The sequence below is a fragment of the Variovorax sp. EL159 genome, from assembly GCF_900100965.1.
GTDB lineage: Bacteria > Pseudomonadota > Gammaproteobacteria > Burkholderiales > Burkholderiaceae_C > Variovorax.
Map to the genome: position 1 here is coordinate 276,855 of NZ_FMUJ01000004.1, position 219,272 is coordinate 496,126.

Annotated in this window: 214 protein-coding genes and 2 pseudogenes (2 of these 216 cut by a window edge); 117 read left to right on the top strand and 99 right to left on the bottom strand. The window is 67.2% G+C overall.

The window, feature by feature from the left end:
- From BLQ28_RS18375 to BLQ28_RS18445, 16 genes are all read left to right on the top strand, one after another.
- Positions 1-123: the final stretch of a phage tail tube protein gene (locus tag BLQ28_RS18375; RefSeq protein ID WP_093242400.1), read on the top strand. The gene continues 807 nt to the left of window position 1, outside the view; only the last 123 of its 930 coding nucleotides appear in the window; the start codon falls outside the window, past its left edge; it ends in the stop codon at positions 121-123.
- Between the two features lie 46 nt (positions 124-169).
- Entirely contained in the window at positions 170-520 is a 351-nt protein-coding gene (locus tag BLQ28_RS18380) for a hypothetical protein (protein ID WP_093242402.1), read from the top strand.
- Between the two features lie 17 nt (positions 521-537).
- On the top strand, positions 538-888 hold the full coding sequence (locus BLQ28_RS18385; protein WP_176801158.1) for a DUF1799 domain-containing protein: 351 nt from the start codon (positions 538-540) through the stop codon (positions 886-888).
- Between the two features lie 89 nt (positions 889-977).
- Complete coding sequence (locus BLQ28_RS18390) at positions 978-3,623, top strand: phage tail tape measure protein (RefSeq protein WP_176801159.1); 2,646 nt, start codon at positions 978-980, stop codon at positions 3,621-3,623.
- On the top strand, positions 3,620-4,243 hold the full coding sequence (locus BLQ28_RS18395; protein WP_093242411.1) for a hypothetical protein: 624 nt from the start codon (positions 3,620-3,622) through the stop codon (positions 4,241-4,243). The genes BLQ28_RS18390 and BLQ28_RS18395 overlap by 4 nt, the downstream gene beginning before the upstream one ends.
- Complete coding sequence (locus BLQ28_RS18400) at positions 4,240-4,863, top strand: hypothetical protein (protein ID WP_093242414.1); 624 nt, start codon at positions 4,240-4,242, stop codon at positions 4,861-4,863. The genes BLQ28_RS18395 and BLQ28_RS18400 overlap by 4 nt, the downstream gene beginning before the upstream one ends.
- Positions 4,860-5,276: a DUF6950 family protein gene (locus BLQ28_RS18405; protein ID WP_093242416.1), complete on the top strand. Its 417-nt coding sequence runs from the start codon at positions 4,860-4,862 to the stop codon at positions 5,274-5,276. The genes BLQ28_RS18400 and BLQ28_RS18405 overlap by 4 nt, the downstream gene beginning before the upstream one ends.
- A gap of 62 nt (positions 5,277-5,338) precedes the next feature.
- Positions 5,339-9,466, top strand: a complete 4,128-nt coding sequence (locus BLQ28_RS18410) for a phage tail tip fiber protein (RefSeq protein WP_093242419.1) — start codon at positions 5,339-5,341, stop codon at positions 9,464-9,466.
- Positions 9,467-9,472: 6 nt separating this feature from the next.
- The gene (locus BLQ28_RS18415) at positions 9,473-10,078 is read left to right on the top strand and encodes a DUF4376 domain-containing protein (RefSeq protein WP_093242422.1); all 606 of its coding nucleotides are present in this window, start codon (positions 9,473-9,475) and stop codon (positions 10,076-10,078) included.
- Positions 10,079-10,101: 23 nt separating this feature from the next.
- Positions 10,102-10,536 (top strand): phage tail fiber protein, encoded by a 435-nt coding sequence (locus tag BLQ28_RS18420; protein WP_093242424.1) that lies wholly within the window; start codon positions 10,102-10,104, stop codon positions 10,534-10,536.
- A gap of 2 nt (positions 10,537-10,538) precedes the next feature.
- Positions 10,539-11,864, top strand: a complete 1,326-nt coding sequence (locus BLQ28_RS18425; protein WP_093242427.1) for a hypothetical protein — start codon at positions 10,539-10,541, stop codon at positions 11,862-11,864.
- A gap of 2 nt (positions 11,865-11,866) precedes the next feature.
- Complete coding sequence (locus BLQ28_RS18430) at positions 11,867-12,358, top strand: DUF4376 domain-containing protein (protein WP_093242429.1); 492 nt, start codon at positions 11,867-11,869, stop codon at positions 12,356-12,358.
- A 2-nt stretch (positions 12,359-12,360) separates the two neighbouring features.
- On the top strand, positions 12,361-12,843 hold the full coding sequence (locus tag BLQ28_RS32675) for a hypothetical protein (protein ID WP_143012511.1): 483 nt from the start codon (positions 12,361-12,363) through the stop codon (positions 12,841-12,843).
- 189 nt (positions 12,844-13,032) lie between these two features.
- A complete protein-coding gene (locus BLQ28_RS18435) occupies positions 13,033-13,341 on the top strand; it encodes a DUF3649 domain-containing protein (RefSeq protein WP_093242432.1) in 309 nt (102 codons plus the stop codon).
- Entirely contained in the window at positions 13,338-14,984 is a 1,647-nt protein-coding gene (locus tag BLQ28_RS18440) for a PepSY-associated TM helix domain-containing protein (RefSeq protein ID WP_093242434.1), read from the top strand. Before BLQ28_RS18435 ends, BLQ28_RS18440 begins: the two co-directional genes overlap by 4 nt.
- A 7-nt stretch (positions 14,985-14,991) precedes the next feature.
- Positions 14,992-15,345, top strand: a complete 354-nt coding sequence (locus tag BLQ28_RS18445; protein WP_093242437.1) for a DUF3325 domain-containing protein — start codon at positions 14,992-14,994, stop codon at positions 15,343-15,345.
- Here BLQ28_RS18445 and BLQ28_RS18450 read toward each other — a convergent pair.
- The gene (locus tag BLQ28_RS18450) at positions 15,276-15,950 is read right to left on the bottom strand and encodes a short chain dehydrogenase (RefSeq protein ID WP_093242438.1); all 675 of its coding nucleotides are present in this window, start codon (positions 15,948-15,950) and stop codon (positions 15,276-15,278) included. The two genes, BLQ28_RS18445 and BLQ28_RS18450, sit on opposite strands and share 70 nt — an antisense overlap.
- A complete protein-coding gene (locus tag BLQ28_RS18455) occupies positions 15,947-17,014 on the bottom strand; it encodes an aldo/keto reductase (protein ID WP_093242441.1) in 1,068 nt (355 codons plus the stop codon). Before BLQ28_RS18455 ends, BLQ28_RS18450 begins: the two co-directional genes overlap by 4 nt.
- A 128-nt stretch (positions 17,015-17,142) precedes the next feature.
- Here BLQ28_RS18455 and BLQ28_RS18460 point away from each other — a divergent pair, with 128 nt between their 5' ends.
- Complete coding sequence (locus BLQ28_RS18460; RefSeq protein WP_093242443.1) at positions 17,143-18,117, top strand: LysR family transcriptional regulator; 975 nt, start codon at positions 17,143-17,145, stop codon at positions 18,115-18,117.
- On the opposite strand, the gene BLQ28_RS18465 is transcribed toward BLQ28_RS18460, so the two are convergent.
- The 3 genes from BLQ28_RS18465 to speD all read right to left on the bottom strand — a co-directional run bounded on the left by BLQ28_RS18465 (position 18,059) and on the right by speD (position 20,690).
- Positions 18,059-19,456 carry an aminopeptidase P N-terminal domain-containing protein gene (locus BLQ28_RS18465; protein ID WP_093242445.1) on the bottom strand — a complete coding sequence of 466 codons (1,398 nt, stop codon included), beginning with the start codon at positions 19,454-19,456 and terminating at the stop codon, positions 18,059-18,061. The two genes, BLQ28_RS18460 and BLQ28_RS18465, sit on opposite strands and share 59 nt — an antisense overlap.
- Positions 19,453-20,163 (bottom strand): nucleotidyltransferase family protein, encoded by a 711-nt coding sequence (locus BLQ28_RS18470; protein WP_093243412.1) that lies wholly within the window; start codon positions 20,161-20,163, stop codon positions 19,453-19,455. The genes BLQ28_RS18465 and BLQ28_RS18470 overlap by 4 nt, the downstream gene beginning before the upstream one ends.
- 146 nt (positions 20,164-20,309) lie before the next feature.
- Entirely contained in the window at positions 20,310-20,690 is a 381-nt protein-coding gene (speD, locus tag BLQ28_RS18475) for an adenosylmethionine decarboxylase (protein ID WP_093242447.1), read from the bottom strand.
- A gap of 144 nt (positions 20,691-20,834) precedes the next feature.
- Between speD and BLQ28_RS18480 the strand changes: the two genes are divergently transcribed.
- The 3 genes from BLQ28_RS18480 to BLQ28_RS18490 all read left to right on the top strand — a co-directional run bounded on the left by BLQ28_RS18480 (position 20,835) and on the right by BLQ28_RS18490 (position 24,719).
- Positions 20,835-22,940 (top strand): transketolase family protein, encoded by a 2,106-nt coding sequence (locus BLQ28_RS18480; RefSeq protein WP_093243414.1) that lies wholly within the window; start codon positions 20,835-20,837, stop codon positions 22,938-22,940.
- A 65-nt stretch (positions 22,941-23,005) separates the two neighbouring features.
- The gene (gene gap, locus BLQ28_RS18485; RefSeq protein WP_093242450.1) at positions 23,006-24,007 is read left to right on the top strand and encodes a type I glyceraldehyde-3-phosphate dehydrogenase; all 1,002 of its coding nucleotides are present in this window, start codon (positions 23,006-23,008) and stop codon (positions 24,005-24,007) included.
- A 112-nt stretch (positions 24,008-24,119) separates the two neighbouring features.
- Entirely contained in the window at positions 24,120-24,719 is a 600-nt protein-coding gene (locus BLQ28_RS18490) for a hypothetical protein (protein ID WP_093242452.1), read from the top strand.
- An 18-nt stretch (positions 24,720-24,737) separates the two neighbouring features.
- On the opposite strand, the gene BLQ28_RS18495 is transcribed toward BLQ28_RS18490, so the two are convergent.
- The 3 genes from BLQ28_RS18495 to BLQ28_RS18505 all read right to left on the bottom strand — a co-directional run bounded on the left by BLQ28_RS18495 (position 24,738) and on the right by BLQ28_RS18505 (position 26,346).
- A complete protein-coding gene (locus tag BLQ28_RS18495) occupies positions 24,738-25,343 on the bottom strand; it encodes a hypothetical protein (RefSeq protein WP_256327359.1) in 606 nt (201 codons plus the stop codon).
- Positions 25,344-25,367: 24 nt separating this feature from the next.
- Complete coding sequence (locus BLQ28_RS18500; protein ID WP_093242456.1) at positions 25,368-25,961, bottom strand: hypothetical protein; 594 nt, start codon at positions 25,959-25,961, stop codon at positions 25,368-25,370.
- Between the two features lie 76 nt (positions 25,962-26,037).
- A complete protein-coding gene (locus tag BLQ28_RS18505) occupies positions 26,038-26,346 on the bottom strand; it encodes a putative quinol monooxygenase (protein ID WP_093242458.1) in 309 nt (102 codons plus the stop codon).
- A gap of 159 nt (positions 26,347-26,505) precedes the next feature.
- On the opposite strand from BLQ28_RS18505, the gene BLQ28_RS18510 reads away from it, so the two are divergent.
- Together BLQ28_RS18510 and BLQ28_RS18515 are read left to right on the top strand one after the other, a co-directional pair.
- Positions 26,506-27,834 (top strand): Nramp family divalent metal transporter, encoded by a 1,329-nt coding sequence (locus tag BLQ28_RS18510; protein ID WP_093242460.1) that lies wholly within the window; start codon positions 26,506-26,508, stop codon positions 27,832-27,834.
- 113 nt (positions 27,835-27,947) lie between these two features.
- Complete coding sequence (locus tag BLQ28_RS18515) at positions 27,948-28,238, top strand: YciI family protein (RefSeq protein ID WP_093242462.1); 291 nt, start codon at positions 27,948-27,950, stop codon at positions 28,236-28,238.
- 29 nt (positions 28,239-28,267) lie between these two features.
- Here BLQ28_RS18515 and BLQ28_RS18520 read toward each other — a convergent pair whose 3' ends face one another.
- The 4 genes from BLQ28_RS18520 to BLQ28_RS18535 all read right to left on the bottom strand — a co-directional run bounded on the left by BLQ28_RS18520 (position 28,268) and on the right by BLQ28_RS18535 (position 32,416).
- Positions 28,268-29,332, bottom strand: coding sequence for a pirin family protein (locus tag BLQ28_RS18520; RefSeq protein ID WP_093242463.1), 1,065 nt, complete (start codon positions 29,330-29,332; stop codon positions 28,268-28,270).
- Between the two features lie 158 nt (positions 29,333-29,490).
- Positions 29,491-29,913 carry a VOC family protein gene (locus BLQ28_RS18525; RefSeq protein WP_093242465.1) on the bottom strand — a complete coding sequence of 141 codons (423 nt, stop codon included), beginning with the start codon at positions 29,911-29,913 and terminating at the stop codon, positions 29,491-29,493.
- Between the two features lie 107 nt (positions 29,914-30,020).
- Positions 30,021-31,409 (bottom strand): amidase family protein, encoded by a 1,389-nt coding sequence (locus BLQ28_RS18530; RefSeq protein WP_256327360.1) that lies wholly within the window; start codon positions 31,407-31,409, stop codon positions 30,021-30,023.
- Positions 31,410-31,429: 20 nt separating this feature from the next.
- A complete protein-coding gene (locus BLQ28_RS18535; RefSeq protein ID WP_093242467.1) occupies positions 31,430-32,416 on the bottom strand; it encodes an AraC family transcriptional regulator in 987 nt (328 codons plus the stop codon).
- Positions 32,417-32,506: 90 nt separating this feature from the next.
- On the opposite strand from BLQ28_RS18535, the gene BLQ28_RS18540 reads away from it, so the two are divergent.
- Entirely contained in the window at positions 32,507-34,111 is a 1,605-nt protein-coding gene (locus tag BLQ28_RS18540) for a CYTH and CHAD domain-containing protein (RefSeq protein WP_093242469.1), read from the top strand.
- Positions 34,112-34,156: 45 nt separating this feature from the next.
- Here the strand turns inward: BLQ28_RS18540 and BLQ28_RS18545 are convergent, their stop codons facing one another.
- Complete coding sequence (locus BLQ28_RS18545) at positions 34,157-34,633, bottom strand: FKBP-type peptidyl-prolyl cis-trans isomerase (RefSeq protein ID WP_093242471.1); 477 nt, start codon at positions 34,631-34,633, stop codon at positions 34,157-34,159.
- Between the two features lie 40 nt (positions 34,634-34,673).
- On the bottom strand, positions 34,674-35,600 hold the full coding sequence (locus tag BLQ28_RS18550) for a LysR family transcriptional regulator (RefSeq protein WP_093242473.1): 927 nt from the start codon (positions 35,598-35,600) through the stop codon (positions 34,674-34,676).
- Positions 35,601-35,687: 87 nt separating this feature from the next.
- Here BLQ28_RS18550 and BLQ28_RS18555 point away from each other — a divergent pair, with 87 nt between their 5' ends.
- Genes BLQ28_RS18555 through BLQ28_RS18565 form a run of 3 tightly spaced genes read left to right on the top strand, consistent with a single transcriptional unit; the run spans position 35,688 to position 37,570 of the window.
- Positions 35,688-36,077: a DoxX family protein gene (locus tag BLQ28_RS18555; protein ID WP_093242475.1), complete on the top strand. Its 390-nt coding sequence runs from the start codon at positions 35,688-35,690 to the stop codon at positions 36,075-36,077.
- A gap of 30 nt (positions 36,078-36,107) precedes the next feature.
- The gene (locus BLQ28_RS18560) at positions 36,108-36,695 is read left to right on the top strand and encodes an NADPH-dependent FMN reductase (protein ID WP_093242476.1); all 588 of its coding nucleotides are present in this window, start codon (positions 36,108-36,110) and stop codon (positions 36,693-36,695) included.
- Complete coding sequence (locus BLQ28_RS18565) at positions 36,692-37,570, top strand: pirin family protein (RefSeq protein ID WP_093242478.1); 879 nt, start codon at positions 36,692-36,694, stop codon at positions 37,568-37,570. The genes BLQ28_RS18560 and BLQ28_RS18565 overlap by 4 nt, the downstream gene beginning before the upstream one ends.
- Before the next feature lie 33 nt (positions 37,571-37,603).
- Here BLQ28_RS18565 and BLQ28_RS18570 read toward each other — a convergent pair whose 3' ends face one another.
- Positions 37,604-38,503, bottom strand: coding sequence for a LysR family transcriptional regulator (locus BLQ28_RS18570; RefSeq protein WP_093242480.1), 900 nt, complete (start codon positions 38,501-38,503; stop codon positions 37,604-37,606).
- A 110-nt stretch (positions 38,504-38,613) separates the two neighbouring features.
- Here BLQ28_RS18570 and BLQ28_RS18575 point away from each other — a divergent pair, with 110 nt between their 5' ends.
- The 11 genes from BLQ28_RS18575 to BLQ28_RS18625 all read left to right on the top strand — a co-directional run bounded on the left by BLQ28_RS18575 (position 38,614) and on the right by BLQ28_RS18625 (position 49,111).
- Positions 38,614-39,354: an SDR family oxidoreductase gene (locus tag BLQ28_RS18575; protein ID WP_093242482.1), complete on the top strand. Its 741-nt coding sequence runs from the start codon at positions 38,614-38,616 to the stop codon at positions 39,352-39,354.
- A 76-nt stretch (positions 39,355-39,430) separates the two neighbouring features.
- Positions 39,431-40,636, top strand: coding sequence for a M20 aminoacylase family protein (locus BLQ28_RS18580; protein WP_093242484.1), 1,206 nt, complete (start codon positions 39,431-39,433; stop codon positions 40,634-40,636).
- 48 nt (positions 40,637-40,684) lie between these two features.
- Entirely contained in the window at positions 40,685-41,683 is a 999-nt protein-coding gene (locus tag BLQ28_RS18585) for a tripartite tricarboxylate transporter substrate-binding protein (RefSeq protein WP_371126685.1), read from the top strand.
- Between the two features lie 118 nt (positions 41,684-41,801).
- Complete coding sequence (locus tag BLQ28_RS18590) at positions 41,802-42,542, top strand: glycine zipper 2TM domain-containing protein (protein WP_093242488.1); 741 nt, start codon at positions 41,802-41,804, stop codon at positions 42,540-42,542.
- A 167-nt stretch (positions 42,543-42,709) separates the two neighbouring features.
- On the top strand, positions 42,710-43,624 hold the full coding sequence (locus BLQ28_RS18595; RefSeq protein WP_093242490.1) for a dihydrodipicolinate synthase family protein: 915 nt from the start codon (positions 42,710-42,712) through the stop codon (positions 43,622-43,624).
- A 48-nt stretch (positions 43,625-43,672) separates the two neighbouring features.
- Entirely contained in the window at positions 43,673-44,806 is a 1,134-nt protein-coding gene (locus BLQ28_RS18600; protein WP_093242492.1) for a branched-chain amino acid ABC transporter substrate-binding protein, read from the top strand.
- A gap of 13 nt (positions 44,807-44,819) precedes the next feature.
- Positions 44,820-45,758, top strand: a complete 939-nt coding sequence (locus BLQ28_RS18605) for a 4-hydroxyproline epimerase (protein ID WP_093242494.1) — start codon at positions 44,820-44,822, stop codon at positions 45,756-45,758.
- An 11-nt stretch (positions 45,759-45,769) separates the two neighbouring features.
- Complete coding sequence (locus BLQ28_RS18610; RefSeq protein WP_093243417.1) at positions 45,770-46,873, top strand: NAD(P)/FAD-dependent oxidoreductase; 1,104 nt, start codon at positions 45,770-45,772, stop codon at positions 46,871-46,873.
- Positions 46,870-47,118 (top strand): (2Fe-2S)-binding protein, encoded by a 249-nt coding sequence (locus tag BLQ28_RS18615; protein WP_093242496.1) that lies wholly within the window; start codon positions 46,870-46,872, stop codon positions 47,116-47,118. The genes BLQ28_RS18610 and BLQ28_RS18615 overlap by 4 nt, the downstream gene beginning before the upstream one ends.
- Positions 47,115-48,404, top strand: coding sequence for an NAD(P)/FAD-dependent oxidoreductase (locus tag BLQ28_RS18620; protein ID WP_093242498.1), 1,290 nt, complete (start codon positions 47,115-47,117; stop codon positions 48,402-48,404). The genes BLQ28_RS18615 and BLQ28_RS18620 overlap by 4 nt, the downstream gene beginning before the upstream one ends.
- A gap of 35 nt (positions 48,405-48,439) precedes the next feature.
- Complete coding sequence (locus BLQ28_RS18625) at positions 48,440-49,111, top strand: GntR family transcriptional regulator (protein WP_256327361.1); 672 nt, start codon at positions 48,440-48,442, stop codon at positions 49,109-49,111.
- A gap of 7 nt (positions 49,112-49,118) precedes the next feature.
- On the opposite strand, the gene BLQ28_RS18630 is transcribed toward BLQ28_RS18625, so the two are convergent.
- Positions 49,119-49,340 carry a tautomerase family protein gene (locus BLQ28_RS18630; protein WP_093242502.1) on the bottom strand — a complete coding sequence of 74 codons (222 nt, stop codon included), beginning with the start codon at positions 49,338-49,340 and terminating at the stop codon, positions 49,119-49,121.
- Positions 49,341-49,667: 327 nt separating this feature from the next.
- On the opposite strand from BLQ28_RS18630, the pseudogene BLQ28_RS33520 reads away from it, so the two are divergent.
- Positions 49,668-50,264 (top strand): annotated as a pseudogene (locus tag BLQ28_RS33520) (fatty acid desaturase); the annotation flags it as partial.
- A 133-nt stretch (positions 50,265-50,397) separates the two neighbouring features.
- Here BLQ28_RS33520 and BLQ28_RS18640 read toward each other — a convergent pair.
- A complete protein-coding gene (locus tag BLQ28_RS18640; protein WP_093242506.1) occupies positions 50,398-51,285 on the bottom strand; it encodes an EamA family transporter in 888 nt (295 codons plus the stop codon).
- Positions 51,286-51,404: 119 nt separating this feature from the next.
- Here BLQ28_RS18640 and BLQ28_RS18645 point away from each other — a divergent pair, with 119 nt between their 5' ends.
- Positions 51,405-52,295, top strand: a complete 891-nt coding sequence (locus BLQ28_RS18645) for a LysR family transcriptional regulator (protein WP_093242508.1) — start codon at positions 51,405-51,407, stop codon at positions 52,293-52,295.
- Here the strand turns inward: BLQ28_RS18645 and BLQ28_RS18650 are convergent.
- The 3 genes from BLQ28_RS18650 to BLQ28_RS33025 all read right to left on the bottom strand — a co-directional run bounded on the left by BLQ28_RS18650 (position 52,229) and on the right by BLQ28_RS33025 (position 53,444).
- The gene (locus tag BLQ28_RS18650; RefSeq protein ID WP_143012512.1) at positions 52,229-52,846 is read right to left on the bottom strand and encodes a hypothetical protein; all 618 of its coding nucleotides are present in this window, start codon (positions 52,844-52,846) and stop codon (positions 52,229-52,231) included. The genes BLQ28_RS18645 and BLQ28_RS18650 overlap by 67 nt on opposite strands.
- A 19-nt stretch (positions 52,847-52,865) precedes the next feature.
- The gene (locus BLQ28_RS18655; protein WP_093242512.1) at positions 52,866-53,186 is read right to left on the bottom strand and encodes a hypothetical protein; all 321 of its coding nucleotides are present in this window, start codon (positions 53,184-53,186) and stop codon (positions 52,866-52,868) included.
- Between the two features lie 87 nt (positions 53,187-53,273).
- Positions 53,274-53,444 (bottom strand): hypothetical protein, encoded by a 171-nt coding sequence (locus BLQ28_RS33025; RefSeq protein ID WP_172672148.1) that lies wholly within the window; start codon positions 53,442-53,444, stop codon positions 53,274-53,276.
- 59 nt (positions 53,445-53,503) lie between these two features.
- Here BLQ28_RS33025 and BLQ28_RS18660 point away from each other — a divergent pair, with 59 nt between their 5' ends.
- On the top strand, positions 53,504-54,976 hold the full coding sequence (locus BLQ28_RS18660; protein ID WP_093242514.1) for an MATE family efflux transporter: 1,473 nt from the start codon (positions 53,504-53,506) through the stop codon (positions 54,974-54,976).
- On the opposite strand, the gene dbpA is transcribed toward BLQ28_RS18660, so the two are convergent.
- The 4 genes from dbpA to BLQ28_RS18680 all read right to left on the bottom strand — a co-directional run bounded on the left by dbpA (position 54,942) and on the right by BLQ28_RS18680 (position 58,709).
- On the bottom strand, positions 54,942-56,381 hold the full coding sequence (gene dbpA / locus BLQ28_RS18665; RefSeq protein WP_093242516.1) for an ATP-dependent RNA helicase DbpA: 1,440 nt from the start codon (positions 56,379-56,381) through the stop codon (positions 54,942-54,944). The genes BLQ28_RS18660 and dbpA overlap by 35 nt on opposite strands.
- An 84-nt stretch (positions 56,382-56,465) precedes the next feature.
- Complete coding sequence (gene infA / locus BLQ28_RS18670; RefSeq protein ID WP_015867950.1) at positions 56,466-56,738, bottom strand: translation initiation factor IF-1; 273 nt, start codon at positions 56,736-56,738, stop codon at positions 56,466-56,468.
- Between the two features lie 60 nt (positions 56,739-56,798).
- Positions 56,799-57,059, bottom strand: coding sequence for a hypothetical protein (locus BLQ28_RS18675; protein ID WP_093243419.1), 261 nt, complete (start codon positions 57,057-57,059; stop codon positions 56,799-56,801).
- A gap of 393 nt (positions 57,060-57,452) precedes the next feature.
- Positions 57,453-58,709, bottom strand: coding sequence for an MFS transporter (locus BLQ28_RS18680; RefSeq protein ID WP_093242518.1), 1,257 nt, complete (start codon positions 58,707-58,709; stop codon positions 57,453-57,455).
- Positions 58,710-58,794: 85 nt separating this feature from the next.
- On the opposite strand from BLQ28_RS18680, the gene BLQ28_RS18685 reads away from it, so the two are divergent.
- Entirely contained in the window at positions 58,795-60,252 is a 1,458-nt protein-coding gene (locus BLQ28_RS18685; RefSeq protein ID WP_093243421.1) for a MocR-like pyridoxine biosynthesis transcription factor PdxR, read from the top strand.
- 21 nt (positions 60,253-60,273) lie between these two features.
- Here the strand turns inward: BLQ28_RS18685 and BLQ28_RS32680 are convergent, their stop codons facing one another.
- The gene (locus tag BLQ28_RS32680; RefSeq protein ID WP_176801160.1) at positions 60,274-60,765 is read right to left on the bottom strand and encodes an Lrp/AsnC family transcriptional regulator; all 492 of its coding nucleotides are present in this window, start codon (positions 60,763-60,765) and stop codon (positions 60,274-60,276) included.
- A gap of 117 nt (positions 60,766-60,882) precedes the next feature.
- Here BLQ28_RS32680 and BLQ28_RS18695 point away from each other — a divergent pair, with 117 nt between their 5' ends.
- On the top strand, positions 60,883-62,181 hold the full coding sequence (locus BLQ28_RS18695; RefSeq protein WP_093242520.1) for an aspartate aminotransferase family protein: 1,299 nt from the start codon (positions 60,883-60,885) through the stop codon (positions 62,179-62,181).
- Here the strand turns inward: BLQ28_RS18695 and BLQ28_RS18700 are convergent.
- The gene (locus BLQ28_RS18700) at positions 62,178-63,233 is read right to left on the bottom strand and encodes a sugar phosphate isomerase/epimerase family protein (protein WP_093242522.1); all 1,056 of its coding nucleotides are present in this window, start codon (positions 63,231-63,233) and stop codon (positions 62,178-62,180) included. The two genes, BLQ28_RS18695 and BLQ28_RS18700, sit on opposite strands and share 4 nt — an antisense overlap.
- Positions 63,234-63,370: 137 nt before the next feature.
- On the opposite strand from BLQ28_RS18700, the gene BLQ28_RS18705 reads away from it, so the two are divergent.
- Positions 63,371-64,258 carry a gamma-glutamyl-gamma-aminobutyrate hydrolase family protein gene (locus BLQ28_RS18705; protein WP_093242524.1) on the top strand — a complete coding sequence of 296 codons (888 nt, stop codon included), beginning with the start codon at positions 63,371-63,373 and terminating at the stop codon, positions 64,256-64,258.
- A gap of 40 nt (positions 64,259-64,298) precedes the next feature.
- Here the strand turns inward: BLQ28_RS18705 and BLQ28_RS18710 are convergent, their stop codons facing one another.
- The 3 genes from BLQ28_RS18710 to BLQ28_RS18720 are packed head-to-tail and all read right to left on the bottom strand — an operon-like array spanning position 64,299 to position 68,335.
- Positions 64,299-65,807, bottom strand: a complete 1,509-nt coding sequence (locus tag BLQ28_RS18710; protein ID WP_093242526.1) for a class I adenylate-forming enzyme family protein — start codon at positions 65,805-65,807, stop codon at positions 64,299-64,301.
- 11 nt (positions 65,808-65,818) lie between these two features.
- Positions 65,819-67,459 carry an acyl-CoA dehydrogenase family protein gene (locus BLQ28_RS18715; RefSeq protein WP_093242528.1) on the bottom strand — a complete coding sequence of 547 codons (1,641 nt, stop codon included), beginning with the start codon at positions 67,457-67,459 and terminating at the stop codon, positions 65,819-65,821.
- A gap of 27 nt (positions 67,460-67,486) precedes the next feature.
- A complete protein-coding gene (locus BLQ28_RS18720) occupies positions 67,487-68,335 on the bottom strand; it encodes a thioesterase family protein (protein ID WP_093242530.1) in 849 nt (282 codons plus the stop codon).
- Positions 68,336-68,407: 72 nt separating this feature from the next.
- On the opposite strand from BLQ28_RS18720, the gene BLQ28_RS18725 reads away from it, so the two are divergent.
- The gene (locus BLQ28_RS18725) at positions 68,408-69,037 is read left to right on the top strand and encodes a TetR/AcrR family transcriptional regulator (RefSeq protein WP_371126686.1); all 630 of its coding nucleotides are present in this window, start codon (positions 68,408-68,410) and stop codon (positions 69,035-69,037) included.
- Positions 69,038-69,050: 13 nt separating this feature from the next.
- On the opposite strand, the gene BLQ28_RS18730 is transcribed toward BLQ28_RS18725, so the two are convergent.
- The 3 genes from BLQ28_RS18730 to BLQ28_RS18740 all read right to left on the bottom strand — a co-directional run bounded on the left by BLQ28_RS18730 (position 69,051) and on the right by BLQ28_RS18740 (position 71,207).
- A complete protein-coding gene (locus BLQ28_RS18730) occupies positions 69,051-69,236 on the bottom strand; it encodes a hypothetical protein (protein WP_093242534.1) in 186 nt (61 codons plus the stop codon).
- A 122-nt stretch (positions 69,237-69,358) separates the two neighbouring features.
- Positions 69,359-70,231: an N-formylglutamate amidohydrolase gene (locus tag BLQ28_RS18735; RefSeq protein WP_093242536.1), complete on the bottom strand. Its 873-nt coding sequence runs from the start codon at positions 70,229-70,231 to the stop codon at positions 69,359-69,361.
- Between the two features lie 13 nt (positions 70,232-70,244).
- Entirely contained in the window at positions 70,245-71,207 is a 963-nt protein-coding gene (locus BLQ28_RS18740) for a tripartite tricarboxylate transporter substrate binding protein BugE (RefSeq protein ID WP_093242538.1), read from the bottom strand.
- Between the two features lie 110 nt (positions 71,208-71,317).
- Here BLQ28_RS18740 and BLQ28_RS18745 point away from each other — a divergent pair, with 110 nt between their 5' ends.
- Positions 71,318-72,244 carry a LysR substrate-binding domain-containing protein gene (locus tag BLQ28_RS18745; RefSeq protein WP_093242540.1) on the top strand — a complete coding sequence of 309 codons (927 nt, stop codon included), beginning with the start codon at positions 71,318-71,320 and terminating at the stop codon, positions 72,242-72,244.
- Between the two features lie 19 nt (positions 72,245-72,263).
- On the opposite strand, the gene BLQ28_RS18750 is transcribed toward BLQ28_RS18745, so the two are convergent.
- Entirely contained in the window at positions 72,264-73,244 is a 981-nt protein-coding gene (locus tag BLQ28_RS18750; protein ID WP_176801161.1) for a tripartite tricarboxylate transporter substrate binding protein, read from the bottom strand.
- A gap of 6 nt (positions 73,245-73,250) precedes the next feature.
- Positions 73,251-76,223 (bottom strand): DNA topoisomerase III, encoded by a 2,973-nt coding sequence (locus BLQ28_RS18755; protein ID WP_093242542.1) that lies wholly within the window; start codon positions 76,221-76,223, stop codon positions 73,251-73,253.
- Positions 76,224-76,400: 177 nt separating this feature from the next.
- Here BLQ28_RS18755 and BLQ28_RS18760 point away from each other — a divergent pair, with 177 nt between their 5' ends.
- Genes BLQ28_RS18760 through BLQ28_RS18770 form a run of 3 tightly spaced genes read left to right on the top strand, consistent with a single transcriptional unit; the run spans position 76,401 to position 78,141 of the window.
- Positions 76,401-77,114 carry an SET domain-containing protein gene (locus BLQ28_RS18760; RefSeq protein ID WP_371126687.1) on the top strand — a complete coding sequence of 238 codons (714 nt, stop codon included), beginning with the start codon at positions 76,401-76,403 and terminating at the stop codon, positions 77,112-77,114.
- A 2-nt stretch (positions 77,115-77,116) separates the two neighbouring features.
- Positions 77,117-77,938 carry a biotin--[acetyl-CoA-carboxylase] ligase gene (locus BLQ28_RS18765; RefSeq protein WP_093242547.1) on the top strand — a complete coding sequence of 274 codons (822 nt, stop codon included), beginning with the start codon at positions 77,117-77,119 and terminating at the stop codon, positions 77,936-77,938.
- 5 nt (positions 77,939-77,943) lie between these two features.
- Positions 77,944-78,141, top strand: coding sequence for a sporulation protein (locus BLQ28_RS18770; protein ID WP_093242549.1), 198 nt, complete (start codon positions 77,944-77,946; stop codon positions 78,139-78,141).
- A gap of 87 nt (positions 78,142-78,228) precedes the next feature.
- Here the strand turns inward: BLQ28_RS18770 and BLQ28_RS18775 are convergent, their stop codons facing one another.
- The 3 genes from BLQ28_RS18775 to BLQ28_RS18785 all read right to left on the bottom strand — a co-directional run bounded on the left by BLQ28_RS18775 (position 78,229) and on the right by BLQ28_RS18785 (position 81,016).
- Positions 78,229-79,674: a sensor histidine kinase gene (locus tag BLQ28_RS18775; RefSeq protein WP_093242552.1), complete on the bottom strand. Its 1,446-nt coding sequence runs from the start codon at positions 79,672-79,674 to the stop codon at positions 78,229-78,231.
- Between the two features lie 115 nt (positions 79,675-79,789).
- A complete protein-coding gene (locus BLQ28_RS18780; RefSeq protein WP_093242554.1) occupies positions 79,790-80,464 on the bottom strand; it encodes a response regulator transcription factor in 675 nt (224 codons plus the stop codon).
- 66 nt (positions 80,465-80,530) lie between these two features.
- Entirely contained in the window at positions 80,531-81,016 is a 486-nt protein-coding gene (locus BLQ28_RS18785) for a MarR family winged helix-turn-helix transcriptional regulator (protein ID WP_093242556.1), read from the bottom strand.
- Positions 81,017-81,161: 145 nt separating this feature from the next.
- Here BLQ28_RS18785 and recA point away from each other — a divergent pair, with 145 nt between their 5' ends.
- The 3 genes from recA to BLQ28_RS18800 are packed head-to-tail and all read left to right on the top strand — an operon-like array spanning position 81,162 to position 83,208.
- Complete coding sequence (gene recA, locus BLQ28_RS18790; RefSeq protein WP_093242558.1) at positions 81,162-82,274, top strand: recombinase RecA; 1,113 nt, start codon at positions 81,162-81,164, stop codon at positions 82,272-82,274.
- 60 nt (positions 82,275-82,334) lie between these two features.
- Positions 82,335-82,796, top strand: coding sequence for a recombination regulator RecX (gene recX / locus BLQ28_RS18795; protein WP_093242560.1), 462 nt, complete (start codon positions 82,335-82,337; stop codon positions 82,794-82,796).
- Positions 82,777-83,208: a polyketide cyclase gene (locus BLQ28_RS18800; protein ID WP_093242562.1), complete on the top strand. Its 432-nt coding sequence runs from the start codon at positions 82,777-82,779 to the stop codon at positions 83,206-83,208. Before recX ends, BLQ28_RS18800 begins: the two co-directional genes overlap by 20 nt.
- A gap of 369 nt (positions 83,209-83,577) precedes the next feature.
- Here the strand turns inward: BLQ28_RS18800 and BLQ28_RS18805 are convergent, their stop codons facing one another.
- The 8 genes from BLQ28_RS18805 to BLQ28_RS18840 are packed head-to-tail and all read right to left on the bottom strand — an operon-like array spanning position 83,578 to position 89,918.
- Entirely contained in the window at positions 83,578-84,687 is a 1,110-nt protein-coding gene (locus BLQ28_RS18805; RefSeq protein ID WP_093242564.1) for a mandelate racemase/muconate lactonizing enzyme family protein, read from the bottom strand.
- Between the two features lie 5 nt (positions 84,688-84,692).
- Positions 84,693-85,514 carry a transporter substrate-binding domain-containing protein gene (locus tag BLQ28_RS18810; RefSeq protein ID WP_093242566.1) on the bottom strand — a complete coding sequence of 274 codons (822 nt, stop codon included), beginning with the start codon at positions 85,512-85,514 and terminating at the stop codon, positions 84,693-84,695.
- A gap of 37 nt (positions 85,515-85,551) precedes the next feature.
- Positions 85,552-86,280 (bottom strand): amino acid ABC transporter ATP-binding protein, encoded by a 729-nt coding sequence (locus BLQ28_RS18815; protein WP_093242568.1) that lies wholly within the window; start codon positions 86,278-86,280, stop codon positions 85,552-85,554.
- Positions 86,264-86,911 carry an amino acid ABC transporter permease gene (locus BLQ28_RS18820; RefSeq protein ID WP_093243426.1) on the bottom strand — a complete coding sequence of 216 codons (648 nt, stop codon included), beginning with the start codon at positions 86,909-86,911 and terminating at the stop codon, positions 86,264-86,266. The genes BLQ28_RS18815 and BLQ28_RS18820 overlap by 17 nt, the downstream gene beginning before the upstream one ends.
- 22 nt (positions 86,912-86,933) lie before the next feature.
- A complete protein-coding gene (locus BLQ28_RS18825; RefSeq protein WP_093242570.1) occupies positions 86,934-87,617 on the bottom strand; it encodes an amino acid ABC transporter permease in 684 nt (227 codons plus the stop codon).
- Between the two features lie 39 nt (positions 87,618-87,656).
- Entirely contained in the window at positions 87,657-88,901 is a 1,245-nt protein-coding gene (locus BLQ28_RS18830) for a UxaA family hydrolase (protein ID WP_093242572.1), read from the bottom strand.
- A 19-nt stretch (positions 88,902-88,920) separates the two neighbouring features.
- Complete coding sequence (locus BLQ28_RS18835) at positions 88,921-89,247, bottom strand: UxaA family hydrolase (RefSeq protein ID WP_256327362.1); 327 nt, start codon at positions 89,245-89,247, stop codon at positions 88,921-88,923.
- 11 nt (positions 89,248-89,258) lie between these two features.
- Positions 89,259-89,918 carry an RraA family protein gene (locus BLQ28_RS18840; protein ID WP_093242574.1) on the bottom strand — a complete coding sequence of 220 codons (660 nt, stop codon included), beginning with the start codon at positions 89,916-89,918 and terminating at the stop codon, positions 89,259-89,261.
- 222 nt (positions 89,919-90,140) lie between these two features.
- Here BLQ28_RS18840 and BLQ28_RS18845 point away from each other — a divergent pair, with 222 nt between their 5' ends.
- Both BLQ28_RS18845 and BLQ28_RS18850 read left to right on the top strand, forming a co-directional pair.
- Complete coding sequence (locus BLQ28_RS18845) at positions 90,141-90,914, top strand: SDR family oxidoreductase (RefSeq protein WP_093242576.1); 774 nt, start codon at positions 90,141-90,143, stop codon at positions 90,912-90,914.
- A gap of 79 nt (positions 90,915-90,993) precedes the next feature.
- Positions 90,994-91,839 (top strand): IclR family transcriptional regulator, encoded by an 846-nt coding sequence (locus BLQ28_RS18850; protein ID WP_093242578.1) that lies wholly within the window; start codon positions 90,994-90,996, stop codon positions 91,837-91,839.
- A 27-nt stretch (positions 91,840-91,866) separates the two neighbouring features.
- Here BLQ28_RS18850 and yiaA read toward each other — a convergent pair whose 3' ends face one another.
- Positions 91,867-92,304 (bottom strand): inner membrane protein YiaA, encoded by a 438-nt coding sequence (gene yiaA, locus BLQ28_RS18855; RefSeq protein WP_093242580.1) that lies wholly within the window; start codon positions 92,302-92,304, stop codon positions 91,867-91,869.
- Positions 92,305-92,417: 113 nt separating this feature from the next.
- Between yiaA and BLQ28_RS18860 the strand changes: the two genes are divergently transcribed.
- Positions 92,418-93,149: a hypothetical protein gene (locus BLQ28_RS18860; protein ID WP_093242582.1), complete on the top strand. Its 732-nt coding sequence runs from the start codon at positions 92,418-92,420 to the stop codon at positions 93,147-93,149.
- Between the two features lie 36 nt (positions 93,150-93,185).
- Here the strand turns inward: BLQ28_RS18860 and argC are convergent, their stop codons facing one another.
- A complete protein-coding gene (argC, locus tag BLQ28_RS18865) occupies positions 93,186-94,109 on the bottom strand; it encodes an N-acetyl-gamma-glutamyl-phosphate reductase (RefSeq protein WP_093242584.1) in 924 nt (307 codons plus the stop codon).
- 206 nt (positions 94,110-94,315) lie between these two features.
- On the opposite strand from argC, the gene sucC reads away from it, so the two are divergent.
- From sucC to BLQ28_RS18915, 10 genes are all read left to right on the top strand, one after another.
- On the top strand, positions 94,316-95,482 hold the full coding sequence (gene sucC, locus BLQ28_RS18870) for an ADP-forming succinate--CoA ligase subunit beta (protein WP_093242586.1): 1,167 nt from the start codon (positions 94,316-94,318) through the stop codon (positions 95,480-95,482).
- Positions 95,483-95,492: 10 nt separating this feature from the next.
- The gene (gene sucD, locus BLQ28_RS18875) at positions 95,493-96,386 is read left to right on the top strand and encodes a succinate--CoA ligase subunit alpha (protein WP_093242588.1); all 894 of its coding nucleotides are present in this window, start codon (positions 95,493-95,495) and stop codon (positions 96,384-96,386) included.
- 119 nt (positions 96,387-96,505) lie between these two features.
- On the top strand, positions 96,506-97,189 hold the full coding sequence (locus BLQ28_RS18880; protein ID WP_093242590.1) for a TerC family protein: 684 nt from the start codon (positions 96,506-96,508) through the stop codon (positions 97,187-97,189).
- Between the two features lie 28 nt (positions 97,190-97,217).
- On the top strand, positions 97,218-98,027 hold the full coding sequence (locus tag BLQ28_RS18885; protein WP_093242592.1) for a Stp1/IreP family PP2C-type Ser/Thr phosphatase: 810 nt from the start codon (positions 97,218-97,220) through the stop codon (positions 98,025-98,027).
- Positions 98,028-98,093: 66 nt separating this feature from the next.
- Complete coding sequence (locus tag BLQ28_RS18890) at positions 98,094-98,756, top strand: FHA domain-containing protein (RefSeq protein ID WP_093242594.1); 663 nt, start codon at positions 98,094-98,096, stop codon at positions 98,754-98,756.
- A gap of 57 nt (positions 98,757-98,813) precedes the next feature.
- Complete coding sequence (locus tag BLQ28_RS18895) at positions 98,814-101,066, top strand: CHASE2 domain-containing protein (RefSeq protein WP_093243429.1); 2,253 nt, start codon at positions 98,814-98,816, stop codon at positions 101,064-101,066.
- Positions 101,067-101,095: 29 nt separating this feature from the next.
- Positions 101,096-101,899, top strand: coding sequence for a 3',5'-cyclic-nucleotide phosphodiesterase (locus tag BLQ28_RS18900; protein WP_093242596.1), 804 nt, complete (start codon positions 101,096-101,098; stop codon positions 101,897-101,899).
- A gap of 204 nt (positions 101,900-102,103) precedes the next feature.
- Positions 102,104-102,619: a pilin gene (locus tag BLQ28_RS18905; RefSeq protein ID WP_093242598.1), complete on the top strand. Its 516-nt coding sequence runs from the start codon at positions 102,104-102,106 to the stop codon at positions 102,617-102,619.
- A 57-nt stretch (positions 102,620-102,676) separates the two neighbouring features.
- Entirely contained in the window at positions 102,677-103,192 is a 516-nt protein-coding gene (locus BLQ28_RS18910) for a pilin (RefSeq protein ID WP_305367553.1), read from the top strand.
- 106 nt (positions 103,193-103,298) lie between these two features.
- On the top strand, positions 103,299-105,032 hold the full coding sequence (locus BLQ28_RS18915) for a PglL family O-oligosaccharyltransferase (RefSeq protein ID WP_256327363.1): 1,734 nt from the start codon (positions 103,299-103,301) through the stop codon (positions 105,030-105,032).
- A gap of 30 nt (positions 105,033-105,062) precedes the next feature.
- Here BLQ28_RS18915 and BLQ28_RS18920 read toward each other — a convergent pair whose 3' ends face one another.
- The 7 genes from BLQ28_RS18920 to moaC form a co-directional block, all read right to left on the bottom strand.
- A complete protein-coding gene (locus BLQ28_RS18920; protein WP_093242602.1) occupies positions 105,063-109,208 on the bottom strand; it encodes a pilus assembly protein in 4,146 nt (1,381 codons plus the stop codon).
- A gap of 24 nt (positions 109,209-109,232) precedes the next feature.
- The gene (locus BLQ28_RS18925; RefSeq protein ID WP_093242604.1) at positions 109,233-109,913 is read right to left on the bottom strand and encodes a pilus assembly PilX family protein; all 681 of its coding nucleotides are present in this window, start codon (positions 109,911-109,913) and stop codon (positions 109,233-109,235) included.
- A complete protein-coding gene (locus BLQ28_RS18930; RefSeq protein ID WP_093242606.1) occupies positions 109,907-111,067 on the bottom strand; it encodes a PilW family protein in 1,161 nt (386 codons plus the stop codon). Before BLQ28_RS18930 ends, BLQ28_RS18925 begins: the two co-directional genes overlap by 7 nt.
- 8 nt (positions 111,068-111,075) lie before the next feature.
- Positions 111,076-111,492: a type IV pilus modification PilV family protein gene (locus tag BLQ28_RS18935; RefSeq protein WP_093242608.1), complete on the bottom strand. Its 417-nt coding sequence runs from the start codon at positions 111,490-111,492 to the stop codon at positions 111,076-111,078.
- Between the two features lie 89 nt (positions 111,493-111,581).
- Positions 111,582-112,184 carry a GspH/FimT family pseudopilin gene (locus tag BLQ28_RS18940; RefSeq protein WP_256327394.1) on the bottom strand — a complete coding sequence of 201 codons (603 nt, stop codon included), beginning with the start codon at positions 112,182-112,184 and terminating at the stop codon, positions 111,582-111,584.
- A gap of 36 nt (positions 112,185-112,220) precedes the next feature.
- Complete coding sequence (locus BLQ28_RS18945) at positions 112,221-112,682, bottom strand: type IV pilin protein (protein ID WP_256327364.1); 462 nt, start codon at positions 112,680-112,682, stop codon at positions 112,221-112,223.
- A gap of 207 nt (positions 112,683-112,889) precedes the next feature.
- Positions 112,890-113,372: a cyclic pyranopterin monophosphate synthase MoaC gene (gene moaC, locus BLQ28_RS18950; protein WP_093242614.1), complete on the bottom strand. Its 483-nt coding sequence runs from the start codon at positions 113,370-113,372 to the stop codon at positions 112,890-112,892.
- A 54-nt stretch (positions 113,373-113,426) separates the two neighbouring features.
- Here moaC and BLQ28_RS18955 point away from each other — a divergent pair, with 54 nt between their 5' ends.
- The gene (locus tag BLQ28_RS18955; RefSeq protein ID WP_093242616.1) at positions 113,427-114,992 is read left to right on the top strand and encodes a M48 family metalloprotease; all 1,566 of its coding nucleotides are present in this window, start codon (positions 113,427-113,429) and stop codon (positions 114,990-114,992) included.
- A gap of 31 nt (positions 114,993-115,023) precedes the next feature.
- Here BLQ28_RS18955 and BLQ28_RS18960 read toward each other — a convergent pair whose 3' ends face one another.
- The 3 genes from BLQ28_RS18960 to BLQ28_RS18970 form a co-directional block, all read right to left on the bottom strand.
- Entirely contained in the window at positions 115,024-115,377 is a 354-nt protein-coding gene (locus BLQ28_RS18960) for a phage holin family protein (RefSeq protein WP_093242618.1), read from the bottom strand.
- 100 nt (positions 115,378-115,477) lie between these two features.
- Positions 115,478-115,942 carry a hypothetical protein gene (locus BLQ28_RS18965; RefSeq protein ID WP_093242620.1) on the bottom strand — a complete coding sequence of 155 codons (465 nt, stop codon included), beginning with the start codon at positions 115,940-115,942 and terminating at the stop codon, positions 115,478-115,480.
- Positions 115,943-116,015: 73 nt separating this feature from the next.
- Entirely contained in the window at positions 116,016-116,753 is a 738-nt protein-coding gene (locus BLQ28_RS18970) for a TerC family protein (RefSeq protein WP_093242622.1), read from the bottom strand.
- A gap of 496 nt (positions 116,754-117,249) precedes the next feature.
- Between BLQ28_RS18970 and BLQ28_RS18975 the strand changes: the two genes are divergently transcribed.
- Together BLQ28_RS18975 and BLQ28_RS18980 are read left to right on the top strand one after the other, a co-directional pair.
- A complete protein-coding gene (locus BLQ28_RS18975) occupies positions 117,250-117,717 on the top strand; it encodes a DUF3717 domain-containing protein (protein ID WP_093243432.1) in 468 nt (155 codons plus the stop codon).
- Positions 117,718-117,734: 17 nt separating this feature from the next.
- Complete coding sequence (locus BLQ28_RS18980; protein ID WP_093242624.1) at positions 117,735-118,040, top strand: putative signal transducing protein; 306 nt, start codon at positions 117,735-117,737, stop codon at positions 118,038-118,040.
- A gap of 118 nt (positions 118,041-118,158) precedes the next feature.
- Here BLQ28_RS18980 and BLQ28_RS18985 read toward each other — a convergent pair whose 3' ends face one another.
- Positions 118,159-118,719, bottom strand: coding sequence for a YaeQ family protein (locus BLQ28_RS18985; RefSeq protein ID WP_093242626.1), 561 nt, complete (start codon positions 118,717-118,719; stop codon positions 118,159-118,161).
- Complete coding sequence (purB, locus tag BLQ28_RS18990; RefSeq protein WP_093242628.1) at positions 118,719-120,098, bottom strand: adenylosuccinate lyase; 1,380 nt, start codon at positions 120,096-120,098, stop codon at positions 118,719-118,721. The genes BLQ28_RS18985 and purB overlap by 1 nt, the downstream gene beginning before the upstream one ends.
- 131 nt (positions 120,099-120,229) lie before the next feature.
- On the opposite strand from purB, the gene BLQ28_RS18995 reads away from it, so the two are divergent.
- A complete protein-coding gene (locus BLQ28_RS18995; RefSeq protein ID WP_093242630.1) occupies positions 120,230-120,841 on the top strand; it encodes a glutathione S-transferase N-terminal domain-containing protein in 612 nt (203 codons plus the stop codon).
- 32 nt (positions 120,842-120,873) lie between these two features.
- Here BLQ28_RS18995 and BLQ28_RS19000 read toward each other — a convergent pair whose 3' ends face one another.
- The 4 genes from BLQ28_RS19000 to BLQ28_RS19015 all read right to left on the bottom strand — a co-directional run bounded on the left by BLQ28_RS19000 (position 120,874) and on the right by BLQ28_RS19015 (position 125,152).
- Positions 120,874-122,088: an SAM-dependent methyltransferase gene (locus BLQ28_RS19000; RefSeq protein WP_093242632.1), complete on the bottom strand. Its 1,215-nt coding sequence runs from the start codon at positions 122,086-122,088 to the stop codon at positions 120,874-120,876.
- The gene (locus BLQ28_RS19005) at positions 122,085-122,909 is read right to left on the bottom strand and encodes a DUF1365 domain-containing protein (RefSeq protein WP_093242634.1); all 825 of its coding nucleotides are present in this window, start codon (positions 122,907-122,909) and stop codon (positions 122,085-122,087) included. Before BLQ28_RS19005 ends, BLQ28_RS19000 begins: the two co-directional genes overlap by 4 nt.
- The gene (locus BLQ28_RS19010) at positions 122,906-124,243 is read right to left on the bottom strand and encodes an NAD(P)/FAD-dependent oxidoreductase (RefSeq protein ID WP_093242636.1); all 1,338 of its coding nucleotides are present in this window, start codon (positions 124,241-124,243) and stop codon (positions 122,906-122,908) included. Before BLQ28_RS19010 ends, BLQ28_RS19005 begins: the two co-directional genes overlap by 4 nt.
- A 294-nt stretch (positions 124,244-124,537) precedes the next feature.
- Positions 124,538-125,152, bottom strand: coding sequence for a glutathione peroxidase (locus tag BLQ28_RS19015; protein ID WP_093242638.1), 615 nt, complete (start codon positions 125,150-125,152; stop codon positions 124,538-124,540).
- Between the two features lie 128 nt (positions 125,153-125,280).
- Between BLQ28_RS19015 and BLQ28_RS19020 the strand changes: the two genes are divergently transcribed.
- The 3 genes from BLQ28_RS19020 to BLQ28_RS19030 all read left to right on the top strand — a co-directional run bounded on the left by BLQ28_RS19020 (position 125,281) and on the right by BLQ28_RS19030 (position 127,645).
- The gene (locus BLQ28_RS19020; protein ID WP_093242639.1) at positions 125,281-126,138 is read left to right on the top strand and encodes a ferritin family protein; all 858 of its coding nucleotides are present in this window, start codon (positions 125,281-125,283) and stop codon (positions 126,136-126,138) included.
- A gap of 80 nt (positions 126,139-126,218) precedes the next feature.
- Positions 126,219-127,097: an RNA polymerase sigma-70 factor gene (locus BLQ28_RS19025; RefSeq protein WP_093242641.1), complete on the top strand. Its 879-nt coding sequence runs from the start codon at positions 126,219-126,221 to the stop codon at positions 127,095-127,097.
- A gap of 86 nt (positions 127,098-127,183) precedes the next feature.
- Positions 127,184-127,645 carry a carboxymuconolactone decarboxylase family protein gene (locus tag BLQ28_RS19030; RefSeq protein ID WP_093242643.1) on the top strand — a complete coding sequence of 154 codons (462 nt, stop codon included), beginning with the start codon at positions 127,184-127,186 and terminating at the stop codon, positions 127,643-127,645.
- A 21-nt stretch (positions 127,646-127,666) separates the two neighbouring features.
- On the opposite strand, the gene BLQ28_RS19035 is transcribed toward BLQ28_RS19030, so the two are convergent.
- Positions 127,667-128,860 (bottom strand): septal ring lytic transglycosylase RlpA family protein, encoded by a 1,194-nt coding sequence (locus tag BLQ28_RS19035; protein ID WP_093242645.1) that lies wholly within the window; start codon positions 128,858-128,860, stop codon positions 127,667-127,669.
- The gene (glnE, locus tag BLQ28_RS19040; protein WP_093242647.1) at positions 128,853-131,648 is read right to left on the bottom strand and encodes a bifunctional [glutamate--ammonia ligase]-adenylyl-L-tyrosine phosphorylase/[glutamate--ammonia-ligase] adenylyltransferase; all 2,796 of its coding nucleotides are present in this window, start codon (positions 131,646-131,648) and stop codon (positions 128,853-128,855) included. Before glnE ends, BLQ28_RS19035 begins: the two co-directional genes overlap by 8 nt.
- A gap of 25 nt (positions 131,649-131,673) precedes the next feature.
- On the opposite strand from glnE, the gene BLQ28_RS19045 reads away from it, so the two are divergent.
- From BLQ28_RS19045 to BLQ28_RS19060, 4 genes are all read left to right on the top strand, one after another.
- Positions 131,674-135,960, top strand: a complete 4,287-nt coding sequence (locus tag BLQ28_RS19045) for a YhdP family protein (RefSeq protein ID WP_093242649.1) — start codon at positions 131,674-131,676, stop codon at positions 135,958-135,960.
- Positions 135,957-136,772 carry a carbon-nitrogen hydrolase family protein gene (locus BLQ28_RS19050; protein WP_093242651.1) on the top strand — a complete coding sequence of 272 codons (816 nt, stop codon included), beginning with the start codon at positions 135,957-135,959 and terminating at the stop codon, positions 136,770-136,772. Before BLQ28_RS19045 ends, BLQ28_RS19050 begins: the two co-directional genes overlap by 4 nt.
- Positions 136,773-136,782: 10 nt before the next feature.
- On the top strand, positions 136,783-138,828 hold the full coding sequence (locus BLQ28_RS19055; protein WP_371126696.1) for a two-component system sensor histidine kinase NtrB: 2,046 nt from the start codon (positions 136,783-136,785) through the stop codon (positions 138,826-138,828).
- Positions 138,829-138,955: 127 nt separating this feature from the next.
- Positions 138,956-139,582, top strand: a complete 627-nt coding sequence (locus BLQ28_RS19060; protein ID WP_093242653.1) for a response regulator transcription factor — start codon at positions 138,956-138,958, stop codon at positions 139,580-139,582.
- A 269-nt stretch (positions 139,583-139,851) separates the two neighbouring features.
- Here the strand turns inward: BLQ28_RS19060 and BLQ28_RS19065 are convergent, their stop codons facing one another.
- The 3 genes from BLQ28_RS19065 to BLQ28_RS33030 all read right to left on the bottom strand — a co-directional run bounded on the left by BLQ28_RS19065 (position 139,852) and on the right by BLQ28_RS33030 (position 141,520).
- Positions 139,852-140,418, bottom strand: a complete 567-nt coding sequence (locus BLQ28_RS19065) for an OmpA family protein (RefSeq protein WP_093242655.1) — start codon at positions 140,416-140,418, stop codon at positions 139,852-139,854.
- A gap of 87 nt (positions 140,419-140,505) precedes the next feature.
- Complete coding sequence (locus tag BLQ28_RS19070; protein WP_093242657.1) at positions 140,506-141,162, bottom strand: YiaD family glycine zipper/OmpA-like lipoprotein; 657 nt, start codon at positions 141,160-141,162, stop codon at positions 140,506-140,508.
- A gap of 196 nt (positions 141,163-141,358) precedes the next feature.
- Complete coding sequence (locus BLQ28_RS33030) at positions 141,359-141,520, bottom strand: hypothetical protein (RefSeq protein WP_176801163.1); 162 nt, start codon at positions 141,518-141,520, stop codon at positions 141,359-141,361.
- On the opposite strand from BLQ28_RS33030, the gene BLQ28_RS19075 reads away from it, so the two are divergent.
- A complete protein-coding gene (locus tag BLQ28_RS19075; protein WP_093242659.1) occupies positions 141,519-142,670 on the top strand; it encodes a murein transglycosylase A in 1,152 nt (383 codons plus the stop codon). The genes BLQ28_RS33030 and BLQ28_RS19075 overlap by 2 nt on opposite strands.
- A 228-nt stretch (positions 142,671-142,898) precedes the next feature.
- Complete coding sequence (locus tag BLQ28_RS19080) at positions 142,899-144,917, top strand: PhoX family protein (RefSeq protein WP_093242661.1); 2,019 nt, start codon at positions 142,899-142,901, stop codon at positions 144,915-144,917.
- Between the two features lie 19 nt (positions 144,918-144,936).
- On the opposite strand, the pseudogene BLQ28_RS19085 reads toward BLQ28_RS19080, so the two are convergent.
- A pseudogene (locus tag BLQ28_RS19085) lies at positions 144,937-145,410 on the bottom strand (Lrp/AsnC family transcriptional regulator).
- 105 nt (positions 145,411-145,515) lie between these two features.
- Between BLQ28_RS19085 and mdeB the strand changes: the two are divergent.
- Positions 145,516-148,182, top strand: a complete 2,667-nt coding sequence (mdeB, locus tag BLQ28_RS19090) for an alpha-ketoglutarate dehydrogenase (protein WP_093242663.1) — start codon at positions 145,516-145,518, stop codon at positions 148,180-148,182.
- Here the strand turns inward: mdeB and BLQ28_RS19095 are convergent.
- Both BLQ28_RS19095 and BLQ28_RS19100 read right to left on the bottom strand, forming a co-directional pair.
- Positions 148,179-149,147 carry a hypothetical protein gene (locus BLQ28_RS19095; RefSeq protein ID WP_093242665.1) on the bottom strand — a complete coding sequence of 323 codons (969 nt, stop codon included), beginning with the start codon at positions 149,145-149,147 and terminating at the stop codon, positions 148,179-148,181. The two genes, mdeB and BLQ28_RS19095, sit on opposite strands and share 4 nt — an antisense overlap.
- Positions 149,131-149,730, bottom strand: coding sequence for a DUF6932 family protein (locus BLQ28_RS19100; protein WP_093242667.1), 600 nt, complete (start codon positions 149,728-149,730; stop codon positions 149,131-149,133). Before BLQ28_RS19100 ends, BLQ28_RS19095 begins: the two co-directional genes overlap by 17 nt.
- A gap of 146 nt (positions 149,731-149,876) precedes the next feature.
- Between BLQ28_RS19100 and BLQ28_RS19105 the strand changes: the two genes are divergently transcribed.
- The 10 genes from BLQ28_RS19105 to BLQ28_RS19150 all read left to right on the top strand — a co-directional run bounded on the left by BLQ28_RS19105 (position 149,877) and on the right by BLQ28_RS19150 (position 159,834).
- Complete coding sequence (locus tag BLQ28_RS19105) at positions 149,877-150,653, top strand: FadR/GntR family transcriptional regulator (RefSeq protein ID WP_093242669.1); 777 nt, start codon at positions 149,877-149,879, stop codon at positions 150,651-150,653.
- Positions 150,654-150,827: 174 nt separating this feature from the next.
- Entirely contained in the window at positions 150,828-152,159 is a 1,332-nt protein-coding gene (locus BLQ28_RS19110) for an MFS transporter (protein ID WP_093242671.1), read from the top strand.
- Between the two features lie 16 nt (positions 152,160-152,175).
- Positions 152,176-153,105, top strand: a complete 930-nt coding sequence (gene ltnD, locus BLQ28_RS19115) for an L-threonate dehydrogenase (protein ID WP_093242673.1) — start codon at positions 152,176-152,178, stop codon at positions 153,103-153,105.
- Entirely contained in the window at positions 153,102-153,998 is an 897-nt protein-coding gene (locus BLQ28_RS19120) for an alpha/beta fold hydrolase (RefSeq protein ID WP_093242675.1), read from the top strand. The genes ltnD and BLQ28_RS19120 overlap by 4 nt, the downstream gene beginning before the upstream one ends.
- 42 nt (positions 153,999-154,040) lie before the next feature.
- The gene (denD, locus tag BLQ28_RS19125) at positions 154,041-155,057 is read left to right on the top strand and encodes a D-erythronate dehydrogenase (protein WP_093242677.1); all 1,017 of its coding nucleotides are present in this window, start codon (positions 154,041-154,043) and stop codon (positions 155,055-155,057) included.
- Positions 155,058-155,060: 3 nt separating this feature from the next.
- A complete protein-coding gene (gene otnK / locus BLQ28_RS19130) occupies positions 155,061-156,341 on the top strand; it encodes a 3-oxo-tetronate kinase (RefSeq protein ID WP_093242679.1) in 1,281 nt (426 codons plus the stop codon).
- A 318-nt stretch (positions 156,342-156,659) separates the two neighbouring features.
- A complete protein-coding gene (locus BLQ28_RS19135) occupies positions 156,660-157,328 on the top strand; it encodes a class II aldolase/adducin family protein (RefSeq protein WP_093242681.1) in 669 nt (222 codons plus the stop codon).
- Between the two features lie 12 nt (positions 157,329-157,340).
- On the top strand, positions 157,341-158,159 hold the full coding sequence (otnI, locus tag BLQ28_RS19140) for a 2-oxo-tetronate isomerase (RefSeq protein WP_093242684.1): 819 nt from the start codon (positions 157,341-157,343) through the stop codon (positions 158,157-158,159).
- Positions 158,141-159,370, top strand: a complete 1,230-nt coding sequence (locus tag BLQ28_RS19145) for an amidohydrolase family protein (RefSeq protein ID WP_256327366.1) — start codon at positions 158,141-158,143, stop codon at positions 159,368-159,370. The genes otnI and BLQ28_RS19145 overlap by 19 nt, the downstream gene beginning before the upstream one ends.
- Positions 159,367-159,834, top strand: coding sequence for a RidA family protein (locus BLQ28_RS19150; RefSeq protein ID WP_093242688.1), 468 nt, complete (start codon positions 159,367-159,369; stop codon positions 159,832-159,834). The genes BLQ28_RS19145 and BLQ28_RS19150 overlap by 4 nt, the downstream gene beginning before the upstream one ends.
- Here BLQ28_RS19150 and BLQ28_RS19155 read toward each other — a convergent pair.
- From BLQ28_RS19155 to BLQ28_RS19210, 12 genes are all read right to left on the bottom strand, one after another.
- Positions 159,827-160,507, bottom strand: coding sequence for a TetR family transcriptional regulator C-terminal domain-containing protein (locus tag BLQ28_RS19155; RefSeq protein WP_256327367.1), 681 nt, complete (start codon positions 160,505-160,507; stop codon positions 159,827-159,829). The two genes, BLQ28_RS19150 and BLQ28_RS19155, sit on opposite strands and share 8 nt — an antisense overlap.
- On the bottom strand, positions 160,504-161,463 hold the full coding sequence (locus tag BLQ28_RS19160; protein ID WP_093242690.1) for a PDR/VanB family oxidoreductase: 960 nt from the start codon (positions 161,461-161,463) through the stop codon (positions 160,504-160,506). Before BLQ28_RS19160 ends, BLQ28_RS19155 begins: the two co-directional genes overlap by 4 nt.
- 39 nt (positions 161,464-161,502) lie before the next feature.
- A complete protein-coding gene (locus tag BLQ28_RS19165) occupies positions 161,503-162,093 on the bottom strand; it encodes an NAD(P)H-dependent oxidoreductase (protein WP_093242692.1) in 591 nt (196 codons plus the stop codon).
- Positions 162,094-162,252: 159 nt separating this feature from the next.
- The gene (locus BLQ28_RS19170; protein WP_093242694.1) at positions 162,253-163,293 is read right to left on the bottom strand and encodes an ABC transporter substrate-binding protein; all 1,041 of its coding nucleotides are present in this window, start codon (positions 163,291-163,293) and stop codon (positions 162,253-162,255) included.
- A 47-nt stretch (positions 163,294-163,340) separates the two neighbouring features.
- A complete protein-coding gene (locus tag BLQ28_RS19175) occupies positions 163,341-164,723 on the bottom strand; it encodes an FAD-binding oxidoreductase (protein WP_093243436.1) in 1,383 nt (460 codons plus the stop codon).
- 29 nt (positions 164,724-164,752) lie between these two features.
- Positions 164,753-165,643 carry an ABC transporter permease gene (locus BLQ28_RS19180; RefSeq protein WP_218121944.1) on the bottom strand — a complete coding sequence of 297 codons (891 nt, stop codon included), beginning with the start codon at positions 165,641-165,643 and terminating at the stop codon, positions 164,753-164,755.
- Positions 165,621-166,415 carry an ABC transporter ATP-binding protein gene (locus tag BLQ28_RS19185; RefSeq protein ID WP_093242696.1) on the bottom strand — a complete coding sequence of 265 codons (795 nt, stop codon included), beginning with the start codon at positions 166,413-166,415 and terminating at the stop codon, positions 165,621-165,623. The genes BLQ28_RS19180 and BLQ28_RS19185 overlap by 23 nt, the downstream gene beginning before the upstream one ends.
- Before the next feature lie 11 nt (positions 166,416-166,426).
- The gene (locus tag BLQ28_RS19190; RefSeq protein WP_093242698.1) at positions 166,427-167,248 is read right to left on the bottom strand and encodes a creatininase family protein; all 822 of its coding nucleotides are present in this window, start codon (positions 167,246-167,248) and stop codon (positions 166,427-166,429) included.
- A gap of 157 nt (positions 167,249-167,405) precedes the next feature.
- Complete coding sequence (locus tag BLQ28_RS19195; protein ID WP_093242700.1) at positions 167,406-170,018, bottom strand: autotransporter family protein; 2,613 nt, start codon at positions 170,016-170,018, stop codon at positions 167,406-167,408.
- Positions 170,019-170,143: 125 nt separating this feature from the next.
- Positions 170,144-171,769 (bottom strand): MFS transporter, encoded by a 1,626-nt coding sequence (locus BLQ28_RS19200; RefSeq protein ID WP_093242702.1) that lies wholly within the window; start codon positions 171,767-171,769, stop codon positions 170,144-170,146.
- 42 nt (positions 171,770-171,811) lie between these two features.
- Complete coding sequence (locus BLQ28_RS19205) at positions 171,812-172,582, bottom strand: amino acid ABC transporter permease (RefSeq protein ID WP_093242704.1); 771 nt, start codon at positions 172,580-172,582, stop codon at positions 171,812-171,814.
- Between the two features lie 84 nt (positions 172,583-172,666).
- On the bottom strand, positions 172,667-173,431 hold the full coding sequence (locus BLQ28_RS19210) for a basic amino acid ABC transporter substrate-binding protein (RefSeq protein ID WP_093242706.1): 765 nt from the start codon (positions 173,429-173,431) through the stop codon (positions 172,667-172,669).
- A 270-nt stretch (positions 173,432-173,701) separates the two neighbouring features.
- On the opposite strand from BLQ28_RS19210, the gene BLQ28_RS19215 reads away from it, so the two are divergent.
- From BLQ28_RS19215 to BLQ28_RS19235, 5 genes are all read left to right on the top strand, one after another.
- Complete coding sequence (locus BLQ28_RS19215; protein ID WP_143012516.1) at positions 173,702-174,328, top strand: hypothetical protein; 627 nt, start codon at positions 173,702-173,704, stop codon at positions 174,326-174,328.
- An 11-nt stretch (positions 174,329-174,339) separates the two neighbouring features.
- Positions 174,340-174,882 carry a GTP-binding protein gene (locus BLQ28_RS19220; RefSeq protein WP_093242710.1) on the top strand — a complete coding sequence of 181 codons (543 nt, stop codon included), beginning with the start codon at positions 174,340-174,342 and terminating at the stop codon, positions 174,880-174,882.
- Entirely contained in the window at positions 174,879-175,262 is a 384-nt protein-coding gene (locus BLQ28_RS19225; protein WP_093242712.1) for a roadblock/LC7 domain-containing protein, read from the top strand. Before BLQ28_RS19220 ends, BLQ28_RS19225 begins: the two co-directional genes overlap by 4 nt.
- An 89-nt stretch (positions 175,263-175,351) precedes the next feature.
- Positions 175,352-175,711 (top strand): hypothetical protein, encoded by a 360-nt coding sequence (locus BLQ28_RS19230; RefSeq protein ID WP_093242714.1) that lies wholly within the window; start codon positions 175,352-175,354, stop codon positions 175,709-175,711.
- 202 nt (positions 175,712-175,913) lie between these two features.
- Complete coding sequence (locus tag BLQ28_RS19235) at positions 175,914-177,593, top strand: M28 family metallopeptidase (protein WP_176801164.1); 1,680 nt, start codon at positions 175,914-175,916, stop codon at positions 177,591-177,593.
- Between the two features lie 9 nt (positions 177,594-177,602).
- Here BLQ28_RS19235 and BLQ28_RS19240 read toward each other — a convergent pair whose 3' ends face one another.
- Entirely contained in the window at positions 177,603-178,079 is a 477-nt protein-coding gene (locus BLQ28_RS19240; RefSeq protein ID WP_093242716.1) for an Lrp/AsnC family transcriptional regulator, read from the bottom strand.
- A gap of 178 nt (positions 178,080-178,257) precedes the next feature.
- Here BLQ28_RS19240 and BLQ28_RS19245 point away from each other — a divergent pair, with 178 nt between their 5' ends.
- The 5 genes from BLQ28_RS19245 to BLQ28_RS19265 all read left to right on the top strand — a co-directional run bounded on the left by BLQ28_RS19245 (position 178,258) and on the right by BLQ28_RS19265 (position 188,005).
- Positions 178,258-181,866, top strand: coding sequence for an indolepyruvate ferredoxin oxidoreductase family protein (locus BLQ28_RS19245; RefSeq protein WP_093242718.1), 3,609 nt, complete (start codon positions 178,258-178,260; stop codon positions 181,864-181,866).
- 283 nt (positions 181,867-182,149) lie between these two features.
- The gene (gene yajC, locus BLQ28_RS19250; protein ID WP_093242720.1) at positions 182,150-182,482 is read left to right on the top strand and encodes a preprotein translocase subunit YajC; all 333 of its coding nucleotides are present in this window, start codon (positions 182,150-182,152) and stop codon (positions 182,480-182,482) included.
- A gap of 90 nt (positions 182,483-182,572) precedes the next feature.
- The gene (secD, locus tag BLQ28_RS19255; RefSeq protein ID WP_093242722.1) at positions 182,573-184,456 is read left to right on the top strand and encodes a protein translocase subunit SecD; all 1,884 of its coding nucleotides are present in this window, start codon (positions 182,573-182,575) and stop codon (positions 184,454-184,456) included.
- An 18-nt stretch (positions 184,457-184,474) separates the two neighbouring features.
- Positions 184,475-185,425, top strand: coding sequence for a protein translocase subunit SecF (gene secF / locus BLQ28_RS19260; RefSeq protein ID WP_093242724.1), 951 nt, complete (start codon positions 184,475-184,477; stop codon positions 185,423-185,425).
- A 159-nt stretch (positions 185,426-185,584) separates the two neighbouring features.
- Positions 185,585-188,005 carry a DUF1631 family protein gene (locus BLQ28_RS19265; RefSeq protein ID WP_093242726.1) on the top strand — a complete coding sequence of 807 codons (2,421 nt, stop codon included), beginning with the start codon at positions 185,585-185,587 and terminating at the stop codon, positions 188,003-188,005.
- A gap of 110 nt (positions 188,006-188,115) precedes the next feature.
- Here the strand turns inward: BLQ28_RS19265 and BLQ28_RS19270 are convergent, their stop codons facing one another.
- The 3 genes from BLQ28_RS19270 to BLQ28_RS19280 are packed head-to-tail and all read right to left on the bottom strand — an operon-like array spanning position 188,116 to position 191,086.
- Positions 188,116-188,634, bottom strand: coding sequence for a Smg family protein (locus BLQ28_RS19270; protein ID WP_093242728.1), 519 nt, complete (start codon positions 188,632-188,634; stop codon positions 188,116-188,118).
- Positions 188,635-188,680: 46 nt separating this feature from the next.
- Positions 188,681-189,838 (bottom strand): DNA-processing protein DprA, encoded by a 1,158-nt coding sequence (dprA, locus tag BLQ28_RS19275; RefSeq protein WP_093242730.1) that lies wholly within the window; start codon positions 189,836-189,838, stop codon positions 188,681-188,683.
- A 30-nt stretch (positions 189,839-189,868) separates the two neighbouring features.
- Positions 189,869-191,086 carry a LysM peptidoglycan-binding domain-containing protein gene (locus BLQ28_RS19280; protein WP_093242731.1) on the bottom strand — a complete coding sequence of 406 codons (1,218 nt, stop codon included), beginning with the start codon at positions 191,084-191,086 and terminating at the stop codon, positions 189,869-189,871.
- A 159-nt stretch (positions 191,087-191,245) separates the two neighbouring features.
- Between BLQ28_RS19280 and def the strand changes: the two genes are divergently transcribed.
- Genes def through BLQ28_RS19305 form a run of 5 tightly spaced genes read left to right on the top strand, consistent with a single transcriptional unit; the run spans position 191,246 to position 194,304 of the window.
- Positions 191,246-191,764 (top strand): peptide deformylase, encoded by a 519-nt coding sequence (gene def, locus BLQ28_RS19285; RefSeq protein ID WP_093242733.1) that lies wholly within the window; start codon positions 191,246-191,248, stop codon positions 191,762-191,764.
- Between the two features lie 5 nt (positions 191,765-191,769).
- A complete protein-coding gene (locus tag BLQ28_RS19290) occupies positions 191,770-192,276 on the top strand; it encodes a hypothetical protein (RefSeq protein WP_093242735.1) in 507 nt (168 codons plus the stop codon).
- Complete coding sequence (gene fmt / locus BLQ28_RS19295) at positions 192,273-193,229, top strand: methionyl-tRNA formyltransferase (RefSeq protein ID WP_093242737.1); 957 nt, start codon at positions 192,273-192,275, stop codon at positions 193,227-193,229. Before BLQ28_RS19290 ends, fmt begins: the two co-directional genes overlap by 4 nt.
- Positions 193,229-193,969: an AzlC family ABC transporter permease gene (locus tag BLQ28_RS19300; RefSeq protein WP_093242739.1), complete on the top strand. Its 741-nt coding sequence runs from the start codon at positions 193,229-193,231 to the stop codon at positions 193,967-193,969. The genes fmt and BLQ28_RS19300 overlap by 1 nt, the downstream gene beginning before the upstream one ends.
- A complete protein-coding gene (locus tag BLQ28_RS19305; RefSeq protein ID WP_093242741.1) occupies positions 193,966-194,304 on the top strand; it encodes an AzlD domain-containing protein in 339 nt (112 codons plus the stop codon). The genes BLQ28_RS19300 and BLQ28_RS19305 overlap by 4 nt, the downstream gene beginning before the upstream one ends.
- A gap of 12 nt (positions 194,305-194,316) precedes the next feature.
- Here BLQ28_RS19305 and BLQ28_RS19310 read toward each other — a convergent pair whose 3' ends face one another.
- The 6 genes from BLQ28_RS19310 to BLQ28_RS19335 are packed head-to-tail and all read right to left on the bottom strand — an operon-like array spanning position 194,317 to position 199,840.
- Positions 194,317-195,291, bottom strand: coding sequence for a Bug family tripartite tricarboxylate transporter substrate binding protein (locus BLQ28_RS19310; RefSeq protein WP_093243441.1), 975 nt, complete (start codon positions 195,289-195,291; stop codon positions 194,317-194,319).
- Positions 195,292-195,334: 43 nt separating this feature from the next.
- Positions 195,335-196,312, bottom strand: a complete 978-nt coding sequence (locus BLQ28_RS19315) for an MBL fold metallo-hydrolase (protein ID WP_093242743.1) — start codon at positions 196,310-196,312, stop codon at positions 195,335-195,337.
- The gene (locus BLQ28_RS19320; protein ID WP_093242745.1) at positions 196,309-196,515 is read right to left on the bottom strand and encodes a DUF2783 domain-containing protein; all 207 of its coding nucleotides are present in this window, start codon (positions 196,513-196,515) and stop codon (positions 196,309-196,311) included. Before BLQ28_RS19320 ends, BLQ28_RS19315 begins: the two co-directional genes overlap by 4 nt.
- Positions 196,512-198,164, bottom strand: a complete 1,653-nt coding sequence (locus BLQ28_RS19325; RefSeq protein WP_093242747.1) for an FAD-dependent monooxygenase — start codon at positions 198,162-198,164, stop codon at positions 196,512-196,514. Before BLQ28_RS19325 ends, BLQ28_RS19320 begins: the two co-directional genes overlap by 4 nt.
- Positions 198,165-198,171: 7 nt before the next feature.
- Entirely contained in the window at positions 198,172-199,293 is a 1,122-nt protein-coding gene (locus BLQ28_RS19330) for an alpha/beta hydrolase family protein (protein WP_093242749.1), read from the bottom strand.
- On the bottom strand, positions 199,286-199,840 hold the full coding sequence (locus BLQ28_RS19335) for a VOC family protein (RefSeq protein ID WP_093242751.1): 555 nt from the start codon (positions 199,838-199,840) through the stop codon (positions 199,286-199,288). The genes BLQ28_RS19330 and BLQ28_RS19335 overlap by 8 nt, the downstream gene beginning before the upstream one ends.
- Positions 199,841-199,925: 85 nt before the next feature.
- Between BLQ28_RS19335 and BLQ28_RS19340 the strand changes: the two genes are divergently transcribed.
- From BLQ28_RS19340 to pyk, 3 genes are all read left to right on the top strand, one after another.
- A complete protein-coding gene (locus BLQ28_RS19340; protein WP_093242753.1) occupies positions 199,926-200,831 on the top strand; it encodes a LysR family transcriptional regulator in 906 nt (301 codons plus the stop codon).
- 91 nt (positions 200,832-200,922) lie between these two features.
- Positions 200,923-202,116, top strand: coding sequence for a phosphoglycerate kinase (locus BLQ28_RS19345; RefSeq protein WP_093242756.1), 1,194 nt, complete (start codon positions 200,923-200,925; stop codon positions 202,114-202,116).
- Between the two features lie 102 nt (positions 202,117-202,218).
- Positions 202,219-203,667, top strand: a complete 1,449-nt coding sequence (gene pyk, locus BLQ28_RS19350; protein WP_093242758.1) for a pyruvate kinase — start codon at positions 202,219-202,221, stop codon at positions 203,665-203,667.
- A gap of 58 nt (positions 203,668-203,725) precedes the next feature.
- On the opposite strand, the gene BLQ28_RS19355 is transcribed toward pyk, so the two are convergent.
- Positions 203,726-204,742, bottom strand: coding sequence for a 1-aminocyclopropane-1-carboxylate deaminase (locus tag BLQ28_RS19355; RefSeq protein WP_093242760.1), 1,017 nt, complete (start codon positions 204,740-204,742; stop codon positions 203,726-203,728).
- Positions 204,743-204,877: 135 nt separating this feature from the next.
- Here BLQ28_RS19355 and BLQ28_RS19360 point away from each other — a divergent pair, with 135 nt between their 5' ends.
- The 4 genes from BLQ28_RS19360 (at position 204,878) to BLQ28_RS19375 (ending at position 208,469) form a co-directional block, all read left to right on the top strand.
- A complete protein-coding gene (locus BLQ28_RS19360) occupies positions 204,878-205,363 on the top strand; it encodes an Lrp/AsnC family transcriptional regulator (RefSeq protein WP_093242762.1) in 486 nt (161 codons plus the stop codon).
- Positions 205,364-205,398: 35 nt separating this feature from the next.
- Positions 205,399-206,328, top strand: a complete 930-nt coding sequence (locus BLQ28_RS19365) for an alpha/beta hydrolase (RefSeq protein ID WP_093242764.1) — start codon at positions 205,399-205,401, stop codon at positions 206,326-206,328.
- 66 nt (positions 206,329-206,394) lie between these two features.
- The gene (gene fba, locus BLQ28_RS19370) at positions 206,395-207,459 is read left to right on the top strand and encodes a class II fructose-bisphosphate aldolase (RefSeq protein WP_093242768.1); all 1,065 of its coding nucleotides are present in this window, start codon (positions 206,395-206,397) and stop codon (positions 207,457-207,459) included.
- A gap of 104 nt (positions 207,460-207,563) precedes the next feature.
- Entirely contained in the window at positions 207,564-208,469 is a 906-nt protein-coding gene (locus tag BLQ28_RS19375) for a phosphoribosylaminoimidazolesuccinocarboxamide synthase (RefSeq protein WP_093242771.1), read from the top strand.
- A gap of 34 nt (positions 208,470-208,503) precedes the next feature.
- Here BLQ28_RS19375 and BLQ28_RS19380 read toward each other — a convergent pair whose 3' ends face one another.
- Together BLQ28_RS19380 and BLQ28_RS19385 are read right to left on the bottom strand one after the other, a co-directional pair.
- Positions 208,504-208,941 carry an META domain-containing protein gene (locus BLQ28_RS19380; RefSeq protein WP_093242774.1) on the bottom strand — a complete coding sequence of 146 codons (438 nt, stop codon included), beginning with the start codon at positions 208,939-208,941 and terminating at the stop codon, positions 208,504-208,506.
- A gap of 172 nt (positions 208,942-209,113) precedes the next feature.
- Positions 209,114-210,034: a tetratricopeptide repeat protein gene (locus BLQ28_RS19385; RefSeq protein ID WP_093242776.1), complete on the bottom strand. Its 921-nt coding sequence runs from the start codon at positions 210,032-210,034 to the stop codon at positions 209,114-209,116.
- Positions 210,035-210,070: 36 nt separating this feature from the next.
- Between BLQ28_RS19385 and purE the strand changes: the two genes are divergently transcribed.
- Genes purE through BLQ28_RS19400 form a run of 3 tightly spaced genes read left to right on the top strand, consistent with a single transcriptional unit; the run spans position 210,071 to position 212,807 of the window.
- The gene (gene purE, locus BLQ28_RS19390) at positions 210,071-210,622 is read left to right on the top strand and encodes a 5-(carboxyamino)imidazole ribonucleotide mutase (protein ID WP_093242778.1); all 552 of its coding nucleotides are present in this window, start codon (positions 210,071-210,073) and stop codon (positions 210,620-210,622) included.
- On the top strand, positions 210,619-211,809 hold the full coding sequence (locus BLQ28_RS19395) for a 5-(carboxyamino)imidazole ribonucleotide synthase (protein WP_093242780.1): 1,191 nt from the start codon (positions 210,619-210,621) through the stop codon (positions 211,807-211,809). Before purE ends, BLQ28_RS19395 begins: the two co-directional genes overlap by 4 nt.
- Complete coding sequence (locus tag BLQ28_RS19400) at positions 211,806-212,807, top strand: L-threonylcarbamoyladenylate synthase (RefSeq protein ID WP_093242782.1); 1,002 nt, start codon at positions 211,806-211,808, stop codon at positions 212,805-212,807. Before BLQ28_RS19395 ends, BLQ28_RS19400 begins: the two co-directional genes overlap by 4 nt.
- On the opposite strand, the gene BLQ28_RS19405 is transcribed toward BLQ28_RS19400, so the two are convergent.
- From BLQ28_RS19405 to BLQ28_RS19415, 3 genes are all read right to left on the bottom strand, one after another.
- Positions 212,808-214,409, bottom strand: coding sequence for an alpha/beta hydrolase family protein (locus BLQ28_RS19405; RefSeq protein WP_093242784.1), 1,602 nt, complete (start codon positions 214,407-214,409; stop codon positions 212,808-212,810).
- A gap of 169 nt (positions 214,410-214,578) precedes the next feature.
- On the bottom strand, positions 214,579-216,009 hold the full coding sequence (gene dacB / locus BLQ28_RS19410) for a D-alanyl-D-alanine carboxypeptidase/D-alanyl-D-alanine endopeptidase (RefSeq protein ID WP_093242786.1): 1,431 nt from the start codon (positions 216,007-216,009) through the stop codon (positions 214,579-214,581).
- A gap of 7 nt (positions 216,010-216,016) precedes the next feature.
- Entirely contained in the window at positions 216,017-216,604 is a 588-nt protein-coding gene (locus BLQ28_RS19415; protein ID WP_093242788.1) for an NUDIX hydrolase, read from the bottom strand.
- Positions 216,605-216,684: 80 nt separating this feature from the next.
- Here BLQ28_RS19415 and BLQ28_RS19420 point away from each other — a divergent pair, with 80 nt between their 5' ends.
- From BLQ28_RS19420 to BLQ28_RS19435, 4 genes are all read left to right on the top strand, one after another.
- Entirely contained in the window at positions 216,685-217,452 is a 768-nt protein-coding gene (locus tag BLQ28_RS19420) for a DeoR/GlpR family DNA-binding transcription regulator (protein ID WP_093242790.1), read from the top strand.
- A 115-nt stretch (positions 217,453-217,567) separates the two neighbouring features.
- Positions 217,568-218,299, top strand: coding sequence for a tRNA (adenosine(37)-N6)-threonylcarbamoyltransferase complex dimerization subunit type 1 TsaB (gene tsaB, locus BLQ28_RS19425; RefSeq protein WP_176801165.1), 732 nt, complete (start codon positions 217,568-217,570; stop codon positions 218,297-218,299).
- Entirely contained in the window at positions 218,296-218,838 is a 543-nt protein-coding gene (rimI, locus tag BLQ28_RS19430; RefSeq protein WP_093242792.1) for a ribosomal protein S18-alanine N-acetyltransferase, read from the top strand. The genes tsaB and rimI overlap by 4 nt, the downstream gene beginning before the upstream one ends.
- Positions 218,835-219,272, top strand: partial view of a uracil-DNA glycosylase family protein gene (locus BLQ28_RS19435; protein WP_093242794.1) — the 5' portion only. Its footprint extends 363 nt past the window's final position; the window shows 438 of its 801 coding nt (coding positions 1-438); it begins with the start codon at positions 218,835-218,837; its stop codon lies off the right edge, out of view. The genes rimI and BLQ28_RS19435 overlap by 4 nt, the downstream gene beginning before the upstream one ends.

A 219,272-nucleotide genomic window follows, 5' to 3' on the forward strand; every position in this document is an offset into this window, starting at 1 on the left:
CCGCGCGCGCAGATCGGCAAGCCGACCTTCAGCGACGTCGACGGCGTGCAGATGATCACCGTGCCGCTCGAGTTCGTGCCCACCGGCGCGGGCAACGACGAGTGGTCGATCGTCGTTCGCTGAGCTTCGTCACCGGCACCACCACCACACCACAGAGGAACAGACAGAGATGCCCCAGAAACTCAAGATCGCCGTCAAGCCGACTTTCGTCGCACCGGTGCTGATGCGCGTGCCCGGTGACGGCCAGGTCGAAGAGGTGCGGTTCAGTGCCGTCTTCAAGCGCCTGACCAAGAGCGAGAACGACACGCTGCAATCGCGCCTGGAAGCCCGCACCCTGACCGACAAGGACCTGCTCGACATGGTGCTGGCCGACTGGAAGGACCTGGAAGGCGACGACGGCGCGCCCTACATCTGCACGGCCGAGAACCGCGCCGCGGCGGTGGAGGAATGGACCGGCTTCGAAGCCGCCATTGCCTACAGCTACTTCGAGCACGCCTACCCGGCCGCGGTAAAAAACTGAGAGGCGCCGCGCGCCTTGTGCTCGGAGCAGAGCATCGCGTCCACGACGAGCTGGACGACGAGCTCCGCAGCCAGTGCGCGTCGCTCGGTCTCGACCCGAAGAAGCTCGTCTCTTCGACAGCCAGCGGCGGCGGCCCGCCACCCTTCGAGCTATGGCCGGAGCACCAGGAAGCATTCGAGGTGTTCCATGCCTGCCGAACGCAGTGGCGGGTCGTCGCGGGGGCAGCGGGCGCGTGGTTCCAGGGGCTCGACTTCGGCGCGGTCGACGTGGCGATGAGGCGCCTGGGCATTCCGCGTGCACGACAGCGTGAAGTGTTCCTGCAGCTGCAGGTGATGGAAGACGAAGGCATCGCGGTGCTGAACGTCTAGCGACAACGCGGGCCCACGGCCATCGAAGAAGCATGGGGCCGGCAGATGTCGGCCTTATTTTTTCTTTCTCTCAAACGGACCATACAGACATGGCTGCGACACAACAAATGGCAATCCGAATGACGATGGACGCTTCATCAGTGAACGCGGACCTCTCCCGGGTCGTCAATGAATTCTCGAAATTTATCGACCGGATCTCCAGCGGAGCGAGCCAGGCAGAGGAAGCGAAAGCCAAGGCTGCGGCTTCTGCCAAGGAGGCGCAGGCGAAGGCCGAAGCCTCCATCAAGGAAGTCTCTTCCTCGGTTCAAAGCCTCTTTTCAAGTATCCAGGGTGGACAGTCGCCTTTCACATCGTTTGTGAGTGAAGGCGGAAAGCTCGTCTCCACGCTTGGTGGCATTGGCCCCGCTGCTGGTGCTGTAGGGGACTATCTCTTGAGCGCGTCCACGCGGCTCAATCTGGCGACCAAAGCGGTGACCTTGCTGACCGAGGCATACGTCGAAGGCAGCAAGGAGGCGGTGGCGTACGCCAATGCCAACACGATGACCGGCAACTACGTCGGCCTTACCAACGACCAACTCCAGACGAAAGCTATCGAGGTTGCCGGGACGAATGGCACGCAGGCCAGGGCCGCCGAGGCGGTGACCGCAGTGGTCAACACGGGCAGGATCGGCGGCGACGTCGTGAGCGAGGTGGCCGGTGCGACGGCTGAAATGAATCGCGTGCTTGGCACGTCGATCAACGAGGCCGTGAGCAATTTCGTCAAGCTGGCCGACGAGCCTTCCAAGGCCTCGGCCAAGCTCAACGAGACCTACCACTACCTGAGTGCAAGCACCTATGAGCGCATCGTTGCGCTGGAGAAGCAAGGAAAGACGGAGGAGGCGGCAGCGCTCGCACAGAAGACTTTCGCCGTCGCAATGAAAGAGCGCACCACCGAGGTTGTAGCCAATCTCGGCAGCCTTCAACGCGCCTGGCTGAGCATCACCGGATTCGCTGAAAAAGCCTGGGATGCCATGCTCAATGTCGGACGTCCTGTCACGCTTCAAAAGCAGATTCAAGATGTCGACAAGCAAATCGCACAGATTGATCTCGTCAAGCAAGGTAACGGCTTCGTCAGCAATGGCGGGGGCGCGGCTTTCGGCAATGGCAAGGCCGGTGCGGCACTGGACAAGGCTCGTGCGGAGGCGGTGGCCAAGAAAGCAACGTTAGAGGAGAGCCTGAAGCTTTCGTCGTCAGTTGCTCTGAACAAGGCGAACGATGCACGTACTCAACAGGTGGGCATCGCCAAGATCACCAAGGACAACGAGAAAACGGAAAACGCAGGGCTTCGAGTTGGAGCGGGCGCTTCTGGCATCGCCCGTGCCGAAGACGATGCGCTTCGCGCAAGCATCGAAGCCGTACGCGAGGAATACAACGCGAAGGCACGGCTTACCGCCGAGGGCTTCAAGAACATCGACAGCCTGCGCAAACGCGACCTGCTCAGCGACTATGGCGTCGTCCGACAAAAGCGCGATCTTCGGCTCCAGGACCTGAAAGACCAGGAGGAGGCCATCCAGAAGGAGCTGCAGCTGCTGGGTTCCAAGAAAGGGTCCGCTGCCGACAAGCGAAAGCTGGAAGCCAAGGTAGGCGAGATCGATCAGCAGCGCGGCTTCGTCAATGCAGAAGCCGAACGCACCTTCGCGGAGATGGAGGCGGCGTCTCAGAGCAACGTGCTCAAGACCTCGCAGCAAGCGACGGAAAAAATCCGCGAGCAGGTTCGTGCGCAGGAGGAACAGAACGCCGTGTATGGCATGTCCAAGGAGGCGATCCAGAAGCTGACCATTGCGCAGACGGAGCGGCAAATCCAGGAGCTCGATGCAACGGAGAACGTCAATCCGGCTTACCTGAAGTCGCTGTACGACCGTCGCGATGCCGAGAAGGAACTGCTCACGGCGATGGAGACGTCTGAACGCCTGAAAACCACCGACGAGAAGCAGAAGAAGGAAAAGGCGAAGGACGAAGAAAAGTCGAAAAAGATGGCCGACGACATCGGCGGTGTGTTCCGCGACGGTTTCGTCAACCTGCTGGAAGGCGGTGGCCGGGATGCCATCGACAAGATCGGTGAAGGGCTCAAGAAGAAGCTCGTCAAGTCGCTGGCCGATGCCTTCTATGACGCGACGTTGAAGGACGCTGTGGATGGGTTCGCGGGTTGGCTGACGGGTGCGCTCAAAGGATCGATCTCGGGCGGTGGTTCCAAATCCGAAGGGGGCTTGTCGGGCCTTGGAGGAATTTTCGGAGCCGTGTCGAGCCTCTTCGGTGGTTTCTCAGGCTCTACTGCCGCTGGACTCGCCAACGTCGTTGGAGGAAGCGATCCGCTCGGCACGATGGTTGGCTTGATGGGCTTGACCAAGAGCGCCAACGGCAACGTCTTTGCCTCACCGGGCCTGCACGCCTACGCCAACAGCGTCGTCGCCAGCCCCACGTTCTTCCCCTTCGCCAACGGCATCGGCCTCATGGGCGAGGCCGGGCCCGAAGCCATCATGCCGCTGCGCCGTGGCTCCGACGGGCGCCTGGGCGTGAGCGCACCCGCAGGCGGTGGTGGTGGCGGCGGCTCACTGCACTACGCGCCGACCAACGTCTTCAACATCGATTCGCGCTCCGATCGCGGCGCCGTGCTCGCCGATCTGGACCGCGCGCTTCAAGCCAACAACAAGGGCCAAATGGAACAACTCAAGCGTCTGCGGGTGGTGCCCCAATGAGCATCGTCACCCTGCCCCCCAACCTGCCGGTCAAGCGCCAGGATTTCGGTATCCAGACCTTCGACCTGAGCTTCAGCAGTGGCGACACCGGTTCGTCGCAGGTGGCCGTGCTGGCACCGCCGCGCCGCACGTGTGCGCTCGTGAGCGAAGAGCGCATTCCGCTGATGAGCGAGGCCGCGATGTGGCGCAGCCTGGTGCATGCGCTGCGCGGCCAGGTCAACGTGCTGGCGGTCAGCGACATGCTGCAGCCGGCGCCTCGCGGCACGGCACGCGGTGTGTGGACCGCGCTCGCGGCCGCGGCCGGTGCCTCGTCGCTGTCGATCCAGATGGGTGCGGCCCAGGCGGGCAAGACGCTGCTGCAGGGCGACTGGATCGGCGTCAACCAAGGGTCGATCCAACGGCAGCTGCTGCACGTGCAGGCCGATGCCGTGGCGAATGCGGCGGGTCTGATCGTGGTGCAGATCGAGCCGGTGCTGCGCGTGGCCGTTGCCGCGGGCAGCGCGGTGGTCTGGGACCGTCCGACCTGCCTCATGCGCAAGACGGATGCAAAGAACAACTGGTCTTCGGAGTCGCGCACGCAGGGCGGCTTCAGCCTCGACCTCATGGAGTCCTGGGAATGACGGTACCTGTCAACAGCGGCTTTCAGGCCGCGGCGAATGCGCCGGCCTATGGCGAGCTGGCCCTGGTGGAGCTGCAGTTGCGCTCGGGCACGGCGCGCTTCACCAACTGGCCGCTCAGCGTCCAGGTGATGGGCGAGACCTGGCAGGGCGTGGGCAACCTCGGCTCCATCGGCGAGCTGCACGAGAGCGAAGACGGTGCGGCCGAGAAGCTCACGCTGACGCTGTCGCCGGTGGACATCGGCACGCGTGCGCTGGCACTCGGCGATCCGTCCGACTACCAGGACCGGCGCGTGCGCGTGTGGATCGCGATGCTCGACGCCAACACGCTGCAGGTCAACGGCTCGCCCGTGCTGCGCTTCGTGGGCGTGATGGACCAGATGAAGATCGATCGCGATGGCAACACCGCCTCGATCAGCATGGAGTGCCGCACCGCGAGCTACGACGTGCGAAGCAACCCCGCCGCACTGCGCATGAACAACGCGCAGCACCAGGCGCGGCATCCGGGCGAGATGGGCTTCGCCTATCTCACCAGCCTGATCGGCAACCCGGCCGTCTGGGTCGGCAAGTGGCTGCAGGCGAATCTCCAGTATCGACAGAACCTTGGCGTGCACAGCAAATGAGCATCGATCTCGACACTTTCATCGACGCGCGACGCCACACCGGCTTCGCTTATTTCGAACACGACTGCGCAACGATTGCAGCGGACTGGGTGCGCGAGCGGCGTGGCGCGGATCCGCTCGAGCCGCTGCGCGGGCAAGGCGGCGCGCTGGCGCCCAAGCGGTTGCTGACGGCGCTGCGGCATGTGCGTGCCGCGGGTGGCTTCGAGGCCATCGCGACGGCGCTGCTGGGGCCTTCGCTGCCGGGACGCATGGCACAGCGTGGTGACGTGGTGCTGGCTCGCAGTGGCGGGCGCATCGGGCGCGTTTCGGGGCACAGCTTCGGCATTTGCACCGGCTTGAACATCGTGGCGCCTGGCAAGGACCGCCTGCAATTTTTGCCTTTGACGACGGGGGTGGCAGCATGGCGCGTCTGATTCGTTTCTCCCTGGTCTTTGGCGTCATCTTGGGCGCTTGTACCGCGGCAATGGCAGACCCCGTGACGAGCGTCTTGTCGGCCATCGGAACAGCTGTTGGTGCGGGCGCGTCGGCGGTTGCAGTCGGTGGGACCATCGTCAGTGCGGCACTTTCCCTGATCAGCACCGCCTATTCCTCCTCGCAAGCCAAGAAAAAAGCCCGGCAAGCCGCCGCCCGCAAGTTCGCCGAAGACGTGGCCAATCTGCGCGACCGCACGGCCACGCTGGTCAGTTCCGAGTCGCCTTGGGCCACGGTCTACGGTGCACCCGCACGCGTCGGCGGCGCCATCGTCGCGGTGCTCGACAGCGGTCCGATGGCCCAGTTCAAGCACATCGTGATCGTCTTCGCCTCGCACGAGTGCGAAGCCATCGACGAGATCTTCATCGACGGCACCTCGGTGGGCCGGCCCAACGCAACCGGTTGGACCGACGGTCCGGAATTCCAGATGCCGCCGCTGTTCAACGGCTGGCCTTCGGAAGGCCCCGCGGTGAACGTGCAGTTCCATACGTCGCCGGGTGGCGTTGACACGGCCGACGCCTTCCTTCGCGGGAATGTTGACCAGAGCTTTCCGGGCTTCAACCTCTGGACCGAGCAACACAAGCTGAGCGGCTGCACCTACGCAGTGGTCACGCTCAACCTGCTGTTCGAGCGCTTCCAGGGCGGCATTCCCGAGATCACGGCCAGGCTGCGCGGCAAGAAGGTGTACGACCCGCGCACCGGCCAGACCGCCTACTCGCGCAACCCCGCGCTGTGCCTGGCCGACTTCTTGCGCTCGGAGACCGGCTACCTCGCCGCGCCCGACCAGATCGACGAGAACGCGCTGATCGCGGCCGCCAATGCCTGCGACCAGAAGGTCTACAACGATATCGATGCGGTCAACTACGGCAACTCCAATGTGCTGTACGTCTGCGACGGCATGTTCCGCTCGGACCAGGACCGCGAGTCGACACGGCAGCAGCTCGAAGATTCGATGGCCGGCTTCAGCCTCGAATCGGGTGGTGTGTGGCGCATCCAGGCCGGTGCATGGTCCACGCCGGTGCTGAACCTCACCGACGACGACATGCTGGCGCCCACGGCCGTGGTGCAAACCGCCAACCCCGGCACGAGCCGCTTCAACGGCATGCGCGGCACGTACGTCAACGCGGCGCGCAACGGCGTCAGCGAAGACTTCACGCCGTATCAGAACGCGACCTTCCGCGCGCTCGACGCGAAGGACAAGTTCACCGACATGGCGCTGGCGTTCACGACCTCGCACGTGCGCTGCCACCAGATCGCCCGCGTGGTGGTCGAGCAGAGCCGCGGCGGCTTCGTGCTGCGCATCCATCCCAAGATGCTGGCGTGGCACCTGCAGCCCGGCGACCGCATCGTGCTCACGAGCGCCTTGTACGGCTTTGCCAACAAGACCTTCCGCGTGCAGGACTGGACCTATGCCCGCAACGCGCCGCTGTCGCTGCTGGTGATCGAGGACGTGCCGGCCTACTACGACCTGGCCGATGAGGTGCAGGCCGATGCGGCGCCGAACACCAATCTGCCGAGCCCGTTCCTGCAGCCACAGGCACCGCTCGACCTGCAGGTGCAAAGCGGCGAAGAGCAACTGGTGCAACAGGGCGGTACCCTGGTCGTGCGTGCGAAGGTGAGCTGGTCGCCTTCCACCGAACCTGCGGTGGTGCGCAACGGCGCAGTGCGCGTGGAATGGCGCACGATCACGCCGGTCGGCGAGTGGCAGTCGGTGGACCTGCCCGGGGACGCGAAGGAGACCTATCTGCTCGGCCTCGCGGTGCACAGCGAGTACCAGGTGCGCGTGCGTTTCCTCACGCCCTATGCGGTGAGCAGCTGGACGACGGTCACGCACAGGCTGCAAGGCCCTAGCGAGTTCCCTGATGACGTCGCCGGCCTGAGCCTGGCGGTGGAATCCGCCGGCGTGATCGCACGCTGGTCCGCGCCGGCAGGCCTCAACCTGCTGGACTGGGGCGCGACGCAGATCCGTGTCGGCGCGTCGTGGGAAACCGCCATCGAACGCTTCACGGGCAAGGCGCTGTCCGCGAACATCGGCTGGCTGCAGACCGGCACGCAGAAGGTGTGGGCGGCGCATGCCAACACGCAAGGCGTCTGGGGCATTCCCGTTGCCGCGACCATCGACATCCAGCAGCCGGCCCAGCCGATCGTGCGTGGAGAGGTGTGGGGCGCGCAGATCGAACTCGCATGGCAGCCTTGCGGCACCACGCAGCCCATCGCGGCGTACATCGTCAAGGTGGGGCCGACGCTGGCGCAGGCCGTCGAGATCGGCCGCACGAGTTCGCTGAATTTCGCGCGCACCGAGCCGGTTGCCGCCAAGCGCATCTACTGGGTGGTGGCGTTCGATGCGGGGAGCAATCCGGGCGATGCAGGCTACGTCGAACTGGCGTCGTTGCCGTCCATCGACGATGCGATCAAGGAGCTGCAGGAGGGGCTCGATGAGCAGGTCGCAGATCTGCTGAACGTGAACTCGGGCATCAGCGAGCGCCTGGTCGACGAAGCCATCGAGCGTGGCACGGCGATCACGCATGTCGAAAAAGTCGTCACCGATACGGCAGAGCAACTGGCGCAGCGCATCGATACCGTCGCGGCACGAGCCGTCGGCTATGTGCGCGCCAACTTGGTCTTCAACGGCGGATTCGAGTTCGATCTCGACAAATGGGCGCTGCTGGGCAATGCCTGGAAAGTCGTCGAAGACGATTGGGGGGCTTCAGCGCGGATCCTTGCCGATGTTCCTGCCAGCGGCCGACTGGCCAGTGCCAGCTTCCCGGCCAAGCCCGGCTCCTGGTATGCCGGCTCGGGCGACGCGATGTTTCAGAGCGATGCTGGGCAGAGTGGTCTTGCGCTTGAGTTCTTCGATGCGGGAGGCAGCTCGCTGGGCGTTACGGCCAATCTCAAGGTTGGCGGACATGGGTTCGTGAACGAACAGACCAGGCGCAACGATTTTGCGGTGGAAGCGCTTGCGCCTGCCGCCGCGGTTACGGGCAGGGTTGTCTTCCAGTGGAGCGGCTATGTCGCAGGCGGCGCGATCGGAGTGCGCTTCGTGAAGGCGGAGCAAGGTCGTTTTCCGGTCACGCCCTTCACTTCGGAAGCCAGCGATCGTGGTGCCGTGGCGGCCATTCGCGAGGAAGTGACTGCGCGTGCGACGGCCGACGCGGCTGAGGCGGTGGCACGCACGACACTGGCGGTGCGGGTCAACGGCGCCGAGGCCGCGATCAACCACGAAGCCTCCGTGCGCGCCGACGAGACCGGCAAGCTGTCGGCCAAGTGGGGCTTGAAGGTGGTGGCTGGCAACAAGGTGGCGGGCGTGCTGCTGAACAACGACGGCCAGGAGAGCAACTTCACGGTACTGGTCGACCGGTTCGCCATTGCACAGCAGGCCGCGGGTGGCGTCACCAAGTACCCGTTCGCGGTGGGCTCCGTGGCGGGCGCACCGACGGTGGGGATCGACGGAACGCTGGTTGTCGACGGCACCATCCTCGCGCGGGCGATCAACGTCGATCGGTTGTCGGCGATCACGGCCAGGCTGGGCTATGTGAACGCGGGGCAGATCGACATCTCGGGGGATGGCGTTGGCGGCTGGGGATATGTGCGTAGCGCCAACAAGTGGATCTATGACGGTGGCTGGGGTTGGGTTCTTGCACGCCATAACGGCGGCGACACCTTCGTCGAGCTGAACTGCAACGGCATGGGCCTGCGGATGCACAACGAATCAGGGCGCTTCCAGCTCTGGGGGCCGGGCTTCAATTTGCAGAACGAAGGGCTGACGATTGATCAGGTTGACGTGATCGGTGCGCTGAATATCCGAGGGCGCTCTGTCACCGTTCCGACCGCACGTGCCGACGCAGGAGGCTTGAGTGCCGTCGTGCATGAGATTCCGAACAACCGTGGTGCATGGGTCACGACCTACATCACCGGTTCTGTGTTCATCGCGCCGGGATCCGGTGGGGGCGCTGGTGGTTTCCTTTCTCTGTCCGTCGACAACGTGACGAGGTGGGCGGGGGCCGGTGTGCCGGGCTCCACGGTGACCGGAGCCATCGTTCTCGACCTGCCGCCGGGTCAGCACACCATTGCCGCCATTGGTACCCCGGGGTCCAGCAGCGCATCCATCTTTGCCCTTTCCTGCCAACGATAGACATCCATGCCTGACTACACAGCTTTCGACAACACAACTGGCCGCGTGCTGGCCCGTGGGTCCGCGCCTACCGAGAAAGCCTGCCTTGCGCAGGCACTGCATCCCAACGAGCAGATCCTGCTTGGGCTGATTCCTGAAGGGCACTTCGTGGATCTGGCCACCCTTCAGGCGATCGCCTTTCCTGCGCAGCCTAGTCCGGTGCATGTGTTTGATTTCGCAACACGTGTCTGGGTCGATCCGCGCACGCTGGAGGAGAAGAAAAGCCAGCTCAAGGCCGATATCGCCGAGCAGCGCTGGAAGCGCGAGACGGCAGGACTGGTGCTGATCGGCGGCCTGCGAGTGAAGACGGGACGCGAAGACCGTGCTTCATTCGCCGAGGCGCTGGCGGACATGGAGTCGAGAGGACTCGACGCCATCGACTTCAAGACATCCGACGGCTTCGTCACGCTCACGGCGAAAGAAGCGCGAGGCATCTCTCGCGCTGTGTCGGAGCACGTGCAAGCGTGTTTCTACGCTGAGCGGGCCGCCTGTGCCTTCATCGACCAACTCAGCAACGCGGACATTCCAGCCGCGTGTGATCTCGCGGAATTCGTCCGTATCTCGAACTCTTGAACATCTCAACCAAGGAGCCTTACATGGCCTACACCACTGCATCGGCAAACGCTTTTCTCAAGTTGATTCTTCAGGCTGTCCCGATTTCGGGGCTTGCCGACAACGCAGCCACGGGTGCGCTGACCGTGCACTACATCAGTCTTCATACCGCTGCACCTGGCGCCGGGGCCAACCAGGGCACCAATGAGGTTGTCTATCCAGGATATGCACGTGTTGCCGTCGCCCGCGGACCGGCGGGTTGGCTCATCGCCGGAAACACCGGTAACCTGGTCGCGGCGATGGAGTTTGCCGAAGTGGCGGGCACAGGCGTCGCGACGGCCACGCATCTTGGTCTTGGAACCGCCTTGTCGGGCAATGGCTTGCTGCTGATGTACGGCGCGCTTGATCCGGTCATTCCGATCCAGGCCGGAGTGGTTCCCCGGCTGAAGACCACGACCAAAGTTACCTTCGAGGTCTGACCATGAGCGTCATCTTCGACAACAGAATCGTCGAGGCGTGCGCCACGCTCGGCACTGGCGACCTGCTGGCCGCTGGTGCCGATCCGGGGTTCTCCACGTTCTCCGAAAAGGTCCCTGTCGGCTCCACCGTCCACTATCTGTGCGAGGCCGTCAATCCTGTCGGCCGTCCGACAGGGGAGTTCGAGCTGGGGCGAGGCACCTACACAGCGGCAAACACGCTGTCGCGCGACACGGTCATTTCCTCGAGCAACGCGGGTGCACGGGTCGATTTCACGCAAACCAGCAAGCGCCTTTCTCTGACTGTCCTGGCGCCAACCACGGACGTCTTGCGAGGAGACTGGAGAGAGGCCCTGGGAGTCCCGCCCGAGGGCTTTGTCAATCGCCTGATCAATCCCGAGTTCCTGATCAATCAGCGGAACATTGCAAGTACGTCCGTCAACAACCAACAGGTGGTCGATTGCTGGCGACTCATGAATTCTCCAGGGGGTAACGCGATTTCGGCCGGCGTAACGCCCATTGCACCGCCAGGATTGGCGCGGGCGATCGCATTCACCGTGCCATCCGCCTACGTGCCTGCCAGTGGGGCGGTTATCGGATTTCAGCAAACCCTCGAAGGTCTGTGCGTCGCAGATCTGGGGTGGGGTACTGCGAACGCAGCACCGCTGACACTCAGCTTCTGGGTGCGAAGCAACAGCACAGGACCCATTCCGATATCCCTGCGCAATGGTGACGCGACGCGCTCATTCGTTTTGCCAGTCACGATCAATACGGCCAACACTTGGGAGCTCAAAACCATCGTCGTGCCGGGAGCGACGAGCGGGACGTGGAGCACCACCAACACCGCCGGGATCGTTTTGTTGATTGGGCTCGCGGTCGGTTCCTCTCTCACTGCGCCGACGGCTGGCACCTGGCTCGCTGGCAACTACGCAGGTTTGTCCGGGCAGATGAATCTCTGCGCGAGCACAAGCAACAGCCTGAGCATTGCAGGGGTGCAGTTGCAGAAGGGGACGATCGCAACGCCGTTCGCGCGGCGCTCCTTGTCCGGCGAGTACGCGCTGTGCCAAAGATATTTTGGGTTGGTCAACGTATCTGTACGGTTCCCCGCAACGGGGCCTGGCCAGATTCTGTCCCCGGCTTTCACTTTTCCGGTGCCGATGCGATCAACGCCGACGATGGGTACCCAGGTGACGGGGGGGTACGCGAATATCAACAGCTCGACAGGGCAAGGATCCGTCAGTGCCTTGGGTTTTCGGTATGACCTGATCTCGGGCGGTGCAGGGGACTCCTATGTCCTCGACTATGTTTTTTACGCTTCTGCGGACCTTTAGCCATGTACAAAATCCTAGGTGATCTGATCGTTCGGCTTGCTGACGACGCACGCATTCCGCACGACCCATGCAATGTCGACTACGTGGCATACCGCGACTGGCTGGCCGCTGGCAACACGCCCCAAGTGCCGTCCGGGCCGTCGCAGAGCGAGCGTCGCTCGCTTCTGAGAAATGCGGCCACTGCACGGCGCTGGCAAGCCGAGACCGGTGGCATCACGCTGCCTGACGGTACGCGGATCAAGACGGATCGCGACGACCAGAACAATGTAGCCAACGCTCTGGCTATCGTCGGATCCACGGCGCTCCAACGCATTGACTTCAAAGCCGCCACGGGGTGGGTGTCAATTACGCCGTCCGAGCTGCAGGCCATCGCAGCGGCTGTTGGCCTTCACAAACAGTCGTGCTTTTCTGTCGAGCGAGCGCATCATGAAGCGATTGATGCGCTCACCGACGATGGGCTCGATGGCTACGACGTGACGACGGGCTGGCCCTGAACATGTACGGCGCATCTTCATTTGGTACAGCAGCGTTCGGCGCGATGCCGCTCGTGTGGCGTCTGATCTGCAACGTGTCGGGATCAGCGGTGGGCGCAGCAGCCATCGACGGTCAGGTCTCGGCCCTTGCGTCCGGAAGCGGCCTTGTGCCGCAAGCGGCAACGTTCGAAGGTGGCGTCTGTGCGCAGTTCGGCTCTTCGGCTGCCATTTCGATCTCAGCGCCGCTCACGCCGGCAGCAACGATCGTCCGAAACGCGATCGGCCTGGCAAATCAGGCCGTGGGTCTTGCAGCCGTAGGTAGCGCCTCCGGATTGTCAAGCGGATGCATGCCGGGTTCGGTGGCTCTTGTGGGCTATCGCATGAGGGCCTACGACCAGCAGTTTCCAGCGGGTATTGCGAACGGGTCGACGGTGCAGATCGGAAAGCGGTTCTATGTCTGGCGATCGAACTCGGGCCGCTGGCAGCCCAAGGGTTTGATGCTCTAACGGAAACAAGAGCAAACGGAGCTCTGTCGTACGGGCCTCCGTTTAGCGGGGGCGCCGCGCAGACCCCGGGATCGCGGATGGGTGTTCAAAGACTGAATATTGACAGATGAGTATCATTCTCATCTTCGTCGATCTTTTTCCCCTCCCCATGAATCCCCGAACGACCCTGCCCGCCGTCCGGCGCGTGTCGTGACTGCCTCCGTTCGCTACCGCCTCAGCGTGGCTTCGCGCGCCATCGCCGCCATCGCTGGCGGCTACGGCGTCGCCGCGCTCTCCGCTGCCGTGCTCGCGCTGTGCCTGCCCGCCGCCTTCGGCATGGCACGCAGCGAAGCCGCCATGACCGGTACGCTCGCCTCCTTCCTCGTCTTTGCGCTCGCCGTGTTGTGGGTCTTTGCCGCACGCTCGGCATGGCGCGCCTGGTCCGGCCTCGTCATCGCCGCCGTGCCGCTGGGCCTGCTCTTGCTGCTGCTCGTTCGAATCACCGGAGGCGGCGCATGAAGGAAGGTTTCCGCCAGTCGATGGCGTGGCTGCACACCTGGTCGGGCCTGTTGGTCGGTTGGGTGCTCTTCATGGTGTTCGCGGCCGGCACCGCTTCGTATTTCAAGGATGAAATCACCTTCTGGATGAAGCCCGAGTTGCACGCGATCGCGCAGACCTCGGCGCCTCAGGCGAAGACAGCCGAAGCCGCGGTGGATTTCCTGCAGCAACGCGGCGCGGATGCCCCGCGCTGGTTCATCACATTGCCGACCGAGCGCGAGCCGTCGACCAGCGTGCTGTGGCTCAAGCCACCCCCGCCGCCAGGCTCGGCGCCGGTCGAGCGACGCCGTCGTTTCGATCGCGCCATGCTCGATCCGGCCACGGGCCAGGCGATGACGGCAGCGCGCGAGACGCGCGGTGGCGAGTTCTTCTACCGCCTGCACTTCGACCTGCACTACATGCCCGCGCTGTGGGCGCGCTGGATCGTGGGCTTCTGTGCGATGTTCATGTTGGTCGCGATCTTCAGCGGCATCGTCACACACAAGCGCATCTTCAAGGACTTCTTCACCTTCCGTCCGAAGAAGGGCCAGCGTTCGTGGCTCGATGCGCACAACGTGACGGCGGTGCTCGCACTGCCCTATCACCTGATGATCACGTACACCGGCCTCGTCACGCTGATGTTCATGTACATGCCGTGGGGCCCGCAGGTGGCCTACAAGGACCGCGGCGGCGAGCAGGCGTTCTTCTCCGAAGCCTTCCCCGGTGGCGGTCGCGACCAGTTCAAGGCCTCGGGCAACAAGGCGCCGCTCGCGCCCATCGCGCCGATGGTCGCGCAAGCCTCCGCGCACTGGAACGGCGCGGCCGTGGGCCGCATCACCGTGCATCTGCCGAACGACGCGAATTCCGTGGTGTCGATTGCGCGCGCCGAAGGGCCGCAGCTGTCGTACGACCAACCATCGATGCAATTCAACGGCGCCACCGGCGCACTGATCGGCGCATTCGGCGACATGCCCAGGCCGGCTGCCGAAACACGCGGCGTGCTCTATGGGCTGCACATCGGCCGCTTCGCCGATCCGCTGTTGCGCGCGCTGTTCTTCCTCTCGGGCATCGTGGGTTGCCTGATGGTGGCGACGGGGCTTTTGCTGTGGGCCGTGAAAGAGCGCCAGAAGTTCGCCAAGACGCTCAAGCAGGGCGGGCGCATCGGCTTCGGGCTGCGGCTGGTCGATGGGCTCAACCTCGGCGCCGTGGCGGGGCTGCCGGTGGCGATGGCTTCGTTCTTCTGGGCCAACCGCCTGCTGCCGCTGGACGTGGCCGATCGCGGCGAGGCCGAGATCCGCTGGTTCTTCATCGTCTGGGGCGCGACGGCTGTGTTGGGCCTGCTGCGGCCGACGCTGCGCATGTGGCAGGCGCAACTCGCGCTTGGTGCGTTGCTGTTCGTGCTGCTCCCAGTGCTCAATGCGTTCACCGGCCCCGCACCGCTGACCGTGAGCCTGCGCTCGGGGCCGAGCGCGGTGGCGGGTTTCGATCTGGTCGTGATGGCGCTGGGCTTCGGGTTGGCGGGTGCTGCTTGGCTCGTCGAGCGCAAGCGCCGCAAGACCGCCGCGGCACAGGCGGCCAGGAAGCAACCGCCATCGGGGCTTGCCACTTCGGGCCAGGGCTCGTGATGTCGTGATGAATGCGTTGCTTTTTGGATCGGTGTTCACCGCATCGCTGGCCGGCTTCTGCGCATTGAGCCTCGCGATGGACCGGCACAGCGAAGACGTCTTCGGGCGCGGCAGCACGCCGGGGCCTTGGCGTCGCTGGCTGCAACTGGGCGGTGCGGCGCTGTTGTGCGTGTCGCTCGGTGCCAGCCTGCAGGCCAGCGGCCGCACGATCGGCTGGGTGCTCTGGCTGGGCTCGCTCACGGCGGCAGCGGTGGCCACGGTGGGCTTGCTGAGCTACGCGCCGCGCCGCTTTCACTGGATCGGATTCGCGGCGGCGGCCGTCGCGCTGTTCGGGCTGTTGCTCGTTGCCCTGCTCGCCTGACATCCAGTGAGGGCATGCAGCGCCTGCCCGCTCATCGTGCCTTCCACCGCTGTTGTATAGAGCCGCGCCACTTCGCGTGCCGGCGTTCCCTTCGGCCCCTGCAGGCCGAGCGCGTCCAGCGTTTCCTGCACCCAGCCGGGCGCCACCACGTTCACGCGCAGGCCGCGCGGCAACTCGGGCGCGGCTTGCGCCACGAAGGCTTCCAGCCCCGAGTTCGCGAGCGCGCCCGCGCTGCCGCCCGGTAGTACGCCGTCGAAGCGACCGCCCGTCAGCGTGACCGATCCGCCTTCGCGCAGGCGCGTCGCCGCGCGTTGCAGCAGCGCGATCTGGCCGAAGAGCTTGGCGTGCAGCGCTCGCGCCAGCCCTCCGTCCGACAACGTGCCGAAGGGCGCGAGCGGCACGCTGGCGGCGGTGGACACGATGGCGTCGATGTCGGGCACCGCATCGAACAGCGCATCGATGGTGGCCGGCGCATCGAGATCGACACACAACGGCGTGCCGTGGCGCGAAACCGCGATCACCTCATGGCGCTCGCCGAGTTCCGCCACCACGGCGCGGCCGATGGTGCCGCCTGCGCCGATCACCATCACCTTCCATCGCTTCATGCCGGGCGCCGCACCACGCTGCCGCCCGACAGCACGCCCTGCGTCATCGGCAGCGCCATGAAGTCGTGCGGAAAGCCCTTGGCGACGGTGCTCACGGCATCGAGGCGTTGCAGCGCATCGGCGTCGAGCACCACGTCGAGCGCGCCCAGGTTGTCCTCGAACTGCGCGAAGGTGCGCGCGCCGATGATCGGCATGACCGTCGGTGCCGTGCGATGCAGCAGCCACGCCAGCGCGATCTGCGCCGGCGAGCGGTCTTGCTCTTTCGCGATCTGCGCCACCACGTCGGCAATGTCGAGCGAGCGCGGCTGCAGCGCGCCGTTGCCGGCCGCCACGTCCTTGCGCGTGCCGGTCACGCCCGCTTCGGCGCTCTGCGTGTGGCCGAGGTCAGCGCGCGTGTACTTGCCCGTCAGCACGCCGCTGCCCAGTGGCGACCAGGCCATCACGCCCAGGCCCAGCTCGTGCGCCATCGGCAGCAGCTCGCGCTCCACGGTGCGCTCGATCAGGCTGTGCTCGATCTGCAGCGCCACCAGCGGTGCCCAGCCGCGCAGGTCGGCCAGCGTCTGCATGCGCGCGATCTGCCAGGCTGGCGTGTCGGAGATGCCAGCGTAGAGCACCTTGCCCGAGCGCACGAGGTCGTCGAAGGCGCGCATCACTTCGTCGATGGGCGTGAGGTTGTCCCAGATGTGCAGGTACAGCAGGTCGATGTAGTCGGTGCCCAGCCGCTGCAGGCTCGCTTCGACCGAGCGGATCATGTTGCGGCGATGGTTGCCGCCCGCGTTGGGGTTGCCCGGTTGCATGTTCAGCGAGTACTTGGTGGCCACCACGACCGACTCGCGCTTGCCGGCGATGAACTGGCCCAGCAGCTTTTCGGAGCTGCCGTTGGTATAGAAGTTGGCGGTGTCGATGAAGTTGCCGCCACGGTCCACGTAGGCGTCGAACATGCGGCGCGATTCGCCGGCGTCGGCGCCCCAGCCCCAGTCGCTGCCGAAGGTCATGGTGCCCAGCGACATCGGGCTGACGCGCAGGCCCGAGCGGCCGAGGGTGAGGTAGTTGTCGAGCTTCATGGTGAATGTCCTTTCGAGGTGCGGCGGCGCGGTTGCATCGCCAAGGCCTCGAAGGTAGTTGCGGCATTGCCCCGGAAAAAGCCCGCCGGGGCGAATGCTTTATGAAGCCAGTCTTCATAATGAACGCCATGTCACCCGAACTGCTCCCCGCCATCGCCGCCTTTGCCCGGGTGGCGCACCACGCCAGCTTCACGCGCGCGGCGCAAGAGTTGGGCGTGTCGCCTTCCGCGCTGTCGCAGACCGTGCGCGCGCTCGAGCAGCGCCTGGGCGTGCGCCTGCTCGACCGCACCACGCGGCGCGTGGGCGTGACCGAGCTGGGGCAGCAGTTCCTCGACGGCGCACGGCCGGGGCTTGCCGCGCTGGCGCGGGCGGTCGAAGGCATCGACGAGGCGCGCGACAAGCCCGCCGGCCTGTTGCGACTCAACGTCTCGCGCGTCGCGGCCGAGCTGCTGCTCTTTCCGCACATGGGCGATTTCGCCGACGCCTATCCGGACATCACGCTCGAACTGGTCTGCGACAACCGCATGGTCGAGCTGGTGGAAGGCGGCTTCGACGCCGGCATCCGCCTCGGCGAAAGCCTGGCGCAGGACGTGGTGGGTGTTCCGGTGGGCGGTCCGCTGCGCATGGTCACCTTTGCGTCGCCGCGCTACCTCAAGGGCCGCAAGCCGCCGCGCGTGCCCGAAGACCTGCGCGAGCACCGGTGCCTGAATTACCGCCTGACCACGGGCGGCCTCTATCGCTGGGAGTACGCGCAAGACGGCCGCGTGCTGGACATCGAACTCGCCGGCCCGCTGATCAGCAACGACAGCGAGGTCCTGCTTGCTGCGGCCCGCGCGGGTGCGGGCATTACGTCGGCCTTCGAGGGCGCGGTGCGCGACGACTTCGAGAGCGGCCGCCTCGTGCCGCTGCTCAAGCCCTGGTGGCCGACCTTTCCGGGCTTCTACCTGTACCACCCGAGCCGCGCGCAGATGCCGCGCAAGCTGCGGGTGTTCATCGACTTCCTGCAGGCGCGGCATGCGCCGCCGCCGGTATCGCAGCGCGCCGTCAAGCTCGCATCAGCGCCTCGATCTCGTCCGCCTTCACCGGCACGCCGCGCGAGATGAGTTCGCAGCCGGTGGCCGTGACGATCGCGTCGTCTTCGATGCGGATGCCGATGTGGTGGAACTGCTCGGGCACGCCGTCGGCGGGCCGCACATAGATGCCGGGCTCCAGCGTCAGCACCATGCCCGGATGCAGGATGCGGCTCGGCCGGTTCTTGATGACTTCGTTCGAGAGCGGATCTTTTCGCTCGCTCACTTCACCGACCTGCGTGGGCTCGACGTAGCTGCCGCAGTCGTGCACGTCCATGCCGAGCCAGTGGCCGGTGCGGTGCATGTAGAACTGGAAGTAGGCGCGCGAGTCGATCACGTCCTGCACGTTGCCGACCTTGTTGGCGTCGAGCAGGCCCAGGTCGAGCATGCCCTGCGACAGCACCTTCACGGCCGCATCGTGCGGGTCGTTGAAGCGGTTGCCGGCCTTGGTGGCGGCTGCGGCCGCATCCTGGCTTGCGAGCACGAGGTCGTACAGCGCGCGCTGCGGGCCGGTGAACCGGCCGTCGGCCGGGAAGGTGCGCGTGATGTCGCTGGCGTAGCCGTCGAGCTCGCAGCCGGCGTCGATCAGCACCAGCTCGCCCTTGCGCACGGGCGCGGCGTCGGCGCGGTAGTGCAGCACGCAGGCATTGGCGCCGGCCGCGACGATGGAGTAGTAGGCCGGGTATTGCGATCCGCCCAGGCGGAACTCGTGCAGCAGCTCGGCGTCGAGGTGGTACTCGCGCACGTCCTTGCCCTCGCGCAGCATGCGGGCCGACAGCTGCATGGCGCGGACGTGGGCACGCGCGCTGATCTGCGCGGCGCGACGCATGATGTCCTGCTCGTGCGCGTCCTTGAAGAGGCGCATTTCGTCGAGCGGGCCGCACAGGTCGCGCTGCTCCTCGGGGCACAGCGCGCCGTAGCGCACGCGGGCGCGCACCGACTGCAGCCAGCCGTCGACACGGGTCTCCAGGCCCTTGTGGATGGCGAACGGAAACCACACGGTCGCGCGGTTCTCCAGCAGCTTGGGCAGCCTGGCGTCGAGGTCGTTGACCGAGAAGGCCTCGTCGACGCCGAGCGTCGCAGGGGCCGCGTCGGGGCCGAGGCGAAAGCCGTCCCAGATCTCGCGCTCCATGTCCTTCGGTGCGCAGAACAGCGTGGCGCGGCCGTCGCCCGCCAGCACCAGCCAGGCGTTGGGCTCGGTGAAGCCGGTCAGGTAGTAGAAGTAGCTGTCGTGGCGGTACAGGAAGTCGGTGTCGCGGTTGCGCGCCCGCTCGGGTGCGGTCGGGATGATCGCGATGCCATCCTTGCCCAGTTGCGAGGCCAGGCGTGCACGGCGCTCGGCGTAGATCGTGGTGGTGTCTGCTGAGGTCATCTTGGCGTGTTCAGTTGGGCAAGCCGTTCGGGGGTTCCCACATCGGTCCAGGGGCCGGTGTAGAGCTCGGCGCTCACCAGTTCATTGTCCATCGCGGCGCGCAGGATCGGTGCCAGCGGGGCTTTGAGGCCGGCCGGGTTGCCGGGCGGGATGCTGCAGTACGGCGGCGCGAACAGCGCGGCGCGGTACAGGCCGATGGTCGAGAAGGTGAACTTCTCGGTGGCCGAATTGAGCGCAAGGCCCTCGGGCGACAGGCCGAAATCGCCCTTGAGGTTGTGCGCGGGGTTCGGCACCAGCCAAAGGTGCCCGAGCTTGCCGCTGGCGACGAAGTGATCGACCGATGCCTGCGTGAAGGCGAAACCGGGGGCAAACACATCGCCGGCCGCGACCCAGAACACATCGCCCAGCACCGGCAGCGCACGCACGATGCCGCCCGCCGTTTCGAGCGCGCCACCGAAGTCGCGGCCTTCTTCAGAATATGAAATCGACAGCGCCGGGTCGCCGTTCAATGACGGGTTCGGGCCGAAACGATTGGAAATCTGCGCGCCCAGCCAGTCGGTGTTGACCACCAGATCGGTGAAGCCGCCGGCGGCCAGCGCCTCCATCGGCCATTGCATCAACGGCTTGCCGCGCACCTCGAGCAGCGGCTTGGGCGTGGCGTCGGTCAGCGGCCGCATGCGCTCGCCGCGGCCGGCCGCCAGGATCATCGCCCGCACGGAGGTCGAAGTCATGCGCATGGGTCAGTCTTTTCGTGAAACACCGAGGAACCGGCTTTGCCGGGCCTCAGGTGTTGCCTCCGGCAGGGGGAAGGAGAAGCGACACGAAGTGCGCGAAGCCTGGGGGCGAGCTTCATTCACGCTGCGACGCGGCCGCGCTGCAGCTCGTTGCGTTCGCTGTGGCGGGGCTGGAACAGCGCGACCAGGCATTCCATCAGCGCGTGCGCCTTGGCTGAATGGTCGCCGCCGAAATTGCAGACGTACACGTCGAGCGTCACGCCGCGCTGCTCGGGCCAGGTGTGGATGCACAGGTGCGATTCGGCCAGCAGCAACGTGGCCGTCACGCCGCCCGGGCCCTTCGGCGTGGCCGGAAATGCGTGCACCAGCTTGCCCACCTCCTGCAGTCCGGCGGCCGAAACGGCCTTGGTGCAGACCGCCCCCAGGGCCGCGCCATCGGTGAGCCATTGAAGGCCGCATTGGCAGTCGTGGAGGTCGGCGGTGAGGTGCAGCCCATGCATGGGTGGCAACTCTAGCAGTCTGGCTGCCGCACAAGAACATCAGCGGGGTGTTGGGCCTGTATCGGCGCCGGCCCGGGCTCGCCCGGTAAAATCGCGGGTTCCCCCTACCCCCACCCACCCTTTTCCCCCGAAAGTCCCATGCCCATGGCAAACGAAGCCCTGATGGCCAACGCGATTCGCGCGCTGGCTATGGATGCCGTCCAACAAGCAAATTCCGGACATCCGGGTGCACCGATGGGCATGGCCGACATGGCCGTCGCACTCTGGGGCGACCATCTGCGCTACAACCCGGCCAACCCGCACTGGTTCGACCGCGACCGCTTCGTGCTCTCGAACGGCCACGCCTCGATGCTGCTGTACGCGGTGCTGCACCTCACCGGCTACGACCTGCCCATCGGCGAGATCAAGAACTTCCGCCAGCTGCACAGCAAGACCGCCGGCCACCCCGAAGTCGATGTGACGCCGGGCGTCGAAACCACCACCGGCCCGCTGGGCCAGGGCATCACCAATGCCGTGGGCTTCGCGCTGGCCGAAAAGCTGCTCGCCGCCGAGTTCAACCGCAAGAGCCATGACATCGTCGACCACCACACCTACGCCTTCCTGGGCGACGGTTGCATGATGGAAGGCATCAGCCACGAAGCCTGCGCCCTGGCTGGCGCCTGGCACCTGAACAAGCTGATCGCGCTGTACGACGACAACGGCATCAGCATCGACGGCCAGGTCAAGCCCTGGTACATCGACAACGTGGCAGAGCGCTTCCACGCCTATGGCTGGCACGTGATCGGCCCGATCGACGGCAACGACGCCAAGGAAGTGTCCAAGGCCATCGCCAAGGCCAAGCAATCGACCGACAAGCCCACGCTGATCAACTGCAAGACCGTCATCGGCAAGGGCAGCCCGAACCGCGCCGGCACCGCCAAGGCGCACGGCGAGGCGCTCGGCGCCGAAGAAATCAAGCTGACCCGCGACGCCATCGACTGGCACTACGCGCCCTTCGAGATCCCCGCAGACGTGTACGCCGACTGGGACCACAAGGCCGAAGGCGCGAAGACCGAAGCCGCCTGGAACGACAAGTTCGCCGCCTACGCCGCCGCGTTCCCTGAACTGGCCGCCGAGTTCACCCGCCGCATGAAGGGCGAGCTGCCCAAGGACTTCCACCAGGTCGCCTTCGACACCGTGGTCGCCGCCCACACCAAGGCCGAGACCGTGGCCAGCCGCAAGGCCAGCCAGCTCGCGCTCGAAGCCTTCACCGCCGCGCTGCCCGAAATGCTTGGCGGCAGCGCCGACCTGACCGGCTCGAACCTCACCAACACCAAGAGCACGCCCGCCCTGCGCTTCGATCCGAAGACCGGCGCCGTGGTCATGAACCTGCCGGCCGCCGAGCCCACCAAGCAAGCCGCCGAAGGCGAAGCCAAGCCCGAAGCCCCGGCTGAAGCACCGCACGGCACCATCGGCCGCCACATCAACTACGGCGTGCGCGAGTTCGGCATGGCGGCCATCATGAACGGCGTGGCGCTGCATGGCGGCTACATCCCCTACGGCGGCACCTTCCTCACCTTCAGCGACTACAGCCGCAACGCCATCCGCATGGCCGCGCTGATGAAGCGCCGCGTGATCCACGTGTTCACGCACGACTCCATCGGCCTGGGCGAAGACGGCCCGACCCACCAGTCGATCGAACACGCCGCCTCGTTGCGCCTCATCCCGAACCTGGACGTCTGGCGTCCGGGCGACACGGCCGAAACCGCCGTGGCATGGGCCGTGGCCCTGCAGAACCAGACGCGCCCGACCGCGATGCTGCTGAGCCGCCAGAACATCGCCTACGCACCGAAGTCGGAGCTGGGCGACATCAGCCGCGGCGCCTACGTGCTGTCCGAGCCGGAAGCCGTCGGCCTGAAGAACAAGAAGACCGCCGCCGTCATCATCGCCACCGGCTCCGAAGTGCAGCTCGCGCTGGCCGCACAGACGCTGCTGGCCGAAAAGAAGATCGCCGTGCGCGTGGTGTCGATGCCCTCGACCACCACCTTCGACCGCCAGGACCTCGCCTACAAGAAGGCCGTGCTGCCCAAGAAGCTGCCGCGCATCGCCGTCGAAATGGGCTGCACCGGCGGCTGGTGGAAGTACGGCTGCGCCGCCGTCGTCGGCATCGACACGTATGGCGAGTCGGCACCGGCACCGGAGCTGTTCAAGCATTTCGGATTCACGGCAGAGAACGTCGCTGCCACGGTCGAAGCCGCACTGCGCGACTGAGCCGCGGCAGGCGCTTCTTCTTCCCGTTCGTTCACAACAAGTTTTCAACCTTAGGAGCAAGTCAGATGGCTATCAAACTCGGTATCAACGGCTTCGGCCGCATCGGCCGCAACGTGCTGCGCGCAGCAGTGCAGAACTTCAAGAACGACATCGAGATCGTTGCCATCAACGACTTGCTCGAGCCCGAATACCTGGCCTACATGCTCCAGTACGACTCGGTGCATGGCCGCTTCAAGGGCGAAGTGACGGTTGAAGGCAACACGCTGATCGTCAACGGCAAGAAGATCCGCCTCACGCAAGAGCGCGACCCGTCGCAGCTCAAGTGGAACGAAGTCGGCGCCGACATCGTGCTCGAATCCACCGGCCTGTTCCTCACCAAGGAAACGGCGCAAAAGCACATCGACGCGGGCGCCAAGAAGGTGATCCTGTCGGCACCCTCGAAGGACGACACCCCCATGTTCGTCTATGGCGTGAACGACAAGAAGTACGCCGGCGAAGCCATCATCAGCAACGCCAGCTGCACCACCAACTGCCTGGCCCCGCTGGCCAAGGTGCTGAACGACAAGTGGGGCATCAAGCGCGGCCTGATGACCACCGTGCACGCTGCCACCGCCACGCAGAAGACCGTCGACGGCCCGAGCAACAAGGACTGGCGCGGCGGCCGCGGCATCCTGGAAAACATCATTCCTTCGAGCACCGGCGCTGCCAAGGCCGTGGGCGTGGTGATCCCCGAGCTCAACAAGAAGCTCACCGGCATGAGCTTCCGCGTGCCGACCTCCGACGTGTCGGTGGTCGACCTGACGGTCGAGCTGGTCAAGGAAGCCACGTACAAGGAAATCTGCGCCGAAATGAAGGCACAGAGCGAAGGCGCGCTCAAGGGCGTGCTGGGCTACACCGAAGACAAGGTCGTGGCCACCGACTTCCGCGGCGACCCGCGCACCTCGATCTTCGACGCCGAAGCCGGCATTGCGCTGGACGGCACGTTCGTGAAGCTCGTGAGCTGGTACGACAACGAATGGGGCTACTCGAACAAGTGCCTGGAGATGGTGAAGGTCGTGTCGAAGTAAGGCCTCGCGGCTTGAAAGAAAAAAGCGCCCTCGGGCGCTTTTTTCATGGGCGCTCCGCCGGCGCCCGAACGCCTCCTAGAATCGAATAACAATTTCTTACGAGGAGAAGCGAGTGATCGGAAAACTGGTTTGTATCGGCCTGGGCGCCTTTCTAATGGTTGGCTGTGCCCACAAGGCGGAGGTCGGGAGTACGTCGGCAGCGTACGAAGTGCGTCGCGACAGGGTTCAACAGACCAAGGCCTATGTTGCCGTGTCCGGCGATCTCGCGAATCTCGAGAAGGTCGTCAAGCCAGGACAGATCTGCGGCGCGCACAGCTACCCTCTCAGCGTGGGGCCCGCCATCAAGACCTCCATCGTGCGGACCGTCTCCGCGGCGCATCAGTCGGTGGTGCCGGTCCAGACTTCCAGCGAGTCCGGCAAGGATGGGGTCCTCTACACATTCGCGCTCGATGACTTCAATCCGCGGCTGCGTTTTCAGCCGGGCTTCTTCAGTGCCACGGCCGATGCAAGCGTGGAGCTTTCCATCAGAACCACCGCGGTGTCGCCCGACGGGCGAGAGCTCGCGACCACCACGGTTCGCGGCTTTGGCCAGGAGTCCGTCGAAGGCGACTGTCCCGTAGGCGCGGAAGCGCTGAGCAAGGCGACGGAAAAAGCGGTACGCGTGTCGCTCGAGAATTTCGTGGCCCGGGTGATCAACCAGCGCCTGGACTGAAGTCCTTGAACGAGAGGCTCAACGCAGCTTCTCGTTCTTGCGAATCTCACTGCTCAACTGCGACGTCAACCGCGCCGCAGCCCTTCGCGCGGCCAGCCCGAAGTCGCCCTTGAACTCGCCGAACTCCGCCGTGCCGTTGCCTGTGGCCCGCACCCGCGTGATCTCTGCGCCCGCCGCATCGGTCACCACGCAGGAGACCTCCGCCGTGAACGACGTCGGCGGCCAGCTGATCCACGATGACGAACTCGAGTCGGTCTTGATCTGCGGCGTGAACACCAGGGACACCCCTGCCGCCTCGTTCGCCTTCGCGTCGCCGGCGGTACGCAGCACCACCACGTCGCGGTACACCGCGCGCAGCGCATCGCGGATCGACTTCTCCAGATCGCGATACGGGTAATAGCTCACACGATCGCCGCTGCCACCGGGCGTGATCACCTCCACATCGCGCAGGGCATCGGTCATCACGTAGGCCACCTTCTTCGGGAGCAGGTGCGCCTGCGACCGTGGTGGCGCGGTCTCGGTGATCATCGTGATCGGGTGTACGCAGCCTGCAAGCAAGGCCATCAACGCGGCGGCGGACGCCAGCCGCACCGTTGCCGAAAGAAGAGAAGACCCCATCGCCATTCGTGCCTCCGGACCTGTGTGGCGTCAGCGGCCGATGGCGGCTGCGAACTGCGGATCGGCATACACCTCCCGCAGCAGGGCGCGCACCAGGCGCGGGTAGGCCGCCTGCCCGGCGGGCACGGCCACGATGCTGGCGTAGCTCGAATCGAAGGCGGTCTGTGCGCGATAGGTCTTGCGCAGGCGCTGCGTGGCGTCGCGCGTGACGGTCACTTCGACCTCCATGCGCCCGGTGCCGTTGATGACGCCGAGATCGATGTCGTTGACCAGGATTCGCGCCGCGATGCGTGTCGGCGCCTTCGCGTCGTAGGCCGAAATCTCGCCGAGGTCACGCATCAGCGCGTCTTCGAGGTACTGCGCGAAGCTGCCGCTGGGCGACACCAGCTTTGCGCGGCGCAGGCTCAGCGTGTTGATCTTGTCTTGCGGATCGGTGGGCTGGACCTTGGCCACGGCCGCCATGCCCGGGCGGGTCGCTTCGAGCCGGTCGAGCATTTCGTAGTCGGCCGCATAGGGCGGCGCCATGAGCGGGGCGCAACCGGTGCTCAGGACGGCCGCTGCCAGAACGCTGGATGCGATGTAGAGTGCGCGCGGGCGGAAATCATGCGAACGAAAGATCGCCATGCCTGTGGTCCCTCAGCGTGATGCCTGCTCCCCGGCGCGAGGGTAGCAGGCATCGCGCCGCGCGCGAAGGCCGGCGTCAGACCGGCTCGAGCACGTGAATCAGCTTGGCCGCCGTCAGCTCTTTCGTCTTCGCGCTGTGCGCTGTCATGTGCGGTGCGACCGCATGCGCCTGCAGGTGCGCCAGCGTCTCCCACTTCTCGATCACGACGAAGGTGTCGGGGCCGAAGCTGGCCTTCGACGGCGGAATGCCCTGGGCATCGACCGTGGCGCCGTATTCGATGCAGCCTGCTTCGGCGAGCACGGCCGCGCGGTTGGCGGCGAAGGCTTCGAGCAGTGCGGCGCGCTGGCCCGGCTTGGCGGTGATGACGGCAACGACGTGGATCATTGAAAAAGTCTCCGGTGCAGGTGAGTGAATGAATCGATGTACGGATCGATGGATGGATGGCCGTCGTCGAATCTAAGAGATTCGGCGCTTGCGCGTGGGTCCGGTCCGCGACAACCGCATCGCCCCTTCGATTCGCGACGCGCCCCTATCATCGCGCGCATGTTCTTCCCGCTGCCCCGCACGGCCACCGCACCCTTCTGCCCCTCCGAGGTGAAGGGCAGCGTGGCGGTGCCGCAGGAGCTGCCCTTCTTCAGGAAGCTGCTGCGCTACGCGGGCCCGGGGCTGCTGGTGTCGGTGGGCTACATGGACCCGGGCAACTGGGCCACCGACATCGAGGCGGGCTCGAAGTTCGGCTACGGCCTGCTCTTCGTGGTGCTGCTGGCAAGCCTTGCGGCCATGCTGCTGCAGACGCTGTGCGTGCGGCTCGGACTGGTCACGCAAAAGGACCTGGCGCGTGCCTGCCGCGCGCATTACTCGCCACGCGTCAACCGCCTGCTGTGGCTGGGCGCCGAGCTGGCCATCGTGGCCTGCGACCTCGCCGAAGTGCTGGGCAGTGCGCTGGCGCTGCACCTGCTGTTCGGCGTGTCGATCCCGGTCGGCATCGCGATCACGGCCTTCGACACCTTGCTGGTGCTGGGCCTGCAGGGCGCAGGCTTTCGTCGGGTCGAGGCCATCGTGCTCGGGCTGGTGGGCACCATCGCGGGCTGCTTCATCGTCGAGCTGGCGATGGCGCCGCCCAACTGGTTCGGCGTGGCGATGGGCTTCGGCCCCAGCCTGGAGCGGCTGCAGCAGCCGGGCGCGCTGTACCTGGCGATCGGCATCGTCGGCGCCACGGTGATGCCGCACAACCTGTACCTGCATTCGTCCATCGTGCAGACGCGCTTGATCGCCGACACCGACGCGGCCCGGCGCGAGGCGGTGCGCTTCTGCACGCTCGACGCGGTGGTGTCGCTGTCGCTCGCGCTGCTGGTCAACGCGGCGATCATGGTGCTGGCGGCCAGTGCCTTCCACGCCACGGGCCACCGCGAAGTGACGGAGATCGACGACGCCTACCGGCTCATCGAGCCCGTCGTCGGCAGCGCGCTCGCGGCCACACTGTTCGGCATTGCGCTGCTGGCCTCGGGGCAAAGCTCGACCTTCACCGGCACCATCGCGGGCCAGATCATCATGGAAGGCTTCCTGGACCTGAAGATCCCGTGCTGGCAGCGCCGGCTGATCACGCGTGCCCTGGCGCTGGGCCCCGCCTTCCTGGGGGTGTGGTGGTTCGGCGACGGCGGCGTGGGCAAGATGCTGGTGCTCAGCCAGGTGGTGCTGAGCTTCCAGCTGCCGTTCGCAATGTGGCCGCTGATCCGCTTCACCAGCAGCCGCGCGTTGATGGGCGGCTTTGCCAACGGGCCGTTGCTCAAGGGGCTGGCGTGGCTGCTGTTCGGTGTGATCAGTGCGGCCAACGTATGGCTGGTGGGGTCGGTGCTCGCGGGCGGCGGCTGAACGGGGTTCGGTCAACCACCGTAGGCACAGTTACCCGGCAGACACACACGAGCCCCGCAACGGCCCCGCGCAGGCCATAGGATCGGGGCTTCCGCACTACCCGCGATCCCGCCATGTTCATCGTCACCCTCACCTACATCCGCCCGCTCGAAGAACTCGACGCGCTGATGGACGCGCACCTCACCTGGCTCAAGAAGCACTACGCGAGCGGCCTGTTCGTGGCCTCGGGTCGACAGGTGCCGCGCAAGGGCGGCGTGATCCTGGCGCGGTCGGGCGACCGCGAGGGGCTCGAAGCGGTGCTGGCGCGCGATCCGTTCGTGCAGAACGGCGTCGCGCGCACCGACGTGATCGAGTTCATTCCCAGCATGACCGCCTTGAGCGTCGAGGTGCTCAAGACGTTCTAGAAGGCGCGCCCGGGGCCTGTCGGCCCTGCTTAGGCCGGCACTTCCTCGCGCCCGCCCGGATGCCGGGCAAAGCGCGCCGCGTCATGCGCGTGCACCGGCGCCGAATCGTCCCAGGGCCAGCCGCCGAACTGGGTGCGGCGGTAGTCGGCCATGGTCTGGCTGATCTCGGCCTGCGTGTTCATCACGAAGGGGCCGTACTGCACCACCGGCTCGGCGATCGGGCGGCCCTGCAGCACCAGGAACTCGCTCGCCTCGTCGCTGCCGTTGGCCATTTCGATGGCTGCATTCGCGCGCAGCTCGATGGCGGCCGGGCCTTCCACGCGCTGGCCGGCGATGTGCGCCACCGCACCCTTGAAGAAGTACAGCATGCGCCGCGTGCCCCCGCCTGTGGCGGCGGGCAGCGTCCATTGGGCGCCGGGCGTCATCTTGATCGTCCAGATCGCCACGTCGGCGTCGGCCTGCGAAGCCCATGAATCGGGCGGCGGTGCCAGCGGCTGGATCGGGTCCTGGCCGTTCGCGCCGTCGTCGAGCTTGCCGGCGATCACCGCGACGTCGGTGCGGCCGCCCTTGGCGTCGTCGGAGGCAAAACGCGGGATGGCGTCCGACCAGAACATCGTGAAGTGCGGCTCGGCCATCTTGTTGCGGGCCGGCAGGTTGAGCCAGATCTGGAACAGCTCCAGCGGGTTCGGTGCGCCCGTGTCGAGCAGCGGGAACATCTCCGAATGCACGATGCCCTTGCCGGCCGTGAGCCACTGCACGTCGCCGCCGCCGAAGCGCGCGGTGGCGCCCAGCGAGTCGGAGTGATCGACCAGGCCCTTGCGCACGATGGTCACCGTCTCGAAGCCGCGGTGCGGGTGCGAGGGGAAGCCCGGCACCGTGTCGCCGTGGTACATGCTCCAGCCGTCCTTGCGGCTGAAGTCCTGGCCGATCTGGCGGCCGGCCAGCGAGGCCTCGGGGCCCATCTGGCCGTTGGCCTTCGGGTAGGCGTCGTCGTGGTAGACGCAGAACAGGAACGGGTCGATGGTCTGCCACGGAAAACCGAGCGGTGCGACCCGGACGATGGGGTTCTCGGGGCTCTTGTTGTTGTCGGACATGGGGCTATTCCTTTCCAGGTGGGGCGCGGCCGATGATGCCGTGCCAGTGGAAGGAATATCGGGGCGCCGCCGCCTTCCGGTAGGCGCCGTCCTTGCAACAGTGAAGAGCGCGTATGGAACGATGGGCATCGTTCGGGTCTTCAGCCGCGTGGCGTTGTTTACGGGTTCTGATGGGTCACGATGGCGCTCGGGTCCATGTACGCCAGCTCCCACAGGTGGCCGTCGATGTCCTGGAAGCCGTGGCTGTACATGAAGCCGTAGTCCTGCGGCTCGCGCGGCGTCGTGCCGCCGGCGGCCACCGCCTTGGCGACCAGCGCATCGACCTCGGCGCGGCTCTCGCACGACAGGCACAGCAGCACTTCGGTGCTCTTGCTGGTGTCGGTCAGGCTCTTGGTGGTGAAGGTCTTGAAGAAGTCTTCGACCAGCAGCATCGCGTGGATGCTGCCCTCCTGGATGACCATGCACGCGGCGTTGGCGTCGGTGAATTGCGCATTGAAGGTGTAGCCCAGCGCGGCAAAGAATGCCTTGGTCTTTTCGAGGTTCTTGACGGGAAGGTTGACGAAGATCTGCTTGTTGGCCATGAGGTTGTCCTGTGGGGATGAAGGTGGATACGGTGGGTGTTTCCGATGTGTTGTGTACACCGTCCACAAAAGATATCAAAGAAAATGGACGGCGTCCACATGATTTTTCAGGCTGGCAGTTTGGCCAGGATTCCGGCCAGCGCGATCGTGCTGCGGTCTTCGCCGTACGGCCCGACGATCTGCACGCCCAGCGGCAGCCCTTCCGCGTTGCGCCCCGCCGGCGCGACCGTGGCCGGCAGGCCGCCCAGGCTCGCCAGACTGGCCCAGGCGCCCTGCGCGCCGTAAGGCGTGGCGCGGCCATCGATGGCGAGCGTGCGCTTGCCCCAGTCGGGCTCGGTCACGTGCGCAAAGGCGGCGCAGCCGAAGACGGGGCACAGCACCGCGTCGAACGCCTCGAACAGCACGCGCAACTGGGCCCGGATGCGCGTGCGCGTGGCGAGGAGGTCGAACCATGCGCGCAGCGGCATCGACGTCTGGCCGCCCGGCTCGGCGTGGGCGAGCACCGTCTGCACGATCTGCTGGTAGGTGTCGTTGATCTCGGCCAGATCGGGCAGCAGATCGCTCGCGTGGGCGATTTGCGCACCGGCCTTCGCGAGCCGCTGCCCCGCGGCATCGACGGCGGCGCGCACCTCGGCGGCCACGGCGGCTTGTGGATGCGATGTCACGACCAGCACCCGCCAGTCCTTCGCAGATGCGTGGCGCGCCGCGGGCAGCGCCACGCGTGCGTCGGCGGCGCGCGCGGTGTCGGGCCCGGCCAGCACATCCAGCGCCAGGCCGAGGTCTTGCGCGCAATGCCCGATCGGCCCGATCACCGAAGGCAGCTCTGCCGGCGACTCCTGCGTGCCCGGAAATGCGAAGCCGCGCGTCGGCAGCAGGCCGTGGCTCGGCTTGTGCGCGTACACGCCGCAGAAGGCCGCGGGAATGCGCAGCGAGCCCATCAGGTCGGTGCCCAGTTCGAGCGCGACCATGCCCGTGGCAATGGCCACCGCGCCGCCGCCCGACGATCCACCCGGTGTGCGCCCCGCGTCGAGCGGATGCACCGTGCGGCCGTAGAGCGGGTTCGCGCACTGCCAGTCGGCCAGTGCCGGCGGCACGTTGGTCTTGCCGAGGATCACCGCGCCCGCCGCCTTCAGCCGCTGCACCGCCACCGCATCCTGCGTCGGCACGAAATCGCGAAACGGCGGCAGGCCCCAGGTGGTCGGCAGGCCGGCGACGTTGAACGCCTCTTTCACCGTCATCGGCACGCCGAGCAGCGGCCGGCGTTCGCCGCGCGCCAGCGCCGCATCGGCTTCGGCCGCCTGGTGGCGGGCCCGGGCGAAATCGCGTACCGCTACCGCGTGGAGTGCGCCATCGAGCGCCTCGACGCGGTCGATGGCCGCCTCGCACAGCGCTACAGCGCTCACCTGCCCCGCCGCCAGTGCCCGCGCCGACTGCGCGGCACCCGCGGACAGAAGATCGACCGGGTTCGTCGCTGCCGCCATCACTGTCGTCGCCATGATGAATCTCCTTCTTGCCGCTACTGCAGCGGCAGATACAGGTGCGTGCGCAGCCGCGCCTCGGGCGTGTTGCGCGGATCGTCCAGGTAGAGATCGAAACCCGGCACATCGCGCGTCGCGTAGCCGGTGGCCGGCAGCCAGTGCCGGTAGATGGCCTTCCACATCGTGTGAAGGCCGGTGTAGGGCCCCGTGTGCGTGAACACCGCGTAGGGCCCTGCCGGCAGATGCCACCACGCGAGGCTGCCGCCCAGCGCAACCTGCGGCTGCGCCGGCTCGCCATGCCCGTCGGGCAGCGAGTGGCCGAACAGCGCGCCCACCAGGATGCGGCAGTCCGCGTCTTCCGGGCCTTGCGGCTCCTCCGGCATCGTGGCGATGGTGTGCGTGACCTGCGCCGCGAGCCCGCCCGTCAGCAGCGCGGGCCACAGCTCGCCGAACGCCTGCTGCGCCGCGCGCATCATCGTGCCCTGCGTCATGCCACGGCCGGTGGTGGTGAGCGCGTCGAGCGCGGGCGCCTCGACCCAGCGCGGTTGCAGCGGACGCATGTCCGCTTCCGCCAGCGCCCCGTTGCCATCGGGAATGTGGCGCTGCGCAAAGAACCGCGCCCATGCCGGCTCGCCGCCGTCGCGTATGGCGGTCGGCGTCGTGCCCAACTCGCGCCGCATCGCCTTCGCCAACGCCTGCGCCGATTCGAAGCCCACCGCCTGCGCCGCTTCGAGCACCGGGGCCGAGCGCCGCGCGGCCAGCAGCTCGCAGGCGCGCCGCAGCCGCCGCCACGTCACGTAGCCGCCCACCGTCAACCCGAAGTACGCATGGAACACGCGATGGAAGTGATGCCGCGACATCGCCGCCTGCCGCGCCAGCAGGTCCGCGTCCAGCGCCGCGTCGAGGTTCGCTTCCACATGCGCCGCCGCGCGCGACAGCAGATCGAGATAGCGCACCGAGGCCTTTGCGGCACCAACTGGGGCCGTGGCAGCGAACGGAGGCGGCGTGGGTGTCGGCATCGGCATGCGGTCATTCTGGCGATGGCGGGCGGGGATGGCGTGTCCCGGTGTGCTCGATGCGGCCCGCGTTGCATGAGGGAAAAAAGACGGGGCATCATGGCCGCCATGGAAATCGAGTTCAAGTTCTGCATTCCCGCCGGCCGCCTGAAGGCCGTCGAGGCCGCCCTGCGGCGCGGCACCGTGGTCCGCACCCGCCTTCAGGCCCGCTATTTCGACACCGCCGACCAGCAACTCGCCGCGCACGGCATGGTGCTGCGGCTGCGCAAGGAAGGGCGGCGCTGGGTGCAGACCGTCAAGGCCACGGGCGACAACGCGCTGCACCGGCTGGAGCACAACGTCGACCTGGGCGCGGCCGGCGCGGCGCCCGGCATCGACCCGCTGCGCCACCTGGGCACGCCCGTCGGCGAGCGCCTCGCCAGGCTGCTGGCCGATGGCGCCGTGCCGCTGGTCGAACGGCAATCGACCGACATCGTGCGGCTCACGCGCGACGTGCGCGTCACCGGGCCCGGCGGCGCGGTCGTCGAGATGGCGCTCGACGTCGGCAAGGTCGTCGCCCATGCGGGCACGCCCGAGCAGCGCGAATCGCCCGTGTGCGAGCTGGAGCTGGAACTCAAGCGCGGCGACGTGCAGGGGCTGGTGTCACTCGCGCGCCGCTGGTCGCAGCAGCACGGACTGTGGTTCAGCACCGTCTCGAAGGCCGAACGCGGCGCGCGCCTGCTGGCCGCGCAAGACTGCGTGCCCGCCATCAAAGCCGAGGCCCCCCGCTTTGCCGTGCAGCACCCCGACGGCCGCGCCATCCAGCAGGCGGTGATTGCCTCCTGCCTTGCGCAGATGCTGCCCAACGCCAGCGAGATCGCCGCCGGCAGCACCGACGAAGAGCAGGTTCACCAACTGCGCATCGGTATCCGGCGCCTGCGCACCGCGCTGCGCGAACTGGCGGGGCTCGATGCGGCCTCGGGCCTGCTCGATGCGAGCGGATGGGAGCCACCGTTGATCGATGCCTTCCGCGCGCTCGGCGCCCTGCGCGACCGCGAACAGGTCGTGAAGCTCGCGCAGCCGCAACTGCGCGACGCGGGCGCGCCGGACTTCGACCCGCTGGCCGGCGACGACGCAGCCGCCCATGCGCCATCGCCCGGCGATGTGGTGCGTGCGCCGGCGTTCCAGAACGTGCTGGTGTCGCTGATCGGATTCACCGCCGCAGGACCGGAAGAAGCCGCACCGGCGAGCGGCACTCAAGAGGAAGCGGTCGAAACCACCCCATCAGCTCCTCGTCCGATGAGTGCCGACGCGGCCCGTCGCCTGCTGCGCAAGCGCCTGCAGCAACTGCACAAGCTGGCCGTGCGCGACGGCGCGCGCTTCGAGGCGCTGGACACCGAAAGCCAGCACCGCGTGCGCAAGCGCCTCAAGCGCCTGCGCTACCTCGCCGAATTCGTCGCGCCCTTGTTCGAGGCGCAAGACAAGGGCCGCGACAAGGACGCCGCGGAGCGCTACCTGAAAGCGCTGCGCCCCGCGCAAGACGCGCTGGGCGAATTCAATGACGAAGCCGTGGCGCTGGCCCTGTATCGCGAGGCCACGGCGCGCGATGCACGTGCGTGGTTCGCCGTGGGCTGGTTCAGCGCGCGCCACGCGGCTGGCGCGAAGGCCTGTCGCAAGGCCCTGGAGAAGATCGAAGGCGCACAGCGGTTCTGGAAGAAGAACTGAGGAGCGGCGGCCCCAGGGCGCAAGGCCCTTGCTGTCTCGGTGATGTCAGTGATGGTGCCCGTGCGCCCCATGCACGTGCCTGTGTTCGATTTCCACCGGCAGCGCCGCGCGCACGTCCGTCACCTGCAGGCTGAAGCGCAGTGCCTTGCCGGCCCACGGATGGTTGCCGTCGAGCAGCACGACCGGGCCCTTGATCTTCGTCACCGTGAACACGTGCTGCGTGCCGTCGTCCAGCCGCCCCTGCAGCTGGCCGCCGACCTTCACGCCCGGCGGAAATTCGGTCTTGGGGATGGTGCGCACCAGCGCCTCGTCGCGCTGACCGAAGGCGTCCTCGGGCGAGAGGTTCAGCGTGGTCTGGAAGCCCTTTTCCTTGCCATCGAGTGCTTCCTCGATCTTGGGCAGCGTGTTCTCGTAGCCGCCATGCAGGTAGGCCATCGGCTCGGGGCTGGCTTCGATGAGCTTGCCCTGCGCGTCCGAGACTTTGTACTTGATGGTGACGACGGTGTCTTTTTCGATTTTCATGGGGTCGCATTTTCAGTGGAAACCGAAAAGGCGCTGGCGGCTAGGCTTTCCACGGCGGGGTGGGCTCCTGCAGCACATCCATCTGGCCCAGCTTGCCGATCACGGTGTCGATGAAGGTCGACACCGCCAGCGGCAGGTGCTTTCGGCTCGGGTAGACCACGCTCAGGCCCCGGCCGGTGTACTGGTACTGCGGCAGCACCGGCACCAGCAGGCCTTCCTGCTCGTCGCGCGTGGCCATCGACGGCGGCAGCTGCGTGATGCCCAGCCCGGCCAGCGCCGCCTTGCGCAGCGCCTGCGCGGTGTTGCCGGTGAAGCGGCCCGTCACCTGCACTTCTTCTTCCTCGCCATCGGGGCCGGCGAGCCGCCAGGTGGTGTGGCCGGTGGGGTGCGGCGGGGTCACGCAGTCGTGGTTCACCAAATCCTGCAGGCTGGCGGGCTGGCCGCGCCGCGCGATGTAGGCGGGGCTTGCCAGCAAGCCGCCGCTGCGCGTGGCCAGCCGCCGGCCGATGTAGCCTGAATCGCGCAGCACGCCGCCACGGAAGGCCACGTCGATCCGCTCGGCGATCAGGTCGGCGGGGGCGTCGCTGAGCACGAAGTCGAGCTTGACCAGCGGATGGGCCGCAAGGAAATCCGCGATCCATTCCATCGGGAAGAAGTCGAAGAAATCCGCCGGCGCGGCCACCCGCACCAGCCCGCTCGGCGCCTGGCCGCCCGCCACCAGTTCCTGCCCCGCCGCGACCAGCCCGTCGACCGCGCCGGCGCAGCGGTCATGAAATTCCTGCCCCGCACTCGTCAGGGTCAGCTTGCGCGTCGACCGCTGCATCAACCGGGTGCCCAGCTGCGCCTCGAGCTGCTGGATGCGCCGGCTCACGGTGTTGGGCGGCAGGCCCAGGCGCCGGCCTGCCTCGGCAAAGCTGCCGTGGCGCACCACCTGCACAAACATGGCGATGTCGTTGAGGTCGAGCATGGCGGGTTGATTCCTTCGAAATTTGGACGAGTGCAATCCGACTCTACCGTCTAGTCGATCAGTGGGTGCGTGCCTAACCTTCTGCCCATGACTTCTTCAACATCCCTTGCCTCCCCCACCCAGCGCCGCATCGTCTGGGGAGTTCGCATTCTTCTGGCGCTGGCTTTCGGCGCGGCCGGCGCATCCAAGCTGGCCGGCGTGCCACAGATGGTCCAGGTCTTCGATGCCATTGGCTTCGGCCAGTGGTTCCGCTATGTGACCGGTCTGGTCGAAGTCGGCGGTGCCGTGCTGCTGCTCGTGCCGGCGACCGGTTTCCTCGGCGGTCTGCTGCTGGCCGTGACGATGGTCTGCGGCGTGGCCACGCACCTGGTGCTGATCGGCGGCAACCCCGCGCCGGCGGCGGTGCTGGCGCTGCTGTCGGGCTTCGTCGCCTGGCGCCTTCGTCCCGTGTCCCGGCTGGCCGTCACGGCGGCCTGACCTCTTTCTTTCAATTTCTTGGAGCACCCCATGACCCAGCAACAACAACCCCGCATCGGCATCATCCTCGGCTCGACCCGCGAGGGCCGCTTCGGCGAAAAACCCGCGCAGTGGATCCACGACATCGCGAAGCAGCGCACCGACCTCGCCTTCGAACTGGTCGACCTGCGTGACCATCCGCTGCCCTTCTTCAACGAGGCCGGCGCGCCCGCCTGGGGCCCGGTGAAGAACGAGGCCGCGCAGCGCTGGCAGGCCAAGCTGGCCACCTTCGACGGCCTGGTCGTCGTCACGCCCGAATACAACCACGGCCCCAGCGCGGTGCTGAAGAACGCGATCGACTGGGCCTACAAGGAGTTCGTCCGCAAGCCGATCGGCTTCGTGGGCTACGGCGGCGTGGGTGCGGCGCGGGCCGTGGAGCAGCTGCGGTTGGTCGCGGTCGAGATGCAGATGGCCCCGGTGCGCAACGCCGTGCACATCGGCATGGTCGAGTTCATGGGCATCTGGCAGCAGGGCAAGACCTTTGAAGACTTCCCGCACCTGGCGCAGGCCGCCAAGGGCATGCTGGACGACATCGCGTGGTGGGCCAAGGCGCTGAAGACCGCGAGGGAGGCCGCATGACCACCGCCACTGCAACCGCAACCGGCACGGCGACCGGCACCGAGGCCCGCGCCATCGTCTACCGCACGCGCGGCTCGAAGCACGGGGCGATCACGCGGCTCGTGAGTCCGGGCGACCTGGGCGAGTTCCTCAAGCCCTTCGTGTTTCTCGACCTGTTCGGCTTCAACACCGAAGGCGGCCACAAGGGCTTCGGCCTGCATCCGCATTCGGGCATTGCCACGCTGACCTGGCTGATCGAGGGCGACACGCTCTACGAAGACACGACCGGCGAACAGGGCGTGCTGCTGGGCGGCGGCGTCGAGTGGATGCGCGCGGGCAACGGCGTGTGGCACACCGGCGCACCCGCGCCGGGCGTCCAGCGCGTGGAGGGCTTCCAGCTGTGGGTGGCGCTGCCGGCCTCGGAAGAGAACGCACCGGCCCAGAGCATCTACCTCGCGCCCTCGCAGGTGCCGAAGGAAGGCCCGGCGCGCGTGCTGCTCGGGCGCTACGGCGCGGCGCAAAGCGCCATCCCGGCACCGTCCCCCATGAACTACCTGGCCGTGCAACTGAAGGACGGCGAACACTGGCGCTACACGCCGCCCGCCGGCCACACGGTGGGCTGGGTCGCGGTCAACGCGGGCCGGCTCGGCGCGGGCTACAGCGCCGGTGGTCCCGTCGGTGCCGGCGAGCTGGCGGTGTTCGAGGAATCGGACGCGGCCCTCGACTTCGTGGCGCATGGCGACACGTCCTTCGTGCTGGGCTCGGCGGTGAAGCATCCGCACGAACTGGTGATGGGCCACTACTCGGTCCACACCAGCCGCGCGACGCTCGACCAGGGCGAGGCCGAGATCCGCCGCATCGGCGCGAAGCTGCGGCAGGAAGGGCGGCTCGGCTGACGCTGGCTGGCGCAAGCCCCCTGGCGCGGCCCTTCAGGTGCCGCGCCCCAGCGTCTCCTGCAGGAAGGCGATGAAGCTTTCCAGCTTCGGCGGCATGTGGGTGTCGGGCAGATGCACCACGTGCACCGGCCACGTGGGCGCCGGCCAGTCGGGAAAGAGGCGCACGAGCTTCCCTGCCTCCAGGTCGTCTTTCAGCATCAGCTCGGGCTGCAGGATCACGCCCAGCCCCGCGAGCGCAGCCTCGCGCAGCGCCATGCCGCCGTTCACGTCGAGCCGGCCACGCACGGTGATGCGCTCGGCGCCCTTGCCGTCGGGCCGCGGAAAGCGCCAGTCGCGCTCGGGCCCGGTGGCGAACAGGAAGGCCAGGCAGTTGTGCTGCGCCAGGTCGGCCGGTACCTGTGGATGCCCGTGGCGCGCCAGGTAGGCGGGCGACGCGCAGGCCACGCGCGGCGACGGTCGCAGCGGCCGCGCGATCAGGCCCGAATCGGGCAGCTCGCCCGCGCGGATCGCGGCGTCGAAGCCGTCTTCGGCGAGGTCGACGAAGCGGTCGTTGAGCGACAGCTCCACCTGCACGTCCGGGTAGCGGTCCAGGTAGCTCGCGAGCACCGGCACCAGCGCCCGCGTGCCGTAGGTGACGGGGCAGCTCACGCGCAGCCGGCCGCGCGGGCTGGCCTGCATCTCGCGGGCGTCGAGTTCGGCCGAATCGACCAGCGCGAGGATCTCCACGCACCGTGCGTGGTAGCGCTTGCCAAGCTCGGTCAGGCTCTGGCGGCGCGTGGTGCGGTTGATGAGCCGGCCCTTCAGGCGCCGCTCCAGTTCGCGCACGTGGTTGCCGACCATGGTGGGCGTCATGCCGCTGCCTTCGGCGGCGGCGGCGAAGCTGCCGCGCTCGACCACGCGCGCAAACATCGCCATGCTGGTGAGGCGGTCCATTCGCAAGCCTTGTTAAGGAGTGATCGAAGAGTTGGCCCGTTTATCAAACAAGCGTGCGGAATGATAGTCGTGGCCTTGTTGTTCCATTCATCACCTGCACGGGGCCTTTCATGACCATCGCATCCAGCGCATTCCCTCTCCAGAACCAACGCGTCGTCCTCTTGGGCGGCACCTCGGGCATCGGCCTTGCCACGGCGAAGGCGGCACTGGCCGCCGGTGCTTCGGTGGTGGTCGTGTCTTCGCGCAGCCAGCGTGTGGCCGAGGCCCTGGCCGTGCTCGGCGAGCGCGCCGAGGGCCACGCGGTCGACCTCGCCGACGAGGCCGCGGTGCGCGGCCTGTTCGAGCGGCTCGGGTCTTTCGACCACCTTGTCTACAGCGCCGGCGAATCGCTGCAGATCGGCCTGCTGGCCGAGACCGGCATCGACGCGATCCGCAAGGCCTTCGACGTGCGCGTCTTCGGCGCCATCGCCGCCGTGAAGCACGCGGCGCCGCACCTGCGGCCCGGCGGCTCGGTGGTGCTGACCAGTGGCGTCGCCAGCCTGCGGCCGCAGAAGGGCTGGACGGCGGGCGCGAGCATCTGCGGCGCCATGGAGGCCTTCACGCGCGCGCTGGCGGTGGAATTGGCGCCGATCCGCGTCAACCTCGTGAGCCCGGGTTTTGTCCGCACGCCGCTGTGGGCCGGCATTCCCGAAGCCCAGCGCGAGGCCATGTACGCCGAGCGCGGCGCGGCACTGCCGGTGGGCCGCGTGGGCGAGCCCGAAGACATCGCGCAGACCTATCTCTACCTCATGACCAACCGCTACGCCACGGGCCAGGCCGTGGTGGTGGACGGGGGCGGCGTGCTGGTCTGAGCACGGCAGGCAGGCGGCGCCGGCCTGCGACAGAATCGTTCGCTTCGAGAACGACTTCTGCCACCGCAGCCCCGCCATGAACATCGTCGATTCCTTCGCCAGCAACGCCGCCCGCTTCGTCGACATCCGACGCGACATCCACGCCCACCCCGAACTCGGCTTCGAGGAGCACCGCACCTCCGAGAAGGTTGCCGGCCTGCTCACCGAATGGGGCATCGAGGTGCACCGCGGCATTGCCGGCACGGGGCTCGTGGGCGTGCTGCGCAAGGGCACCGGCAGCCGCACCATCGGCCTGCGCGCCGACATGGACGCGCTGCCGCTGCACGAGGCCAACGAGTTCGCCCACAAGTCGACGAACCCCGGCCGCATGCATGCCTGCGGCCACGACGGCCACACGACGATGTTGCTGGCCGCCGCGTGGCACCTGTCGCAGCAGGGGCCCGACGATTTCGATGGCACCGTGCATTTCATCTTTCAGCCGGCCGAAGAGATGGGCAAGGCCGGCGCCAAGAAGATGATCGACGAGGGCCTCTTCAAGCGCTTTCCATGTGATGCCGTCTTCGGGCTGCACAACTTTCCCGTCGGCGACGTCGGCCGCTTCGCGCTCAACGAAGGTGCGCTGATGGCGTCGAGCAACACGTACAAGATCACCGTGCATGGGCGCGGCACGCACGCCTCGATGCCGCACACCGGCATCGACCCGGTGGCCGCGGTGGTCACGCTGGCGCAGCAACTGCAGACCATCGTGGCGCGCACCATTCCCAGTACCGAGCGCGCACTGCTGGCGGTCACGCAGCTGCAGGGCTCGGATGCGCCGAACGTGATTCCCGATGTGGCGACGGTCGGCGGCACGATCCGCACCTTCTCCATCGAGGCCATCGACAAGCTCGAGGCGCGGCTGCGCGAAGTGGCGGCCGGCGTGGCGGCGGCGCATGGCTGCACGGCCGAGGTGTACTTCAACCGTTCCTCGCCGCCGACCGTGAACCATCCGGCCGAGGCGCGCTTTGCCGCGGGTGTGATGCGCGAGGTGGTGGGCGACGACATGGTCACCGACAACTTCCCCGCCGTGATGGGCGCTGAAGACTTCGCGCACATGCTGCTCGCGCGGCCCGGCTGCTACGCGTTCCTCGGCAATGGCGACGGCGACCACCGGCTCGACGGCCACGGGCCCGGCCCTTGCATCATCCACAACACCTCGTTCGACTTCAACGACGAGATCATCCCGATCGGTGCCAGCTACTTCGTGAAGCTGGCGCAGCGCTGGCTGGCGCCGGGCGCCTGAAATTCCTTCCCTGTGTCGACGACGATGAAAAAGAAAGCGGTCCCCACGATGCCTTCGACCCTGCTCACCCGGCGTTCCTTCTCCGTGTCTTCCGCATTCGCTGCGCTTGCCACGGCCGCCGCGCTCTGCGCCATCGCACCGGCCCACGCGCAGCAGCAGCAGCGCGTGCTGCACATCGTCGTGCCCTTCGGCACGGGCGCGGTGCAGGACACGGTGGCGCGCGCCTTCAACAACGAACTGGGCGCGGCGCTCAACGCCAGCGCCATCGTCGAGAACCGCGCGGGCGCGGGCGGCACCGTGGGCGCGGCCCTCGTGGCGCGCGCGCCGGCCGACGGCAACACGCTGCTCCTTGCAGCCGCCAGCCACAACATCGCGGGCTTTCTCTACAACAAGCTCAGCTACGACCCGCTGAAAGACTTCGTGGGCGTGGCCAACGTCGGCAACGCGGGCTACGTGCTGGCGGTGGCCAGCGGGCTCAACGTGTCGAACACGGCCGACTTCATCAAGGAGGTCAAGGCCCACCCCGGCAAGTACAACTACGCCTCGGCCGGCAACGGCAGCGCCACGCACCTGGCGATGGCGTCGTTTCTTGCGAAGGCGGGGCTGCAGATGACGCACATCCCGACCAAGTCCACCGGCGAGGCCGTCAACGAAGTGCTCGCGGGCCGCGTGCAGGCCGTGATCTCGTCGAGCATCGGCGTGATCGGCTTCCAGGACGATGCGCGCGTGAAGCTGCTGGCCTCCACCGGCCAGTCGCGCAGCCCCTTCCTGCCGAAGCTGCCGACCGTGGCCGAAAGCGGCCTGCCGGGCTACGCCTTCGATTCGTGGATCGGCCTGCTCGCGCCGGCCGGCACGCCCAAGGCCGAAGTCGAGCGCATCAACATCGCGGCCAACAAGGTGCTGGCCGACCCGGCGATCCAGGAACGCTTCAAGCGCCTGGGCGTGGAGCCGCGCAGCCAGAACCCGGAAGAATTCCAGAAGCTGCTGCGCACCGACTGGGACGCGATGGGCACTGTCGTCAAGGCATCGGGCGCAAAGATCGACTGACAAGGTGCGACGGCTGGCGGGCCGTGTAGGACGCCAGTCAATTGACAACGCGCCGGCCTCGGCCATGCTCCCTGGTGGATTCCGATGCATCCGGCATCGGACGGAAAGGGACTTTTTCATGGACTCGACGACACCGCTCGACCCCGCGCCGGGGCAGCAAGTGAGCAAGTCGCCCAAGGCGTTGTGGGCCGTGATCGGCGTGCTGGCGGCAGCCGTGGTGGCGCTTGCCGGCGTGTTGATTCACAAGCAGGGCGGCGACACCAGCGCCAGTGCGCCGCCGCCCGCCGTGCTGGCCGCCGCATCGCCCCGGGCGCCGGACGACTTCAAGCCGGAAGCCATGCCCGCGGCGCCCGTTGCACCGCCCACGGGCGCAGGCGCGGCACCGCCGGCCATGGCAGCCGCGCCGATGCCGGCACCCGCCAGGGCGCCAGAACCGGCCCCGATGCAGGCCATTCAGCCCGGCCCGGCGCCGGCGGGCGCGAACGCGCCGATGGCGGCTGCCCAGCCGGCGCCACCGCCTTGCGCGGTCTGCGGCCGCGTCGAATCGGTGCGGTCGGTGCAGCGGGAGCAACGCACCACGGGTGTGGGCGCGGTGGCCGGCGGCGTGGTGGGCGGGCTGGTCGGCAACCAGTTCGGCCACGGCGGCGGACGCGCGGCAACCACGGTGCTGGGCGCGGTCGGCGGCGGCTTTGCAGGCAACGCCATCGAGAAGCATGTGCGCACGGTGACGGTCTACGAGGTCGGCGTGCGCATGCAGAACGGCACGCTGCGCACCGTCGAGACCCGGAGCGCGCCGCCCATCGGCAAGCCGGTCATCCTCAAGGGCAACCAGCTGCGCCCGGCGGACGGCCGCAAGTAGGCGCCAGAACCCCGCGAGCCCGCGGGTTCGTGGGCTCGCGCCACCCCCGGATATCACACAAACCGCCCACCCGGAAGAGCGCTTGCCCCACGGGCATCTTTTGGATATATCTTTAATATATTTAAAATGCGGCGCTTCCACCCCGCACATCCCACAGGAGCGACAACGTGAGCAATCCCCGCTGGCAAGGCATCTTCCCCGCCATCACCACCAAGTTCCACGCCGACGAAAGCATCGACGCCGAGGGCACCGCCCGCCACATCGACTTCCAGATCCGCAACGGCATCCACGGCCTCGTGACCTGCGGCTCGCTCGGCGAAGCCAGCACGCTGACGCTCGAAGAAAAACTGCAGGTCGCCAAGATCGCACTGGACGCTGCCGATGGCCGCATCCCGGTGCTGGCCAACGTGTCGGAAACCAGCACGCGCGAGGCGCTGCGTTATGTCGATGGCGCCAACAAGCTCGGCGTGGCCGGCTTCATGGTGATGCCCTCGGTGATCTACGTGGCCGATGCGCGCGAAGCGATGCTCAACGTGCGCACCATCGCCAATGCGGCGCAGAAACCCATCATGGTCTACAACAACCCGGTGGCCTATCGCGTCGACCTGAAGCCGCAGCACATGGTCGAGCTGGCCGACTGCGAATGGATCGCGGCCATCAAGGAAAGCACCGACGACATCCGCCGCATCACCGACCTGCGCAACACGGTGGGCGACCGCTACCAGCTGTTCCTGGGCGTGGACGACCTGGCCTACGAAGGCCTGGCGCTGGGCTGCGATGGCCTGCTGGCGGGCGTCGGTTGTGCCTTCCCGCGCGAGACAGTGGCGCTGTACGACCTGATGAAGGCGGGCAAGTTTGCCGAAGCGCTCAAGCTCTACCAGTGGATGACGCCGATGCTGCACCTGGACGTGTCGACCAAGCTGGTGCAGAACCTGAAGCTCATCGATGCGCTGGTGGGCGTGGGCTCCGAGCACATGCGCCGTCCGCGCTTGCCGCTGATCGGCGAGGAGCGTGCCTTCATCGAAGGCGTCGTCAAGAAGGCGCTCGCTACGCGTCCTGCCCAGTACCAGTCGGTCATGTAATCGCTTACAACAACAGCCCTTTTCATCGTCCCCAACCTAGGAAGAAGCATGAAGACAAAAGCAAGCATGGTTCCGTTTCTAAGCCTCGTGGCCCTCGCCGTTGCTGGCCAGGCGTATGCGCAGGAGCAGGTGGTCAAGATCGGTCACAGCGGTCCGCTGTCGGGCCCCAATGCCTTCGCGGGCAAGGACAATGAAAACGGCGTGCGCCTGGCCATCGAGGAACTCAACGCCAAGAAGATCGCCGTCGGCGGCAAGACGCTGAAGTTCGAGTTGGTCTCCGAAGACGACCAGTGCGACGCCAAGACCGGCGTGAGCGTGGCGCAGAAGTTCGTGGACGACGGCGTCAAGTTCGTCATGGGCCCGTACTGCTCGGGCGTGGCCATTCCGGCGTCGCGCATCTACAGCGACGGCGGCGTGCTGCTGTCGACCGTGGGCACCAACCCGAAGGTCACGCAGGGCGGCTACAAGAACCTGTACCGCATCATCGCCAGCGACAACCAGATCGGCGGCGCCATGGCGGTCTATGCGGCCAAGGTGCTCAAGGTCAAGAAGGTCGGCGTGATCGACGACCGCACCGCCTTTGGCCAGGGCCTGGCGGAAGAGTTCAGCAAGGAAGCCAAGGCGCAGGGCCTGACGGTCGTCGGCCAGGAGTTCACCACCGACAAGGCGGTCGACTTCACCGCCATCCTGACCAACATGAAGGCCAAGGCGCCCGAGGCCATCTTCTTCGGCGGCTACGCGCCGCAGGCCGCACCCATGGCGCGCCAGATGAAGCAGCTCGCGGTGCCCGGCAAGCTGCTGGGCGGCGACACCGTCTGCAGCCCCGCCACCGGCAAGCTCGGCGGCGATGCGGTCAACGACCTGGTGTTCTGCGCGCAGGGCGGCTCCATCCTCGAGAAGGCGCAAAGCGGCCCGGCCTTCAAGGCCAAGTTCAAGCAGCGCTTCAACGTCGATGCCGACGCCTATGCCGCTTCGTACTACGACCAGGTCATGTTCATCGGCCAGTCGATGCAGAAGGCCAACTCCATCGACCCCGACAAGGTCGGCGCCGAGCTGTACAAGACCACCTACAAGGGCGTGGCCGCAACCTACGCCTACGACGACAAGGGCAACATGAAGCAGGCGCCGATCACTGTGTTCACTTTCAAGAACGCAGCGCCCGTTCCATTGGCCAGCTACTGAGCCCGAAGACACCATGCACCGCATCCAGATCATCGACTCGCACACGGGCGGCGAGCCCACGCGCCTGGTCATCGGCGGCTTTCCCGATCTGGGCGGCGGCAGCATGGCCGAGCGCCGCGCGCTGCTGGCCGAGCGGCACGACAAATGGCGCGCGGCCGCCGTGCTGGAGCCGCGCGGCAGCGACGTGGTGGTGGGTGCGCTGCTGTGCGAGCCGGTGTCGAAGGACGCGGCCGCCGGCGTGATCTTCTTCAACAACGCCGGCTACCTCGGCATGTGCGGCCACGGCACCATCGGGCTGGTTGCGAGCCTGGCGCACATGGGGCGCATCGGCGTTGGCGAGCACAAGATCGAAACGCCCGTGGGCACGGTCACGACCACGCTGCATGCCGATGGCTCGGTGAGCGTGCGCAACGTGCCGGCGTACCGGCACCTGCACCAGGTGGCGGTCGATCTGCCCGGCCACGGCACCGTGCGTGGCGACGTGGCCTGGGGCGGCAACTGGTTCTTCCTGGTGAGCGAACACGGCCAGCGCGTGGCGAGCGACAACCTCGCCGCGCTGACCGACTACACCGCGGCACTGCGCCGCGCATTGGCCGCGCAAGGCATCACCGGTGCCGACGGCGCGGAGATCGACCACATCGAACTCTTCGCCAGCGACGAAGGCGAAGGCGCGGACAGCCGCAACTTCGTGCTGTGCCCCGGCAACGCCTACGACCGCTCGCCCTGCGGCACCGGCACCAGCGCCAAGATCGCCTGCCTCGCGGCCGACGGCAAGCTCGCGCCGGGCGCAGTGTGGAAGCAGTCCAGCGTGATCGGCAGCGTGTTCGAGGCCAGCTACGCGATGGACGGCGACAAGGTCATTCCCACGCTGCGCGGCCGTGCGCACATCAGCGCCGAAGCCACGCTGCTGATCGACGACGAAGACCCGTTCGGCTGGGGCATACGGCTCTAGTGCCGGGCGGCATGGACGCGGATGTCATCGTCATCGGCGCCGGCATCGTCGGTGCCGCGTGTGCCCACGCGCTGGCACAGGCCGGCCGCCGGGTGCTGGTGCTCGATGCCCGCATCGGCGGCGCCACGGGTGCCGGCATGGGCCACCTCGTGGTGATGGACGACAACCCGGCCGAACTCGCGCTGAGCCGCGATTCGATCGCACGCTGGCGCGCCCTTGCGCCGCGCATGCGCGAAGACTGCGCGTACAGCCCCTGCGGCACGCTCTGGATTGCCGCGAACGAAGAAGAAATGGCCGAGGCCGAGCGCAAGCGGCAACGGCTGCGCGCACACGGCATCGACAGCCGGCTGCTCGATGCGGCCGCATTGGCGCAGGCCGAGCCCGCGTTGCGCCGGGGCCTCTCGGGCGCGCTCGAAGTGCCGGGCGACGGCATCCTCTATGCGCCGAACGCAGCGCGCTGGCTCATCGACGAAGGCGGCGATGCGATCCGCGTCGAACAGGCGAAGGTCGAGGCCATCGAAGACGACGGCACGCTGCGGCTGGCCGATGGCAGTCGCCGCACCGCGCCGCAGATCGTGCTGGCCAACGGCATCCAGGCGACGACGCTGTGCCCCGAACTTCCGATACGACCGAAGAAGGGCCACCTGCTCATCACCGACCGCTATCCGGGCACGGTGCATCATCAGCTCGTTGAACTCGGCTACGTGACCAGCGCGCACCACAGCGATGGCGACTCGGTTGCGTTCAACGTGCAGCCGCGCCCCACGGGGCAACTGCTGGTGGGCTCGTCACGCCAGTTCGACACGACCGACCCGGCGGTCGAGGCGCCGATGCTCGCGCGCATGCTTCAGCGCACGCTCGATTACCTGCCAGGGCTCGCCCATCTGAACGCCGTGCGTTCGTGGACCGGCATGCGTGCCGCTACGCCCGACGGCCTGCCGCTGCTGGGCAAGCATCCATGGCGCGACAGGCTCTGGCTGGCGGTCGGACACGAAGGCCTGGGCGTGACCACCGCGCCGGGCAGCGCGCACCTGCTCGCTGCCCTGATGACCGGCGCCGTTCCCGATTTCGACGCCGCGCCCTACGCGCCGCGCGGCTTGCTGGAGGCAGCATGAGCGATCACACCTTGCTGCACATCGACGGCCACCTCGTGCGCGTGAAGACCGGCAGTTCGGTCGCGGCTGCGCTGCGCGTTGCGGGCGGCATGGGCGTGGCGCGCACCTCCATCAGTGGCCAGCCGCGCGCGCCCTTCTGCGGCATGGGCGTGTGCCAGGAATGCCGCGTGCTGGTCGATGGCCGGCGCAGGCTCGCCTGCCAGACCGTCTGCGGCGAAGGCATGCGCGTGGAGACGACCGAATGAGCGGCACGGCGCACGAACATTGCGACCTGCTGATCGTCGGCGCGGGTCCGGCCGGCATGGCCGCGGCGGTGGCGGCGGCGCCCAGCGGCGCGTCGATCGTCGTCATCGACGACAACCCCGCGCCCGGCGGCCAGATCTGGCGCGACGGACCCGGCGCGGCGCTGCCACCGGCGGCGCGCAAGTGGCGCGACGCGCTCGCACGCCACGCCAACATCCGCGTGCGCAGCGGCACGCGCATCGTCGCGGTGCCCGCTGCCAATGAATTGCTGCTCGAAGACGCCGAGCGCGCCACGCGCATGCAGTGGAAGAAGCTCATCCTCTGCACCGGCGCGCGCGAACTGTTGCTGCCCTTTCCCGGCTGGACGCTGCCCGGCGTGACGGGCGCGGGCGGCTTGCAGGCGCTCATCAAGGCGGGCATGCCGGTCGAGGGCGAACGCATCGTCATCGCGGGCAGCGGGCCGCTGCTGCTGGCCGCTGCGGCCACGGCGCGCGCGGCGGGGGCGAAGGTGCTGCGCATTGCCGAGCAGGCATCGTTCGCGTCGGTCGCGGGTTTTGGCACGAGCCTGCTGCGCTGGCCCGGCAAGGCGGCGCAGGCGGTGACGTTGGCCGATCCGCAGTACCGCACGTCATCGCGCGTTGTCTCGGTACAAGGCGCAACGCAGGTCGAATCGGTGCGGCTTCGGCAAGGCGATGGCGAGGTCGAGATCGCATGCGACCGCGTGGCCTGCGGCTTCGGGCTCACGCCCAACACGCAGTTGGGCCAACTGCTCGGCTGCACACTCACGCCCGCGGGCTTCGGCGTTCAGGCCCTCGCGGTCGATGCGCGGCAAGCCACCAACGTCCCCGGCATTTATGCGGCTGGCGAATGCACCGGCTTCGGCGGCAGCGAACGCGCACTGGCCCAGGGCACCATCGCTGGCTACGCAGCCGTGGGCAACGAGCCCGCCGCCAAAGCGCACGAGGGCGAACGTGCTCGATGGAACGCCTTCGCCGCACGGCTGCATCGCAGCTTTGCATTGGCACCCGACCTCCGGCAGATGCCGCAGCCCGACACGCTCGTGTGCCGCTGCGAAGACGTGCCGTTGTCCTCTCTCTCGGATTGCAGCGGCTGGACCGATGCCAAGCTGCACCGCCGCTGCGGCATGGGCGCCTGTCAGGGCCGCGTGTGTGGCGATGCGGCGCAGTTTCTCTTTGGATGGACGCCGCCCGTGCCGCGCCCGCCGCTGTCGCCGGTCCGCATCGCCACGCTGGCCGGCCTTGCAGGCCATGAGGAGGCCCGACAATGACGCCGCAGCAGCGGCATCCGCCGCAGAAGAAACCCATGGCCGCCCCGAAGAAGACCGCTCCCCGCCCCCCGCCCAAGCGCCGCGCCGCCGACGTGGCCTATGACGCCATCGAGACGCTGCTGTCGACCATGCAGCTCGAACCCGGCAGCCAGATCGCCGAGGCCGACCTCGCCGAGCGCACGGGGCTCGGCCGCACGCCGGTGCGCGAGGCGCTGATGCGCATGGTGTCGATCGGCCTCATCGTGCAGCAGCCGCGCCGTGGGTTGCTGGTGTCGACCATCGACCTGGCCGACCACCTCGACGTGATCCAGACCCGGCGCGTGCTCGAACGGCTGATTGCCGCCTGCTCGGCACGCCGCGCCACCGCACCGCAGCGCACGGCCATCGTGCGTTGCGCCGAGGCCATGGTCGAAGCGGCGGGCCGCGGCGACCTCAACGACTACATGCAGGCCGACCGCGCGCTCGACCTCGTCAACCACCAGGCCAGCCACAACGACTCGGCGGTGAAGGCGGTGGTGCCGCTCATCGTGCAGTGCCGCCGCTTCTGGTACGCCTACCAGCACGAGGGCGAGATCGTCGAAGGCGCCAACGCGCACCTCGAACTGGCGCAGGGCATCGCGACGGGCAACGAGGCGGCGGCCGTCGCGGGCGCCAACCGCCTCATGGACTACCTCGAGCTCTTCGCCCGCAAGATCATCGACAAGTGAGCGCCGGCTAGCCGCCCGCTCCTTGCCGGCGTTGCCGCAGCACCGTCGCGCTTTCGCCGCCCTGGCCCCAGTTGTCGGGGTCGATCTCGTCGATCAGCACGGTCACGTCGTCGGGCCGCTTGCCCAGCACCTCCTGCAGCAGCTTCGTGGCGCCGGCGATGAGCGCGGCTTTTTGTTCGCGCGTGGCGGGCTGTTCCCGGCGCGCGAGGCGGATGGTCACGAGGGGCATGGCGGGAGTCCTCCAACGGGTCGGTGGCAAGTCAGGTGCGGGCGATTCTGCCAAGCGCGCACCTCGGGGAATTCCGCGTGTTCCCGCGCACCCATGCGGCGCATACTGGCCCGCATGGCCGCCGCACCCCGAGCCCAACCCGAAGATTTCTTTTCCACCGAAGAGTGGCAGGCGCTCACCACGCGCTCGTCATGGAAGGGGCTCTGGCTGGTGGTGCATTGCTGGGGCGTGATCGGCGCGGCGATGCTCGTGGGCATCGTGTGGCCGTGGACCATTCCGCTCTTGGTGCCCATCGTCGGCACGCGGCAGCTGGGCCTGTTCATCCTCATGCACGATGCCGCGCACGCGGGCCTGCACCGCAACCGCAAGGTCAACGACTGGGTCGGGTATTGGCTGTGCTCGTCGACGCTGCGCGACTACCGGCCGTACCACCTGCAGCACCACCGCTTCGTGCAGCAGACCGAAGACCCGGACCTCGTGCTGTCGGCGCCCTTTCCGATCACGCGCGAATCGATGTGGCGCAAGGCCGTGCGCGACCTGAGCGGCCAGACCTTCTACAAGCAGCGCTTCGGCCACATCGCCGAAGGCATCCGCAAGCGTGCGCCGGGCGAGTCCGCGCTGAAGGTGTTCGGCAGAGAGGTCGCGAAAGACCGGCGCTTTCTCATTGCCAACGGCCTCGGCTTTCTGGCGTTCGCGCTGGCCGGCTACTGGTGGGCCTGGCTGCTGATGTGGCTGTTGCCGATGGCGACATGGCTGCCGCTCGTGAGCCGCGTGCGCAACATCGCCGAGCATGCGCTGGTCGCGCAGAACGAGGCCGATCCGCTGCGCCAGGCGCGCACCACGCACGCCGGCTGGCTCGAACGCATCTTCGTGGCACCCTACTGGGTCAACTACCACTGCGAGCACCACATGTTCACCAACCTGCCCTGCTGGAGCCTGCCGAAGGCGCACCGCCTGCTGCAGCGCCAGGGCGCAACAGCGCGGATGGAAGTGCAGTCCGGCTACCTGAGCCTGCTCAAGCGCGCGACCTCGCCCCAGCCCGCCTGACGCCGCTTGGTCAGCGAGTTGCAGGCACCGCGCGCACCAGCGGCTGGGCGCCACGCTGCGCATGCTGGCTCAGCCAGATGCTCGCGATCACGATGAAGATGCCCACGATCTGCGGCACCGACAGGCTCTGCCCCAGCAGCGCCCAGCCGAGGATCACCGCCGTCACCGGGCTCAGGAAGGCCAGCGGCGCGATGGCCGAGGGCTCCAGCCGTGCCACGCCACGAAACCACACGATGTAGGTCAGCGCGGCACCGACCAGCCCGAGCCAGGCAAAGCCGATCCAGTTGGTGAGGCTGAGCGCGGGCAGCGGCGGCTCCAGCAGCAGTGCCACCGGCAGCAGCAACAGGCCGCCGGCCGTCAGTTGCCACGCGGTGAACACCAGCGCCGACACCGGCGGCTGCCAGCGCCGGCTGAGCACTGTGCCGAAGGCCATCGACACGGCCGCTGCAATCGCGGCGGCGATGCCGATGCCGTCGAGCGCGGCGTTCGGCGTGAGCACCAGCAGCGCAACGCCGCCGATGCCGACCACCGCCGCCGCCACCGACAGCGCACGCACCGGCGAGCCCAGGAAGACGCTCGCCAGGAACACCACGAGCAGCGGCTGCACCGAGGTGATCGTCGCGGCCACGCCGCCCGGCAGCCGGTAGGCCGCAAGGAACAGCATCGCCCACAGGATCGAGAAGTTCAGCGCGCCCAGGATGAAGATACGTCCCCACCACGCCCGCTCGGGCAGCCTGCGCACGATCAGCAGGAGCAGCAACCCGGCCGGCAACGCGCGCAGCAACGCCACCGTCAGCGGGTAGTTCGCCGGCAGCATCTGCGTGGTGACGATGTAGGTGCTGCCCCAGATGGCCGGCGCGGCAGCGGTAAGAAGGACGTCGGTGGCGCGGCGGGTCATGGCGGGCTCTCTTTGCTTCGAATGGCGGTACGTGTGTGCCGTCAAATCTAGTCAATTGACCATGGGTTGTGAATGACCAAATAATGAATTGATCATTTACCCTCAGTCGTGAATCAACGATGGACCATCTCACCGCCCTCAAGGTCTTCCGCACCACCGCGAGCACCGGCAGCTTTGCCGGCGCCGCGCGGCAGATGGGGCTGTCGGCCGCGGCCATCAGCAAGAACATCGCGGAGCTGGAAGCGCACCTGAAGGTGCGGCTCATCAACCGCACCACGCGCAGCATGAGCCTGACCGAAGCGGGCGCCGCGTACCACGAGCGGCTGTCGCGCATCCTCGACGACCTCAGCGAGGCCGATGCCGCGCTCGCGCCCATGGGCAGCAGCCCCGGCGGCGTGCTGCGCGTGAGCGCGCCGCTGACCTTCGCGCTGACCTGCATCTCGCCGCACATCCCCGCCTTCATGGACCGCTACCCGAACCTGCGGCTCGAACTGAACCTGCAGGACACCCGCACCGACCTGATCGGCGAGGGCTACGACCTGGCGATCCGGGGCAGCGACCGGCTCGAAGACTCCAGCCTCGTCGCGCGCGAGCTGATGACCATGACGCACGTGCTGTGCGGCGCGCCCGCGTACTTCGCCGCCGCTGGCCGGCCTGCGCAGCCCGAAGACCTGAAGGCGCACAACTGCGTGCAGTTCACCCTGTCAGGCCATGCGAACAAATGGACCTTCAGCCGCGCCGGCCGCAGCGTGGCCGTGGCCATCGACGGGCGCTACAAGGTCAGCTCCAGCATCGCCGTGCGCGACGCGCTGCTGGCCGGCTTCGGGCTCAGCCTGGTGCCGCGCATCTATGTCGAGCAACAGTTGGCCGAGGGCCGGCTCGAAGCGGTGCTGGGCGACTGGGAGGCCGACAGGACGCCGGTCTACGCGGTCTACCCTTCGCGTCACCTGGCGGCCAAGACACGTGTCTTTGTCGACTTTCTGGTCGAACGGTTTTCTTCGTCGCGCTGACCGCGTTGGAGGCGGATCACCTCGTAGCCGCGCGCGTCGGGCAGCGAGTCGACCACTTCTTCCGCATCTTCCTGCCCGGTCGCGAAACGGTAGACGAGGTAGCGCTTGCGCGTTTCGATCCGTCCGCCGGGCGGGAACACCAGCAAGCGGTCCTTGGGGCCGAGATACAGCCAGCCGGGCGCATTGCGCTCCGCGAAGGCGAGCTGCACGAAGCGGCCCGTGCGCGGTTCGCGAAGCATGACCAGCCCTCTCGGATAGGCGGCCGACATGAACTCGCCCTGCACCACCATCGCGCGCTGGCGGGCGCCCGCGCATTGCACACGCACGCCGGAACCGCGCGAATCGTCGGGCTCGCCACCGAACAGCGGGTGGAGCGCGTCGCGGCCCTGCGCCAGGTGATAGACGGCGGTGTCGGCGATGGGGTGGTCGCGCGAGAGCGTCACGACGGCATCGGGCCCGTTGCCCAGCGCGCATGACATCGGCATGCGGCCGGCCAGCGCGGGAAGCGCAAGCAGCGAAAGCAGGAGCAATACCGCGGCAGCGCGTTGCATGGCCGCGCCCGTGGCTCAGTCAGTCTTCGGCAGGCGCCGGCTCCGGGCCTTCCCAGCCCAGCAGCTCGGCCAGCCGCTGCACGATCCATCCGGCTTCGGCAGACGACACACCGGATTCCGCCGTCGCCAGCCCCGCGTGAATGCGCCGCAGGATCTCGCTCTCGACCGGCACCTCGGTGTGGTGCTGGATCTGCGCGTGGCCCACGAGATGGTTGGCGAGGTCTTCGCAGATCTCGTAGCGCTCGCGCACCACGCCGATCGGTTCGCGCAGGCGCTGGCGCGCGTCGCTGTAGACCGCGAAGAACGAGGGCGGGATGAAGATCTGGTTGTCGTCGGACATCGCGGTTTCAGTCTTGGGGCTCGCCCAATGACAAAACGCGCCCGAGGGCGCGTTCGTCGCGGCTCTGGCGAGCCAACGGGGGCTGGATCAGCCGCCCTTCTTGGCGCGCTTGCCGGGGTTCTTCTTGCTGCGCGTTGCAGTGCCGCGTTCCAGGCTGACCTTCTGGCCGCCACCCGACTTGGGCAGCGTGTAGCCGGGCAGCGGCGTCGGCTTCGGGGTGGCAACGCGTTCGGCTTCGGTACGGAATGTCTTGGGCATGAAAAGCTCGGGTAAAAGTAATGTTCGAACCCGCAATTAGGCCACATCGAGGATTTCACATGCCAATAACCGAAACGGCGGGTGCCGTCGAGCGTCCGCGCTTCGTTTCGGGCTCGCTGCTGCGCCATGTCTGCGTCATGGCCGGCACCGGTGCCATAGGGTTGATCGCGGTGTTCGCGGTCGACCTGATCAACCTGTTCTACATCTCGCTGCTCGGAGAGAAAGCGACGGCCGCGGCGGTCGGCTTCGCGGGCGTGGTGGGGTTCTTTCATGCGTCGCTGTGCATCGGGCTGACCATCGGCATCGCGGCGGTGGTGTCGCGCACGGTGGGCGCGGGCCGCACTGGCGACGCACGCCGCATCGCCACGGCGAGCCTGGTGTTGATGGCGGCGCTGTCGGTGGTGGCGGGCAGCGGCACGGCGATCTTCCTGCATTCCGCGCTGCATGCGCTCGGTGCCGAAGGCGAGACGGCGCGGCTTGCGCAGCGCTACCTGTCGGTGACGGTGCACACCCTGCCGCTGCTGGGCATCGGCATGGCGAGTTCGGCGCTGCTGCGCTCGGTCGGCGATGCGCGCCGCTCGATGGTGGTCACGCTCGCGGCGGCCTTCGTGACGGCGGTGCTCGATCCGATATTGATCTTCGGTTTCGGCCTGGGGCTCGACGGCGCGGCCATCAGCGCGGTGGTTTCGCGCATGGTGCTGGCGGCCATCGGGCTGCACGGCGTGCTGGTGAAGCACCGCATGCTCGGGCGCTTCGAGCCGTCGCGGCTCGGCGGCGATGCGCGTGCGTTGGCTGGCGTGGCGGGGCCGGCGGTGCTGACGAACCTCGCCACGCCCGTGGGCGCGGCCTTCGTCACACATGCGGTCGCGCAGTTCGGGCCTTCGGCGGTGGCGGGCGCGGCCACCATCGACCGGCTGACGCCGGTGGCCTTCGGGCTGGTCTATGCGCTCAGCGGCGCGGTCGGGCCGATCCTGGCGCAGAACCTGGGCGCGGGCCAGTACCGCCGCGTGCAGGAAGGGCTGCGCGACAGCCTGCTGTTCATGGTGGCGTCGGTGGCCGTGGCGTGGCTGGTGCTGGCGTTGGGGCAGGGCGTGCTGATCCGCGCGTTCTCGGCCGATGGCCTGGCGGCGCAGCTGATCTCGCTGTTCTGCAGCTGGCTGGCGCCGAGCTTCTTCTTTGCGGGCGGGCTGTTCGTGGCGAACGCCTCGTTCAACAACCTCGGGCATCCGCTGCTCTCGACCGCGTTCAACTGGGGGCGTGCCACGCTGGGCACCATTCCGTTCGCCTGGTGGGGCTCGCACCACGGCGCGGCCGGCGTGCTGATCGGGCAGGCCGTGGGCTCGTCGATCTTCGGCTTGCTGGCGGTGGTGGTGGCGTTCCGGCTGGCCGCGAAGCTGGCGCGGCAAGAGGCACCGGATGCGGCCTCGGCGCCGGCGCCGGTGCTCGATGCACCGGTGGCGCCCGCGTCGGCGCTCGCCACGCCGCAGGCCGGGGCGGCTACAGGTCCTGCAGCGTCAGCAGCCGGACCTTGACCGACTTGCCCTTCACGCGGCCGCTGGACAGCTTGCGCACCGCTTCTTCGGCGATCGCGCGGTCCACCGCCACGTAGGTCGAGAACTCGTTGACGTTGATCTTGCCGACCTGCTCCTTGGCATAGCCGCAGTCGCCGGTGAGCGCGCCCAGCACGTCGCCGGCGCGGATCTTTTCCTTGCGCCCGCCCACGATCTGCAGCGTGGCCATCGGCGGCTGCAGCGGCGCGCCCTTGCCGGGCGTGAGCTCGGCCAGTTCATGCCATTCGGATTCGCGGCCCTGCAGCTGTTCGATCTTTCCGACGCTGCCCATTTCGTTCATGCTGGCCAGGTTCAGCGCGAGGCCTTCGGCATCGCCAGACTGGCCCACGCGGCCGGTGCGGCCGACACGGTGGATGTGGATTTCGGAATCGGGCGTCACGTCGACGTTGATCACCGCTTCGAGCTGCGCGATGTCCAGGCCGCGCGCGGCCACGTCGGTGGCCACCAGCACCGAGCAGCTGCGGTTGGCGAACTGCACCAGCACCTGGTCGCGCTCGCGCTGCTCCAGCTCGCCGAACAGCGCCAGCGCGCTGAAGCCCTGCGCCTGCAGCACCTCGACGAGGTCGCGGCACTGCTGCTTGGTGTTGCAGAAGGCCAGCGTGCTCACGGGGCGGAAATGGTCAAGCAGCAGGCTCACGGTGTGCAGCCGGTCGCTGTCCTTCACCTGGTACCAGCGCTGGCGGATCTTGCTGCCTTCATGCTGCGCCTGCACCGTGATCTGCTGCGGGCTCTTCATGAACTGCTGCGCCAGCTTGGCGATGCCTTCGGGGTACGTGGCCGAGAACAGCAGCGTCTGGCGGGCCGAAGGGCACTGGCGCGCCACCTTCACGATGTCGTCGAAGAAGCCCATGTCCAGCATGCGGTCGGCCTCGTCGAGCACCAGCGTGTTGAGCGCCGAGAGGTCGAGGTTCTCGCGCTCCAGGTGGTCCATGATCCGGCCGGGCGTGCCCACCACGATGTGCGCGCCGTGCTCCAGGCTCGCAATCTGCCCGCGCAGCGCGACGCCGCCGCAGAGCGTGACCACCTTGATGTTTTCTTCCGCGCGCGCCAGGCGCCGGATCTCGGTCGTGACCTGGTCGGCCAGCTCGCGCGTGGGGCACAGCACCATCGCCTGGATGGCGAAGCGGCGTGCGTTGAGGTTGGCGAGCAGCGCCAGGGCAAAGGCGGCGGTCTTGCCGCTGCCGGTCTTGGCCTGGGCGATCAGGTCCTTGCCGAGCAGCGCCGGCGGCAGCGCGGCCGCCTGGATCGGCGTCATCTGCGTGTAGCCGAGCTGCGTGAGGTTGGCCAGCATCTGGGGCGAGAGCGCCAGCGCGGCAAAGCCGTTGTCGGCTGGGGTGCCGCCGGCTGTGGGATTGGGTGTGGTCATCGTTCAGCAGCCGGAGAGCGCAAAAAACAAAAGCCTTGCCGGCGCCCGTCGCGGGGCGCCGCAAGGCCCTTCGTCAGTCGCGGATCAGCGGCGGGGTGCGTTGTTGTTGCCGGAGTTGGTCGGCGGCGGGCCGCGACGTTCCAGGTGACGGAAGGTGATACGGCCCTTGGTCAGGTCGTAGGGCGAGAGTTCGAGCGACACCTTGTCACCCGCCAGGATGCGGATGTGGTGCTTGCGCATCTTGCCGCCGCTGTAGGCGATCAGCTGATGGCCGTTGTCCAGCGTGACGCGGTAGCGCGAGTCGGGCAGGACTTCGGTCACTGCGCCGTTCATTTCGATCAGTTCTTCCTTGGGCATGTGTGGTTACCTCTGAATCTCGTTCGATGTGTGTTGGATATGAAGATGGGCGTGATTGTTTCAGCCTGCGCACGGCAAGGCGAGCGGTGCCTGGCGCGTGTTGCGCTCGCGCACCCAGCAAAGGCCTTGGTCGATGGCATAGCGCAGGGCGGCGGCGTGGCTGGCAAAACGCGGCGTGAAACGCATCACGCGGTCGTGCATGCCGCTGCCGTGGCCGGAGCGGATCGAGACGGAGGCGGCGAAATTGCCGTCGTCCTGGTGTCGAATGAGCGGGGAAACAAGGTACTTGCCCACCGCGATACTGTGTTGAATGATGTCCATGAAGCCTTGGCGCAGCGCGTGAATGTAGAACAACGCGAAGCGCCTGAAAAATAATTGAAAACGGGCGTGGGCCGGCCGGAATGGCGCGGCGGACGCGCTATTCGCTTCAACAAAAACGAAGGCAGTGGTGGCAATCATGGGCGCCCGGTCTGGCGCTCCAACACACTGGGGAGCCGGCTGAAAGTGTGGGGGCCTGAAGAATCCAAGGGACAGTTGCAGGTCAGCCGGCAATATGACGAAGTGCTTCGTCGTGGTATCGAAACGAACCCGCCATTATAGCTTGCGGGGCATGACAGTTGCTTGCCTTAAAAACAACGCTTGAGTGATTCAGGCCTCCAGCGGCCGTCATTCAAGCGTTGTTTGCTATCAAAAATATAGTAATTTGGCGCTTGCTCAGGCCGCTGCCGGCGTCGTCGGCAGCGAATCGGCCGGCCGTGCCTTCTTGTGCGCCGCGCGCAACAGCAGCATCAGCCCCGCGAACTGGCAGGCGCTGCCCACCCACCCCACCGCGCTCACGCCGAACAGGTCGATGGCCACGCCGCCCAGTGCCGAGCCCGCCGCAATGCCGAGGTAGATCGCCGAGGCGTGCAGCGACAGCGTCATCGGTGCGCGCTCCGGTGCCAGGCGAATCAGCCGCACCGCCTGCGCCGGGCCGAAGCCCCAGCCCGCGAAACCCCACAGCGTCGACAGGCCCACGATCAGCGGCAGCGCCAGCCCGTGCGGCAGCATTTGCGCCGAGAACGACAGCCCGCCCAGGATCACGACCAGCATCAGCGCGAAGCCCTGCGCCATGCGGTCGGCGCCGAAACGGTCGGTGGCCCAGCCGCCGGCCGCGGTGCCGAAGGCGGCCGCCACGCCGATGGCGCAGAACACCGCGCTCACGCCCTGCGCCCCGAAGCCAAGCGTGCCCGACAAGAACAGCGAGACATACGTATAGAAGCTGAAGCCGCCCGTGGACCAGAGCATGCTGACCAGCAGTGCCGGCAGCACGCCCGGTGCCCGCGCCACGGCAAAAGCCGACGTGCGTTCGGTTGTCGTGGTCGCCGGTGTCGCCACCAGCGCCAGCTTGCGCGGCAGCCCCAGGACCAACCCCCAGGTCGCCAGCGCCGCCACCGCGGCGATCAGCAGGTAGGCCGTGCGCCAGCCGCCCCAGCCCGCGATCCAGGCGCCCAGCGGTACGCCGAGTGCCACTGCCAGCGTGCCGCCGCCGGTCACGATGGCCAGTGCCCGCCCGCGCAGCGCCGGCGAAACCATGGCCGCCGCCACCGCGCTGGCCGTCGGCAGGAACACGCCCGCCACGAGGCCCAGCGCCACGCGCGCCAGCGCCAGTTGCGCGAAGCCGTGCGCCATCGCCGCCGCCAGCGTCAGGCCCGAGAAGGCCGCAAGGCTGGCGATCAGCAGCGGCCGCCGGCCGACGCGTGCGAACAGCGCGGCCATCAGCGGCGAGCCGATGGCGTAGCTCAGCGCGAACAGCAGCACCAGCTGGCCGGCCCGCGTGGCGCTGACCTGCAGGTCGGCCGCCAGCAGCGGCAGCAGGCCGGCGACCATGAAGCTTTCGGTGCCGATGGCGAAGGCGCCCAGTGCGAGCCAGGCCAGGCCGAACGGCAGGCGTTCGGCTTGTGGCTGCGGGATTGCGGGTTCGGTGTTCATGAAGGACTCCGTGGCGTTGATGTTCCAAGGCCTCCAGAATAGGTTTGCAAGTGGCTCTTCAAAAGATCCACAATTGGCGAACATCATGGAGCCACTTTTCGAACTCGCCATCCGCCTGCCGGACAGCGGCTCGCGCGACCTGCTGCGCGAGGTGCACCGCCAGCTGCGCAGCGCCATCCTTGACGGCCGGCTCCAGCCCGGCGCCCGCCTGCCCGCCACGCGCGCGCTGGCGCTGCGCCTGGGCGTGTCGCGCAACACCATGCTCGCGGCCTACGACCTGCTGCTGAGCGAGGGCTACCTGCTGGCGCGCCCCGGCGCCGGCACCTATGTGGCCGACACCCTGCCGCAGTCGCGGCGCGGCCGCCCCGCCAGGGGCACGGCCGCCAGGCGCGATCAGCGCCTGGTGCCGCTGCACGTGCCCGGCGCCGACCTCGCACCCACCCTGCAGCCCCAGCCTTCGCGCGACGACTTCCGCATCGGCCTGCCCGACGTCGGCCCCTTTCCCTTCGACATCTGGCGCCGCCTGTCCGACCGCGCACTGCGCCGCATCGCCCGCGAGCCGGCCGACTACGCCGACCCGCAAGGCCAGGCCGCGCTGCGCGAGGCCATCGCCCGACACGTGTCGTTCACGCGGGCGGTCGGCTGCACCGCCGACGACATCGTCGTCACCGCCGGTGCGCAGCAAGCCTTCGGCCTGCTGGCGCGCATTCTTGTCGTGCCGGGGCGCACGGTGGTCGCGGTCGAAGAACTGTTCTACCCGTCGCTGCGCGAAGCGATGCTGGCCGCCGGCGCCAAGGTGGTCACCGTGCCGACCGACGCCGAGGGCCTGTGTGTGGAGCGCCTGCCGCCCGAGGTGCGCGTGATCTGCGTGACGCCCTCGCACCAGTTCCCGACCGGCGTGGCGATGTCGCCGCAGCGGCGCGCCGCGCTGCTGGCCTTTGCACGGGCCCGCAACGCGGTCGTGATCGAAGACGACTACGACAGCGAATTCCGCTTTGCCGGCCGCCCGCTCGACGCGCTGCAGACGCTCGATCGCGCCGAGTCGGTCTTCTACGTTGGCACCTTCTCCAAGAGCCTGTTCCCTGCGCTGCGTCTGGGCTTCGTGGTGGTGCCGCCGTGGGCGCGCGCGGCGCTGGTGCGGGCGCGCGAACTGGCCGACTGGCACGGCCCGGTGCTCGGGCAGGAGGCGCTCGCGGCCTTCATCGCCGAAGGGCACCTGGCGCGCCACATCCGCAAGATGCGCAAGCTCTACGGCGCGCGGCGCAGTGCGCTGTTGGCGGCCCTGGTGCGGCATGGCGCGGGGCGGCTGGTGCCGATCCCGTCCGATGCGGGGCTGCACCTGTCGGCCTGGCTCCGCAGCGACACGCGGGCCGACACCGTCGTCGAGCGCGCCGCCGCGACCGGCATCACCTTGCCGCCGCTCTCGCGTTTCGCGGTCGATCCGCAGGCGCCCGGCGTGCCCAACGGCCTGGCCTTCGGCTATGGCCTGATCGGCGAATCGCAGATCGACGGCGCGATCAGTCGACTGGTGCGCCTTCTCTAGCCTCCTTCAGGACGAGGTGGCTCAGGCTCCCGCAGGCCGCGCCGTGTCCAGCGGCAACTGCGTGGTGAACTTGGTCGTCGACAGCACCACGTCGCTCGAATAGCTCTTCAGCTCCAGCGCATCGCCGAGCTGTTGCTGCGCAAAGGCCTGGTACTCGGGCAGCGAGCGCGCGCAGATCACCAGCACGAAGTCGGTTTCGCCGGCCACGCAGTGGCACTGCAGCACCTGCGGCAGCGCCTGCACCTTGCGCTCGAAGGCCTGGATCGCCTCGCGCGCCGTGCTGCGCAACGACACCCGCGAGATCACCAGCACCGGAAAGCCCACGCGCGCGGCGTCCAATATCGCCACCTCCTGGCGGATCACGCCCGCGCGACGCAGCCGCTGCACGCGCTTCAGGCAGGCCGAGGGCGAGAGGTTCACGCGTTCGGCCAGCGTCTGGTTCTGCAGGCTGGCATCGGCCTGCAGCGCGGCCAGGATGCATTGGTCGATGCGATCGAGGGTGCCGGTTTTCATGCCGCCAGTGTGGCGCAACGAAGACGCAATCGACTGCGCTTTCGGGGCCCCACAACGACATCCGATTTCCCGCCCTCTGGCTACGCTGGGGCTTCCACGTTGAACAAGGAGCATCCGATGGCCGAAGGCGCAACCTACGACCCCGTGGTCGCCAAGCACCTCGTGCGCTACGGCATGGGGCTGAGCCCGCATGTCATCGTCAAGGCCCGCGGCGCCACGCTGTGGGACCAGCACGGGCGCGAGATTCTCGACTTCACCTCGGGCCAGATGTGCGCCACCATCGGCCACAACCATCCGCGCATCGTCGCGGCCATCGAGAAGGCCTGCCAGGGCGCGCTGCACTTGTACAGCGGCTTCGTCGGGCCGGCCGTGCCCGCGCTGGCCGGGCGGCTGGCGGCGATGCTTCCGCCGTCGCTGTCCAAGTCGATCTTTCTCTCGACCGGCGGCGAGGCCAACGAAGCCGCCGCGCGCATGGCCCGCGTCGCCACCGGCCGCTACGAGATCGTCGGCCTGAACGGTGGCTGGCACGGCGTGACCGGCGGCATGGCCTCGCTCACCTTCGCCGGCAAGCACCACGTGGACTACGGGCCGCGCAAGCCCGGCACGATGTCGATCCCCGCGCCCAACTGCTACCGCTGCCCGGTTCGCCACTGCCGCGATGCCTGCGACACCACCTGTCTGGACGTCGGCTTCGACATGGTCGATGCGCAATCCAGCGGCTCGCTCGCGGCCTTCATCGCCGAGCCGGTGCTCAGTTCGGGCGGCGTGATCGTGCCGCCCAAGGGCTACTTTCCGAAGCTTGCGGCCAAGTGCCGCGAGCGCGGCATGCTGCTGATCCTGGACGAAGCGCAAACCGCCTTCGGCCGCCTGGGCAGCAACTTCGCCTTCGAGCAGGCCGATGTGGTGCCCGACTTCCTCACGGTGTCGAAAACGTTGGGCGGCGGCGTGGCCATCGGCGCCGCCATCACCAGCGAGGCCATCGAGCAGACCTGCCACGAAAGAGGCTTCGTGCACGCCACCTCGCACGTGTCCGATCCGCTGCCGGCCGAGGTGGCGCTGGCGGTGCTCGACGTGCTCGAGGAAGGAGGGCTCAACCAGCGCGCCGTGGAGATGGGCGAGCGCCTGAGCCGGGGGCTGCAGACGCTGAAGGCGCGGCACGAGGTCATCGGCGACGTGCGCGGCCATGGCCTGCTGCAGGGCGTCGAGCTGGTCAAGGACCGCGAGACGCGCGAGCCCGACGCCGAGCGCGGCCGCGCCATCACCGACGCCTGCATGGCGCGCGGCCTGAGCATGAACATCGTGGCCGTCGGCGGCATGGCGGCGGTGTGGCGCATTGCACCGCCGCTGAACGTGAGCGCTGAAGAGATCGATCGCGGCCTGGAGATTCTCGACAGCGCGATCCGCGACGCGAGTTAGCCCAGACCCAGCATCCGCCGGTTGGCCGCCACGTCGACACCGCCGGCCGCGAAGTCGTCGAAGGCGCGGTCGGCCACGCGGATGATGTGGTCGGCGATGAACCTGGCGCCCTCGCGCGCGCCGTCTTCCGGGTGCTTGATGCAGCACTCCCACTCCAGCACCGCCCAACCCGGAAAGTCGTACTGCGCCATCTTCGAGAAGATGGCCTTGAAGTTGACCTGGCCGTCGCCCAGCGAGCGGAAGCGGCCGGCGCGGTTGATCCAGCTCTGGAAGCCGCCGTACACGCCCTGCTTGCCGGTCGGGTTGAACTCCGCGTCCTTCACGTGAAAGATCTTGATGCGCTCGTGGTAGTGGTCGATGTAGGCCAGGTAGTCGAGCTGCTGCAGCATGAAGTGGCTCGGGTCGTACAGCAGGCAGGCGCGCGGGTGGTTGTTCACGCGTTCCAGAAACATCTCGTAGCTCACGCCGTCGTGCAGGTCTTCGCCGGGGTGGATCTCGTAGCCCACGTCCACGCCCACCGCGTCGAAGGCATCGAGGATCGGGCGCCAGCGGCGCGCGAGTTCGTCGAAGGCTTCCTCGATGAGTCCCGGCGGGCGCGGGGGCCACGAATACAGGTAGGGCCAGGCCAGCGCGCCCGAGAAGGTCGCGTGCGCCGTGAGCCCCAGGTTGGCCGACGCCTTGGCCGCAAAGTGCAGCTGCTGCACGGCCCATTGCTGCCGCTTGACCGGGTCGCCCCGTACCTCGGGTGCCGCGAAGCCGTCGAAGCCCGCGTCGTAGGCCGGATGCACCGCCACCAGCTGGCCCTGCAGGTGGGTCGAGAGCTCGGTGATCTCCAGCCCGTGCCTGGCGAGCGTGCCCTTCACTTCGTCGCAGTAGGTCTTGCTTTCGGCCGCCTTCTGCAGGTCGAACAGGCGCGCGTCCCAGCTCGGGATCTGCACGCCCTTGTAGCCCAGTCCGGCCGCCCAGCCGGCAATGCCGTCGAGCGTGTTGAAGGGCGCGGTGTCTCCCGCGAACTGGGCCAGAAAAATGGCGGGGCCCTTGATGGTCTTCATCGGCTTGTCTTCCTTATTCGTTGGGGCGGCGTTGAAAGCATACTTGGCGTGTCGTCCGACCCCGTGCGAGAGGCCAACGCGCCACAATGGATTTTCCTTTTCGCACCACTCGTTCAGTTCGCGCTGACCGCCAAGCGATGACACAACCTGTTTCCGCCCGGCTCAAGATCGGCCTGTCCGCCTGCTTCTCGCACGCCGACCCGGCCCGCTCGCTCTTCACCAACAAGACGCTGCAGTACGTCGAGCAATCGATCGCGCACTGGCTCATGTCGGCTGGCGCCATGGTCGTGATGGTGCCCTGCCCCACCGGCGAAACCGCGCGCGGCGACACCAAGCTGTCGCATTACGCCGAGTGGCTCGACGGCGTGGTGATGCACGGCGGTGCCGACGTCTGGCCCGGCAGCTACGGCGAGGTGCCGCTGAAGGACGCATGGATCGGCGACCAGATCCGCGACCTGTACGACCTCGCGCTGGTCGAGGCCTTCGAGCAGGCCGGCAAGCCCATCTTCGGCGTGTGCCGCGGGCTGCAGCTCATCAACGTGGCCTTCGGCGGCACGCTCTACCAGGACATCGAGGAACAGCACGGGCACCCCGAGACGCTGAAGCACCGCGACCCGGTGACCTACGACCAGAACTTCCACCAGATCGAGATCGTGCAGGGCACGCGGCTGTCGAAGCTCTTTCCGCAGGTAGAGACGGCGCGCGTCAACAGCATCCACCACCAGGGCGTGAAGGACATCGCGCCCGGCTTCGACGTGGAGGCCTGGAGCCTGCCCGACCGCGTGCCCGAGGCCATCCGCCGCCGGCCCGACAGGGGCCGCAGCTACATCGCCGCGACCCAATGGCACCCCGAGTTCCACAAGTACGGCAGCACAGAGACGGTCGACGACACGCCGATCCTGCACGACTTCCTGTGGGCCTGCGCCACCGCCAAGGTGGCGCCGCGCTCCTCGCTGCGCTCCAACAGCGGCAAGATCCGCGACCGCGCGGCGCGCGTGCTGCGGCAGGCGCTGCTGCGGCGCTGAACGCTGCTGCCCGAGCGAGCCCGCGCAGTGCGGGTGGCTTTCAGGCCGGTTCGCGCAGCAGGTGCTTGAGCAGCTTGCCCGTGGCCGTGCGCGGCAACGCCTCGCGCACCTCGTAGACGCGAGGGATCTTGTAGCGCGCCAGCTTCTGTTCGAGAAAGGCGGCCAGCGCGCCTGCATCGAGCACGCGGCCCGGCCGCGCCACCAGCACCGCCGTCACCGTTTCGCCCCACTCGGGGTGCGGTCGGCCGATGACGGCCACGTCCTGCACGTCGGGGTGCGCGCCGAGCACGTCTTCCACTTCCTTCGAATAGACGTTCTCGCCGCCCGTGATGATCATGTCGCGCAGCCGGTCGACGATGAACAGGAAGCCGTCTTCGTCCACCCGTGCCAGGTCGCCGGTGCGGTACCAGCCGTGCGCGTCGAAGGCCTCGGCCGTGGCCTGCGGGTTGTCGAGGTAGCCCTGCATCACCGCCGGTGAGCGCAGGTGGATCTCGCCGACCTCGCCCGCCGCGCAGCGCCGGCCGTCCGCATGGCGCACCTCCACCGCCACGCCGGGCACGCCTGCGCGGCCGATGGAGCCGGCCTTCGCGATCGCGTCTTCCGCGTACAGCACCGTGCCCAGCGGGCCCGATTCGGTCATGCCGTAGACCTGCACGAAGCGGTCGCTGCGGTAGCTCTCGGCCAGCTTGCGCGCCATGTCGGCGCCCAGCGGGCCGCCGCCGTAGGCCCACAGGCGCATCGCGCTGAAGTCGTAGCCCGCCACGTCGGGCGCCACCGACAGCGGCGCGAGAAAGGCAATGGGCGCGCCGAAGGTGAAGGTGATGCGCTCGGCCGCCAGCGTGTCGAGAAAAGCCTTGGGCGCGTACTCGCGCAGCAGCACCACGGTGCCGCCCATCAGCAGCGTGCCCAGCAGCCAGTTGTTGAGCGGCGACGAGTGCCACACCGGCATCGCGATCAGCGTGCGCTCGTTGCGCGAGAGGGACATGCCGGCGGCCGTGCACACCGCCGACATGAACACGTTCTGGTGGCTGTGCAGGCAGCCCTTGGGCTTGCCGGTGGTGCCCGAGGTGTAGAGGACCTGCGCCAGCACGTCGCCTGCGGGCGCCGGTTCACCGGCCAGCGGCGCGGCCTGCGCGAGCAGGTCTTCGAGCAGCGGCATGCCCTCGGCCGGGTTCTCGGTCGCGATCCAGCCGCAGCGGTGCGTGATGCGCGCGGCCTGCGTTGCGAGCGTGCCGTCGAACACGCACAGCCGCGCGCCCGAATGGGCCAGCATGTAGTCGATCTCGGGCGCCTGCAGCTTGTGGTTGACCGGCACCACCGCCGCGCCGAGGCGCCAGGCCCCGAACATCGCGATGACGAAGCCCGGCGAGTTGAAGCACAGCAGCGCCACCTTGTCGCCGGGGCCGATGCCCTGCGCGCGCAGCACGGTGGCCGCGCGCCGCGTGAGATCGGCCAGTTCGGCGTAGGTCCAGGCGCGGCCCGCCAGGCGCAGGCATTCCTTGTCGGGCTGGATGCGGGCGTGCTGGTCGAGAAGGGAAACGAAATCCATCCGTGCCGCCCTCAGTGCCAGGCGGCGCGCACCAGCGCGGCCGGGTCGCTGGTGCCGGCGCTGATGCCGGTGACCGGGCCCCAGTCGGGGTCGAAGCGGCTCGACACGAAGGCGGCCGAGGCCTCGACGCTTGCATGCGTCAGCATCAGGCAGGCCTGCGCCGCGCGCACTAGCCGCTGCGTGAAGCGGCGTGCCTGGCGTTCCAGCTCCTGCGGCGGCAGCTGCACCATGCGGCGCAGCACGTCGATCTCGGTCTGCAGGCGCGGCTCGCCGGTGGCGATGTCCTGCAGCTGGTCGAGCACCAGCTGCACGTCGCCCGGGTTGCGCGAGACGGCGCGCAGCACGTCCAGGCACATCACGTTGCCCGAGCCTTCCCAGATCGAGTTGACCGGCGCCTCGCGGAACAGCCGGCCCATCGGACCGTCTTCCACATAGCCGTTGCCGCCGAACACTTCCATCGCCTCGCCGGTGAGGGCCACCGCGCGCTTGCAGTTCCAGAACTTGGCGGCGGGCGTCAGCAGCCGGCGCCAGGCCGTGTCCAGCGGCGCGGCCGAGCCGAAGCGCGAGGCCAGCTCCATCGCCAGCAGCGTGGCGCTTTCGGATTCGAGCGCCATGTCGGCCAGCAGCTCGGTCATCACCGGCTGGTCGACCAGCGCCTTGCCGAAGGCGAAGCGGTTGCGCGCGTAGTGCGCGGCCTGTGCGAAGGCCTGCCGCATGAAGCCCGCGCTGGCGAGTGCGCAGTCGAGGCGGGTCACTGTCGCCATCTCGATGATGGTCGGGATGCCGCGGCCCTCGTCGCCGACGCGCACGCCCCAGGCTTCCTTGAACTCCACTTCGCTGCTGGAGTTGGAGCGATTGCCGACCTTGTCCTTCAGGCGCTGGATGTGGATGGCGTTCTTGCTGCCGTCGGGCCGCCAGCGCGGCACGAAGAAGCACGACGAACCATGCTCATCGGTCTTGGCCAGCACCAGGTGCCCGTCGCACATCGGCGCCGAGAAGAACCACTTGTGGCCGGTGATCAAAAACTCGTCGCCCCACGGCCCACTGCCCGCGGGCACGGCGCGCGTGGTGTTGGTGCGCACGTCGCTGCCGCCCTGCTTCTCGGTCATGCCCATGCCGACGGTCATCGAGGTCTTGCCACCCAGCGGGATGTCGCGCGCGTCGTGCTCGTTCGACGCGAGCTTGGCGCTCAGGTCGCCGTACAGCGCGGCGTTGCGGCGCATCACCGGGATGCAGGCCTTGGTCATGGTGGTCGGGCAGGTCGAGCCCGACTCGATCTGGCTGTGCATGTAGAGCGAGGCGCCGTAGCCGACCCAGGCCGAAGGCCGCTCGTCGAAGAACGGCAGGTTGGCGATGCCGTTGCGCCGGGCGATCGACATCATCGTGTGCCATGCCGGATGGAACTGCACCTGGTCGATGCGCTCGCCGATGCGCGAGTGCGTGTGCAGCTCGGGCTCGTGGCGGTTGGCGTCCTCGGCGGCGCGCAGCGTGGCTTCGGCACCGTACTCGGCGCCCTGGCGCACCAGTTCTTCGTCGCGCCATGCGGCACCGCCGCGCGCGACCGCGCGGCGCAGTACGGGGTCGCTGGTGTAGACGTTGTAGTCCTTGAGTTCGGGAACCTGGTTGTCGGGGTGGATGCCGATGGTGGTCATGTGCTTGTCTCTGTGGTCGTTGAAGGTTCAGGCGGCCGCGCGTTCGCGCAGCACCAGCGTCTGGGTGGCAAGGCCGATGGGGCCGCGCGCGTCGTACAGGTGCGACACGGTCAGGCCCGCGCCGTCGCCGTGTGCCTCGGTGGCCGAGCGCAGGCCGATCCACTCGCCCTCGGGCGCGCGGAACAGGTTCAGGCTCATGTCGGCGTTGGCGAACAGGAAGCGATCGGCCGGCAGCACCCAGCTCAGGCCGTTGCCGAAGTCGGCGGCGGCCGCCGCGCGCATGGCGGGCGAGTTGGGCGCGCCCTGCAACAGCGGCACCGCGAGGCGGAACCATGCGGCGCACGGGCCCGGCTGGCTGGTGTCGCCCTGCGCCACGCGCGATTCCACGGCGTTCCGATAGAACGAAACGCCTTCGGGCAGGCCGGGGATGCGCACTTGCTCGCGGCAGTCCTGCGGCAACGGCAGCAACTGGCGCGGCGATGCGCCGGGAAAGTCGGCCGACAGATCGGCCGGCAATGCCAGCGGCTGCCGGTGCAGCAGCAGCGCATGCGCCCGCGCCACGACCACATCGCCCGCCAGCAGGTCGATGCCCACGCGCACCGTGGCGCGCGACGACTGCACCTGCACGCGCGTGACCAGCGGCGCCACCGGCACCGGCTTGACGAGCTCGACCGTGAGCCGCGCGAGCAGCCAGTCCACCCCGGGCGCGGCACGTTCGGCCACATGGGCCAGCAGGCCGCAGGGCGCGCCGCCGTGCTGCGCGCGCGGGTCCCACGGGCCGCGCGACAGTTCGCTGGGCTGCCAGGCGTCGCCTTGCCCCGTGTAGACGAAGGCGGCGATGCGCGAATCCTCGGGGGCGTGGTCGGTGTGGGTCATTGCAGAATGCCGTTCGATGGGTCCAAAAATTCTAGGAACAACCCGCCCGCAAGGTGTTCGGGTTCGGCGGTGGTGACGAGCACCCGCGCACCGGCCGCCTCCCCGAGGAGAAAGCCGCGCCAGTCCCGCGCGCGCCACACCTCGCAGGCGCTGCAGGAAGCCTTTGTTCGGCTTTTGGTCGAGAAGGGTTATGCGGCCATCACCATCCGCGAGATCGTGGCCGTGGCCGGCACGGGGCTCGGCAGCTTCTACGAATACTTCGCGAGCAAGGACGACCTGGCGCGCGTGTGCCTGCACCTGCGCTCCAAGGCGCTGCTGCTGGACATGCGCGCGGCCGTTGCCGCGCATGCCGGCCGGCCGCTGCGGGAGATCGTCGATGCGGTGATCGATGCGCAACTCGACGCGCACCGCGAGCAGCCGCTGGCCTGGGGCGCGCACTACCTGTTGGAGCGGCACCTTTCCAGTCCCGAGGCCTATCGCAAGATGTACGACCGTTTCGTGGCCGAGTGGGTGGGCGTGCTCGATGCCGCCGGAGACCTGGCGGCGGATTGCCCGAAGAAGGAAGCGGCCCGCGTGTGCCAGACCATCATCTACGGCCTGGTCGCGCACACCCACATCGGCACGGGCGGACGGCCCGACCTGCAGGCGCTCTCACGCCAGTTGCGTGGCGCGCTGCATGGCTATCTGGACGGCGTGGCCTGATGAAGGGCCGGGATCAGCGCGACTGGGTCTTGTAGCCGCTGACGCCGGCGTCGATGGTGCCGAACACCGTGACGCCGCTGCCCGTCGAGGCCGGCGAAGACGACGAGCTGGCGCTTGCGCCCGACGAGCCCGTGCTGGCACAACCCGAGACCAGCAGGCCCATTGCGATGGCGAAAAAAGCTGCAATGAATGGCTTCACGGAAAACTCCAGGGGAATGGTGGGACTGCGGCCACTATAGGCCGCCGCTCTTTTCCGCCCTGTAACAACATGCCCGCCGGCAGCAGGGTTGTTGTGCAACCCGGCTGCCGGCGGCGCACTGGTCAGCGCGGGTCGGTGGCCAGCAGCATTGCGACCATCGACTGCAGATGTTCCTGCAGCCGCGCGGCACCGGCTTCATTCAGCGCCAGCGTGGCCTCGTCCATGTAGAGCTTGCGGTTGATCTCGACCTGGATGCTGTGCCGGTTCTCTGCCGGCTTGCCATGCCGGCGCACCAGCTCCACGCCCTTGTACGGGTGGTTGTAGTCCACGCTGTAGCCGAAGGCGCGCAGGTGCTCGCAGATCTTCTGCGACAGCGCCGGGTCGGCCGTGCTGCCGTCGCGGTCGCCGATCACGAAGTCGGCATGCGCCAGCCCCGGGAAGTCGGTGGCGTGGCTGCCCGCGATGGCCGGCATCGAGTGGCAGTTGATGTGGATGCTGTAGCCGTGCCGCGCATGCGCGTCGTCGATGGCCTGCGCCACCGCCGCGTGGTACGGCTGCCAGCACAGGTCGATGCGCTGGCGCACTTCGTCCACCGTGAGCGGCCGGTCGTAGATCGGCAGGCCCTCGTCGGTGAGCTTCCAGATCAGGCCCTTGCCCAGGCGCACCTTCGAGAGCACGCGCGGGTCGCTCGACACCGGGCCGGCCCATGGGCCGTCGAGCATGGTGGTGTCGATCTCGCTCATGTCGCGGTTGGCGTCGAGGTAGCTGCGCGGAAAGTGCGCCTCGACCCAGGCCGCGCCCATGGCGGGCGCGAAGGCGTAGAGCTTCTCGACGTGCGTGTCCTCGGCCCGGCGCAGCGTGGCGAGGTCACACACCGGCTGGAAGTCCTCGGGGTAGACCGTGCCGCTGTGCGGCGAGTCCAGCACCAGCGGCGTATGCCCGGCGACGCTCGTCACCTGGGCGCGGGTTTGAATCAGTTTCAGGACTGGATGCATAGGCAGGTGTCGTTCAGTCCAATCGGATGCGCGCGAAAGCGGCCACCTTCTTCATCTTCTCGATCTCGTTCGCGATCTGCTTCGTGAACTCGGCCGGCGTGGTGCCCGAGGCGTACAGCCCCTGCAGCGCCAGGCGCTCGCGCACCGAGCTGTCTTTCAGCGCGGTGGCCACGGCCTGCTGCATACGCAGCGCGATCTCGGGCGAGGTGCCGGCGGGCGCGACCATGCCGAACCACGACGGATCGTTGTTGGCCGCGTAGCCCAGCTCGCCGTAGGTCGGCACGTCGGGCAGCACGTCGAGCCGGCCGTGCCAGGACACGGCCATCGCCTTCAGCTTGCCCGACTTCACGTGCGGCAGCGACGACGCGACCTGGTCGAAGTACACCGGCACCTGGCCTGCGAGCACGTCGTTGATGGCTGGGCCCGCACCGCGGTAGGGGATGTGCACCATCGAGGTTCCGGTGCTGCTCTTGAACAGCTCGCCCCACATGTGGCCGATGGTGCCGTTGCCCGGCGAGGCGTACGACACCTTGCCCGGGTTGGCCTTCAGGTACTTCACCAGCTCGGCGAAGTTGGCGACCGGCAGCACGGCCGGGTTGATGACGACGACGCCCGGCGCCTTCACCAGCTCGCTCACCGCGACGAAGCCCTTGATCGGGTCGTAGGGCAGCTTGGCGTACACGGCCGGGTTGACGCCGTGCGTGGACAGCGTGGCCACCCCGAAGGTCAGGCCGTCCGGCGTGGCGCGGGCCAGCTCGGCCATGCCGATGGAGCCGCCGGCACCGGCGCGGTTGTCGATCACCACGGGCTGCTGGAGGATCTTGCCCAGGGGCTCGGAGAGCACGCGGGCGGTGATGTCGGTGGCGCCGCCGGGCGGGAAGGGCACGACCAGGCGGATCGGCTTGCCTTGGGCAAAAGATATTCCTGGCGCGATGGAAACGGCGGCCAGCGAGGAAATGAAATGACGACGTTGCATGGGATTCTTCCAATGAAGCAGGGAGCGATGGAGCGATTTGCTGCATCACTTGAAGCAAAGGATATACCCGCTAACATTCTGATTTGGAATGTTTTAATGGGCATCCCGCCATGTCGCTGCGTCGTCTCAATCCGCCCCTGAACCTGCTGCGTGCCTTCTCGACGGTGGTGCGCTTCGGCGGCGTGTCGCGCGCGGCCGAGGCGCTGCACCTCACGCAGGGCGCCGTCAGCAAGCAGGTGCAGGAGCTCGAGCGCTGGATCGGCGCGCCGCTGTTCGAGCGCAGCCGCAAGCGGCTGACCCTCACTCCCGCGGGCGAGCGCTACGAGAAAGCCGTGCGCGCCCTGCTCGCACAGCTGGAGGCGGCCACGCTGGAACTCATCACCAGCGGCGACGGCGGCGGCGCGCTGCACCTGTCCGCCCTGCCCACCTTCGGCGCCAAGTGGCTGATTCCGCGGCTGCCCGACTTCCAGCGCCGCCATCCGCAGATCACGCTGCATTTCGTGCCCTTCGTGCATGGCTACGACTTCGAGCGGCCCGAGCTCGACTGCGCCATCCTGTTCGGCGACGGCCACTGGCCCGGCGCCCGCTCGCACTACCTCGCGGGGCAGGACGTGGCGCTGATCGCGCCGCGTGCGACGCAGGCCGAAGTCGTCATCCAGTCGCCGCAAGACGTGGCGCGCTGCACGCTGCTGCGCCACGTGAGCGTGCCGCAGTCGTGGGTGCAATGGCGCGAGACCCATGGCGTGCGTGGGCTCGATCCGCTGGCCGGCCCGCAGTTCGACCAGTTCCAGACCATGATCCGCGCGGTGATGGTCGGCATGGGCGTGGCGCTGGTGCCGCGCTGCCTGGTACAGGACGAAATTGCCTCGGGGCTGGTGGACGAGCCCTTGCCCAACGGCGGCTACCGGGGCAACGAGGGCTACTGGTTCTGCTACCCCGAAGGGCGCGGCCAGCTCGCCACGCTCGATCACTTCCGCAACTGGCTGCTGGCCGAAGTCGATCGCAGCGGGGAGGCTGCGGCGCCGGTTTTGCCCTGACCGGCGCGCTTATTCGCGCTTATTCGGGCTTGGCGCCCGAAGCCTTCACCGCCGCACCCCAGAGCCCGATCTCGCTCGCCACGAAGCGGTCGAACTCGGGCCCGCTCGTGGGCGTCGGCTCGGAGCCCCGCTCGCGGATGAAGCGCGCCATCTGCTCGCTCTTCAATATGTCGGTCACCTCGTGGTTCAGCCGCGCCACGATCTCGGGCGGCGTGCCGCGCGGCGCCATCAGGCCGAGCCAGCCCACGGCTTCGAAGTTCTTCGTGCCGGCCACGCCGGACTCGCGCACCGTGGGCACATCGGGCAACTGCGACGAGCGCGTGGCCGAGGTCACCGCGAGCGGAATCGCCTTGCCCGACTTGATGTGCGGCAGCGCGGCCGTCACCGAATCGACCATCAGCGGGATCTGGTTGCCCAGAAAGTCCGACTGCGCCGGCCCGCTGCCCCGGTACGGAATGTGCGTGATGAACACATGCGCCGCCGACTTGTACATCTCGCCCGACAGGTGCTGCGTGCCGCCGATGCCGGCGCTCGCGTAGCTCAACCGGCCGGGCTCGGCCTTGGCGCGCGCCGTGAGGTCGGCCAGCGTGCGGATGCCGCTTTCGGGCGTGGCCAGGAACACCAGCGGCACCTTCGCGATCAGCGAGATGCCCACGAGGTCCTTGCGCGGATCGAAGCCCGGCTTGGCATACAGCGTCTGGTTCACCGCCATCGCGCTGCCGGCCACCACCAGCGTGTAGCCGTCGGGCGGCGCGCGCACCACGAACTCGGTGCCGATGTTGCTGCCCGCGCCGGCCTTGTTGTCGATGATCACGGGCTGGCCCAGCCGCTTGCCGAGCTGTTCGGCGAGCGCACGGGCAAAGATGTCGGTGGCCTGTCCGGGCGGGAAAGGCACGACCAGCTTGACGGGCTTGTCAGGCCACGCGGCGGCTTGGGCCAGGCCCGCACCGCCCAGCAGCATGGCTGCGGCCAGCGCGGCGGCGAGGTGTCGGCGCTGCATGCCGCGTCAGGCCGCGTCGGGCGCCGAGAGGTGCTTGCCCACGATGCCCGCGAGTTCGAACATCGTCACCTGGTCCTTGCCGAACACGGGCTTCAGCTTCGCGTCGGCATTGATCGCACGCTTGTTGGCCGCGTCCTGCAGGCCATTGGCCTTGATGTAGTCCCACAGCTTCTTGATGACCTCGGTGCGTGCCACCGGTTCGGCGCCGATCACCGCCGCCAGCGAGTCGCTGGGCTTGAGGCCCGCGCCCGGCTTGCGTGGCGTGGCCGCCTTCTTCGCGGCCGGTGCCTTCTTGGCGGCGGGCGTCTTCTTGGCCGCCACCTTCTTGGCTGCAGCCGTCTTGCCCGCGGGTGCGGCCTTGCCGAAGGTCGTCTTGCGCGGCGGGAACTTGCTGCCGCCTTCGCGCGGCGCGAACTCGAAGGTCACCTTGCCCTCTTCGGCGTTCCAGGTCAGGAAGGCCTTGAAGGCGCGGCGCGTGCGCATGCTCACGAACTTGTCGAGCAGGTCAGTCTTGCCAGTGGCGAGCAGCTTTTCCATCTGCGCGCGCTCCACCGGCTGCTGCAGGATGATCTTGCCGGTCTTGAAGGTGCAGCTGGGCGTCGGCTGCGCGTTGGTCGGCACGGATTTTTCGCAGACGTAGTTGCTGCCGTGGTCGAACACCGGCGCGCCGCACACCGGGCACGGGCCCACGGTGTCCTGCTCGCTGAAGTCGACGATCTCGCCGCTCTCGGCGTTCTTGTCGTCGCCGAAGTCGAACTCCAGCTTCCAGTTCCTGGCTTCCTCGTCGTACTTGATGACGATCTCGGACGTGAAGGGCCAGCCCGCCTTGGAGCGGAAACCGTCCAGCGGGCCGATGTGCTTGTCGCGCAGCAGCGCCTCGGCCTCGGCCACCTCGAAGGTGCGCCCGGCCGGCGACTTGCCGAACGAGAAACCGCAGGCGTCTTCGCCGGTGCCGCTCTTGCCGGTGCAGGCGTAGCGGCGGTAGTTTTCCTTCACCACGCCGCCGCAGTTGGGGCACGGCGTCTCGAGCGTGGCGTAGTCGCCCGGCACGGTGTCGCGGTCGTATTCCTTGGCCTTCTTGACGATGTGCTCGGTCATCGCCGCGATCTCGCGCATGAAGGCGTCGCGGCTGAGCGCGCCCTTCTCCATCTGCGCGAGCTTGTATTCCCACTCGCCGGTCAGCTCGGCCTTCGACAGTTCTTCCACGCCCAGGCCGCGCAGCAGCGTCATGAGCTGGAAGGCCTTGGCCGTCGGGATCAGCTCGCGGCCTTCGCGCAGCATGTACTTCTCGGCGATCAGCCCTTCGATGGTGGCGGCGCGCGTGGCTGGCGTGCCCAGGCCCTTCTCCTGCATGGCCTCGCGCAGCTCGTCGTCGTCGATGGTCTTGCCGGCGCCTTCCATCGCGCCGAGCAGCGTCGCTTCGGAGTAGCGTGCCGGCGGGCGCGTCTTCAGGCCCTTGATGTCGGCCGACTCGGTGCGCACGATCTCGCCCGGCTTCACCGGCACGAGGCGCTTGCCGTCCTTGTCGTCTTCCTTCTCGTCGTCTTGCGCTTCCTTGCCGTAGATGGCGAGCCAGCCCGGCTTGACCAGCACCTTGCCGTCGGTGCGGAACGGGTACTTCTTGCCGTTCTGCTCGACCGTGCTGATGCGGGTGGTGACCTGGTGCTCGGCGCTCGGGAAGAACACCGACAGGAAGCGCCGCACCACGAAGTCATAGAGCTTCTGCTCGGCTTCGCTCAGGCCGCTCGGCGCCTGCAGCGTCGGGATGATCGCAAAGTGATCCGACACCTTGGCGTTGTCGAAGATGCGCTTGTTGGGCTTCACATAGTTGCCGTCGACCGCCTGCTGGGCGAACGGCGCCAGGTGCTTCATGCCGCTCTCGGCGAGCATGCCCATGGTCTGCTTGACGACCGGCAGGTAGTCTTCCGGCAGCGCACGCGAATCGGTACGCGGGTAGGTCAGCGCCTTGTGGCGTTCGTACAGGCTCTGCGCCAGCGCAAGCGTGGTCTTGGCGCTGAAGCCGAAGCGGCCGTTGGCCTCGCGCTGCAGCGAGGTCAGGTCGAACAGCGCGGGCGATGCTTGCGTGGTCGGCTTGCTTTCTTCGGTGACGGTGGCGGGCTTGCCGCGCGCGGCATTGGCAATGGCCAGCGCCTCCTGCTCGTCCCAGACGCGGTCGGCGCGCTGCTCGGCATCGGGCTCGCCGTTGGCCAGCAGCGGCGCGTTGGCTTTCTTCCAGTCGGGGTTGAACCACTTGCCGGGGTATTCGCCGGCCTCGGCCGCGAAGTTGCCGTGGATTTCCCAGTAGTTGCGCGAGACGAACTTGCGGATCTGCTCCTCGCGCTCGACCACCACCGACAGCGTGGGCGTCTGCACGCGGCCCACGGTCGTGAGGAAGAAGCCGCCGTCGCGCGAATTGAAAGCCGTCATGGCGCGCGTGCCGTTGATGCCTACCAGCCAGTCGGCCTCGGAGCGCGAACGCGCGGCGTCGGCCAGGCCCTGCATCTGCTTTTCGGTGCGCAGCGCATCGAAGCCGTCGCGGATGGCCTGCGGCGTCATCGACTGCAGCCAGAGGCGCTTGACCGGCTTGCCCAGCGGGTGCTTGCCGCCGGCGTATTGCTCGATCAGGCGAAAGATCAGCTCACCCTCGCGGCCCGCGTCGCAGGCGTTGATGAGTTGCGTCACGTCCTTGCGCTTGGCCTGCTTGACCACCGCGTTCAGGCGCGTCTTGGTCTTGTCGACCGGCTTCAGGTCGAAGTGCGGCGGGATCACGGGCAGGTTGGCAAAGCTCCACTTGCCCCGCTTGACGTCGAACTCCTCGGGCGCCTGGATCTCGACCAGGTGACCGACAGCGCTGGTCACGACATAGCTGTCGTTCTCGAAATGCTCGTCATGTTTGTCGAATTTGCCGGCCACCGGCGTGAGTGCACGGACGATGTCCTGTGCCACCGACGGCTTTTCTGCGATTACCAACGTCTTCATCAACAATTCCTAAAAAAGTTCTGGCCGGCGCCGGGCCGCCTCAAACGGCCTGCGGCCCCCTCGGGGGCAGCGACGACACGCCGTGCGAGAGCGTGGGGGCCACATACAATCTGCGGCTTCCCGCGTGCGCACGCGCACACGCGCATGTGTGCATATTCAAACTAACAGACTTCGGCGATGCCTTCCAAATCCCCCATTTCAGCTGGCCGCGACAGGGACACTCTTCAATCCCCCGAAGGTGAAGAAGAACGCTCCGCCCCGGGACGGACCCGCCGCCGCATCCAGATGCGACGCTCCGACGTCCACGGCAACGGCGTGTTCGCCGTGCAGGACCTGGCCGAAGGCGAGACGCTGATCGAATACAAGGGCGAGGTCATCAGCTGGAAGGAGGCGCTGCGCCGCCATCCGCACGACCCGGCCCAGCCGAACCACACCTTTTACTTCCACATCGACGACGGGCGTGTGATCGACGGCAACGTCAAGGGCAACGACGCGCGCTGGATCAACCACTCGTGCGAGCCGAACTGCGAAGCCGACGAAGTCGATGGGCGCGTTTATATCAAGGCGCTGCGCAACATCGCCGCGGGCGAAGAGCTCAACTACGACTACGGCCTGATCATCGACGAGCCCTACACGCCGAAGCTCTTGTCCGAATTTCCTTGCTGGTGCGGCTCCGAGCAGTGCCGCGGCACGCTGCTGACGCCCAAGGACGAAGACGAAGAGAAGAAGAAAAAGAAGAAGGCCAGGAAAAAGGCCGACAAGAAAAAGGCCGAGAAGAAAGAGGCCAAGAAGGCCGACAAGAAGAAAGCCGAAAAGAAAGTCGAGAAGAAGGCCGACGGCAAGAAGGCGGAAAAGAAGTCCGCCAGGAAAGACAAGTCCGGCAAGGACTGAGCATGAGCAGCAACAGCGGCACCTCGGCCACCTGGTTCGAAGACCGGATCGCCGCGTCCGTCACCCCGCTGCTGCCGGGCTTCACGGTCGAGGCCGTGGCCGAAATCGATTCTTCCAACACCGAGCTGATGCGCCGTGCGCGCGCCGGCCGCACCGAGCCCGTGCTGCTGGTGGCCGAACGCCAGACCGCGGGGCGCGGCCGCCTCGGCCGCCCGTGGCAAAGCGCGCCGCAGCAGGAACCCGCCGCCTCGCTCACCTTCTCGCTGGGGTTGCCGCTGGCGCCCGCCGACTGGTCGGGCCTGTCGCTGGCCGTGGGTGTCAGCGTGGCCGAGAGTCTGGACCCCACGGGCGAACACAAGGTCGGGCTCAAGTGGCCCAACGATGTGTGGGTCAACGACCGCAAGCTGGTCGGCATCCTGATCGAGACCGCGATGCCGCACACTGCGCGGCAAGACGGACAGCGCTATGTCGTGATCGGCATCGGCATCAACATCGGCGCGCGCGAAGGCGACGGCATGCGCACGCCGCCCGCGTGGATGCGCCAATGGCGGCCCGAGGCAAATGCGCCCGAGGTGCTGCGCGAATTGGCCGAGCCGCTGGTGCGCGCCGTGCTGGCTTTCGAGGCCGGCGGCTTCGCGCCTTTTGCCGAACGCTTTGCCGCACGCGACGTGCTGCGCGGGCGCGAGGTGGCGCTGAGCGACGGCACTGCCGGCCTGTGCGAAGGCGTGGCCTGGGGGGGTGAGCTGCAGGTGCGCACCGACGCCGGCCTGCAGCTGATCACCAGCGACGAAGTGAGCGTGCGCCCTCGCGGCATGTCCTTCTGACGCGGATGAAGTTGCGCCTGGCACTCATCGTCTTGCTGCTGGCCAACGCCGGCTACTTCCTGTGGGCGCGCGGCGATCTCGTCGGCTTCGGGCTGGCGCCGGCCGGGCTCAACGAGCGCGAGCCGCAACGCCTTGCGCGGCAGATCCGGCCCGAGTGGCTGCAGATCCGCAAGGAACCCAAGGCCAGCGCGCCCGCGCCCTGATCCGCGCGGGGCATCGGTCGGCGCGCGCGAACATGCGCTGTACCGACCCTGCATTCTTCTTCAGCGGGCCCTTCGCTTCACTTCACGTCACTCCAGGTGCTCGCCCTCGAAGCGCACCGTGAAGAGCGCCCCCGGCGGATGCTTGCCGGGATGCGCATCTTCCAGCTTGACCTGCGCGCGGTGCTGGTTGGCGATCTCGCGAACGATCGGCAGCCCCAACCCCGAGCCATCGGCCTCGTTGCCGAGCACGCGGTAGAAGGGCTCGAACACCAGCTCGCGGTCGGTCTCCGCGATGCCGGGGCCGTTGTCTTCCACCTGCAGCAGCAGCACATGGCCGAAGGGGTCGGCCAGCACGCGCACGGTGATCCGGCCAGGGCGTTCGGGAGGCGCCGAGGGCGTGTAGTTGAGCGCGTTGTCGACCAGGTTGCGCACCAGCTCCTTCAGCAGCGTCGGGTTGCCGTCGAACACCACGCCCGGCGCGCCCGCCTGGGCGCCCTCGTAGCCCAGGTCGATGCGCTTTTCGATCGCGCGCGGCACGGCTTCGCGCACCACCTCGATGGTGAGCCGCGCTAGGTCGCAGGGCTGCTGGTGCGTCATCGCGCTGGTGCCTTCGGCGCGCGCGAGCGACAGCAACTGGTTCACCGTGTGCGTGGCACGCACGCTGGCGCGGCCGATCTGCTTGAGCGACTGCTTCAGCTCGTCGGCATTGGCGCCTTCGCGCTGCGCCAGGTCGGCCTGCATGCGCAGGCCCGCCAGCGGCGTCTTGAGCTGGTGCGCCGCGTCGGCCAGAAAGCGCTTTTGCGTGTCGATGGAATCGTTGAGCTTGTTCAGCAGTTCGTTCACCGACGACACCAGCGGCACCACTTCGAGCGGCACGGAAGATTCGTCGAGCGGGCTCAGGTCGCCGGGCCGCCGCTCGCGGATGCGCGCCTCCACCACCGACAGCGGCTTGATGCCGCGCACCAGCGCCAGCCAGATCAGAAGCACCGCCAGCGGCAAGATCGCGAACTGCGGCAGCAGTACGCCCTTGATGATCTCGGCCGCGAGCACCGACTGCTTCTCGCGCGTCTCGGCCAGTTGAAGCAGGCTGGGCGGCACGTCCTCGCGGTCGCTGGCGATCCAGAGCGAGGCCACGCGCACCGGCTTGTCGTGGACCTCGCTGTTGTGCAGCAGCACGACGTTGGGGCCCGGCGGGTCGTCGACGTTGGGGTGCGGCAGGTCGCGTTCGCCGCTGAGCAGCACGCCGTGGCCGTCGACCAGCTGGTAGTACACATGGCCGGTATCGTCGGCACGAAGGATCTCGCGCGCCGATTGCGACAACGTGAACCGGGGCTCGCCCTCTTTCACCGTCACCAGTTCGGCCAATGCCTTCACGTTGTGCTCGAGCGCGCGGTCGAAGGGCGCGTTGGCAATGCCCTGCGCCACCAGCCACGTGACGCCGATGCTCACCGGCACCAGCAGCAGCAGCGGCGTGAGCATCCAGTAGAGGATATCGCCGAACAGGGAGCGCTGCGCGCGCTGGAAGAGCTTCACTTGGCGTGCCCCCAGGCCTTGCGCACTTCGTGCCGTTTCGCCAACCGCTCAGCGGGGGCAATGCCTGCGGCCCGGCGAAGCCGGTTGCACGGCATTTCCCGCACGCATGGGTACATCAGGACTGGATCTTTTCGAGGCAGTAGCCCAGTCCGCGAACCGTCGCGATGCGCACCGGCCCCTTCTCGATCTTCTTGCGCAGGCGGTGGATGTAGACCTCGATGGCGTTGAGGCTCACCTCCTCGCCCCATTCGCAGAGGCGATCGACCAGCTGGTCCTTGCTGACCAGCCGGCCGGCGCGCTGCAGCAGCACTTCGAGCAGGCCGAGTTCGCGCGCCGACAGCTCGATCATCTTGCCGTCGATGGTGGCCACGCGGCCGGCCTGGTCGTAGACCAGCGGGCCATGGCGGATCGCGTTGCTGGTGGTGCCCATGCCGCGCCGCGTGAGGGCGCGCACGCGCGCTTCGAGCTCCTGCAGGCTGAAGGGCTTGGCCATGTAGTCGTCGGCGCCGTGGTCCAGGCCCTTCACGCGTTCTTCCACGCTGTCGGCCGCCGTGAGCACCAGCACCGGCAGCTGCGAGCCGCGTGCGCGCAGGCGCTTCAGGATCTCGATGCCGTGCAGGCTGGGCAGCCCGAGGTCGAGGATCAGCAGGTCGAATTCGTCATGGGTCATGAGCGCGGTGTCGGCCTGCGAGCCGTTCGCCACGTGGTCGACCGCCGCGCCCGAAGTGCGCAGGCTGCGCAGCAGGGCATCGGCGAGCACCTGGTCGTCTTCGGCAATCAGAATTCTCATGCGCCACCTCCGGCCGGTTCAGGCGCCGCGCTGGCGCCGTTCACATTTGTCTCTCCCTGGCGGAGTCTAGCCCGCTGTGTAGGCTTCCAGTCCGATGGTTACCACGGTGGCAATGTCATCGCCGACGCTGCTGCGGAACTCGCGCTCGGCCTGCGTCACCGCGCTGCGAAAGGCATCGAGCCAGGCCAGCCCGTCGGGGGTGAAGAGCACGCGGCGCGCGCGCGCATCGAGCGGATCGGGCCCGCGCGTGACCAGCCCCCAGGCCTCGCACTGGTCGACCAGCGCGCCCATCGCCTGCTTGGTCATGCCGGCGCTTTCGGCCAGCTCGGTCAGGCGCGAGCCCTCGCGCGCCAGGTGCCGCGTGATGTGGATGTGCGCGGCGCTCACCTGGGCGCGCGCGGCGAGGTTCGACAGGGCCAGGGGCACGTCGAGGTCGTGCGCCATCAGCGCCAGCACGCGCTCGTCGAAGCGGCGCATGGCGTGGCCCAGCAGGCGGCCCAGGTGGGTCTGCCGCCAGGCATCGGGATCGGTCGGGAAAGCTGTGTCGGCCATGGCGGGAAATGGTAAAGCAAACTGACCAAAAAATGGGTTTACTCAAATCCATGAGCCCCTACACTACTGTTCAAGCATCCAGCCTGTGGTTAAAAGCAGATGGATGAAACCCAACACAAACCGTTGATTTTCAAGGAGTTTCCACATGGACGCAGTCGTCAAGGGCACCAGCATCTCGGCCCCTAACAGCGAAAAGGCCAAGGCCCTCCAAGCCGCGCTGGCCCAGATCGAAAAGCAGTTCGGCAAGGGCACGATCATGCGGCTCGGCGAAGGCGAGGCGCTGGAAGACATCCAGGTGGTCTCGACCGGCTCGCTCGGCCTGGACATCGCGCTGGGCGTCGGCGGCCTGCCGCGCGGCCGCGTCATCGAAATCTATGGCCCGGAATCGTCGGGCAAGACCACGCTCACGCTGCAAGTCATCGCTGCCATGCAGAAGCAGGCCGGCACCTGCGCCTTCGTCGACGCCGAGCACGCCCTCGACGTGCAGTACGCCCAGAAGCTCGGCGTGAACCTGTCCGACCTGCTGATCAGCCAGCCCGACACCGGCGAGCAAGCCCTTGAAATCGTCGACTCGCTGGTGCGCTCGGGCGCCGTGGACCTGATCGTGGTCGACTCGGTCGCCGCGCTCACGCCCAAGGCCGAAATCGAAGGCGAAATGGGCGACTCGCTGCCCGGCCTGCAGGCCCGCCTGATGAGCCAGGCGCTGCGCAAGCTCACCGCCACGATCAAGAAGACCAACTGCATGGTCATCTTCATCAACCAGATCCGCATGAAGATCGGCGTGATGTTCGGCTCGCCCGAAACCACCACCGGCGGCAACGCGCTGAAGTTCTACGCCTCGGTGCGCCTGGACATCCGCCGCATCGGCACCATCAAGAAGGGCGACGAAGCCATCGGCAACGAAACCAAGGTGAAGGTGGTCAAGAACAAGGTGTCGCCTCCATTCAAGACGGCCGAGTTCGACATCCTGTTCGGCGAAGGCATCAGCCGCGAAGGCGAGATCATCGACATGGGCGTCACGGCCAAGATCGTCGACAAGTCGGGTGCCTGGTACGCCTACAACGGCGAAAAAATCGGCCAGGGCCGCGACAACGCCCGCGAGTTCCTGCGCGAGAACCCCGAGCTGTCGCGCGAGATCGAGAACAAGGTGCGCGAGTCGCTGGGCATTCCGCTGCTGGCCGCCGATGCCGGCTCGGAACCTGAAAAGGCCGAGAAGCCCGCCAAGGCACCGAAGGCCGACAAGGCCGCCGAGCTGTAAGTTCGATGGCGCGGCCTCTTCGCGGATTCCGCGGGCCGCGCGAATGACTTTTTTCTTCGAATGGCTTTCGGTGCCCCTTCCCTCAAAGGCCGCGCACTGCGCCTCCTGAGCCAGCGCGAGCATTCGCGCGCGGAACTGGAGCGCAAGCTCGCCAGGCACGAAGAAGAGCCCGGCACGTTGGCGAAGGCGCTCGACGAGCTTGCCGCCAAGGACTTCATCAGCGAGCCGCGCGTCGTGGCCTCGGTGCTCAACCAGCGTGCGGCCCGCTCGGGCGCATTGCGGGTGCGCCAGGAACTGCAGGCCAAGGGCATCGCGCCCGAGGCCATCGCCGAGGCGGTGGCCGGCTTGCAGGACACCGAGGTCGAGCGCGCCACGGCCCTGTGGCGCCGCCGCTTCGACGCACCGCCCGCCGATGCGAAGGAAAGGGCCAGGCAGATGCGGTTCCTGATGGCGCGCGGCTTTTCGGGTGCTGTCGTGTCCAAGGTTCTCCGGAGCGACTTCGATGAAGCAGCAGGCGAGTGAAACGCATGGCGCGCCCTCGCGCGTCATCACGCAGCGCGTGGCTTGCGATTGGCGCCGCGCATACAAGGTTGCCGCCGATCCGGTGCGCCTGCCCGAGTGGGCCAGCGGGCTTTCCAGGAGTGCGGTGCTGCCGCAGGGCGACCACTGGATCGTGCGCACCCCCGAGAACGGCGACGCCCGCATGCGCTTTGCGCCGCCCAATGACTTCGGCGTGCTCGACCACTGGGTCGCGCCCGAAGACGTGCCAGAGGTCTACGTGCCGTTCCGTGTGATCGGCGTGGCGCCGGACGTCTGCGAACTGCAGTTCACGCTGCTGCGCCAGCCGCACATGGACGATGCGGCCTTCGCGCGTGATGCGGAATGGATCGTGCGGGATCTGCAGTCGCTGCAGCGTTTGCTCGAAGCTGGTTGACTGGGCCTTCTGATCTGTTCGCGGGCTACTCGGTGGCCGCGTGGTGTGACTGCGGTTGATTCGGGGTGCGTGCGGATGACACCGGGTACTCCCCTCCGCGAATGTCCCCCGGGGCTGCGCCCCTCCTCCTTTATTTCGCTGCGGGGAGCACCCGGTGCCATTCGCACGAGGGCACGCTGTGGGAGTGCCGCCGATCAACCAGTGCTCTGATAACGCTCACGCCGGCGGTGTGCTCCCCGCAGCGAAACAAAGGAGGAGGGGCGGTAGCCCGAAGGCCGGGGGACATTCGCGGAGGGGAGTACGCCGTCGGCGTGGGCGCCGCCCTGAACAACGGCACCTCAACACCAAACAGACCGTAAGCAGGCTTTCTCAGCCGCGCACAACAAGCGGCTCGAACTTGCGCCGCGCCTTCAGTTGCTCCGCATCCCACTCGATGCCCAGCCCCGGCGTCTCAGGCGCCATCGCATGACCGTCCTCGATGCGCAGCCGGCTCGTCGTCAGGTCGTCGAGCTGCGGGATGTATTCGACCCAGCGTGCATTCGGCACCGCCGCGCACAGGCTCACATGCAGCTCCATCAGGAAGTGCGGGCACATCGCGATGTTGTGCGCCTCAGCCAGGTGCGCGATCTTCAGCCACGGCGTGATGCCGCCCACGCGCGCCACGTCGGCCTGCACGATGGAGCAGGCACCCTGCTGGATGTATTCGGCGAACTGCGACGGGTGGTACATCGACTCGCCCACCGCGATCGGCACGCTGGTGCTGGCCAGCAGTTGCGCATGCCCGCGCACATGCTCGGCCGGCATCGGCTCCTCGAACCACGCGAGATCGAGCGGCGCGTACTGGCGCGCGCGGCGAATGGCTTCGGCCACGGTGAAGCTCTGGTTGGCATCGACCATCAACTCGAAATCCGCGCCGACCGCTTCACGCACGGCTGACAGGCGCGCGATGTCTTGTGCGACATGCGGCTTGCCGACCTTGATCTTCGCGCCGAGAAAACCGTCGGCCTTGGCCGCGAGCGTTTGCTCGACCAGTTGCGCGGGCTCGATGTGCAGCCAGCCGCCTTCGGTGGTGTAGACCGGCACGCGCGACTGCGCACCACCGGCCAGTCGCCACAACGGCAGGTCGGCCGCACGCGCATTGCGGTCCCACAGTGCGGTGTCGATGGCCGCCAGCGCCAGGCTGGTGATGGCGCCGACCGCGGTGGCGTGCGTGTGGAAGAACAGGTCGCGCCAGATCGCCTCGTACTGCTGCGGATCGCGCCCGATCAGGCGCGGCACCAGGTGGTCGCGCAGCAGCGCCACGATCGACGAGCCGCCCGTGCCGATGGTGTACGTGTAGCCCGTGCCCACCGAGCCGTCGTCGCAGCGCACGGTGACCATCACGGTCTCCTGCGTCACGAAGGACTGGATGGCGTCGGTGCGCTTGACCTTGGGCGCAATGTCGATCTGCGCGATCTCGACCTGGTCGATCTTCGCCATGATGCTCAGGCTCCGTTGCGCGTCACGTCGGCGGGCAGGTCGGCGCCATGGAACTTCTTGTAGATGGTGTTGAGCTCGCCGCTCTTGAGTTGCGCCTTCACGAAGTCGTCCAGCTTGGCCTTCAGCCGGGGCTCGTTCTTGCGCAGGCCGATGGCCAGCATGTTCACCTTCATCGTGAACTTGGGCTCCATCTGCTTGGCGGGGTTCTTCTCGTTGATGGTCTTCAGCAGCGGCGGTGCGGTCGCGAAGATGTCGGCCTGCCCGCTGATCACGGCCGTGATCGAGGTGGCGTCGTCGTCGAAGCGCACGATCTGCGTGCCGGCCGGCGCGACCTTGGTGAGCTCCTGGTCGTTGGTGGTGCCGCGCGTGGCGATCACTTTCTTGCCGGCCAGGTCGGCGGGCCCGCTGATCGCCATGCTCTTGGGCGCGCCGACCACCGCCAGGATGGCGGCGTAGGGAATCGAGAAGTCGACCACCTTCTCGCGCTCCGGCGTGACCGACATGCTCGAGATCACGATGTCGGCCTTGTCGGTCTGCAGGAACGGAATGCGGTTGGCGCCGGTGGTCTGCACGATCTCGAGCTCCACGCCCAGGCTCTTGGCCAGCAGGCGCGCGGTCTCGACGTCGGAGCCGGTGGCGTTGAGTTTTTCGTCCTTCAGGCCATAGGGCGGCACGGCCAGGTCGATGGCCACGCGGATCTTCTTGGCGGCCGTGATGGTGTCGAGCTGGTCGGCATGCGCCGCGCCGCCGATGAAGGCGAGTGGCAGGGCCAGCGCGAGGGCGGAAATCAGTGCGCCGCGGCGCTTGGCAAAGAGAGAGCGGGTCATCGAAGGTCTCCTGGAGTTGTGAGGATGGGCGCGGGTCTCAAAGCCCGGTGCCAAGGAAATGCTGCAGCTCGGGCGTCTGCGGGTTGCTCAGGATGCTGGCGTCGCCCTCTTCCCAGACCAGCCCCTGGTGCATGTAGATGATCTTGTCGGCCACGCCGCGCGCAAAGGCCATCTCGTGCGTGACCAGGATCATGGTCATGCCTTCGGACGCGAGCTTTTCCATCACCTTGAGCACTTCGCCGGTGAGCTGCGGGTCGAGCGCGGACGTCACTTCGTCGAACAGCATGAGCTGCGGCTTCATCGCGAGCGAGCGTGCAATGGCCACGCGCTGCTGCTGGCCGCCTGAGAGCTGTTCGGGGTAGGCGTCGGCCTTCTCGGCCAGGCCCACGCGCTCGAGCACCTCCATGGCCAGCGCATTGGCTTCGGAGGCGCGCAGCTTCTTCACCGACTGCGGCGCGAGCGTGATGTTCTGCTTGACCGTGAGGTGTGGGAACAGGTTGTAGCTCTGGAACACGATGCCCACGTCCTTGCGCAGCTCACGCAGGTTCAGTGTCGCGTCGTGCACCGCATGGCCGCAGCACTGGATGGTGCCGCTGTCGATGGTCTCCAGCCGGTCGATGCAGCGCAGCGCCGTGCTCTTGCCCGAGCCGCTCTGGCCGATGATGGCGACCACCTGCCCGCGCGTCACCGAGAACGACACGCCCTTGAGCACATGCAGCTTGCCGAAGTGCTTGTGGACGTCGTTGAGTTCAACCACGGGCTGCATTGAGCTTCCTTTCGAGGGCGCGGCTCCACCGCGAGAGCGGGTAGCAAAGAATGAAATAGAGAACCACCGCACACCCGAAATACAGGAAGGGCTGGAAGGTCGAGTTGTTCAGCACCTTCGCGTTGTAGGACAGCTCGGCATAGCCGACCACCAGCGACGCGATCGATGTGTTCTTGATGATCTGCACCAGGAAGCCCACGGTGGGCGGCGTCGCGATGCGCAGCGCCTGCGGCAGGATCACGCGGCGCATGCGCTCCCAGCGCGTGAGCGCCAGGCATTCGGCGGCTTCCCATTGCGCGCGCGGCACCGCCTGGATGCAGCCGCGCCAGATCTCGCCGAGGAAGGCGCTCGCATAGACCGTGATGGCCAGTGCCGCCGCGACGATCGCGGGCACCGAGCCGATGCCGGCGATGTTGGGGCCGAAGAAGCACACGCCCATCAGCACCAGCAATGGCGTGCCCTGGATGACCTGGATGTAGCCCGCGGCCGCCATGCGCACCGCCTTCACTGGCGATACGCGGGCCAGCGCCACGGCAAGCCCGATCAGCCCGCCGCCGACGAAGGCGAGCGCCGAAAGCTGCACCGTGCCCCAGGCACCCAACAGGAGAAAGCCGAAGTGATCGGCCGGCATGAATGTCATGGCGCGGCTCCCTTCACAGCGGCGTGCCGAGCTTGCGCCGGCGCGGAAAGATCAGCATGCCCAGCAGCCAGAAGCCCAGGCGCATGGCGTACGACAGCGCGAGGTACACCACCCACAGCACGATGAAGATCTCGAAGTTGCGGAAGGTGTCCGACTGGATGCGGTTGGCCACGCCGAACAGCTCTTCCGCGCCGATCGACGACATGATGCTGGAGGCCAGCATCAGCAGCACGAACTGGCTGGCGAGCGCTGGGTACACGCGCTCCACGGCCGGGCGAAGGATCACGTGCCAGAACACCTGCAGCTTCGACAGGCCCAGGCATTGCGCGGCTTCGAGCTGGCCCTTGTGGATCGACTCGATGCCGGCGCGGATGATCTCGCAGCTGTATGCGCCGATGTTCACCACCAGCGCGAGCACCGCGCCCACCAATATCGGCATGGTCACGCCCGCGCTCGACAGGCCGAAGATCAGGAAGTAGCTCTGGATGAGCAACGGCGTGTTGCGGATCGCCTCCACATAGGCGCCCGTCAGGCCGCGCAGCCAGCCGTGCCGGCTGTTGCGGCCCAGTGCGCAGACCGTGCCCAGCGCAAAGCCCAGCAGGGTGGCGATGAAAGACAACTGGATCGTCGTCCATGCGCCTTCCAGCAGCAGCGGCCACTGCGCAAGCACGGGGGCGAAATCGAACTGGTAGTTCAAGCAATCTCCTTCGGGGAATCGTTCGCAGGAGTGGCCGGCTCAGGCCGCGTGTGCCATGGGGCGCAGCGGCAGGCACGAAGGGCCCAGCGGCTCGAAGGCCTTGTAGGTCAGGATGAACTCGCGGTGGCCCAGCCCTTCGGACTTGCTGGCCGCGCCGTTGGCCACGTCGCGCACCGCATCGAAGATCTCCTGCCCCACCTCCTGCAGCGTGCCGCGCCCTTCGAGGATGCGGCCGGCGTCCACATCCATGTCCTCGGCAAGGTGGCGGTAGGTGTCGGGGTTGGCGCAGACCTTGATGACCGGCGAGACCGCCGAGCCCACCACCGAGCCGCGTCCGGTGGTGAACAGGATGAGGTGCGCGCCGCAGGCGATCAGCTCGACGATCTCGGCGTTGTCGCTGATGTTCGGAAAGCCGAAGCGCGGCTCGCCATCGGGCACCACGTCGAGCAGGTACAGGCCGCCCTGCGGCGGCACGTCGCCCGGCTTCACGATGCCGTTGATCGGCGAGGCGCCGCTCTTGGCATAGGCGCCGAGCGATTTCTCCTCGATGGTCGAGAGGCCGCCGTCGGCATTGCCCGGCGCAAAGCTGCCGTGGCCCATGGTGCTGTAGTAGCGCGCGGCCTTGTTCACGCATTCGACGATCGCCTCGCCGAGTTCGGGCGTGGCGGCGCGCCGCTTCATGTGGAACTCGCAGCCGATCAGCTCGCCGGTTTCTTCGAAGATGCAGCGCGCATCTTGTGCGATGAGCAGGTCGAAGGCGCGGCCTACGGCCGGGTTGGCGGTGATGCCGCTGGTGCCATCGGAGCCGCCGCAGATGGTGCCGACGATGAGTTCGTTCATGGCCATCGGCACGCGCTCTTGCTGCGCGAGTTCGGCCAGCGCCCATTCGACCCATTCGGTGCCTTCGCGGATCGTGCTGCGGGTGCCGCCCTTCTGCTGGATCGTCAGCGTGTGCACCGGCCGGCCCGAGGCCTCGATGGCCTGTTCGAGCTTGCGCTTGTTCATGCTCTCGCAACCCAGCGAGATCAACAGCGCCGCGCCCACGTTGGGGTGCGTGGTGATCGCTTCCATCATGCGTTCGGCGTACGCATTGGGGTAGCAGCCGGGGAAGCCGACAAGGTGCACCTCGACGTCGCCCTGCTGCTGGCGGAAGTTCAGCGTGATCTCGCGCGCCACGTGGTGCGCGCATTCGACCAGGTAGGCCACGACCACCACGTTGCGGATGCCCTTGCGGCCGTCGGCGCGCGGGTAGCCGTGGAGTTGGAGCTGGTTCGTTGAGCGCATGGCGGGTCTTGTCGTCGCTTCAGGCATGGCCGACGAAGGTCTTGCCTTCGTCCAGCGTGTAGGTGGGGGTGTAGTCGCTGTCGAGGTTGTGCGTGTGGATGTGCTCGCCGGCCTCGACCGGCACGCGCAGGCTGCCGATGACGGCGCCGTACTTCAGCACCTTCTCGCCGGCGGCGATGGCGCGGCGCGCGAGCTTGTGGCCCAGGCCGATGTCGCGCGGCAGCGTGGCGCTGCCGCCTTCGAGCTGCACCACCGTGCCGGCGGCCAGGTGGGTGCAGGCGATCAGGCAGTTGTCTTCGGGCGACAGCAGCACGAGCCGGGCGTCGAGGGGTTGCGTGGCGCTCACCGTTCGATGCCTCAGAACTTGCGGTACTTCAGGTAGGCCTCTTGCGGGTCGGTGCCCGCGAGGATGGCGGTGCGCACGAGGTTCTCGCGGCCCATCATGTGTTCGGCCTCGGTGATGAGCGCGTCGGCCTGCGCGAGCGGGATGCAGATCACGCCGTCGGTGTCGGCCAGCAGCAGGTCGCCGGGGTTCACCGTGACGTCGCCGATGCGCACCGGCACGTCCATCGCGTCGGGCAGCCAGTAGCCGACCACGTCGCGCGGCGTGAAGTAGCGGTGCCAGACCTGGAAGCCCTGCGCGATGATGAATTCGGCATCGCGCACGCCGCCGTCGGCGATCACGCCCAGCACGCCCTTGCGTCCGAGCGTCTCGGCCGAGAGTTCGCCCATGTGCGAGACCGTCGAGTCGTTGGGCTGGATCACCGCGATGTGGCCCGGCTTGGCGCGCGACAAAAAGCCGGTCCAGGCCATCAGCGTTTCGTGCGGGTCGGCGGTGGGGTCGACGCGACCGCTCACCGTGAAGGCCGGGCCGCAGATCTTCTTGCCGGCGATCAGCGGGCGCAGCGTGGGCGGCAGCGTGAAGTCGCGCAGGCCCGCGGCGCGCATGACGTCGTGAAGGATGCCGGTGTAGCAGGCCTGCAACCGGGGCAGCAGCAAGTCAGTCGCGGTGGTCATGTTTTTGTTTTCTTAGATAAAACTTGATTTCAGCATTTAGGCTAACAGGGCAGGCCGGTTTTGACGCTGGGGTTTGCGCCTGTTTACGGGTAAATACCGATGAAAAAGGCGTGGTCTGGCATCTTTCAGGCGCTCCAAATCCGGAGGCCTTGACGTACATTTGATTTCATACATGAAATAGAAATTTCATCAGTACTCAAATCAAACCAAGGACACCGCAACATGAGCAACCGCGTTCAGGGCAAGAACATCCTCGTCACCGCCGCAGGCAAGGGCATCGGCCGCGCCAGCGCACTCGCACTGGCCCGTGAAGGCGCCGCCACCGTGTGGGCCACCGACGTGGACGAGGCCGCGCTGGCCGAACTCGCCGCACTGGCGCGCGAGGAAGGGCTGGCGGGCCTCAAGACCGCGTCGCTCAACGTGCGCGACAGCGCCGCGCTGCAGGCCTTCGCACAGACTGCCGGACGGCTGGACGTGCTCTTCAACTGCGCCGGCTTCGTGCACAGCGGCAACATCCTGGCCTGCGAGGAAGCCGACTGGGACTTCAGCATGGACCTCAACGTGAAGTCGATGTACCGCACCATCCGCGCCTTCCTGCCCGCAATGCTGGAACACGGCGGCTCGATCATCAACATGGCCTCGGCCGCGTCGAGCGTGAAGGGCGTGCCCAACCGCTTTGTCTACGGTGCGTCGAAGGCGGCGGTCATCGGGCTGACCAAGGCGGTGGCGGCGGACTTCATCCAGCAAGGCATCCGCTGCAACGCGATCTGCCCGGGCACCGTCGAATCGCCCTCGCTGCGCGACCGCATCGCCGCCCAGGCCGAGCAGGCCGGTGCCGACGAGGCCACGGTGCGTGCCGCGTTCGTCGCGCGCCAGCCGCTGGGCCGCGTCGGCCGGCCGGAAGAAATCGCCGCGCTGGTGGTGTACCTGGCGTCGGACGAGTCGGCCTTCACGACCGGCACCATCCACATGATCGACGGCGGCTGGTCGAACTGAGGCATTGATGCATGGCGGGCCGGCGTCGTCCGAAGCCGGTTTGCCGTGCGTGTACGCTTGACGCGCCATGAATCCAAAGATGCCGAGCAGCCTCACAGAGCCATCGATCGAAGCCCCGTCTTCCGAGCCGGAAGACGGGTTGGACGCCGGGCCGCGCTACTCGGCGCCGGCCCTTGAAAAGGGGCTGGACATCCTGGAGGTGCTGGCCGACAGCGTCACCGGCTGCACGCTCAACGAGCTGGCGCAGAAGGTCGGCCGCAAGGTCAGCGAGATCTTCCGCATGGCGGTGACGCTGCAGCGGCGCGGCTATGTGCAGGTCGACGAGAACGACCGCTACACGCTCACGCTGCGGATGTTCGAGCTGGCGCACCGCCAGCAGCCGCTCAAGAGCCTGGTGAGCGCGGCGCTGCCGCTGCTGCGCGAGCTGGCGAATCGCTCGCGCCAGTCGTGCCACCTGGCGATGTACCAGGGCGGGCGGGTGGTGGTGATTGCGCAGGTCGAGAGCCCGGAGCGCTGGTCGTTCGGGCTCAAGGTGGGCGTGATGATGGGGCTGACCGACACCTCGTCCGGCCACGTGCTGCTGGCCTTTCGCGACGAGATCGACCGCGCCCGCATGCTGGGCACGCACATCCGCGTCGAGGGCGAGCAGGACATGGACCCGGGCGAGCTTTTCGCGATCCTCAAGGACGTGCGTGAGCGTGGCCACGCGGCGATGCCGAGCCGGCAGATCCGGGGCATCACCAACATCGCCTTTCCGGTGATGGGGGTGGCCAACCACGTGCTCGCGGCGATCAACGTGCCGCACCTGGAGCGCATCGACCAGAAGGCCGGCCCCGACGTGGCGCAGGTGCGGGAGATTGCCGGCAGCATCGCGGCGCGCCTGTCGGCGCTGATGGGCGCCAGCGGCTACAACGACAACGAGTAGCGCGGCTGGCGCGACGGCGAGGGCGTGTCAGCCCGCGTCGGGAATGTCGTCGGCCGTGGGGTGTTCGTTCTTGTACGCCGCGATGTCGCGCACGTTCTTCTGCACCGCCACCGCGCCGAACAGGCTCAGCAGGAAGGCCATGCCGTAGAAGCCCTTTTCGCTGTTGGCCAGCGTGGCGTTGAACAGGCCGATGGCGAGCAGCGCCACCGAGAGCAGCAGGGAGATCCAGCACAGGCCGTAGTAGATGGCGGTGACCGAGGTGCCCTCGAGCTTGTCGCGCACGGTCTTTTGCAGCGACACGGCGGCGAAGAGGCCATACATCAGGACGGTGAAGTAGTAGCCCTTTTCGTTGAGCTGCATGGTGGCGTTCCACAGCCCGATCAGATAGACGATGGCGCCGACGAGAAGTGCGGCCCAGGATGCGGCGACGAACGCTCCGGTCGGTTTCTGGAATTTGACGGCCATGAAGTCCTCCTCGTGTTGGTAGGAGCGCGATTATGGTGTGGGCGCCGATGGCATGATCATTCGCGACCGGCCTCGCACGGGGCGGCCTCAAAAAAAACCGGAGGAGCTTTTCAATGTCATCTGAACCCGTCAGCGAGCCGTCCCTCGTTCGCACAGGCGCCAAGGCCGGCCTTGCCTTTGCAGGCTCGGTCATCAAGGGCGGCTTGCTCGGGCTTGTCCTGGGCGGCGGCGCTTTCATCTTTTATGTGAGCCAGCTGCAGGGGCCGGGCAATACGGCGGCGCGTGCCGGCGGGGTCGGCGCCATCCTGGCGTTGCTCACCTCGCCGTCGCTGCTGGTGGCCGTTCTGCTGCTCTTGTTCGTGGGCGTTTACGTGGCATTGGGCGTGGCCCACGGCCGCGCACGCGCCATGCAGCATCTGGTGGCGGCGCGGGGCGAAGCCGTGGCCCAGAAGCTGGGCGGTGCGATCGCGGGCCGCATCGAGGCCATGCCGCGCACCCACGGCACGCTGCAGCGCGCGGCCGATTGGCTGTCGGTCGACGCATTGAGCAAGCAGCTCGCGCCGGTGCTGGGCGAAGGCAAGGCGGTGCGGTCGGTGGTCGCTTTCGTGCTGAACCGGCTGCCGATGAGCGAGATGCTCGCCGAGTGGCAGGAAAGCCGCGCCGCGCACGGCGAGCCGGTGGCGGGCGAAGGCGCTGTCGCGCAAGACCCGGCGCTGCGTGCGCTGCTCGCGCGCCGCATCAACGAGACGCTGCAGGATCTGGCGGCGCCATCGCGCAAGCCGCTTTACATCGCGCTGGGCGCGCACGCGGCCCTGCTGGGCGTGGGCCTGTGGCTGGTGAACTGACCCGCGGGTGCTGAAGCCGGAAGGCCTGGCGGCGCCTCAGAGCGCCAGCATCAACTTCAGGTTTTGCACCGCGGCGCCGCTTGCGCCCTTGCCGAGGTTGTCCAGGCGCGCGATCACCACGGCATGGTGGTGGTCTTCATTCGGGAACACGCGAATCTCGAGCTGGTTGGTGTCGTTGAGCGCCAGCGCATCGAGCTTGCCGTCTTCGGTGGGCGGCAGCACCTTCACGAACTGTTCGGGCGTGTTGCTCTTGGCGTAGTGCGCGGCCAGCGCGTCCTGCAGGTCGCCGGCCTTCGGCTTGCCGGGCAGCAGGTCGAGGTGCAGCGGCAGCTGGACCAGCATGCCCTGCTTGAAATTGCCCACCGACGGAATGAAGACCGGCCGGCGGGTCAGGCCGGTGTACTTCATGATTTCGGGGATGTGCTTGTGCTTGAGGCCCAGCGCGTAGGTCTCGAAAAGCGGCGCGTCGTTCTTTTCGTAGGCCTCGATCATGGTCCGGCCGCCGCCCGAATAGCCGCTCACCGAGGGCAGCGAGATCGGGAAGTCGGCGGGCAGCAGGCCTGCGTCGACCAGCGGGCGCACCATGGCGATGGCGCCGGTGGCGTAGCAGCCGGGGTTGCCGACGCGGTCGGCCTGGGCCACGGCCTGCCAGTGGCCGGCCACCAACTCGGGGAAGCCGAACACCCAGCCGGGGGCGATGCGGTGCGCCGTGGAGGCGTCGATGATCTTGGGCTTCTTGCCGGGCAGCTGGTCGATCAGCGCGACCGACTCGCGGGCCGCGTCGTCGTGCAGGCACAGCACCACGAGATCGACGCCGGCCATCAGGTCGCGCTTGGCGTTCACGTCTTTTCGCAGCTCGGGCGCGATGCTCACGAGTTCGATCTGCGGCATCGTCTGGAGCCGTTCGCGAATCTGCAGGCCGGTGGTGCCGGCCTCGCCGTCGATGAAAACCTTGGCCATGATGGAGTGTGCCCCGGGGTAGCTAGAAGAAAGTACGTATTGCCCGCAACCCTACGTACAGTATTGGTGCGGCGCACCATGATACAGTCCGCGGTTGTTCGCCGCCCCCAGCCGTCAGGCTGCCGTCGCCCGCGAACAACAGAGCACAAACACTCTCACCCCCAAATCTCCCGTTCTCAACCTCCTCCTTCCGAGAGACATCCCTCATGAAGATTCACGAGTACCAAGGCAAGGAAATCCTTGCCAAGTTCGGCGTGCCGGTGCCGCGCGGCATCCCGGCCTATACGGTCCAGGAGGCGGTCGAGGCCGCCCAGAAACTTGGAGGCCCGGTCTGGGTCGTCAAGGCCCAGATCCACGCGGGTGGCCGCGGCAAGGGCGGCGGCGTCAAGGTCGCCAAGTCGATCGAAGACGTCAAGAAGCTGGCCGGCGAGATCCTCGGCATGCAGCTCAAGACCCACCAGACCGGCCCCGAAGGCCAGAAGGTGCGCCGCCTCTACATCGAAGATGGCGCCGACATCAACAAGGAATACTACGTTTCGGCCGTGACCGACCGCGCGACCCAGAAGGTCGCGTTCATCGCTTCGAGCGAAGGCGGCATGGACATCGAGGAAGTGGCCCACTCCTCGCCCGAGAAGATCATCACGGTGTTCGCAGACCCGCAAAAGGGCCTGACCGACGAACAGGCCAAGCAGATCGCCGACGGCATCGGCATGCCGGCCGATTCGACCGCGCAAACGGTCGACATCCTGAAGAAGCTCTACACCTGCTACATGGAGACGGACGCCTCGCTGGTCGAGATCAACCCGCTCAACCGTGACAGCAAGGGCAACGTCATGGCGCTGGACGCCAAGTTCAACTTCGACAGCAACGCGCTGTTCCGCCACCCCGAAATCGTGGCCCTGCGCGACCTCGACGAAGAAGACGCGGCCGAAGTCGAAGCCTCGAAGTTCGACCTGGCCTACATCTCGCTGGACGGCAACATCGGCTGCCTAGTGAACGGCGCCGGCCTGGCCATGGCCACCATGGACACCATCAAGCTGTTCGGCGGCGAGCCGGCCAACTTCCTGGACGTGGGCGGCGGTGCCACCCCCGAGAAGGTCACGGAAGCCTTCAAGATCATGCTGAAGAACAAGAACGTGGAAGCCATCCTCGTGAACATCTTCGGCGGCATCATGAAGTGCGACACCATCGCCACTGGCGTGATCGCGGCCTGCAAGGCCGTGAACCTGCAAGTGCCGCTGGTCGTTCGCATGAAGGGCACCAACGAAGTCGAAGGCAAGAAGCTGCTGGCCGATTCGGGCCTGCCGATCATCAGCGCCGACACCATGGCGGACGCGGCCCAGAAGGTCGTGGCAGCAGTCAAGAAGGCCTAAGGAACAAGTCATGTCGATCTACATCAACAAAGACACCAAAGTCATCACGCAAGGCATCACCGGCAAGACCGGTCAGTTCCACACCGAGAAGTGCCAGGAATACGCGAACGGCAAGAACGCCTTCGTGGCCGGCGTGAACCCGAAGAAGGCCGGCGAGTCGATCTTCAACATCCCGATCTTCGGCTCGGTCAAGGAAGCCGCTTCGCAAACCGGCGCCACCGTGTCGGTGATCTACGTGCCGCCGGCAGGCGCCGCGGCCGCCATCTGGGAAGCTGTCGAAGCCGACCTGGACCTGGCGATCTGCATCACCGAGGGCATCCCGGTTCGCGACATGCTCGAAGTGCGCAACAAGATGAAGGCCAAGGAAGCGGCCGGCGGCAAGAAGACCCTGCTGCTGGGCCCGAACTGCCCCGGCCTGATCACGCCCGACGAAATCAAGATCGGCATCATGCCCGGCCACATCCACCGCAAGGGCCGCATCGGCGTGGTCTCGCGCTCGGGCACGCTGACGTACGAAGCCGTGGCTCAACTGACGGAAATCGGCCTGGGCCAATCGTCGGCAGTCGGTATCGGCGGCGACCCGATCAACGGCCTGAAGCACATCGACGTGATGAAGGCCTTCAATGACGATCCCGAAACCGACGCCGTGATCATGATCGGCGAAATCGGCGGCCCCGACGAGGCTGATGCAGCCCGCTGGTGCAAGGACAACATGAAGAAGCCGGTCGTCGGTTTCATCGCCGGTGTCACCGCCCCTCCCGGCAAGCGCATGGGCCACGCCGGCGCGCTGATCTCGGGCGGTGCCGACACCGCCGAAGCCAAGCTCGCCATCATGGAAGAGTGCGGCTTCACCGTGACGCGCAACTTCTCGGAACTGGCCAAGCTGCTCAAGGCCAAGCTGTAAGAGACGGCTCCACGACACCGGCCGCAGAGCCGGGTCATGAGAGGACCACGCAGAAATAAAAAAGCGCCCGCACTGGATTGCGGGCGCTTTTTTCAATAAAACACAGTGGGATCAGAGACATGGAACTCCTTCAAAGCACAGACTTCTGGATCGGTCTTCTCAAGATCGTCTGGATCAACATCATCCTGTCGGGCGACAACGCCGTGGTCATTGCCATGGCCGCGCGCTCGCTGCCACCCGCGCAACAGAAAAAAGCCGTGCTCTTCGGCTCGGGCGCGGCCGTGGTGCTGCGCATCGTGCTCACGGTGGTGGCGGCCAAGCTGCTGGCGCTGCCTTACCTGCAGATCATCGGCGGCCTGTTGCTGCTGTGGATCGGCCTGCAGCTGCTGAGCGAGGACGATGATGGCGAAGGAGAAAGCAAGGAATACGGCAGCATGATGGCGGCCGTGCGCACCATCTTGCTGGCCGACCTCGTGATGAGCCTGGACAACGTGATCGCCGTCGCGGCCGCCGCGCAGGGCAGCATGGTGCTGCTGGTGCTGGGCCTGGCGATCAGCATTCCGCTGGTGATCTTCGGCAGCACGCTCATGATCAAGCTCATGGAACGCTTCCCGATCATCGTCATGCTGGGCGCCGCGCTGATCGGCTGGGTCGGCGGCGAGACCATCGTGAGCGACGTGGCGCTGCGCGACACGCTGGCGGCCAACCCCTGGTTGCACTACGCGGCGGCTGCCGCGGGTGCGGTGTTCGTCGTGGCCGCTGGCCGCCTGATGCAACGGCGCGCGCACGCCGCTGCACACTGAGTTTTAGCGAAGTCGGCGCTGGCAAACCATGGCGAGTGTCGGCGTCTCCCTCTTCTCGACCCGTCCCCCGCTGACCTGGGAGTTCGCCGCGCTGACCGACGTCGGCCGGCTGCGCGCCCACAACGAAGATGCGGTGCACGTCGATGCCGCGCTCGGGCTGGCGTTGCTGGCCGACGGCATGGGCGGCTACAAGGGCGGCGAGGTGGCAAGCGCCATGGCCGTCTCGCTGTTGCACGCCAGTTTCGGCCGCTGGTTTGCCCAGGCCGGAATGCAGGCGCCGGCCCGCGTGGTCCGGCGGGCGCTGCAGGCCGCCACGGACGAGGCCAACGGATCGATCCTGCATGCCGGCACCACCAACCCGGAGCTGCAGGGCATGGGAACGACGCTGGTGCTGGCCGCGTTCCGCCCGCAACGCGTGGTCGTCGGGCACATCGGCGATTCGCGCTGCTATCGCCTGCGCAACAACAAGCTGGAACTGCTCACGCGCGACCATTCATTGCGCCAGCAACAGCTCGACGCCGGCGCGATCACCGCCGAGGAAGCCCTCAATTCGCCAACCCGCAACCTGGTGACGCGGGCCGTCGGCGTGGAGCCCCAAGTCTTGCTGGAGATGCATGAGCACAGCGCAAGACCCGGCGACCTCTATATGCTTTGCTCCGACGGGTTGAGCGAGATGGTTTCGGATGGGCAGCTTTTCACGCTTTTAGAACACGATGTCGGGCTTCAGAAAAAAGCTTCACTTTTGGTTGCAATTGCAAACGACAATGGCGGCCGGGACAACATTTCGGTTGTTCTGGCAAGAGCGGGCGTTGCCGAAGTGCCCCGGGCGGCCAGGTAACAGGCCCCGACGGCTGCACGCCGTCCCGCTTGCCGTCGTTAAAGCTTTGCATTCGGGGAGTCGGCAATGCCGAAGATGATCATTTCGGTCGATGGCGTTGTCATCGGGCAAGTGGCACTCGCCAAGGACCGCACGACGCTGGGACGGCGTGCCTACAACGACATCGTGATCGACAATCTGGCGGTCAGCGGCGAACACGCCGTGCTGCACATGAGCGGTGGCGAAGTCGAAATTGAAGATCTCAACAGCACCAACGGCACCTACGTCAATGCGCTCGCCATCCAGAAGCAGGCGCTCAAGGACAACGATGTCATCGAGGTCGGGGGCTGCCGCATCCATTTCCGCGCGCGCAGCAACCTGGCCATGGGGCCGGGCTCGGTCCGCACGGCGTCCGGCGAATTCTCCGCATCCATGCCGCTCTCGTCCGCGCCCACGGAGTCGGGCGCGTTGGTCGAGCTTGGCATCCCGGTGCTGCGCGTGCTGTCCGGCGCGAACGAAGGGCAGGACGTCCCGCTGCAAAAAGTCGTCACCACCATCGGCAAGCCCGGCGTTGCCGTGGCCGTGGTCACGCGCCGCCGGCAAGGCTATGTGGCGGCCAGCGTCGTGGGCGGCGTCACGCTCAATGGCGTGCTGCTGGGCACCGACGCGGTCTCCCTGCAGGAGCTCGACGTGCTCGAGCTGGGCGACAAGTCGGGCGACAAGACGCGCATGCAGTTCGTGCGGGTCTGAGCGGTTCCTTTTTCCTGATCGCAACGGCGGCCTTCGCCGTCCGGGTGGCGCGCCATGATGAGCGCGCTGCGGCGGCATTGGCCGCGCATTGCCATCACGCTGCTGCCGGTGCTGCTGGCGCTGGCACATGCCACCGACCTGTGGCCGCAGAGCGCATTCGAGCGCCTTGACCGACTGATCTACGACATCCGGCTGCGTGCCACCATGCCGGGCACGCTCGACACGCGCGTCGTGATCGTCGACGTGGACGACGTCAGTCTGTCGCGCGAAGGCCAATGGCCCTGGCCGCGCGACAAGCTCGCCCGCCTGACCACGGAGCTGCTGGCGCGCCAGCAAGTGGCGGTGCTCGGCTTCGACGTCATGTTCCTCGAAGCCGACCGAAGCGCCGGCCTCGACAGGCTGCGCCAGATCGCCGCCGGGCCGCTGCGCAACATGCCGGGCCTTGCCTCCGAGATCGAACGCCTCGCGCCCACGCTGGACCACGACGCCACCTTTGCCGAGGCCCTGCACGGCCAGCGGGTTGCGCTCGGTTATTACTTCACGAGAACAACGAGCCCCAGTGCCAAAGGGCAGTTGCCCGCTGCACCGCTCCTGTCTCCCGACGCCTTTCCCGCGGGCGAGGTCTACGGCACGAGCTGGAACGGCTTCGGCGCCAGCCTGCCGGAATTGGCAAAGGCCGCGCCTGCCGCAGGCTTCCTGAACACGCTGGTCGGCGTCGATGGCGACGGTGTCATTCGTAGCGTGCCGCTGATCGCGCGCTACGAAGGCGGGCAGGCACAGCCCGGCTATTACGAGTCGCTGGCGCTTGCGGTCTACCGGTTGGCGAACGGCTCGCCGCCGGTGCGCCCGGCCTTCGCATCTGGCGGAGGGGCGTTGCGGCTCGAATCGCTGCGCCTTGGCCCCCTGCGCATTCCGGTCGATCAGTCGGCCAGCATGCAGGTGCCGTTTCGCGGTCCGGGCGGTGCGGGCGCGGGGTCGTTCCGCTATGTCGCGGCCGCCGACGTGCTCGAAGGCCGCCTCGCGCCGGACGAACTGAAAGACAAGATCGTGCTCGTGGGCGCCACGGCACCCGGCCTGCAGGACCTGCGCGCCACGCCCGTGGGCGCGGCGTTTCCGGGGGTCGAGGTGCATGCCAGCATCGTGTCGGGCCTGCTCGACCACCGCTTGCTCGCGGTGCCCGACTACGCGCCCGGCTACGAGGTGCTGACGATCCTGGTCGCGGGCCTTGTGCTGGCGTTCGGGCTGTCGCTGCTGTCGGCATCGCGCGCCGTGTTGCTCGCGGCAGGCACGGGCGCCGCGCTGATCGGCATCAACGTCTGGCTCTATGTGGGCGAGAACCTCGTGCTGCCGCTGGCCTCGGCGCTCGCCACGACGGCGCTCGCCTTCGTGCTCAACATGAGCTGGGGCTACTTCGTCGAGTCGCGCGCGCGACGCGGCCTGGTTCGGCTCTTCGGCACCTACGTGCCGCCGCAACTCGTTAACGAAATGCTCGTGCACCCCGACCGCTACAGCATGCGCGCCGAGAGCAAGCCGATGACCGTGATGTTCTGCGACATGCGCGACTTCACCCGCCTGTCGGAGCAGATGGCGCCGGCCGAGCTGCAAGCTTTCCTGAATACCGTCTTCAGCCGGCTCACCGACGTGATCAGTGCGCACCGCGGCACCGTCGACAAATACATGGGCGATTGCGTCATGGCCTTCTGGGGCGCGCCGATCGACACGCCCGACCACGCGGCGCTTGCCGTGCGCGCGGCGCTCGACATGGCCGATGCGCTGCGCGACATCAACAGCATGCACCGGGCCAGCGGGCGGCCGGAGATCAGCGTGGGCATCGGCATCAACAGCGGCGTGATGAGCGTCGGCGACATGGGGTCGACCGCACGCCGTAGCTATACCGTCGTCGGTGACGCGGTCAACCTCGCGTCGCGCCTCGAAGGACTGAGCGGGCACTACGGCGTCGAGATCGTGACCAGCGGCGCGACCCGCGAGTCGGCGCCCGACTTCATCTGGCAAGAACTCGACAGCGTGCGCGTCAAGGGAAAAGCGCAGATCGTTTCTGTTTTTACGCCTCTGGGCATACGCACGGCTGGTGCGGTGCAGCAGACGCAACAGCAGCTCGAACACTGGGCTGGTGTGCTCGCGGCCTACCGCCGGCAGGACTGGGCGGTGGGCCGAAACTTGCTGGCTCCCCTGCTCGCTGCCGATGCCAAAAAAGTCCTTTACCAGCTCTACGCCCAGCGATTAGCCTCGATGGCGTTGCGCCCGCAAGACCCGAACTGGGACGGCGCAACCCGGTTCGAAACCAAATGACGACAGACACATACAAGGGGTCTCTCACAATGCAGGTTCGTGTGCTGGGTTGCTCGGGCGCCATCGCCAAAGACTGCCGCACCACCTCGTTTCTGGTCGACACGGATCTGCTCGTGGATGCGGGCACCGGTGTCGGAGACCTCACGCTCGACGAAATGGCCAGCATCGACGACGTCGTGCTGACCCACAGCCATCTCGACCACATCGCCGCGCTCCCCCTGATGCTCGATGCCGTGGGGAGCCGCCGCACACAGCCGTTACGGGTGCATGCGCTGCGCGCCACCATCGAGGCGCTGCGCGCGCATGTGTTCAACAACGTCATCTGGCCCGACTTCGAGAGCATTCCGAGCCCTGAAGCGCCCTTCGTGAGCTTTCACGACATTGCCGTGGGGCAGATGCTGCAGTTGGGCAGCAGTGCGCCCAAGCTGATCGAGGTGCTGCCAGCCGTGCACACCGTGCCGGCCTGTGGTTTTGCTGTGCGAAGGGCTTCAGGCGGGGCGCATTGGGTCTTCAGCGGCGACACCGAGCGCAACGCGCCGTTCTGGGATCGCGTCAATGCAATCGAGGTGGCCATGCTCGTGATCGAGACCGCCTTCAGCAGCCGCGAACAGGCGCTGGCCGAGCGCAGCCTGCATCTGTCGCCCGCCGTGCTGGCGGACGAGCTGACGCACATCGATCCGGGGAAGCAATACCCGATCTACATCACCCACACCAAGCCGGCGGAAACCGACGAAATCATGAGCCAGATCGGCGCGCTGGCCGACCATCAGGTGGCGGGTTTGGCGCAGCGGGATATACGCTGGCTGAAGGCGGATGGGATACTGACTTTCTGACGGCTCGCGACGCGGTGGCATGACAAATTTGTCACTGGTTGTAGCATCTTGACGCAAATTGTGTCACTTGGTGTAACGCCAAGGTGGGCAAAGGTGACGGGTTTGGGCGGTGTTGGGCCCCGGGAGTGGGTGGCACGGATGCTGCGGAAGGTACTGCGCTCCGGGCTGGTTCCCGGGCTCTACAAACCAACCTGGAGTTATTGAATGAACCGTCGTTCTATCGCACGCAATGTGCAAAAGGGTTTCACCCTTATTGAATTGATGATCGTTGTGGCGATCATTGGTATTTTGGCTGCTATTGCGATTCCTCAATACCAGACCTACGTTGCCAAGTCGCAGTTGACGCGCGTCATCGGAGAAACAGGTGCACTGAAGACGTCGGTTGAAACCTGTATTTTGGACGGAAAGCTCACCGTCGGGGATCCAGCCAAGACTGCTGGTGCCTGTGATCCACAAGCAACCGCATCAAATCTGATCAACGGTGCTTTGCAAGGTGCTGGTACCGCCTTGGTGACTGGTACTGGCGTGCCTACGGTTCTGGCAACGCTTACCGGCAAGGGGGATGACACCATTACCTCCACACTGGATTACAGCGCTGCCGCTGTTTTGAAGGGCAAGAAGGTTCAATGGACCCGTGACGGAAACGGCAGCTGGTCTTGCCTCACAGATGCGGATGCGAAGTACGCTCCGCCTGCATGCCCGAATGGCACCATTAAGTAATCCAATAGTTTGGAATTTAAAAAACCGCCTTCGGGCGGTTTTTTTATCTACAAAGGCATGAGCATGCGCCGCACAAATCTGGAAAACCGAGGCTTCACATTGATTGAGTTGATGGTTGTCGTCGCAATAGTTGGCGTGTTGGCTGCGATCGCGATCCCTCAGTATCAAACCTATGTTTTTAAGTCACAGGTTCAACGCGTAATAGGTGAATCAGGAGCTATCAAGGCAGCGGTTGAGCTCTGCCTGCTAGTTGGAAAATTTGATGTCGGAAATCCAGCGACCGCGGGCAACTGTGATCCTCAAGCGACTGGCTCCAATTTACAGGCGACTGCAGGTAATGCTGCTCCGACGATTGCCGCGACTTGGTCGGCACCTGGGACTGGGGTGCCGCAAGTCTCCTTGTCCGCCACCACCGCTTCCAAGATCGTGGCAACCTTCGGAAATTTGGCCGGAGCCCCACTGCAAGGCGCAACTGCGGGAACCATCACATGGGAACGCGACCTGAACGGAACTTGGAGTTGCAAGGCTGCCAATGTAGAGCCCAAGTATGTCTCCACCGCGTGCCCGCTGTAGCCGGTGGTTGCATGGCGTGAAGCACTCGGCTGCGGGAACATCCTCGCCGTGAGTGGTTCGCGCTAGGTAGATCAGGTATCGACGCAGCCCGGGCAGAATTCCTTGAATGGGTTTCTTCGCAATGCATGCCGGCGCTGATGACGCTGCCAGGCAAGACTTCTCTTTCTTGATTTGCAGCGCACTGATCGCGCTTCCCTTTCTTTTTCCAATTGCCTCCGGTCCGTCTGTCAATGTCTGGCAGCAGTTGATTTCGTGGCTGTGTGTTGCGTTGCTGTGCCTCTTGATGGGGCCAAAGTGCCTCAAAGCCCGGCTCGCCTTGATAGGCTGGCTTGGGGCAAGTGCTGCGCTGATCATGGCCCTCCAAAGTCCTTCGCTCGGACTCGGCCCGTGGTTGTCGGGTGTTGCAGTCGTGTCAGGCATCTGCGTGGCAGTCTCCGCCGGTGCCGGCCTCGTACATGGCCATGGCAGAGTGCGCAACGTCCTGGCCAATGGTCTGTTGCTTGCAGGAGCAGTCAGTGCTGCTCTGGGCCTGCTCCAGTACTACGAGCTTGCCGGAATGCTCTGGCCCTGGACAACCGAGCCCGGTGTCGGGCAGGCATTCGGCAATCTGCGTCAGCGGAATCAGTTTGCAAGCCTGATGGGCATGTCGCTTGTTGCTGCACTGTGGCTGCATGCGGGCCGCTGGAACGAGTCGCTGAAGCGTCGGCTGCTGTGGCGTGGCGCGATCCTGCTATTGCTCACAGGGGCTGCTGCATCGACATCGCGCACCGGACTGCTTGAGATCATCACCATCGCCTCTGTGGCGGCCTTCCTGGCACGGCAAGAGCGCCAGCTGCGCGCGGCACTGAACACAACGGCGGTGATTCGCCTGCCTGCTCCTTGGGTCTTGTTGTCCTGGATTCCCTTGTACTTCGCCATCGCATGGCTGCTGCCGCAGCTAACGGGCAGCAGCGTCGACGGCATGATGAGGCGCCTGAGCGAAGGCGCCCCGGCAGGGCACAGCCGGCTGATTCTCTGGCACAACGTCCTCACCTTGATCGCCGAGCGCCCCTGGGCCGGTTGGGGCTGGGGCGAACTGAGCTTCGCGCACTACACGCACAGCGCGCTCTACCTGGGACCGCGTTTCGTCGAGATTCTCGACAACGCGCACAACTTGCCACTGCACTTGGCGGTTGAACTCGGCATCCCCGCTGCCGTGGTGATCTGTGGTGGTTTTCTGTGGCTGTTGATCGCAGCAAGACCCTGGCGTGAGAGGGAGCCATTGCGAATCATGGCGTGGGGACTGCTTGGTGTGATCGTGTTGCACAGCTTGCTCGAATACCCATTGTGGTACGGGCCGTTTCAGTTGGTCTTCGGCCTCTGTCTTGGGGTCTTGTGGCCAGCCAAGGACTTGCCAAGCGCTGTAACGAGGCACAGATGGGCCAGTGCGGTCCCGGTGATTGCGTCAGTCACCTTGATTGCCATCGTCGGTTACGCAAGCTGGGACTACCTTCGCATCAGCCAGATCTACCTGCCTCGCGATGAGCGTCTGCCTGCGTACAAGGACAACACCCTGGAAAAAGTGCAAGGCTCATGGCTGTTCGCCAACCAGGTGCGCTTCGCAGAACTCACCCTTACGCCCGTCACGCAAACCAATGCAACAGACGTTCATACCCTGGCCAAGCGCGTCCTGCATTTCTCCCCCGAACCGCGAGTGATCGTCAAGCTGATCGAAAGCGCGGAACTGCTAGGGCTTCATGAAGAAGCCCGTACCGAGGCGGAGCGATTCAGCATCGCGTTTCCGCTCGAATACGGGCTGTGGATAGAAGGCCGACCACTCGATTCGTCCGCGGAGCCCTGAGCGCAGAGCTCCGGGTTCCCCACAGTCGATTTATTGGGTCACAAGCTCACGCCACGAAACACGGCGTGTGCCAGGACCGCCAGCACCCGGAGGCAGTTCGATGTTCTCCAGCTTCCCTGTAGACAGCTTCACACTGCCTGTCAGCAAGCTGCCCTTGCGGGCATACACCGACGGCGCCGCCCCCATCCCGTTGCCGCCCGCAAGAAGGACGCCGACCACTTGCGCCTTCGTTGCGGGGAAGAGCGACAAGCCTGTCTTGTAGTCCACATAGTTCAGGTATCCGGATCCGCCGACACCACATGCATTCTTGCTGTTCGGAATGTTCGACACGAACACCAGCACGCCCAGTTGCAGCGTGGAGTCCGTATTGATCCGTTCGCCGGAGTTCGGCAGATCGATGAACCAGCCGTTCATGTTGCTCAGGTTGGTGGCATAGCTCATCGAACTCGCAACGGTGCGCACGCCGTCCTTGTCCGTGAATGTCTGCCGCATGAAGCACTTGTTCTTGAGCGTGGCGGAGCAGGCGGTCGAGCGAGGGCTTCCATACAGGCTGGTGGTGGCACTCTTCCCGGTGAGCGGATCCTTGATGGCATAGATCGTCTGCACCTGCGTGCTGCCCGCGCTCTTGGCATCGATATCGGCAACGCCCAGGTAGCTCCCGGTGCCGACATAGATGATGTGGCTGCCGCTGGCGTAGCCGAGCTCGATCCAGCTGGTGATCGGCTGCGCGTTATTGCTCCCATCCTGCAACGTCGCGAGCAGCTGGACGGTCGGCGTGCCGCTGCCGTCCGCCTTCAGCGTGGTGAGGTCGAAGCGCCAGACGTTGCCGTAGAGGTCGCCGCTGTACACCTGAGTCACGGTGTTGTTGAGGTTGATGTTGTCCATCCACGCGCTGATGCGCGACAACCCGCTGGGGCACGGCGCCACAGTGCATCCCGATCCCGCCACCGCGGCCGTGGCGCTGCCGACACCGGTGTCGATCTTCTTGATGATCGCACCGGTCTTTGCATTCAGAACCCACAGGTGGCCGCCACCGTCGCCAGGCGAAATGTTGTTGTAGCCCGAGGTCACGATCACGGCCCAAGTGCCATCGTTCAGCTTCGTGATGATCGGGATACCGTAGGTGTATCCGAGGTCGTTGTCGTTGGCAGACGTGAACTCCCACAGCACCTTGGGCGTGTCTGGCGTGGTCACATCCAATGCGTAGTAACCGCGGCCGCCTGCGGCCAGCCCCCCGACGAGCATGGTGTGCCAGGCGCCGTCGAAATAGGCCTCGCCCTGCTGCGGAGAGCCATTGACGAAGTAGGTGTGGTTGATGCTGTAGCTCTTGTCCGCCAGCTTGTAGAGCTTGGGCAGCAGAACGGATGGAATGTAGGCCCAGCTTTCAGCACCGGTGTCGGCATTGAATGCATGCAGCATGCCGTCGTTGGCTCCAACGTAGAGCATGCCTTGCCGTGTTTCGTTGGTCTTCTTGAACGCGGCGTAGCCGGTGTCCGTGTAGTTGAAATTCGACTTCTTCACGTAGGCCGATTGCGAACCGACGATGTCGCCGAGCACGTGGGTGCGGCTGAAGTAGTACTTGCCCCCGCCGTTGCCTTCGTTGCTGCGATCTCCCCGCAGGAAGTTCACGAGATTGACGCCGCCCATGCCCTTGTCCGGGCCCGCTGCGGTGCTGTCGATCTGCTGAGCGACGGGCACGCATCCGGTTCCCGCTGCGCATTTTTGCGAAAGCGATCCGATGGCGGACATCTTGAAGTAGTTCTTCATCGTGTCGGTCAGCGAATCCCAGGCAAAGTTGATCAGGGTCGTTCCGTTGTTGGTGTAGATCTTGCGCGTGCTGTAGTCCATCTTGTCCAGCAGCGGCGTCGGTGGTGTCGGCGATGAGCTGTTCGCCGTGCCCGACTGCGACCATGCGGGCACCGTGCCCGGTACGCCGGTGATCGGATCGATGCTGTAACGCGCGATTTCTCCGAACCACTGAACCGATGTGAAGCCGGCGTCGAACAGGAAATTGTCCGAGCTCGTCACGTTCGCCGTACTGGGCGAAACCGCTGCGCCCGCGCTGTTCTGGGCATCGACGTTGTTGAGGAAGTTGGTGATGCCGTCCTTCACTGCGACCGGATCACCCGCGCTGTAATAAGTGCCACGGCCGTTGACCGCGGCGTGCCACAGGTCGTCCACGGTGGTTTGCGAGTTGCTGACGGGCGTTGGCCAGTTGCACGCGCCGCCACTCTGCCAGCGGCACTTGGTGTCGGAGGCGGTCGTTCCCTTGAGGACGTCGTAGTAGTCGCCGCTGGTTGCCGTCTGATAGTCGGGCTGGTACTGCATGTAGCCCGACACCCCCAGGCCGATGGTGTAGGTGTACATGCGCTGCTGGCCGGCCAGGGTGTCGTTCGAACCCACATCCACGCCGCTGCTGTTCTTGTCGGTGCCAAGAATGCTCGATCGAATGTCGGTGGTGTAGTAGTACTGCGCCACGTCGGCCAGCGTATTCGAAGTCTTGCTGCCGTCGTAGTAGGGCCGCTGCACGCCGCTGCTGCTGTCCTGGTCACCGATGGTGGTCGTGCCGTCGACCTGTGTGATCGTGTTGTACTTGTTGCCCTTGTTGTCCGTGTTCGTCGTGTCTTCGTTCCAGTAGCCATCGGTCGACAACAGGGTGTAGTTGCGTTGGCAGGCGTACTGCATCGGGTCCGTGACATTGACCTTGGTCGTATTGCCACTGGATGCATTGATCCAGAGCTGCTGGCTTCCTGTCAGCTTGCCCGCGTACATCCGGCCCGCATTCGAGAGAGCCACGCGCAGACCCGTCCCGTTACTGGGCTTGGCAGCGGTCAGCTTCTGGTACCACAGGTCCTTTTGCCCGCCCACTCCCGTAGTGATGTCCGCGACGTTGAGAAAGTCGGAGTTCGTGTTGTTGTTGAGGCTCATGTAGCCCAGTCGATAGCGGCTGGTAAGCCCCGAGAAACCCAAGCCGGCGGCGGTCTTGGTCATCTGCATGCGGGTGCGGTAATAAGCCCACCAGTTCGCGAAGTTGGTCATTTCCTCCGTGTACGTGCACTTCGTGGTGTCGACGCAGTCTGTGCGCGTCCCGGTCTGGGGGTAATTGGGCGTATTGACGCTGATCGTCGTCAATACGTTCTGGCCGGGCACATTCGCTGCTGTCACGCCGCCACTGAAAGCGGCCGCACTGATCGAGATCGCGCCGGTTCTGTTCACCACCGGAGTGTCCGTGAAGTTGCCCATCGAGCTGGGAGCGACGATCGTGACGGTGCTGCTGGATCTGGAGGCGCTGAAGCCCGAAGCCGTGCAGTTGCCAGTGCTTCCAGTCGTGCATTGGTTGATGGCATCCACGATCGCCTGGGCCAGCGTGGTCCGGCTGCTGATGGTTCCGGTTCCGGCCGCCATGATTTGCACCGACCCGACGGTGATTCCGCTGACGGAGCTGTTGCCTGAGCCGGTGAGGCTCAGCTTGGCCGTCGCGCTGCTGGCATCGACCAACTTCTGCCCCGGATAGCGCGCGTACACATACGCTTGACCTCCGGTGGGTGCCGTATCGATGCGGGTCGCTTGGCAATCGGTCAGAGCAGTGTCGCTGCACCAGCGCAGCGTGGCAGCCACGGGATTCGATGGCGACGGGGCCGACTGTGGCGCACAGTTTCGCAGGCTCTGGTCCGTACAGTACTCACCCGACACGAACTTGTAATAAAGGGCATTTCCAACAAGGTTCTGCGTCGGCCCGGAGTTGGACGTGGTGAACAGATTGGCCTGATTGCCCGAGAAGCCCGTGTTTGCCGACTGCACACCATAGCCGTCGTACGGCACGGCCGTCCATTTGTCGGACGTCATCGATGGATACGTGCCTCCGTCGTACTTGACGGGCGGCGCGTAGGTGGTGTTCGGGTTGTAGTAGATCTTGTTGTAGACGCTGTTGCGAACAAGCCCGGCGTTGTTTCGGTAATTCGTGTCCTGCCCCGCCGTGTCCGGCAGATAGTCCCAGGTCATGCTGCCCGAGTCGTCGAGCACGAAGAAAAGATTGGGGTTGACCAGCGTCGGGCTCGATGTCTCGAGCGGCGCGCTCGCAAGGTCGGTCTGCGCTGCCGTTGCCGTGTACATCGCTGCGAGCAGCGGCACGATGCAGAACGTCGCTTGCAGAAAATGAAGAGTGCTGCGTTTCATGGATATGTTTTCCTGTTGCGGCGACTAGATCGCCACCATGACCTGGACCATGCTCTGGGTACTGCGCGGTCCGTCCACCATGACGGTGATGCGGTAGTAGGTCTGCTTCGGTGCGTCGACGTTGCTGCCCGTGCCGCCTCGGCCGCCGCCGCCTGTGCACGAGGTGCCGCCCGGACAACTGCCGGCAGTGGCGCGGGGTGATGTCGCGCATACGTTCGAACTGGTGTTCGCTTCACCAGTCGTCGCGCACATGCGGTGAATGATGTAGCTCACCGTGTTGCCCGTTGTCGCGTCCTGTGCCAATGCCTTGGCATTGGCCGCGAGCTTGTCCTTCCAGAAGGCGGCCCAGCTCTGGTTGGCGGTGGGATCTACCCTGAACGATATGTAGCCTTGTGCGGTCTGGTCGCACGTGACGGTGCTTCCCGAACTGCAGCTTCCTGTGCCATTGACGTTGTCTTCGAGCCATTTCACAGCCGTTTCGACGCCAACATCCGCCGAATGCGTGGCCGCTTGCTGGAACGCCAGGTTGCCCGCGATGGTGTTGGATGTCCCGACGGAGCGTGTCAGGGCCACCGCCGCCAGAGTCAGTGCAACCAGCACGATCAGCGCGAGGATCAACACCACGCCGCGCTGCGATCGACGGCCATGCATACCCTGTGTGCGCAAGTCGCGCCACATCGTTCGAGAATTGTTGTGGCTCAGCATCCGCCGGTCCCTCCTTGTGCAGTGCTCTGCGATCCCTGCCAGACCAGATTGCGGATGGGTACCGTGGTTTGCAGTGTCTTGTAGCGATAGTTTTTCCAGGTCGAGTCGCTACTCAGGTCGATGGGGGCGGACGCGCTACCGGCCCAGGTCGGCGCGGTACTCGTGGAGGGTGTTTCGCCTGCGGCTGCGTTGTACTTGGTGTACTGCCCGCTGCGTGCGACGAGTGCAATGCGCAACGCCAGAGTGCGTGCCCAGGCGCATTGAACATCCAGCCCGCTCTTGTCGGCAGCGCTGCCCGGCGTGATCTGGTCGTAGGTGTCCACGATGCCCGACAGCTTGTTTCCCGAGACCCCGGAGGTGTCGCGTCCGTACTGAGCGCGCAAGCCGACGATGTTGGAGGCAATGGAGACCCAGACTTTCGGATCTGGTGTTGCCGCGTATGTCGCATCCCCGCAGTTGTAGGCGGTGTAGTCGCACACGGTGAGGTTGCCACCGCGTACGGCGTACGCCCGCACGACTGGCTGTTGCCCCATGCTGTAGACCATGCTGCCCAGGGCCAAGCCGCTGGGATTGCCTGGCGTCACTGCGATGGCCGTGTCGGACTTGGCTGTCACCTTGTCGAGCGCCAGATCGCAAGGAGAGGGCCGCGACGCAGGCTGCGCGATCACGTAGTCTCCAATCGTGAAAGACGTTGGCGTCGTGATCGGATAGCTCCCGGTGGACGGCGTCATTGCAATCAGGTCACCCTCCGAAGGGCTGTCGCTGTTGCCGAAGATCACCAGCAAGGTGTCGGTGCCCGAGTCACCTGCGGGCACGAGGGTCGTGGCCGGATTGATCGTCACGGGCGCCAGCGCGCTGAGCTTGACGGCCTTCCCGTCGGCAGCCTTGAAGCTCAGGCTGCAACCCAGCAGGCTGAAGGCGTTGATGCCGTAGCCGGCTTCGCGCGCATCGCGCTCCAGGCCGTAAAGGGCAATGGTGCCGTTGATCTGGGCATCGTCGCCGCCCGTGGTGCTGCGCTTGTTGCCCTCGAATGCGCCGAAGACCTGCATGATGACAATGACGGACAGCATGCCGATCAGCAGGCCGACCAGTATCTCGATCAAGCTGAAGCCGGACGATGCCCGACGATCGGAAGAGTGAATCAGGTGGGACATTGCGGGTGCTACTTCTGCGGCTGATCGAGTCGCGCCATCAGCGTGTATTTGCGCGGGTCGTCGCCCGGCGCTTTCCAGTTGATGGTGATGCTGACCAGATTGGTCCCAAGGGACGCCGTGGCACCCTTGTCCTGGCTGGTAATCGTGACTGTGGGGGGGGCGACAACGTCGCTGCCAGGCAAGGCATTTGCCCAGGCAGCCTGCCAAGCCTTGTAGCCGTCGCCTGTGCTGGCGAACTGGGCCTGCAGGATTGCATCCGTTCGATCACTGACCCACATTCGACTCACCAGGTCATTCGCTTGCAGCACAGCGGTCGATCGGTATTCCGCTGCTGCGGCTTGCTTGACCGAGGTGGCTTGCAGGCCGATGAGGCCGAGAACGCCGACCGAGAAGATCAGCAGGGCAACAAGTGCCTCCAGCAGCACGATGCCGCGCTGGTTGCTTGGTGCTTGTCTCGCTCGTGAGCGGGCGGAGCACGCGCGTCGGCGGGAGAGGTTTGAGTGCATGGTCATCTTCAAGGGCAAGCCATCGGGTCTGGAGTGGCGCGTGCCCGGTCGCACATGCGGATTTGCCCGCCCGCCGCCACCACCACGCGCAGGCAGCGCAAGGTGCCTCCGGGATCGCCCGTGCAAGCCCCGCCGCTGGAGTTGATATCAATCGTCGAGCTCACGATGTCGGTGTCTGGCGATGTCGTCTTGACGATCCGGCCCAGGCCATTGAAGCCGAAGGCGGTCTGCGAAGCGTTGATCGTCGTCTTGCTCTTGGCGGTAACTGGTTGGCCCTTCTGAAGAATCGAGGAGCCGGTCTCGCTGATGTCGTCGCCGCAGTGGTTGGCGGACGATCCTGCAGAGTCAAGGCTTACCACCCAACTCGTGCCAGCCGTGCTGAGGGCGCATGCGCCGTCCAGCGTCGTCGTCACCTGGAGTCGCACGATGGTGTTGCGTCGCACGGCTTCGGCGCGCGCGAATTGCAGGCCGTTCTGCAAGGACTCGGCGGTACTGCGGATTTGCGAGTTGTTGATCCACTCCGCAAAGCTGGGTGCGCCGATGGCAACGGCGATCCCGATGATCGCGATGCCTACAAGAAGCTCGATCAGGGAGACTCCGCGCTGGCCCACTGCCAACGTTGGCCGAAGGTGTGGAAGGGCGGGCATTCAGCATCCGCCCTTGTTGGTCGTCCAGCAATTGGTGCCAGCGGTCCATCCAGTCTTGACCGCGACGGTCTTCTTGACGCCGCTTTGGTCGATGCTGTACGTGAACGCGGCCATGGTGTTTTTCCCCTTGGCCGTAAAGACGTAAGCCGTGTCCGACGTCGCCTTGCAGGAAAAGTCGAAGCTGTTGCTCGTGACAGTGCTGCCATCCACCGCACAGTTGGTCGTTGTCGGTTTGTAGTAGCTGCGGTTGTCCTGGAATGCTTGCTCCATCTTCACCGCGAGCGCCGACAGATTCGAAGTCGCATCAGGAATCCGGCCGCGAAGCACATAGTCGCCGTATAGCGGTATCGCAATCGCCGACAGAACCCCGACGATCACGACGACGATCATGATCTCGATCAGGGTGAAGCCTCGCGCGCAGCGACGGGCAAATGAGGGGCGACGGGGAGGCAGATGATTCACAGCGGACTTTCCTGAGGTGCTTACCTTCGTAAATGAAGGAGAGCAATCTGGTGACAGTGGTCACAGATTGTGACTAACTGTATATCCGCGACAAAACCCGCTCATCAGGGGCTCGACACCGTTCGTCCCCTGGTTTACGTCTCGGCCTGGACCGTCAATTGACTGCCGACAGACCTTCTGTTTTCCTTCTTCTTACGTCGGTCGGCGTCACTCCGCCACCCAGCTCCCCGACTTCCCCCCATGCTTCTCCAACACATGCACATCGGTGATCCGCATCCCCCGGTCCACCGCCTTGCACATGTCGTAGATCGTCAGCAGCGCCACCTGCACCGCCGTCAGGGCCTCCATCTCCACCCCGGTCGGCCCGACGGTCTCGACCGTCGCGGTGCATGCCACCTGCGGGGCTTCCCCGCCCTCGGCCAGGGCAAATGCCACCGCCACCCGCGTCAGGGCCAGCGGGTGGCAGAGCGGAATCAAGTCGCTGGTCTTCTTCGCTGCCTGGATTCCCGCGATCCGCGCGATGCCCAGCACATCGCCCTTCTTCGCCGTGCCGGACTCGATCAGCGCCAGCGTCGCCGCCTGCATCTCGATGCGGCCGGTGGCCACGGCCACGCGGTGGGTGGCGGGCTTGGCGGCGACGTCGACCATGTGGGCCTGCCCCTGGGCGTCAAAATGGGTGAGAGACTTCATGTGTGAACGTTCGGTTTGGAGATGCATCATAAGAGCCCGAGCCACTGACGAGGAATGCCGCGCTTGACTCCCGATCCCCACAAAAAAAGCCAGCTTACGCCCGTCCTGCGGACGTTGTGCGCTACTTTTTTAATAGCTTCCCAGGTCCTGCTGCCAACGCCCGCGTTGGCCCAGATGCAGATGCTGCCCGGCATGGGCGACGGGGGCGAGATGACGGCCAGTGCCGAGCGGCATCTCGGCGATCAGATCGCCCGCGAGCTGTACCGCGACACCGACTATGTCGATGACCCGGTGATCGCCGCCTATGTCCAGGATATCTGGCAACGCCTGCTGGCCGCGGCGCGGGCGCGCGGCGAGCTCACGCCCGAGCTCGACGAGCGCTTCGCCTGGACGATTCTTCTCGGGCGCGACCGCAACATCAACGCCTTCGCTTTGCCGGGGGGCTATCTGGGCCTCAACCTGGGCCTCGTGGCGGTCGTGGGCAGCCGTGACGAGCTGGCAACGGTGCTGGGGCACGAGCTGTCGCACGTCACGCAGCGCCACATCGCGCGCATCATGGACAAGCAGGGCAAGCAGTTTCCGCTGATGCTGGCGGGCCTGATCCTCGGGATGATCGCGGCCAGCAAGAGCCGCAACGGCGATGCCGGCCAGGCCATGATCATGGGCAGCCAGGCGTTGTTTGCGCAGAACCAGCTGAACTTCTCGCGCGACATGGAGCGCGAGGCCGATCGCATCGGCTTCGGCGTGATGACGCAGGCGGGCTTTGCGCCGCAAGGCGCGGCGGCCATGTTCGAGAAGCTGCAGTACGCCTCGCGCCTGAACGACAACGGCTCCTACCCCTATCTGCGCAGCCATCCGCTGACCACGGAGCGCATCTCTGACATGCAGGGCCGGTTCCAGTTCCGCATGGATGCGGCGCCGCCGGTTCCGCCGGTGATGGACCACGCCATGATCGCTTCGCGCGCCCGCGTGATGACACAGCCGGGCGTGGATGTGTTGCGGCTCTGGATCGACTCCGCGTCGACCGGCGAATTCGCGAAGAGCACGCCGGTGCAGCAGGCTGGCACGCTCTACGCGGCCGCGCTCTCGGCCAAGGAAATGCGCGACTACAAGACGGCGCGCGCGATGGCCGAGCGGCTGGTGACGCTCACCGCTGACGACGCGCCGGCGGCGAAGCAGGCGCGCTGGCTGCGCGCGGAAATCGAACTCGCCGCGGGTGCGGCGCCCAAGGCGGCCGCGCTGCTCGATGCCAAGTCAAAGGAGCGGCCCGAGATGCTGCTCTCGGCCGAAGCCGCGACGGCAATGCACCAGCCCGCGCCGATGATTCCCGTCCTGCGCGACTGGGTGGCCGCGAACCCGTGCGACGCGACGGCGTGGCGCACGCTGGCCAATCTCTATGGTGCGCAGAACGACACGGTGCGCGCGGTGCGTGCCGACGCCGAAGCCAACGTGGCGATCCTCGATTACCCGGCCGCCCGCGACCGCTTCAAGGCGGCGCAGGAACTGATGCGGCAGTCCGGAAAGTCGGTCGATCACTACGAAGCGTCGATCATCGACACCCGCGCGCGGGCGGTGGATGCGCTGGTGAAGCAGCAGGCCGAAGAGCCGCCACTGAAGTGAACGAATGATCGAATGACGGAGGCGGCGCAGTTCAGCGCCGCGACAGAAGTCCGCCCAGCGCCGATTCGATGAGCAGCCCCAGCAGCGAATAGAGCAGCGAGCCGATCAGCGCGGCCAGAAAGCCGTTGACGTGGAAGCCGCCAAGCAGCCCCGAGGCAGCCCAGAACAGCAGCGCATTGATCACGAACAGGAACAGCCCGAGCGTGACGATGGTGACTGGCAGCGTCAGCACCACCAGGATGGGCCGCACGATCATGTTGAGCAGGCCGATCACCGCCGCCGCAATCAGCGCGGAGCCGAAGCTGTTGACCTGGACACCGCTGTAGAGATAAGCGACCGCCAGCAGCGCCACGGCGCTGAGCAGCCATTTGATGATGATGCGCATGCGGCGCAGGATACTCCAGAGCCTTTAAAACGACGAGCCCCGGTGCGTTGCCGCACCGGGGCTCGTCGTGAAGGCCTGTGGGCCTGTCCGTCTTGCCGTCTTATTCGGCCAGCTCGTTCGCCAGCACCAGCAGCGCGCCCATGCCCATCACGGCGCCGGGAAAGGCCCAGCCGGTCTGGTTCGCGGGCTTCTGGTCGGGCGTCACCGGTTCGAGGTCGACGCCGATCTTCGGGCGGCGCGCATCGACCACGTGAACGGCCGCATGCTCGCGCTTGAGTTGCAGCGTCAGCTCGGCCAGCGGGCCCTTGGCCAGCACCGGCGTCACCTGGCCGCCGTTGCGCTCCAGCAGCGGCAGCATCTGCGCCTGCACCTTGCTGAACCACTTGGCCCGCCAGTTCTCGCGTGCGCTGTGGCTCACCCACTTGCTGATCCGATGCGTCATGCGCGGCGCGCAGGCCACGAGCACCCAATGGCGGGCCACGACGTTGTTGGCGTCCGGCGCGAGTTCGGCGAACTGCTCACAGGCGTAGGTGACGTCGTCGACATAAAGAATGATCTTTTCCATGGGTGCTCCTTCAGGTAGTTAGAGTGACAGAGACAGGGGTACAGGAAACGTCGGGTGAGCGCTGTGGCGGCGCTCAGCTTTGCGTCGCGGTTGCTGCCGGCTTGTTGCGGGCCGCGACCCACTTGCCGATCACCAGCACGAGCAGTGCACCGCCGATGCCGGCTGCGTACTTGACCAGGTCGGTCTGCGGCGCCTTCGGCACCCAGGTCCAGGCGGCGGGGTTCGCCAGCGCCGGGTCCGACACGGCCATCGTGCCTGCGATCCAGCCCAGCAGCATGCCGCCCAGCGTGATGATCATCGGGAACTTGTCCATCAGCTTGATGACGAGTTGGCTGCCCCAGACGATGATCGGGATGCTCACGAGCAGGCCGAAGATCACGAGCGGCATCTGGTGCTCGGCGCCTGCGCCTTGTGCGGCACCGGCGATGGCGATGACGTTGTCCACGCTCATCACGAGGTCGGCAATGATCACGGTCTTGACCGCGCCCCAGAGCTTGTCGCTGCCGGTGATGTTGCCGTGCGCGTCGTCATGTTCGGGGGCCAGCAGCTTGATGCCGATCCACACCAGAAGGATGGCGCCAACGAGCTTCAGGAACGGAATGGCCAGCAGCGTGAGCGCGAAGAAGATCAGGATCACGCGCAGGATGATGGCGCCCGCGGTGCCCCAAAGAATGCCCTTGGTGCGTTGTGCGGGCGGCAGCTTGCGGCAGGCCAGCGCGATCACGACGGCGTTGTCGCCACCGAGCAGGATGTCGATCATGATGATCTGACCGACAGCGACCCAGAACTCCGGGGTCATGAACAGTTCCATAGATTCCTCTTTGTCTTCGCGCCCCGCCTGTCTCTCCTGGGTGGGACGACGACGGGCAGGCGCATACCGATGCGTTTCGATTCATCCCGCACGGGGCTGGTCGAAAGCGTGGAAATGAAGAAACCGGGGGAAACCGGGGACTCGAGAACGCTTCGACCAAACCTGCACAGGTTCAAATCGAAGGTCTTGCTCGACAGCGCGCGCACCAGTGCACGTACGTTGTCCGACAGGCCGGAAGTGTTTTGCTTCGTATTGACGACCTGACGATTCACGCTGCCATGGACAGCGCTCGGGAGCTACTCCCCTTCGTGGGCGGAATTAGAGCATCGAAGGCCTTCGCGTGGCAACCGAAAGTTTTCATGAATTCAAAGGGAAATGCCTCGAATCCCGCATGAACAGGGCGCATGGCGCTCTGTTATTTATAGCAATCAAGGCCCTTTGAGATCACGGGACATTGGCGGACTATGATCGCCGCTCGCTGCTTTTTCCACTCTTCATGGCCGCCATACACATCACCGACATCGAGGCCGCCATCAACCACTGGCGCGAGAAGACTCCCTCGCCCGACGGGGTCACGCTGGGACCCGAATTGCGCGCGCTGGCCGAGGTCTACGCGCTCATGATTTTTCACCACGAGGACGAGGTCGACGAGGTCGGCTTCCCTCCCAAGGCCTGGGCTGCCTGGATGGCCTGGTACGAGAGCACGCCCGACACGCCGTGCATCGCGATCTGCTCCACCAGCCAGGGCGACGACGAATGCAAGGGCTGCGGCCGCAGCTTCGACGAAGTGCAGTTCTGGCCGGCCATGACGCCGGTCGAAAAGCGCGCCACCTGGCGCCGCATCACCATGGAAGACTCGGCCTGGCGCTTCAATCGCTACGCCGAGCGTGCCCGCGAAGCCGAGGCGCCACCGCAGTGGCCCGACGATCCCGCCGAGCCGCTCGGCCCCGACGACACACCCTGAACGGCAGGCACGACCCCATGCGCCGCCTGGCCCAAGCCCCCAACCTCGCGATCGCGACACTGTGGGTCCACGCCCTGCGCGAAGAAGGCATCGAGGCCACCGTGCAGCGCGAGTTCCTCGGCGCGGTCATGGGCCAACTGCCGCCCGATCAGTGCCTGCCTGAAATCTGGATCGACGACGACACCCAGTTCGAGCTGGCCCAGCGCGTGCTGCATGCCGCGCAACACCGGCCGCAGCGCAGCTGGCAATGCGTGTGCGGCGAGCAGGTCGAGGGCGGCTTCGAGCAGTGCTGGCAGTGCGGCGAGATGATGCCGGCGATCTAGAAAGAGAAAGCCTCCCCTTCGTGGAACACCGCGGAACCGGCTTCGCCGGGCCTCAGGTGTTGCCTCCGGCAGGGGGAAGGAGAAGCGACACGAATTGCGCGGAGCCTGGGGGCGAGCCCTACTTCCAGCGCAGCAGCTCGATGTCGATGCTGTTCGTGCCGTCGCCCAGCGTCAGCGTGTTTTCCTGGATCGTCGCCTGCAGCTGCATGCTGCGCTGCGCGAGCGCGGCCAGGGCCTGGGAGGCGTCGGTCGGCACGCGGTAGACCTTCAGGTTCTGCGGCCGCGTGAGCTTGTTCTCGATGCCGCGCCACCAGATCTCGGCAGCGTGATTGAAGCAATAGACGATCACTTCGTCGGCCTTGCCGCAGGCCTTGATGATCGGCTTGTCTTCGGGCTGGCCGACCTCGATCCAGATCTTGACCTCGCCCGTGAAGTCGCGCAGCCACACGTCGGGCTCGTCGACGTTCGACAGGCCCGCGCCAAAGGCCAGCGTGCCGTCGCCGTTGCACAGGTCCTGCAGCTGGTGCGCGTTCAGCGCGAGCGCCACCAGCCGGATCATCATCCGCTCGTCGGTTTCGCTCGGGTGGCGCGCCAGGGTCAGCGCATGGTCGGCGTAGTAGCCGTGGTCGATGTCGGCCACCGCGAGAGTGGCCTTGAAGATGGTGGATTTGAGAGCCATCAGACGCGCGTGGCCAGCTCGGCAGCCTTGCCGACGTAGCTGGCTGGCGTCATTGCCAGAAGGCGGGTTTTTTCCTCTTCCGGGATGTCGAGCGATCGGATCAGTCCGTGCAGCGCCTCGGCCGTGACGGTCTTGCCGCGCGTCACTTCCTTGAGCTGCTCGTAGGCGCCCTGCACGCCGAAGCGGCGCATGACGGTCTGGATCGGTTCGGCCAACACTTCCCACGAGGCGTCGAGGTCTTCGGCCAGCGCTTCTTCGTTGAGTTCGAGCTTGCCCAGGCCGGTGGCCAGGCTCGCGTAGGCCAGCGTGGCGTAACCGAAGGCCACGCCGATGTTGCGCAGCACGGTGCTGTCGGTCAGGTCGCGCTGCCAGCGGCTGATCGGCAGCTTCTCGCTCAGGTGGCGCAGCAACGCGTTGGCCAGGCCCAGGTTGCCTTCGGCGTTCTCGAAGTCGATCGGGTTGACCTTGTGCGGCATCGTCGAGGAGCCGATCTCGCCCTTCTTCAGGCGCTGCTTGAAGTAACCCAGGCTCACGTAGCCCCAGATGTCGCGCGAGAAGTCGATCAGGATGGTGTCGGCGCGCGCCACGGCGTCGAACAGCTCGGCCATGTAGTCGTGCGGCTCGATCTGGATGCTGTACGGCTGGAAGCTCAGGCCCAGGCCCAGCGGCGCGGGTGTCTCGATGACCTTGCGGCTGAAGGCTTCCCAGTCGAACTCGGGCCAGGCGGCCAGGTGGGCGTTGTAGTTGCCGACGGCGCCGTTCATCTTGCCCAGCAGTTGCACGGAGGCAATCTGCGCGCGGGCCTTCGACAGGCGCACCGCCACGTTGGCGATTTCCTTGCCGACGGTGGTCGGACTGGCCGTCTGGCCGTGGGTGCGCGACAGCATCGACACGTTGGCGAACTGGTGCGCCATTTCGCGCAGCTTGGCGATCAGGCCGTCGATGGCCGGCAGCAGCACCTTTTCGCGGGCGGCCTGGATCTGCAAGGCGTGGCTGGTGTTGTTGATGTCTTCGCTGGTGCAGGCAAAGTGCACGAACTCGGCGGCGGCCAGCAGCTCGGGCCGGGCTTCGAACTTGGACTTGATCCAGTATTCGACGGCCTTCACGTCGTGGTTGGTGGTCTTCTCGATCTCCTTGATGGCCAGTGCGTCGGCCTCGGAGAAGTGGGACACCAGGCCCAGCAGGTACTTGCGGGCACCGCCGGTCAGGGGCTTGAATTCGGCGAAGCCGCAGTCCGACAGCGCAATGAACCACGCCACTTCGACCTGCACGCGCCGGTGCATGTAGCCCTGTTCGCTCATCAGCGGTCGCAGGGCCGCGAGTTTGGTCGCGTAGCGACCGTCGAGGGGGGAGAGGGCGGAAACGGTGGAAAAGCTCATGCCCGAATTTTAGGCGGCCGCCGGTCCGTGGGGCCGCCCCGACACATTGGGGTCGATCCGGGCCTCTGGTTTTCCCGTTCACCTAAAATGATTATGAACAAATGTTGTCAAAGCAAAGGGAGAGAGCCTTCATGAAACTGATCGGATCGGCCGCCAGCCCTTATGTGCGCAAGGTGCGCGTGGTGCTGGCCGAAAAGCGGCTCGATTACCAGTTCGTGATCGAAGACGTCTGGTCTGCCGACACCACCATCGCCAGTTCCAACCCGCTGGGGAAGGTGCCCTGCCTGATCATGGAAGGCGGCGAGGCGATGTTCGACTCCCGCGTGATCGTGGAATACCTGGACACCCTGTCGCCGGTCGGCAAGCTCATTCCGCAGCAAAGCCGCGAGCGCGCCGAGGTCAAGACCTGGGAAGCGCTGGCCGATGGCGTGATGGACGCCGGCGTGCTCTGGCGCCTCGAAGCCACCTGGCCCGGTCGTGGCGACGGCGAGCGCAGCGCCGCCTGGATCGAACGCCAGCGCACCAAGGTCGAGGACGGCGTGGCCGCCATGTCCAAGGGCCTGGGCGACAAGCCCTTCTGCAGCGGCATCCACCTGAGCCTGTCGGACATCGCCGTGGGCTGCACGCTGGGTTGGCTCGACCTGCGCTTTCCCGACATCGACTGGCGCGGCGAGCATGCGAACCTCGCAAAGCTCTACGACAAGCTGACGCTGCGGCCCAGCTTCATCGACACCAAGCCCTGATGAAAAGGCGCCGCGAGGCGCCTTTTCTTTTTTCAGCGCTTGCGCAGCGTGTACTGCACCACGTCGATGTTGGCCTGCGAGAACGCGGCCTCGCAGTAGGCCAGGTAAAACTCCCAGATGCGCATGAAGCGCTCGTCGAAGCCGAGCTGCAGGATCTGGCCGCGCTGCGACAAAAAGCTCTCGCGCCAGCGGCGCAGCGTCTCGGCATAGTCGGCACCGAAGGCGAATTCGTCCACCACCTCCAGCCCCGCGGCCTCGGCCTCGCGGCGGAACTCGCGCGGGCACGGCAGGCAGCCGCCCGGAAAGATGTACTGCTGGATGAAATCGGTCGAGTCGATGTAGCGGTCGAACAGCTCGTCGTCGATCACGATGCTCTGCACGCAGGCGCGGCCGCCCGGCTTGAGCAGCCGGCTCACGCTGGCGAAGTAGGTCGGCCAGTATTCGCGGCCCACGGCTTCCACCATCTCGATGGAGCAGACGGCGTCGAACGGGGCGTCGTCGATGTCGCGGTAGTCCTGCAGGCGCAGGTCGGTCTTCAGGCCCGCCGTGCGTTGGCGGGCAAATGCCAGCTGTTCGGTCGAGAGCGTCACGCCGGTCACCGAGGCACCGAAGTCGGCGGCCGCCATCTCGGCCAGCGCGCCCCAGCCGCAGCCGATTTCGAGCACGCGGTCGCCGGGCTTCACGGCCGTCAGTTCGAGCGCGCGGCGCACCTTGGCGCGCTGCGCCTCGGGCATCGGCTTGTCGAGCCTGCCCTCGAACCAGGCCGACGAGTAGTTCATCGTCTCGTCGAGCCAGAGCGCGTAGAACGCATTGCCCAGGTCGTAGTGCGCATGGATGTTGCGCGAGCTGCCGGCCTTGCTGTTGCGGTTCATCAGGTGCCGCACGCGGTAGAGCACGCGGCCGAACCAGTTGCCGTAGACCACGTCCTCGATGGCGCGGCGGTTGGCGATGAACACCTTGATCAATTCGGTGAGGTTGGGCGTGGTCCAGTCGCCCGCGATGTAGCTTTCGGCAAAGCCGATGTCGCCCGACTTGAGCGCGGCCTTGCAGGCGTTCCAGTTGCGCAGCGTCAGCGAGGCCGTCGGGCCGCTGCCCGGCGTGGCGCCGAAGTGCCGCACCGAATCGTCGGGCAGGCGCACGGTGAGCGAGCCATACGCCAGCCGCTGCAGCAGGCCGAGCACGGTGCGCGCGGCAGCCGGCGCGTCTTGCGGCAGCGAGAAGCGGGACGCGGTGGTGGTGGACGTCATGGAAGTACCTTCGTGCTGCGTACGGCGGCGTGAACTTGCTGCGGGTTGCCGCGTGAAACGAAGTGCGTGGGCGGCGCGGGCTTGGCAACGAAAGGCACGCGCTTGAGCCACAGCTTCGCGGCCTGCCAGTGGATGCGGGCGATCAGCCCGAAGGTCATCGCGGGGTAGCGCCACAGCGCGCACCGCACGCTGGCCGCGGTCATGGGTACGAGATCGCCGTTCACGCTGGTCTGCAGCAGCGGGCCGTCGATGTCGTCGTGGTCGATGCGCACCATGGTGCGCATGAGGTCGGCATCGACGAAGAAGCGGAAGCGGTAGGCGCCGCTGACCCGGCAGAACGGCGAGACATGAAAGGCCTTGGTGGCCTTGAGTTCCACGCCGTACACGGGCCGGTCGAGCAGGTAGCAGTGGCGTTCGCCGAAGGTGTTGTTGACCTCGACCACGATCGCCCGCAGTGCGCCTTCGGGCGTGTGGCAGTACCAGAAGCTCACCGGCTTGAAGGTGTAGCCGAACACGCGCGGGTAGCAATGCAGCCAGGCCTCGCCATCGGCGTCGTGGATCTGGTGGGCGGCCAGCAGGGCGTCGAGCCAGGCCAGCGCGCCGCCCTGTGCGGGCGTGCGGCCGTCGCCGTGGTCGATGTCGAAGAACGACAGCGCGGCGCGGCGGTTGAGTGCGAGCGTGCCGCCGCCGTGCGCGCGCAGGGTGCGCATCGGCAGCATCAGGAAGTAGGTCGGGTAGACGAAGGCGTTGCGTGCCGGGCGCAGGCGTGTGTGGCGGACTTCTCCGAAGCCCATCAGCGGCACGGCCTGCGCGGGTGTCATGGCGTGTGCCTCGTGGCGCCGTCGCCGGGAGTGGTCGACAGGCGGGCCCGCAGGCCCTCGGCCGCGGCCAGCCCGGCCTTCAGGCCGTCTTCGTGGAAGCCGTAGCCCATCCACGCGCCTGCGAACCAGGTGTTGCGCTGGCCTTGCAAGGCGGGCACCTCGGCCTGCGCGCGGATCGCGGCAAGGTCGAGCACCGGGTGGTCGTAGTCGTATTCGGCCATGACCTGACTACGCTGGATCTCGCGGACCGGATTCAACGAAACGACGACCGGTTGTTCCCAGGGCAGCGGCTGCAGCTTGTTTAGCAGGTAGTGCAGGCACACGCGGCCCGATTCGCGGTCGCTGGTCGCCGCGCGTTCGTAGTTCCAGGCGGCCCAGGCCGAACGGCGTTGCGGCAGCACGCCAGCGTCGGTGTGGAGCACGGCGTGGTTGGCCTGGTAGCGGATCGCGCCCAGTACCGCGGCCTCGGCCGGGCTGGCGTCGCCGAGCATGGCGAGCGACTGGTCGGAATGGGTGGCGAGCACCACGTGGTCGAAATGCTCGGTGCCGGCATCGGTGGCTACCTGCACGCCGTTGTCGCCGCGGGTAATGCGGCGCACGGGTGTGTTCAGGCGCTTGTCGGCCAGGGTGGCGACGAGCTTCTCGACATAGTGGCGCGAGCCGCCGCGCACCGTGCGCCACTGCGGCCGGTTGGCGATCTGGATCAGGCCGTGGTTGTGGCAGAAGCGGATCATGGTCGCGACCGGGAACGCCAGCATCTGCGTGGTCGAGCAGCTCCAGATGCAGCCCATCATCGGCAGGAAGTACCAGTCGCGGAATGCCGTGCCGAAGCGATGGGCGTCGAGGAACTCGCCGAGCGGCTGGGCCAGTTCACCTTCTGTTCCGGCCTGCGCGATGCGCGTGGTCAGGCGGTTGAAGCGCAACAGGTCGCGCAGCATGCCGAGGAACCGGCCGTCGAGCAGGTTGCGCCGCTGGGCGAACACGGTGCCCAGGTTGTTGCCGCTCCACTCCAGCGGCGCGCCGTCGTCGCGCGTGGCCTGGACCGAAAACGACATTTCCGACAGCGCGGTGTCGACGCCCAATTCCGAGAAGAGGCGGATCAGGTGGGGGTAGGTGCGGTCGTTGTAGACCAGGAAGCCGGTGTCGACGCCATGCCCGATGCGGGTGCCGTCGATGGCGGAGCGTGGAAGCTCGATCGTTGCCGTGTGCGCGTGGCCACCGAAGTAGTCACTGGCTTCGAAGAGGGTAAGAGGGCCGATGTCGCGCAGCGAATGCGCGGCGGCCAGTCCCGAGATGCCAGCGCCGATGACGGCGATGCGAGGGGGCTGCGTCATTGCGCGGCCCTCGCCCGGCGGGAATATAAAAATGCTGCGAGGCGCCCCGACGCGAAGGAGGGAGGGAGGGAGGAGGAGAAGAATCGCCTCGGGATTTCGACCGGACGGCAGGCGCCCGGAAGACCTCGCAACATGAAACTTGCTGGGCAATCACTGCCCACGCAAGTTAGGAGCGCGACCTCCGCGGCACGGTTCCCGTTGGATTGGTAAACGTTTGTTTCGCCGAGTTCACATGGGTCTGCACGCATCGGTAAATAATATTACCGATCCGTATTTTTGTGAACTGCTCAGTTTTTAATTGGGCCCGAGTTGTTTCTCGATGACGTTCACGAAGCCGTTTTCATCGGGCGCCGTCATGCTCGACCACGCCTGCACGACCTTGCCGTCGCGGCCGATCAGGTACTTGTAGAAGTTCCATTTCGGCGTGGTTCCGGACGCCTGCGCGAGCTGCTTGAACAGCGGGTTGGCCTCCGTGCCGCGCACCGACGACTTGGCGAACATCGGGAATTTCACGCCGAAGGTGCTCTCGCAGAAGTCGGCGATTTCCTTGTTGGAGCCCGATTCCTGGGCAAAGTCGTTGGACGGGAAGCCCAGCACCACGAGGCCGCGCGCGCGGTATTTCATGTCCAATGCCTCCAGCCCCTTGTACTGCGGGGTGAAGCCGCAAAAGCTGGCCGTATTGACCACCAGGACCACCTTGCCCGAGTACTGGCACAGAGTCTGGGGCTTTTCATCCTGCAGCCGCGGGAAGGTGTGTTGCAGGATGGCCGGGCACCCAGCGGCCTCGGCCGGGGCGGGTGCGGCAGGGTTGCTTTGGGCGCTTGCGGGAAGGGCGGTAAACAGGCTCGCCACGAGGGAAATAGCCGGGGTGCAGCGCAAGAGCGTCGACAATCGGGAGTGGGTTCGCATGGCGGACTCCTGGTTCAAAAGGGGGGTGTGCATCCGTGCCGCAAGGGCGCGCGTATTCGCATCATCGCGCGTCTGTCATGGTCGCGCCAAACGGGCCGACTAAAATCGGCGGCCATAGAAAGACATTGATGCTCTATCCGGAACTCTTCAGACAACTCGAATCCGTCCGCTGGGACATGGACAAAGACATTCCCTGGCAGTCGTTCGACGCTTCTTTGCTGACGGAAGAGCAGGCGCAAACCATCAAGATGAACGCCATCACAGAGTGGGCGGCGCTGCCGGCCACCGAAATGTTCTTGCGCGACAACCGCCACGATAGCGACTTTTCGGCTTTCATGTCGATCTGGTTCTTCGAGGAGCAAAAGCACTCGCTGGTGCTGATGGAGTACCTCAAGCGCTTCAGCCCCAAGCACGCGCCCACCGAGCAGGAGCTGCACGACGTGCGCTTCGACTTCGACCCGGCCCCTCCGCTCGAAACCCTGATGCTGCATTTCTGCGGCGAGATCCGCCTGAACCACTGGTACCGCCGCGCCGCCCAGTGGCACACCGAGCCGGTCATCAAGCACATCTACACCACGCTGAGCCAGGACGAAGCCCGCCACGGCGGCGCCTACCTGCGCTACATGAAGCGCGCCATGGAAAAGTTCGGCGACGAGGCCCGTGCCGCGTTCACCAAGGTCGGCGTCCTGATGGCCAGCGCGCGCCGCACCGCCCAGGCGCTGCACCCGACCAACCTGCACGTCAACAAGTCGCTGTTCCCGAACGACACCATCCAGAGCCGCATGCCCGACCCGGACTGGCTCGAGCACTGGCTCGACAAGCAGATCAAGTTCGATGCCGTCTGGGAAACCAAGGTCGGCGAGCGCATCCTGCACAACCTGAGCCTGCTCATGAACCGCAGCTTCAAGACCGTCCAGGAGCTGAACCGCTACCGCAAGGAAATCACCGCCTCCCTGGGGCCCAAGCCCGAGTACCAGGGCGCATAGGCAAAAAACTCGCCCCGCACGCCGGGGCGTTTTTTTGGGCGGTGTGTCACAAACCGCAGGTGCCAGCCGTCTAGCCCCACATGGACGACCCCACCCTCACCTTCGACAGTCACCGGCGCCGCCTGCAGGGCATCGCCTACCGCATGCTCGGCTCCGTCGCCGAAGCCGAAGAAGTCGTGCAAGACGCATGGCTGCGCTGGCATGACGCCGACAAGAACAGCTTCGACAGCGCCGAAGCCTGGCTCGTGACCGTCGTCACGCGCCTGTCGATCGACCGGCTGCGCGCCGCCAAGGTCCAGCGCGAGCACTACATCGGCACCTGGATGCCCGAGCCCATGCTGACCGAGGCACCCGACACGCCCGAGCAGCTGCTCGAACGCGCGGACAGCGTTTCGGTCGCGTTCCTCACCGTGCTGGAGCGCCTGGCGCCCGAGGCTCGTGCCGCCTTCCTGCTGCGCGAAGTGTTCGATGCCGACTACGACGAAGTGGCCCAGACCCTGGGCAAGAGCGAGGCCGCCTGCCGGCAGCTGGTGCACCGCGCCAAGCTGCAGGTGCAGGAGGCGCGCCCGCGCTTCAATGTGCCGCGCGAAACCCACCAGCGTCTGCTGCGTGCCTTCGCCGATGCTGCGGCGCGTGGCAGCCTGCAAGACCTGAAGGCGCTCATGGCGGAAGACGTCGAGCTCCTGGGCGATGGCGGTGGCAAGGTCCAGACCTTCGACAAGATCCTGCGCGGCAGCCAGCGGCTGGCGCAGCTCTACTTCTCGCTCTGGCGCCGCATGGGCGCGGGGGTGCGCATGGAGCTGGTCGACATCAACGGCGAGCCCGGCATGCTGCGCTTTCTCGACAGCGAACTCGAATCGGCTCAGACCTTCGAGATCGAGAACGACCTCATCGTGCGCATTCGGGCGCAGCGCAATCCCGACAAGCTGGCGCGCATCGCGCAGCTTTTTTCGAAATAGACCGGCGCGGGTGTCACAGGGCGAGCGCATCGCCCGTCTTCAGTGGGTAGACAGAAGATTTCATCGTCAACCCACTGGAGAAACCCATGAACACCACCGCCCGCCTCAACTGGTTCAAGCTCGCCCCGAAGTCCTTCGAGGCCATCCTCGCCGTCAACGGCACCCTTGAATCGACCACGCTCGGCAAGAAGCTGGTCGACCTGGTCTTTGCCCGCGTCTCGCAGATCAACGGCTGCGCCTATTGCCTCGACATGCACGTGCGCGACCTGCGCAAGGAAGGCGAAGACTGGCAGCGCATCAACAGCCTGCCCACCTGGCGCGAAGCCGGCTTCTACAGCGAGCGCGAGCGCGCGGCGTTCGCGTGGGCCGAGTCGCTCACGCGGCTGGCGGACAACCACGACGCGCGCGATGCCGAATTCGAAGCCCTGAAGGCGCAGTTCAGCGACCTCGAAATCGTCGAGCTCACGGTGGCGATCTCGCAGATCAACACCTGGAACCGCCTCAACGTCGGCATGCGGGTGCCGGTCGCTGCCAAGCCGTTGGCCTGACAAGGCGCGTGCGAGTGATGCCTAGCGGCGCTCCACCACCATCGGCGCGATCCGCAGGCTATCGCGCAACTGCGTGACGGCTTCGCCGGCCGCGGAGCGCGAAGGGAAGGGCCCCGCTTGCAGGCGGTGCGTGCCGGCTTCGCTGAACACGCGCAACTGCGGTGCCAGCGAAGGCAGGCCACGCGCGGCCTGGTTCAACAGGCTCTCGGCGCCGTCGCGTTCGCGGAACGCGCCGAGCTGCACCCAGAACCCCTGCAACGTCGCGGAAGGCGCCGTGGCGCCCGCGGATGGCGGTACTGCCGGCGAAGGCGCGGCCTGCATCGGCGCCAGGTCTGTCACCACGATGGCCGGCCGCGACGGAGGAATGGAGGGCGGCGACTGGGCCGACTCCGGCTCGGCCCCGGTGCCCGGCGGCAACGTGGTCGCCATCGGCGTTTGCGGTGCAACGGGCATCGTCGACGCAGGTGGCGGCATGTCGTTGCTGTTCGCGGCAACCGACGTTGTCCACTGCGCAGGCACGGGGACGGGCACCGGCTGCTGTTGCGCACTCGCCGTGCGTGGCAAGGGCGTGCGTGCCGCAGCCACCGGCATGGGCGCCGCCGATGCGTACGCCGTTCCGCTGTCGCGCCGCCATGCGCCGGTGCGGATGTCTTCGTTCGTGATCCGTTCGATCTCCACCGGCGCCACGCCGCGCAGCAGGTCGAGCTTCAGCGCGGCCGTGTAGCTCAGGTCGATGATGCGGCCATCGACGAAGGGTCCGCGATCGTTCACCCGCACGATCACCTCGCGGCCATTGGCCGGGTTGCGCACGCGCACATAGCTCGGCAGCGGCAGCGTCTTGTGCGCGGCCGTCATGGCGTACATGTCGTAGGGCTCGCCGCTGGAAGTCGATGCGGCGTGGAACTTGCGCCCGTACCACGAGGCCAGTCCCGACTCGCGAAACGGCCGGTCGTCGGTGATCGGTGCGTAGCCCCGGCCCAGCACCGTGTAGGGCTTGCTGGTGCCGCCGCTGCTGCGGATGGGCTCGACGCGGGGCTCGGCATCGGGCACGCGGTCGAGGTCCGATGGGATGTTCGTGCCAGGGCCGTCGCGTCCGCTGGCCACACCGCCACCGCTGCTGCGTGGCCCGCTCGCACAACCTGCCAGAAGAACGGCGACAGCGGCCGCGCAGGCCGCCAGCGCGGTGGTCGTGCGGGTGCGGGCTTCGTCAGCCAAACACGGCCTTCCATAGCGCCAGCATGGCTTCGCGTTCTGCGGCCAGTGCGGGCGGGGTGACTTGCGTCGGTTCTTCGTTCAGGCGTGCGCGATGCTGCACGCGCCGCAGTTCTCGATAGGCCCGTGCCGCGCTGCGGCCGACGCCTTCGGGCAACAGGCCCGCCAGTTCGGCGCGCAACAGCAGCGCGATGTTGCCGACGTTGGGAATCAGCTCGGGGTGCTCGCCCGACGACGACAGCACCAGAAACTGCACCGCGAACTCGGCATCGACCATGCCACCGGGGCTGTGCTTCACGTCGAAGCGGTCGGCCTTGACCGGCCGCGCGCCGCGCAGCTTGTCGCGCATCGCGATGATCTCGGCCTTGAGCGCCTCGCGGTCGCGCGGCGACACCAGCACGGCCTCGCGCACCTGGTCGAAACGCGCACCCAGTTCGGCGCCGTGGTCGGCGCTGCCGAGCACGAAGCGCGCGCGCGTCATGGCCTGGTGCTCCCAGGTCCACGCGGTGTTGCTGCCGCGGCCGAGCTGGTACTTCTCGTAGGCCGCGAAGCTGGTGGTGAGCAGGCCCGAATTGCCGTTGGGCCGCAGGGCGGTGTCGATCTCGAACAGATCGCCTTCGCGCGTCTTCACCGTGAGCCAGTTGATGAGCTTGCGCACATAGGCCGCATAGACCTCGCCGGCGCGCTCGTCGTCATCGTCGTAGACGAACACGATGTCCAGGTCGCTGCCGTAGCCCAGCTCTTTGCCGCCCAGCTTGCCGTAGCCGATGATCGCGAACTGCGCCACTTCGCGGTGGCGGTTGCGCACATGCGGCCAGCACCAGCGGGCGGTCACGCGCAGCGTGGTGTCGGCCAACGCGCTCAGGTCGTCGGCCACCTGCTCGACGGTGATGCGGCCGTCGACGTCGCGCGCCAGCGTGCGGAACACCTCGGCGTGGTGGGCGTGGCGCAGCAGGTTCAAGAGGCGCTCTTCGTCGGCTTCGCCGGTGCGGGTGAGCGATGTGTGGCGTGCCTCGAGTTCGCGCTCGAACTCCTCGGCCACGAAGCGGCCGGACAGCATCTCGTCGCTTGCCAGCTCGTCGATCACGCCGGGGTGCTGCATCAGGTAGCGCGCGGGCCATTTCGCTGCGCCCAGCAGGCGCAGCAGGCGCTCTTGCACGGCGGGCCGTTCGACCAGCAGCGCGAGATAACTTTCGCGGCGCATCAGCGGCTCGATCCAGTCGGCCCAGCGCATCGCGGCATCGACATGGCGTGGCGTTTGCCCCGCGCCATCGCCGTCGGGCTCCTTGAGCCACTGGCCGGTGCGCTGCACCAGCTGGCGCAGCCGACCGCGCGTTTCTTCGCGCAGCGCGAGCACGCGCGGTGTTTCACACCAGTCGCGGATGCGTTCGGCAAAGGCGGGCGGCAGGTCGTCGAGCAGGTCTGCGAGGTCGGCGGGTGCCGCGGCCTTCTTGCCGTTGCACTTGCCGTTGCAGGGCTTCTCGCCGCCCAGCAGCTTGTCGAACTCCTGCGCGACGAACTCGCGGTGGGTGTCGAGCTGCGCAAGGAAGGGGCAGCAGTCGGCATAGCCCATGGTCTGGGCGATCCAGCGCAGGTCGTCGTCGGCCACCGGCAGCACGTGGGTCTGCTGGTCGTCCAGGTACTGGATGCGGTGTTCGACGCGGCGCAGGAACTCGTAGGCCGCGGCCAGCGCATCGGCGGTTTCCTGCGGCATCAGGTTGGCGCGCGCCAGCCGCTGCAGCGCATCGAGCGTGGGCCGCGTGCGCAGTTCGGGGAACTGCCCGCCGCGCACCACCTGCAAGAGCTGCACGGTGAATTCGATTTCGCGGATGCCGCCGCGCGAGAGCTTGACGTCGTTCGCGCGCTCGGGACGCCCGGCACTGCGGCGCGCCGACTGCTCGCGGATCTGCCGGTGCAACGTACGCAGCGAATCGAACACGCTGTAGTCGAGATAACGGCGGAACACGAAGGGCAGCACCGCGCCGCGCAGGCCCTGTGCATGCCCCGCGAGCACCAGCTCGCGCGGCGCGACCACGCGGCTCTTCATCCAGGCGAAGCGCTCCCATTCGCGGCCCTGCACCTGGAAATATTCTTCGAGCGCATCGAGCGAGACCACGCTCGGCCCCGAGTTGCCGTTGGGCCGCAGCGCCAGGTCGACACGGAACACGAAGCCGTGCTCGGTGGTGTCGCCCACCAGCGCGTAGATGCGCTTCACGGCGCGCGAGAAGTACTCCTGGTTGGCAAGGCGCCCACGGCCTTCGGCGTCGCCCTTGGTCTCGCCATCGAGGTCGTAGAGATAGATGAGGTCGATGTCGCTCGACACGTTGAGCTCGCGCGCACCGAGCTTGCCCATGCCGATGATCCAGAGCTGCGCGCGCTGGCCGTCGGGGCCGAGCGGCGCGCCGTGCACGGCGTCGAGTTCGTGGCAGGCGTCGCTGCAGGCGATGTCGAGCGCCAGCTCGGCCAGCTCGGTGACGGCGGTGGTCACCACGGCCAGCGGCGCATGCGCATCGCAATCAAGCGTTACAAGCCGCTCCATCACGAGCTGCCGCACAATCCGCAGTGCATCGCCGACGCTGTCCCCTCGTTGGCGCAATGCCTCGAAAGCCACAGTCATCGATTCGCGCCGCGGCGCGCCAGGGGGAAGCAATGCAAGTTCGGCCGCATACCTGCGACGCAGGCGCTGCACGAAGCGGGAGTAGGAAGAAAACGCGATCTGCGTCGAAGTGGCTGGCAACTGGTTCACACTGCTATCGGTTTCCGTGGAACCCCTCTGAATGCTGGCGGTCATAATTCCCGACACAGCGCGATCCTCAATGAACGACACGGCGTCTACCCCTTCACGTCTGCTCAAAATCACCGCTGTGACGGCGCGCTGGCTGTTGGGTTTGCTGATCGCTGCATGGCTTCTTCTTGCGCTGTCAGTCGTTGTCCTACACGCGTGGATTGTGCCGCGAATCGGCGATTTTCGCGGCGCACTGGAGGCACAGGCTAGCAAGGCCATCGGCGTGCCGGTCCGCATCGGATCGATCACCGCCCGCTCCGAAGGGCTTTTCCCGGCCTTCGAATTGCGTGACGTGGTGCTGCAGGACGCCGACAAACGCGAGGCGCTGCGCCTCGTGCGCGTGGTGGCCAGCGTGTCGCCGCGTTCGCTCTGGCGGCTGAATTTCGAGCAGCTCTACATCGAGGGCCCGCAGCTCGAAGTGCGTCGCGATGCTCAGGGAAAACTCCATGTGGCTGGTTTGCACATGTCGACCGATACGACCGGAGAGACCCGCGCCGCCGACTGGTTTTTCGCCCAGCGCGAGCTGGTTATCGAAGGCGGCACCGTGCGCTGGACCGACGAGCAGCGCCAGGTCGAGCCCCTGCTGCTGACCGACGTGCGCTTCGTTGCGCGCAACACCGGCCTGCGCCACGGCCTGCGGCTCGATGCCACGCCGCCAGCCGGCTGGGGCGAGCGCTTCACGCTGCGCGGCCAGTTCCGCCAGCCGCTGCTGTCGATCCGCAGCGGCCACTGGCAGACGTGGGACGGCGTGCTCTATGCCGACCTGCCCTACATCGACGTCACGCGCCTGGGCCGCTACGTGGCGCTCGACGCACGCATCCGCGAGGGCAACGGCGCGCTGCGCGTGTGGGCCGACGTCGATGACGGCCAGATCGTCGGCGCCGCCGCCGACCTCGGGCTCGACCGGGTCGACGTCTCGCTCGACAAGGGCCTGCAGCCACTGGTGCTGCGTGCCGTCACCGGCCGGCTGGCCGGCCAGTTCTCCGCGGAAACCCTCGAGTTCTCGACCACTGCGTTGCAGTTCGATACCAGCGACGGCATGCGCTGGCCCGGTGGCAACCTCTGGCTGCAGCACACGCCGGTCAAGGGACGCACGCCCGAGCACGGCGCGTTGCGCGCCGATCGGCTCGACCTCGCGGCGCTGGCCCTCATCGCCGACCGGCTGCCGCTGGGCGAGGCCACGCACAAGGCGCTGGCTGCCTACGCGCCGCGCGGGCTGGTCGAGCACATCGACGTGACCTGGCAGGGCACGCTGGGCGCGCCCGACAGGTACCAGGCCAAGGGCCGCGTGAGCGGCTTGCGCGTGGCCTCGCAGCCCGGCACGACGGACGCCGCCGCGGGCCCGCCCGCATCGACGACCGCAGCGGCGACCGCGACAACGACGGCAACGCCGCCAGCAACAGCAACGACGGCGACCGCCGCGGTCGCCACCGCGAACAGCGCCGCGCCAGCCCACCCGAAGGTCCATCCCGGCACGCCCGGCCTGAGCGGCGCCACGGTCGACTTCGACGCCACCCACACCGGGGGTACCGCCACCTTGGCGATCGCGCAGGGCACGCTCGAGTTTCCTGGCGTGTTCGAAGAGCCCGTCATCCCCATCGACCGGCTCTCGACCCAACTGCAATGGAAGCTCGACAACGGCAATGCGCAGTTGCAGGTTTCCAAGCTGCGCTTCGCCAATGCCGACGCCGAGGGCGACGCCGAAGCCAGCTGGCGCACCAGCGACCCGGCCACGTCCAGCAGCAAGGGCCACTACCCCGGCGTGCTCGACCTGCAGGGCAAGCTGACCCGCGCCGACGGCACGCGCGTGTTCCGCTACCTGCCGCTCGACATTCCCCAGCACACGCGCGACTACGTGCGCGACGCCGTCACCAAGGGCACCGCCAGCAGCGTCGATTTCCGCGTGCGCGGCGACCTGCACGACATGCCCTTCCTCGATCCGAAGCTGGGCGACTTCCGCATCGCGGCCAAGGTGGCGGACGTCAACTACGCCTACGCGCCGCCCCATGTCCCGCCCACGCCATCGCGCAGCAACGGCATGCCGCCCCCGGTGTGGCCGCCGCTCACCGGCCTGTCGGGCGAGCTGGTGTTCGAGCGCGACAGCATGCTGGTGCGCAATGCGCGGGGCCGTCTGGCCGGCACCAACGGCGTCGAAGTGACCAAGGCCGAGGCGCAGATCCCGGAGCTGTCGCACCACGCGCCGCAACTGCGCGTCGACGCGCAGGCCAAGGGCCCGCTCGCCGAGGTGCTGCGCGTGGGCGCGCCGCTGGCTGGCGAAACGGGCGAGATCATGCTGCGCGCGCGCGCCACCGGTTCGGCCGACTACAAGCTGCACCTCGAGTTGCCGCTCGCGGCCATGGACAACGCCAAGGTGCAGGCCAGCGTGACACTGGCCGACAACGAGCTGCAGGTCGTGCCCGAGGCGCCTTCCCTGACGCAGGCCAAGGGCACGGTGAACTTCACCGAGACCGGCTTCTCGCTGGCCGGCGTGCAGGCCCGGCTGCTGGGCGGCGACATCCGTGTCGAAGGCAAGGGCCGCTTCAACGGCCCCAACCGCGAGGTTGCCCTGAAGGCGCAAGGCACGGCCACGGCAGACGGTCTGCGCGGCGCGCGCGAGGTCGACTGGCTCTCGCGCCTGGCAAGCAAGGCCAGCGGCAGCACGCCGTTCGCGGCCAGCTTCTCGGTGCGCGACGGCGCCCCCGAGTTCTCGCTCACCAGCAGCCTGCAGGGCATGGCCCTGCAGCTGCCACCGCCGCTGGTCAAGACCGCCGAAGAGCAGATGCCGCTGCGCATCGAGAAGAAGGTGATCGCGCGCGAAACCCGCCAGGGCGCGGGCGTCGCCACGCAAGACCAGCTCACGCTCGACCTGGGCCGCGTGGGGGCGATCCAGTACGTGCGCGACATCTCCGGCCCTGAGGCGCGCGTGCTGCGCGGCAGCATCGGCTTCGGCCTGTCGGCGGGCGAAACCGCGAGCCTCCCCGACAAGGGCGTCTTCGCCAACGTCAACATCGTCAAGCTCGACACCTCCGCATGGCAGGCGCTGCTGGGCTCGGCCGTGAGCAACGCCTCCGAGAGCGCCGGCAGCACCGAGCGGGCCGACGATCCGGCCCTGGCCTACCTGCCCACCCGCATCGCGGTGCGCGCGCAGCAGCTGGGCGTGGCGGGTCGCACGCTGCACAACGTGGTGCTGGGCGGCACGCGCGATGGCGCGCTCTGGCGCGCCAACATCGACGCCACCGAATTGAGCGGCTATGCCGAGTACCGCCACACGCAGGCCGGGCGCCTGTATGCGCGGCTCGCGCGGCTGAAGATCGCGCCGTCCGAGGCCACGCAGGTCGAGGCCCTGCTCGACGAGCAGCCCGGCACCCTGCCGGCCCTGGACATCGTGGTCGACGACTTCGAACTGCTGGGCAAGCGGCTGGGCCGCGCCGAGATCGACGCGGTCAACCGCGGCGGCGCCGGGCGCGAATGGGCGCTCAACAAGCTGACCCTCACCACGCCCGAGGCCAACTTCGCAGCCAAGGGCAGCTGGGCCGCCATTCCCGGTGCACCGGCCGGGCAGCGCCGCACCGCGATGACCTTCAAGCTCGACATCGCCGATGCCGGCGAGCTGCTCGCGCGCTTCGGCATGCCGGGCGTGCTGCGGCGCGGCAAGGGGCGGCTCGAAGGCGATGTCAACTGGCGCGGCTCGCCCTTCTCGCTCGACTACCCGAGCCTGGGCGGGCAACTGCAGGTCGACGTGGAGTCGGGCCAGTTCCTCAAGGCCGACCCGGGGCTGGCCAAGCTGCTCGGCGTGCTGAGCCTGCAGGCGCTGCCGCGCCGGCTCACGCTCGACTTCCGCGACGTGTTCAGCCAGGGCTTCGCCTTCGACTTCATCCGCGGCGACGCGAAGATCAACAAGGGCATCGCCAGCACCAACAACCTGCAGATGAAGGGCGTGAACGCCGCCGCGCTGATGGATGGCTCGGCCGACATCGTGCGCGAGACGCAGAACCTGCGCGTGGTGGTGGTGCCCGAGATCAACGCCGGCACGGCCGCGCTGGTGGCCACCGCCATCAACCCGGCCATCGGCCTGGGCACCTTCCTGGCGCAATGGGTGCTGAGCAAGCCGCTGTCGGCCGCGGCCACGCAGGAGTTCCATGTCGAAGGCACCTGGGCCGACCCCAAAATAGCGAAGGTGCCGCGCTCGCTGCAATTGCTGCCCCAGAGCATCCCGTCCCTTCCGGGCCTCCCCGCTTTGCCTGGCTTGCCAGGCTTGCCCGGTACGTCGGGCGCGTCGACCGCCGAAGAAGGCAAGAAAACGGAGAACACCCCATGAGAGTTGCAGCCATCCAGATGGTGTCGGCCATCGCCCGCGAAGCCAACCTCGCACGCGCCCACGACCTGCTCGCACAGGCCGCCGCGGCCGGTGCCGAGCTGGCGGTGCTGCCCGAGTACTTCTGCATGATGGGCGCGCGCGACACCGACAAGCTGGGCCTGCGCGAGACCGCCGGCGCGGGCATGGTGCAGGGCTTTCTGGCCGACGCGGCGCGCGAGTTCGGGCTGTGGATCGTCGGCGGCACGCTGCCCATCGAGAGCACCGACGCCGAGCACGTCTTCAACAGCTCGCTGTGCTTCTCGCCCGACGGCAAGTGCGTGGCGCGCTACGACAAGATCCATCTCTTCTTCTTCGACAACGGCACCGAGCGCTACGACGAGCGCCGCGTGATCACACCGGGCACCGAGCCCGTCGTGTTCGACCTGCCCTCGCGCGACGGCCACAGCTGGCGCATCGGCATGAGCGTCTGCTACGACCTGCGCTTTCCCGAGCTGTATCGCGCGCTCGCAAAGCAGGGCGCCGACCTGCTGCTGGTACCCAGCGCCTTCACCCGCACCACCGGCGCCGCCCACTGGGAGGTGCTGCTGCGTGCCCGCGCCATCGAAAACCTCGCCTGGGTGGTCGCGCCCGCGCAGGGCGGCACGCACGAGAACGGCCGCCAGACCTGGGGTCAGTCGCTGGTTGTCGATCCGTGGGGCACGGTGGTGGCGCAGCAGGCCACCGGAGAAGGCGTGGTGCTGTTCGACATCGACGCCGCACAGGTCGAGCGCTCGCGCACGCAGCTTCCCGTTCTCTCGCACCGCGTGCTCTGACGTGCCGGCCCTGCCGTCCGAAGCCGCCGCTGAAGCCCCGCACCGCCGGCAAGCGCCCCTGTCGTTCGCGCGCCTGCGGTCGCTCTGGCAGCGCTGGTTTCTGTGGCTGCTGCTGGCCGTGCTGGTGTCGGCGCTGCTGGTCACCGTGGTGTGGCTTGCCGGGCGGCACGAGGTCGAGCAGGTGCAGGCCTCGCTCGACCGCGACACCGCCGATGCCGTCTCCGATTTGCGCAGCGGCTTCCAGCGCAACGCGCAGAGCCTGCGCGCCACGCAGGCGCCGGGCGTGGAGCGTTCGCAATGGACCGACACCGCCGCCGCGCTGCTGCGCGAGCACCGCGAATGGCTGCGGCTCGAATGGCGCGATGCCGCGCTGCGCCCCATCGAGGCGGTCAACACGCCCTACCGCATGCGCATCCTCGACGAGGCCAGCCGCGGCCCCGATCAGTCCGACGTCACGCTGGCCTGCGCGGCGGCGCGCAAGCTCGGCGCGTCGGCCTATTCGCCAAGTCACTACGTGCCGATCACCGGCGGTGGCGGCGTCGAGGTGATGGAGCTGTGCGTGCCCATCGACGCGGGCGGCTACCTCGTGGCCAGCTATTCGCTGCGCGACGCACTGATCGAGCTGGTCGGCCCCACGCTCACGCGCGGCCAGGAAGTGGCCTTTACCGAGGCCGACGGCACGCGGCTCGTGGCGCTCGGCACCTCGCGCCGCACCGGCACGCGCGTGTTCACCTCGCAGCAGCTCATCGACCTGCCCGGCGCCGCGCTGATGCTGCGCGTCGACGGCTGGCGCGCCGCGCCCGACCTGTTCCCGAACATGCTCACGGCGCTGGTCACGGCGATCTCGATCGCGCTGGTGTCGGTGCTGGTCCTGCTGGCGCGCGACACGCGGCGGCGGCTGCGCGCCGAGCGCGACCTGGCCGATGCACTGGCCTTTCGCAAGGCGATGGAAGACTCGGTCATCACCGGCCTGCGCGCGCGCGACCTGCAGGGGCGCATCACCTACGTCAACCCGGCGTTCTGCGAGATGGTCGGCTTCAGCCCCGAAGAACTCATGGCCGACAACACCGAGGCCCCCTACTGGCCCACCGAGCTGGCGCACGAATACCAGCAGCGCCAGGCGCGGCGCCTGGCCGGTGGCATGCCGCCGCGCGAAGGCTTCGAGTCGGTCTTCATGCGCAAGGACGGCACGCGCTTTCCGGTGCTGATCTTCGAGGCGCCGCTCATCAACGCGCACCGCGTGCAGACCGGCTGGATGAGCGCGTTCATCGACGTGAGCGAGCAGCGCCGCATCGAGGAGCTTTCACGCGCCAGCCAGGAGCGCCTGCAGGCCAGCGCGCGCCTGGCCACCGTCGGAGAGATGGCTTCGCTGCTGAGCCATGAACTCACGCAGCCCTTGGCCGCCATTGCCAGCTATGCGAGCGGCTCGCTCAACCTGCTCGGGCCGAACGCGAAGGGCGACCAGGGCGAAGTCGCGATGGCCGTGAAGCGCATCGCCGAGCAGGCCGACCGCGCCGGCCAGGTGATCCGCAGCGTGCACGACTTCGTGCGCCGGCGCGACCGCACGCGCGAGGCCGTGGCGCCGCAGGCGCTGATCGACGCGGTGTTGCCACTGGTGCGGCTGCAGGCGCGCAAGCTCGGCGTGATCATCGAAGTGGTGCTCGAAGACCGCCTGCCCGCCGCCATGTGCGACCGCACGCTGGTCGAACAGGTGCTGCTCAACCTGGCGCGCAACGCGATGCAGGCGATGGACATGCCCGACAACGTCGGCAGCCGGGTGCTGCGGCTGCGCGTGGCGCGCGCCGTGGCGGTGGGCGGCACAGGGCAAGAGGATGCTCGCCGTTGGCTGGAGTTTTCGGTGGCCGACCTGGGCTGCGGCATCAGCGCGGAAGTGGCCGAACGGCTCTTCACGCCTTTCTTCACCACGCGCGCCGATGGCATGGGGCTCGGGCTGAGCCTGTGCCGCACGGTGGTGGAGCAGCACGGCGGCGCGCTCATGTTCGAGCCCAATCGCCCGCGCGGCACCGTCTTCCGGTTTACCCTGCCGAGCACATGAAGCACCTCCAGGCTTTGCGTACTTCATGTCGCTTCTACATGCCCTTTGCCGAGGGCAACGCCAGTGGTCCGGTGAAGCCGGCTTCGCGGTGGCCTACGAAGAGCCTGTTTTCGTTTTTGGATTTGAAATGCAACCGCTGATCGATGGATTGATCTTTATCGTGGACGACGATGCCAGCGTGCGCGAGGCGCTCGCCTGGCTGCTGCGCTCGCGGCGCCTGGCCTCCGAGCACTTCGGCAGCGCCGAGGTTTTCGAGCAGTTCCTCGACCAGGGGCCGCTGCCCGAGCAGCCGCTGTGCCTGCTGCTGGATGTGCGCATGCCCGGCACCAGCGGGCTGGTGCTGTTCGACCGGCTCGCCGAGCGCGGGCTGCTGGCGGCGATGCCGGTGATCTTCCTGACCGGTCATGCCGACGTGCCGACCGCCGTCGATGCGGTCAAGCGCGGTGCCTTCGATTTCTGCGAGAAGCCGTTCTCGGACAACGCTTTGGTCGACCGCATCGAGCAGGCGCTGGGCGCGTCGTTGCGCGAGCTGGAGGCGCAGCGCGTGCGCCGCAGCCTGGCCGAGCGCATCGCCGAGCTGACCGACCGCGAGCGCGACGTGATGCGGCTCGTGGTCGAAGGCCTGCCGAACAAGCTGATTGCCGACCAGCTCGCGATCAGCGTGCGCACGGTGGAAGTCCACCGCGCGCGCGTGTTCGAAAAGATGGAGGTGAAGTCGGCCGTCGAATTGGCGAACCGGCTTCGGGATCTCTAGGGTCTGTTCACCCTACGCAAGGGGTCGCGAAGTTCGCCGCAGCCCGCCCATCAAGGCGCGTGACGCCGTGCGTGCGTCCGCACGCACAAGGAACGCAACGCCGAGGGGCGGGCTGTGGCGAGCTTCCCTTCGGGTTGCTTCGCCAAGGGGCCGTCTGCGGCGTTGCCCGCGCTTGCAAGGCGCGAGCCTTGCTGCGCCCGGGCGCCTTGCAGCCAGCCCCTTGGCGAAGCAACGCGACCCCTTGCGTAGGGTGAACAGACCCTAGACGATCAGGCCTTTTCCGCCACGAAGATCTCGACGCGGCGGTTTTGCGCGCGGCCGGCCGCGGTGCCGTTGTCGGCCAGCGGTTCACGCGAGCCACGGCCGTCGGTCGTGATGGCGGTGGTCGACACGCCGCGTCCCACCAGGTGGTTGCGCACGCTGTCGGCGCGGCTCACCGAGAGGCGCTCGTTGCCGTCTTCAGTGCCGGTGTTGTCGGTGTGGCCGATCACGCGCACGCTGGCGGCGGTGGCGGTCTTCAGGCCTTCGGCGACCTTGTCCAGCACCTGCGCGAGGTTGCGCTTGACGTTGGCGCGGCCCGTGTCGAAGGACAGTTCATTGGGAATGACCACGTGCAGCTGGTTGTCGGTGGTCTGCTCGATCACCACACCCGTGCCCTTGGTCGAGGCTTCGAGATCGCTCTTCAGTGCGGCCAGGCGCGCCGTCCAGCTGTTGGCAGGAGCGGCCGGCGCCGCGGCGGGCGCGGCAGCTGCCGGCGGCGGTGTCGACTGCGAGGCGCAGCCCGCAATGACCATCAACGCGGCGGCCGCCGCACTTGCAACAACGAATTTCCTCATGAGTTTTCCCTCTTCTTGGACCAGTGGAATGGTGAGGGGAACCGGTTGTTCAGCGTGGCCGGTTTCCCCGATGTGGTGACGGCGAACTCAACCCTGCGGTGCGCGCTCGCCCACGTAGATCTCGACGCGACGGTTCTGCGCCCGGCCGGCGTCGCTGTTGTTGTCGGCGATCGGTTCGCGCGAACCGCGGCCTTCGATGCGGAAGGCGGCAGGGTTCACGCCGCGTGCCACCAGGTAGTCGCGCGTGCTGGTGGCGCGCTCGACCGACAGCGGGTTGTTGATGGCGTCGGAGCCGGTGCTGTCGGTGTGGCCGATGATGCGCACCTCGGCGTTCGGGTTGTTGCGCAGGCCGTTCGCGAACTGGTCGAGCACCGGCGCGAAGTTCGACTTGATGTTGGCGCGGCCCACGTCGAAGGACACGTCGCTCGGAATCTGCAGCTTCAGTTCGTTGTTGGGCGTTTGCGTCACGGCGATGCCGGTGCCCTGCGTGGCGGCTTCCATCTGGCGCTTCTGGTTTTCCATGCGCTGCGACCACAGGTAGCCGCCGAGCGCGCCGGCCGCGGCACCGACGACCAGGCCCGTATTGACACCGGTGCGACCACCGGTGGCCGCACCGATGGCGGCGCCTCCCAATGCGCCGACGCCGGCGCCGATGCCGGTGTTGCGCTGCGTATCGGTCATTCCTCCGGCGCAGCCGGACAGGACGATGGCCGTGGCCACGGTGGCGAATACGAACTTTTTCATGGCGAGACCTTTCTAGGTTGAATCAGGCGGGCCAGAGCTTAGCTCCCGGAAGTGCCAGATGGTACGGGCTCAAAGCCCTACGGAAAATAAGAAAAGTTTCGCCATAGCGCATGAATGCTGCGATGATTGCTACTAAAGTAATAGCAATGGGGTGCTTGTCCGACACGCGGGTGCGGCATCGGGCTACACAAGCAATTCACGGTTTCGGCGGCGGGTTCCGATCGGTGGCGCGGGTGCCCTCTTCGGCATCGGTTTCGTCGTGCAATTCACCCTTCTTGCGGCCGGAAAACATGGTCCACCAAATGATCAAGATGAACACGAGTCCCGCGGCGAGGGCTTCAAGCAGAATCAAACCCATGAGAAATGGACTCCTGTGGCTGGTTGGGCTGGTGATCGTAGCAACGCTGGCCGGCTGTTCCGTCGGCCCCCGCGTGCCTGACGGGCCCACCCGCCCTTCCGTCATTGCCCCGCCGCGCGACCTGGGGCCCCTGACCGGCTCGCTCACGCATCCCAAGAGCCGCTGGGTGCCGGTCGGCTGGGCCGAGTTGCCGGGTTTCGGCGAAGACCCGCTGCATGAAGCGTGGATCGCGCTGCTGGCCAACTGCTCGCGCCCCAATGCGGCCTTTGCGCCCCTGTGCCGCGACGTGCGCCAGCTCACCATCGCCACGCCCGAAGAACAGCGCCAGTGGATGACCGACCGGCTGCAGCCCTACCGCGTCGAGGCCCTGAACGGCCAGAGCGAAGGCAAGCTCACCAGCTACTACGAGCCGGTGTACGAAGCCTCCCGCGTGCCCAACGCCACCTTCAACATTCCGCTCTACCAGGCGCCGGACGGCCTCGTGCCGCGCCGCCCCTGGTACACCCGCCAGGAGATCGAGACCCTGCCCGAGGCCCAGGCCGCGCTGCGCGGCCGCGAGATCGCCTGGATGGCCGACCCCATCGACGCGCTGATGCTGCACATCCAGGGCTCCGGGCGCCTGCGCATCACCGAGGCCAACGGCTACCAGCACACGGTGCGCGTGGCCTTCTCGGCCACCAACGAGCAGCCCTACCGCAGCGTGCAGCAATGGCTGATGAGCCAGGGCGTCACCAAGGTCGGCAAGTGGCCCGACGACACCAAGGCCTGGGTCGCGCAGAACCCGCAGCGCGTGACGCAGCTGCTGTGGAGCAACCCGCGCTACGTGTTCTTCCGCGAAGAGACGATGAGCGAGGTCGATGCCGCCTTCGGCCCGCGCGGTGCGCAGGGCGTGCCGCTCACGGCGGGGCGCTCCATTGCGGTCGACCGCGAAAGCATTCCGTACGGCACGCCGGTGTGGCTGGCATCCATCGGGCCGGCGGCGCAGTTGCAGAAGCTGGTGGTGGCGCAGGACACGGGCAGCGCCATCCTCGGCGCGGTGCGGGCCGACTACTTCGCCGGCACCGGCCCCGACGCGGGCCGGCTCGCCGCCAGCGTGAACCAGCCGCTGCGCCTGTGGGCGCTGTGGCCGCGGGGGCTGCCGGCGCCCTGACGTTCTGAACATCGCCGGCCGCTTTGCCGGCGCATGAACCTGGCGCCTGCGCAGTGGGTGCGTGGGTCGTCTTTCCGCAGTGATCGGCACGCCCTTGCGGCGTGCGTTGTCATCGCTTTGTCATGAGCGATGCACGGTTTCGTCATGGTCGCCCTCTATGGTCTCGTCCCTGACGGGAGGCTGACTTTAGGCCTCACGACGCCTTCCTCCACGATCCCGGAAAAACAAATGACTGACTCCACCAAGGCCCCCAGCGCCTCCCGCCGCCACGCCCTGAAGTTGATGGGCGCGGCCCCGATGCTGCCACTCGGCGGCGTCGCCTTCCTCACCGCCTGCGGCGGTGGTGGCAGCAATGGCGCGGTCTTCCCGCCCATCGTGCCGCCGGCCCCCGCACCAGCGCCTGCACCGGCGCCCGCACCTGCCGCCAAGTTCGCTTCGGCCGAATTCACGGGCATGCCCGCGCCGACGCTCGCCGATGCGGCCGCCATGGCCACCACCACTGTCGGCTCGACCTTCAAGGTGTCGTTCGACAACGGCAGCTCCACCGAATACAAGCTGGCTTACCAGCCCTTCTTCCTGACCGGCGACATGGTGTCCGACGGCAAAGGCGGCCAGATCCTGGCGGGCGGCTATGTCGACATCAACAACAAGCCGATCATCGATACCTCGGTGGCCGGCAAGAACCGCCAGTTCTTCTCCGACAGCCCCGACGGCACGTCGCTGCTGTCGCTGCCGAACGCGACGGTGACCGGCATCAAGGGCAAGCCGGTGTTTGCCGTGGTCCAGTTCGAATACAACACGCGCGACCTGAGCGGTGCCGATACCTACGGCGTGCTGCCGTCCCCCATCGCCGTGCTCACGCTCGATCAGGACCAAACCACCGGCAAGCTGAGCCTCGTGAAGTACCACAACGTCGACATGTCGTCGGCGCACGGCCTGTGGATCACCTGCGGCGCGAGCCTCTCGCCCTGGAACACCCACCTGTCGAGCGAGGAGTACGAACCCGATGCGTTCGCCGCCGCCGGCTCTTCGGGCGACAAGCAGTTCAAGGCCTACAGCAAGAACGTGTTCGGCGACGAGACCACCGCCAAGCCCTACCACTACGGCCACCTGCCCGAGATCACCGTGAACCCCGATGGCACCGGCAGCGTCAAGAAGCACTACTGCATGGGCCGCATCTCGCACGAGCTGATCCAGGTCATGCCCGACAACCGCACGGCCATCATGGGTGACGACTACACCAACGGCGGCTTCTTCATGTTCGTCGCCGACAAGGAAAAGGACCTCTCGGCCGGCACGCTCTACGTCGCTAGGTACGACGCGGGCTACTCGATCGACCCGGCCGCCGCCGCCACGAAGATCACGTGGATCAACCTCGGCCATGCGACCAGCGCCGAGATCGAGAACCTCGCCAACACGCTCAACCCGGCCGACATCATGGATGTCAAGACGAGCGATCCGAGCGACGCCAGCTACACCCTGCTGTACGCCAACGGCAAGGCCAACTACGTCAAGCTCAAGCCGAACATGGAGAAGGCCGCCGCCTTCCTGGAAACCCACCGCTACGCCAACCTCAAGGGCGCCAGCATGGCTTTCACCAAGATGGAAGGCACCACCGTCAACATCAAGGACAAGGTGGCCTACTCCGCGCTGCAGAACATCCAGGACTCGATGGTCGAGAAAGGCACGGGCTGGTCGGCTGCTACCAACATCGCACTGCCCAAGAAGCTCAGCGCCGGCGGCGTGATGGCGCACAACCTTGCAGGCGGCCAGAAGGACACCGACGGCAAGTCCATCAACAGCGACTGGGTGCCGACGCAGACCCGCGCGCTGATCGTGGGTGAAGACATCGCTTCCGACGCACTGGGCAACACCTCCAACCCCGAAAAAATCGCCAACCCCGACAACCTCAAGTTCTCGGAAAAGCTGCGCACGCTGTTCATCGGCGAGGACAGCAGCAGCCACGTCAACAACTTCCTGTGGGCCTACAACATCGACACGAAGAAGCTCTCGCGGATCATGTCGATCCCCGCCGGCGGCGAGTCGACCGGCCTGCATGCGGTCGACGAGCTCAACGGCTGGACCTACATCATGAGCAACTTCCAGCACGCGGGTGACTGGGGCAGCATCCACTCGAAGGTGCAGGGCACGCTCGATCCGCTGGTGCGCAAGAACTACAACGACCGCTACAGCGCCGCGGTCGGCTACCTCACCGCCGACCCGATCCAGCCGAAGCTCTCGAAGTAAGCCGCCAAGGCTTCTTCATTCAGGACGGCGCCGTCGGCAACGGCAGCGCCGTCTTGTAGCGCACCTGCTTGAGCGCAAAGCTGGAGCGGATCTTCTCGATCCCCGGGATCGGCGTGAGCTGCTCAATGATGAATTTCTACAGTGCCGCCATGTCGGCCACCGCGACGCGGATCAGGTAGTCGCGGTCGCCGGTCATCAGGTAGCACTCCATCACCTCGTCGTGCTCGGCGATGCGCTGCTCGAAGTCGGCCAGCGAATGCTTGCTCTGTGTCTTCAGGCTGATCGAGATGAACACGTTCAGGCCCAGGCCCAGCGCCTTGGGACTCGCGAGCGCCACGTAGCGGCCGATCACGCCGTTGGCTTCGAGCGCCTTCACCCGGGCCAGGCACGGCGAGGGCGACAGGTGCACGCGGCGCGCCAGCTCCACGTTCGACAGCGCGCCGTCGCGCTGCAGTTCGTCCAGGATGCGCAGGTCGATGGCGTCGAGTTGCATGAAATGCCGTGCAAATTGAAGATGACGGCATCTTATGCTGTGACGACTGCATGGAATTGGCTGCGCCGGTAGCTAATTCTCCGCATGCCGGCCTAAAGTGCCGATATGAACGCCCCGATTTCAGCCGACCAGATGCGCGCATTGCTGCTCGACACGCCGCTTTCGCACGACCCCGACCCTGCAGAGACCGCCGAGTGGCGCGACGCCTTCCTGGCGCTGGCGCAGGCGCATGGCCCGCAGCGCGCGCGACAGATGCTGGTGGAGCTGGCCCGCCTGGCGCGCCAGCAGCGCATCGGCTGGCAGCCTGAACTGGCAACGCCGTACGTCAACACCATCGCGGTGGAAGACCAGCCGCCGTTCCCCGGCGACCTTGCCATCGAAGAGCGGCTGGCTTCGCTGATGCGCTGGAACGCACTCGCGATGGTGGCCAAGGCCAACCAGGCGTATGGCGAATTGGGTGGACACATCGCCAGCTATGCAAGCGCGGCCGACCTGTTCGAGACCGGCTTCAACCATTTCTTCCACGCGCGCAGCGAAGCGCATCGCGGCGACCTCGTGTTCTTCCAGCCGCACAGCGCGCCCGGCGTTTATGCGCGTGCGTACCTCGAAGGCCGCCTGAGCGAAGAAGACCTGAACCACTACCGCCAGGAACTGACCGCGCCCGCCTTCGTCGACGGCAGCGGCGCGCGCGGCCTGTGCAGCTATCCGCATCCGTACCTGATGCCGGACTTCTGGCAGTTCCCCACCGGCTCGATGGGCATCGGCCCCATCAGCTCGATCTACCACGCGCGCTTCATGCGCTACCTCACGCACCGCAACCTGCTGAACTGCGAAGGCCGCAAGGTCTGGGGCGTGTTCGGCGACGGCGAAATGGACGAGCCCGAGTCGATGAGCGCATTGACGCTCGCCGCGCGCGAGAAGCTCGACAACCTCGTGTGGGTCGTCAACTGCAACCTGCAGCGCCTCGATGGCCCGGTGCGCGGCAACGGCCGCATCATCGACGAGCTCGAAAAGCTATTTGCCGGCGCGGGCTGGAACGTCGTCAAGCTCGTGTGGGGCAGCGATTGGGACGGCCTCTTCGCGCAAGACGTCAGCGGCGCGCTCGCCCGCGTGTTCGCCAACACCGTCGACGGCCAGATGCAGACCTTCGCCGCGAAAGACGGCCGCTTCAATCGCGACAACTTCTTCGGCCAGAACCCCGAACTCGCGCGTTTGGCCGAAGGCATGACCGACGAGCAGATCGATCGCTTGAAGCGCGGCGGCCACGACCTCGTGAAGATCCATGCCGCCTACGCCGCGGCGGCCAAGCACAAAGGCCAGCCCACCGTGATCCTGGCCCACACCAAGAAGGGCTACGGCATGGGCAGCGCGGCCCAGGGCAAGATGACGACGCACTCGCACAAGAAGATGGGCGACGTCGACCTCATCGAATTCCGCGACCGTTTCAACCTGCCGCTCACCGATGCGCAGGCCATCGCGATGGACTTCTTCCGCCCGGCCGAAGACAGCGCCGAGATGCGCTACCTGCGCCAGCACCGCGAAGCGCTCGGCGGCGCCATGCCGCGCCGCGAGACCGCCTGCGACGTGGTGCCCAAGCCCGACATCGCCAGCTACGCGCAGTTCGCGACAGCGGCAGGGGGCAAGGAAATGAGCACCACCATGGCCTTCGTGCGCATGCTGGGCAACCTCATGAAGGACAAGGCCCTGGGCCCGCGCATCGTGCCCATCGTGGCCGACGAGGCGCGCACCTTCGGCATGGCCAACCTGTTCAAGCAGGTCGGCATCTATTCGAGCGTGGGCCAGCGCTATGCGCCGGAAGACATCGGCTCGGTGCTGAGCTATCGCGAAGCCACCGACGGGCAGATCCTCGAAGAGGGCATCAGCGAAGCGGGCGCCATCGCGAGCTGGACGGCCGCGGCCACCAGCTACAGCGTGCACGGCCTGGCGATGCTGCCGTTCTACATCTACTACTCGATGTTCGGCTTCCAGCGCGTGGGCGATGCGATCTGGGCCGCGGCCGACCAACGGGCGCGGGGCTTTCTGCTCGGCGCCACCTCGGGCCGCACCACGCTCGGCGGCGAAGGCCTGCAGCACCAGGACGGCAGCAGCCACCTCGTGGCCGCGACCATCCCCAACTGCAAGGCCTACGACCCGGCCTATGCGGGCGAAATGGCAGTGATCGTCGATGCCGGCATCCGCGAAATGATGGTCGAGCAGAAGGACGTTTTCTATTACGTCACGCTCATGAACGAAAACTACGCGCAGCCCGATGTGCCCGCCGGTGCGGAAGGCGACATCCTGCGCGGGTGCTATCGCTTCGGCACGTATGCGCCGGTCAAGGGAAAGGCCAAGCAGAAGGTCTCGCTCATGGGCTCGGGCGCGATCCTCACCGAAGTGGTCAAGGCCGCGCAATTGCTGGCCGACGAAGGCATTGAGGCCGAAGTGTTCAGCGTCACGAGCTGGAGCGAACTGGCGCGCGACGGCCTGGCCTGCGAACAGCGCGCACTGGCGGGCGAAGCTACCGGCACCGCGTTCGTCGCGCAGCAGCTCGGCAAGGGCAAGGCCCCGATCATCGCGGCCACCGACTACGTGCGCGCCGTGCCCGAGAGCGTGCGCGCCTTCCTGCCCGAAGGCCGCCGCTACCTCACGCTCGGCACCGATGGCTTCGGCCGCAGCGACACGCGCGCGGCGCTGCGCCAGTTCTTCGGCGTGGATGCCGCGAGCATCGCGCGCGCCGCGCGTCACGCACTTAACGCAACGGCGGCGACTTAGATCGACTGTTGAGCGGGTCTGATCGGCCAATCTGTCGGCGGATCGATCGTTTCGAGCGACTGCAGGGCGAAGGTTTTGCGTGGCGCGCGATTGCGCATACGTGCTTCACGTACCTTGATTCGCGCGCGAACATGGCGATGCAGCGGAACAAGCCCTTCCTGTAGCGCTTGCTCCATCGCAGCGCGAGAAACCGTGCCAATCACCACGTTTCGATCGATGTGCAAGCGCAACTCAAAGCGCGACGAATATTCAGCCCAGCCGATGATTTCCCCCTCAAGCGTTTCGGTCCGGTCTTCGATCGTCATTGCCTCGGCACGCTGGCGCGCACGTTGGATGGCCTGTATCGTGAGCTCGAAGTCGCGTTCACCTTCCACCACACGAAGGCTGGCGCCTTCATCATCGAGCAACTTGAAGAATTCCTTCAACGCACCAAGTTGCCTGTTGTCGACGTCCGCCGAAGCTTCGTCGAACAGGGCGTCGTCTGCAGCGGCCATGCGCGATAGCGTGTCTGCGACTTGATCGACAGCCTCCTTCAATACTAGGTCTCCAATGGCAGGTTCACTGCCCTGAAGAACAAACCCGAATGATCCTCGCACGACGTCGGTGACCAGCAGTTGGGTGTCGTCGCTCATAGGGACGCGGCCGCGGGACGACAGCGGTCCGGTTTCGGACGCTGCATAGCGCTGGCTGATCAGCTTCTGGAATTTGCCGACAGCTTGTGTGCCGAATGCAGCCTTGATGCCGTGAGATCCAATGACTGGGCGACCGCCAAAGAAAAGCGCCACACCGACCGGTGCTTGCACACTTGCCTCGGCCAACTCGGCCAGCTCTCTCTCAAGGCGGCGCACACGTTGACTGTATTGATGCTCCGCGAGCGGATCGGCATGCGTCTGCCCCTCGACGAGCAACTGGCGGGCCTGAGCCAGATCGGCTTGTAGAAATTGCTTTTCAAGTTGAGCCAGCATTCGGTTCTCCTTGGTGCATGAGTGCGTCAATCAATGCTCTGGCGCTGTCATCGTCCGAGTCCAATGGAAGCTGCAGCATGCCTTTCCATAGCGCGTCGCCGCGACGGTGAGAATACAAACCGTACCAGTAACGCGTCTGCAGGACCAGCCATTCGGGTGCTGTGGTGAGGTTGACGATGCTGGTATCGCAGTGGAATTCGCGTTTGCAGAGCTCCAGATCAAATAATTCCGGCCGAGTGCTCAGCATCTGATTGATTTGCTGATCGCTCTTGCCAGCGGGACGGTGAGCAAAGGTCACTACATCGATATCGTTGGGCGCACGATCCTCGCGCGCCTCTATATCTTCGACAAAGCTGCCGTCGAGCCACTGAAATCCTTGGGCGAAACCCAGCCCCCGAAGTTCGGCGCGATACCGCAAGAGTCCGTCAAGCACGATGCATCGCTGCTGGCTGATTGCAAAGCGCTGCACCAGTTCGCTGCTCGTCACCAGATAAGGTGAGCTGTGCGCGCTATTCATCCGCTCGCCTTCAAAGGGCGGCAGTACGTGGGAGTGGTTGAACGCGGGAATCACGGGTGGGAGCATAGCGGTTGTGTGTTGCTCATCTGACCGCACAACGGAACGTGCGCATCGGTAAGTGAGCCGAATTGCGCGACCTTGAGCACATCTGAATATGACGGCATCTGTCGATGTACCTCGGGTAGAGTCAGTCTCAGACCTTCATTGCCCCTATGACCGCCCGTTTCCAATCCCTCGCCCCCGCCGTCCGCCTGGCCGACCAGGTGGCCGATGCGCTCGCGGCCGAGGTGCGCAGCGGGCGCCTGTCCGAAGGCGATCGGCTGCCGACCGAAGCGGTGCTCGCAGAGCAGTTCGGCGTGAGTCGCACCGTGATCCGCGAAGCGGTCTCGCGGCTCAAGTCGCTGGGGCTCGTGGATTCGCGGCAGGGCAGTGGCGTGTACGTGCGCGCTGCCGGTGTCGAGCCGCTGCGCTTCGAGATGCCGCACGTGGCCTCGCGCGAAGCGGTGATCCAGATGGTCGAGTTGCGCCGCGCGCTCGAAGCCGAAGTGGCCGCGCTTGCGGCCGAGCGCCGCACGCCTGAAGACGTGCAACGCATCCGCGACGCCATCGACGCGCTGCACGCCGCGGTGGCTGCCGGCGGCAACGGCGCCGACGAAGACGTGCGCTTTCACCGCGCCATCGCCGAGGCCGCGCGCAACCCGTTCCTGATCGGCACGCTGCAATACCTGCGGCAGTTTTTGCACGGCGCCACGCGCGTCACCCGCGCCAACGAGGCGCGTCGCGCGGACTTCGCGCGCGAGGTCGCGCAAGAGCATGCGCAGATCGTCGAGGCCATCGAGGCCGGCGACGCGCTCCGCGCCCGCGAGGCCGCCAAGTCCCATATGGACAACGCCATCCGCCGCATCGAGCAGGCCGATCCGGCCTTCTGGCAGCAGGAAGGCGCGCAACTCGCGCGACCGCTGGTCGAAGACTGGCCCGCGGGCAAATAAGCAAGAAGAAAGGAAACGAGCTGTGGCTCGAGGGTTTACCCGGGGCGGCCAACTTGTCTTGAATTTGTATGATGACCTGACAAATAAAGAGGTGGCCGCGCTGCACGGCGACGAGACGACCTCGCTTTCTTCACCCAGGCTTTTCATCCAAAGCTGCAAGCGGACTTCCCTGTCATGACTCCAACCCTCCAGGCCGGCGCGCCCCCGGCCACGGCCCGATCGCCAGCCGACACCGCGCTCGAGAAGCGCGCCTATGCCAAGGTCTTCTGGCGCCTCGTTCCCTTCCTGATGCTCTGCTACGTGATCGCGTACCTCGACCGGGTGAACGTCGGCTTCGCCAAGCTGCAGATGGGGCAAGACCTCGGGTTCAGCGAAACCGTGTTCGGCCTGGGCGCCGGCATCTTCTTCCTCGGCTACTTTCTCTTCGAAGTGCCGAGCAACCTGCTGCTCAACCGCGTGGGCGCGCGCATGTGGATCGCGCGGATCATGATCACCTGGGGCCTGCTCTCGGCGTGCTTCGTGTTCGTGCAGACGCCCACCAGCTTCTACATCCTGCGGTTCCTGCTCGGCGTGGCCGAGGCGGGTTTCTACCCCGGCGTGATCCTCTACCTGACCCAGTGGTATCCCTCGCACCGGCGCGCGCGGATCATCGCGGTCTTCATGTCGGCGATACCGGTGGCGGGCATCTTCGGCAACCCGCTGTCGGGCTGGATCATGGACGCCTTCCACGGCGTCTCGTCGATGCACGGCTGGCAGTGGATGTTCATCATCGAAGCCATCCCGGCGGTGCTGGTCGGCGTGATGGTTCTCTTCTACCTGGACAACGGCATCCTGCAGGCCAAATGGCTTTCGCCCGAAGAAAAGGCGCTGCTGCAGCGCGAGGTCGAGCGCGACCAGGCACACGGCGCCAAGGGCCCGCACTCGGTGGCCGCGGTGTTCCGCGATGCGCGCGTGTGGTGGATGGCGCTCATCTACTTCGCCTTCGTCATGGGCCAATACGCGCTGACCTTCTGGCTGCCCACGCTGGTGAAGGCCACGGGCGTGCAGGGCAACTTCAACATCGGCTTGCTGAGCGCGATTCCGTTCGTCTGCGCGATCGTCGCGATGAACCTCTTCGGCCGCAGCGCCGACCGCCGGCAGGAGCGCCGCTGGCATTTGATCGTGCCCGCGATGATGGGCGCCGTCGGCTTCACCGTGGCCGCCTCGTACACGCAAAACACGGCCGTGTCGCTCGCATTCCTCTCGCTCGCCGCAGCCGGCGTGCTGACCTGCGCGCCGCTCTTCTGGTCGCTGCCCACCGCGTTCCTTTCGGGCACGGCCGCGGCCGCGGGCATCGCGGCCATCAACTCGGTGGGGAACCTTGCGGGCTTCGTGAGCCCGTACCTCATCGGCTATCTGAAGGACCTGACGGGCAGCACGCAGATCGGCATGTATGTGCTGGCCGCGGCCCTCGTGCTCGGCGCCATCGGCGTATGGCTCACGCCCAAACAACTCGTCAATCGCTGACCGGAGAAACAACACCATGACAGACACCTCCAGCAACACCCCCGTCATCGGCCTCGTGGGCCTCGGCGCCATGGGCAGCGGCATGGCGCAATCGCTGCGCCGTGCGGGCCATGCGCCGCATGTGTTCGATGTGCGCCCCGGCGTCGCCGCGGCCTTCGCGCGCGATGGCGGCACCGCCTGCGACACGCTCGAAGCGCTCGGCGCGCAGTGCGACATCGTGGTCAGCGTGGTCGTCAACGCGGCGCAGACCGAATCGGTGCTGTTCGGCGACGGCACCACGCCCGGCTGCGCCGCATCGATGAAGCCCGGCAGCCTCTTCGTGATGTGCTCCACCGTCGATCCGAACTGGTCCGTGGCGCTCGAAGCGCGCCTTGCGAAGCAAGGCATCCTGTACCTCGACGCGCCCATCTCCGGCGGTGCCGCCAAGGCCGCGAGCGGACAGATGACGATGATGACCGCTGGCACGCCCGCCGCTTACGCGAAGGCCGGCACCATGCTCGATGCGATGGCTGCCAAGATCTACCGCCTTGGCGACTCGGCCGGCGCGGGCAGTAAGGTGAAGGTCATCAACCAGTTGCTGGCCGGCGTGCACATCGCGGCCGCCGCCGAGGCCATGGCGCTGGGCCTGCGCGAAGGCGTCGATGCGGCTGCGCTCTACGAAGTCATCACGCACAGCGCGGGCAACAGCTGGATGTTCGAGAACCGCATGGCGCATGTGCTCGCGGGCGACTACACGCCGCTGTCGGCCGTCGACATCTTCGTGAAGGACCTGGGCCTCGTGCTCGACGTGGCGCGCGCCAGCAAGTTTCCGTTGCCGTTGTCGTCTACCGCGCATCAAATGTTCATGCAGGCGTCCACGGCAGGCTTTGCGCGCGAGGACGACAGCGCCGTCATCAAGATATTCCCCGGCATCGAACTGCCGGCACCGAAGGAGAAGGCACCATGAACGAGTCTCGGGTCAGGTTCGTCGACACGCCGCTGCTGCGCATCGGCTACGAGGAGTGGAACCCCGCCGGCAAAGCCACGGCCGTGCTGGTGCACGGCTGGCCCGACAGTCCACGCTGCTGGCATGGCGTGGCCGCCCGGCTCGCTGAAGCCGGCTGGCGCGTGCTGCTGCCTGCGCTGCGCGGCTTCGCGCCCACGACCTTCCTGCATGCCGACACGCCGCGCAGCGGACAGCTCTCGGCACTGGGCCGCGACCTGCTCGACTTCATCGACGTGCTGGGGCTTCAGCAGCCTGCGCTGGTCGGCCACGACTGGGGCGCGCGAGCGGTAGGCAATGCCTGCGGGCTGCGGCCCGGCGTCGCAAGCGCGCTCACGCTGATGTCCATCGGCTACGGCACCAACGCGCCCGACCAGCCGATGACGATCGAACAAGCACGCAACTACTGGTACCACTGGTACATGGCCACGCCGCGCGGTGAACGCACGGTGCACGAAGACCGCATCGCCTTCACGCGGATGATGTGGGATACGTGGGCCCCGGCCGGCTGGTACGAGCCCGCCGAGTTCGAGGCCACCGCCGCTGCTTTCGCAGGCGACGACTGGGCACAGGTGGTGGTGCATTCGTACCGCCATCGCTGGGGCCACGCGCCAGGCGATCCGCACTACGCGGCAGACGATGCAGTGCTCAGCCCCGCGCCCGTGCTGTCGGTGCCCACGCTGGTGCTGCATGGCGCGGCGGACCCCTGCAATCATCCTGACACCTCGGCCGGCAAGGAGCACTTTTTCAGCGGCCCCTACCGCCGTGAACTGCTCGAAGGCGTGGGCCACTTCCCGCAACGCGAGGCGCCCGATGCGGTGGCCGACGCGTTGCTGCGCTTCCTGCCCGCGCTCTGAAAAAGCGAACGAACAAACAAGCGAACGAAAGACAAGACGACCATGAACATCCTCATCACCGGCGGCTGCGGCTTCCTCGGCGCGCGGCTCGCCCGCACCCTGCTCGCGAGCGGCCCACTCGCGCTGGCTGGCGGCGCAGCAAGAGACATCGCGCGCATCACGCTGGCCGACCGCGTGCCGCCGCCCGCCGACCTCGCAGCCGATGCCCGCATCCAGTTCGTGCAAGGCGATCTGTACGAGCAGGCTGGCAACGGCGCGCTGCCGCTGGCCGGCACCGACGCGCTGTTCCATCTTGCCGCCGCCGTCAGCGGCGAATGCGAAGCCGACTTCGACCTCGGCATGCGCAGCAACCTCGACACCACGCGTGCCCTGCTCGACGCCTGCCGCCGCGCGGGCCATGCGCCGGTGTTCGTGTTTTCCAGCTCGGTCGCCGTGTTCGGCGATTCGCCCGAGCAGCGCCTGCCCGCCGTGATCGAAGACACCACGCTGCCGACGCCGCAGAACAGCTACGGCATCCAGAAGTTCATCGGCGAACAGCTCGTGGCCGACTTCACGCGCAAGGGCTTCGTGCAGGGCCGCAACGTGCGGCTCATGACGGTGTCGGTGCGCCCCGGCCGGCCCAACGGCGCGGCCTCCAGTTTCCTGAGCGGCATGCTGCGCGAGCCACTGGCCGGCGAGCGCGCACGCTGCCCTGTGTCGCCCGACACCGCCGTCGCGTTGGCCTCGCCCGGCAACACCGTCGCCGGCATCATCCGCGCGGCCACGGCCGGCGCCGCCGAGTGGGGCGCGCGCACCGCCATCAACCTGCCCGCATTGACCACCACCGTGCGCGAGATGGCGCAGGCGCTCGAACGCATCGCGGGCAAGGAAGCCACCGCCTTGATCGACTGGCAGCCCGACGCCGCCGTCGCAAAGATCGTCACCAGCTGGCCCAGCCGCATTCACGCGGCGCGTGCGGAAGCGCTGGGCCTGAAGGCCGACGCCAGCTTCGACGCCATCCTGCGCGACTACGTCCGCGAGAACGCGCAGGCCGTCAAGCTGCCCGTGTCGAAAGACTGAGCGATGGCAAAGAAGAAGCTGCTGCTGCTCGGCTGCATCGCCGACGATTTCACCGGCGCCACCGACCTTGCCAACAACCTCGTGCGCGCCGGCATGCGCGTTGTGCAGGCGATCGGCGTGCCGGCCACGCCGCTCGATGCCGAAGTCGACGCGGTGGTGGTCGCACTCAAGTCGCGCACCATCGCGCCGGCCGAAGCCATTGAGCAAGCACTGGGAGCCCTGCGCTGGCTGCAGGCGCAAGGCGCACAGCAGATCTACTTCAAGTACTGCTCCACCTTCGACAGCACGCCGCAGGGCAACATCGGCCCCGTCACCGAGGCGCTGATGAAGGCGCTGAACTGCGACTTCACCATCGCCACGCCCGCCTTCCCCGACAACAAGCGCACCGTGTTCAAGGGCTACCTGTTCGCGGGTGACGTCCTGCTCAACGAGAGCGGCATGCAGAACCATCCGCTCACGCCGATGACCGACCCGAACCTCGTGCGTGTGCTGCAGGCGCAGTGCACGCGCAAGGTGGGGTTGATCGATCACGCGGTGGTGGCGCGCGGCGCAGAAGCCATCGAAGAACGCATTGCACAGTTGAAGGGCGAGGGTGTCTCCATCGCCATCGTCGATGCAGTGTCGAACGACGACCTGCTGCGCATGGGCTCGGCGCTCGCGAAGATGCCGTTGGTCACCGCGGGCTCGGGCGTCGCCATCGGCCTGCCGGCCAACTTCGGCCTCGCACCTTCGTCGCAGGCCAGTGCATTGCCTGCGGCCGATGGCCACAAGGCGGTGGTCTCGGGCAGCTGTTCGCTCGCAACCAATCGGCAGGTGCTCGACTTCATCCAGCGCGGCGGCGCAGCGCTGGCCATCGATCCGCTGCGCATCGCGGCGGGTGTGGACGTCGCGGCCGAAGCGCTGGCATGGGCCGCACCGTTGCTCGACAAAGGCCCGGTGCTCGTCTATTCCACCGCCGAAGCGGGCGCCGTGAAATCGGTGCAAGGCCGTCTCGGCGTGGACGAAGCCGGCGCGATGGTCGAACGAACCATCGCCGCCATCGCACGTGGTTTGGTCGATCAGGGTGTGCGTCAACTCGTCGTGGCCGGCGGTGAAACTTCAGGCGCCTGCGTGCAGGCACTGGGCATCGCGCAGATGCAGATCGGTCCGCAGATCGACCCCGGCGTGCCGTGGTGCCATGCGCGCGCCGAGGCCGCGAAGGGCGCGGGCGTGCACATCGCACTGAAGTCCGGCAACTTCGGCAGCGATGATTTCTTCACCAAGGCCTTTACAGTGCTTGGATGAAATCTACGGTCGTTGCGCGAGTGCCGTTTCGTTCAGGGCGCAATCACGCCGACGGGGTACCTTGCTCCGCAAATGTCCCCCGGCCTGCGGCCTCCTCCTTTATTTCGCTGCGCAAGGCACCCCGCCAGCGCGATCGTTGGACAGTGCAGTCGTTGGTCGGCGAGCACAAAGACAGCGCTCACTGTGCGCAGGGCATCGGGTGCTCCCCGCAGCGAAATAAAGGAGGAGCGAAGCGGGGGACATTCGCGGAGGGGAGTACCCGATGTCCTGTGCACGCGCCCTGAAGAGCAGCATCCAATTCAGCCCCCAAAACCCGACATGACAGAAACCCAAGCCCGAGAAGAAATCTGCCGCATAGGCCGCAGCCTGTTCGACCGCGGCTACGTGCATGCAACGGCCGGCAATATCAGCGTGCGGCTGGACGACGGCTTCCTCATCACGCCCACCGACGCCTGCCTCGGTTTCCTCGACCCGGCGCGACTTGCAAGGCTCGATGCGCAAGGCCAGCAGACGGCAGGCGACCGCGCCAGCAAGACCATCGCACTGCACACGCGCATCTACGCGGCAGCGCGCAAGTTCGACGCCGATACGGCCTGCGTGATCCACACCCACAGCACGCACTGCGTCGCGCTCACGTTGACGCCACAACAAGACGCTGAACTGCTGCCCGCACTCACCCCATACTTCGTCATGAAGGTCGGCCACGTGCCAGTCATTCCGTATCACCGCCCCGGCGCCCCCGAGGCGGCCGAACAGGTGGCACAAGCCATCGAACGCCACGGCAACGCCGGCACGCCCATCCGCGCCGTGATGCTCACGCGCCTGGGCCCCAACGTCTGGCACGACACACCCGCCGCCGCCATGTCGGTGCTCGAAGAACTCGAAGAAACCGCCAGGCTCCAACTGCTCACCACCACAACGAAGCCCGAACCGCTGGACGCCACGCAGATCGATGAACTGCGCCGCACCTTCGGCGCGCGCTGGTAGTAAAAACACCCCATGCCCCAATTCGCCGCCAACCTCTCGATGCTCTATCCGGAGCTCGCTTTCCTCGACCGCTTCGATGCCGCCGCGAAAGACGGCTTCCAGGGTGTCGAATACCTCTTTCCCTATGCGTTCCCGCAGAACGAAATCGTGGCCCGGCTGCAGGCCAACGGCCTGAAGCAGGTGCTGTTCAACGGCCCGCCCGGCGACTGGGACGGCGGCGACCGCGGCCTTGCCTGCCTGCCCGGCCGCGACGCCGAGTTCCGCGAAGGCATTGCCAAGGCCATCGACTACGCCGTGGCGCTCGACTGCCCGCGCATCCACGTCATGGCCGGCCTCGTGCCCGAAGGCCTGGAGCGCGAGGCCGTGCAGGCGGTCTACCTCGACAACCTGCGCTGGGCCGCCGCCGAAGCCGCCAAGGCCGGGCGCGACGTGCTGATCGAGCCGATCAACACGCGCGACATTCCGCGCTTCTTCCTCAACCGGCAAGACCACGCGCACGAGATCGTCGAAGCGGTCGGCGCATCCAACCTCAAGGTGCAGATGGACCTGTACCACTGCCAGATCGTCGAAGGCGACGTGGCGATGAAGATCCGCAAGTACCTGCCGACCGGCCGCGTCGGCCACCTGCAGATCGCGGGCGTGCCGGAGCGCCACGAGCCCGACGTCGGCGAGCAGAACTACCCCTACCTGTTCGATGTGATCGACGAGGTGTCGGCGCAGTGCGGCTGGCAGGGCTGGGTCGGCTGCGAGTACCGGCCGAAGCGCGGTTCGGAACCCGGTGGCACCTCGGCCGGCCTCGGCTGGCTGCGCGCATGGCGACAGCGCGCATGAAGCTCGAAGCGCTGCGCATTCCGCTGCCCCTGCGAGGCTTCGACGCCGGCAACGCGCAGGTGTTCGACCTCACGTTGGCAGACGGCAAGGTCGAATCAATCACTCCAAGCGCCGAGCAGAAGCATGCACGCGGCACCCTGCTGAGCGCGCTGGTCGAGGCCCACGCGCACATCGACAAGAACTACACCGTGCAGGACGTGGGCGCGGCGCAGGGCGACCTGTTCACCGCCATCGACCGCATGAACAGGCACCGCGACAGCTGGACCGGCGAGTCGCTGCGCCTGCGCATGACGCGCGCGCTGCAAGACGCATGGCAGTCGGGCACGCGCGCGCTGCGCACGCACATCGACTGGGTGCAGGCCGAACCGCCGGCCGCGCTGCCCGTGTTCGAGGCGCTGCGCGAGGAATGGCACGGCCGCATCGAGCTGCAGTTCGTCTCGCTCACGCCGCTCGATTTGTTCGCCGACCTCGCGGCTGGCGAGCGCATCGCGCACGAGGTGCAACGCGCAGGCGGCACGCTCGGCGCGTTTGTCTATCGCAACGACGGCATCGTGCACAAGCTCGGCCGCGTGTTCGACCTTGCGCAGCAGCACGGGCTGGGCCTGGACTTCCATGTCGACGAAGGGCTCGACGTGGAGGCCAGCGGCCTGCGCAGCATCGCGCAACTGGTGCGGGCACGCGACTTCAAGGGCCGCGTCGTCTGCGGCCACGCCTGCTCGCTCGCGATGCACGACGATGCGGTCGCCAACGAAACGCTCGCGCTGTGCGCGGGCGCGGGCCTTCACCTGGTGGCGCTGCCGACCACCAACCTCTACCTGCAGGGCGCGTGGGACCGCACGCCGGTGGCACGCGGCATCACCCGCATCCGCGAAGCGGCGGCATGGGGCTTGCGTGCGAGCCTGGCCACCGACAACGTGCAGGACGCCTTCTACCCCTATGGCAGCTACGACCTTCTGGAGACTTTCGGCCTCGGCGTGCAGATGGCGCACCTGGCGCCGGCCGCCGACTGGCTCGACACCATCACCGTCAGCCCCGCGAAGGCGCTCGGGCTCGCATGGGACGGCCGCATCGCGCCGGGCTGCCCGGCCGACCTGGTGCTGCTCGCGGCCACCGACGAACACGAACTCATCGGCCCGCGCGGACGCCAACGCACCGTGATCCGCGCCGGCCGCATCCTCGAAGAAAAAACGAATCCGGAGAAAACACCATGAGCATGGGCAAGCCGATGGCCAACTACGCGGCCGCGAAACGCGTGGGCGATTTCGTCTTCATGAGCGGCGTGGTCGCGGTCGACCCGGCCACGCGCCGCGCCGTCGCGGGCTACGACGCGATTCCCGAAGCCGCACGCACTGCCCTGCAGGGCGTGGGCTACGCCACGGGCCAGATGTCGGTCGATGTGTTCGAGGCGCCCATCGTGGCGCAGAGCTGGTTCGTGCTGGAGCGCATCCGCCAGATCGCGGCCGAGCACGGCGGCACGATGGAAGACGTGGTGAAGCTGGTGCAGTACTTCCGCCACCTGCCGCACTACGCTTTCTACAACCGCGTGCGTGGCCTCTTCTATCCGGGCGAGCCGCCGGTGAGCACGGTGGTGGAGGTGTCGCGCTTCCTGCCGGGCGATGAAGTGCTCGTTGAAGTCGAGGCGACGATGTACCTGCCGCAGCGCGCGGCTACTTGACCCCCGCGCCCTTGAGCAAGAACTCCGTCACCTGCTCGATCAGGTAGCGCCGGTCTTTCTCGTCGCCCTGTTGCGCCACGTCGCGGTAGTAGGCGGCCTGCGTGGCGTGGTCGGCATAGAACTGCGTCACGGCCCAGATGTGGAACAGCACCAGCATCGGATCGGCCTTGTCCATCAGGCCCTGGTTCATCCAGTTCTGGATCACGGCGGCCGCCTGATCGGTGCGCGCCTTGCTCGTGGTCATCATGCTGTTGATGACCGGCGCGCCACGCATCATCTCGGCCGTGAAGATGCGCGAGCGCAGCGGGTGGTCGAACGAGAACACCATCTTGCGATGGATCAGGTCGCCCAGCACCTTGCGCGGGCCGAAGGCCTCGTCGCTGAAGCCGAACACCACGATCCAGTCGGTCAGGATGTCCTGCAGCACCTGCCGGTACAGCGCTTCCTTGCTTTCGATGTAGTAGTGCAGTTGCGCCTTCGACAGGCCGGCCTTGTCGGCGATGGCCTGCGTCGACGCGCCGGCCAGCCCTTCGCTCGCGAACACCTCGATGGCGGCCTGGTTGATGAGGCCCAGCACCTGCGTGTACTTGCGCGAACGCCCGCGCGTGGCGGGGGCTTCGCTTTCGGCCTCGCGCTCGTCGATGCCGGTGTCGATGACGGGCCGTGCGCTCACAGCTGCAGCACCAGTTCCTGGCCCTTGGCGCGCGAGCAGCACAGCGCCACGCGCGTCTTGCGCTCGCTGCCGGTGAGGCAGAAGTCGCGGTGTTCGGCGCCCTCGCCGTCGCCCTCGACCACGCAGGTGCCGCACAGGCCCTGCTGGCACGACACGGGGATGTCGATGCCGACTTCATGCAGCGCATCGACGGCCGTCTGGTCCGCCGCCACCGGCACGGTGATGCCGCGCCGCGCGAGCTTGAGCGTGAAGGGCAGGCCGGTGGTGGTGTTGGCGTCGGTCGGTGCCGCGAAGTACTCGGTGTGCAGTGCGTCTTCGGGCCAATGTGCAGCCGCATCGCGCACTGCCTGCATGAAGCCGCCGGGGCCGCACACATAGAGATGCGTATTCGGCGCGCGCTCGGCGAGCAGCGCGCGCAGGTCGATGCGCTGCGAGGCATCGCCCTGGTCGAGGTGCAGCCGCAGGTGTGGCGCCAGCGCGGGCGCGCGCAGTGCATCGGCAAAGGCCAGGTGCTCTTCGCTGCGCGCGAACACGCACAGCGTGAAGTCCGCGCCGCGCGCCGCCAGTGCCTGCGCCATGGCCAGCAGCGGCGTCATGCCGATGCCGCCCGCCAGCAGCAGGTGGTGCTTGGCCTCCTCGCGCAGCGGAAAGGTGTTGCGCGGTGCGCTGATGGGCAGCAGGTCGCCCTCGCGCACGCGCTCGTGCATCGAGGCCGAGCCGCCGCGGCTGCCGACTTCGCGCTTCACGCCGATCACATAGGACGCGTTGCCCGAAGGCGCGCGCGCCAGCGAGTACTGGCGCGAAAAGCCGCCGGGCATGTGCACGTCGATGTGCGCGCCGGCCTCGTAGGCCGGCAGCGGCCGGCCCCACGGATGGGCCAGCTCGAAGGCCAGGATTTCCGGCGTCTGCCGCGAGATGCGTTCGACGCGGACTGTGAGCGTGCGCTCGAGGCTCATGGTGCGGGCCCTCTCTTCTTTCTGTTTGTTCGAAACGGCTCAGATGCTTTGCAGCTTGCGCGATACGCGCGCGATGAAATGGGTGCGGTCGTTTGCGGTGGCGGCGTTCATGTCGTGCAGCTGCAGCCACGTCACCTTGCAGCGCCATGCGAACAGCGCCCGCAGCGCGCGCGTGAACAGCCGCCGGCCCGGGTCGCCGATCGCGAACACGAACCAGCGTGGCGAGCCGCCCGTGGTCACCACCGTCAGCCGCTGGATGTGCCGCATGCCCGACTTCGCGAGCTGCCCCTTGCGCTCGGCCGGCAGGAAGGCCACGCCCGGCAGCCACACCCGCTCCAGCCAGCCCTTGAGCATTGACGGCGGCCCGTGGAACCAGGTGGGGTAGACGAACACCAGGTGCTCGGCCCACAGCAGCGCTTCGACATGCGGTTTCACGCGTTCGCGGATCAGTTCGGGGTTGTCGAGGTAGGCGATGCGCTCCTCGCGGGTCAGCGTGGGGTCGAAGCCTTCGGCATAAAGGTCGATGGCCTTGACGGCATGACGGGGTTCGAGCGCCTCGAGGGCGGTGCGGTAGAGCGCGTGGTTGAAGCTGTCAGGGTTCGGATGGCAGTGGACGACGAGCGTTTTCATGGTGAAGGGCCGGTTCGCCTATCGGCGAGACGGGGTCAGAGCCCAAGGAACAAAAGGCCGCGCGTGCCTTATGGCAACCCAGGCGCCGGCATCTGACCCCGGCGCAAGCCCCGCGCGACCCACGGGAAAAACAATGCTTCTCTGGCTGGCCGGCGCTTCTTACTTGCCGGTGAGCTTCTTGCGGACGTCGACACCGACGCCCTTGTTCACGAACTGCGTGGTCACGACCTTCGAGAGGTCGATCTCGCCCGGCTTGTACAGGCCGGCCTTGACCATCTTGTCGTAGAAATCTTTCACGCGGGCTTCGTCCATGGCGCCGATGCCCTTGGTGAGCGAGTCGCCGCTGTCGACGATGCCCATCTTCTTCATCAGGTCGATCGAGCCCTGCAGCGCAACGGCGGTCGAGTCGGGGGTGGGCTTGGGGATGAGCTCGTTGGCGGCCTTGTTGTCGCCGTAGAGGTAGTTGTTCCAGCCAATGATCGAAGCCTCGACGAACTTGCGCACCGTCTCGGGCTTGGTCTTGATCAGGTCGGCGCGCGTCTCGATGGTGGTCGCATAGGTCGAGAAGCCATGGTCGGCCAGCAGGTGCACCACCGGGTCGAAGCCGGCCTGCGCCTTGATGGACAGCGGCTCCGAGATGGCGTAACCCTGCTGGATCGACTTCTTGTCGGCCAGGAACGGACCGACGTTGAAGGTGTAGGGCTTGAGCTGCGAGTCCTTGAAGCCGTGCTCGGACTTCATCCACTGCCAGAAGCTGAACTGGCCGTCCTTGCCGATGAAGGCCACGGGTGCCTTGGTCAGGTCCTTGAAGGTGTCGTAGCCCTGGCCGGGGTGCGCAAAGATGGCCTGCGGGTCTTTCTGGAAGATGGCCGCGACCACCACCGTGGGCACGCCGTTCTTCACGTTGTCGAAGGACTGCAGCAGGTTGCCGGTCATCAGGAAGTCGACCTTGCCGGCCGGCAGCATCGGCCGGTTGTTGACCATCGGGCCGCCCTGCATGATCTCCACGTCGAGGCCGTACTTCTTGTAGGTGCCGTCCACCAGCGCCTGGTAGAAGCCGCCGTGGCCGGCCTGCGCTTTCCAGTTGGTGGCGAACACCACTTTTTCCTGCGCCTGCGCGGCGAAGGCGGCGCCCATGAGGGCCAGGCCGAGGGCAAGGCCGCTGTAGAGCGGGCGGGTCTGGAAGGCGGGGATGCGCATGGGGACGGGCTCCTGGTTGGATTCGAAGGACGTGAAGGCTAAACGGTTCAGCGGTCGCGGGCCATGTGGGATTCCCAGCCTCGCGTCTTGCCGGGGTTCATCAGACCCATCGGGTCGCTGCGCTTCTTGAAATCGATCTGCTGCGTGTCGATGGTCTTCATGCCGCCGTCCTCGATGGTCACGACGTGCGGGTTGAAGATCTTGCAGCCGCCCTGCGACTCGATCTCGCGGATCAGCTCGTACTGGTGGGCCTCGCCCTTCCAGCGCACCAGCAGGATGCCGAAGGTGCCGCACTCGCCGCCGGCGCGCGCGAAGTCCTGGTGCTGCAGCACGTCGTCGCCGAAGATTTCGAGATGGCGCTCGACCACCGACGGGTCGAAAGGCTGGGCGTACGCCACCTGCAGGTAGGTCCAGCCACGGTCGGCCTTCAGCGCCTGCAGCGTCGTGTGGTTGAACGCGCATTCATAAGCGGGCGGCAGGCCATCGGCGAGCAGCTCGGCCTCGGTGCCGGCCACGGAGATCGTGCCGCCGTGGGCTTGTGCAAGCGAACGGAAGTCCGCCATCGAATCAGGCGAGACCATGGTGAACACCGCATGCCGGTTCGGCGGAAAGCGGTCACGCATGGCCGTGTAGTAGGGCGAGAAGCGCGCCTCGACGGTCGACAGCAAAAAGATGTCGAGCGTGGGCGCCTGCGCCGCGATGCCGAAGTCGAGCGCGCCGCGGTATGTGTCGAACAGCACCGTGCAGTGCACCCATTCGACGGCCGGGCTCAGTGCCACTTCGACGTCGAGGATCACGCCGTTGGTGCCGTAGGCATGGTGCACCTGCTGGATCTCGTCGCCCTGCAGCTCGATGACGCGCGGCTCGCGCTCCACCGTCATCACGCGCGCGCGCAGAAGGTTGCCGGGGTCGCGCAGGATGCCGTGGCGGAACGAGCCGATGCCGCCGAAGCCACCCGCGATGAAGCCGCCGATGCTGGCCACGTGCCAGGTCGAAGGCCACATGCGCAGCGCCTGCCCGGTCTCGCGCGCGGCGAGGTCGATGTCGTGCATGCGCGCACCGGCCTCGACGCGCGTGCGGCCTTCGCCGATGTCGAGCACGCGGCACATCTGCGTCACGTCGAGCACGATGCCGCCTTCGAGCGGCACGCACTGGCCGTAGTTGCCGGTGCCGCCGGCGCGCACGGTCAGCGGCAGCTTCCATTTGGCGGCGACTGCAGCGGCCTGGCGCACGTCGTCCTCGGTGCTGACCTTGACGACGAGGTCGGCCACGCAGCCCGCGAGCTGCGCGGTGAGGATGGGGCTGTACCAGTAGAAGTCTTTCGACAACTGCTTGCGCTGGTTGGGCGCGGTGATCAGGTTCAGGCCGTGCAGTTCGCGGCGCACCGCGTCCCAGTCGACGACGGCGTGCGTGGCCGGTTGTTCGGTCATGGTGATGGCGTCCATCGCAACGGGCCCGGTCAGCGCTCGCGGCGCATTTCGCTTTCGTGCCAGTGGCCCAGCACCAGGCGCGACAGGGCGGCGAACACGATGAAGATCACGATGCCCAGCAACGACACCAGCAGCAGCGCCGCGAACATCATCGGGATCTCGGTGCGGAAGCTCGATTCGAGAATGCGCGAGGCCAGGCCCGTTTCCTTGCCGGCCGTGCCTGCGGTGAACTCGGCCACCACCGCGCCGATCAGGCTCAGGCCGCCCGCGATCTTCAGGCCCGCCATGAAGTACGGCAGTGCACTGGGTGCGAGCAGGTAGCGGAAGGTCTGCCAGGGCGAGGCCTTGTAGAGCTGGAACAGATCGCGCAGGTTGCTGTCGGCGCTCTTCAGGCCGATGACCGTGTTCGACAGGATGGGGAAGAAGGCCACGATCCATGCGCACAGAAGCAGCGCGGCGGTTGTGCTCGACACGTAGATCAGGATCAGCGGCGCGATCGCGATGATCGGCGTCACCTGCAGGATCACGGCGATGGGGAACAGCCCGATCTCGACCCATTTGAACAGCGCGAACGCAATCGCCAGCAGCACGCCGCCGACGATGGCCGCCGTGAGCGCGAGCAGCGTGAGCTTGACCGTGAACCACAGCGCGCTGGACAGCGAATCCCAGTTGTCGAACAGCGTGCGAAGAATGAGCGAGGGCGCGGGCAGGATGTAGTGCGGGATGTTGTTGGCGCGCACTGTCCACTCCCAGATCAGCAGCAGCGCCAGGACGATGCCCGCCGGCACGACGATGCGCAGCATCGACTCGCGGCGGCGCAGCCTGTCTTCGTGCGCGCGCAGCATGTCGGCGGACGGGGTGGCTTCCTCGGTCGTGTGGTCCATGGGCATCACGGGTTCAATGGTCGATGTCGAGGCCATGCAGGGCTCCGTGCAAGGATTGCGAGACGGCGGTGCAATGCGCGTTGTAGCGGCTCGAGGTGCGGAACTCTTCGCCGCGCGGGTACGGCTCGTCGATGCGGATCTCGTCGATCACGCGGCCGGGGCGCGCTGCCATCACGACGATGCGGTTCGACAGGTACACCGACTCGTACACGCTGTGCGTGACGAACACGATCGAGAAGCGGTGCTCGCGCCAGATGGCCAGCAGGTCGTTGTTGAGCTTGATGCGCGTCATTTCGTCGAGCGCGGCGAAGGGCTCGTCCATGAGCAGCAGGCGCGGGTGCGTGACGAGCGCGCGCGCGATCGACACGCGCATCTTCATGCCGCCCGACAGCTCGCGCGGATAGACGTCGGCAAAGCGCGAGAGGCCGACCAGCTCCAGCACCTGCTGCACCACCGGCGCGGCCTCGTCGCGGCTCATGCCCGCGAGCTTGAGCGGTAGCCAGACGTTGTCGAACACCTTGGTCCAGGGCATGAGCGTCGGTTCCTGGAACACGAAGCCCAGGTCGCGGTCGCTTTGTGTCTTGCCGGTGTTGGCGCCCGACCATTTCATCTCGCCCGAACTGAGCCGGGTGAGCCCGGCCACCAGCCGCAGCGCGGTGCTCTTGCCGCAACCCGAGGGGCCGAGGAAGCTGATGAAGTCGTGCTCGCCGATGTCGAGCGTCATGCCCTGCAGGGCGAGCGTGCCATTGGCAAAGCGCTTGCTGACGTTGCGCAGGCTGACCAGGGGTGGGGTCTGGGTGCTGTCCATGGCGTGCGAGCCTAGCGCCAGGCGGGGACGTTGGCCAGGCGTTCGAGCGGGAAGCGATCGACCTCCTGCAGCAGCTCGACGAAGCGGCGGCCCACGTGGTCGAGCACCGCGGCACCCTTCTCGGCGGTGGCGCGCGTGGCGTCGCCGGCGGCGCCCGCGGGGTTGATGTCGTGCATCTGCCAGCCGAGCTTGCCGCTGGGGGTGATCGAGAGGAACTTGTTCTCGGCGGCCAGCTGCTCGGTCATGGAGCTGAAGTTCTGGAATTGATCCTTACGCACGTAATCGGGCGTCAGGTGCAGCATCACCGAGCTTTCGAGGTCGCCGGCGTGGATGCCATGCTTGCCCTCGTGCGCGGTGAACAGGCCCTCGGGCAGGCCCAGCGTGTACCAGTTGGCGGCCACGACCATCATGTCGTGCTCTTCGCGCAGGTCGCGGGCCACGATGTCCATCACGCTCATCTGGCCGCCGTGGCTGTTGTAGAGCACCAGCTTGCGCACGCCGGCCTTGGCGACGCAGGCGCCGACGTCTTTCCACAGCGAGATCAGCGTATTGGCCGACACGGTGAGCGTGCCGGGGTAGCGCGAATGCTCGTTGCTCTTGCCGTAGGGCACGGTGGGCAGGAAGAGCACCGGCAGGTCGTCGGGCAGGTACGGGAGCGTGGCGCGCACCATGCCGTCGATGGTGGCGGTGTCGGTCGACATCGGCAGATGGGGACCGTGCTGCTCGGTGGCGCCCACCGGCAACACGGCGATGAGCCGTTCGCGGTCGAGACGGGAGAACTCTTCGCTGGTCAGGTCGGACCAGAAACGGCTGCGCAGGGGGACCGGATTCATCGTGGCAAACCTCTTGACGGCGGGTTGGATAGTCTAAATTATCCATGTGGTCAAAAAAGATGACCTAGCAATTACCCGGGTTGCCTCGTAAAGACGAGGTAACAACCCCTCAAATCAGATCGACCGGTTCAATGACAGTGAGGGCGACGGTGGTGCATTACCAGCGCACCCGCATGCCCAGCTGCCCCTGCACCCCGGTCTGCTGGGTCCGGCCGATGGCGCTGGTGTAGGCCAGGCCGCCATACACCGCGAGCGTCTTGCTCACCTGCCCGACCACGCCGGCGCCGACTTCGAGCGCGCTGGCGCCGCGGCCGTTGGCGACCTGGTCGGTGGGCCCGAAGAAGATCACGTTGTCGCCGCTGAAGGTGTGCCAGAGGTTGGCCTTGAGGTAAGGCTTCCAGGTGCCGCCACCGGCGCTGAAGCTGCCTTCGAGCCGCGCGCCCAGACGGGCGGTGACAGCGTTGTCGCGCCGGAAGCGCACGGCGGAAATGCCGTCGTCGAAGCCGTCGATCGAGCTGCGCTGCCAGATCAGTTGCGCCTGAGGCTGCAAGGTGACGTTGTCGCTCAGCGCCAGCGGATAGCCCGCTTCGAGCGAGGCCGTGACCGAGGTGCCGTGCGGACGGCCACCGCGCCCGAGCGTGGAGAGCGCGTCGGCCCTGAAGCGGGTGGCCATGAGCACGGCGTCGCTGTACCAGCCGTTGCTGGCCACGCGGGTCCAGTAGGCGCCCAGGCTGTAGCCCTCGACGTTCAGGTGGCCGGAGGCGCCGTTGGTGTTGCCGTCCACCACGCCGCTGGTGTCGCCGCTGGCGCGGGTGTAGCCGCCGAGCACGCCGGCGCGGTTGCGTCCGCCCGAGCCGTCGGTGGCAATCAGGAAGTCGTGCCCGAGTTGCAGGCCGGAGATGCGGCCGTCGAACTGCGGGTCGGCGTCGCCGCGCAGGCGTTGCCGCGTGCTTTCGCCGAACACGCGGCCCCACGAGGCCTGCGAGCCCTCGTCGTTGGCAAGCAGCTGCTGGTCGCCCTGCCGGTCATGGAAGCTGCCGAGCTGCGCAAGCCCGAGGCGGCGCACCACCAGCGGAATGCTGCTGTAGAGCGCCACTTCGGGCCGGTAGAGCTTGACCGGCTCGAACGACGGCGGCGGCGTGCCGGGTGTCGGCGGATGGGTCTCCAGTTCGTCGATGACCTCGGTGACCGTGCCCACCACGTTGCCGTCGACCACGTAGCCGCTGTTGCGCAGGTACCAGTTGTCCGGGTTGTTGCCCGCCGCGCCGCCGCGGAACAGGTGGTAGTTGTAGGCGCCGGCCTCGACCGCCTGCGTCAGCGAGAAGGCGTTGGCGGCGGTGGTGCCGCCGTTGAGCGTCTGCACCACCAGGATGCCGTCGGCCAGCGTGGGCGCGCCCAGGCCGCCGCGGTTGACGACGCGCAACCCGGTGCCGCCCGAGGCCGCGCCACCGTCGATCACCAGCTTGTCCGATGGCGCGTTGTCGCCGGTCAGCACGGTGTTGACCTGCAGCAGCGCGCCGCTGCCGCCGAAGTAGTTGCCGCGCACCGTGAAGGCGCCGAAGTTGACGCCGTCGTTCGGGCCGGGCAGCAGCGTGCCCTGGTTCGTCACGTTGCCCGCGAAGGTGCCGGTGCCGGCGACCGTGGCGCCGGGGAGCACGGCGATGGTGGGGCTGGTCAGCGTCGCGGGCAGGTCGAAGCGGCCGGACTGGATGTTGATCGAGTTCGAGAAGCTCGCGTCGGTCTGCCACGACCACGCGGTGCCGCGCATCGTGAGGTTCTGGAAATTGCGGAAGGCGTTGTCGACGGTGCCGTTGCCTTCGAGAAAAGTGTCGCTGCTCGCGTTGCCGCCATCGGCCGCGCCCCTGATGACCGAGCCGGTCTGCAGGATGAGCGTGCCGGTGCCGCCGCCGCCCATCAGGATCGCGCCGTCGTTGGCGGTGCCGCCGTGGCCTTCGATGGTGCCGGCATTGATCAGCGTGTCGTTGCCGTTCTGCCCGCGATAGCCGTAGTCGTTGGCGCTGAAGAGCAGGCCGCCGGCCCGGTTCTCGACCTGCGAGAAGAAGCTCGCGCTGAGCGTGTTCACATGCACCGCGCTCGCGAAGCCGCCCGTGGCCGAGGTGTTGGCACCCGTGGCGCGGATGGCGCCGGTGTTGATCAGCAGGTTGGCGACACCGTTGCCGCCCTGCAGGTAGACGCCCTTGCTCGCGGTACCGCTGACGTCGATGGTGCCGCTGTTCATCACGGTATTGCCCGGCCCCAGCGTGGAAATGCCGTGCGAGCGGCCACCCGTGGTGGTGATGCTGCCGGTATTCGTGAGCAGCGTGCGGGTGCTGCTGTTCGACGTCACCAGCATGCCCACGGTGCCCACGCTCGTGGTGCTGATGGTGCCGTTGTTGGTCTGCGTGTTGTCGTTGCCCGTGGAAACCATCGCGCCGCGCCCACCGCCCGAGCCGCCCGACATCGTGATCGTCCCGTTGTTGGTGATGCTGCTGCTGTCTTGCACGAGCAAGGCCTGGGTGGCATTGGTGCTCAGCGTGGCGCCGTTGTTCACCATGATGCTGACGCCGGTGCTGCCCGGTACCGCGATCACGCTGGGCGAGCCGGTGGTGGTGCCGTCGCAGACCACCGTGTCGCCGGTGCCGGGCGTGGAGGTGGGGCTGCAGGCCGCGTGCGCGCCGCCGCCGGCCAGCGCGGCAAGCACGGCCGCGAGAGATGACACAAGGGGAAGCGGGATGTGGCGCGGAAATCGATGCGGTCGCTCGATGTGCATGCGTGCTCCTCGTTGTTTCTTGTGCCGGCCCGCAGGCCGGAGATGCCGGGTCATTTGGCACCATTAACAATCAACAAACAATTACGGCGCCCGCCACCGTTGCGGCGGCGAGACGCCGCAGGGGGTCAGCGCCGCACCACGTACCGCGTGATCACCGGCGACGACTCGCCCAGGTGAAAGGCCAGCCGCCGCTCGCGCAGCGCCATGTCGGAGGCGGTGGCGCGGTTGAAGCGGCGCAGGTGGTCGGTCCACGATTCGTCGACGATCTGCTCCACGTAGCGCGCCGGCTGCGAGATGTCGTGCAGCAGTTCCCAGCCGATGGCGCCCTGGCTCAGGCGCGCGCGGCGCGTCTGCTGCATCACGAGGTGGAAGGCGGCGGCGCGCGCCGGCTCGATCAGGTACTCGACCGTGATCACCACGCGGCCTTCTTCCTGCGGCGCTTCGGCCGGCGGGCCGGTGGCCCAGCCGGCTTCGGCGGGGCTGGTGTCGTCTTCGCCGCTCACATCGGTCACCCAGCGCAGGGCTGCGAGCATCAGCAGCGTGCCGCTGATGGCGCCGATGACCAGGCTCAGTTGCAGCGACGTCACCGTGGCCACCTGGCCCCAGAGCGCCGCGCCGATCGCGCTCGCGCCCATGATGGCCATCTGGTACATCGACATGCCGCGCGCCCGCACCCAGTCGGGCAATGCGAGCTGGGCCGACACTGAGAGCGAATTGGCCACCGTGATCCACGCCATGCCGCCGAAGAACATCGCCGGCACCGCGACCCAGGCGTTGGGCGCGTAGGCCATCACAGCCGTGGCGCCCGACTGCAGCAGCGCCCCGCGCAGCACCAACTGGTCGCGCCCCATCGCCTGGCGCAGCCGGGGCAGGAACAGCACCGCGATGATCGCGCCCGAACCCATGGCCGCGAGCAGCAGCGTGAAGGTGCCGGCACCGCCGCCCTGCAGCTCACGCGCCAGCAGCGGCAGCAGTGCCAGCAGGGCCGTGGAGTGGAAGAAGAAGATCGACACGCGCACCAGCACCGCGCGCATGCGCTGCGACTGCCGCACGAACTGCACGCCCACGCGCATCGCGCTGATAAGCTTTTCGCGGCCCAGCGGATTGGGCGTGTGCGCGCGCCGCCAGCGCAGCACCACGAAGCCCGAGGCGACCGACAGCACCGCGTTGAGCGCAAACACCCACACCGTGCCGGCGCTGGCGATCAGCACGCCGGCCGTGAGCGGGCCGACGATGCGCGAGGCGTTCATCGCGATGCCGTTCAGGCCCAGCGCGGCCGGCAGCTGCGGCCGGGGCACCAGCTCGGGCACGATGGCCGCGAACACCGGCCAGCGCAGCGCCAGCCCGATGCCGTTGGCGAAGGTGAGCGCCAGCAGCAGCGGCGCGGTCATCAGGTCGAGCATCAGTGCCGCGCACAGCACGATGGCCGTGCCGGCCAGCCAGAACTGCGTGGCCACCAGCCAGCGCCGCCGGTCGAGGATGTCGGCCAGCGCGCCACTGGGCAGGCCGAGAAGGAACACCGGCAAGGTGGAGGCCGACTGCACCAGCGCCACCCAGATCGGCGAGGTGGTGAGCGAGGTCATCATCCACGCCGCCGCCACATCGTTCATCCACATGCAGATGTTCGCGATGAGCCAGGTGCTCCACAGCATGCGGAACACGGGGAGCTTCAGGGGCTCGAGGGCGGCGAGCTTCGAGGGCTGCGGCCGCGCGGGCGGAATCGGTGTCTCTTCGGGGGATATGGGCGGCATGTGGCGCTATTGTGGCGCGGCCCTTTTTCCTCTCACACCTCGTCAGCCGCGGTCGCTGCGCGCAAGGCGGATTTCAAGCCGCCGCAGCATGGTGGTCAGCACCAGCGTCATGACCCAGTAGATGACCGAGATCGCCAGGTACGGCTCCCAGTAGCGCGCATAGGCACCGGCCACCGTGCGTGCCGCATAGGCCAGCTCGGCCAGGCCGATGGCGGACACCAGCGAGGTGTCTTTCAGCAGCGCGATCGCGTTGTTGCCCAGCGGCGGCAGCATGCGGCGGAAGGCCTGCGGCAGCACCACGTAGCGCATCACCTGTGCGGGCGAGAAGCCGAGCGAGCGGCCGGCATCGAACTGCCCGCGCGAGATCGACTGGATGCCGGCGCGGAACACCTCGGAGATGTACGCCGCCGAGTTGAGCGTGAGCGCCACCACGCCCGAGATGAGCGCACCGTGCTCCTGCTTGAGCGTGCGCGCGAGTTCGCCGTCGATGATCAGGCCCGAGGTCGGGTGGATGAACACCGGCATCACCGCGAAGTGGATCAACAGGATCTGCACGAACAGCGGCGTGCCGCGAAAGAAGCTCACGTACACCGTGGCCGGCCAGCGCAGGAAGACGCGCGCGACCCAGGTCCAGGGCGCATGGCGCGGCTGCGCAAGGCGCGCGAGCGCCAGGCACAGGCCCCAGCTCGAGCCCAGCAGCACGCACACCACCGTCATGCGCAGCGTCATCCATGCGCCTTGCCAGAACAGGTCCTTGTATTCGACCAGGATGTCCCATCGAAACCATCCGAAAAGCAGGATCGGTTGTTCCATATTCATCGCCTTCGCGTCATCACTCTGAAAAAACAAACGGCCGCTTCGTGGGCGGCCGTGATCGGGTCACAGGTGCCGTGCGGCTCAGCGCACGTTCGGGTCCTTGTTGAACCACTTCTTGTAGATCGTCACGTAGCTGCCGTCGGCGCGAATGGCGGCCAGGCCGGCGCTGAGCTTGTCGAGCAAGGCCTTGTCGCCCTTCTTCACGACGATGCCGAAGCCCTCTTCGGGGAAGGACTTGTCGTCGATGGTTTTCAGCTCGGGGTTCTGCGCCACGCGGTAGGCGATCACGCCGTTGTCGCCCATGGCGGCATCGACGCCGCCACCGGCCAACTCGGAAATGATGAGGGGCGTGCTCTCGAAGCGGCGGATGTCGGGGTTGGTCTTGCCGAACTCGCGCGAGGCGATGTCGTCGGCGGTGGAGGCGCTGACCACGGCGATCTTCTTGCCGGCCAGGTCTTTCAGCGAGGCGACCTTGCTGTTCTTCGGCAGCGCGATCAGCTGGCGGGCCGCGAAGTAGGGCGGCGTGAAGTCGTAGCTCTGCTTGCGCTTGTCGTTGATGGTCACGCCCGAGATCACCAGGTCGACGTCGCCGTTGTTCAGCGCACCGAAGATGCCGGTGAAGGGCGTGTTGACGATCTTGATCTTCAGGCCCTGCTGCTTGGCGATGGCATTGATGATGTCGATGTCGAAGCCGACGATCTGCTTGTCCTTGTTCTCGAAGGCGAAGGGCGCGTAGGTGGCGCTGGAGGCCACGGTGAGTTCCCGGTTCTGGGCCTGGGCACCTGGCGTGAAGGCCGCGCTGGTGGCCAGAAGAACGAGCGACAGGGCGCGCCAGATGCGGTTCATGGGGTTATCTCCGGGAAGTGGTGGCTAAGGCCGCCCAAAAAGGGCAAAGGAGCGGGATTTTAGGCTCCCCGGCCATGGCCGCTTCTCACATCCCGGTGGCTCCTGTGCCGCATCCGTGCGGTGCGGCGTGCGGATGTTGTGGATTTCTTCTCGGTGCGCGTCCGAATTTCAAGTAACGATTGAACACGCAAGTCACATTTCATCATTTGTCAGTCGATAGCGTTAACAATCGCCAGCGGTTGTTAAAAATAAGTGTTCAGGGAAGAAGGTATGCCACTCGTTTTGGGCGTCATGGGGCTCCCTCAGGTTGAGGTCGAGCTCCTGAGGATCATCGTCCGCCTCAGCTCCAATCTCCGCTCGCTCTGGACCGTCAGCGAATCGCAGCCCTGCGATCTGCTGCTGGTCGACGGCGACTCGCTGGCCGCTGAGCGGCAGGCACCGCCGGCCCGCTTCGTGGTGCCGATGGTGGCCCGGGGCGAGGTCACCACGGCGCGCAGCGCGCTCGCGCGCCCCATCTATGCGGAAGAGCTGGTCGACCTGCTCAACCGGGTCTCGCCGAAAGTGCCTCAGGGCGATGCGGTACGTGCCGCGGCGAGATCGATTCGCGCACGCGCCTCGCTGCTGCGCTGGCCATCGCAGGTGACCCTGCAGCGCCATCCGGCCTATGTGCGGCTCGCGGCGGCCCTGTCCCGGAGTGCGCAGTCGGCCGAAAGCCTCGGTGCGCTGGGCCGTGTCGATGTCGAGGTGTGCAGCACCTTCCTGGGCCTGCTGGAAGAAGAAGGCGCCCTGGCCTGGACCGAAGAAACCCGCGAACCCCGCGCATCCACTGGCACCGCTGCGGGCCACGAGAAGCGGGGGCTGCTCTCGCGCATCCGCCGACGCCTCGGGCTGGCCTGAGAAGGCGCGGCATGAGGGACTACAAACTCGTCTTCACGGGGCCGATGGGCGTGGGCAAGACCACGGCCATCGCCGCCATCAGCGAAACCGCGCCGATCAGCACCGAGGTCGCCAATGCGGACGCGTCGGTCGCCAAGGCCACCACCACGGTCGGCCTGGACTTCGGCCAGGTCACCCTGGACAACGGCGACCGGCTGCGCCTGTACGGCACGCCGGGGCAGGCCCGCTTCGATTTCGTGTGGAAGATCCTGGTGCGCGATGCGCTGGGCCTCGCGATCCTGATCGACAACAGCCGGCCCGATCCGTTGGCCGATCTGGCGGTCTACCTCGACGGCTTCGCCGGTGCGCTCGAAAAAATGCCGTGCACGCTCGGCGTGAGCCGCCTGCCCACGCACCCGTCGCCCACGCTCGACGACTACGCGCACGCCCTGGCGCAGCGCGGGCTTGTGCTGCCGATGCTCGCGGTGGACCCGCGCCGCAAGGACGACGTGATCGCGCTGATCGAAACGCTGCTGATGCAGATCGAGGTGCTCGACGAGGAGGTCGCCCCATGAGGATTCCCCATGCCATCAAGCAGCACGCTGCGGATGAAGCCCGGCGAATGCTCGACGAGACGACCGGCGTTGCTTCCGTGGTGATCGCCACGCCCGACGGCTTCGAGATCGCCAGCGCCAACCTGCGCGACTTCCAGCCTTCGCGCATCGCCGCGATGGCCAGTTCGATTTCCGCCATGGGTGCCGTCGTGTCACAAGAGGCGCGGCTGGGCCGCTGCACCTGCATCACCGTGGCCACCGACAAGGGCTTTGCGCTTGTCAGACCGGTACGCAATGGCGAGACGGAACTGGTGGTGAACGTCATCGCCGACGCGGGCGCCGTGCTCGCGCAGGTGATGTACCGGACCGCCGCCTGCGTGCGGGCGCTGGAAGCGCCCTGATCGGCCCACCGAATCAGCGGCGGGGACGGGGTGCATGCGACGCCTCCGCTTCATCCTTTCATTCGCATGATCTACAGGACAACTTCAACATGGCTTCGATCCAGAGCAACCTCGAAAACCTCCTGACCGCCGACGGCGCCCTGTGCGCGGCCGTGGTCGACTCCTCCAGCGGCATGATGCTGGGCTCCGCCGGGACCGGTGTCGACCTCGAGGTGGCTGCCGCCGGCAACACCGAAGTGATGCGCGCCAAGCTCAAGACGATGCGCGCCCTCGGCCTGAACGATTCCATCGAGGACATCTTGATCACCCTCGGCAAGCAATACCACCTGCTGCGCCCGATGGCACGGCACGAGGGCGTGTTCATCTACTTCGTGCTGGACAAGGCCAAGTCGAACCTGGCGCTGGCCCGCCGCAAGCTGCAGGACGTCGAGAAGGACATGACCTTCTGAGCGAAGACGCAAGCCTCCGTCCGCCCACGGACGGATCGCCGGGCCGGCTCCCTCGCGGGGCCGGCCTTTTTTCTTTATGGGTTCCTTTGGGTTCCTGCGGATGCGCGGGCTAACTAAGGTTCTCCGGGCGGAACGAAGGGCATCGGAGAACGGCCCGGGCCCGATGGCTAGCATCCGGGGCTTCCCTGTTCAGGAGCCTTGCATGACGATCTTCCGGCTTGCTTCACTTCTTTGTGGCATCGGCCTCGCATGGAGCGCCACGGGCGCGCAGGCGGCCGATCCGCCGGCGCCGCGCTTCGATCCGCAGCGCCTGTCGCAGATCGTGAAGACCGTCTCGGGCGACGACTTCGAAGGCCGTGCCCCGGCCACGCCGGCCGAAGGCAAGACGGTCGACTACCTCGTGGCGCAGTTCAAGGCCGCGGGCCTCGTGCCCGGTGGCGACCTCGAAGGCGGCAAGCGCGGCTGGACGCAGGCCGTGCCGCTGGTGAAGACCGAGTTTCGCGGCACGCCGCAGGTCACGCTGCAGGTGGGCTCGCAGCGCGATGCGCTGGTGCAGGGCGAGCAGATCGCGGTGCGCGCGGCGCTCGACGGCTCGACCTCGGTGGCGATCCAGCAGGCACCGCTGGTCTTCGTGGGCTATGGCGTGAGCGCGCCCGAGCGGCGCTGGGACGACTACAAGGGCGTCGACCTGAAGGGCAAGATCGCCGTGGTGCTGGTCAACGACCCCGATTTCGAAACCGGCAGCGGCGACTTCGGCGGCAAGGCCATGACCTACTACGGCCGCTGGACCTACAAGTTCGAGGAGGCCGCGCGCCGGGGTGCGCTGGGCGTGCTGATCGTGCACGAGACCGCGCCGGCCGCCTATGGCTGGGCCACGGTGAAGAACTCCAACACCGCGACCATGTTCGACATCGAGCGCGATCAGCCTGCGGCGGTGCATCCGAAGCTGGAGGCCTGGATCCAGCGCGACGTGGCGGTCGATCTGCTGCGCCGCGCGGGGCTGGATTTCGAGGCGCAGAAGAAGCTGGCGCAAACGCGCGAGTTCCAGCCCCAGGTGCTCAAGGACGCGAGCCTGTCGGCCGAGTACGCGATCGACCGGCAGGTGATCGTCTCGAAGAACGTGGTGGGCCGCGTCGAAGGCCGCAAGCACCCCGGCGAGACGGTGATCTACAGCGCCCACTGGGACCACCTGGGCGTGGGCGCGCCCGATGCGAAGGGCGGCGACAAAATCTACAACGGCGCGGTCGACAACGGCACCGGCCTGGCCGCGCTGATCGAGATGGGCCGCGCCTTTGCCAGCGCGTCGAAGAAGCCCGAACGGTCGGTCGTCTTCCTGGCCGTGACGGCCGAGGAGCGCGGCCTGCTGGGCTCCGAGTACTACGGCGCCAAGCCGCTGTACCCGCTGGCGAAGACCGTGGCCGTCATCAACATGGACGCGCTCAGCCCCGAAGGCCCGGCGCGCAATTTCAGCACCTCGGGCAGCGCGGCTTCCCAGTTGCAGGACCTGCTGGTCGCACAGGCCAAGGGCTTCGGCCTGGCCTACGCGCCCGACCCGCACCCCGAGGCCGGCCATTTCTTCCGCTCCGACCATTTCTCTTTCGCCAAGCGCGGCGTGCCGGCGCTGTCGTTCGCCTCGGGCAACGACTGGGTGGCGGGCGGTCTCGCAGCCGGCGAAGCGGCCAGCAAGGCCTACACCGCCGACCGCTACCACCAGCCGGCCGACGAATGGCAGGCCGACTGGTCCTTCACCGGCATGGCGCACGACCTGCCCTTGCTCTACCGCGTGGGCGAGACGCTGGCCAACAGCCGGCGCTGGCCGGAATGGGGCGCGGGATCGGAATTCGGCGCCATTCGCGAGGCGAGCCGCAGCGAGCGGCGTTGAGCGAGCGCCCTAGACGGCCAGGTGCCCCAGCGGCAGCGCGCTGCTGGCCTTCACCTCGCCCAGCGAGAAGCTGGTGTGCAGGTCTTTCACGTTCGGCAGGTTCATCAGGTGCTGCCGCGCGAAGGCCGAAAAGCCGTTCAGGTCTTGCGCCACCACTTGCAGCTCGAAGGTGCCGGTGCCGCTGATGTAGTGGCAGGCCACCACCTCGGGCATCTTGCGGATCGCGTCTTCCAGCTTGCGCGTGGCCTCGTTGGTGACGCGCTCGGTGTCCACGCGCACGAAAGCGAGCACGCCGAGCCCTATCTTGTGGCGGTCGATCTCGGCGCGGGAGCCCCTGATGAAGCCGGCTTCTTCGAGCGCGCGCACCCGGCGCCAGCAGGGCGCGGCCGAGAGGCCCACGCGCTGCGCAAGCTCGGCGTTGGTGAGGCGGCCGTCGGCCTGCAGTTCTTGCAGGATCAAGAGGTCGAACTTGTCAATGCTTTCCATGGGTATCGATATTAAGCAAGATTCTTTCTGGAAGCGGGTTTTCCGGGGCAAAGAACGCAAACACCTGTCGCGGACCCCGGCATACACTTTGCGTGATCATGGGCTCGCGCCCTACCGGGCACAGACCCACACCCCATCAGCCAGGCTCAAAAGGCCCTGCCATACGGAGACAGACAACATGAACGCCCCGCTGCCCGAGCACATTCGCCGCGCGCTAGAAACCGTCACGCTCGACGACAAGTACTCCCTCGATTACGGCCGCGCTTTCATGAGCGGCGTGCAGGCGCTGGTGAAGCTGCCCATGCTTCAACAGTTGCGTGACAAGCAGGCCGGCAAGAACACCGCCGGCTTCATCAGCGGCTACCGTGGTTCCCCGCTCGGCGGCTACGACCAGGCGCTGTGGAAGGCCAGCAAGTTCCTCAAGGAACAGAACATCGTCTTCCAGCCGGGCGTGAACGAAGAGCTGGCGGCCACCGCGCTCTGGGGCACCCAGCAACTGGGCTTCTCGCCGCAAGGCACCAACAAGTTCGACGGCGTCTTCGGCATCTGGTACGGCAAGGGCCCGGGCGTGGACCGCTGCTCCGACGTCTTCAAGCACGCCAACATGGCGGGCACCACCGAATTCGGCGGCGTGATCGCGGTGGCCGGCGACGACCACATCTCCAAGAGCTCCACTGCCGCGCACCAGAGCGACCACATCTTCAAGGCCTGCGGCACGCCGGTGTTCTTTCCGACGAGCGTGCAGGAAATTCTGGACCTGGGCATCCACGCCTTCGCCATGAGCCGCTTCTCGGGCGTGTGGTCGGGCATGAAGACGATCCAGGAGATCGTCGAGTCGAGCGCCACGGCCATGATCGACCCCGAGCGCGTCGAGATCGTCATTCCCACCGACTTCGAAATGCCGCCCGGCGGCCTGCACATCCGCTGGCCCGACCATGCGCTGGAGCAGGAAGCCCGGCTCATGCACTACAAGTGGTACGCCGCGCTGGCCTACATCCGCGCCAACCGGCTGAACCACAACGTCATTCAGGGCCCGAACGACCGCTTCGGCATCATGGCCAGCGGCAAGGCCTTCAACGACACGCGCCAGGCGCTGCTCGACCTGGGCCTGGACGACGCGGCCTGCCGCCAGCTCGGCATCCGCCTGCACAAGGTGGGCGTGGTGTGGCCGCTCGAAGCGCAGCTCACGCGCGAATTCGCGACCGGCCTGCAGGAGATCCTGGTGGTCGAAGAAAAGCGCCAGGTCATCGAATACCAGCTCAAGGAAGAGCTCTACAACTGGCGCTCCGACGTGCGGCCCAACGTGGTCGGCAAGTTCGACGAGGGCGAGGTGCACGCGGCCGAAGGCTACTCGGGCGGTGAATGGTCGATGCCCAACCCCACGGCCCACACGCTGCTGCGCGCCAACGCCGACCTGAACCCCGCGCTGATCGCCAAGGCCATCGCCGGCCGCCTGAAGAAGACCGGCCTGCTGGCCGCTGCAGGCGCCGACATGACGGCGCGCATCGAAGCGCAACTCGCCATCCTCGAAGCCAAGGAGCGTTCGATGGTGGTGCAGCAGGCCTCCACCAGCGTGGCCGACGCCACGCGCCAGCCGTGGTTCTGCTCGGGCTGCCCGCACAACACCAGCACCGTGGTGCCCGAAGGCTCGCGCGCGATGGGTGGCATCGGCTGCCACTTCATGGCGACCTGGATGGACCGCTCCACCATCGGCTTCACGCAGATGGGCGGCGAGGGCGTGCCATGGGTGGGCCAGCAGCCCTTCACGACCGACCAGCACATCTTCGCGAACCTGGGCGACGGCACGTACTTCCACAGCGGCCTGCTCGCGATTCGCCAGAGCATCGCGGCCGGCGTGAACATCACCTACAAGGTCCTCTACAACGACGCGGTCGCCATGACCGGCGGCCAGCAGGTCGGCGAGCGGCCCGAAGGCCACTCGGTGCTGCAGATTGCAGAGAGCCTGCATGCCGAGGGCACGAAGAAGGTCGTGATCGTCACCGACGAGCCCGAGAAGTACGAAGGCGTGAACGTCCCCGGCGACCACGTGCAGGTCAAGCACCGCGACCTGCTCGACGAGATCCAGCGCGAATTCCGCAAGATCCCGGGCACCACGGCCATCATCTATGACCAGACCTGCGCGACCGAGAAGCGCCGCCGCCGCAAGCGGGGCACGGCCGTCGATCCGGCCAAGCGCGTGGTCATCAACGAGCTGGTGTGCGAAGGCTGCGGCGACTGCAGCGTGCAGAGCAACTGCCTCTCGGTGGAGCCGCTGGAAACCGAATTCGGCCGCAAGCGCACCATCAACCAGAGCAGCTGCAACAAGGACATGAGCTGCCTGAAGGGCTTCTGCCCGAGCTTCGTGTCGGTCGAGGGCGGCCAGCTCAAGAAGAAGGGCAAGAACAAGGCGGCCACGCCGGCCGAGTTCGGCCTGCTGCCCGAGCCGGCGATTCCGTCGCTGGACGGCGGCAAGGTCTGGGGCGTGGTGGTGGCGGGCGTCGGCGGCACCGGCGTCATCACCATCGGCCAGCTGCTCGGCATGGCCGCGCACATCGAGGCCAAGGGCATCGTCACGCAGGACGCGGCGGGCCTGGCGCAAAAGGGCGGCGCCACCTGGAGCCACGTGCTGATCGGCGACACGCAGGACGACATCCGCACCACGCGCGTCGGCACCGCGGCGGCCGACCTGATCCTGGCCTGCGATCCGCTGGTCACGATCAACGGCGAGACCATGGCGCGCATGCGCGAAGGGCGCACGCACGTGGCGCTCAACAGCCACAGCTCGCCCACCGCCGCCTTCGTGCGCAACGCCAACTGGCAGAACCCCGAAGACGCCTGTGCCGCCGAGATCGCGCGCGCCGTGGGCATCGACGGCATGGGCACCTTCGATGCCGATGCGGCCGCGACCACGCTGATGGGCGACAGCATCTACGTCAACCCGATGATCCTGGGCTACGCCTGGCAGAAGGGCTGGATTCCGCTGGCGCACGAGTCGCTGATGCGCGCCATCGAGCTGAATGCCGTGGCGGTCGAGAACAACAAGACCGCCTTCGAGTGGGGCCGCCAGGCCGCCGTGCGCCCCGAAGAGCTGCAAAAGCGCGTGCGCCCGGGCCAGGTCATAGAGTTCAAGAAGCGCGAGACGGTCGAGGCCATCGTGGCGCGCCGCGCCGAATTCCTGACCGGCTACCAGAACGCCGCCTACGCCGAGCAGTACAAGCAGTTCGTCGGCAAGGTGCAGCAGGCCGAATCGGCGCTGGGCAAGACCGCCCTGACCGAAACGGTGGCCCGCTACCTGTTCAAGCTGATGGCCTACAAGGACGAGTACGAGGTGGCCCGCCTGCACACCGACCGGACCTTCCTCGACCGCGTCGAGGGCATGTTCGAAGGCGACTACAAGCTCAACTACCACCTGGCGCCGCCGCTCATGGCCAAGAAGAACGCCAAGGGCCAGCTGCAGAAGCAGAAGTTCGGCCCCTGGATGCTCACGGGCTTCAGGTTCCTTGCGAAGCTGAAGGGCGTGCGCGGCACGGCGCTCGACATCTTCGGCCGCACCGAAGAGCGCAAGACCGAGCGCGCGCTGATCGGCGAGTACCGCGCCAGCATCGAGGAAGTGATCGGCGCCCTGCGTGCCGACAACCACGCGCTGGCGCTGGAAATCGCCGGGCTGCCCGAGCAGATCCGGGGCTATGGTCACGTCAAGGAGCGCAACCTCGCGGCGGCGCGCACCCGTTGGAGCGAGCTGCTGGCCAAGTGGCGCAACCCGCAGGCGCAGCGCGCGGCGGCCTGATTTTCGGAGCCGTTCCATTCGCAAAGGGCGCCTTGTGGGCGCCTTTTGCTATTGAAAACGTAGCAATCCAGTCGGGCGCCGAATGGCCGGAAAGCCCTCCTCACCCCGCCGGATAAGCGCGTGGAGGCGTCACCAGCCCCGAATACAATGCCCGGTGCTGTGCGCGGCCAAGTCCCGCCACGCTTTGATTTGCGGCCCGCTTTCCTTGTGGCCGCGAAGAGATGGAACGACGGGCCCCGGTCCGCGCTCCTCTCGATTTCTCTTCCCTCTGCTGGAGACTCTCTTGTTCATTTCCTCTGCTTTCGCCCAGACCGCGCCCGCAGCCGCCGGCGGCGGTGACATGTTGTCCTCGCTCGGCAGCATGCTGCCCCTGGTGCTGATGTTCGTGGTGCTGTACTTCGTCATGATCCGACCGCAAATGAAGCGCCAGAAGGAAGCGCGCGCCATGATCGAGGCGCTGGCCAAGGGTGACGAAGTCGCCACCGCCGGCGGCGTGCTCGGCAAGATCACCTCGCTGGGCGACCAGTACCTGGGCCTCGAAATCGCCAACGGCGTCGAGATCAAGGTGCAGCGCAGTGCTGTGGTTCAGGTGCTGCCCAAGGGCGCCGTCAAATAAAAGCGTGAGCTGATCCTTGCGCTTTGCGGCGTGAGGCCTCAAGTCACGCCGTGACTCCATCTCTGAAAAGTTTGTGAAAAGCGCGCGCTCATGAACCGTTACCCGGTCTGGAAGTACACGATCATCGTGATCGTGTTGCTCGTGGGGCTCATCTATGCCCTGCCCAATTTCTTCGGCGAGTCGCCTGCTGTGCAGGTGTCGGCGGCCAAGTCCACCGTCAAGATCGATGCGTCGACCCAGGCCAGGGTGGAGGAAGTGCTCAAGACGGCCAGCCTGACGCCCGACCTGCTGACGCTGGAGCCGACCGCGGTGCGTGTGCGTTTCGCCACCACCGACGACCAGATCAAGGCACGCGACGCGCTGCAGCAGGCCCTGGTGCCGAATGCGGACGAGGCCTCCTACGTGGTGGCGCTGAACCTGGTGTCGCGCTCTCCCTCGTGGCTGACCGCGCTGCACGCCTTCCCGATGTACCTGGGCCTCGACTTGCGCGGCGGCGTCGACTTCCTGCTGCAGGTCGACATGCGCGGCGTGCTCGACAAGAAGGCCGAGTCCTTCGCCGGCGACATCCGCACCGGCCTTCGCGACAAGAAGGTGCGCGGCAGCGCCGTGAACCGCAACGGCCAGACCGTCGAGGTCACGCTGCGCGACGCCGCCAGCCTGGAAACGGCCCGCCGCCTGATCCAGGACCAGATGCCCGATCTCACCACCGTCGAGAGCCAGCAGGGCACCGACTGGCGCATCGTGGCGAGCATCAAGCCCGAAGCCGCACGCCGCTTCCAGGACGCGGCGCTCAAGCAGAACGTCACCACGCTGCACAACCGGATCAACGAACTCGGCGTCGCCGAACCGGTGATCCAGCAGCAGGGCATCGACCGCATCGTCGTGCAGTTGCCTGGCATGCAGGACCCGGCCCAGGCCAAGACCATCATCGGCCGCACCGCCACACTCGAAATGCGCCTGGTGGACGAAAGCGCCGAAGGCCGCGCGGCCGAAATGGGCGGTGGCCCGGTGCCTTTCGGCTCCGAGAAATTCCTAGACCGTTCGGGCCGCCCCGTGATCGTGAAGAAGCAGGTGCTCGTCACCGGCGAGAACCTCACCGACGCGCAACCCGGCTTCGATCAGCAGAGCAACCAGCCCAAGGTCGATCTGACCATGGACTCGAAGGGCGGCAACATCATGCGTGATGTGAGCCGCGAGAACTACAAGAAGCGCATGGCCATGCTGATCTTCGAGAAGGGCAAGGGCGAAGTGCTCACGGCCCCGTCGATCAACGGCGAACTGGGCAACCGCTTCCAGGTCTCGGGCTCGATGACCGTGAGCGAAGCCAACGACCTCGCGCTGCTGCTGCGCGCCGGCTCGCTGGCCGCACCGATGGAGATCATCCAGGAACGCACCATCGGCCCGACGCAGGGTGCGGAGAACATCAAGAAGGGCTTCGACAGCGTGATGTACGGCTTTGCCGCAATCATGGTGTTCATGTGCCTCTACTACGCGCTGTTCGGCATGTTTTCGTCGATCGCGCTGGCGGTCAACCTGATGCTGCTGGTGGCCATCCTCTCGATGCTGCAGGCCACGCTCACGCTGCCCGGCATCGCGGCCATGGCGCTGGCCATCGGCGTGGCCATCGACTCCAACGTGCTGATCAACGAGCGCGTGCGCGAAGAGCTGCGCAACGGCGCGTCGCCGCAGGCGGCGATCCATGCGGGCTACGAGCGCGCCTGGGGCACCATCCTCGACTCCAACGTGACCACGCTCATCGCGGGCATCGCGCTGCTGGCCTTCGGCTCGGGCCCGGTGCGGGGCTTTGCGGTGGTGCACTGCATCGGCATCGTCACCTCGATGTTCTCTGCTGTGTTCTTCTCGCGCGGTCTCGTGAACTTCTGGTACGGCCAGAAGAAGAAGCTCAAGAGCGTGTCGATCGGCACGGTCTGGCGGCCGAATTCCGACGGCACGGCTGTGGCCGAAACCAAGTAAAGGCCAAGGACAAGCGCCATGGAATTCTTCCGAATCCACAAGACCATTCCGTTCATGCGCCACGCGGTGGTGCTGAACATCGTTTCCGTCGTCACCTTCGCGCTGGCCGTGTTCTTCCTGTTCCACCGCGGGCTGCACCTGTCGGTGGAGTTCACCGGCGGCACGGTGATGGAAGTGGCCTACAAGCAATCGGCCGACGTCGGCAAGGTGCGCGAGGTCGTCGCCAAGCTGGGCTACCAGGAGGTGCAGGTCCAGAGTTTCGGCACCTCGGTGCAGATTCGCCTGCCGGTGCAAAAGGGCATGAACTCGACCCAGCAGAGCGCCCAGGTGATGGACGCGCTGAAGGCGGTCGAGCCCGAGGTCGAATTGCGCAGCAACGAATTCGTCGGGCCGCAGGTGGGCGACGAGCTGACCAGCAACGGCCTGAAGGCGCTGGGGATGGTGGTGGTCGGCATCATGATCTACCTGGCGTTTCGCTTCGAATGGAAGTTTGCGCTGGCTACCGTTCTGGCCAACCTGCATGACGTGGTGATCATCCTGGGCTTCTTCGCCTTCTTCCAGTGGGAGTTCTCGCTGGCGGTGCTGGCGGCGGTGCTCGCGGTGCTGGGCTACTCGGTGAACGAATCGGTCGTGATCTTCGACCGGGTCCGCGAGAACTTCCGCCGCTACCGCAAGCTGTCCACGAGCGAGGTCATCGACAACGCGATCACCTCGACCATCAGCCGCACGATCATCACCCACGGCTCCACGCAGCTCGTGGTGCTGTCGATGTTCTTCTTCGGTGGCCCGACTTTGCATTACTTTGCATTGGCGCTGACCATCGGCATCTGCTTTGGTATCTACTCCTCGTGCTTCGTGGCTGCCGCGATCGCGATGTGGCTGGGCGTGAAGCGCGAAGACCTGATCAAGGGTCCGACCAAGCGCGACGGCGAATCCGAAGACGACCCGAACGCCGGCGCGGTGGTCTGACGGATACTTCAGGGTCAAACAAAGCGGCGGCGGCGCAGGGGCCGCGCCGCGGTTCGCATGCAACGCCGGGCGTTGTCGATACTTGTGCGGTTGCGCATCCCGATGCAAGCTCGCGGTTGTTGCTGACGAATCGTTTACCTTGGTTTTCCCGATCTTTCAATGAGCATTGCGCGGTCCGCTTCTTCCCTGCAGCTCGCACGCGAGACGCGTGAGCGCTTCGTATCGGCCACGGAAGGCGTGATCGTGCCGCTGGCGCGAGCGATCCGGGATCGGCTGACATCGCTGTCCTCGGAAGCCGGCAATGCCCGCGCCATGCAGGAGCACCGCGACGATTTCGTCGCGTTCCAGGGGCAGGGCTCGCAATGGATCTCGCTGGCCCAGACCGGCTGGCGCAAGGCGCTGCTCTCGTCGACTGGCGGTGCGCCATCGACCACTTCGTCGGCGGCGCTGCGGCTCGAACTGATCGGCGACGAGGTGGTGGAAAGCAACATCCTTTCCTCGCGCCTGGCGCAACTGATCCACGACAAGGCCAGCTTCGAGCTGAGCGACCTGCGCCTGCGCATCCAGCATCTCGAAGGCACCAGCGAACTCGATTCCAAGGACGTGCTCAAGCCCGAGACGCTCGCCAAGCTGCTGGTGGAGCAATGGCTGGCGGCCGGACTGAGCCGGGGGCTCTGGACCCGCGTGCAGGACGCGGTGCAACTGGCGCTGGTCGACGGGGTCGTCAAGGCTTATGAAAGCGCCAACGCCTTTCTTATCGCCAACGGCGTGATGCCGGAGATCGACCTCAAGAGTTTCGTGCGCCGCACGGGCAGTGCGGGCGGTGGTGGTGGCGGCGCGAGCGGCGCCTCGTCCATGGGCGCCGCGACCTCGTCGAACGCACCGATGGGGCCCGGCACCATGTCGGGCGGGCCGCACAGCGCGCAACGCCCCGGCTTCGGATTCGACGGGCAGCCGGCCTCGGTGCCGTCGACCGTGGCGCCTTCGTCGACCACCGGTGGCTCGCCATTGATGATCGCGCGGCAGCGTGCGCAGACCGCGCTGCTGAGCCTCAAGCGCTTCGTGACCGCGCGCATCGGCGGCGACCTCGGCGCCTCGGCGCCGCAATCGGTGCCGGGCACTGCGGCCGGCGGCCCTGGCGGCCACGCGGGTGGCAGTGCGGCCGGTGGTGCGCCCCGGGTTTTCTCGCGGACCTTCGCCGGTGCCATCGCCGATGCCGAAGTGGCCTACCGCATGGCCGCCACGCAATTCATGGACGGCTCGGGCGAGCAGGCCACCCTGCTCCAGCAGACCTCGGTCGACCTGCGCCGGCGCAGCGCCGAACTGAAGAAGCGCGCGCCCACCACCGCCGACAAGGCCACGGTCGAGATCGTGGCGCTGATGTTCCAGGCCATCCTCGCGGAAGAACGCATTCCGTTCTCGGCGCGCGTGTGGTTCGCGCGGCTGCAGATGCCGGTGCTGCGCGTGGCCATCGCCGAGCCCGAGTTCTTCGGCACGCTGCAGCATCCTGCGCGCATGCTGATCGACCGCATGGGCTCCTGCGTGATGGGCTTCGACGCGGCGGCCATTACCGGCAGCGCGCTCGAAGGCGAGATCCGCCGCGTCGTGCAGGTGATCGAGCAATACCCCGAGACCGGCCAGCGCGTGTTCAAGCTGGTGTTCGACGAGTTCGTGGCCTTCCTTAGCCGCTACCTCACGCAGAGCGACAGCACGCAGCGCGTGATGAGCGTCGCGCAGCAGGTCGAGCAGAAGGAAACGATGGCGATCCAGTACACCATCGAGTTGCGCAAGATGCTCAACGACATGCCGGTGCGCGACGAGATCCGCGAGTTCCTGTTCAAGGTCTGGGCGGAGGTGCTGGCCATTGCCGCGCTGCGTTATGGCGCGCAGGGCGAGCAGACGGTGATGCTCAAGCGCGTGGCCTCCGAGCTGGTCTGGGCCGCGAGCGCCAAGCCCAACCGCACCGACCGCGCGCGCGTCATCCAGGATCTGCCGCAACTGCTGCAGCGCCTGCGCCAGGGCATGGCCCTGCTGGGCATCGTCGACGAGCCGCAAGAGGCACACATCAAGATCATCGGTGCCACGCTGTCCGATGCTTTCCTGTCGAAGACCGAAGCCATTCCCCAGGCCAAGATCGAGGCCATGGCCGAGCGGCTTGCGCACCTGGAAGACTTCGTGAGCGACGACGGCGGCGCGTCCGACCTGCCGCTCGACGCCCACAGCATCGAGCTGCTGCTCGGCGTGGATGCGGCATCGATCGAAGTGATCCCCGACGCCGCCGGCAGCAAGGTGTCGGACGAGATGCTCGGCTGGGCGCACGAGCTGCAGGTGGGCAACTGGTTCATGCTCGACCACAACGACCGCGTGAGCCAGGTCCAGTTCGTGTGGCGCAGCGACCGCAAGCGGCTGCACCTGTTCGCGTCGTCGGACGGGCGCAGCTTCCTGATCCAGGCGGGACGGTTGGCGACCTACCTGCAGGCAGGCCTGCTGGTGCCGGCCGAAGAAGAAACGCTCACGGTGCGCGCCACGCGCGAGGCGCTGGCCAAGCTGGATGCCAACCCCGAGCGGCTGCTGAACTAGGCGGGTGTTTTCTTGGAGCACCGCGGGACCGGCTTTGCCGGGTTGCAGGTGTTGCCCCTGGAAGGGCTGGCGCAGCGGCACGAAGTGCGCGCAGCCTGGGTAGAGCGCAGCTAGTGCGCCGTGCGGCCTTCGCGGCTCTCGCAGAGCTCGTCGAGCACCAGCGCATCGGGCTCGATGCCGGTGCTCCAGTGCACCATCAACACGATGATCTTGAGTTCATCAAGCGCGACCGGATCGCCCGGCGCCGCCATCGCACGCTCGATGACGATCTCGCGCAGGCCGCAGGGCAGCACGTTCGCCGATTCGAGAAAGCGGATGAAGCCCAGGCACTCCGCACCGAGGTGCTCTTGCTCGGCCTGTGAATAGACGCGCATGGCGCCATCCGATTGAGGCAGGGCCGCTTCGGGCGCGCCGCGCAGGATGACCGTGGCGGCGGCTTCGTCGTCGGTGCGACGCTCGATCTGCATGCCCTGCGTTGCAAGGCTCAGTCCGTCGAGCCAGTGCAGGGCATCGCGGATCTCTTCTGCCTCGAAGCCGTGCGCACTGAGCTTGCGGCCCAGCTGTTCGGGTTCGGGGCAAGCATCGCCGCGCCAATAGTTTTCGTAGACAAAAACGAGCACTTCGAACATGGGCCCAATATAGCCGACGTTCATGCAGGGCGGGTGTGAACTGCGCCTAGGTGGAAGCCATTCGTTGAAAGAGCCCGCCGGCCAGGCGCGAGACGTGGCCGTCCAGCTCCAGTTCAAGCATCTTTGCTTGCAACGCGGCCGCGCTCCAGCCGGTGCGCGCGCTCAGTGCGTCGAGGCTCACGGGATCGAAGCCGAGGGCCTCCAGCAGCGGGTCTTCGGAAGCGTCGCCCTCGGCCGCGCCTTCGTCCTGGTGTGCGGGCGAGGCTGTGCCGGCGGTGCGCAGCGGCGGAAGCTCTTCGAGGATGTCGTTCACCGATTCCACGAGCTTGGCGCCCTGGCGAATCAGCGCATGACACCCGCGCGATTGCGGCGAATGGATCGAGCCCGGAATGGCGAACACTTCCTTGCCCTGCTCCGACGCCAGCCGCGCCGTGATGAGCGAGCCCGACTGCAGCGCCGCCTCGACCACCAGCGTGCCGCGCGCCAGCCCGGCGATGAGCCGGTTGCGCCGCGGAAAATTCTGCGTGAGCGGCGGCGTGCCGAGCGGCAGCTCGCTCACGATCAGGCCCTGCAGGGTGATGCGATGCGCCAGATCGCGGTGCCGCGCGGGGTAGACGCGATCGAGGCCCGTGCCCACCACCGCCACCGTGGCCAGCCGTGGCGCGTTACCCGCCGCTTCGAGCGCGCCCTGGTGTGCGGCGCCATCGACACCGAGCGCCAGCCCCGACACCACCGGCAACCCCGCTTCGCCGAGCGCCCGCGCGAAGCTGCGCGCGTTGGTGGCGCCCTGCGGCGTGGGGTTGCGGCTGCCCACCACCGCGATGCTGTGGCCGAGCTGCGTCAGGTCGAAGTCGGCGGCGCCGAGCACATAGAGCATGGGCGGAGGGTCCGCCATTTCGAGCAGCGACGTGGGGTAGCCGGCGTCGCCGAGCGTCACGATGCGGCGCGAGACACCGTTGCCGTTGCTGCTGTCGCCGGCATGCAGCCACTGCCAGGCCTGGTCGACCTGCGCCTGCAGGCCGGCGGGCACCTGCAGCAGGGCCGCGGCCTGGGCCATGCCGACGACTTCGCGCAGCGCAGCCTCCGACTGCGCGAAAACGCCTTCAGGCAGCCCGAAGGCCGCGAGCAGGCGCCGCGTGGTGCCGTCGCCGATGCCCGGCGTCAATGAAAGCCGCAGCCAGCCTGCGAGTTCTGCGCGTTCCAAACGAGAGTGCGTGAAAGCTGGAACCGCAGGTCAGGGGTTGACGAGGAAGTCGCCAGCGCGCGGAGTGTCGTTGATTTCGAGCACCAGCGCGTAGGAAACCTTCTCGAAGGTGCGGAACACCATCAGCAGGCCGATGCGTTCGTTCGGCAGCTTGATGGTTTCCTTGCGGGCGCCGGTGCGGTCGAGGATGGTCTCGCCGTTCTTCAGGATGGCCAGCACATGGCCGCTGTCGATGCCGTCGCGGGTGCCCTTGTTGATGGCCACCACCTGGTTCTGCGCGGCGAACTGCACGGCGTTGCCATAGACCGAGATGATCCGGCCATCGACCTGCGTGGAGGGCGCGCGCGGCGCGTAGCTCAGCAGCTGGCGCGGGGGCTCGGGCAGCAGGCGGTCGCCGGCGCGCATTTCCTCGCGCGAGGCAATGATGTCGATGCTCGCGGGCACCACCGTGATGAGGTCCTTGTTGTCCACCGTCTCGATGGTGGTCGACTCGCCGCGCTGCAGCTGGGCCTTGCCCAGGTACTGCGCCTCGTAGCCGAGGATCTCGCCCGTGCCCGGGTCTTTCAGCGGCGTCGCATTGCGGAAGACGCGGAAGTGCTGCACCGGCCCCGGCACCTCGACCAGCGGGGCGTCGGCGTTGCCGCGGGCATAGGCACGGTCGCCGCGCGACAGCAGCACGCGGCTGTCGTTGCCGGCCACGATGCGTGGCGCGCTCTCGAGCGTGTTGGCGTCCACCACGATCGGTTCGCTCAGGAAGGGCTCGATCAGGCTCGGGTTGAGCGTGGGCAGCGCCATGCCCGAGAGCGAGTCGAAGCGCGTGCGCGGCGACAGCTTGATGGTGCCCCCGTCGCCGCTGAACCCGCCGCGGCGGGTGGTCAGGCGCGCGCGGCCGCCGCTCTTGTCCAGGTACAGCACCTGGCCGGGATAGATGCGGTGCGGGTTCGCGATCTCGTTGATGTTCATGCCCCACAGTTCCGGCCAGCGCCAGGGGTGCAGCAGGTACAGGCGCGAAATGGCCCAGAGCGTGTCGCCGGGCTTGATCGTGTATTCGTCGGGCGCCCTGGGCGCCAGCTCGCTCAGCGGAACGCCGGCCTGGGCGGTTTGCTGGGCCGTGGCGCGCTGCTGGGGCGTGACAGGGTAGTTTTGAGCCCAGGCCGTCGTGGCGCCGCAACCGCCGATCACCGCGAGGGCCGTCAAGGTTGCTAGGAAAGAGGGGCGCTGGCGTTCAGTGGATCTGAGCTTTTTCATGTCTGGATGGGTGAGCGTGCGACGTATCGCTGCGCATACGAATCTCACAATTTGCTACGAATTCTGCGCTGAAGCCCCTGGGAGGGCAACGTTTTCGGCCCCGCGCGGCCCGTCGCGTCGCGGAATTGGCGAAAATAGCCACAACTTCCCCCCGATTTCATGGCCAAACGAATCATTCTGAGTTACCCGGACAAACGCCTGCACACCGTGGCCAAACCGGTGCAAGGCGTCGACGCGCGCATCAAGACCCTGGTTGCCGACATGCTGGAAACCATGTACGACGCCAACGGCATTGGTCTGGCCGCGACCCAGGTCGACGTGCACGAGCGGCTGGTCGTCATCGATGTGTCCGAAGAACGCAACGAACCCATCGTGCTGATCAACCCCGAGATCACCTGGGCCAGCGACGAAAAAGTGCTGAACGAAGAAGGCTGCCTGTCGGTGCCCGGCATCTACGACGGCGTCATGCGCTCGACGGCGGTCAAGGTCCAGGCGCTCGACGAAAACGGCGAGATGCGCACCATCGAGGCCGACGGCCTGCTGGCCGTGTGTATCCAGCACGAACTCGACCACCTGCTCGGCAAGGTGTTCGTCGAATACCTCTCGCCCCTGAAGCGCAACCGGATCAAGAGCAAGCTCCTGAAGCAGCAGCGCGAAGAACTGCGGGAGCGGGCTTGACCGCCATGACGCGCCGCGCCGGTTCCCTGGCAGCGCTGGCGGCAATCGCGCTGTCGGCGCTGGTGCTCGCCGGCTGCGCCAACGACCCCACCCGCATCCAGCCCGGCACCACCGCCGCCGAAACCCTGCAGCGCCTGGGCGCGCCCACCGGCCGCTACCCGCTCAACGGTGGCGGCGAGCGGCTCCAGTACTCGCGCATGCCGGCGGGCTTCGAGGTCATCGATATTGATGTGGACGCGGCGGGCAAGGTCGTCTCGGCCACCCAGGTGCTGAGCGAAGCGCGCTTCGACCAGGACATCAAGGTCAACCAGTGGCGCCAGAACGACGTGATGGCCTTTTATGGCCGGCCGTATGAAATCTCCCGCGTCAGCTCCTTCGACGGCGTCGTCTGGACCTGGCGCTACAAGGCCGTGAACGAACGCCGCATGCTCTATATCTACATCGACCCGACCGGCGTGGTCCGGCGCTATCACACGGGGGACGATCTCGAATTCGATCGGCTGCGGGATTGAGCCGGCTCAAGGTCGTTTTTGCGGGCACGCCCGAGTTCGCGCGCGTCGCGCTGGAAGCCATCGCGGCCGCCGGCCATGACATCGTCCTGGTGATGAGCCAGCCCGACCGGCCTGCCGGTCGCGGCATGAAGCTGCAGGCCTCGCCCGTCAAGCAATGTGCCGTTGCCAACAACTGGCCCGTGGCCCAGCCGCGCAGCCTGCGGCTCGACGGCAAGTATCCCGACGAGGCCACGGCCGCCCGCGACACCCTGCTGGCCGTGCAGCCCGACGTGATGGTGGTCGCCGCCTACGGGCTGATCCTGCCGCAGTGGGTGCTCGACCTGCCGAAGCACGGCTGCCTGAACATTCACGCCAGCCTGCTGCCGCGCTGGCGCGGCGCAGCGCCCATCCACCGCGCCATCGAGGCCGGCGATGCGCAGACCGGCATCACCATCATGCAGATGGACGCGGGCCTGGACACCGGCGACATGCTGCTGCGCGAAGCCATCGAGATCGGCGACGACAACACCGCCCGCCTGCACGACCGCCTGGCCGAGCTGGGCGGCCGCATGATCGTCGAGGCATTGGCGAACATCGGCGCCCTCACCCGCACGCCGCAGCCGGCCGAAGGCGTCACCTACGCCAGCAAGGTCGAGAAGCACGAGGCCCTGATCGACTGGACCCAGCCCGCCGACGCCATCGTGCGGCGCGTGCGGGCGTTCGATCCCTTTCCGGGCGCCAACAGCCCGCTCGACGGCGAGACCATCAAGCTCTGGACCGCCCATGCCGCACCTGCCGCCGACACGTCGGCCGCGCCGGGCACGATCCTGACCGTTGCCGACACCGGCGTCGCCGTGGCGGCGGCAGGCTCGACCGTCATGCTCACCGAGCTCCAGCGTCCGGGCGGCAAGCGCCTGGCGGTGGCCGATTTCCTGCGCGGCTTCGACCTGAAGGCCGGGCAGGTGTTCGGCTGATGTTTCTTTCCGCAGACATCCGCCGCCGCCCCGAATTCCGCGTGGGCGTGCGCGACATGTCCTCGGTGGCCATGGGCATCGGCGCCTGGGGCCTGATGACTGGCGTGGCCATGGTCAAGTCGGACATGAGCCTGATCGAGGCGGTCGCGATGACCCTGCTGGTCTACGCGGGCAGCTCGCAGCTCGCGGCCATTCCGCTGCTGTTCGCGGGCGCGCCGGCCTGGGTGATCCTGGCGACGGGCTTCTGCGTCAACCTGCGCTTCGTGGTGTTCAGCCTGCACCTGCGGCCCTACCTCATGCACATGCCGCGCTGGCGCCGCATGGTGCACGGCTACCTCACGGCGGACATGAGCTACGCGCTCTTCACCAAGCAGTACCCGAAGCCCCCGGTCACCACCGCCGAACAGGAGGCGCAAGAGGCCTACCTCACCGGCAACTACTTCGTGACCTGGAGCGCCTGGATGGGCATGAGCCTGCTGGGCATCGCGCTGGCCAACTTCATTCCGCAGACCTGGGGCCTGGGCTTCGCGGGCGTGCTGAGCCTGGTGGCCATCGTCTGCTCGATGGCGACCACGCGGCTGCGCGTGCTGGCCGGGCTGATCGCCGGCGCCACGGCCGTCGCGGCCTATTCGCTGCCGCTCAAGCTCAACATCGTCGTGGCCATCGGCGTGGCCGTGCTGCTGTGCTTCTGGCTCGAAAAGCAGTTCGGGCTCGACCCCACGGCGGAGGACGACAAGTGAGCGGCACCACCGACCTGTGGACCCTGGGCGTGATCGTCGGGCTGGCGCTCGTCACCGTGCTCACGCGCTGCTTCTTCTTCATCCTCGACCGGCCCTGGGGCCTGCCCGACTGGGCCCACCGTGCGCTGCATTACGCGCCAGCCGCCGCGCTCGCCGGCGTGATCGCGCCCGAGATCGTGATGACGCAGGGCCACCTCATCACCACGCTGCACGACGCCCGCCTCTATGCGGCGGTCGTCGGCGCGGCGTACTTCTACTGGCGACGTGGCGTGTTGGGCACGATGCTCGCGGGCATGGCGGTGTACCTGCCGCTGCACCTGTGGCTGGGCTGGTAGCCGGTCAGCGGTTCATTCGAGCTTCACGCCGGCCGTCTTGATGATCTTGCCCCAGCGCTCGCTCTCGGCGCGCGAGAGCTTGTAGAAATCCTGCGGCGTGCCCGGCAGCGCCTCGAAGCCGAAGTCCGCGAACAGCTTCACCACCTTCGGTGCTTTCATGGCCTTGTGCAGCTCGGCGTTCAGCCGCGCCACTGCTTCGGGCGGCATGCCGGCCGGGCCGATCAGGCCGTGGAAGGCGTAGGCATTGACGTCAGGAAAGCCCGCCTCGACGAAAGTCGGCACATCGGGCAACGCGTTCGCACGCTGCGGCAGCGCGATGGCCAGCACCCGCACCTTGCCCGAGCGGATGATCGGCAGGCCCGAAGCCAGGTCGAGCATCATCACCGGCACCTGGCCGCCCATCACGTCGGACATCGCGGGCGCGGCGCCCTTGTACGGCACGTGCACGATGCTCAGGCCGGCCTTCTGCTTGAAGAGCTCCATCGCCATGTGATGCGGCGAGCCGTTGCCTGGCGACGCATAGCTGACCTTCTCGGGGTTGGCCTTCACGTAGCGCACGAACTCCGCTACGGTCTTCGCGGGAAAGTCGGGGTGCACCACCAGTGCCACCGGAAAGCGGCCGATGGTGCCGATGTAGGTGAAGTCGGTCGCCGGCTTGTAGGGCAGCTTGGTGAACATGTGCTCGTTGAAGAGCAGCGCCGCGTTCTCGGCCTGCATGATCGTGTAGCCATCGGGCTTGGCCTGCATCATCACGGACACGCCGATGTTGGTCGACGCACCGGGCCGGTTGTCGATGATGAGCGGCTGCCCCAATGAAGGCTGCATCGCCTCGGCCAGCGAGCGCGCGAGGTTGTCGGTGCCGCCGCCTGCCGAGTACGGAACGATCCACTTGACCGGCTGGCTCGGGTAGGCCGCCGGTTGCGCGGACGCGAAGGGGCTGGTGGCCAACGCGAAGGCCGCGGCCAGCAGGGGAAGGAAGCGTTTCATCATCGTCTTTTGTCTCCGTTGCCTGTTTTGAAATCGGTTCAGCTCATTCGCCGCGCAGCGTTTGCCACAGCTCGCGGTCGCGCTCCGCCGTCCAAATGACGGGGTGCTCGATGCCGCGCAGCTCGTCATAGGCGCGCGACACGTCGAAGGGCAGCACGTGCTGGAACACGGGCCAGTGGCCGAAGCGCGGCGTCATCGCCGCTTCGGCGCGCGCGAAGCAGCCGCGCAGCGTTTCGCCTGCGGCGATGCCGGCGCGCACGCTGTCGAGCAGCGTCGAGAGAAAGGCCTTCGTCAGGCCGATGGCCTCGGCGCATGCGGCTTCGTCTTGCAGCACCGCGCCGCGTCCGGGCACCAGCACGCGCGGCTTCAGCGCGTGCACCGCGTCGAGCGTGCCGGCCCAGTCGCCGATGTAGGCGTCGCCTGCGTACACGCCGCAGTGGTTCTCGACCACGTCGCCCGAGAACAGCACGCCGCAATCGGGCAGCCATGCCACGGTGTCGCCGCTCGAATGGCCCCGGCCCAGCGCCATCAGGCGCAGCTCGCGGCCCGTGCCGGGGCGCGGGCCGAGCCACAGGCTCATCTGGCGATCGAAGCTCATCGTCGGAAAGGTCAAGCCCGGAATCTCTTCCACGCCCGCGAACAGGCGCGGAAAGCGGCCGACCTCCGAATCGAAATCGGCCTGCCCGCGCGTGCGGACCCAGTCGAGCGTGCCATTGCTCGCGATGATCTGTTCCACCTCATCGAAGGCGCTCGCGCCCATCACGCGCACCGCGTGGTAGTGGGTGAGCACGATGGTCTTGATCGGCTTGTCGGTCACCGTGCGGATGGCCGCGAGAAAGTCGCGCGCCATGCGCGGCGTGGGGCGTGTGTCGATCAGCACCACGTGCTCGTCGCCGACGACGAAGCCGCAGTTGGGATCGAAGTCGCTGATGTAGCCGTAGGCACCGGGTGCGAGTTCGCGCAGTTGGGGCTTCTGCTCGCGGGTGTCCGAGGCAGAAGCGAAAGAGACGTTGGCGGTCATGGAGCGTGGGTGGTCGTGGGGTTGTCTTCGGCGGCCGCGCGGACGCAGGCCAGCAGCACGGCCTGGTCGCCGCACTGGTTGGCCAGCAGCAGCACGAGGCGGGCATTGAGGTCGGCGCTTTGAGGCTCGCTCAGGCCTTCGTGCGCGGCCAGCAGCGCGGCGTAGAAGCCGTCGGGGTCGGGAATATGGGGCGCTGTGTTCATGGGGCGGTGTCGTGGGCGAGTGCGGTGCGCAATGCGGCGGCGATGGCTTCGGGCGTGGCTTGCGTCAGCACGGCAGCGCGGTAGGCATCGGGCCGCACAAGCACGAAGCTGCCCGCGTCGCCGATGCCGAGATGGCGTGCGAGTTGTTCGTCGGGCTTCAGCGTGGGCAAGCCGCTGTCGCCACCCACGGCCAGCAGGCGCAGCGGCAGCGAGGCCGTGGTGTCGATGGCGGCGCGGGCCTGATCGCGTGTCGGCGCGAACCACAGGCCGATGCATTGCGTGCCTTCGGCCAGCAGCTGCATCAGCGTCGTCTCGCGTCCGTCGCCGGCCCAGCGCAACGGCAGGTTCTGCACCGTGCGGCCGCCTTCGGGCAACTGCGGTGCGGCCGGGTAATCGTTGGCCACCGACATGCGCCCGGTGTTCACCAGCGCCCGCGCGAACGGATGGCGCGCGGCGAGCGCCACCACCGCCCGGCGCAACGTGTGCTCGGCCGGCGAGCGCGGTGCCAGAAAGCGCGCCGAGCGGCTCGTCACCTGCAGGTTTTGCGCGGCGGCGGGCTGGCGCTCGGCGTCGTAGCTGTCGAGCAGCGCATCGCCGGCCTGCCCTTGCGCGACCAGCGCGAGCTTCCAGCCGAGATTGGCTGCATCCTGGATGCCGCTGTTGCCGCCGCGCGCGCCGAAGGGGCTCACCACATGCGCGGCATCGCCGATGAAGAACACGCGGCCATGCCGGAAGCTGTCGAGCAGGTGGTCGCGGTAGCCGTAGGGGCCGATCCACACGAACTCGAACTCCACGCCGGGGCCGAGCTGCTCGCGCAGCCGCGCGCCCGCCACTTCGGGCTTGCTGATGTGGGCTGTGTCGCAGTCTTCGGGCATCTGGTAGTCGATGCGCCACACGCCATCGGCCATCAGGTGCTGCCAGACGCCGCGGCCTTCGTTGAAGGGTGCATCGACCCAGGTCCAGCGCTCGGTGGGCAGCGGCTTCTTGAAGCGCACGTCGCTGATGCACCAGCGGTCGGTGCTGCGCGAGGCGTGCGCCTCGATGCCGAGCTGCGTGCGGATCGGGCTGTTGGCGCCCGTGGCGTCGATCAGGTGGTCGGCCTCGATGGTGTAGCTGCCGGCCGGTGTCTCGATGTCGAGGCGCACGCCGTCGGCCAGTTGCTCGACGCGGGTCACGCGGCTCTTCCAGCGCACGTCGGTCATGCCGAGTTGGAGGATGCGCTCGACCAGGAACCACTCGACATAGAACTGCTGCAGGTTGATGAACGGCGGCTGCTTCGAGACGCTGTTCGCCTGCAGGTTGAAGTTGTAGACCTCCTGCTCGCCCGAGAAGGTGCGCCCGAACGACCAGGTGATGCCCTTGGCCGCAATGCGTTCGTAGATGCCCAGGCGCTCGAAGATCTCCAGGCTCTTTTGCGCGTAGCAGATGCCGCGCGACGAAGCGCCGCGCACGCCGACGGTGTCGTCTTCGTCGAGCAGCACCGCATGCACGCCGCGCTGCGCGAGGTCGCAAGCCAGCGTGAGGCCGGACGGACCCGCGCCGACGATCACGATCGGGTGGCGCACCACGGTCGTGCTGTTCAGCTCGGGCGGTGGCGTGAAGGGCCAGACCGGCAGCTCGTAGGCCGGTGCGAATGCAAAGTTTTCCATGTCTCTTCTACAGCGCGTGCGCGAACTCGGCGATGGCGTCGGCCGCCTGTGGAATCAGGTGCGGCTGGCCCGCCAGGTAGTGGTTGCCGCCCACGATGTCGACATTGCGGATGCGCGATCCGCCCGCGGCCATCCATGCGTCGCGCGTGCTCGGAAAAGTCGATTGGTCGCCCGTGTAGGTCAGCAGCAGCTTCGGCACCGTGGTGCGCGCGAGATTGGTGGGCCCGTCGGCCTGCGAGCGCGACGACCACTGCGACAGGAAGGCGGTCAGCGAGGTGGTGCGGCCCATCGCGTTGGCCGAGTAGTTCACCTGCCGCGCATCGCCCCACACGCTGCCGGGCAGGCGCTCGTTGGCATCGAGCGAGAGGTCCACGCAGCGCGGGTCGGCGTGCGTGCGGTAGACGACGAAGGCCTGGTCGCGCGGCGCGCCCGGCGTGCTGCGCAGCAGCGCGAGGCGGTCGATGGCCCACTGCTCGATGCGGTCCAACCGGGCCTTCTGCGCCGCGCTGAAGCGCGCGAGAAATGCAGAGTCGTAAGGCATGCGGTGGCGCGGGTCGTACATGTCGAGTTCGGGGTCCACCGAGAGCGGGTCGTGCTCGTCGGTGACCGAGGGGTCGATCCAGTCGCGCATCAGCCGCGTGCGGCCCAGGTGCGCGGCGCACAGCGCGATGCCGTCCACGGGCGGCAGGTCGTCGGGGTGCAGGTGCGTGGGGTCGCCGTCGGGCAGGTGCGTGGCGGTGAGCTTCTCGGCCTGCGCCTGGTAGAAGGCCGAAAGCGCCGCGCCGCCCGAATTGCCGACCAGGAACACCTTCTCGTAGCCGGCCGCGCGCAGGTACTGCACGCCCGCCCCCAGGTCTTGAATGGCGCGCTCCATCAGCAGCACCGTGTCGTTGCCCACGAAGCGCGAGTTCAGGCCCATGCAGCAGATGCCGCGCTCGGCCAGTGGGCCGATCAGGTAGTGGCCCATGAAGTTGCTGGTCGGGTGCATCACGATGGCCGCTATTTTTTTCGGCCCCGTTGGTGCCCGGTAGGCGCCGTAGATGCGCGGGCGCAGCAGTTGCAGGCCCGACTGGCTTTCCATCGATGCGCCGGGCTTGACGTCGATGACGGCGAGTTGCATCTCAGGCATTCGACGCACCCCTTGCCGCGCGCAGCTCGGCCTTGCGCGCGGTCCAGGCGTCGAGGTCGGCATGGGCGCGCAGCGCATGCGCGTCCATCTCGGCCTGCGGCACGGTCGGCGTGGTCAGTTCCACGCGGATGCCGTTGGGGTCGAAGAAGTAGATCGATTCGATGATGTGGTGGTCGGTCACGCCCAGCACCTCGATGCCGGCGCCTTCGAGCCGCGCCTTGGCGGCCAGCAGGTCGGTCACCGAATCGACGCGCAGCGCGATGTGGTTCACCCACGCGGGCGTGTTGGGCGAAGGCAGCGCGGCGATGTCGTCGCCCAGGTCGAAGAAGGCAATGTACGAGCCGTCGCGCATCTGGAAAAAGATGTGCACGTAGGGGCAGTACTCGCCCGTGCTCGGCACGTGGTCGCTCTTGATGACGTGGGCCAGCGGCAGGCCCAGCAGGTCTTCGTAGAAATGGCGAGTCTCTTCGCTGTCGCGGCAGCGCCAGGCGAAGTGATGCAACCCGCGAACGGGTGGTGGGGGTGCCGTGGGGGCAGTCGTCGGCATGGCTTGTCTCCGGTAAGCCGTGATTGGGCGACGCCGCGTCTTATGATGCAATCGAAATTAATTCATCGATTGATGAAATAACCATATGAATTTGACCCTGCGCCAATTGCGAGCCTTTGCCGCCGTGGCCGAAGCTGGCAGCTTCACCGCCGCGGCGCAGCAGTTGCACCTCACGCAATCGGCGCTGAGCGTGCTGGTGCGCGAACTCGAGCGCGAGATGGGCGTGCAGCTGCTCGATCGCCATACCCGCAGCGTGCAGCTGTCGGAGGCGGGGCGCGAGTTCTTGCCTTCGGTGCACCGGCTGCTGGGCGATCTCACGAGCGCGGTAGCGGGCGTGACCGATCTGCGTGACAAGAAGAAAGGCTTGCTACGGCTTGCGGCGCCGCAGCTCATGGCCTGCACGCTGATGCCGCGCGTGATCGCGGTCTACCGCGAGGCCTATCCCGATGTCGACGTGCGGCTGGCCGACACCCTGCCCGAGCACCTGCTCACCGGCGTGATGGCCGGCGACGTGGAACTGGCCGTGGGGCAGGACGTGGCGGTCGACAGCGCCATCGAGCGCCGCACGCTCTTTCGCGACCGCCACTGGCTGATCTGCCCGCCCGGGCACGCCTTCGCGAAGCGCCGCAAGGTGCGCTGGCACGAGCTCGAGCCGTACACCTTCATCGCGCCCACGCGCGACTTCCGCCAGCGCGTGCTGCCCGAGCTGGCCCCGGCCGAGCGCGCGTACATGCTGCGCCCCGGCACCCAGGAGGTGTCGTACATGACGACCGCGCTGGGCATGGTGGCGTCGGGGCTCGGGTTGACGGTGTGCCCGACCTACTCGGCGCCGCTGGTGCGCGCCCACGGGCTGCAGATGGTGCGGCTGGAGTCGCCGGACTTCCATCGCGAGGTGTGTGTCTACAGCGCCGCGCGGCGCGTGCTGTCGCCTGCCGCGGCGAGTTTTGTGGAGATCCTCGAACGCTTCGCCAGGGCCCAGCAAAAGGGCTGAAAAGCATCAGTCGGACGCAAGGGAAGCACAGGGGTGCGGCAGGGCGAAACCTACAATGCAGGCCGACCCGTCTTCCATCACCTCCAGATCCATGAACGTCATTCGATTCACCGACCTCTGCGCGCAGGGCAAGGCCGCCGGCCAGCGCGTTTTCATCCGCGCCGATCTCAACGTGCCGCAGGACGACGCCGGCAACATCACCGAAGACACGCGCGTGCGCGCCTCGGTGCCCTGCATCCAGCTGGCGCTCGATGCCGTCGCGGCCGTGATGGTCACCTCGCACCTGGGCCGTCCGACCGAAGGCGAATTCAAGCCCGAAGACTCGCTCGCCCCCGTGGCCAAGCGCCTGGGCGAACTGCTGGGCCGCGAAGTGCCGCTGGTCGCCAACTGGGTCGACGGCGTCGACGTGAAGCCCGGCCAGGTCGTGCTGCTCGAGAACTGCCGCGTCAACAAGGGCGAGAAGAAGAACGATGAAGCGCTGGCCCGCAAACTGGCCGCGCTCACCGACATCTACGTGAACGACGCCTTCGGCACCGCGCACCGCGCCGAAGCCACCACCTACGGCATCGCGCAGTTCGCCAAGGTGGCCGCGGCCGGCCCGCTGCTGGCCGCCGAAATGGACGCCATCACCAAGGCGCTGGCCCAGCCCAAGCGGCCGCTGGTGGCCATCGTGGCGGGCTCGAAGGTCAGCACCAAGCTGACCATCCTCAAGAGCCTGTCGGCGAATGTCGACCAGCTCATCGTGGGTGGCGGCATCGCCAACACCTTCATGCTGGCGGCTGGGCTGAAGATCGGCAAGTCGCTGGCCGAGCCCGACCTGGTCGACCAGGCCAAGGCGGTGATCGAGGCCATGCGCGCGCGCGGCGCCGACGTGCCGATCCCGGTGGACGTGGTCACGGCCAAGACCTTCGCGGCCGACGCGACCGCCACCGTCAAGGCCGCCGATGACGTGGCCGACGACGACCTGATCCTGGACATCGGCCCCAAGACCGCCGCGATCCTGGCCGCGCAGCTGCGCGAAGCAGGCACCATCGTCTGGAACGGCCCGGTGGGCGTGTTCGAGTTCGACGCCTTCGCGGGCGGCACCAAGGCCATCGCGCAGGCGATCGCCGAAAGCAGCGCTTTCTCGATCGCCGGTGGCGGCGACACGCTCGCGGCCATCGCCAAGTACGGCATCGAAAAGCAGGTCGGCTACATCTCGACCGGTGGTGGTGCGTTTCTCGAAGTGCTGGAGGGCAAGACCCTGCCGGCCTTCGAGATTTTGTCCAAGCGCGCGGCCGGCTGACGCGGGCGAAGGCTGGCCGTGGCGGCGGGAAAACCCGTGGGGTGACTTCCGCCAGACACACAAAGTGTATACAGTAGCGAATACAAAACGGAGACTACCTTCATGAGCACGGACCGCATCCCCCGCCACGCCACCAAGATCGTTGCCACGCTTGGCCCGGCGTCCAGCACGCCGGAACTGCTGGAGCAGATGATCCTGGCCAAGGTCAGCGTGGTCCGCCTCAACTTCAGCCACGGCACGGCGCAAGACCACATCGACCGCGCCGCCATGGTGCGCGAAGCCGCCCGCAAGGCCGGCCGCGAAGTGGCCATCATGGCCGACCTGCAGGGCCCGAAGATCCGCGTCGGCAAGTTCGCGCAGGGCAAGGTCTGGCTGGAGCCGGGCGCCAAGTTCGTGCTCGACGCCTCGCGCACCGAGCTGGGCGACGTCGATGCCGTGGGCCTCGACTACAAGGACCTGCCGCGCGACGTGAAGCCCGGCGACAAGCTGCTGCTGAACGACGGCCTGATCGTGCTGACCGTCGATGCCGTCAAGGGCGAAGCCGTCTACACCACCGTCAAGCTGGGCGGCGAGCTGTCGAACAACAAGGGCATCAACAAGCAGGGCGGCGGCCTCACGGCGCCGGCGCTGACGGCCAAGGACATGGAAGACATCAAGACCGCGATGAGCTTCCAGGCCGACTACGTGGCCGTGAGCTTTCCCAAGAACGCCACCGACATGGAAATGGCGCGCCAGCTGTGCAACGTGGCGGCAGCCGAATACGGCCACAAGCCCGGCATGATCGCCAAGATCGAACGCGCCGAAGCCATTCCCAAGCTCGAAGAGATCCTGCGCGCCAGCGACGGCATCATGGTCGCCCGCGGCGACCTGGCCGTTGAAGTCGGCAACGCCGCCGTGCCCGCGCTGCAGAAAAAGATGATCCGCATGGCGCGCGACATGGACAAGGTGGTCATCACCGCGACCCAGATGATGGAGTCGATGATCACCAACCCCGTGCCCACCCGCGCCGAGGTGAGCGACGTGGCCAACGCCGTGCTCGACGGCACCGACGCCGTGATGCTCTCGGCCGAAACCGCCTCGGGCCGCTACCCCCTCGAAACGGTGCAGGAGATGAGCCGCATCTGCGAAGCCGCCGAGGCCGCCGAAGACAAGACGCTCGACGCCGACTTCAGCGGCAAGACCTACAGCCGCATCGACCAGTCGATCGCCATGGGTGCGTTGTTCACAGCGCACCACCTGGGCGCCAAGGCCATCGTGGCGCTTACCGAATCGGGCGCCACGATGCTGTGGATGAGCCGCCACCGCGCGCACATTCCCATGTACGCCCTGACCTCGCGCCTGGCCACGCAGCGCAAGCTGGCGCTGTACCGCAACGTGCGCCCACTGCTGATGGACTCGCAGACCGACCGCGACACCGCGCTCGAGCAGGCCGAAGCCCATCTGAAGAAGCGCGGCATCGTGCAGAGCGGCGACGTGTACGCCATCACCTGCGGCGAGCCGATGGGCGCACCGGGCGGCACCAACATGCTGAAGATCTGCAGAGCGAGCTGAGCACGCTTGCAGCAAAAAAGGCCGGCACATGCCGGCCTTTTTCGTTGCGTGGTCCTGCTCAGCCGTTCCTGAACAGGAAGCTGTAGGCGTTCAGGGCAGGCACACCGCCCAGGTGCGCATACAGCACCTTCGAGCCGGCCGGAAACTCGCCGAGCCGCACCTTCTCGATCATCCCGTGCATCGACTTGCCCTCGTACACGGGGTCGGTCAGCATGCCCTCGAAGCGCGCGCACAGGCGGATCGCCTCCAGCGTGCCGTCGTTCGGCAGCCCGTATTCCGGCCCGCCGAAGCGGCGGTCCAGCACCACGTCTTTCTCGGTGATGTCGCGGCCCAGCTCGACCAGCTCGGCCGTGTTCTTCGCGATGCGCACGATCTGCTCGAAGGTCTGCTGCGGCTTGGCCGAGGCGTCGATGCCGATCACGCGATCGGCCCGGCCATCGGCCGCGAAGCCCACCACCATGCCGGCCTGCGTGCTGCCGGTGACCGAGCAGACCACGATGTAGTCGAACTTGAAGCCCAATTCGGCCTCCTGCTGTCGCACTTCCTCGGCAAAGCCGACGAAGCCGAGGCCGCCGCGCGGATGCTCCGAGCAGCCCGCCGGAATCGGGAACGGCTTGCCGCCGGCCTTGCGCACATCGCTCATGGCTTCTTCCCAGCTCTTGCGGATGCCGATGTCGAAGCCCGCCGCATCGAGCCGCACGTCGGCGCCGAGGATGCGCGACATCTCGATGTTGCCCACCCGGTCGTACACCGCGTCGGAGTAGTTGACCCAGTTCTCCTGCACCAGCACGCACTTCAGGCCCAGGTGCGCGGCCACCGCCGCCACCTGCCGCGTCTGGTTCGACTGGATGCCGCCGATGGACACCAGCGTGTCGTAGCCGCCTTCGAGCGCCTCGGGGATCAGGTATTCGAGCTTGCGCGTCTTGTTGCCGCCGAAGGCCAGGCCGCTGTTGCAGTCCTCGCGCTTGGCATAGAGCTCGACCTTGCCGCCCAGGTGCGCGCTCAGGCGCTTGAGCGGATGGATCGGCGTCGGGCCGAAGGTCAGGGCGTGACGGGGAAACTTCTTCAGGTTCATCAGCGTGGCTCCAGGGGTTGGTGCCAGCTATCGTAGGAAGAAGGGCTCGCAACGTGCTTGCGAAGTTTTCTGGATCTGCGGATCAAAAGAAGGCAGGATGGAAATTACTTTAACTTTCAGTCCGAAGAAGAGCACATGAGCACAACAAAATTGCGTGTCGCCCCTGAGCTGGATCGCACCGACCGGGCGATCCTTCGCGCCCTGCAGCGCGATGCCTCGGTCTCGAACGTGGCGCTGGCGGCCAAGGTGAACCTCAGCGCGCCGGCCTGCCTGCGCCGCGTCGAGCGGCTCAAGGCGGCGGGGCTCATCAAGGGCGTCGTGGCGCTGCTCGACCCCGACGCGCTCGATCTCGGCATGCTCGTGATGATCGGCGTGGTGCTCGACCGCTCCACGCCCGACTCGTTCGCCGACTTCGAGAAGGCCGCGCAGAAGGTCTCGGGCTGCCTTGAATGCCATGTGGTCTCGGGCGAGTTCGACTATTTCATGCTGGTGCGCACCCGCGACAACGACAGCTTCAACCGCCTGCATGCCGAGCAGCTGCTGTACCTGCCGGGCGTGCGGCAGATCCGCACCTTCGTCGTCTTGAAGCAGGTGCTGTCGACCACGCAGCTTCCCATCTGACGAAACCGGTGCGCGCCCGCGCGCGTACTGTTGCGATGAGTCGTTCCACCTTCGCGTCATTTCGCCGGCGCCGCGGCGCCTTCTTCACCGCCTTCACCGTCACTGCCGCCGCCGTGCTCTCGGCCTGCTCGCCGATCAAGGTGCTCAATGGCCTGGTGCCTGCCGACACCTACCAGTTCCAGGGCGGCATCGCCTACGGGAAGGCCCCGCGCCAGATGCTCGACGTGTACCAGCCCTTGCCATCCACCCCGCCGGCGCGGGGCGCCCGCCCGCTGGTGGTGTTCTTCTTCGGCGGCACCTGGACGAACGGCGACCGCGCCAGCTACAAGTTCGTCGGCGAGGCGCTGGCCTCGCGCGGCGCGGTGGTGGTGATTCCCGACTACGGCCTGTCGCCCGTCTTCACCTACCCGGTCTTCGTGCGCGACAGCGCGCTGGCGGTCAAATGGGCGCTCGACAACGCCGCACAACTGGGCGCCGACCCGAAGCAGGTCTACATGATGGGCCACAGCTCGGGCGGCTACAACGCCGCGATGGTGGCGCTGGACGAACGCTGGCTGGCCGAGGTGGGTGTCAGCCCGAAGCAACTCGCGGGCTGGATCGGCCTGGCCGGCCCCTACGACTTCCTGCCCATCGGCGACCCGCAGGCGCAGGTCGCCTTCAACTGGCCGGACACGCCGCCCGACTCGCAGCCGCTGGCGCATGTCACGCCGGCGGCGCCCCGCGCGCTGCTGATGGCGGCCGCCAAGGACGAGCTGGTCTACCCCGACCGCAACACCGGCCAGATGGCCGCCGCACTGCGCGCCGCCGGCGTGCCGGTGGAGGTGCAGCTGTTCGACAACCTGAGCCATGTCACGCTGATTGGCGCCTTCGCCAGGCCGATCCAGTGGCTGGGCGGTCCAGTGCTGCCGCCGGTCATGGGCTTCCTCGGGTTGGCGTCAGTGCCGTCCCACAAGGGGGCTCGGTAGAATTGGGGCAGTTTTCTCTCGTCTTTCCGCCTTCTTCTTTCTCTAATTCCCGCGAGGTATTTCCCCATGGCACTCGTCTCGATGCGCGAACTGCTCGACCATGCCGCAGCCAATGGCTACGGCATTCCGGCCTTCAACGTCAACAACCTCGAACAGGTGCAAGCCGTGATGGAGGCCGCCAAGGAAACCGGCGCGCCCGTCATCCTGCAAGCCAGCGCAGGCGCCCGCAAGTACGCCGGCGAAGCCTTCATCAAGCACCTGATCCAGGCCGCCATCGAGCAGTACCCGAACATCCCGCTGGTCATGCACCAGGACCACGGCCAGAACCCCGACGTCTGCAAGGGCGCCATCGACCTGGGCTTCAGCTCGGTCATGATGGACGGCTCGCTCGAAGCCGACGGCAAGACCATCGCCAGCTACGACTACAACGTGGACGTCACCAAGAAGGTGTCGGACATGGCCCACCGCCTGGGCGTGACGGTCGAAGGCGAGCTCGGCTGCCTCGGTTCGCTCGAAACCATGAAGGGCGACAAGGAAGACGGCCACGGCACTGACGACACCATGACGCGCGAGCAGCTGCTGACCGACCCCGAGCAGGCCGCCGACTTCGTCAAGCGCACCCAGATCGACGCGCTGGCCATCGCCATCGGCACCAGCCACGGCGCCTATAAGTTCACGCGCGAGCCCACCGGCGACATCCTGGCAATCGACCGCATCAAGGAAATCCACCGCCGCATTCCCAACACCCACCTGGTGATGCACGGCTCGTCGAGCGTGCCGCAGGAGCTGCTGGCCATCATTCGCCAGTACGGCGGCAACATGAAGGAAACCTATGGCGTGCCCGTCAAGGAAATCCAGGAAGCCATCAAGCACGGCGTGCGCAAGATCAACATCGACACCGACATCCGCCTGGCCATGACCGGCGCGGTGCGCAAGTTCCTCTTCGAGAACCCCGAGAAGTTCGACGCCCGCGAATGGCTCAAGCCCGCGCGCGAAGCCGCCAAGCAGATCTGCAAGCAGCGCTACATCGAGTTCGGCTGCGAAGGCCAGGGCGCCAAGATCAAGGGCGACACGCTGCAGGTGGTTGCCGCCAAGTACGCCAAGGGCGAGCTGGCTCAGGAAGTCGTCTAAAACTTCCCCGCGATTCGAAGGCCACCGTTCGCGGTGGCTTTTTTCTGCGCGCACAATCCGTTTTCCACGTCACCCGTTTTCCCGTTCCCCAGAGCACCTGTTCCATGACCACCGTCCACACCTCCTCCATCCAGAGCCTGCCCCTGCTTGCGCGCGGCAAGGTGCGCGACAACTACGCCGTCGGCGAAGACCGCATCCTGATGGTCGCGAGCGACCGGCTCAGCGCCTTCGACGTGATCATGGGCGAGCCCATTCCCGGCAAGGGCGAGATCCTCACGCAGATGGCGCTGTGGTGGTTCGAGCGGCTCGGCCAGCTGTGCCCCAACCACCTGACCGGCGACGCGCCCGAGAGCGTGGTCACGGCCGACGAGGTGCCCCAGGTCACCGGCCGCTCGATGCTGGTCAAGCGCCTGAAGCCGATCCCGGTCGAGGCCGTGGTGCGCGGCTACCTGGCCGGCAGCGGCTGGAAGGAATACCAGGAGTCGCGCTCGGTCTGCGGCGTGCCGCTGCCCGAGGGCCTGACCAACGCGAGCAAGCTGCCGCGACCGATCTTCACGCCCGCCGCCAAGGCCGCGGCCGGTGAGCACGACGAGAACATCAGCTACGAGCGCGTGGTCGAGATCGTCGGCCCCAAGCTGGCGCAGCAGATCCGCGAGACCAGCATCGCGATCTACGAAACCGCCGCGCAGATCGCGCTGGCCAAGGGAATGATCATTGCCGACACCAAGTTCGAGTTCGGTCTCGACGAGGCCGGCACGCTGGTGCTGATGGACGAGGTGCTCACGCCCGACAGCTCGCGCTACTGGCCGGTCGAGGGCTACCAGGCCGCGCTGGCCGCCGGCGCCAATCCGCCGAGCTACGACAAGCAGTTCGTGCGCGACTGGCTCGAAGCCACCAAGATCAACGGCAAGCCCTGGGACAAGACGCCGCCCGCGCCGCGCTTGCCGGCGGAAGTCATCGAGAAGACCGCCGCCAAGTACCGCGAGGCGCTGGAACGCCTCACCGGCTGATAAAAGAAAAAGAGGGAGAAGAAGCCGCCTGCGCTCAGCGGCTTCCCGAACTCAGGATCGCCACGGTCCGCCCGCCAGCGTCGAGCAATGCAAGCCGCCCCGGCGCGAGGCGGTAGCTCGCGGTGCTCTGCAGGGCCGAAAGAAACTGCGCTTCGTTGGCGCCGCGCGTCGGGTCGGCGCAAGCCATGCGCGTCGAGGCCAACTGGCCGATCTTCAGCGTGATGCCGCTGCGCGTGAAGCTGCCCGACACCCGGTTGCATCCGCCCGAACCGCTGACCCGCCCACTGCTGCGGTCGAACTGGATCTGCGCATCGCTCTGACCGATCGGCTCGTCGCCCAGTTGCGCCAGGCGCCAGAGCGGCCCTTCGATCGGTTCGTCCAGGCTGATGCCGCTGCCGCAACCGGTCAGGGCCGCCAGCAACGCCGTCGTGGCAATGGCAGGGAGTGCGATACGGCGGGTGAAGGAACGCATGGCCGGTCTTCCTTTTCAATCTGCAACAAGTTGAATCGGGCGTGATCGTATTCGACGCCGCCGTGGCCGCCAACGCGGCGTAGCCCTCGGTGCGGGCGGGCCAAGAAAAAAGCGACCCGCAGGTCGCTTGCTTTCATTCGCCAGCGCATCGAAGCGCGGGTGCCAGCCTGAATCAGCTCAGCACGATGCTGCTCAGGCGGCGGCGGTACGTGGCCACGACCGGATCGTCCGGCGGGATCTGCCCGTCGGCCACCTTCACCTTGGGCGGCTCGATCAGGTCGAGGATGGCGATGTAGGTCTTGCGGGCGAGGTCTTCGCTCCAGCTCTTGTCGCGCATGAGGATGTCGAGCAGCTCGTCCATCGCGTCGGTCCAGCGCTGGGCGGCCATCAGCAGGCGGGCGCGGCCGAAGCGGGCGTCGAAGTCGCGCTTGTTGGCGGTGATCTTGGCGTCGAAGTCGGCCATGGCGGGCGCCGTGCCTGCGACAGGCGCTGCGAAATCGATAGCATCCATCCAGCGCTGGAGCGAATCGAAGCGGCGCACCAGCGAGGTCTTGGCGATCACCGGTGCAAAGGCGACCTTGGCGTCGTCGACGCGGCCTTCCTGCAGCAGCAGCTTGATGTAGTCGAAGCGTGCGTCGTCGTTGGCCGGGTCGGTGGCCACCGCGTGCTGCAGCTTTTCGAGTGCGCCCAGGGTGTCGCCCCCGGCCAGAGCTTCTTGAGCGGCAGCGCCTTCGGAGGCGGCTTCGGCCTCGTCGGCGCCGGGCACGTGCTTGTCGAGGAACTCGCGGACCTTGTCGGCTGGAATGGCGCCGACGAAGCCGTCGACCGGCTGGCCGTCCTTGAACATCACGCAGAACGGGATGCTGCGCACGCCGAACATTTCAGACAGCTGCGACGAAATCTGGGGCACCTTGTCGGCGTCCAGCTTGGCCAGAGTGAAGCGGCCGCCGTATTCCACCTCGAGTTTTTCGAGCACCGGGCCGAGCTGCTTGCAGGGTCCGCACCATTCGGCCCAGATGTCGAGCAGCACCGGCGTGGCGACGGAGCCTTCGACCAGTTCGGCCTGGAAATTTTCGAGAGTGATGTCGATCATCGGAACCAACTGGGGGTGAAACGTAAAATTGAAACCATGAACGAAACCATTCAGGTCGGTGTAGTGATGGGCTCGAGCTCCGATTGGGAGACGATGCGCAACGCGGTCGAGATTCTCCAGCAATTCGGAATCAGCCACGAAGCAAAGGTGGTCTCGGCCCACCGGATGCCCGATGCGCTCTTTGCGTACGCCGAAAGCGCCGCCGGGCGCGGCCTTGCCGCGATCATCGCGGGGGCGGGCGGCGCGGCCCACCTGCCGGGCATGCTGGCGTCGAAAACCACGGTGCCGGTGCTCGGCGTGCCGGTGGCCAGCCGCCACCTGCAGGGCGTCGATTCGCTCTACAGCATCGTGCAGATGCCCAAGGGCGTGCCGGTGGCCACCTTTGCCATCGGCAACGCGGGCGCGGCCAATGCGGCGCTGTTCGCGGTGTCGATGCTGGCGGTGAACAACCCCGCGCTGCGCGCGAAGCTCGACGCCTTCCGCACGGCGCAGACCGCGGCCGCCGAAGCCATGACGCTGCCGCCGGCCCCGGCCGGCGAAGCGCCCGCCGTGTCCCCTTTCTCGCCGCAAGGCGGGGGTGCCCTGTGAGCAACGGCGACCTGCCCGTTCTTCCGGGCGCCACGCTCGGCGTGCTCGGCGGCGGCCAGCTGGGGCGCATGTTCGCCCACGCGGCCCAGCGCATGGGCTACTTCACGGTGGTGCTCGACCCCGATGCCGACAGCCCCGCCGGCCGCGTGAGCCACAACCACATCCACACCGACTACGCCGACGTCGACGGCCTGGCGCGCCTGGCCGGCCTGGCCGACGCGGTCACGACCGAGTTCGAGAACGTGCCGGCGCCGTCGCTGGAGCACCTGGCGGTGGCGCGGCCGGTGTCGCCCGGTGCCTCGGCCATCGCCATTGCGCAGGACCGCATCGCCGAAAAGTCGCATTTCACGCGCTGCGGCGTGCCCTGCGCGCCCTACGCCGCCATCGAAACGGCGGCGCAGCTCGCCGCCGTCGAAGACCATCTGCTGCCCGGCATCCTGAAAACCGCGCGAATGGGCTACGACGGCAAGGGCCAGCAGCGGGTGAGCACGCGCGCCGAGCTGGTCGATGCCTGGCAGGCCACGGGCTGCGTGCCCTGCGTGCTCGAAAAGCTGCTGCCGCTCGAATTCGAATGCTCGGTGATCCTCGCGCGCGGCCGCGACGGGCAACTGGTGCACTTTCCGCCGCAGCGCAACCTGCACCGCGACGGCATCCTCGCCGTGACCGAGGTGCACCCGCTGAACATGCCCAAGACCGTGGCGCAGGGCGCGATCAACTCCGCCAAGAGCATCGCCAACGGCCTGAACTACGTGGGCGTGCTGTGCGTCGAGTTCTTCGCGCTGGCCGACGGCTCGCTGGTGGTGAACGAAATGGCGCCGCGCCCGCACAACAGCGGCCACTACACGATGGAAGCCTGCGACGTGTCGCAGTTCGAGCTGCAGGTGCGCACGCTCGCCGGCCTGCCGCTGGCCGCGCCGCGCCAGCACAGCCCCGCGATCATGCTGAACCTGCTGGGCGACCTGTGGTTTCCGGCCGGTGCCGACAAGCCGGCCTCGCCGCCGTGGGCCGAAGTGCTCGCGCTGCCCGGCGTGCACCTGCACCTGTACGGAAAGATGGAGCCCCGGCGCGGCCGCAAGATGGGCCACCTGACCCTGACCGGCGCCACGCTCGAAGGCGTGCGCGCCACGGCCACGCAGGCCGCCGTGCTGCTGGGCCTGCCGGCGGTCGCCGTGACCGGGCTCCCATGATCCTCGACGGCCGATCTCCCGAGGCCATTGCCGAAGCCGCGCGCGTGCTGCGCGCGGGCGGGCTGGTCGCGTTCCCGACCGAGACCGTCTACGGCCTGGGCGCCGACGCGAGCAGCGACACCGCCGTGGCCGGCATCTTCAAGGCCAAGGGCCGGCCGGCCGACCATCCGCTGATCGTCCACGTGGCGGCCGGCATGAAGGGCACCGAGTCGCTGTCGCGCTTTGCCCAGCCGCTGCCGCCGTTCGCGCAGAAGCTGGTGCAGGCCTTCTGGCCCGGCCCGCTGACGCTGATCGTCACGCGCCAGCCCGGCGTGGGCGCGGCGGCGGCCGGCGGGCAGGACTCCATCGGCCTGCGCTGCCCCTCGCACCCCGTGGCGCAGGCGCTGCTGGAGGCTTGCGCCGAGCAGGGCGTGCCCGGCCTCGCGGGGCCGAGCGCCAACCGCTTCGGCCGCGTGAGCCCCACCACTGCCCAGCACGTGCACGACGAATTCGGCGATGCGGTGCTGGTGATCGACGGCGGCGCCTGCGAGGTCGGCATCGAATCGACCATCGTCGACTGCAGCCGCGGCGCGCCCGTGCTGCTGCGCCCCGGCCTCATCACGCGCGCGCAGATCGAGGCCGCCTGCGGCGAGAAGCTGGCCGACCGCGAAGTGCTCGAGACCCCCGACCCGCGCGCCTCGGGCACGCTCGAAGCGCATTACGCACCCAACGCCAAGCTGCGGCTGATGGACGCCAAGGCCATCCAGGCCGGCCTCGATGTGCTGGGCGCCAACGCGGCGCACCTGGCCGTGTGGTCGCGCGCCGCGATCCGTTGCCGCTCGCAGCGCGTGCTGCAGCGGCGCATGCCCGACGACGCGGCCGCCGCCGCGCAGCAGCTGTTTGCGGTGCTGCGCGAATTCGACGCGCAGGGTGTCAAGCTGATCTGGGTCGAAACCCCGCCCGACACCCCCGAGTGGGAAGGCGTGAAAGACCGCCTCCAGCGCGCCTCGGCGGCCTGATCAGCCCCCGGCGGCCAGCACGCCCTGGAAGAAACCGCGGGCCGACGCCAGGCAGAACGGCGGCGCCAGCGTGCCGTGGTAGGCCAGCGTGACGGCCTGCGCCTTGTCGGACGCGCTGCCCGAGGTGTTTTGCGCCAGCAGGCTCTTGGCCTGCGCAAAACCGGCGCGCGCGTTCGAGTAGGCATCGACCGCGGCGCTGTCTTCCAGGTCGACCACGCTCAGGAGCGCCGGCGGCATGCCCTTGGCAAGGAAGTAGCCGGTGGTGGCGCGCGTGCTCACGAAGTTCACGGTCGGGTCGTTGGCGCCACCGCACATCAGCATCGGCCGGGTCGGCACCCAGTTGCGCAGGTCGTTGGCGAGCGCCGCCTGGCGGAAGCCCACCGTCGGCTTGCAATCCAGCGGCGTGGTCGAGGCCAATGAGGCCGACGTGGCGGGCAGCGCATTGCCCGAGCAGCCGTTCGACTGGATGTCGCCCGCCGTCAGGGTCAGGTAGCTCTGGCGGATCAGGTTGTTGGCGCCGTAGAAGATCGACAGCTGCGAGTTCACCGGGCCGGGCTTCGCATTGGCCGGGAACAGCGCCAGCTGCGGCAGCTTGCCGGTCGCGAACAGCGTATTGACGGGCGTCAGGCTCGGCAGCAGGGTGTCGATGCCGGGGGCGTACTGGTCTTCGTACACGTCGGAGGTGGCCTTGTAGACATTGCCGAACTGCTGCTGCCAGCTGGTCGTGAGCAGCGGCACGAAGAGCGTGCTGCCCAGCGCCGGCCAGCCCAGGAAGCTGTAGTCGGTCAGCAGGCTGATGGCCGAGGGCGCCGACAGAGGCGCCGAGGCCGTCACCGCCTTGCCCGTGGCCTGCATCTCGCGGTGCGCCGCCATCGCGACATAGCCGCCCTGCGAATAGCCGGTGATGAACAGCGAGCCCGCGTCCGTCGCGTTGATGTTCGAGAAGGTCTTGCGCGCGGCCGTCAGCGCATCGACCATGTCCTTGCCCTGCTGGTCGCCGTCCAGGTACGGGTGGTAGGGCAGCGTCGACTTGTCGTAGCCCGCGTAGTTGGGCGCCACCACGATGAAGCCCTGCGCCGCGAACATGGCGGCGATCAGCAGGCCCTCGCCGGCGGCCGGCTGGGTGCTGTCGGTCCACTGGGCGAGGTTGTAGTTTTTCGCCGCAGTGGTGCCATGCGCGTAGAGCACGACCGGCCGCGCGCCGCTGCAGGCGACGTCGGTGCCGGTGGGCACCATGATCGCGGCGGTGGCGTTGGTGGCCTCGTTCTTGGCGCCGATGGTGCGGTATTCGAGGTAACGCATGTCGATGCCGCACTTGGGCGTGCCCGCCACCTGCAGCAGCGCCTTGCCCTGGTCGCTGGACTGCAGGCTGGCCTTGAAATCGTCGGACGACAGCTTGGCCGATTGCTGGGGTGGGTTGGTCACCACCGAACCCCGGCCGGTGTCGGCGACGGGCGGCGTGCCGCCAAAGCCGAAGCCGCCTCCGCCGTCGCCACCGCCGCCGCAGGCGGTGAGCAGCAGCGCGGCGGCTGCGAGGGAGGCCAATGCCGCCGGCTTGCGCAGCAGGGCGGATGGATGAGGCTGTCGTTGTTGCTTTTTCAAGGCATGTCTCCTGCGTTGGTTCGGCACTAAATAGAACGAGCGTCCGATTCTGTGCAGCCCCATGTCCGCGCGCAAGCGGCGTTTACCGGCAGAAGATTTCAGTACATGCCCGCGCCGAGCGCGGTGGTTTCGGCGGGCGCAGCCCGCCGGCCAGACCCTCGGCTGGCCCTCAGTTGTCCTGCGAAGCCCAGTCGACCAGCGCGTCGAAGGCGGCGCGCGCCGCCACCGCGTTCTCGCCATTGGCGATGGCCACCAGCACATAGCGCCGGCCGCTCGTGCCGTCCACGTAGCCGGCCACGCCCGAGGCGTCGCGCAGGGTGCCGGTCTTCAGGTGGGCCGAGCCGCCCGAGCGCAGCGTGCGCTTCTTGAGCGTGCCGTCCACGCCCATGGCCGGCAACGAGGACATCAGCTCCGGCATCACCGGCGAGCGCCACGCCACCTGCAGCATCTTGCCGAGGGCGGCCGCGCTGATGCGCTCGTCGCGCGACAGGCCCGAGCCGTTCTCGAACACCGGCTGCGCCTCGCCGGTGCCGATGCGCTCGCGCCACCATTGGCCCAGCGCGGTGCGCGAGGCCTCGAAGGTGCCGCGGTTCTTCTGCGTGAGCCCGATCGTGAGGAACAGCTGCTGCGCCATCACGTTGTTGCTGTACTTGTTGATGTCGCGGACCACCTCGGCCAGCGGCGGCGACTCGAACTCGAAGGCCGGCTTCAGCCCCGCCGGCACGCGCCCTTCGCGCATCTGGCCGCCCACGCGCCCGCCCATCTCGGCCCACATGCCGCCGATGGCGCGCAGGCTGTAGGTGCGCGGATCGCCGTAGGCCACGGCCCAGCTCTTCTCGCCGCAGGCGGCCGGAAAGCTGCCGTTGAAGCGGATGCGGTTGACGTCGCTGAAGTCGGTCTTGAGCGCGGTGCGCCAGTCGCCGCATTCGCCGGGGGTGAGCGCCACGGTGGACGGCATGGCGACGCTGGCCAGCGGCGGCTCGTAGCTCACGCGCGCGATCTGGCCGGCGCGGTCGGGCACGAAGGTCATGTTGACCGACTTGAAGTTGACCAGCAGCGCGTCGGGCGAGGCGTTGTAGGGCCGCAGCGGCTCGCCGTCGAAGGCGGCGGGGTCGCCCTCGACCGTGTTCTCGAAGGCGCTGCGGTCGATGATGATGTCGCCGCCCACGGTGGTGATGCCCAGCCCCTGCACGTGGCGCAGCAGCAGCCACACGCGCTCCAGCACCAGCTTCGGATCGCCCTGGCCCTTGATGTACAGGTTGCCGTTGAGCACGCCGTTGCTGACCGTGCCGTCGACGTAGACCGGCGTGGTCCAGTTGTAGGCCGCGCCCAGCATGTCGAGCGCGGCGTAGGTGGTGACCAGCTTCATGATCGACGCCGGGTTCACCGGCGCCTGCGTGCGCCAGGCCAGGCGCGGCTGGCGCGAGCCGTCGGCCTCGGCCACGAGCATCGTCACCGTCTCGCGCGGCACCTTGGCGCGCGCCAGGGCCGCTTCGACCTGGGGCGGCAACGCCTGCTGGGCGAAGGCGCTGGCGGAGGCCAGCGTGGCGAGCGAGATGAAGAAAAGGGAGGAAGGGATCAGGCGGGTGGCAAAACGCATCCGGCCATTATCCCGGCGGGAAAACGTGCAGCTTCGCGTGGTACAGCAGCATCACCGTCTTGGCGTCGACGATGCGGCCGTCGGCCACCATGGCCAGCGCCTCGTCGATGGGCAGTTCGAGCACCTCGATGTCCTCGCCCTCTTCCGCCAGCCCGCCGCCGCTGCCGATGCGCATGGAGGGCTCGTAGGGCGCGACGAAGAAGTGCAGCTTCTCGGTCACCGAGCCGGGGCTCATGAAGCTTTCGAAGATCTTCGTGACCGTGCCGAGCCGGTAGCCCAGCTCTTCCTCGACCTCTGCGCGGATGCGCTCCTCGGGCGCCGCGTTGTCGAGCAGGCCGGCCGCGGCCTCGATCAGCAGGTCGTCATGCCCGTTGACGAACACCGGGTAGCGGAACTGCCGCACCAGCAGCACCGTGCGCTGCGCAAGGTTGTAGGGCAGCAGCGTGGCGCCGTTGCCCCGGTCGTAGGTCTCGCGGTGCATGGGCTGCCACTGGCCGTCGTTGCGCAACCAGTCCAGCCGGGTGGTCTTGAGCACGAACCAGTTGTCGGAAAGGAGGGTGACTTCGTGCACCCGGACGCGGTCTTGAAGGGTCATGGGTGGCGAGCATATGTGCAAATTCGTGCATCATCAAGAAAATTCGTGCAATCAACGAAAGAGGCCGATACCATCGGGCCATGCTCACCAGCCAGCGCAAGCAACACATCCTCTCGGCCCTGCAGCGCGACGGCAATGTCGTCGCGAAGTCGCTCAGCGAAGCGCTCGGCCTGTCCGAAGACACCATCCGCCGCGACCTGCGCGAGATGGCGGCCGAAGGCCTGCTGCAGCGCGTGCACGGCGGTGCGCTGCCGCTGGCGCCGGCCGGCGCCGACTTCGCGAGCCGCCAGCAGCTCGCGTCGGACGAGAAGGTGCTCATCGGCCGTGCCGCCGCGCGGCTGGTGCGGCCGGGGCAGGTGGTGTTCGTCGATGGCGGCACCACCGCCGTGCAGATGGCGCGCCACCTGCCGCGCACCCTGCAGGCCACGGTGGTCACGCACAGCCCGTCGGTGGCGGTCGAGCTGGCCGCGCACACGCAGCTCGAGGTGGTGTTGATCGGCGGGCGGCTCTTCAAGCATTCGGTGGTGGCGGTGGGCGCCGCGGCCATGGCCGCCATCGCGCGCATCCACGCCGACACCTACTTCATGGGCGTCACGGGCGTGCACGCCGAAGCCGGCCTGACCACGGGCGACCTCGAAGAGGCCGAGATCAAGCGCGCGCTGATGGCCTCGGCCGCCGAAACCGTCGTGCTGGCGTCGTCCGAAAAGCTCGGCGTGGCCTCGGCCTGGGTGGTCAACCCGGTGACGGCGGCGACCACCCTGCTGGTCTCGCCCGAGGCGCCGGCCAAGGCGCTGGCGCCGCTGCGCAAGGCCGGGCTGACGATCCTGCGCAGCGATCACGGCGGGTGATTGCCCGACCTGGGGACGGGTGCGTGGGGCGCCCTCGATAATCGGGGGATGCCTATTGCGTCCCGCTTCTTTCCCCGCACATCCGGCATCGGTGCGGCCCCGGGGCGTCACGTCCATGTCTGAAACCCTGAAGCTGCTGGCTTTCGACACCAGCACCGAGCATCTGTCGGTGGCCGTGCGCCATGGTGACCGGCTGCTGGCCCACAGCGGCGCCGGCGGCGCGCAGGCCTCGACCACCCTGCTCCCGCTGATCCAGCAATTGATGGCCGAGGCCGGGCTGGCGCTGGCCGACCTCGACGCCATCGCCTTCGGCCGTGGCCCCGGCTCGTTCACAGGCCTGCGCACCGCCTGCTCGGTGGCGCAGGGGCTGGCCTTCGGTGCCAACGTGCCGCTGCTGCCGGTCGACACCCTGCTCGCCGTGGCCGAAGAGGCCCGCCATGCCTTCGGCGCGCGCCAGGTGGTGGCGGTGCTCGACGCCCGCATGGACCAGCTCTACGCCGCCCGCTACGACTTCGACACCGCCGGCCCGCTGGGCGGCGGCGACGAGCCCCTGCTGCTGTCGCCCGAGGCGCTCGACGTGCCCGCCGGCTGGGCGCTGGCCGGCAACGCTTTTGCCGCCTACGGCCCGCGCCTGGCGCCGGCCACGGCCCGCCACGAGGTGCTGCCGACCGCCACCGCCATGCTGCGGCTGGCGCCCGCGCTGCTCGCGGCCGGGCGCACCGTGCCCGCCGCACAGGCCTGGCCGCTGTACGTTCGCGATAAAGTGGCGCAAACCACCGAAGAGCGCGCGGCCATCAAGGCCGCCGCCACCGCAGCAGCAGCCCTGGTACCACCCACCCACGCATGAGCGCCGTCCTCCAGCCCGTCGAAGCCCGCCTCGAACCGCTCACCATCGAGCGAATCGACGCTGTCTGCGCGGTCGAGCTGACGGCCTACAGCCACCCGTGGACGCGCGCCAACTTCACCGATTCCATGGCCGTCGGCTACCACTGCCAGTGCCTGCTGGCGCCGGTGTCCAACCCCGGCGTGGACACGCCGGTCACCAGCCTGGGCGAAACGCTCATCGGCTATTTCGTCGCCATGAAGGGCGTGGACGAGGTGCACCTGCTCAACATCACCGTGGCGCCGGCCTTCCAGCGCCAGGGCTGGGCGCCGCTCATGCTCGAAGCGCTGACCGGCTGGTCGCGCGGCGAGGGCGCGCAGTGGCTCTGGCTCGAAGTGCGCCAGAGCAACCAGCGCGCGCTCGATATCTACGTGCGCCAGGGCTTTCGCAGCGTCGGCGTGCGCAAGGGCTACTACCCGGCGCATGAAGGCAAGCGTGAAGACGCGGTCGTCATGAGCCTCCGATTGAATGAAACAGGCACCGCCTGGGGAGCCTTGCGATGAGCGCGGTGCAGACACTGAAGCTAGACGCCCGCCAGCGCGCGATGCTCGACGAGATGGGCGTGAAGGTCTGGTGGCCGATGCCCGAGGTGGTCGAAGAGGCGCCTGTTGCCATTGAAGCGGTAGCGGCTGTCGAAGAGCAGGCGCCCGTGAGCGAGCGATTCGTTGCCGAGGCGCCGCCAGCTCCGGCCCCCGCGCCTGTGGCCGCACGGCCTGCCGCCGCGCCCGCCCCGGTCGCCCGCCCCGCACCCGCCACCCCCGCGACCCATGGCGCCGCCGTCCTCATCGAAACCCCGCGCCGCCTGTACGGCGAAGCGTCCGATCCCTTGGCATCGGTGGAAGGCGGCTGGCTGGTCGTGGCCGACATGCCGCCCGAAGCCGACGGCCGCCACGGCGAGCCCTTCGCGGGCGATGCCGGCAAGCTGCTCGACAACATG

What these genes read in the sequence shown, in the direction of transcription:
- BLQ28_RS18380 (WP_093242402.1), top strand. Translation starts at nt 170, where the DNA reads ATGCCCCAGAAACTCAAGATCGCCGTCAAGCCGACTTTCGTCGCACCG.
- BLQ28_RS18390 (WP_176801159.1), top strand. Translation starts at nt 978, where the DNA reads ATGGCTGCGACACAACAAATGGCAATCCGAATGACGATGGACGCTTCA.
- BLQ28_RS18395 (WP_093242411.1), top strand. Translation starts at nt 3,620, where the DNA reads ATGAGCATCGTCACCCTGCCCCCCAACCTGCCGGTCAAGCGCCAGGAT.
- BLQ28_RS18400 (WP_093242414.1), top strand. Translation starts at nt 4,240, where the DNA reads ATGACGGTACCTGTCAACAGCGGCTTTCAGGCCGCGGCGAATGCGCCG.
- BLQ28_RS18405 (WP_093242416.1), top strand. Translation starts at nt 4,860, where the DNA reads ATGAGCATCGATCTCGACACTTTCATCGACGCGCGACGCCACACCGGC.
- BLQ28_RS18415 (WP_093242422.1), top strand. Translation starts at nt 9,473, where the DNA reads ATGCCTGACTACACAGCTTTCGACAACACAACTGGCCGCGTGCTGGCC.
- BLQ28_RS18420 (WP_093242424.1), top strand. Translation starts at nt 10,102, where the DNA reads ATGGCCTACACCACTGCATCGGCAAACGCTTTTCTCAAGTTGATTCTT.
- BLQ28_RS18425 (WP_093242427.1), top strand. Translation starts at nt 10,539, where the DNA reads ATGAGCGTCATCTTCGACAACAGAATCGTCGAGGCGTGCGCCACGCTC.
- BLQ28_RS18430 (WP_093242429.1), top strand. Translation starts at nt 11,867, where the DNA reads ATGTACAAAATCCTAGGTGATCTGATCGTTCGGCTTGCTGACGACGCA.
- BLQ28_RS32675 (WP_143012511.1), top strand. Translation starts at nt 12,361, where the DNA reads ATGTACGGCGCATCTTCATTTGGTACAGCAGCGTTCGGCGCGATGCCG.
- BLQ28_RS18440 (WP_093242434.1), top strand. Translation starts at nt 13,338, where the DNA reads ATGAAGGAAGGTTTCCGCCAGTCGATGGCGTGGCTGCACACCTGGTCG.
- BLQ28_RS18445 (WP_093242437.1), top strand. Translation starts at nt 14,992, where the DNA reads ATGAATGCGTTGCTTTTTGGATCGGTGTTCACCGCATCGCTGGCCGGC.
- BLQ28_RS18450 (WP_093242438.1), bottom strand. Translation starts at nt 15,950, where the DNA reads ATGAAGCGATGGAAGGTGATGGTGATCGGCGCAGGCGGCACCATCGGC.
- BLQ28_RS18455 (WP_093242441.1), bottom strand. Translation starts at nt 17,014, where the DNA reads ATGAAGCTCGACAACTACCTCACCCTCGGCCGCTCGGGCCTGCGCGTC.
- BLQ28_RS18460 (WP_093242443.1), top strand. Translation starts at nt 17,143, where the DNA reads ATGTCACCCGAACTGCTCCCCGCCATCGCCGCCTTTGCCCGGGTGGCG.
- BLQ28_RS18465 (WP_093242445.1), bottom strand. Translation starts at nt 19,456, where the DNA reads ATGACCTCAGCAGACACCACCACGATCTACGCCGAGCGCCGTGCACGC.
- BLQ28_RS18470 (WP_093243412.1), bottom strand. Translation starts at nt 20,163, where the DNA reads ATGATCCTGGCGGCCGGCCGCGGCGAGCGCATGCGGCCGCTGACCGAC.
- speD (WP_093242447.1), bottom strand. Translation starts at nt 20,690, where the DNA reads ATGCATGGGCTGCACCTCACCGCCGACCTCCACGACTGCCAATGCGGC.
- BLQ28_RS18480 (WP_093243414.1), top strand. Translation starts at nt 20,835, where the DNA reads ATGGCAAACGAAGCCCTGATGGCCAACGCGATTCGCGCGCTGGCTATG.
- gap (WP_093242450.1), top strand. Translation starts at nt 23,006, where the DNA reads ATGGCTATCAAACTCGGTATCAACGGCTTCGGCCGCATCGGCCGCAAC.
- BLQ28_RS18495 (WP_256327359.1), bottom strand. Translation starts at nt 25,343, where the DNA reads ATGGCGATGGGGTCTTCTCTTCTTTCGGCAACGGTGCGGCTGGCGTCC.
- BLQ28_RS18500 (WP_093242456.1), bottom strand. Translation starts at nt 25,961, where the DNA reads ATGGCGATCTTTCGTTCGCATGATTTCCGCCCGCGCGCACTCTACATC.
- BLQ28_RS18505 (WP_093242458.1), bottom strand. Translation starts at nt 26,346, where the DNA reads ATGATCCACGTCGTTGCCGTCATCACCGCCAAGCCGGGCCAGCGCGCC.
- BLQ28_RS18510 (WP_093242460.1), top strand. Translation starts at nt 26,506, where the DNA reads ATGTTCTTCCCGCTGCCCCGCACGGCCACCGCACCCTTCTGCCCCTCC.
- BLQ28_RS18515 (WP_093242462.1), top strand. Translation starts at nt 27,948, where the DNA reads ATGTTCATCGTCACCCTCACCTACATCCGCCCGCTCGAAGAACTCGAC.
- BLQ28_RS18520 (WP_093242463.1), bottom strand. Translation starts at nt 29,332, where the DNA reads ATGTCCGACAACAACAAGAGCCCCGAGAACCCCATCGTCCGGGTCGCA.
- BLQ28_RS18525 (WP_093242465.1), bottom strand. Translation starts at nt 29,913, where the DNA reads ATGGCCAACAAGCAGATCTTCGTCAACCTTCCCGTCAAGAACCTCGAA.
- BLQ28_RS18530 (WP_256327360.1), bottom strand. Translation starts at nt 31,409, where the DNA reads ATGGCGACGACAGTGATGGCGGCAGCGACGAACCCGGTCGATCTTCTG.
- BLQ28_RS18535 (WP_093242467.1), bottom strand. Translation starts at nt 32,416, where the DNA reads ATGCCGATGCCGACACCCACGCCGCCTCCGTTCGCTGCCACGGCCCCA.
- BLQ28_RS18540 (WP_093242469.1), top strand. Translation starts at nt 32,507, where the DNA reads ATGGCCGCCATGGAAATCGAGTTCAAGTTCTGCATTCCCGCCGGCCGC.
- BLQ28_RS18545 (WP_093242471.1), bottom strand. Translation starts at nt 34,633, where the DNA reads ATGAAAATCGAAAAAGACACCGTCGTCACCATCAAGTACAAAGTCTCG.
- BLQ28_RS18550 (WP_093242473.1), bottom strand. Translation starts at nt 35,600, where the DNA reads ATGCTCGACCTCAACGACATCGCCATGTTTGTGCAGGTGGTGCGCCAC.
- BLQ28_RS18555 (WP_093242475.1), top strand. Translation starts at nt 35,688, where the DNA reads ATGACTTCTTCAACATCCCTTGCCTCCCCCACCCAGCGCCGCATCGTC.
- BLQ28_RS18560 (WP_093242476.1), top strand. Translation starts at nt 36,108, where the DNA reads ATGACCCAGCAACAACAACCCCGCATCGGCATCATCCTCGGCTCGACC.
- BLQ28_RS18565 (WP_093242478.1), top strand. Translation starts at nt 36,692, where the DNA reads ATGACCACCGCCACTGCAACCGCAACCGGCACGGCGACCGGCACCGAG.
- BLQ28_RS18570 (WP_093242480.1), bottom strand. Translation starts at nt 38,503, where the DNA reads ATGGACCGCCTCACCAGCATGGCGATGTTTGCGCGCGTGGTCGAGCGC.
- BLQ28_RS18575 (WP_093242482.1), top strand. Translation starts at nt 38,614, where the DNA reads ATGACCATCGCATCCAGCGCATTCCCTCTCCAGAACCAACGCGTCGTC.
- BLQ28_RS18580 (WP_093242484.1), top strand. Translation starts at nt 39,431, where the DNA reads ATGAACATCGTCGATTCCTTCGCCAGCAACGCCGCCCGCTTCGTCGAC.
- BLQ28_RS18585 (WP_371126685.1), top strand. Translation starts at nt 40,685, where the DNA reads ATGCCTTCGACCCTGCTCACCCGGCGTTCCTTCTCCGTGTCTTCCGCA.
- BLQ28_RS18590 (WP_093242488.1), top strand. Translation starts at nt 41,802, where the DNA reads ATGGACTCGACGACACCGCTCGACCCCGCGCCGGGGCAGCAAGTGAGC.
- BLQ28_RS18600 (WP_093242492.1), top strand. Translation starts at nt 43,673, where the DNA reads ATGAAGACAAAAGCAAGCATGGTTCCGTTTCTAAGCCTCGTGGCCCTC.
- BLQ28_RS18605 (WP_093242494.1), top strand. Translation starts at nt 44,820, where the DNA reads ATGCACCGCATCCAGATCATCGACTCGCACACGGGCGGCGAGCCCACG.
- BLQ28_RS18610 (WP_093243417.1), top strand. Translation starts at nt 45,770, where the DNA reads ATGGACGCGGATGTCATCGTCATCGGCGCCGGCATCGTCGGTGCCGCG.
- BLQ28_RS18615 (WP_093242496.1), top strand. Translation starts at nt 46,870, where the DNA reads ATGAGCGATCACACCTTGCTGCACATCGACGGCCACCTCGTGCGCGTG.
- BLQ28_RS18620 (WP_093242498.1), top strand. Translation starts at nt 47,115, where the DNA reads ATGAGCGGCACGGCGCACGAACATTGCGACCTGCTGATCGTCGGCGCG.
- BLQ28_RS18625 (WP_256327361.1), top strand. Translation starts at nt 48,440, where the DNA reads ATGGCCGCCCCGAAGAAGACCGCTCCCCGCCCCCCGCCCAAGCGCCGC.
- BLQ28_RS18630 (WP_093242502.1), bottom strand. Translation starts at nt 49,340, where the DNA reads ATGCCCCTCGTGACCATCCGCCTCGCGCGCCGGGAACAGCCCGCCACG.
- BLQ28_RS18640 (WP_093242506.1), bottom strand. Translation starts at nt 51,285, where the DNA reads ATGACCCGCCGCGCCACCGACGTCCTTCTTACCGCTGCCGCGCCGGCC.
- BLQ28_RS18645 (WP_093242508.1), top strand. Translation starts at nt 51,405, where the DNA reads ATGGACCATCTCACCGCCCTCAAGGTCTTCCGCACCACCGCGAGCACC.
- BLQ28_RS18650 (WP_143012512.1), bottom strand. Translation starts at nt 52,846, where the DNA reads ATGCAACGCGCTGCCGCGGTATTGCTCCTGCTTTCGCTGCTTGCGCTT.
- BLQ28_RS18655 (WP_093242512.1), bottom strand. Translation starts at nt 53,186, where the DNA reads ATGTCCGACGACAACCAGATCTTCATCCCGCCCTCGTTCTTCGCGGTC.
- BLQ28_RS33025 (WP_172672148.1), bottom strand. Translation starts at nt 53,444, where the DNA reads ATGCCCAAGACATTCCGTACCGAAGCCGAACGCGTTGCCACCCCGAAG.
- BLQ28_RS18660 (WP_093242514.1), top strand. Translation starts at nt 53,504, where the DNA reads ATGCCAATAACCGAAACGGCGGGTGCCGTCGAGCGTCCGCGCTTCGTT.
- dbpA (WP_093242516.1), bottom strand. Translation starts at nt 56,381, where the DNA reads ATGACCACACCCAATCCCACAGCCGGCGGCACCCCAGCCGACAACGGC.
- infA (WP_015867950.1), bottom strand. Translation starts at nt 56,738, where the DNA reads ATGCCCAAGGAAGAACTGATCGAAATGAACGGCGCAGTGACCGAAGTC.
- BLQ28_RS18675 (WP_093243419.1), bottom strand. Translation starts at nt 57,059, where the DNA reads ATGGACATCATTCAACACAGTATCGCGGTGGGCAAGTACCTTGTTTCC.
- BLQ28_RS18680 (WP_093242518.1), bottom strand. Translation starts at nt 58,709, where the DNA reads ATGAACACCGAACCCGCAATCCCGCAGCCACAAGCCGAACGCCTGCCG.
- BLQ28_RS18685 (WP_093243421.1), top strand. Translation starts at nt 58,795, where the DNA reads ATGGAGCCACTTTTCGAACTCGCCATCCGCCTGCCGGACAGCGGCTCG.
- BLQ28_RS32680 (WP_176801160.1), bottom strand. Translation starts at nt 60,765, where the DNA reads ATGAAAACCGGCACCCTCGATCGCATCGACCAATGCATCCTGGCCGCG.
- BLQ28_RS18695 (WP_093242520.1), top strand. Translation starts at nt 60,883, where the DNA reads ATGGCCGAAGGCGCAACCTACGACCCCGTGGTCGCCAAGCACCTCGTG.
- BLQ28_RS18700 (WP_093242522.1), bottom strand. Translation starts at nt 63,233, where the DNA reads ATGAAGACCATCAAGGGCCCCGCCATTTTTCTGGCCCAGTTCGCGGGA.
- BLQ28_RS18705 (WP_093242524.1), top strand. Translation starts at nt 63,371, where the DNA reads ATGACACAACCTGTTTCCGCCCGGCTCAAGATCGGCCTGTCCGCCTGC.
- BLQ28_RS18710 (WP_093242526.1), bottom strand. Translation starts at nt 65,807, where the DNA reads ATGGATTTCGTTTCCCTTCTCGACCAGCACGCCCGCATCCAGCCCGAC.
- BLQ28_RS18715 (WP_093242528.1), bottom strand. Translation starts at nt 67,459, where the DNA reads ATGACCACCATCGGCATCCACCCCGACAACCAGGTTCCCGAACTCAAG.
- BLQ28_RS18720 (WP_093242530.1), bottom strand. Translation starts at nt 68,335, where the DNA reads ATGACCCACACCGACCACGCCCCCGAGGATTCGCGCATCGCCGCCTTC.
- BLQ28_RS18735 (WP_093242536.1), bottom strand. Translation starts at nt 70,231, where the DNA reads ATGCATCCAGTCCTGAAACTGATTCAAACCCGCGCCCAGGTGACGAGC.
- BLQ28_RS18740 (WP_093242538.1), bottom strand. Translation starts at nt 71,207, where the DNA reads ATGCAACGTCGTCATTTCATTTCCTCGCTGGCCGCCGTTTCCATCGCG.
- BLQ28_RS18745 (WP_093242540.1), top strand. Translation starts at nt 71,318, where the DNA reads ATGTCGCTGCGTCGTCTCAATCCGCCCCTGAACCTGCTGCGTGCCTTC.
- BLQ28_RS18750 (WP_176801161.1), bottom strand. Translation starts at nt 73,244, where the DNA reads ATGCAGCGCCGACACCTCGCCGCCGCGCTGGCCGCAGCCATGCTGCTG.
- BLQ28_RS18755 (WP_093242542.1), bottom strand. Translation starts at nt 76,223, where the DNA reads ATGAAGACGTTGGTAATCGCAGAAAAGCCGTCGGTGGCACAGGACATC.
- BLQ28_RS18760 (WP_371126687.1), top strand. Translation starts at nt 76,401, where the DNA reads ATGCCTTCCAAATCCCCCATTTCAGCTGGCCGCGACAGGGACACTCTT.
- BLQ28_RS18765 (WP_093242547.1), top strand. Translation starts at nt 77,117, where the DNA reads ATGAGCAGCAACAGCGGCACCTCGGCCACCTGGTTCGAAGACCGGATC.
- BLQ28_RS18770 (WP_093242549.1), top strand. Translation starts at nt 77,944, where the DNA reads ATGAAGTTGCGCCTGGCACTCATCGTCTTGCTGCTGGCCAACGCCGGC.
- BLQ28_RS18780 (WP_093242554.1), bottom strand. Translation starts at nt 80,464, where the DNA reads ATGAGAATTCTGATTGCCGAAGACGACCAGGTGCTCGCCGATGCCCTG.
- BLQ28_RS18785 (WP_093242556.1), bottom strand. Translation starts at nt 81,016, where the DNA reads ATGGCCGACACAGCTTTCCCGACCGATCCCGATGCCTGGCGGCAGACC.
- recA (WP_093242558.1), top strand. Translation starts at nt 81,162, where the DNA reads ATGGACGCAGTCGTCAAGGGCACCAGCATCTCGGCCCCTAACAGCGAA.
- recX (WP_093242560.1), top strand. Translation starts at nt 82,335, where the DNA reads ATGGCTTTCGGTGCCCCTTCCCTCAAAGGCCGCGCACTGCGCCTCCTG.
- BLQ28_RS18800 (WP_093242562.1), top strand. Translation starts at nt 82,777, where the DNA reads ATGAAGCAGCAGGCGAGTGAAACGCATGGCGCGCCCTCGCGCGTCATC.
- BLQ28_RS18805 (WP_093242564.1), bottom strand. Translation starts at nt 84,687, where the DNA reads ATGGCGAAGATCGACCAGGTCGAGATCGCGCAGATCGACATTGCGCCC.
- BLQ28_RS18810 (WP_093242566.1), bottom strand. Translation starts at nt 85,514, where the DNA reads ATGACCCGCTCTCTCTTTGCCAAGCGCCGCGGCGCACTGATTTCCGCC.
- BLQ28_RS18815 (WP_093242568.1), bottom strand. Translation starts at nt 86,280, where the DNA reads ATGCAGCCCGTGGTTGAACTCAACGACGTCCACAAGCACTTCGGCAAG.
- BLQ28_RS18820 (WP_093243426.1), bottom strand. Translation starts at nt 86,911, where the DNA reads ATGCCGGCCGATCACTTCGGCTTTCTCCTGTTGGGTGCCTGGGGCACG.
- BLQ28_RS18830 (WP_093242572.1), bottom strand. Translation starts at nt 88,901, where the DNA reads ATGCGCTCAACGAACCAGCTCCAACTCCACGGCTACCCGCGCGCCGAC.
- BLQ28_RS18840 (WP_093242574.1), bottom strand. Translation starts at nt 89,918, where the DNA reads ATGACCACCGCGACTGACTTGCTGCTGCCCCGGTTGCAGGCCTGCTAC.
- BLQ28_RS18845 (WP_093242576.1), top strand. Translation starts at nt 90,141, where the DNA reads ATGAGCAACCGCGTTCAGGGCAAGAACATCCTCGTCACCGCCGCAGGC.
- BLQ28_RS18850 (WP_093242578.1), top strand. Translation starts at nt 90,994, where the DNA reads ATGCCGAGCAGCCTCACAGAGCCATCGATCGAAGCCCCGTCTTCCGAG.
- yiaA (WP_093242580.1), bottom strand. Translation starts at nt 92,304, where the DNA reads ATGGCCGTCAAATTCCAGAAACCGACCGGAGCGTTCGTCGCCGCATCC.
- BLQ28_RS18860 (WP_093242582.1), top strand. Translation starts at nt 92,418, where the DNA reads ATGTCATCTGAACCCGTCAGCGAGCCGTCCCTCGTTCGCACAGGCGCC.
- argC (WP_093242584.1), bottom strand. Translation starts at nt 94,109, where the DNA reads ATGGCCAAGGTTTTCATCGACGGCGAGGCCGGCACCACCGGCCTGCAG.
- sucC (WP_093242586.1), top strand. Translation starts at nt 94,316, where the DNA reads ATGAAGATTCACGAGTACCAAGGCAAGGAAATCCTTGCCAAGTTCGGC.
- sucD (WP_093242588.1), top strand. Translation starts at nt 95,493, where the DNA reads ATGTCGATCTACATCAACAAAGACACCAAAGTCATCACGCAAGGCATC.
- BLQ28_RS18880 (WP_093242590.1), top strand. Translation starts at nt 96,506, where the DNA reads ATGGAACTCCTTCAAAGCACAGACTTCTGGATCGGTCTTCTCAAGATC.
- BLQ28_RS18885 (WP_093242592.1), top strand. Translation starts at nt 97,218, where the DNA reads ATGGCGAGTGTCGGCGTCTCCCTCTTCTCGACCCGTCCCCCGCTGACC.
- BLQ28_RS18890 (WP_093242594.1), top strand. Translation starts at nt 98,094, where the DNA reads ATGCCGAAGATGATCATTTCGGTCGATGGCGTTGTCATCGGGCAAGTG.
- BLQ28_RS18895 (WP_093243429.1), top strand. Translation starts at nt 98,814, where the DNA reads ATGAGCGCGCTGCGGCGGCATTGGCCGCGCATTGCCATCACGCTGCTG.
- BLQ28_RS18900 (WP_093242596.1), top strand. Translation starts at nt 101,096, where the DNA reads ATGCAGGTTCGTGTGCTGGGTTGCTCGGGCGCCATCGCCAAAGACTGC.
- BLQ28_RS18905 (WP_093242598.1), top strand. Translation starts at nt 102,104, where the DNA reads ATGAACCGTCGTTCTATCGCACGCAATGTGCAAAAGGGTTTCACCCTT.
- BLQ28_RS18910 (WP_305367553.1), top strand. Translation starts at nt 102,677, where the DNA reads ATGAGCATGCGCCGCACAAATCTGGAAAACCGAGGCTTCACATTGATT.
- BLQ28_RS18915 (WP_256327363.1), top strand. Translation starts at nt 103,299, where the DNA reads ATGGGTTTCTTCGCAATGCATGCCGGCGCTGATGACGCTGCCAGGCAA.
- BLQ28_RS18920 (WP_093242602.1), bottom strand. Translation starts at nt 109,208, where the DNA reads ATGAAACGCAGCACTCTTCATTTTCTGCAAGCGACGTTCTGCATCGTG.
- BLQ28_RS18925 (WP_093242604.1), bottom strand. Translation starts at nt 109,913, where the DNA reads ATGCTGAGCCACAACAATTCTCGAACGATGTGGCGCGACTTGCGCACA.
- BLQ28_RS18930 (WP_093242606.1), bottom strand. Translation starts at nt 111,067, where the DNA reads ATGTCCCACCTGATTCACTCTTCCGATCGTCGGGCATCGTCCGGCTTC.
- moaC (WP_093242614.1), bottom strand. Translation starts at nt 113,372, where the DNA reads ATGAAGTCTCTCACCCATTTTGACGCCCAGGGGCAGGCCCACATGGTC.
- BLQ28_RS18955 (WP_093242616.1), top strand. Translation starts at nt 113,427, where the DNA reads ATGCCGCGCTTGACTCCCGATCCCCACAAAAAAAGCCAGCTTACGCCC.
- BLQ28_RS18960 (WP_093242618.1), bottom strand. Translation starts at nt 115,377, where the DNA reads ATGCGCATCATCATCAAATGGCTGCTCAGCGCCGTGGCGCTGCTGGCG.
- BLQ28_RS18965 (WP_093242620.1), bottom strand. Translation starts at nt 115,942, where the DNA reads ATGGAAAAGATCATTCTTTATGTCGACGACGTCACCTACGCCTGTGAG.
- BLQ28_RS18970 (WP_093242622.1), bottom strand. Translation starts at nt 116,753, where the DNA reads ATGGAACTGTTCATGACCCCGGAGTTCTGGGTCGCTGTCGGTCAGATC.
- BLQ28_RS18975 (WP_093243432.1), top strand. Translation starts at nt 117,250, where the DNA reads ATGGCCGCCATACACATCACCGACATCGAGGCCGCCATCAACCACTGG.
- BLQ28_RS18980 (WP_093242624.1), top strand. Translation starts at nt 117,735, where the DNA reads ATGCGCCGCCTGGCCCAAGCCCCCAACCTCGCGATCGCGACACTGTGG.
- BLQ28_RS18985 (WP_093242626.1), bottom strand. Translation starts at nt 118,719, where the DNA reads ATGGCTCTCAAATCCACCATCTTCAAGGCCACTCTCGCGGTGGCCGAC.
- purB (WP_093242628.1), bottom strand. Translation starts at nt 120,098, where the DNA reads ATGAGCTTTTCCACCGTTTCCGCCCTCTCCCCCCTCGACGGTCGCTAC.
- BLQ28_RS18995 (WP_093242630.1), top strand. Translation starts at nt 120,230, where the DNA reads ATGAAACTGATCGGATCGGCCGCCAGCCCTTATGTGCGCAAGGTGCGC.
- BLQ28_RS19000 (WP_093242632.1), bottom strand. Translation starts at nt 122,088, where the DNA reads ATGACGTCCACCACCACCGCGTCCCGCTTCTCGCTGCCGCAAGACGCG.
- BLQ28_RS19005 (WP_093242634.1), bottom strand. Translation starts at nt 122,909, where the DNA reads ATGACACCCGCGCAGGCCGTGCCGCTGATGGGCTTCGGAGAAGTCCGC.
- BLQ28_RS19010 (WP_093242636.1), bottom strand. Translation starts at nt 124,243, where the DNA reads ATGACGCAGCCCCCTCGCATCGCCGTCATCGGCGCTGGCATCTCGGGA.
- BLQ28_RS19015 (WP_093242638.1), bottom strand. Translation starts at nt 125,152, where the DNA reads ATGCGAACCCACTCCCGATTGTCGACGCTCTTGCGCTGCACCCCGGCT.
- BLQ28_RS19020 (WP_093242639.1), top strand. Translation starts at nt 125,281, where the DNA reads ATGCTCTATCCGGAACTCTTCAGACAACTCGAATCCGTCCGCTGGGAC.
- BLQ28_RS19025 (WP_093242641.1), top strand. Translation starts at nt 126,219, where the DNA reads ATGGACGACCCCACCCTCACCTTCGACAGTCACCGGCGCCGCCTGCAG.
- BLQ28_RS19030 (WP_093242643.1), top strand. Translation starts at nt 127,184, where the DNA reads ATGAACACCACCGCCCGCCTCAACTGGTTCAAGCTCGCCCCGAAGTCC.
- glnE (WP_093242647.1), bottom strand. Translation starts at nt 131,648, where the DNA reads ATGACCGCCAGCATTCAGAGGGGTTCCACGGAAACCGATAGCAGTGTG.
- BLQ28_RS19045 (WP_093242649.1), top strand. Translation starts at nt 131,674, where the DNA reads ATGAACGACACGGCGTCTACCCCTTCACGTCTGCTCAAAATCACCGCT.
- BLQ28_RS19050 (WP_093242651.1), top strand. Translation starts at nt 135,957, where the DNA reads ATGAGAGTTGCAGCCATCCAGATGGTGTCGGCCATCGCCCGCGAAGCC.
- BLQ28_RS19060 (WP_093242653.1), top strand. Translation starts at nt 138,956, where the DNA reads ATGCAACCGCTGATCGATGGATTGATCTTTATCGTGGACGACGATGCC.
- BLQ28_RS19065 (WP_093242655.1), bottom strand. Translation starts at nt 140,418, where the DNA reads ATGAGGAAATTCGTTGTTGCAAGTGCGGCGGCCGCCGCGTTGATGGTC.
- BLQ28_RS19070 (WP_093242657.1), bottom strand. Translation starts at nt 141,162, where the DNA reads ATGAAAAAGTTCGTATTCGCCACCGTGGCCACGGCCATCGTCCTGTCC.
- BLQ28_RS19075 (WP_093242659.1), top strand. Translation starts at nt 141,519, where the DNA reads ATGAGAAATGGACTCCTGTGGCTGGTTGGGCTGGTGATCGTAGCAACG.
- BLQ28_RS33030 (WP_176801163.1), bottom strand. Translation starts at nt 141,520, where the DNA reads ATGGGTTTGATTCTGCTTGAAGCCCTCGCCGCGGGACTCGTGTTCATC.
- BLQ28_RS19080 (WP_093242661.1), top strand. Translation starts at nt 142,899, where the DNA reads ATGACTGACTCCACCAAGGCCCCCAGCGCCTCCCGCCGCCACGCCCTG.
- mdeB (WP_093242663.1), top strand. Translation starts at nt 145,516, where the DNA reads ATGAACGCCCCGATTTCAGCCGACCAGATGCGCGCATTGCTGCTCGAC.
- BLQ28_RS19095 (WP_093242665.1), bottom strand. Translation starts at nt 149,147, where the DNA reads ATGCTGGCTCAACTTGAAAAGCAATTTCTACAAGCCGATCTGGCTCAG.
- BLQ28_RS19100 (WP_093242667.1), bottom strand. Translation starts at nt 149,730, where the DNA reads ATGCTCCCACCCGTGATTCCCGCGTTCAACCACTCCCACGTACTGCCG.
- BLQ28_RS19105 (WP_093242669.1), top strand. Translation starts at nt 149,877, where the DNA reads ATGACCGCCCGTTTCCAATCCCTCGCCCCCGCCGTCCGCCTGGCCGAC.
- BLQ28_RS19110 (WP_093242671.1), top strand. Translation starts at nt 150,828, where the DNA reads ATGACTCCAACCCTCCAGGCCGGCGCGCCCCCGGCCACGGCCCGATCG.
- ltnD (WP_093242673.1), top strand. Translation starts at nt 152,176, where the DNA reads ATGACAGACACCTCCAGCAACACCCCCGTCATCGGCCTCGTGGGCCTC.
- BLQ28_RS19120 (WP_093242675.1), top strand. Translation starts at nt 153,102, where the DNA reads ATGAACGAGTCTCGGGTCAGGTTCGTCGACACGCCGCTGCTGCGCATC.
- denD (WP_093242677.1), top strand. Translation starts at nt 154,041, where the DNA reads ATGAACATCCTCATCACCGGCGGCTGCGGCTTCCTCGGCGCGCGGCTC.
- otnK (WP_093242679.1), top strand. Translation starts at nt 155,061, where the DNA reads ATGGCAAAGAAGAAGCTGCTGCTGCTCGGCTGCATCGCCGACGATTTC.
- BLQ28_RS19135 (WP_093242681.1), top strand. Translation starts at nt 156,660, where the DNA reads ATGACAGAAACCCAAGCCCGAGAAGAAATCTGCCGCATAGGCCGCAGC.
- otnI (WP_093242684.1), top strand. Translation starts at nt 157,341, where the DNA reads ATGCCCCAATTCGCCGCCAACCTCTCGATGCTCTATCCGGAGCTCGCT.
- BLQ28_RS19145 (WP_256327366.1), top strand. Translation starts at nt 158,141, where the DNA reads ATGGCGACAGCGCGCATGAAGCTCGAAGCGCTGCGCATTCCGCTGCCC.
- BLQ28_RS19150 (WP_093242688.1), top strand. Translation starts at nt 159,367, where the DNA reads ATGAGCATGGGCAAGCCGATGGCCAACTACGCGGCCGCGAAACGCGTG.
- BLQ28_RS19160 (WP_093242690.1), bottom strand. Translation starts at nt 161,463, where the DNA reads ATGAGCCTCGAGCGCACGCTCACAGTCCGCGTCGAACGCATCTCGCGG.
- BLQ28_RS19165 (WP_093242692.1), bottom strand. Translation starts at nt 162,093, where the DNA reads ATGAAAACGCTCGTCGTCCACTGCCATCCGAACCCTGACAGCTTCAAC.
- BLQ28_RS19170 (WP_093242694.1), bottom strand. Translation starts at nt 163,293, where the DNA reads ATGCGCATCCCCGCCTTCCAGACCCGCCCGCTCTACAGCGGCCTTGCC.
- BLQ28_RS19175 (WP_093243436.1), bottom strand. Translation starts at nt 164,723, where the DNA reads ATGACCGAACAACCGGCCACGCACGCCGTCGTCGACTGGGACGCGGTG.
- BLQ28_RS19180 (WP_218121944.1), bottom strand. Translation starts at nt 165,643, where the DNA reads ATGGCCTCGACATCGACCATTGAACCCGTGATGCCCATGGACCACACG.
- BLQ28_RS19185 (WP_093242696.1), bottom strand. Translation starts at nt 166,415, where the DNA reads ATGGACAGCACCCAGACCCCACCCCTGGTCAGCCTGCGCAACGTCAGC.
- BLQ28_RS19190 (WP_093242698.1), bottom strand. Translation starts at nt 167,248, where the DNA reads ATGAATCCGGTCCCCCTGCGCAGCCGTTTCTGGTCCGACCTGACCAGC.
- BLQ28_RS19195 (WP_093242700.1), bottom strand. Translation starts at nt 170,018, where the DNA reads ATGCACATCGAGCGACCGCATCGATTTCCGCGCCACATCCCGCTTCCC.
- BLQ28_RS19200 (WP_093242702.1), bottom strand. Translation starts at nt 171,769, where the DNA reads ATGCCGCCCATATCCCCCGAAGAGACACCGATTCCGCCCGCGCGGCCG.
- BLQ28_RS19205 (WP_093242704.1), bottom strand. Translation starts at nt 172,582, where the DNA reads ATGGAACAACCGATCCTGCTTTTCGGATGGTTTCGATGGGACATCCTG.
- BLQ28_RS19210 (WP_093242706.1), bottom strand. Translation starts at nt 173,431, where the DNA reads ATGAACCGCATCTGGCGCGCCCTGTCGCTCGTTCTTCTGGCCACCAGC.
- BLQ28_RS19215 (WP_143012516.1), top strand. Translation starts at nt 173,702, where the DNA reads ATGCCACTCGTTTTGGGCGTCATGGGGCTCCCTCAGGTTGAGGTCGAG.
- BLQ28_RS19220 (WP_093242710.1), top strand. Translation starts at nt 174,340, where the DNA reads ATGAGGGACTACAAACTCGTCTTCACGGGGCCGATGGGCGTGGGCAAG.
- BLQ28_RS19225 (WP_093242712.1), top strand. Translation starts at nt 174,879, where the DNA reads ATGAGGATTCCCCATGCCATCAAGCAGCACGCTGCGGATGAAGCCCGG.
- BLQ28_RS19230 (WP_093242714.1), top strand. Translation starts at nt 175,352, where the DNA reads ATGGCTTCGATCCAGAGCAACCTCGAAAACCTCCTGACCGCCGACGGC.
- BLQ28_RS19235 (WP_176801164.1), top strand. Translation starts at nt 175,914, where the DNA reads ATGACGATCTTCCGGCTTGCTTCACTTCTTTGTGGCATCGGCCTCGCA.
- BLQ28_RS19240 (WP_093242716.1), bottom strand. Translation starts at nt 178,079, where the DNA reads ATGGAAAGCATTGACAAGTTCGACCTCTTGATCCTGCAAGAACTGCAG.
- BLQ28_RS19245 (WP_093242718.1), top strand. Translation starts at nt 178,258, where the DNA reads ATGAACGCCCCGCTGCCCGAGCACATTCGCCGCGCGCTAGAAACCGTC.
- secD (WP_093242722.1), top strand. Translation starts at nt 182,573, where the DNA reads ATGAACCGTTACCCGGTCTGGAAGTACACGATCATCGTGATCGTGTTG.
- secF (WP_093242724.1), top strand. Translation starts at nt 184,475, where the DNA reads ATGGAATTCTTCCGAATCCACAAGACCATTCCGTTCATGCGCCACGCG.
- BLQ28_RS19265 (WP_093242726.1), top strand. Translation starts at nt 185,585, where the DNA reads ATGAGCATTGCGCGGTCCGCTTCTTCCCTGCAGCTCGCACGCGAGACG.
- BLQ28_RS19270 (WP_093242728.1), bottom strand. Translation starts at nt 188,634, where the DNA reads ATGTTCGAAGTGCTCGTTTTTGTCTACGAAAACTATTGGCGCGGCGAT.
- BLQ28_RS19280 (WP_093242731.1), bottom strand. Translation starts at nt 191,086, where the DNA reads ATGAAAAAGCTCAGATCCACTGAACGCCAGCGCCCCTCTTTCCTAGCA.
- def (WP_093242733.1), top strand. Translation starts at nt 191,246, where the DNA reads ATGGCCAAACGAATCATTCTGAGTTACCCGGACAAACGCCTGCACACC.
- BLQ28_RS19290 (WP_093242735.1), top strand. Translation starts at nt 191,770, where the DNA reads ATGACGCGCCGCGCCGGTTCCCTGGCAGCGCTGGCGGCAATCGCGCTG.
- BLQ28_RS19300 (WP_093242739.1), top strand. Translation starts at nt 193,229, where the DNA reads ATGTTTCTTTCCGCAGACATCCGCCGCCGCCCCGAATTCCGCGTGGGC.
- BLQ28_RS19310 (WP_093243441.1), bottom strand. Translation starts at nt 195,291, where the DNA reads ATGAAACGCTTCCTTCCCCTGCTGGCCGCGGCCTTCGCGTTGGCCACC.
- BLQ28_RS19315 (WP_093242743.1), bottom strand. Translation starts at nt 196,312, where the DNA reads ATGACCGCCAACGTCTCTTTCGCTTCTGCCTCGGACACCCGCGAGCAG.
- BLQ28_RS19320 (WP_093242745.1), bottom strand. Translation starts at nt 196,515, where the DNA reads ATGAACACAGCGCCCCATATTCCCGACCCCGACGGCTTCTACGCCGCG.
- BLQ28_RS19325 (WP_093242747.1), bottom strand. Translation starts at nt 198,164, where the DNA reads ATGGAAAACTTTGCATTCGCACCGGCCTACGAGCTGCCGGTCTGGCCC.
- BLQ28_RS19330 (WP_093242749.1), bottom strand. Translation starts at nt 199,293, where the DNA reads ATGCCTGAGATGCAACTCGCCGTCATCGACGTCAAGCCCGGCGCATCG.
- BLQ28_RS19335 (WP_093242751.1), bottom strand. Translation starts at nt 199,840, where the DNA reads ATGCCGACGACTGCCCCCACGGCACCCCCACCACCCGTTCGCGGGTTG.
- BLQ28_RS19340 (WP_093242753.1), top strand. Translation starts at nt 199,926, where the DNA reads ATGAATTTGACCCTGCGCCAATTGCGAGCCTTTGCCGCCGTGGCCGAA.
- BLQ28_RS19345 (WP_093242756.1), top strand. Translation starts at nt 200,923, where the DNA reads ATGAACGTCATTCGATTCACCGACCTCTGCGCGCAGGGCAAGGCCGCC.
- pyk (WP_093242758.1), top strand. Translation starts at nt 202,219, where the DNA reads ATGAGCACGGACCGCATCCCCCGCCACGCCACCAAGATCGTTGCCACG.
- BLQ28_RS19355 (WP_093242760.1), bottom strand. Translation starts at nt 204,742, where the DNA reads ATGAACCTGAAGAAGTTTCCCCGTCACGCCCTGACCTTCGGCCCGACG.
- BLQ28_RS19360 (WP_093242762.1), top strand. Translation starts at nt 204,878, where the DNA reads ATGAGCACAACAAAATTGCGTGTCGCCCCTGAGCTGGATCGCACCGAC.
- BLQ28_RS19365 (WP_093242764.1), top strand. Translation starts at nt 205,399, where the DNA reads ATGAGTCGTTCCACCTTCGCGTCATTTCGCCGGCGCCGCGGCGCCTTC.
- fba (WP_093242768.1), top strand. Translation starts at nt 206,395, where the DNA reads ATGGCACTCGTCTCGATGCGCGAACTGCTCGACCATGCCGCAGCCAAT.
- BLQ28_RS19375 (WP_093242771.1), top strand. Translation starts at nt 207,564, where the DNA reads ATGACCACCGTCCACACCTCCTCCATCCAGAGCCTGCCCCTGCTTGCG.
- BLQ28_RS19380 (WP_093242774.1), bottom strand. Translation starts at nt 208,941, where the DNA reads ATGCGTTCCTTCACCCGCCGTATCGCACTCCCTGCCATTGCCACGACG.
- BLQ28_RS19385 (WP_093242776.1), bottom strand. Translation starts at nt 210,034, where the DNA reads ATGATCGACATCACTCTCGAAAATTTCCAGGCCGAACTGGTCGAAGGC.
- purE (WP_093242778.1), top strand. Translation starts at nt 210,071, where the DNA reads ATGAACGAAACCATTCAGGTCGGTGTAGTGATGGGCTCGAGCTCCGAT.
- BLQ28_RS19400 (WP_093242782.1), top strand. Translation starts at nt 211,806, where the DNA reads ATGATCCTCGACGGCCGATCTCCCGAGGCCATTGCCGAAGCCGCGCGC.
- dacB (WP_093242786.1), bottom strand. Translation starts at nt 216,009, where the DNA reads ATGCGTTTTGCCACCCGCCTGATCCCTTCCTCCCTTTTCTTCATCTCG.
- BLQ28_RS19415 (WP_093242788.1), bottom strand. Translation starts at nt 216,604, where the DNA reads ATGACCCTTCAAGACCGCGTCCGGGTGCACGAAGTCACCCTCCTTTCC.
- BLQ28_RS19420 (WP_093242790.1), top strand. Translation starts at nt 216,685, where the DNA reads ATGCTCACCAGCCAGCGCAAGCAACACATCCTCTCGGCCCTGCAGCGC.
- tsaB (WP_176801165.1), top strand. Translation starts at nt 217,568, where the DNA reads ATGTCTGAAACCCTGAAGCTGCTGGCTTTCGACACCAGCACCGAGCAT.
- rimI (WP_093242792.1), top strand. Translation starts at nt 218,296, where the DNA reads ATGAGCGCCGTCCTCCAGCCCGTCGAAGCCCGCCTCGAACCGCTCACC.